Here is a 214,941-nt window from a genome sequence, read left to right as displayed (position 1 = left end):
AGCGAAGCAGTGACGGCTGGAGGCTCCGACTTTTGGCAATTGCAATGCGAAGATGTTCAACCGGCAGGCACCAACCGTTGCTGGCGACCTGGATATAGGTTTCGTTGGGAGACCTGTCCTGGCCGAGGACGACCGCAATCCCCGTCATGCCGTCATGGCCGATCAGGCCGACTTCGCTTTGCCGTCCTCCGGTCATAACGGCGACCACCGAGGCGATACCGGTCTCAGGGAAATATACGTGCTCGATCGGCTGATAGGCGATATTAGCGCCTGCGAATGATGTATAATGGTCGTGACGACGTTCGGTCGCCGCCTAGGGGAACCGTTCGGTGCATCCGGCCGGAACACGACATATGGTGGGCTTGGCAGGCGTGAAGCCACGGCTGCGCTGCTTGATGTCTCTGTTTCCGCGCACGATGCCGAAACAGGCTGGACCTATCCGCCCGCTTGCTGTCACGGCGATCCGATAACTGGCGAATGTGGTAGAATTCCCAGCACTGCGGTGACACCACGACCGGATGGCTATGTCTGCGTCCTGGCGACCACCAGAAATTCACACACCAAGACCGATATTTCGTACCTTATGACGCTGTAATTCCGTCAGGCGATGACAATTTCCACATCTGCCTGCACCCGACTGAGGAAGACGAAAACTGTTTCTTTGCGCCAGAGGAAGCGATGTACCCAGCGATGCCTAAAGGGTTTGTAAAATATACAATCGCCCTGTTGCTGCTGGGGCTGTGGGCCCGGCCCACAGCCCTTCGCTTTGGTTTTCGTAGTTCATCGCTCCGATAGGCAATGGTACCGAGCATGATCGGACCGTAGCTGACGGTCCAACAGACCTCGGATTCAACCAGACCGACCGGCTCACCGGCCAAAGCCGCATCGCATGGCATCGCACAAATAAGACAGACGGATTAGGCGGCGTGTCAGGCCATGTTCCCTTCCGGGACTCGGCTAAAGTCGCCGAAGGACAATCGACGGAACAATCGCGGGATTCATGCGCCGAGAATCAATGATTTACGCGAACTCAAGGACATTCCTTAGGGTTCACTTCACTAATCCTCTCAACTTGCGCGCTTGCTAATATACGGATTAAGCTCGCCCTGCCGGGACGAGGACTCCCCGGCAGGGCCCGGCTGTCGTTTCCCCAGTAAGGAAACCCCCGGCAGCCGGGCTGCCTGTTCAGAGCGGCACCACCTCACATTAGCAACTGCTTGACTAAGCCCGTCATCGCTCCAGACTCATGGAATGGCGAAGGGCATCAACATAGGTGATGAGGTCGCAATAACCGCAACGGTCCGGCGGCGGGTTACAGAGGACCGCGTGAGCGTCTCCATTCCCTCCTATGGCCAGCCGCATTCGATAATTGACACGACGTCGAAGGTGCAGAAGGGGCAGCACATCGAGTTGATTGGCGACGTTACCCGCCTACTCGACAAAAACCGCATTACGGTGAACCTGGGGATTCCCGTCACGGTCGATGCCGCTGTCGTCAGGCTGGTGAACGCCTACAAGCCGCCGACGCGAAAGAAGCCGCTGGTCGACAAGCCGACATAAGGCCGAAGCCCGCCCTTGGGTCGCTACCGTGGCGAGGCCCCAGCCTTGGTATTAAGCCGACATTGAACCGCTTGGAAACCCGCCCTACAAAGAAGGAATCCCTAGCCTCTTAGCCTAATTGGGAGGTAGCTGTGGTCGATAGCCATATAGACATGGCGCGGGCGGCTATTGAAGCTAGCTTCCTGCTCCGGCAAGGCTCTTACGCTGGACGCCTCGCCTTTCGCCGCCATATGGATCAATCCCGGCGCGCCATCGCAGCATCACGCGAAATTCTAAAGCGGCTTCGCCAGCGCAAGATAGACGAGGCGCTAGAAGTTGAGCAGCACGTGTCAGCCTTCGATGCCGACATTCTCCGCAAGGTCTTTCAGGATCTGGCCTTGGAAATGAAGGCACCTGAGTGTCAGTGGCGCGATCTCGCTCAAAGCCTCGTTTGCGAGTTTACCGGGTGCGAGCGCGTTGAAACTGCCTTGATCGATTGGATCCTCAGAAGGTAACGGACGGAACAATCGCCACGCCGCCACGTTCGGGGCGCATCGTTTTTGTGGTATGATTCGTCCTATGGGTAAGAAGGCCAAGCACAAAGCAAAGAAGGTGATTGATTACCCGATGGAAGGGGAGCTTGAAACGGAAGCCGCCTACTATGCTCGCAAGTGCGGTATCACGACAAATGAGGCCGCCAAGATCATCCGGGAAGCCCACGCGCCAAAGCTCACCATCGTCCCTAAAGGACGTTAGACCATCAAGCACTTGGTATCGGATGTTGCTGATTGAGCAGCATGGACAGCGTCCTTATTGAGCTGCGATCGGTAGCCATCGAACGCCCTGCGGTGGCGTGTCGACCAGTTCCGGCTCCATCGGCCTGATTTTCAGACGCATGCACCGACTCGCAAGGCACGCGATTAAATCAGCTTTAGCTAAAATAATTCCGGAACATTATAGGTAGCGGGATGTTGCCAGCGGCATGACGAAGCTATCTGACCTTGGACCACCAATCGAAGGCAAGCCGCACGAGGGCGAGGCCGACGGCGACCGTTTCTACCTGTGCAAGGTCTGCGGCCAAGCGGTTGATATGCGCGATCTGCGCCAGGTGATGTGGCACGAGCAGCCCGGCCACGAACCGCTGGAGTTGGAGATCGCAGCGAAGGTCCTCGTGTTTCCTCGACGGAAATAGAAAAAAGCCCGCTACCTTTCGGCAGCGGGCCAGTCCAACAGTCGTGGGAACATGCACCGGAATGGGAGAACCGACGGTGCAACCGCCGAAGTGTTTCGACGCAACAATGTTCCACACGCTCCCCGCGCGGTGCTCTAAAGCTCTCCGGGTCCACCCGAGGAGATCCACGAGGGCCATGGCACAGGCCAACGCGATCATTGCGACGGGCTGACGGGCTTACTGCGCGTGATGCACGAGCCCCGCCATTACATAATCAAGTATATCTGGTGCTTCCGAGCAAGTCTTCCCTTCGGCAGATTATCAATTCCGAAATTTACCAGAATAATTGTGGTCGCTTGCAGAGATGTCGACTTTGCTAGATGCTGCCTCTTGGCCTTTGGAGGGGCTAGGGATGAAAATCAAGGGGTGGTTGGCACTGGGTGCCATTGCGGCTTTATGCGGCTGCCAGACGAGCAATCAAGCTGATTATATGCAGATCGGCTATGGGCCAAGTTTCGACGTCGCGCATGCTCAATGCGAACTGCAAAAAGGTTCGGCTGACCAAGGTTATATTGCCATCGGATCACCCGGCTTTGTCGCGGGTGCGGGAATTGGCAACGCTCTCGGCAACTTAGCAGCCGAAGATCAATACATGAAGAACTGCCTCATCCTGAGCGGATGAAAACGAGCCCCGCACGGCCAGGGAGCAGTCGCCGCGGCAGCCGTTGCAGCCGGCGCGCGACCGACGCCCTACGGCGTACAGAGGGCACCCGGCAGTTGGATAAACACGGCCCTGCTTAACTGGTCAGACGCCAACAACAAATGCATCGGTGGTGACAAGGCCGCTTGCGCAACTCGATCAAAGCTCGGCGCCCAGCTGAGAGCCGCCGGAATCAATCCCACTCCGGTCTAAGAGGCCGCGTGATGAATTTCCCATCATGCAATTTTGAGCATTTGCCACCGATGCTAATGATGATCCGTGGCGGTATGGGTGCGAATGACAACTCGCTTCAAATCGGCCAAAGACCGCCGGTCCCATTAAGCGTCGGTTCGAGCTTGATGCTCGCCGAAGTCGGAATTCAAGAGTTTGCCTTTTCGCTGCGATTGCCCTCCTCGGTGTCAATATCAACGCCCGTAAACGATACGTGACGTACTAAATCGGGCGAGCGGGCCGTGTAGGGAGGGCCAGCAATGGTCGCATCAAGCTGGAACTGGAGGCTTCCGATCATCGCGTTCGTCGGCGCCGGCGCCGGGACGTACCTCGCCAGCGAGGGCATGCCGACGGTGACCTTGTCGAATGATCTAAACCCAGCCTGCAACATCAAGGGAAATATCAGCATCAACACCGGACAGCGCATTTACCACATGCCGGGCGACAAGTTTTATTCGGCGACGATCATCCGTCCCGAGTACGGAGAAAAGTGGTTTTGCACCGAGTATGAGGCGGTGGCGGCCGGATGGACGCGCGCCCGACGATAACGCGGGCGAAGCGGATTCGAGAATTTCTGGTTAGTTACCCGGGGGATTTTCAACATGCGGCTGCTATCTTTCGCGGTGCTGGCCGGCGCCTGTGCTTTGACAGGTTGCGCGGACTATATGAACCACCGCGATTCCGTCACACTCGGCGTTGGCGACGCGATGATGGCAAATCAGGCCTTGCATGCGGTCGATCCTTTTCCCCCGGATGCGCACAACACGAAGATCGAGGGCGACGGTCGACGCGTCGCCGCCGCGATGGGGTTTAGGCAAAAGGCGTCGGCCGATGGTGGCGGCAATTCGATCTCGACTGCGCTGGAGGCAAGGGCAACAACCCGGTCGTCACCGGACCCGTGAACGTCCCGAGCGGCGACCCAAACCATCTGGACCGCGATCACGACGGTGTTGGCTGCGAATAGATGCTTTGCCGGCCACTTCTACGATCTCGGGAACGCCGCAGTCGGCACGGTGAAGGCCGGCGACCCATATGTTTGACGCAATCAACGGGATGCTGTCGACATGCGCGCCGCCATCGCCCGCAAGGACTATGACGACCGCCGCCGCAGGAAGGCTCAGGGCATCGCTAAGGCGAAGGCTGACGGGAAGATGAAGGGTCGCACCGAGGACGCCCAGCGCAATGAGGCCATCGTGGACATGCTGCGCAAGGGACAGAGCTGGAATACCATCACGAGGGCCACCAACTGCTCGCGCTCGACACTCGCGAAGCTGGCAAAGCGCGTTGCTCCTGCTCATTAACTGGACGGGGCGCGATCGCTGACGCAACCATCAGGTTCGTTCGACCGCGTACCTTGATCGCTATTGCGGATGTTCGCAGTTGCAGACCATCACCTTCAACATCCCCCCAATGCTCCTATTGTCGATCGACAAGCCAATCTCGTCGACCAGTTTGCGGCGGAGTGCGACGGCGTAATCGCTCTTGCTGGCCGGCGCGATGACGAATGCGCGGGGTCCACCTATGACATTCTCAGCGAAGTAACTTGTTAGGTCGTATCTCACACTCCGAATAAGTGGGTTTATGACGATCGCATTGATTGTGTAACCCTTCGCGATCGCCTGAAGTCGGCTCTGCTGGAGGGGCAAGCCGTCGTTGTTGGTCCCATTGCTGGCGATGTCGATTACCTTTCTGGGCGCCCCTCCCGGGAACTGATCTAGGAGCCGACTACCCTCCTCAATGGCGAAGGATATGGAGGTATCGCCGCCTGCGCGCCCGTAGCCTCTTTGGGCGCGTTTGAGGATAACGGATGCCACAGCCTTCCCGTCGTTCAGCCCGCAGACCCTTGTCCACGGCAGAACCCTGTGCAAATGCCCACGACTTGACCATTCAAAATAGGTGATCCCCACGCACCCAATACGGTTGTGGGTGATGGCAGTGATGACCTCTGGCGCATACATTGCTGCGGCATGTCCCTCGCGCAGCATGTCGGCTGTCGCTGAACCGACAGACGCAGACATATCCACCGCGAACACAATCGCCGCATCGACATCGGCGGCATAGGCTGGCAACGCCAACAATGCCGACGCTCCGAACACCACCTTTCCAAGCGAGTTCATTGGGAACTTGTCCACCCCCAAGAACATATTCCCCCAACAATAGATTAGCAATGTCTTATATACGGAACGGCCGACACACTCTTGACCCGATCTGCCTTGCGTCAAGTAAGCTGGCGCGCGCTCTTTTGTCTCTGTCCTCCACCTCTTCGCGCTGTTAGACGCTTGCCTGCCCGACGATGCGGGGTGGCCATTTTGAAGAATTGGAAGAACGGTTGGATCAGATCGCCTCGCTTATTGCGACCCAGATCACAGACGAGTACCGCGATCGTGCTTCAAGGTTCGCTTCATCGGAGAACACCAAGGGCATCGTCGCGGAAGCCATCAGGTTGCTCCTGAACTATGAGCATCGTTCACCCACTGCTTGGTCCCTTGAGTTGAGGGGAGACCCAGGGAACACCTAAGAGGGACCCGAGGTTGACCAAGAGGGACCCGAGATTGACGTATTGGACCAAGAAGCGAGAGCGCAAGAACGAGGTCAAAGCCCGCGCGGCTGACCCAAGCCATATGTTCACACGCTGCAGTGCGTGGGCTGCGGAAAGCCCGCTCGTGCGGGCACCGCGGATGGTCTGGATACTCGGTTCTGCCGCTCGCATTCTGACCACCTTGCCCGTCACGGCAGCGCGTACAAACCATCCTACACGGCCAAGGAGATCACACTATATCGCAAGGCTGCTCACGCTTGGCTGGAGGCGAACGCGGACAACGTATGGGTCACGAACGCAATCGAGCGCGTGGAGACATTGTACAGGGTCCCAGGGCCTCATGTGGAGGCGTTCAGGCTTCGCGGGTTATCTCCCGACGATGCTTTACGAAGCCGCCGGCCGCGCAGTGTGTTCAGACCCCTGTCAACGCACCATGGACGAGTGCGCGCAGCTCTTTGCGCACCGGAATGGCGCTCGAAGGCAGCAGCTGCGTGAAGACAATGACGACCAAGTCGTCGACCGGGCTCACCCAGAAGAAAGTGCCTGCCGCCCCGCCCCAGCCATAGTCTCCCACCTGGGCCGAAATTTGTGCCTTGGCCGGATCGAGGACGACGGAGCCCAACAAACCGAAACCGACGCCATCAAATTGGGTCTCAGCCCAAACCTCGGTTGCCAACGAGGCAAGATCGCCCGGCAGGTGATTGCACGCCGCCAATCTCAAAGTGCGGGGACTAAGGATGCGTTCGCCGTTGAGTTCACCTCCAGCACGTAGCATTTCGGCGAACCGCCAGTAGTCATCGATGGTTCCGACTAGCCCGCCTCCGCCGCAGAACGTATCAACCTTGCCTTGACGCCACGCCGAGACCTCCGGCGCTTCGTGCAACGCCATACCTTCAGCCGTAGCCACGTAGAGCGGGGGGAAACGACCGATCCCGGACTTCGGGACAGAGAAGCCGGTATCGGTCATGCCGAGGGGCTCGAAGATCCGCGTCGCGAAGTACTTGTCGAGCGTCATTCCGGAAACGACTTCCACGATGCGACCGATGACATCGGAACCGGTGCTGTATTGCCATCTCGTGCCCGGCTCCCATTCAAGTGGCAGCTCGGCAATCCTGCGCACCATCTTGTCGAGCCCACCGTAGCCCAAGGCGAGGCCGAGCGTTTCTCTGGCATAAGCCTCACCAAGCAATCCGGGGTTCGTAAAAAGGCTTAGGCCAGCTGTGTGGGTCAGCAGATGGTGGATCGTCATCTTCGTTTTGACGGGCACCGTTTGGTCGAGCGACGTTGCGCCCGGTATCAGAAGTTGCCTATCTTTGAATTCCGGTAGGTAAGCTTCGACCGGATCATCGAGATGAATTCGCGCCTCTTCGTACAACATCATCAGCGCGACGGCGGTGACAGGCTTGGTCATCGAGTAAATACGGGCGATGAGGTCGCGCCGCCAAGGGCGCTTGGCCTCCACGTCGGCGTGCCCGGCGCAGTCGAAAAAAGCGAGCTTTCCGTGACGCGCGATGAGCACGGCACCGCCCGGCCAGCGCCCGGTGTCGGCATAACGCTGCATCCACCACTTCAGTCGCTCAAGCCGCGCCTTGTCGAAGCCGAGGTCCGTAGGATCAAGAACAGGTTCGCTACTAAAACTCATCGGGCAAACGCACTCCCCCGCATTATCGCCAACAAGGCCTATATACGTCGTCGCTAATATAAATGAAATTGACGAGTGGGGCTATTCCTCCCTAAATTCCCTCAAGGAAGCATGACGTAGCTTCTCCTCCCCCTTAAGGATCTTGAGGCGGCCCACCAATCCCGGCTTCGGCCATTCGGCCTTCTCCTTTGCCAGTCGCGCCGGTGGTGGAGCCCCTGCCTTGCCCTGAACGAGAGTCCCATAGGACCTGCCGCTTGTCGGCTTTGAAAGTGACGAAGGCACCGCCCATGTAGTGGCCCTTGTCAGCCATGAGCACCATGGCCGGCTTTCCGGTCTCCCACTTCACGCGATGATGTCCATTTCCTTCTCGACGTAGCACTTGATCTTGCGTCAGTTCATGGTCGAGCCACTGCGGTAGGGGCTGTCGAGGTGCTTCGAGACGATGCCTTCAAGGCCAGCCTCACAGGCGAGATGGTAGACAGCCTCGCCAGTGCCAGGCAGAGCTTCACTGAACTGGATATGACCGCCGGCCGGCATCACCGCTTGCAAGATTTCGCGCCTGTCCTTGAGCGGCATGTCGCGTAGATCATGTCCGTTGAGGTGCAGAAGATCGAAGGCGACGAAGTAGAGGTCTTGGGGACGTCTTGTGATGGCCGAGCGCAGCGCATGGAAGTCAGAAAGGCCAGCCTCATTGCTGACGATTGTCTCGATGATGAAGCTCTCCGCCTCTATCGCCTTCGCCTCGCCGGCAAGCGGCCGCACTTGGCCGTCCAGTCGAAGCCGTTCTTGGTGAAGAAGCGGATGCCGTCAGCGTCCTTGATGACTTGGGTCCTGTAGCTCTGTCCCGCCGGCATGCATTCCCGCGGCTGCCCCGGCGCCAGCGCGCGCTGCGCCGAATGCGGGGCGCCCGACACACCTCATGGCCCCATTCGCCACCCTTGGGCGGCTGTTCGACCAACACGGGCTCCATTGGGCGGATGAATCACAGCGGAACGCCGCCGGCACGCTTACGCATATGAACCCCACGGGACACTCGAATTTTATTCAATATTGCACAGCCGTAAGTGTTCCGTTAGCTGGTGCTACTGGAACAATCCCGCCTGACCGCTGTTCTCACGTGGCCCCTTCCTTGTGAATACGGCTAGGACGCGCACCACGGGCGGGGTGTAGGCGGGCAGCCTGTCGCACCGCAGACGAACGGCACGGCCAGCCCCTCAGAGATCAGCACGTCACCCACGTCTTGGCCGTTGGCGAATAGCGAGCCGCAGCTTCGCCCATAGTTGCACTTGTCTGTGCCCTCGGTCCCCCCCAGGCAGGAACAGGGGACCATTCTCAATTCGAGCTTCGCAGAAGCTACCAGCTCCGCCAGTCGCGCCTTCGCTCGACGTCCAAGTGCCGCCTCAATCCCACATCTTGGCTCGATACTCTCAGGCGCATTGAAGCCGATCAGCCGGGTCCCCTTTGCAGTGCCATTGAGCCGTATGGTGTCTCCGTCCGTTATACTGAACTGTGTTCTGGAGAGCGGCGTCCAGTCTACCGTGCCCGATCGCGCAAAGGACGGCATGCTTGGCCAAGTCACGTGCCCGCCCTTGACCAGGTAGGAATAGATCAAGGAACCAACGACCACTGCCAGCGCAATCCCAAAGGTCCTGACAAACCTGGCCGCCAAGTACCGGGCCTCACGGGCAAGTGGGCTTCGCCAGCGGCGGGATTGCCAGCGTGGCGACGAGAGAGGCTTATTCGCGCGCGGCGGCGATGGTGCGTTGGTATTTGGCGGTGCGGGGCCGATGGTCTCGTAGAGCTTAGACCATTGCTTCGCGCTCAGACGCATGCGTGGGCCGTACTTCACCAGCCGGTCACGCATGTCGAGGAGGAATTGACGTTGCCAATGGCTGAGGGGGCCACAAACAAGCGCAGCCTCGATACGGGACTTCAGATCGTCGTCAGGCCCCATCAGGATAGCCCCACTCCTCCTCACAATATCGGGCAACCGCTTATATGTGAATAGGTGAGGTGCAGAACCCACTCCACTGTGGCACCTGGTAGCCCCCCTTTGGCCGCCCCGGACTTCTCCCTGGGGGTAGCCTGAGGGGGGCACAGGGACACAGGAGACACCCTGGAAATTAGGAAGTAGCGTTCAGCAGGGTTGCCACCGCAGTGATGATCTGGATGGGCCCGGCTGATGTGCCGGGTCCGGTGCGGAACGGGAGGGACGATTATTCGGCGGCCTGGAGGTGGTCCGTCTCGTTGCCGTCGGTCACCGGCTCATCGGAGGACGGATCCGCATCTTCGGCGAGAAAGCCGGCAGTTCGTCGGCATCACTATCGAGCGCCGCCTCGTCCGGCATCTCGCCGGCGACGGCGTTGCACGGTGCAAACCGCTCTCTTGCCGCAGGATCAGCCGCCGTCCTTCCCCACAGGCGGCTGCCGTGGGGCGCCCCTGCTTGCGTTCCACACCAACGCTCCAGCCTGCTCGTCTCCGCTGATGCAGCGCGGGCTGGAGCGCCCCATCCGCGTAAATGTCGGCTTGGTCGAATGTCTGCCATATTTGGGGTAGACGCTGCGGCACTTGGGGAGAAATCAAATGCCCGCACTCACCTTGGCAGTCGAGATTGCAGACGCGGTAGCAGCGGCAAAGAAGCGTCGAGAGTTTTCGTTTGACCTGGAATCCAAGGCAAAGGAACTGGCGATGGCTCACCCAGATGCGGAAGCCAGCGTCGGTGATGTGACAGATGTCCTCGAAGAGGAGAGCTTGGCCGCTGGCATTGTTCTGGTTTCCGAACCGGGCAGATAGCCGGCCAGAGCAGCGTTGGCCTGTGCTCGTAGCTGAGCACCGGACGAGCGGAAAACCTTTAGCGGCTCTCGCCGTCAAAACTTAAACCCGCCATTGCAGACGTAGGCGATTCCGGCCACTTCCTCACGGTTGCGACCAGTGATGGTTTCGGTCATCTTATTGCCGTTGATTATCACTGTCGTTGACCGGGCCGAACCGTTGCTCACAGACTTCGGAATGTCGCGGCATGCAGGGAAGGACACGGTGAGGCGAAGGGGTCCCATTGATGGTCCCCATCTAGGACAGATGGCCACCTTTCAGTTGAACATGGAGAACGGAAACTGGCTATGCGTTGACGTGCCCACCGACCGAGCGACATTCGACCGCGAATGCGGGTGCGCTGATCGTTGTACGGATACTGACCGCCAGCAGCAGCAGCAGTTTTGAGGTGCGAGTGGATGAACGTGCCATCCGGAGGGATTTCAAACTGAGATGCTGCTTAGCGTAGGTCGCGCCGGACCGATCGGTCTTCACAGCGACGGGAGGGCTAAACCAATGGAGCGCCACGGCAGCGGTTCCTCGGGAACACTGGCTTCTTCCGCGTGTTCCAGCCGCTCAAGCAACTGTTTGAACCTATCTGGCATGTTGTGGTCAACGAGGAAGATGGGCAACGTCGCCGCATAGCGGTTCATTACCTTTGAGCCAATCTGCCGCCTCACAGCGGCAGCAACCGACACCTGCCCACTCGTATTGTTACGAAAGTTCATGATCACATTGTCCCTATGACCCCAGCCACAGAACCTCTCAGCTTGGAAATGGTTCTGTAATTGAACAAACTTGTGGCCAAACGCGAATCACGCTCTATTGTTGCTGTTGGCGTCGACGGCGGCGTGAGGATGCCCTCCATCTTGCTACCGCCGTTGCCAGAAGGGGCTGGTGGATCATATCCGTCGGCCCTTTTTGCTGACTAAAAGAGAAGAAGGTCGACCAGGCCAGGGAGCCCAATCGACCTTCATCTTGGCGGGGGTACTGGAGGGGACTAGTCAACCCCGCTACGGACCTTCATTAAGCTCTATCTAAATTAGATTTACAACATACACCTTTGGGTGGCAGAGCTGTCATTCTTCCGCATCAATAGCCTTTGCTACTCGTACATACGGGCAGCGTAAGGGGGCATGTGCGGTCATGGGGGTTCTCCCGAACGCAGTTGACCACGCGCGGCACGAACCGCGTCGGCGCAACAACTGCGTGGTAATGTCGTGGCTGTCGCTGGCCGGCCCTGCGGCCGGCGCGTGCAGCGGCGATAATGACGTTTGCGGCGTCAGGCGGCGCGTCGTTCGGAGGAACGCGAAGCATTCCGGCTGATACCAGTGATGGCGCGGACGGCGGCGGCGCGCGCCGGAATGTCATCGAGCATGCCAAGCGCGACGAAGTGGTTGGCCCCGCCGGTATAGTCCTTGCGGCCCCTTGCAGGTGCGGATCAGGATGGCGTGACCTGAGGACAGTCCGAACTGACCGACCTGGATGTAGGCGCGGTCATGATACAGGGTGATTTCCCCGGAAACGGCAAGACCCGCCTTGTTAGAGCGCAGGTCAAAGCTGTGCGGCGGCAGAGCAAGCTCGGCAGCAAACTTCTTCAGCCGTGAACGGGCTGTCGTGTGAAAACGTCTCTTATGCTGCTCGTCATAGGAGCAGCTTCTGTTCCAGTCGAACATTTTGATCTCCATGAACGAAATAGGCCCGACGATCGCTCGCGCGCGCGGCCGTAGGAGTTGCCGGCAAGCCAGCGCTCGGCCGCCTCGCGGTTCTTGGCCAGATGCAGAAGCTCCGGGCTGTCGCCGAGGGCCTGCAGCACGCGGACCTTCCGATTTTGGGGCGCTCGATGATTTCGAACCGCAGTTCGCTCTCGACGGACCAGGTGCGTCTGACCGAGACGACGATGATGCCGCCCTGCCCGAAATCACCCTCATGCAGAGTGAAGGACGCGGGCGAGGAGTAGGTCGTAGCGTCGCGGCGGTTCCTTCTTGACCAGACGGCCGACGCTGTTGCGGCTCTCCCAGGCGGCGAGCTTTTTGGTGAAGCGCGACGGCGGTTTCGCCGCGCCGTCCGAGTAGCGGATGACGCTCCCTAAAGGGGCGGATTCGTAGATGATATGTGCGGACATGCGAATTTCTCCATCTTGGAAAACAGAATGGGCCCGGCGCAGGAGCCGGGCCCGGTACGGAGTGGGAGGCCAACTATTCGGCGGCCTGGAGGAGGTCCGTCTCGTCGCCGTCGATGGTCACCGGCTCATCGGAGGACGCACCCGCATCCTCGGCGAGAAAGGCCGGCAGCTCAGTGGCATCGCCTTCGAGCGCCGCCTCGTCCGGCACCTCGCCGGCGACGGCTTCGCCAGCATCGGCAGCCACCTCGTCGACGTCGAGGCGCAGCGGCTCGGGCAGCCAGTTCGATCCTTCGAGAAGACGGGCGGCTTCACGCGCCATGATGTCCTTCTTCATGTGATCGATCAGCTGCGCGGAGTCTGCGTCACGGGCTTCACGGACAGCCTGAAGAATGCGCGCCTTGGTGAGGCGACCGAGGAACTCGACCGTGGGCGTCCAGCCGGCGTCGACCATATCGAACTGGAGTGAGTTGGCCAGCACGTCGGCATGCTTGAGCGCCTTCGGCCGTCTGTTCCAAGGTTCGACCACCGCGTTGAGGGTCAACGAGACGCAGTGCGCGAACAGCGCCTTGCGGCTTGCCTCGTCGAGGCCGAGAAGGAAATCCCACAGGCCTTCCGCCTCATCGGGAAGCTCGCGGTCCCAAGCTGCGTGCCGTTCGGCGATCTCCTTGGCCCAGCTTGTCTCCGCAAGCCCGTCGACCTGGCTAAAGCTGCCGCTCTTCAGGCTGATCTCCAGGCAGGTATCCGGGGCGAAGCGATAGAAGACCTGCAGCACGAACGCATGGAGTGCGGCGATGAACGCGATGTCGACGTCACCGGCGAGCGCGTTGCGCAGCGCCAGCGTCCGCTGCGCGGTCAGATCGAAGACGAGCCGATCGGGCAGCGGCTTGATGCCGTCCTCCTCGCTGTCATCGCCGGAACTGTCATTCACCGGCTTGCCGTTGACGACAACACCATCGCCATCGTCGTCACCATTGGATCGGGTTTCGCCCTCGGCGTCGTCCTCCTCGCCCTCACCGACATCGTCCGTCTCGGAGCGAGGCTCGTCTTCGGACCGCACGAAACCGGCCTCGACCTGGAGCTCGCCGTTGGCGGCAAGCGTCACGAACGCACCGGCAATTGCCTTCTGAGCGGGGTCGTAGCGTTGTGGACGATCGTCGATCGCATCGAGCTCGGCGCCCAACTGATCGAGCTTCGCCTCGATTGCTTCGTCGGCATGCTCGGCCGCGGCATAATCCGCATCGAGCTTGTCGTATTCGGCCTTCAGCGCGTCGTAGCGTTCGATCTCCTCGGCGCTGAGCTCCTGGGCCTCGGCGTAGATGCGCCGCATGCCGGAGGTGTGGCCATAGGGAAAGCTGATCGCCGCCTCGACCCATTTCCAGCCTTCGGCGCGGATTGTCTCGGCATCAACCTTCAGCCTGTCGAAGACCAGCTGCTCGAGGAGTGCTGCATCCTGGAACCAGCCGCCGGAATCCTGCTCGAACAGGTCGCGAAGAATGACGCCGCCAGCCGCCTCATAAGCTTCCGCGCCGACATAGACGGCCCGGCGATCGTCGGCCCGGACCGTGGTCTCCGTCAGCAGGCGCCTGATGTAGTAGGCTTCCTGCGTGTGCGAGCCTGAGATCCTCTCCCAGACTTGCTCCTGGCGCGCGTGGTCGTCCGAGATCGAGAACGCCATGATCTGTTCGAGCCGGATTTCGTCGTTTTCGTAAAGACTGAGCAGTTTTGGCGATACCGATGCCAGCCGCAGGCGCTGCCTCACCGTCGCCGGCGATACGAAGAAGCGGGCGCCGATCTCGTCTGGATCGAGGCCCTGATCGCTGAGCGTCTTGAAGGCCCGAAACTGGTCGAGCGGGTGCAGGTCGGCGCGCCGCAGGTTTTCGGCAAGCGAGTCCTCTTCGGCCGAGGTCTCCTGCCTGCGGTTGACGACACAGGGGATCGGCTCGTTCTTCGCCAGTCGCTTCTGCTTGATGAGGATGCCAAGTGCGAGATAACGCCGGCCGCCGGCGGGCACTTCGAACGTGCCGGTCTCCTCGCCCTCCCCGTCGAGTACGGGGCGGACGTTCAGGCTCTGGATCAGCTTTCGCCGACCGATGTCTTCGGCAAGCTGCTCAATCGACAAGCCGTCCTTGATGCGCCGGACATTCTTCTGCGACAGCACCAGGCTGTCATAGGGGATGTTCTCCGCGGCGTTCATCGCGATCTTCTGAATGGCGTTCTTTGCCATGGTCAGGTTCTCCGTGACGGGCGGCCCGGGGCCTCTCCCCGAACCTCCAAGCCCGTCAGGAACCCTCCCCTCCCCCCTCTGCCTCCAGGCCTCGCGCCAGCGCCATCCACCTGCCGCAACGATTGATGGGTCGGGATAGGAGCGCTGCTCTGGTTCGGCTCGCGGATTTCAAGGCGACCGAGCCGCCGAGGGCCTCCAGAATGTTGGCGTGATCCGTCGGCAGATGGATCAGTGCCTGCCGGTCGTGGTGCTCCATTTTTGTGTTCACGCCAGGGCGGCCGAAAGCCCTTGGCCCGGCCATGACCCGTTACTGAAAAAAGCGCCGTCCTCGTGCTTTTGAGGACGGCGCTGGCTTGACAGAGATCATGAGGCCGGCGACCGGAGGTCCTCCACGCCGGCATCGAAGGATCAGGCGGCGAAGTCGAGAAGCTTCTTGGCCTTGCCCTCCATGTCCAGGCGAACATCCTGATGCGCCTTGTCGCGCGCGATCCGCGTGATGCCCTGTACGAAGTCGAAAATCGATTCTGGCGATCGACCTTCCTCAAGCAGCACGGTATCGATGATCTTTGTTGTCTCGGACTTTGAAAAGCCGCGCTTGCGCAGGAAGCTCTGGCGATCTTCGTCATCCCGAGCGACGATCCGTTGCCGCGCTGTCTTGATGCCGTTGACGAACGGCATGGGCGAGGATTCGGCAAACTGGATCAGCGCCGGTTCGGCTTCCTTGGCGAACCGCGAGGCGGCATACTTTGAATGGCGAATGGTGATTTCCTCGAAATCTTCCACGCCCCACAGATTGCGGTTCTGACACACTGCGCGCAGATAGAAGCTGGCGATCCCGAGGGTGCGGGCTCCAACTTCGGAATTCCAGCAGTAGAAACCGCGAAAATAGAGATCCGGTTCCCCATTCGGCAGCCGCCCGGCCTCGATCGGGTTCAAGTCATCGACGAGGAACAAAAAGACATCGCGGTCAGACGCATAGAGCGTCGTGGTGTCGCTGGAGATGTCGACGTTCGGATTGTAGGTCCCCGTCGACCAGTCGAGCACACCTGGCACCTTCCAGCGGGTGTCGCCGATGCCGTTGCCGGCGATCTTCTGCACGGCCTCAATCAATTCTGAGTCAAATATTCTGCCATAGTCCGGGCCTGTTACCGCCCGCAGCTCGAGGCGTCCGTTCTCGATTTCCAGCGTCTTCACCTGCTCGGCGCGATGGCTAAGGAGACCGTGCTGGAGATTGATCGCCGCGAGGGGAGCCGGAAGCTGACGCAGATAGGTGGCCGGCGCGCCGACGAGACCGGCGAGTTGGCCAAAACTCCAGTGCGTGGGGGCAACTGGAGCAGGCGCATCGGGCAGCATTAGCCTCAGGCGCTCCGGATCGTCGCGGCTAGCCTCGACGCGAATTAGCTCACTTTCAACGATGCGGGTCCTGCTGCGTTCGGACCGCCGTTTCACCGAATTGTGGAGATCGGTGAGAGAAAGGTAGCGCTCGTCCGCCGGGCGGTTGAACCACTCCGACGACACCCGGCCGACGCGATGGCCGCGGTTGATGTCAACCTTATAGCCGCCGCGTGGATTCACTGCGGGGGCGAGAGCTTGCAACTGGGTCATGGAACTTTCTCCGCGACGGGCGCCGGAAGCCTCTCCTCCAGCCCTCGACCCGTCGCGACGGCCTTTCCACCCTCTCCCTCCGGCAAACGCGCAAACGCAGCGGCCGCGCCTCCGCTAGAAATGCAGTCAGAGAACTGATCTGCTTCAAAGAGAGCTTCCGGCGGTATGTCGAAGGGAATCGCCCTGTTGGCGTGACCGCACGCGGCAATCGCTACAAGGTCGTCGCTGGAGCCCATCAGTCACATCAACCAGTGTCACGCGAACTGCCGAGACACAAATGCAATAGATTCGTTGCTATCTGCAGCGGTCGTCACTATGAAACGTCTTTCGACGCCAATCGTTTGATCCGCCAGGAGTGTTCGTGACAGAAGAACCCGAGAGCAATACGGACAGCTTCATCGAACTCACGGCTGATGTAGTCTCAGCTTATGTTTCAAACAATCCGGTGCCGGTCGGTGAACTGCCCACCCTCATAGGACAGGTCCATGCCGCCCTGAAGGGCACGGCCATCGCTGTCGTGTCGGAAAGGCCCGAAGTTCTCAAGCCTGCCGTGCCGATCAGGAAGTCGGTGACGCCCGACTACATCATCAGCCTGGAGGACGGGAAGAAGTTCAAGTCGCTGAAGCGGCACCTGTCGACCCATTATGGCCTGACCCCGGATGAATATCGCGCCAAATGGGGCCTGCCGGCGGACTATCCGATGGTCGCGCCCAACTACACCGCAACGCGTTCTGCCCTTGCTAAAACTATGGGCCTCGGTCGCAAGCCGAAGGAGCCCGAAAAGCCTTCACCCGCGAAGCGCCCCCGCAAGAAAGCCGCGGCCTGATCGTACCCTCTGGGGTCGGTTCCGGCGCGTGGCGGAGATGAGAAAGGCGAGAGCGGCCGCCTTTCCCCTGAAGAGCTTGGTTTCAGGCACGGCTTTCCCCGAAAGCTTGAGCGACGTCCTGTCGGCTGTTCCGGGGCAAGAGGGCGAGATCAGCCCGCTTTGCTGAGATTGCCAGCAGAAGACTTGCCAGTACGGCGGTCCTGCTCGATCTCATAGTTGATCTTCTGGCCGTCAGTGAGGGTCGAGAGGCCCGCACGTTCGACAGCGGAAATGTGGACGAAAACATCCTGACCGCCATTGTCGGGCTGAATAAATCCAAATCCCTTGGTGGCGTTGAACCACTTCACGGTTCCCGTGGCCATATGTGTACTCCCTTAGCAATCGCAGCGTGGCCCGGCTGTGAAGCCCGACCAGGTCAGAAACTTTGGCGATAGACGCAGCAAACGCGAGAAATCGCAAGACCCGGACTCCCGAAAATATCGACAAACGTCGGCTCGGCAGCGTCATATGCAGGCGAACCTCATGCTGCCCTTCGGCCAGCGACCCGGACCTCCGCCGGCCACGCAAGCCCGCCCTCTACCTCTGTTGGCGTCCGCACCGCTAGCGCCGCGGCAACGCCCTATCAGGGCGCCCGAGGAGGGAACGATCGGCCTTGAAAGCTCGCGTGAGGCCAAGGCAGACGAATATGCAAAGCCTCTTCGGGCCGCTTGCAATCCATGTATGAATTGACCCGACGTCATGATACGCAAAGACCGTAGCGAGGCGGGATTGAAAGTATAATTGCATGTCGAGCAGGTTCGTCCGGCCCGTGGTGGTGCAAGTTGGCCGACATGACCGTGAGCGCGTCATACTCGATGTGAACGATGCGGCAACGATCCTGCTGCGGAGTTTCCCTGATCAGACGAAGAAGCGAAAACTGGCTATGGATGCATGTCTTCAGGTTCTGCGTGGTGAAGCTCGGCCACCAGTTGCCAGACGAGCTTTTGTAGTAGCGGCGTTGGAGGCGAAAATCCTACGCAGCGACTGAGGTCAAATCGCTAGCGGCTGCGGCGAGCGGGTCGATGTTGCCGTGCGCAGTTGGAGAAGCCAAGGACCCATGCTTCCCAGGGACGCGATGTTCGCCGCCCAAGGATTTGCTCACGCCGCGTTCCGGATAGCCGCCTGAAGGGGTGATCGATGGTGAACACATCCGGCCGGATGTGTTGGTCGACTTGGGTCCGGGTGACAAGGTGGGCGACGGGAAAGCCTGGCCGCGCCCGCGGCGAGAAGGCGTCAATCGCCGTGTTGCCGCATCCGTTCCGGAGATAGACACGGGCCTCCACTAAGGGCAGCATGCGAACCGGTTGTTCGGGAGCCGGCCGCCCACTCCCGCGACCTGACTCCGGCCGGCGGCCTTTTTCGTGTCGGAATAGATCCGGTACTGCGACCACGCCACAACGTCGGATTCTGGCCGTCCTTTGTCAGCCTCGCGCCTGGGGCTTGAGATAGACTGCCAGGCAACAGCTACAGATCCCAGTCCTACGATTGGGTAGTTCAATGCCAAGATAGCCGCGAGCCCAAAAAGGCAGAGCGTAGTCACGGCACGCAGGCGCATGATTCGCCGCACTTCTGGCGACACCTCGTTCTCGGGCATCGGATCGATGAGTTCGCGTATCAACAACAGATATGTCAGGTTAACCAGGAAGAACACGGTCGCATAAAAGGCGACCGGCTGCGGTGCCAATTCGCTTACAGCCATCCATGCCGTGGCCAGGGGGAGCAGCGAGACTGAGAACAGGTGCGCGAAATTGTACCACATCAAGGACGCCGTGCTCTCTTTCGCGTGGCGCAAGAGATGATGGTGGTTCGCCCAGACGATGGCTATGAAGAGATAGCTTACACCGTAGCTAAGCCAGGTTCCCATGATGCCAGAAGGGCCTTGAAGGTCGGCACTTCCGGTGGGCGCAAATCCAGAACCAGAACTGTGATGAGTACGGCGAACACGCCATCGGAGAATGCGTTCAGCCTTTCCAGCCCTGGTGAAGGTAGCACGTGCGTCCCCATTTATTCCTGAGCTAATGCTAGCGGCTGATGCACCTGCGGACAGGCCACCGTGAACGGATGGACTTCACCGCCCCAGCGGTAGTTTGGATACCGCCGCCAGTTCTTCCTCGTCTCTAATCCCGGCCTGATAGTTTGCTATAACGCGGGATGCGAGCGCTTCACGCCGGTCTGGCGATTGGCCCTCGGTTTTCAACTTCTCGAACACGCGGCCCAGCAGAGCGACTTCGAAGGAATCGAAGACGCCAGCTTCTTTGGCTCGTTGATAAATTGGCATGTGCGCTCCCTCAATGGAATGCGTGAGAAACTAATCTCACTTAGAGATTCGACGCAAAGCAAAAACGGATCGGTGTTGGCCCCACACCCCTGTCTGACGCAGAGGAGAGACATGACAGCAGATAGACGTACACGTCCCGCCCCGCCGACTTTGCCAGTGCCGCCCGGTAGACTTGGTCGCTCTTACGGGGAGCCCACCACGCTCGTCTGCGAGGGCAATATGCCCGACACGGAGTGATCCAGGGTTGATGTGTTGGCAGCCCTTGGGTCGTCGGCCAGCCGCGCCTTGAACAGCGCCGACAGGGAGGTGCTGACGCGTGGCAGATATGTTAGCGGCTCGCCCAGCCGACACTCGCGATCACGGAACGGCCGCGTCGAATTCAATTGCAAATCCCGCATCAATCGCGCTTCGCGCGACGAAGTTGCCGAGCTCCCAATCCGTCAGGTCGCAAAGCGGAAAAGCTCGTCTGGTTGCCTGAATAACCTCTGCTATGGAGATGCACGGCCTGCCAATGTCGTCGATCAGCTGGCGGATGATCGCTTGGCGAACGTCCGAAGAAGCAGGCTTCTGGGCGGACGCAAGCATCCGGCCCTAGGAATGGAGCTGGGGTGCTACGCTGTCGGCTGTCGTTTTATCGAATGCCACAGCCACACCGTGAACGATGGATGCCGCCGCCAACATCTCCTCTAATTGGCGGTCAGAGGCCTTACAGGCCGGCATCAGTGTTCGGATGGCGCGGATTGCTTTTGCAATGGAGAGGAAGCGCGCTTTGCCTCTGGAAAGAACATAGGCCTCGGTAGCTCTTTCAACCGTGATGGAATGAAAATCGTTGGTCATCAAGAATTCCTCCCCAGAACCCAGACCAACATGATTTATCGCCAAGATCTGACCGCCTTCAAGGGCATGTCCGATTCCGAACAATCAGCCGGGGTGATGTCGAAGTGACGCTGCTCCTCCTCGCCATATGCGCCGTCCGTGAGTTTTATCATTCCGGGGCGGTCAACGATCGTGATCTCGCCGCGCTTGGCGTGAATTAGCCCCCGATATTCAAGCATTTGGACGGCGGTGGTGACGCCGGGGCGTTGGGAACCAAGCATGGTCGCCAGAAATTCATGCGTCAGGTGGATTTTGTCTCCTTCGATGAGGTCGTCGACCATGAGCAACCAGCGGGCCAGCCGTTCCTCAATTGTCGATTGGCTGTTGACCAGCGCCGTTCGCGACGACTGGATCAGGAATTCGTGGGCGTAGCGAAGCAGTGACGGCTGGAGGCTCCGACTTTTGGCAATTGCAATGCGAAGATGTTCAACCGGCAGGCACCAACCGTTGCTGGCGACCTGGATATAGGTTTCGTTGGGAGACCTGTCCTGGCCGAGAACGACCGCAATGCCCGTCATGCCGTCATAGCCGATCAGGCCGACTTCACTTTGCCGCCCTCCGGTCATGGCGGCGACCACCGAGGCGATACCGGTCTCGGGGAAATAGACGTGCTCGATCGGCTGATATGCGATCTCCAGCCGGGCTTTGATGGCCAGTTCGACATGATGCATCGATGGCCGTAAAAGCGCGAAATCCTCAGGCGTGAGGGTGTTCAAAACATGGTTGCGAAAAGTGGATTGAAGCATGGCTCTTCTCCCTGACGGGCAAGAGCGCGTACCTCTCACTGTCGGCTGCACCCGGATAAATGGCGGCCGATGTCTGAGCCTACGCCCCATATACGCGTTTAGCAAACGGCCGCAGATAGAATTTCCAACGGCTCGTTAAGCAAGGAGTAACCACGACATACAGCCTAACGGATCGTGAATGAACGAACCGGATGGGCGGCGGTTAAGCTCGTGCTTTCCAAAGAGGGACCACGTTTTGTTCGCGACCGCCTTCGCTTTGCTGATCTCATTCTCGGTCAGCGTTGCCCTCGTTTCATGGGCCGCGCCGATCACCGCGCAAGCCATATCCGCCGACGTGCAGAAGTCCATCGACGGATGGGAATTGCGTCAGACAAGATCCGACGCGAGGCACAGGGAGCCCAAGTGACCGCTATGAGCGCTGGATCGGAATGACCGTTTTGGCCGTGCTTGAAAACCCGCCCTGGCATCAGCCGAGACGCGCTCTCTCCGTTCCAGTGCTTTGATTGGGAGGGAGGGGCGAACTGGTGAGATACCTTCGCGGAGGTTCATCATGAATAGTGAACTCTTCTGCCTGTTCTAGTCGTCCAAGCAACTCCTTGAAGACGTCCGGTAAGTTATGATCAACCTGGAAGCATGGCAGGTTCTCTGCATAGCGGTTCATAGCCTTTGAGGCTATCTGACGGTTGACAGCGGCAGCGACTGTCGCGCCCAAGTTCTCACGGAAGCTCATTGTCAGCTCGTCCCTTCGTCCAGTCCGGAACCCCTGAGCTTGTGAATGGTTCCGCAATTTGAACATAATTGTGGCCAGATCCAGATTTCGCCCTATCGTTATTGGTGTCGTCGACGGCGGTGTGAGGAGTCCCTCCCTCTTGCTACCCGTCATCGCAGAAAGGGCTGATGGATAGCGTCTCAATCCGTCAGCCTTTTCTTTGGTCAAAAGTAAGGACGATGAGGGGCCCGATGGGCTTTAATTCGCCGGCGCCAATGGTCGCGCGCATGGCGTATTTGTCTTCCATTTTTAAACTCATGGTCAAGCAACGTGCCCTGGACGTGGGCGAGAAGGCTGGGCGTACGCGCCAGCGACGGTGGCACCGCCGGCGAACGGCGCGCGCCAGTTTGCCTGGGTCCCATAGCTGACCGATCGGCGGCCGGTCTCGTCGACTTGGAGCAGCCATGGCTAGCAGTCGCACTCAACGCTACAGAGACCCACGCGGCAGCCGGCCCTGAAATCCGCAGATCAGTTCGTAATCAAATCTTTAGGATAACTTGGCAAGCTTTTCCGTCGCGACGACCGGATGGCTCGACGGATGTTCGGGAGAAGCGGTTAAGGATCCATCGACTGTGTCCGAACTGATGCACATCGACGGGCAGGAAGACCCTGCCTTAACCGCCGAGGTCGACCGGCTTCTGACGCGCCGCACGCGCGATATTCGCCTCAAAGGCGAGATCAAACGGCTGTTTCGAGCACGTGTCTGGTCGCAAACGGCGAAGATTATCCGCGCCTGGATGATCTGGGTAGCTTTGCTGGATGTGCTGACCCTGGCGCTGAACATGTTGATCCTGCCAAGGCCGATCGCGCTATCTATGCTTTTGCCTGGCGCCATCATCCCGCCGATCGCCGCGACCACTGTTTTTGTCTGGCGAAGACCGCGCGCGCCTTGGATTCAAGGGGCTTCGCTGATCGCGGGCATGTTCTTCATGCTGTTGTCGGTCGCGTTGGTTGGCGTCAGCGCGGGTGGCGAATTCTATGAACGGCATTTGAACATCATGCTGTTCGTGGGCATAACAGCCATCATCATTTTCGGCATCCCGCTCGCCTGGACCGTGACCATTGCCGCCCTGGCACTCGGTCTCTATCTCTTTTTTCAGTTGCAAAACCCGGCTATCGAGTTTGGGAGTGCCGTCGCCGCGACGCTGTTTTTTGCGAGCGGTATCTTCGCAACGGTCGCCGCGCGGCGCATCATGACAATTCTCGCTCAAAAGACTTTCCTTTTTGAGCTTCGCGACCGGCGCCGGGTCGCCGAGCTGGCGCTAGCTAATGACCAGCTGGTACTCCTGGCGAGAACCGATCCGCTCACCGGCATCGCCAATCGTCGCTGGATGACCGAAACGCTCGACCAACTGTGGGGAGGCTGCAGAGGTTGCCCGGAGGGTGTCGCGATGCTGATGTGCGACATCGATCACTTCAAGAAGCTGAACGATCACCTCGGCCATGCCGAGGGTGATCGCTGTCTTGTCGAGGTCGCCAGGATCATCCAGGAAAACGTCAGGCGCGATCGCGATCACGTTGCCCGCTACGGTGGCGAAGAGTTTCTGGTGCTCCTGCCCGAGGTGAGCGAGGAAGAGGCGGTGTCTGTAGCTGAGCGAATTCGCCAGAGCGTCGAGGCAGCCGCTTTTCCCAACCCCGGATCCCGCATGTCGCGCCGCGTCACCCTTAGCATCGGAATTGCAGTTCAGTCTGCTGACGAGGCCGCTTCACCAGAGCAGTTGCAGCGGCAAGCGGATGCGGCCCTCTATCTCGCCAAACAAAGCGGCCGCAACCGAGTGCTGCTCCACGAACCGGAGGCATCTGGGAGCAAACAAGTTCGGTCGACACGGTGATGCCAGCATCAGACCGGCAGGACGACGAGAGTTTCGTTCCTGACAGCACTCGCCGCGGCGCGTGCGTTGCGTAGAGGTCTTTGAGACCATTCGCCGTCTCAAGGATGGACATCTGCTTCCGGCTTCTCTGACAATATCACCGGTGCCGGCCGCAGCTTGGTCACCTCCGATTTGATTTCGCCAGACGATGGTCAGTGGGCGCATCCAGCTTCGCGACCGCAATGCTACCAGACTTCAGTGCTTCACGCAGAGATCAGCCCGCATCTAGCCTGCCCTCCCGGTCATGCAGTGAGGTGTTGGCCTTGAGCGCCGCCATCAGCATCGGCCCCACCGAAAACGCCCCCGCCCCGGCCTTGTCAGTCAGCACGCGCAGATAGCCGCCGGCGGAATTGATGTGCTGAGCACGTTGCAGGATACAGGCAATCACGATCGCGGCGGTTTCCTGGCCCATCGCGTGGCAGGCCTCCTCATATGCAGATGGCGAGACGCCAAGGTAACCCCGCACCTGGGCGGCGGTAATCATGAGATCGCGCCAGTTGCTGATCCCGTCGACGGCATAGTCCACAATTTCCGGGCAGGCTTTCAGCACAAGCCCAAGCGGATAGGCTTTCTGGGGTTCTGCGGTTTTTGTCCTTGGCTCGGCCGGCGCCCTGACTTTTTCGAAAGCAGGTTCAAATTCAAAAATAGAGTCGGTATTTGAATCAGATTGCTGCCGCTCGTTTTGAGAGTCATTGCCGCCCGGATTCGTGGATTTCATATGGTTGTCCAGCAGCTTAGTCACTTCCTCGTGTAATGCCGCAAGATCCGCGACAATCAGCTCGAGCTCGGCAATGCAGGCTCGGCGCGGAATTGCCTCCACAACGCCGCGGAAGCGCTTCCACAGGCCTCCCCAGTCGCCAAGAACGTCTTCGTCAAGAGCCGCCTCTATCAGCTTGTGGATGTCGCGGCGGTGCAAGGTGATCCGCTCCCGCATAAGCCTGAGCGCCCTGTTGTCGGCGCGAACACGCTCGGCTGCTGCCTCGAACTCGTAAGCCCGGGCCAGCAGCGGCGCTAGGGAGAAGCCAAATGCTTCCTCGATCTCCCCTCCTCTGCCCTTCCGGGCGTAACGCTTGCCATTCGGGCTATCCCGACGGATGATCAGCCCGCAGTCCACAAGAGCCGCCAGGTGCCGCCTGAGGGTGGCATCAGGCATCCCGTGTGCCCTGAGGGACAGCTGAGCGTTCGAGGGAAAGACGATGAGGTCGTTTTCCTCACTCAACTCACTGTCAGGATAGAACGATAGCAACGCATTCAGGACGGCCAGAGCACGATCGCCGATGCCGACGATGCTCTTGCCTTCGCAGAGGTTGCGGTAGATCTGCCACTTGTCGATGACCCTGCCCTTGGGAATCTCACGTGACTCGCTTTGCGCTGCCAACATGGCAAGCGACATCGGCCGCCGCCCAAAGGGCGTCGTTGCAATACCCGTCTCCATTTTCTCTCACCCTCGATTAGGCAAAAGAAATCTGCTCGCCAAAACGACGCCAATGACTCTTGACAGTGATTCGTGGAGATGCGATTCTCAGTCAGCTACTACGGAGAAGGGCTTCCACGACGAAAGTCGCTTGGGGGCCTTTTTCTTTTGCGGTTCACTCTCCTATTGATGGTTTTTGGGAGTTCCGGAAAGCCTCGTAGAGGTCATCCAGTCGCCCCGCGATGTATGCCGCAAAGCTCGGACCATCTTTTGCCTCGTAGGTCACAACCGCCTTCTTCGCGGTCGATTTCACGTTGACGCTAACTAATTTGTCCTTGGCCCCCCAGAGATTGGTCCTTGCCCCTTCCCTGGTAATTCTAGGAAGCGAGTGGAGGGCACTGGCAGCTTGTTGAAAGCGTTGATCACTTGAGTTGTCCGCGGACAACGATGTCAACACCGCTTGCAGTTCAACCCTCGCCTTTGGCAACTTCTCTGCGAATTCCATCCATCGACGGCGTCCGATCTCTGGTGCTGCTCCGATTGCCTCTATCAGTTCGATCGGTATCACGCGAACAACCGACAACATTTTGGATAGGGCAGCCTTGTCAATGTTCAGCGCCGCCATGATGACTTCCCGGGAGAAGGACCGATCTTCCAGGCGGGCAGCGAATAATGCTCTTTCGATATATGACAGGTTGGTCCGCGCATTGTTTTCCTGTCCCTGACTGACAACCAATTGATCATCGGACAACTCACGGATAACGGCACGAACTTTGATGCCCAATTCTTTCACCGCCGCGAGCCTGCGATGACCGTATGCGACTTGATATCGGCCGTTTACCTGCGGATGAGGCCGAACAAGGATTGGCACTTGCTGCCCATGTTCTTTGATCTGGGCAACTAGGTCGGCCAGTTCGACCGGATCAATGCCAAGACGATCACTGACAAATGACCCGTCGACCAAGGCCGGGTCCAATTCGACAACTATCTTACCTTCCGCGAACTGCTTTTCGAGGTCTTGCGCACGTTCAAATTTCTGCGTGATGTTACCAAGGGTTCTGGTGATGCCTCCTATGGGAGCACTGCGAACCGCCGGCGCTACAAAGCCAGCGATTGGTCTGACATCCGCCATAGGAGTTGGCACTTCATCTGCCGATGAAATCTCAATGAGATTCTTGCGGGCCATTATTTCCTCCCCCAAGTCGTCCTTAGCAGGCCTTCGATTTCCGAATTGACCGCATTTAGAGATTCCATCGCCCTGTCATATGTGCCGCGGGTGAACTGTTGTCGATCGACCTCGTACAGTGTCTGCTTGGTCACCCCGGCATCCGAAATTGCCGTCGACTTCAGCATGTGATTGTGCAGCATTCGATTGCCAAAGATTGCCCGCATAAAGCCTGTCATCTGACTTTGGGGACCATCGTTCGGCTCGTAGCGAGTAACGAGATAGCGCATCCAATCGTAGCTGGTACGTCCCCCTGCCCTTTCCACGACTGCCATCATCTCACTGGTCATCGCAAGGAATTGACTCATCGACATCACGTCCAGCATTTGCGGATGCACGGTTATCAATGCCGACGTCGCCGCACACAACGCCGACATGGTCAAGAAACCGAGTTGCGGCGGGCAATCGATAATTACGACATCGTACAGGCTCTCGATGTCAGTCAACACTTCTCCAATGCGGGCAAAGAACATGGATTCCGCCGACCCAGACGTAATCGCTCTCGGTGTCTCGTGTTCAAACTCCATGAGTTCCAGGTTACCCGGCACGATATGCAGGTTCTGGGTGTAAGTGGCACGCACAATTTCAGAGATAGATCGCGGCTCTTCATAGCGGATCGCCCCGTAAAGCGTTTCGCCTTCGCCCACGTCGAGTTCGGGTTGATGTCCAAAGAGCGCTGACAGTGAAGCCTGTGGGTCGAGATCGATTGCCAGAACCCGATAGCCGCGCAAAGCGAGATACTGGGCCAAGTGTGCGGAAGTCGTCGTCTTCGCCGAACCGCCCTTGAAATTCATTACGGCCACGACCTGTAGTTTCTCTCCAGGCCGACGGTTCGGAACGTATTTCGGTGTTCCGTTTTTTTCGTCGAGTGACCGACGGATGTTTTCCATGTCCACAGGAGAATAGACCCGGCGACCATTGGCCAATGGTTCCGGTCCATTTCCAGCCGAGGCTACCTGTCTTAGGTAGCCCTCGCCGATGCCGATATAGTATGCCGCCTCCGCAGGTGTGAAATGGCGGATCGTCTTTTGCGAAGCTGGGGGGAAAATCTTTTGTTGGTGTAGCTGAAGCTGCCGCGACAATTCGAGAGAATCCGCGGACAACATCGATGGCAGGTGTTCCTGCCCGCTAGGATGCGTAAGCGCCTGTAACATTGCTCTCCTCGAACTACGCATTTGATGCGGATTTCAGTCAAACTGCGCAATTACAGTATGGTGCGATTCGTAAACATTTTACAAACGCTTAACTATAAGTGGGATTTGAGGTCCGAGGCTGCGGTTGTCCGCGGACAACGCGTGCGAAGCTCGACTCAAAAGACCGTCGGGCCGCAATCCGAATCCGGCTCACTGCAATGAGTCGACAGCAATCAAACGATAGCAGGGGCGACAGTGAGCGCAGAGGATGGCCTATTCGTGAGCCCGCACTCTGCTGTGCGTCGATATCGGGTCGTACGAAGGACGGGTGTGCCTGGCGCAGCGCCTCGCCTCTTGCCGGGCTTAGAAGCCTTTCGCGGGCCGCGGTCGGTTTCGCGCGTTAAAGATCCAATTGGCCGCCGTCTCGCGATGCAGCCCTGCAGGAATAGCGTTCCTAACCGAAAGCGTCACTGGTATCCGCATGCCTAACGCAAGCCTCCCATTGGAGGCACAATTCGACAATGCGGTTGTCCGCGGACAACTGAAGTCCGTGAGACGAGGCATGACGCAGGATCGGGGGCGAACGGATTGCGTGGTTACCCAAGGCACTCTGCAGCGAATGTGCCCTCGTGGATCTCAACGTCTGTCATCGATGGCGGCCATCTGGAGGACGAGTCTGGCTGACTTCGGCTGCGAAGCAACACCACTGACGTCGCAGGCTGCCGATGGGTGCTGGAGGGGGCTGCAACTTGTGCGACAAGGCGGAAACGACTATCTTACGCGCACTATGAGCAAGCATTTAGGTTCAGTCCTAACGACGGTGAACGCACCCTACAGTGATCAACTGGACGGCGCGGCGCTGGCGCATTGCCTTGCTGATATCGATCTGGCCAAGCAGCACCCCGGTCATATCAGCGCCTTTCTCGGCGAAGTCCCACTGGCTCAGCAAGTCGAGTTCGCAATCGCGCACCACATAGCGATTGACGACCTCAAGGCCTTTGCCGCCAAGTTCTCTGCCTGGTCCGGCGAGAACTATCCGCTCGCAGCGTAGTGGCTAGACATGATAGCCGGCGCCCTTCAGAATGGCGGCGGCTTTTTCGCATTGCCATCGACCTGATCGACCAGCTTCGCGAGAACGCCGGCGGCTACGACTTTGAGTGGTCATTTGGCGGCGGAACGGCGATGATGATCCAGATCGGCCATCGCGAAAGCCATGACATCGATATTTTCCTCGACGACCCTCAATTGCTCGGCTTCATCGACCCAGCCAGAAGCCACCTGCACTTTGACACGATGCCATCCGACTATCTGGGGGACGGGCTTCGGTTCCAGAAGTTCGCCTTCGAAGGCATCGGCGAAATCGACTTCATTGTAGCCGGACCGATAACGAAGACGCCATTCGAGACCCGTGTTGTGGAAGGCAGCATGGTGCACCTTGAAACCATTCCGGAAATAATCGCCAAGAAGGTCTATTACCGGGGATCGGAAGCCAACCCGCGCGACATCTTTGACATCGCCGCCGCGGCCCGGTCGCAATTGGGCGAGGTCGTCAACGCCCTGGGCGCACTGCCGGAACACGTTGCTCGAACCAAAGAGCGGATGGAAAAGCTCAACCCGGAATTCGTCGGTCGCGCCATCGCGCAACTAATGATCATGCCTGACTACGAAGCGTCGGCCGCTGACAGTTTGGTCGCAGCCATCGCTGTGCTCGACCAGGTGTTGTCATCAAAGAGCTTGACCACCTCACCCTAGCGATCAACAGGGAGGGGAGAGGCTTTTCAGAGCCCGGACGCCTTAGTAAGATTGATCCGGAACTGATCGCGGCGTCGCTTATACCTGCGTGTCATCTCGGCATTGCTGTGGCCGAGCTGCTTCTGCACATAGCGCTCGTCGACCTCGGCCGAGGAGGCGAGACCAGCGCGCAGGGAATGGCCGGCAAACAGTTTTCCGCGCTCGCCTTCCTCGTCCGCTTGACCAGACGTGCCACCTCTTGGTCATTGAGCCGCTCGGCGCCGATTTTTTTGCCTTGGCCTGTGACCCGTCGGAACAGCGGTCATGCGCAATACGGGCCAGATTCAGCCAGGTCTGCAGGGCGACGATCGGGCAGGTGGCGTCGGACGAGCCGCGACCAATTTCGACCTCGCGCCAGTCTTGCCCCGCAACATAACCAGCACGTCCTTGTCTGGAAAGAATTCAAATCAGCGGCGACCGTCGTCGAGTTGATCGCGCGCAACATCGAGGCCGACGATTTCGGATCGGCGCAAGCCACCGGCGAAGCCCAAAAGCAATATGACGCGGTCGCGCAGACCGCGCAGGTGCCGCAGTCAAGCGTTTCCAGCATGGCGAGAAGAAGGTCGCGCAGGATGGCTTCCTTTGATGGGGAGGGGAGGCGCGTTTGTTAGGGATGCCGGCGAGCACGGTAGCGATATGCCGGTCCTTCCGGTCGAACGGTCGACCGCGCTGCGTATAGTGCCAAGTCAGCGACGACAGGCAGCACTCGATGGTCGACGCCGACTTGTGTCGCTTCCCGATCCCGAGGCCTGGGCCGTGATGTAGAGGCCGACGATCTGTGGGTCTGGCGGTTGCGGATCAACGGCTGACGCCGACACTGGGCTCAAAAAATGCTTCCAGATGGCGGCATAGGCGCGACGGGTGTTTGCCGAACTCGCTGCTTCGACATAAGCGCGCGCACGGTCAGCTTGATCCGCGTGCGTGCTGGGCGGTGGCAGCAGCTTGAATGGTTCGGTCCTGGGCTTGAAAGGTGCCGAGAACTGCCATATCTTTTGCACAAGAAATATGACTCTCAATATGGCAGGATGAATTCTGTGGCCCATGCACTCAAGATCCCCGAGCAGAATGGACCTCTCATCTTGTCCTATATGGACCGGAACGGGAAGATTGCGATCGAGCAGGTCGCGGACGGTTTTGGCATGTCCAAGGGCCAGTTGGCCCAGACCGCCGGTCTTGCTCGCGAGACCCTTTATCGCTCGGAGCGCAGCGCTACGGTTAAGACACAGGGGCGTCTGCGGGAAATGCTTGAGATCATCAGTCGTGTGACGGATTGGGCGGGCGGCAAGGAGCAGGCGATGGCTTGGTATCGAGCTCAGCCGCTTCCAGCATTTGGCGGACGCACCGCTGAAGCGCTGGTGAAGGAAGGCAAGGCCGCTGCGGTCCGTGATTATCTCGATCACATGGCCGTTGGTGGTTTCGCTTGAGGTTCGTTGGAACCTGCTACCGGGCACACGATCCACGTTGGGCATTCAAGCCGACTTCCGGCGAAGGGGCGGCGATCAGAGGTGCGCGATTTAATCCCAAAGGCGTGCCGGCGCTCTATTTGGCGCTGACCATCATGACAGCGGTCAAGGAAGCCAACCAGGGGTTCGCGCACCGGATCGATCCTTGCGTGCTGTGTTCCTATGAGATCGACTGCGATGACATCGTGGATCTGACAACGGACGAGGCGAGGGAAGAATTTTCTATCGCGCTCGAGGACATGGCCTGCGCCTGGGCGACGGCGCTCAGCGACGGAGAGCGCCCGGCGTCCTGGTCCGTCTACGACCGGCTGCGGCCTCGCAGTATTGCCGGCATTGTGGTCCCAAGTTTCGCGCCGAGCGCCGAGATGGAGGATCGTAACCTGGTCCTTTGGGACTGGGGTCCGGGTCTGCCGCACAAGGTCACCGTATTCGACCCAAGCGGCCGGTTGCCGAAGGACCAGCTATCCTGGCGATAATGCACGTCTCGGCATCCGAAGGGCAGGGGAGGGGCGCGCCCGGCCTATAGTCCGCTCGCCTTGGTGAGATTGACACGGAAACGGTCGCGTCTGCGCTGGTATTTGCGGGTCATTTCGGCCGAGGCATGGCCAAGCTGCTTCTGCACATAGCGTTCGTCGACCTCGGCCGAGGACGCCAAGCCGGCGCGGAGCGAGTGGCCGGCAAACATCATGCCCCGTTCGCCCTCGGGCAGATCGCCACGCACGCCGGCCGCCAGCGCGGTGCGTTTGACCAGGCGGGCGACCTCCTGGTCGTTGAGCCGATCGGCACCGATTTTTTTGCCTTGCCCTGTCACTCTTCGGAAGAGCGGCCCGTGTCCGATGCGCGCGAGCTTGAGCCAGGTTCCCAGCGCCACGACCGGGCAACTCGCATCGGACGAGCCGCGCCCAACCTCGACCTCGCGCCAGCCAGTCTTGCCGCGCAAGGTGACCAGAACGCCCTTGTCGGGGAAGAATTCGACCCAGCCGCGGCCGTCTTCGGTCTGGTCGCGCGAAACATCGAGGCCGACGACCTCCGAGCGACGCAGGCCGCCGGCAAAGCCGAGCAGCAGCATTGCCCGGTCCCGCAGGCCGCGTAAGCTTCCGCGGTCAAGCGTTTCCAGCATGGCGATCAGATCCTCGGGCAACACCGCCTCCTTCTGGCGGGGCGGGGCGGCGTGGGTGTTGCGGATCCCGGCCATGACGGTGGCGATGTGGCGGTCCTTCCTGTCGAGCGGCTGGCCGCGTTGCGCATAGTTCCAGGTCAGCGAGGAGAGGCGGCGCTCGATCGTCGCCACGGATTTTTTGCGCCCCGCTGCCGCGCCTGTTGCACTGCCGGAGGCGAGCGCGGTGATGTAGAGCCCCACGGTTTGTGGATCGGGCGGCAACACGTCGAGATGCTGCCGGCGGCACCAGCTCGCAAACTGCTTCCAGTCGGACGCGTAGGCGCGGCGGGTGTTGGCCGAGCTCGCCGCCTCGAGGTAATCGCGGGCGCGATCGGCCAGTGCGTCGAGATGCGCCGGCCGGTGCTCGGTCGAGACGACCGGAAGGGGAGGGGGTGAGGAGTGGTCGGCATCGCCGGCGGAAAGCCAACGATTTGGCTTTCCGAACTCCGAACGCTGAGCGTCCGGTTCGCCTTCAGGCGTATCGGAAGGTCCGGTGGACCTTTCGAAGGATAGCGAACGCCCGAAAGGCCCGGAGCCATAGCGGAGGGCTTCGGCTTCCGCCCCCGGCTCTTGCGGCGCGCGGCCCATCTCCAGGACGACGTCGATGATGTCGGGCAGGTCGTCGGCGAACGTGGCGTCGGGCTCGGCCGCGCCTGCGGCCACGTTCTGGTCGACACGTTCCCGATCGACAGGGGGCGCCGTTTCCCGTGGTCGAGCCGAGCCGCGCCGCGTACGTTTTTCGGGGTTTTGATCGACGTGGGAGGCCATTTCTTACATAGAGACGAAAACGAACGATAAGGCAACATTATCGTTCGTTATTACTGCGCGACAAGCACAGCGCTTTTCGTCCATTTCTGTTGCTAAAAGCGCCGCCATGATTCATCGTGCTCTCCATGATTCTGCGTCCCAGACCTTCTGCACGTCACCACGCCACGCCTGCCGGAACCCCTCCGACCGTGCCAATGGCAGCGGTGCCGGCTTGGCTGCGCCGGGCCATCTCGGATGCCCACAGTCATGCGAGAAACGAGTTCGAGGACGTCTCGCTCGCCGCGGGCGCTGCCACCGGCGCGCTCGATGCTGTCGTCCGCCGTCAGGAGCGGTGGGCCGGCGCCTGGCGGCAGCGCCTGGCGCTTTCGGCTGCCGTGGCAACGGCAAAGCAGGCTGGCCGCGTCGAGGATGAAGGCGCCCTGCGCGACGCCGTGTTGCTCACCCGGCCCGGCGACAATGTCGGCCCCGCCGGCCGTTTTCTCCTCGCCTGGCGTCGGCTGGCATCTCGGCCAGCGGAGGATCTCCTGACGGAGAAAAATCTCGCGGCGGTGTTGGAGGAGTTTGGCTACGCCCCGGATGATGAGGTGGTCAGCGATCTAGCGGATGATCTTCGACAGCTTTCCGCAGGCATCGGAATGGTCAGCATGCTGACCGGTGCGTTCACGGCTGCCGAACGCCGTGGCTTCGCACCCACCGTTGGAGCTTGGCTCGCCGACGCCCTGCGGGCGCAGGGGCTGGGTTGGGCATACGCCATGCCGCTGCTGGGCGCCGAGGCAGCCTTGGGGACAGGCGCCCGCACGCCTCGACTGGCAGCCAGCTCGGGGGCGACAGGCATTGAGAAAGATCCTGATGAGCGTGCGAAAGGCCTGCTGGCCGCGCAGGCGCGCGCCGCGCTGCGCGCCATTGATTTATCCGTCGAGCTCGAGCGCCGCGCGGACCGGCTGCTTGCGGTCGCGCCGAAACTCCGGGCCAAGGCGGCGGACATGGTCGTCGAAAGGCTCTTGTCCGACGACGCGATCGTGGCATCCGAAAAGATCGCCGGCATGAGCGACCGCGGCCTGCGCCGGCTGTTCGACCGGCTGGTCGAGCTCGGTGCCGTGCGAGAGCTGTCCGGCCGTCCGACCTTTCGTATTTACGGATTGTGACGATCATGGCGGAGGCGACGCGCAGACGAGGGGGGAGCCGGTCAGATGAGCGTCGATCGGGCGAACGGCGATCAGCTGACCAGATGTTTGACCGGGAGCTGGATCACCTGCCGCCGGAAGCGCGTTGGCGGGAATGGATGAACCGTGTCGAGGCGACGATCTTCGCGGCCAGCGAGCCGATCGGCCGCGAGACGCTTGCACGCATCGTCGGCAAGAGCTGCAGCATCGACCTTTTGATCGACGACATCCGCGAGGAACTGCGCGGCCGGCCCTACGATCTGGTCGCTGTCGCCGGCGGCTGGAAGCATCTGACCCGGCCGGCCTATGCCGACGCCATCCGCGCCGCGGTCGGCAGCGATGAGAAGGCGGCCGAGCTGACGCAGTCAGAGGTGCTCGTGCTGATGTGCATCGGCTACTTCCAGCCGATCACCCGTACCGAGTTGTCATCTTTCTTCGGCAAGGAGATCAGTCGTGATTTTATTGGTCATCTGCGCGGTGCCGGTCTGATCGCTTCCGGCCCTCGTAGCCCGACGCCGGGCGCGCCCTACACCTACGTGACGACAAAAGAATTCCTGCTGGAGTTCGGGCTCGACACGCTGCGCGATTTGCCGGATTTCGAGGCGCTCGAGGACGCCGGACTGCTGTCGAAGGAGAAGCTCCTGGCTGGTGACATTATGCCCGACTTTGCCGGTAGCGAAGAATACCGTGGGGTCGAGGTCGACGAATGACTGCCCGCCGCCACACACCAGTTCGCTGGTCGTTGCGGATGCTTGAAGCTTAAGCTCGACTGCGAAGCGAAGGTCTTTCCATGTCCTGAGAGCTTTGCGGACCGTATTGAATGAGCCTAAGCTTGGCTGCATTGAACCCAACGATTCGGATCGACGATGGTTGAGCAGCCCCGCATCAAATATCTTGCGATCTCGAAGTTTCGGGGTATCGACTCTCTGGAATGGCGTCCAGATCGTCGAATAAACATCCTCATTGGCGGTGGCGATTCTGGAAAGAGCACCGTTTTACATGCGGTTTCGCTGCTGTTCAGCCCAACGAATACAATCCAAGTGCTCGAGACGGACTATCTCAATCGATCGACGAAGGAGGGTTTCTCAATTGAGGCCGTCGTCGAAATTCCAATCGAAGTCGGAATTTCAGACCATCAGCAAGCTCTATGGCCTTGGGAGTGGGACGGACAGAAGGCGATCCTCCCGGACCCTAGTCATGAAGGCCGCCCCAATCAGGCCGTCTTCAAGTTTCGAGTCCGCGGCACCGACGAACTCGAGCCAGTTTGGGAGGTGGTTCAACCCAACGAAGACGTGGTTGCATTTTCGGTGGGACTGCGGCGGAAGATCGGAGTCGTTCGTCTTGCCAACGACGATCGTAATGACCGCGATCTGAGGCTCGTCTCGGGCTCTGCCCTCGACCGGCTCCTTTCAAAAGGAAATCTCAAATCGAGAATCAACAAGCAGGTTTCCGATGCGAACATCTCGGACGCGCTTTTGAAGGACGAGAAAGACTCGCTGGCGACACTCGGGGCCGCGATGCGTGAAGCCGGGCTACCCTACGATCTGGACCTTGGCCTCACGAGCAGTCAAGGCCTGTCGATCGGCGCTTTGATCGGGCTGCTCGCTAGCAAAGATGGTGTCATGCTGCCGCTCGCAAGCTGGGGTGCCGGCACGCGTCGTATGTCGGCGCTTGAGGTGGCTGGTGCAACCGAAGCCGCAACGAGGCTTAGCATTATCGATGAGATTGAACGGGGCTTGGAACCTTACCGGCTGAGGCAGCTGATAGCCAAGCTGACAAAGGACGGGAGCCAGTGCTTTGTGACCACACACAGCGCTGTCGCGATCTCTGCGGCGACAGAGGCCGCTCTCTGGTTCATGGATTCCAAGGCCAAGATTGGGCCACTTCCTCACGACAAGATCGCAAACCAACAGCGCCGCGACCCTGAGACATTTCTGGCAAAGATACCTGTCATCGCCGAGGGGGTAACTGAGGTGGGATTTCTTCGGTTTCTTCTCAGGAATGCCTTCACCGCACGCCCCGAAGATCATGGTGTCCGAGTTTGCGACGGCGGCGGAAACGAAACCATGATGGGCTTGTTGCAAGGGCTCAGCGAAGGCGGTCTCGTACTGGGGGCTTTTTGTGACAACGAAGGAAAATCTCCCGAACGCTGGCGGCGAATAAGCGAAAGGTTCGGAGCGAGACTGTTTCAATGGCGGTCTGGCTGTTTGGAAGAAAACATCATCGCCCATGTACGCGATGACCAGTTGCTGGCTCTCGCGCAAGAGCCCGACGGTACGTTCGGTCGCCGGATGCGAACTCTCGCGGATCGGCTGGCGATCAAAGACAAGGACGAAGCGAGCATCCTAGCGGCATGTGGCAATCCTGAACGGCGCTTGGCGAAACTGCGCTCGATCATCGTTGCAGCTGCCACTGGCAACAAAGATGGTGCTCCAGACGAACAGACAGGCAAGGAGTGGTCTAAGCACAGCCAGGTCTGGTTCAAATCGCTCGCCGGGGGCGTCGAACTCGGTACCAAGATGATCTCGTTGTCTGTCTGGCCCTGCGTCGAGCCGGAGATTCTGCCCTTCATCAACGCACTGCGCGCGACAATCGGCGATCACCCTCTTGCCGTAGGAGAGCTGAGACCGTGACGGATGACGAAGTCGCATCGCTGCTGCGGTCTGACCTCCCTTTGGTCACAATCGAGGCACCGGCAGGATGCGGGAAGACGCATCAGGGTTCGTCGTTTGCGATGGACGCGGCGTCGGCGCTGTCTAAGGGCCGTGTCCTGATCCTGACACATACACACGCAGCGCGCTCGGTCTTCGCTGCTCGCACGCGCGCCGTCGCAAATCGCGTCGAAATTCGAACTATCGATAGCTTTCTTACCGAAATCGCGAGTATCTACCACCGCACGCTGGATCTTCCTCCTGACGTTGCGGGTTGGGCGCGCGAAAATGATCGGTATGATGTGGTCGCCGCGCGATGCCGTCAGCTCCTTGAGAGCTCCGCAATCGTTGCGGGCGCTGCTTCACAACGTTATCCAATTATCATCTGCGACGAGCATCAGGACGCGACTGCTGACCAGCACCATGCGGTCGTCGCGGTACATTCGGCGGGATCAATCCTTCGTTTGTTCGGTGACCCGATGCAGGTAATATTTGCTGACAGCGAGGCAGAAATTCGCGCAACACTCGGGCGCTGGGCCGCCCTGAAAGATGCGGGCGGCTGGGGAGAGCTCTCGACACCCCATCGTTGGATTTCTGGCACGCCCGAACTGGGAGAGTGGATCTTGGACGCTCGTCGGGCCCTTTCAAATGGAGGCTCGATTGACCTAACCGGCAGCCTTCCCCCGGGGCTAAGGGTACTTTTCGCTGAGAACTCAGCACAGGTTGCACATAAGGCGATCGGCATGTCACGAGAGCACAGGGCACCAATCAGCTCCCTGTTACGGCAAAGTGAGCAACTTCTGGTGATGACTGTCGGTAACGAACGCGTTGCACATTTGAACGCGTTTTTCGGTCGGTCCGTGCGCATTTGGGAAGGCCACACCCGCAACCACCTCTCGGCGCTGGCTGCTTGTATCCGGAATCACACCGGAGACCTCGATGCGATTGCCGATGGCTTTCTGTCCTTCGTCTATGCAACCAGCGTCAGATTTTCGGCTTCAAGCCACGGCAATCGCCTCAAGGCCGAAGTACAACAAAGGTGCGCGAGACCGGCGCGCGGGATGCCTGGTCAGTTGCAGGCAATCGCGAGCCATCTGATCGCGGAGCCGTCCCATCGTGGCGTGGCCAAGGCGCTGGAGCACCTCATCGGCCTCGTAGAACGAAAGGAAAATGGCTTCAGCGATATCGAGTTCGATCTAAAGAGCGAAGTCCGCGACGCCGTCCGAATGGGAGCTTTTGATGTAGCTGCAGACGGATTCGCTGAAATTACTCGGCGTCGAACGTTCTCGCACGCGCATCCACCACGCAAATGCCTGAGCACTATTCACAAATCCAAAGGCCTTGAGTGCGCGAATGCCTTGATCATGATGTGCGATCGATCGGCGTTTTCAGGGACAGAGTACAAGCGCAGACTTCTGTATGTCGGCTTGAGTCGGGCCAAAGAAAAGCTGACTCTTATTGTATCTCAAAACAATGCAACTCCGCTGTTCAACGTGCCAGGCTGAGCAGCGTCGATAAAATTTCTCCAGCCGCCGATTGGTCGATATCCTGAGGGCTTCGAGCCGTGGCCTACTTTAGTTGCTCGAAATCGTCTGGGTGGTGGCCGAACGCGGCCTTGAACGCGTTCTTGGCCCAGATCTCCATGGCCTCGTTCTGACTGCCACCGGTCAGCGATCGAAAATCGTAGTGAAAGGGTCCGTCTCGAAGAACCCATTGAAATGTTAGGTCGTAGAGAACCGTCGACGCCATGAAGGTATCGAGCATGCGCTTCAGGGCGGTGCCCTCTCGGCCCGCAAACGCGCGGGTGAAGATTTGCTGTGAGTCAGCGCGATCCGTGAAGAGGGACAAGTGTCGCAGGAAAAGCTCCTGGAACACCTGAGTCGTATGAGCTAAGGCTTTCCCCGCCCAGCAGAAGAAGTGTGGATGGGTGAGCTTGCTCCTGCAGAGATCCATGAAATGTGAGGTCATAACCCGGATGGGCAGGTTACCAGCGGAGTACTCGAAACTCGCCCATTCGGCCATGAGGGCCTGGCCCGCCACCGTTTCGGACACGGCTATGACTGCTCGTAGGGCGACAAGCGGATCGTCATAGCCGCAGCGGTCGGTGAGGACGCGCGAAACGAAAGCATACTCTTCAGAGCTATAGGCTTGGATCGCTGGCTTCACTTCAGGATGCTCTCGGGCGGCCTGACAAAGCAGGGCGAATCGCGCGCCTGGATCGACGTCAGAAATGAAGTCCTCGAAACGTTCGATATCGAGGGGAAAGCCGCGGGTCGGGTTGATCGAAAGGTCGCAGATCAGCAGAAACAGCCCGACGAGGGGGCTGTCGATTGTCTCAGGCCATTCGGACTCACTGAGGCGAAGGAACTCTGTAAACGCATCGACGTAGATGCCGCTCAGATAACCGTCGGCAGCGTAGGCCGCGCAAGTCGAGGGGCCGCCGGACGAAGCGAGAAACTGAAGTTGGATGAAACGCGCCTGGCCTTCGAAGATAGCGTGAAGCCCCACGTCACCGCTCGTGATTGGCGACCCATGGTAGAAGCCCTCGTGGCGCGTGACCGAGAGGCGATCGAACTCTGCTTGCCATCGTTCTGGATCAGGCAGGCTATCGGGCTCCAGATCGCAAGACTGCAGCAGGGCCATCAGCGTGTTACCATAGGCGATACGGTACGAATGACCGACGCTCTCAAAATGTTGGTTCTGCCTAAGCTCGGATGACCGGTGTGGGCTATGCGCGAAGAATTTGTAGAACTCGATGTCCAGCGCATTGTTGACGGCAATGTTAGCTTCCGCGAGCGCCTCGGCCGAGGGCGCCGTGCCATGGAGTAGCGCGTCATCAGCCCATCGCTTTAATGATTTCTTCGGCCCAATTTCCGCGATCGCCTTTTGAAGGTGTTCGAGACTGCTTGAAAATTGTGCTGGGTAACAGAGGCTGAAAATAAGGCCAGCGGTCGAGCCTACATGCTGCCACCAGTGGATAGTCTCGTGGATGTAGGTTGAGTAGGCTTGGATGAGGTCTGCAGGGTCGTGCCCCCCAAAGTCGCCTGAGGCGAGGGCGTCGACCAACTCATGAACACGCGGGCTCAAGCGCAGCACGAATTGTTTGGTGCTGTAGAGACCATGAGCTTCCAACGTCGCCGCGAACGTCGTAGGCGCCATCAGGATGCCTCCGCTCGGTTCGAGCAAATCATGTTTGAGGTCGTTGAAAACGATCATATTGCGGCCTTGTGGTTGCGCATACAATTGAGGCGTGATTTGACCTCTCGTACCGTCGCCGACGGTATGTCGTCTCGCCACCGGTACTCTGCGCGATCTGCTATAAAGTTGACATTCGCCCCCCCATGACATAGATGTCTCCTCGGAGGCTTTGTACGCGGAAACGTGGGCATTGCCTTTTTTTATGCCGGGTTGAGAGCGATAGGCCTCAGATCCCGAATGTGCTTAATCCCCCAGATTTTTTCACCTCCTTCGGTCTCGCGACTGAATCGGATTCGCTTTACGCGATCAGCTAGTCCCGCCAATTCGGGTCTGGCCGGCAGCGTCATGCCATTCAATCGCAAACCCCAACTGATCACATACGCGACGATGTCCGTCAGCTGAATTAGCGTCGTTAGATCGCTGTGTACGAAGAAGGGTTCCGGGATAATGAGTCGGGCGCGCACCCTGCCGTTTCGTGTCCTTATGAAATAGTTCGATACCTGCCCAAGCAAGACATGGCTCTGTGCCTTATCTAGCTCGTCGAACACGAGATATCCCATCGGATCGTCTGGCATTCCATTCAAAAAGTAATAGAAGCGCTCGAATAGGAAGGCGTAGTCCTTTCGCATCGCTTCATCGCTTGGTGGTCGCGGTGCTGATTGCGGGACCATGGTTGCGAAGACCTGTGCTCCGTGGCTACGAGCAAGGTTGAGCGCAAACTCGCAATAAGCGATCTTCGCCTGGCCGAGCGCAGTCAACCGATCGCGCGTCACCGCTGTCCCATCAAGAAGGATTTCCCGCGCAAGGCGACTGCGGGTGTTCTGCTCGAAGGCTGGCAATTGTGCAGCGTGTCTGAAAGTCTTTGGCTTGAGCAGCTCCTTGGCTTTCGCCTCCTGGCCGTAAGCCTGATAAAGACGCATCCCGAAGATATGCTGCTGAGCGTCGGAAAGTTGCCGGATGAGGGGCCATATCTTTCGGTCCTCGATCGCAACGCCTGCCAGCACTTCATATGGCGAATTCCGGCGATCTTGGCCTGTCTCGTCAATAAATAGCGCCCAACTCATTCCAGTCCCTCGCTCTTGTTCTTTTTATCCATCGGGCCCCAGGGGATCATCGTACGGCCTCGACGCTCGGTTTCGCCGTGGCTTTGTAACCACGCTTCGTCACCGCCTTGCGGGCTGCCTTGGCCGACTCTTCGATTTCGCGGAATTCAGGTTCTAGTTCCTGAAGGCGCTTCACAAGTCCGCTCAAATCATAGGTATTGCTGAGCTTGCCCCCATTGCTGCTACGGCGCTCGATCCTCTGGACCAATCCGGCCTGCTCCAGTTCCGCAATGTACCGTTGGACCTGGCGTTCACTAAGGCTCAACCGCTGCGCAAGGGTCTCCTTGCTTGGAAATGGTTTCCGCTCCTTATCCCACCAGAAATCGCACAATTGCAGGAGGACGGCGAGCTGGGTCGGATTAAGCCCGATACGCTGCTGAGCGCGCAGCAAGAGAGACGGAACGAGGCAAAAGCCCAGCTCGATTACCTGTTGACCCCATTTATCGGCGGACGCTTTGTTGGTCTTGATCGTCGGCGCCGGCGTTGCGTCTTTTTCTTGTGGAGGATTTGCGGTCATGGTAGTGTCCTTTTGCTAGCTTCTGGGACACAAATGCGCGGCGTTTGCGCTGTCTGCAAGAGGGCGCAACCGGACGTATATGTCTCTAGGGACAAGACATAGATGTCGCTAGGCTACCAGTCAAGGATGGCTGGTAAAGAAATACGCATCGTCTAATCGCAGATGAAGGCGGACTGCACATAAACGAGTAGTAGTTTCGCACCAGGCGCCCATGACCAGTGGGAGTGGCCGGTTATCTCCCGATAATCAGGCTTATTCTGTCTGATGGTCCTTGGAGGGGGCTGATCTTGGGGAGCATGAGGTTTTGTGGGGCAGTCACGTTGCGGCCGACCAAACGGGCGTTTTCTGTGGCGTGGTTCCGGCCCGCTCGGGGAGCCTCCGTAACCAACCGTCCCACAGTTCCTCATGCTCTCCAGTTGTCTCATCGCAACGCCATTGCTACGTTGCCGACTGGCGGCTGGTGGCGAGAAAACCCAGCCGAGGGTCGCGCCGACACAGAAATCCGATACAGTCTCGCGGCGAAGTTACGTACCGCTGAATATGTGGATCTCGATGCTCCGATCGCCACACCCGTGGCTGTACCGGCGGCAAGAGGTTGAGATCGACGTCTGACGACTCCGTTTGTCGACGGGACGACAGGCCGGACTTAGACTATGCCGCTTTCATCACTGCGTCCTTGAACAGGTCGTCCGCCCTGAAATTCTCTCCCTTGTCGAAGCTGTATACCGACTTCACGTGACAGCCGTCCCAGACGAAGCGGAAATGCTCGGCCTGAACGCTTCTCGCGAGAACGTCTCCGTTGAAGATCGCGACGCAGGTCCCGGCAGGCCGGACGGGGCAATTGAATAGGGCACCATCGGCGCCGACATTTAAGAGCTCTTCCCCGACCTCCCACCGCGCCGTTTGGGTCAAGGTCGGGTCGAGCGCCCGCAAATCAGCAAGTCGCCCCTTCACGCGAGTACCCAAGACCCGCATGTCGAGGTCGAGAGGCGGCTCCTCGGTACGCGAGAGGAAGAGTTCGCGCTTGCGCACAGACATAGCGAGGGCGGTCTGAAGGCAGTCACACAACTCCATGGCGCCGAAGAGCGGGCTCAGCAGCCACGTGCCCTCGGGATTCAGGTAGGCAAAGGGAGCATGGTTCCAGTTCTGTAGTTTGGGGGACGCTTCGTCGACCTGGGCACCCCCGGTCAGCAGCTGGCGCATCTGCGCGCGGGGATTCGTGAGATCTTCGACCGAAGTCACAACAGGCCACACCTCCTCCCGCGCGACGCGCTCGTATAACGAGATGGGCGGGAAGCGCGAGGGGATGAGGCGATACCAGGTACTCTCGACCACTACATAGTCGACGCTCAACACTATCCTCCCCGCTGCGCATCCAAATATCGTCGTACATCAATCAGGTCCGCCATTCTCCCCTTCATCATGTGACCGAGGGCGCTGCGGCCGTGCCAATATTTATTCTCCCGTTTTATCCACTGATCAGCGCGCTGAGGATCCGGAAACAAGATGTTTAAGCACTTGTAGATACTGAACACGTGCGAAATCCGTTCGAGCGTATCGCTGGGGATCGCTCCCCCCTCTTTCTTCCATTTGAAGAATGTCGACCTGGCCGGCGATCCAAGCAGGATGATCTGCTGATCCGTCGTTAAGCCCCAGGCGTCCGCGATGTTGATGAAGGTTCCTAACGCGGTTCGCTCTTGGACACCTTGTTCAATCGATACGTCCTGAGCGTGTCCAGCCATGCATACCCCGTAAAAGTCCAAAATCGAACTTGAAACTCACAAGCAGTCCAGATATGGATTAGTCCAGATACGGACTGATTCGTGAATTTGAATCCAATTTGCCAGTTAGTCAAGAGTCCCGCCTGACGGGCAGCCAGATAGGAGATCAAAATGTCGAAACACGATGTGCTGGAGCAGACCAGCAACGGCAAGGACGGAGGCAAGCCCGATAAGCCGAAGGCCTATACCTTCTTTGTCGGGCGCGAGAAATTCGAGACTGACCAGCCGGTGCTGACCGGGTTGCAGATCAAAGCCAAGGTCCCTGACTGGGATCCCTCGCACGATCTCGTTCTGGAGGGGCACGGAGACGATCCCGACCGCGTGATCCGTGACGATGAAGAGGTCTCGCTTGAGAAGGTCCACGGGCCTTTGCGCTTCTCTGCCGTGCCGAAGGCGAATTTTGGATGATGAGCCTCCTAGATGTCCAGCTGGCGGAACTCACGGAGCGGTATCCCGGGGTCGCGGCCACTCGGCTTCCGAGTGGCACGACCCTGATCACCGTGCCGGGTGTGCGCTTGCCCGCGGGCTGGACAAAGGCGCACACGACGATCTGGTTCCTGGTGCCCCCGGGCTATCCCTACGCGGCACTAGACTGCTTCTGGGCCGATGGGGACCTGCGGCTCGCCGGTGGCGCCGTCCCGGCGAACGCAAGTGCTACGAACCCCATCCCGGAAGTCGGTACCCCTAGCCTGTGGTTCTCCTGGCACCTCGCCCAGCCGTGGAATCCTAACCGCGACAGCCTCTCCTCGTGGATGAACACCGTGAACGATCGCCTTCGGCAACTGAAATGACCGGCTTGCGTTTCGCCGCCCCCGAATACGACCGCCTTGCGCACACCCTGCTCGCGCATGACGAGGAGACCTGCGCTGTCGTATTCACCCGAAGCGGCGGCTCGGAAGGCGCCTGGATCGCTGCCGACTGGGTGCTGGCCCCCGTAGAAGCTTACAGCCATCGCGACGTCATCTCTGCCGAACTCAGGCCAGCCTATCTGGTCGAGATCGCCAACCGCGCGCGCAAAGAGAAGCTCGGGGTCGCGCTGGTGCACACCCATCCGCAAGCGATCGGACAACCCTGTTTTTCAACCATAGACGACGCAGGTGAGCAGCCCCTGTCGGACTATTTTGGACGGCGGGTGCCTGCAGCGTCCCATCTGGCGCTGGTAGTTGGGCCCGACGGTTGCCGGGCGCGGCGCCTCGGCATCGGCGACGAGATCCCAGTCTGGGAAATTGGCGCGTGCGCACGGGCGCTGTCCTATCCCGGACTGCCCGAGATCAGCACCCGGGCCCACGACCGGCAGGTCCGCGCCTTCGGCCCACGCGGCCAAGCCATCATCAGTCACATTGCCGTGGCCATTATCGGTCTTGGCGGCACCGGATCGGCGCTCGCACAGCAACTCGCTCATCTCGGCGTTCGCCGCTTCATCCTGATCGACCCCGACGTGGTCGAGATGACCAATCTCAACCGGCTTGTCGGCGCAACGCCAGCAGATATCGACCGGCCCAAGGTAGAGGTCGCAGCGCGTCACATCCGCGGCATCAATCCTGAGGCGCAGATCACGGCTCGCCAGGCCGACATCGTCGACGAAGCAACCTTGCCTACGCTCTATGGCGCGGATTTCCTGTTTCTGTGCACGGACTCGCATGCGAGCCGCGCGGTCGTCGGACAGCTAGCCTATCAGTTTCTCCTGCCCTGCATCGACATGGGCGTCAGCATTACCGTGCGAGAAAACGAGATCACGCACGTGACCGGCCGCACCCAGATGCTCGCGCCGGGACTCCCCTGTCTCGTGTGCACACAGGCGCTCGACGGCGAACAGATCCGGCGCGAGATGCTCACACTGGAGCAGCGCGCCGCCGATCCATATGTGCAGGGCATCCACGAGCCGCAGCCCGCGGTCATTTCCCTGAACTCGACGGTCGCCTCGCTGGCCGCCACCATGTTCCTAAGCGCTGTGACGCCTGTGCCCAGCGCGGCGCGACTCCAATTTTACGACGGCCTAAAGGGCACCGTGCGGCCGGCGATCGCCTCGCTCGTTTCGAGCTGCGTCGTGTGTTCCCCGATCGGCGCCTTGGGCAAAGGTTCGCTCTGGCCTCTGCCCGTCCGCCCGCACGGAGCGCGCGATGGCTGACATGTTCCGCGGCAGAGTGCTCTGGTTTGGTATTGCGCCGAGTCCTGAAATGCGCCGTGAACTGCGCAACAGGCGTCTCGCAGTTACGATCCTCGCCGGTGCACCAGCCGCCGACCAGCTTGTCGCCGCCTGCGGCGCTGTGTTTTCGTTTGACGCGTCGAACATCGGTCCGGTGAGTGCGCTCGCGCGTGAACTCGCGCCAGCGCTCGTGGATCATGGGCTGCGAATCGAGATCCTCGCCACTGGCGACGGCGTGCTTGGCAGAGCGCAGAAAGCGTTGGGCGAAGTAACCCGTACCAGAGACGTGCATGCTCGCACCGCGCCGGAGCCCCACGAACTGCCGGAGCGCCTGGCGCGCCACGAGCCAGGGCCCCACCCGAACACACGCCTTGAGATTCAGCTGGCTGGCAACCGTGAACCCATCAGCGACCATGACATTCCGCTTTTCCAGAGAGCGTTTTACGATTGCCGCAAGATCGTGCTCTCGGAACTCGGCGGCGGTCGTTCCCGTGCACGCGTATTCAGTGTCCACGCGACCCTTGAGAACTCGGTCGCTGGAGCATGGCCACAGCCGTTCTTTGTCAAGCTCGATTCTACTGACAGGATTGTCAAAGAGGCCGAGAACTACCGCAGCTTTGCTCCCTTCGTGCCGTTCGGGCTGCGGCCGTCAGTTCACGGGTGTTTCCTTGGGGCGACGCGCGGTCTACTTGTCGGTGACTTCGCTGACAAATCCGAACCCCTCTGGGATCAGGTCCGGCGCAACGTCGCCTCGCTTGCGATCTCGTCCCTATTTGAGACGACGCTCGGCGGCTGGCGCGAGCAGGCCTATGCCATCGATCCTGTCAAAGGTTCCGTCGCCGTTGCGCTAGAGCAAGCCAATTTCTGCGTGCCCTCACAGATCAAAAAGAGCTACCTCGAATACGCGAGAACGCAGGACGTCCGCGTCACGCCGGACCAGCTGTGGACACGGCTCGGTGCTCTTGACCAGATCTACCGCAAGGCGCCGATGCACGGCGACCTGCACGGCGAGAACGTACGAGTCCGCAACGGCAACGCGATCCTTATTGACTTTGCGTCTGTCGCCTCTGGCCCCCTGACAGCCGATCTGGCGGCGCTGGAAACCTGGTTCGCATTCGAACTGCCCCCTGAAGAGACGCGCGATGAATACGAGAATCCGAAGTGGCGCACCGTGGTCGACAGGCTATACGCGCCGGCAAGCTTCCTGCACCCGCCAGATCCAAGCGACCCCACGTCGTCCTATTGTTGGATGGTCTCGGCGGTTCGCCAGATTCGTCGCCTCGGCATTGCGGTTCAATCCTGCTCAAGTGAGTACGAAGCGGCTGTTGCCATCAGTCTGTTGCGGCGTTGCATGTGGGACGACGGGTGCACGGCCGATCGGTTCCGGCGCGCCCATGGCTATGTAGTTGCCTCTCGCCTGATCGCTGACCTCCAAAACGAAAACGGTCCCCCTTCATGAAGATTCCTGCTCGTGAGATCCGGTTCCGTGCAGAGGTGGAGCATCGGCACGACGGCGATCCGTTGCTGCGGGAACCGGGTGACGTCGTTCTCGTGCACCGGGGAAGGCCCCGTTCACTCCTGATCGCCTGCCCGGACGGCTGCGGCGGGTCTCTTTCGATCAACCTCGATCAGCGGGCGGGAAAAGCCTGGCGTCTTTACCGCAAGGGCAACGCGATCAGCCTCTCTCCATCCGTTTGGCGCGAGGGCGGCTGCGAGAGCCACTTCATCGTCTGGCAAAACCGGATTATCTGGTGCCACCGCTTTGAAATGGGCAACCAGGAGCCGGCCTATGATGTCACTCTTGAGGCCGAGGTCCTGGCGGCACTGGACACCGTCAGATTCAGACCCACGCTCGAGATCGCGGAAGAGCTCAACGAGATTCCATGGGACGTAGCGCGTGCCGCACGCAAGCTTGTTGACGGCGGGCTCGCCGAGTATCCAGCAGACGCTCAGCGTGACCGCCTTCGGAAAAGGCCCATGCAGGAATCCAAACCGGAGAAGCCGCGCAAGGGAGGATTTCTCGACTGGATGCGGCGCCTTCTGTTAGGTGAGACGAAGTAGCGGCATGCGTAGGTCACTTCGAGGCGGGACAGTTCATCCGAGGTCTTGGGGTGAGGTCGTTGGCAAGTCGGAGTGGATGTCTTGTTCGCTGATAGCCACTCACCTCGCTCGAACGCCGACCTATAGCTCGAGAGCCAACACCCCGTATCTTGAGATGTTTCCTGTCGAGCCGCAGCCGAACGCCGTTATGCTCGGACCGGAGCCAGTGTCATGCCATTTCGATTCGTTCACACCGCCGACATCCATCTCGACTCGCCGCTGCGTTCGCTGGCGATGCGAAACGGCGACCTTGCCGAACTCGTCGGAGACGCCAGCCGCCAGGCGTTTGTCTCCATAGTTGACCTCTGCCTGGCGGAGCGTGTCGATGCGCTGGTCATTGCCGGCGATCTCTATGATGGCGACCAGACGTCGATGAAAACCGCCCGCTTCCTGGCGTCGCAGATGACACGACTGCACCAGGCCGGCATCAGTGTCTTCAAGATCCGTGGCAATCATGACGCGCTATCGCGCATATCGAAGCAGCTGGTGTTCCCGGATACGGTCACGATCTTCGGTGGCCGTTCCCAGTCAGTGCTGCAGACAGCCGGCGGGCTCGACGTCATGGTCCATGGCGTGAGCTTCGCCAGCCCCAAGGCGCCGGACAGCCTGCTGCCCAAGTATTCAGCGCCGCGTGAAGGCGCGGTCAATGTCGGCATCATGCATACCAGCCTGGCCGGATCGCCCGGCCACGACGTCTATGCCCCCTGCAACGCCACCGACCTGCATGCCCATGGCTTCGACTACTGGGCGCTTGGGCACATCCATGGGCGCATGGAAGGCGCTGGCAGCAGAGCTCGGGAAGGGTAGGGGCATCCTTTCCGAACGTCTTGCCGAGCACCAGGGCAATCACGACTTGCTTTCGGCGCGGCTGGAAGCCCTTCGTGCCTCAGTCGATGTCACCGACGATGATGCGGCGGGCGTCATTCGGCGCGCTCGTGACGAGGCCTGGGCACGGCATCGCGATGACCTGACTGGCGATACGGCGGATGATTTCGCGGCAGCACTGGCCCGAGACGACAGTGTCGGAGCAGGCCGTTTGGCCAACGCCCGGGAACTGGTCGAAATCCGCAGCACAAGCCGCAATCTCGCAGAAACCTCGGCCACCATCGCGCATGCGCGTGATCAACTTGCTCGCAACGGCTCAGATCGGGAGGCTGTGCTCTTGGAAATTCGCGCATCAGCAAGAGAGCTGCTCGCAGACCGCCAGGAATCATCCCCCGAGCAGCTGATCGAGCTGATCGAGGATCGCATCGCTGCCCGAAGAGAAGCGATCGCGGCATGGGAGGAGATCGAGCTTTCCCGCAAGAAGGCCGAGCGGGCGGTTGATGAGGAAGGCCGAATACGCCTGGAGTTGAGCGGTGCGCTGGCGAGCGTCGGCGTCGGTTCGGGTCCGGGTGACAGCCTGGAGACGATCATGGCCGCGGCAGAGCTGTTCCTTGAGAGACAATTCAAGGTGGACGCTGAGCGCACCGAGGCGCTCAAGACGGTTAGCACAAGGCAAGAGGATCTGGTCGCCAGGCGCCGAGCTGTCGAAGTCGCGGAGCGACGTGAGGATGAATGGCAGGCTGGTATTGCCGAAGCGCTAAAGGGCACATGGCTGGAGAGCGGCATCTCGGTGCCCGGCATGGGAGGCGTCCTTGACCAACTGGCTGAACTGTCCAAGGGCCTTCAGGACCGGGACTCCATGCAGCTTCGCATCGAGAAGATGGAGGCCGACAGGGACAATTTTCTGGTCGAGGTTTCCGCCGTTGCAGCCGAAGCGGGCGAGGCGGCCGACGACGACGAACCGGAACAGCTGGCCCTTCGGCTTGCCGAGCGCTTGGAGCGCGCCGAGCGCATGCGCGAGGCCAAGGCAAGCCTCGTCAATGACCTGCAGCGCCTGCAGGATCAACGGGAGATCCTCGATGCCGAGATTTCGGCGCATGAGCGCCGCAAGAACGAGGTCCTGAGCGTCTTTGGCGTCGCCACACTGGCGGAGGTCGTGCAACGCGACGAACTGCTGCGCGACAGGGATCGCCTGCGCACTGCCGTGGCCGAGCTTGAGGAACAGGTTTCGTCCGAGCTCGCGGTGGAAGGCTTCGAGCAGGCGCGTTCGATACTGGATAGTGTCGATCTCGACAGCCTTGCAATCGAGAAGGCCGAAGCCGAGCAACGGCTTCACGACCTTGACGAGGCGATACAGCAGCAGCTCATCCGGCAGACACGCGCGACCGACAAGCTGGACGCCATTGGCGGCGACAGCGCTGTTGCCCGCATCGATGCCGAACGGCGCACCGTCCTTCTCGAGATCGAGGAAAAGGCCGTCCGTTATATCGAGCTGAAATTGGGAATCATGTCGGCTGGCAATGCGCTGCGTCTCTACCGCGAGCGTCACCGCTCCGGGATGATGGAGCGCGCATCAGACGCGTTCGCCCTCATGACGCGCGGCCAGTACTCTGGCCTGACAACGCAACCTGTGAAGGGTGGGGAAGTGCTGATCGCATTGCAGCGCGATGGGCCATCCAAGGTCGCGGACGCGCTGTCAAAGGGCGCGCGGTTTCAGCTCTATCTGGCGCTGCGGCTTGCCGGCTACTACGAGTTTGCGCAGTTTCGGCCCTCGGTGCCCTTCATCGCAGACGACATCATGGAAACTTTCGACCATGTCCGGTCCCAGGAGGTTTTCCGGTTGTTTGGCGAAATGGCAAGTGCCGGTCAGGTGATCTATCTTACGCACCACCAGCACCTGTGCGAGATCGCCAAGGCTGTAGTGCCGGGCGTAGCGGTCCATGAGCTCGGATGAGATTGGACTTCTTGATGCGCTGCGGAAATACCGTGCTGTTCGATTGCCCCTTAGCTAGTCTAATCGACATTTCCAAGCGCCGGCTTTCGCGTCAGCTTTGCGCCTCATCTCGGCCGTGGAGGCGAAGTTTTCCTCCACTCGAAAGCCAACATCCAGGTTGCGGCAGTGAGGCAGCTTTGCGCCTCGCGGCGCAGGAGGCGATCAGGAGCGCGAGTTGGCCGACAAATACCGAAAATAGGCAGACGCCTTGCAGCATTTCCATCCGTTCGTCAGCTCTAAGCTGCTGATGGGGATGGTGAAAACATTCGCGCGGGAAGCCAATAGGGAAGACGCGGCAGCCGGTTTCCGATCAGCTGCTTTCGAGCGATCCAGAGCCAAACTGGACAGGCTCCCTCCGGCCCGGGCCGGTCGTTGATAGCTAAATAGGACGCGTAAGCACACCCCGTCAGGGTCGGCCTGTGGTTCAGACCTCTTCATCTGTTTCGTCGTCATCGACGACGCTGAGCTTGGACCCGCCGCGTGACACGTTGAGTTCCAAGAAAAATCTTAGGACTTCATCCGGCTTGGCATCAGCGGAGATTCCATACGCAGCCCCAACAGCCTCATCTACCGACCGGTGAGCGTCGATCAGCCATTTGGGCTTTGCATTGTAGAGCTTCGTCAGAGTGCGCTTTGTGAGCTCCTTCGCCGCCTTGTCATCGACAGGAACAAGACGCTCTGGGAAATGCCCAACGACCTCAGGGATCGATGTAACTAGGCCAGTTGGGTTCAGCCAATTCTCCCGAAGGCGGTTCAGCTCTCTTGCGACTTCTGCGATCGCACGCCCATGAGCATTCTTCTCCAAATCGTTAGCAGCCAATTTAGGGGTCAGCCCATCCGGAAATGCGAAGGTGCTGAAACTGGTTGTCGGCGTGTAGCGAGGGTCATTGCCCACGCCCAGAAACGTTCCTCGCCGAAGGGACCAGATCTCGTGGAAGCGGCTGTGAACGATCCCGAAGGTCATGTCGTCAGATCGGGCAATGACCACTACGGCATTGTCGGCGACAATCGGCGGCTTCCGCCAAGCAAAAAGTCGGTACTTCGCCACTCTAGGACTTACTATAAACCTGTCGAGCGAAGCGATAGCTGCTCTTAGCTCTGGCCTTGAGCGCCAGTGCTGCCACCAGCTGAGCAACGCCTCTGGTTGTGTCATGTTCGCCCGATGTGCTTTCACCGGTTCGATATATGCATAAGGCGCCTCGTAAAGGGCCGCCTGGCTTTCTGTCATGTCGCGAAAGTCGACAATGAACCGGTCCTTTGGCCGATTGGTAACGTCGTTGCCGACCAGGAATGGCAAGACGACGTCACTGTTAGGACGTCCGTTCGGGTTAACAGGTAGTGCAAGCAGTTCGCGGGCGATGCCGCCGGGCAACACGAAGGATGCCGGCGGCAGCTTCAACTTCACAGCAGCCTTTTTATTTAGCTGGCTTCGGGGCACGACACCCTGGAAGGCCACATCAATGTTCGCGTCCAGAATCTTTGCACGGCTTAGATCGAACGCTTCGCCATCGCTGGGAGCATGCAGATCCGCGAAAATCGTGGACACCGGCTTTCCGTCAAGAAGCGGCGCCTTCGCCTTCTCTCGGCCGAAACAAACAAGCGATACCCGCACGGCTGCTCCGTCCACCGTCCATGGTTCATCGCGCCAAGCCTCGAAGATACGACCATTCCGTGCGATCGGCTCTAGCACCTCGCGGCTTGCTCCGCCGGTGATCGAGTTGGTGGAGACCAATCCAACATGTTGGGCGCCGCCATTCTCGACGGCTTGCCAAGCCTTCGCAAACCAGAAGCAGACCAGGTCAGCCCCTTCGTCCACACGCCCACGATAAAGGCGCCTAATCTTGGCCGTATATTCTGGCCCCAGCTCTGGTTGCAGCTTTCTGCTGCCGAGAAATGGAGGATTCCCGACAATCACGTCGGCATCCGGCCAGCTCGCCTCGGTGCCATCCTCGTTGATCAGGGCGTCCCGATGATCGATGTTCTGCAATGGCCTCAGGATGGGCGTCTTGCTAACATCGAAGCCGTTCTTTCTCATCCATTGGATCTCGCCAATCCATACGGTGACACGAGCCAGTTCGGCTGCATAGGAGCTGAGCTCGATCCCCCGCACGACCTCCGGCCCCACGGTAGGGAACTGCCGCCCTAACCCGAGGATCTCGCCCTCAAGATTCACGCGGTGCTCAAGGTCCTTGATCGCCAGCAGACTGAGGTACAGGAAATTTCCGGAGCCGCAAGCCGGATCTAGCACTCGAAAGCTCCTGAGCCGCTCCAGAAACCCGTTCAACAGCTCTCGTTTTCGCTTTGCCGAGGTTTTTGCGTGCTCTATCCTCTCCCGGATTCCATTCCACTCTCGTGTGAGCGGGTCGATAATAACCGGCCGGATGATCATCATGATCTTTTCCGGGTCGGTGTAATGGGCGCCAAGCTGGCCGCGTTTCTCGGGGTCCAATCCACGTTCGAAGAGCGTCCCGAAAATCGACGGATCGATGTCGGACCAGTCTAGCGCGGCCGCTGCTCCGATTGACTCGAGGTCATTCTTGGTTAGAGGGAGTGCGGTAGCATCATCGAATAAACCGCCGTTGAACCACTCAATTTCATCGACGCCAAAGGGGCCACCCTTCTGCATGGCCCCAAAAAGCTGCTCTAGCATACCTTGAGCCACTAAAGGCTTTTTGATGCTTTTCTCCAGGATAAGGTTGAATATCTTTCGAGGAAGGAGGCCGATGTCCTCTGCAAACATGCAGAAGACAAGCCTATTCACGAAGTGAGCGACGGCATGCGGGTCATGAACTTTGCTGAGGCTGATCGCGAGTGAGGCGAACGTGTCTGCGGCTTCACGCGTGAGCGCATCAATCGTCTTGGCGGGCCTCAGCCGATCAGGTTCCGTAAATAGCCAACGCAGCTTATCGCGTTGATTTGCGTCAGAAAGATCTTGGATCTTGATATGATGGGTCTCTGATACCGTATTCGTCCAGTTAGTATGAATGACAAAATGGTCCATGTCGGACACTACAAGGAGCGGCGGGTTCTCGAGCGCCACCGCATATTGCTGCAGCTGTGCGTAGGCGGCTGTCAGATCTTTCCTCTTGCCTTTATATTCCCAGCCGAAATGCCCCTTTTTCCATACGTCCGCCCAGCCTTCACCTCCAGTCGTCTTTGAAGCTCCCCGCTCAAAGCAATACCAGTCACCACTCGTATCAACGTCGGTCGGCTTATCCACACCCAACATCTCGCACAGGTCGTTGAAGTGCGACTGTGCCGCGGAACGTTCCTTGAGGGTTGACGCCTCCCACTTCCCAATGAATTGTTCAGGTGTCACGATCGCCCCGAGTTGTCCGAAAATCTTATAATCGAGGGAATATTTTCCTCATCCGCAAGTTCACGCTATCGCGTCTAAAAAGGTCCCTAAGTCAAGGTGATTTTAGTCGGTTGTGCCGAGCCGCGAGGGAAATGCCAGCAGGGCACGGCCATTCGTCCATGAGGTATGATTCCCGCCAAAATAGTGACGAACCTCAATCGATGCACGGGTTGACCCGCCATCGGGCGGAATTCCTGAACTTCTGAGCATTGATGATGCGGCAGCGCGGTTGATTTCTGCTTATGCTAGCCTTTCGCACCAGGAAAACAAATGTTCCTCGCTCTGTTCGGGATCAGCGGACATCGCTCTATTGAGAACTGGTCGCCGCATGAGGCATAAGCCGCGCTGGTGCCATGCGCTACCCGACGAGGGCAAGGGCTATCGCATATTCACCTTCACCCCCGAAACCAGCCTGCCTGGATGGAAGCCAGGCCCGCGAACAGGCCGAAAGGCGGAACGCGCGCTCATCCGCAAGGTACTCGACAAGTACGATGCGCTGAGGTCCATCGTCCTGCGACTCGACCGCAACCGCGGACCGAATGCGCGGTCGCTTCTTGGCGAGCGAGCGTCAAGCCTGGAAGGCCACACCCAGATCGGCATCGAGCGTGCGTTGCGTGACATCTTCGACTGCCCAAAGGGCAACCTCGAGAAGACCATCATCGCTTGGCTGGAAGCAAAGGAGATTAGGCTAGCGGAACTCATTGCACGGTTCCGATCCGCGCTGGCCCTTTCGGCGTTGCGCTCGAAATCGGTTCGTCCGGACCTCGTAATCCTCGACGAGTTCCACCGATACGCAGATCTGATCCTTCCCCAGCGCGAAGCATCTGAGGACAGGCTAAAGCGCGAACGAGCGCGGGTGCACAAGCTCCTTGTTGATGCACTCCTGAAGGGCGATCAGCCCGCAGTCCTCCTGCTCTCGGCAACACCCTACCGACTCCGCCGGCTCAGCGGCGAAGAGGTGCATCCCGTCGAGCATTACCGGGCGCTGGTCGACCTGGCTGGATTTCTCGCCGACGATCCCAATTGCTGTGTGACGGTGGAGGCGGCGATGCGGGACTATCACGACGCACTCGCAACGCCTGGCTCCTCCGAGATCGTGCGAGAGGAAGTGCTCAAGGCGAAATCCCGACTGGAGACACTCCTGAGGCCGCTCATGGCGCGCACTGAGCGCGCTCTCGTTCACAAGAAAGATCTGTTCGAACGCGACAACCACCTCGTCGACATCGAGGCGCGAGACCTAATGCTCTTCAGGCACCTCGCCGAGAACTGCGGCAAGGAATTCGCCGGATGGGCGCCAGCGATGTGGAGTTCGATACCCTATCCCGCGCAGACGCTGCATGTGTACAAGGTTTGGGAGAAGCTGTCCGATGCCAAGGCGCCGCCCTTCGAGGCTGGGTCCGGCCGCGGGAGTTTGGCTCATCCGCAGTTGCGAGTGCTCTCGGGCATGGCGGGCGGATCAAAGAGTCTGGCGCTGCCATGGCAACCGCCGACGGTGCCATGGTGGCGCCTGGAGGGACCTTGGTCCTCGAAGCGGACCCTGCCAGGCAAGACACTCCTGTTCAGCAAGTGGCGCGGAGCGCCCACCTCGATATCTGCGCTGCTATCGATTGACCTCACGGGCGGGATCGGCGGCCATGGCAAGAAGGCGCCGTTTCTAAGACCCGGCGGCAGCGAAAGTGGAGCGCTGGTTGGCATCTTCATGCAGTGGCCAAACCTGTCGCTCGCGATCGACCCGAGAAAGGCGACCAAGAGTGGCATGCTGGCGATGCGGCGTGACGCGGTGGATCAGCTGGAGGACTATCTCACCAGAAAGGGAGTCCGCTTGGACGGGGATGAGAAGAGGCCGACTTGGATTGTCGCCTGCGGCATCGAGCGGCAGATCTCCGCACAAGCCTTCAACCGCGTCGTCTCGCTCGCGGCGAGCGCACGGACAGGCGGGAAGTCCAGGGATTGGAGAGCCATCCAGCGCATCGCAACGATCTCGCGAGCGGAACTTGCGACCCTCGCAGATCACATCGTATCGGCTCCGGGATCGATCATCGCCCGCTGCGTCAACCGGCACGGCATCCCGCAGAACTCGAAACGCGAATACGCACTCGTCTTCGACTTTGCCTGGAACCGACTCCGCGGGTATTTCGGGCATCGCACCTTCGCCGAATTGATGCTCGCTGCATCGACACGCACGCGCTATCCGGACGCGCTGTGCGAGGCCATGATGAAGGGCGGCTTCGAGGCCGTCCTCGACGAGCAGATCTGCCTCGTTGGGAAACTAGGTGATGCTCGAGGACTCGAGATCGTGGAGCAACTGTCCAATTGCATTCTGGACCGTCCCGGTCTCGTGCAGTTCAAGCGGGCGAGAGGAAAGTACCGAGTCCCCGTCCAGGCGGTCGCCCCCTTTGCTGGGGGCGAGCAGAGGCGGACGGGAAAGAAGAAGGGGGGAAGGCTACGCAGCGACATGCTTCGCCGCGCGTTCAACTCCCCATTTTGGCTCCATGTCTTGTGCACAACCTCGGTCGGCCAGGAGGGCCTCGACTTCCACCTCTGGTGCCGCCGGATCGTGCATTGGGACCTGCCGACTGACCCAGTTGACTTCGAGCAACGGGAGGGCCGGATCGCCCGGTTCGGGAGCCTCGCTGTCAGGCAGTCGCTCGCCGCCGCCCACAGCGATGCAGCATTAGCGCGCGCGGAGGAGGGCAGCCCGTTCGCCTGCCTTCTCGAAGTCGCCCGGGAGCAGCCCCCTGGTGGTACCGGGCTTGAACGCTGGTGGCTGCCGGACTCGGGCCGTCCGGAGAGTATCAGTTTCAATTGGCGTTTCAGCCTGAGATCGACCCGAAAGGAGCGGATGCTCAAGGACCTCCTCTACTACCGCCTCGCGCTCGGCCAGCCCGACCCCGACGCCTTCCTCGAGATGCTGCGACGGGTGGGAGCAGATGAGGAGGACGCCCATCGCCTGGCGATCGATCTATCCGCGATTTCGCGACCCGAACAACCAGAATAAGCGCCAGCCTCAGCACCGCGGCTTGACGATGAGCCGTCTTGGTCGCCTGCACTTCGATCCTCATTGCAGTGTCAGAAATGGAGGCGGGAGCGGAGCGACCGCTTCCTGATAGTTTCATTCTTTGCGGACGGTCGGCTTCCGGCCCGGTTGCGGCCATTTTTGCACTCCCAAACTGGCCTTGGGCGATGAATGGAAACGGTCAGGCGTTCCCGGTTTGTTTTCGAAAAGTCGCATAATTGGCAGTCTGGAACGTCTTGACGTTACGCGGACGTGCGAACTGGTGCTCCGATTGTGTCGGCGCAAGCGTTTGAAACCATTGGCACAGGTTTGCGTCATCAAATGGAGCGTGACAATTGCCGTAAGCCGCTCAACGCATCGGTAATGCTGGCCGATGCAGCCAGGCAGCCGCGCCCGTGATGACCATCAGGAAAAGAGCCGGCGCGGGGTTGCCCCCGATGACAAAGAGATGAGTCATGACGGCACGTACCATGGTGACGGCGAGCATCAGGCCGCCAAATGCGGCCGTCGCCGGCACCAACATGGCGACCGCCAGCAACTTCGAGGAGGCCTGTCACCACCCGAAATCATTGGCCAATGCCAATCTGGTTGAAGCCATCAACCATCATCTGTGCGTCCGCGAGTTGGCCCCGCCGGCGGCCAGGAACGCAGCGGCCGCAAGTAGGCGCAGGGTCCAGGAGATGATTTTGACTTTCTTGGCAGGAGTGGTGGTCGTCGTCAGGGAATTTGTATTCATTTTTCTATTCCTTACCTCGTTTCAGATGTGTCAGGCGGCCAATTTCTGAATTTCGGCAGCAGCGACCTCCATGGCCGCCTTGCGCGTGCTCCCCGGCTTCACCAAGCAGTATGGTGATGCCGTGCCCGTGGAAATGTGACGCGGTCGGACCTTTGAGAGCCAGCGATCGATGCGACCGTGGTACGCAGTCTCAAACGGAGCCTGACTGATCCTGCCTCTCTGTTTATCGATTATGTCTGGAGGTCGTTACTGGACGCCGTGGCCTTCCCGCGTTCAAAGGTTCTGCCTGCGCTGGTACGTTCAGGGAGCAACCGAAGAGGTGCACGAAATCCCTGGCAAGGTAAGCTTTATCGAAATAGCAGAGTTCGGCTGCGAGTCGGGAAAGCTGAAGCGTCCTTTCTCGCGCGAGCAATCGAGCGGCCTGCTGCCGATATCGGCGGATCACCACTTCGGTGAAACGCTGACATAATCATGAAGCAATCTCTGCAGCGCTCTGAGGCTCATGCCGGCGTCGCGGGCGAGTGCGGTGGCTTGGCGAGGCCCTCAGCGAGACGCGCCCTGGCCGCGTCGATACTACTCGTAGACAAGGCCCTTACGCTGCAACCGCCCGCGCATGTCATTGACATCCAGGCCGAGCTTGCCCGCGGCGTAGAGGGTGCGTTTTTCTTCCTCCATCGCCTCACGCTTGCGGCCGCCTTCGAGGATCTTCGCGGCTGTTTCGCGCGGTACGATGCAAACACCATCGTCATCGGCAACGACGACGTCGCCTGGCCTGATATGGGCGCCCGCGCACACGATCGGCACCTGGACATTGCCGAGCGTCTCCTTAACGGTGCCTTGCGCGCTGATCGCCTTCGACCAGACCGGAAATGCCATGGAACGCAAGGTCGCGACATCGCGCACGCCCGCGTCGATGACAAGGCCCCTGATCCCTTGCGCTTTGGCCGATGCCGCCAGCAGGTCGCCGAAATAGCCGTCCTCGCAGGGCGAGGTCGGGGTGACGACCAGTATGTCGCCAGGCCGTGCCTGCTCCAGCGCGACGTGGATCATCCAGTTGTCGCCGGGCGCGACCTCGCATGTCAGCGCGTTGCCGCCGATCCTGGCGCCCTCGTAGATTGGCCGCAGCCGTGCGGCGAGCAGGCCAGTACGTCCCTGCGCCTCGTGGACTGTGGCGACGCCGAGCTCGCCGAGGCCCTCGCAGATTTCGGCGGGCGTCCGCGCGGTGTTCATGACGACTCTGGCCACTGTGTTCTCCCTGCAAGGATGTGAAAGGGCAGGACGCCTGGCGCCACACCCGGTGCTCGTGGGTGGTTCTAGCGCCCTTGCGCCTTCAGCCGCGCATCCAGCCTCGGATAAACCTTGCGGGCGTTGCCTTCGAAGACCGCGTGGCGCCCAGCCCCATCGAGCGACAGCGCGTCAATGTAGCGCCGCGTATCATCGAAGCTGAATCCGGTTTCGGGGTCGAGGGCCTTCACCGCTCCGAGCAGCTCCGATCCAAACAGGATGTTGTCCGGACCGACGACACGGAACAGTGTGTCGATGCCCGCCTGATGATAGACGCAGGTGTCGAAGAAGACGTTGCGCATGAGGTGTTCGCCAAGCGACGGCCTCTCCAGCATCATCGCCAGGCCGCGATAGCGCCCCCAGTGATATGGAGCGGCGCCGCCGCCATGCGGGATGATCAGCTTCAGGTCCGGAAAAGCGCCGAAAAGATCTCCTTGGATCAACTGCATGAACACTGCGGTGTCGGCGTTGATGTAGTGCGCTCCGGTTGTGTGCAGACAAGCGCTGCATGAGCTGGAAACATGGATCATCGCCGGCACCTGCAACTCAACCATCTTTTCAAAGAGCGGATACCAGTAAGGATCGTGGATCGGCGGCGCCGACCAGAAGCCGCCGGATGGATCCGGATTGAGGTTGCAGCCGACAAAGCCGAGATCGACGCAGCGCTCGAGTTCGGCAAGAGCCGGCTTGAGGTCGCCGCTCAGCGACTGCGGCAACTGGCAGACGCCGGCGAAGTTGGCCGGGTACATGTCGACGATGCGTGCAATCAGGTCGTTGGAGATCCGTGACCAGTCGGCGTTGATGTCGGCGTCGCCGACATGGTGGCCCATGCCTGAGGCGCGCGGCGATAGGATGGTCAGATCTGAGCCGCGCTCGCGCTGTAGCCGCAACTGGTTCTGCTCGATCGTGGCCCTCAGAACCGAATCGTCGATTTCGGGATAGAGCGGCCAAGCTTCGCTCTTGCCTTCAGCAAACTCCACCTGCCGCTTGCGGAACGCATGGTGCTCCGGCGGCTCGGTGGTGTAGTGGCCGTGGCAGTCGATAATCATCGCTTTCCTCGCGCTCGACGTTGAGGCGTATGGGCGCGTCCCGAGGGGACGGCATGCGCCGACGTCGCCGTCGGCGCCCCCGGGATTACGGCTCCAGCACGTAGTTTGTGAAGCCGCCGTCGCCGGAGGCAACGCCATTGATCGCCTCGTTGATGCGCTCAAGCGGATAGGTCCGTGCCTCGAGAACCGAGAGATCGATCGTGCCGGTACGGACCATCTCGGCGATCTCCATGCCTTCTGCGGTGGTCAGCCAAGCGGAGCCGATCAGCTCCATCGAATTGTCCATCCACCATTTGGTGTTGAAGAGCATGTCGCTGCCGGTGCCGCCGATATTGACGATCCGGCCGCCACGCCGGACGCCCATCATCGCATCCTTCATCGCGTTGACATCGGCGACCGCGCCGAGGCAGTCGAGCATGAAGTTCGCGCCAAGGCCGCCGCTCTGCGAGCGGACCCAGTCTGCGACGCTGCCGTCCTGGTTAGAGAATGTCTGGATCCGGTCGGGGGCAAGCCGCTTCAGCCGCTCGAGCAGCGGCTTGCCGCGGGCCACGGCGTAGATCGTGGAGACGCCCATCGCGAGCGCGAAGATGGTCGCTCCAACACCCAACGTGCCCGTCGCGCCGTTGATGATGAGCGACTTGCCCGTCGGGATGCCGAACTTCTTGATCGCGGAATAGGACGTGCCGAGGTAGCCCATCCGGGCTGCCTGTGGGAAGGACATGTTGTCAGGGATCTTGACGATGGCGTTCTGGGGCGCGCGCATGAACTGCGCGAACCCGCCTTCCGGATAGCGCTTGTAGATTTCGAGGCTGTTCCTGTTGAAGCCGAAATAGCCGTTGAACGTGAAGTACTCGCACTTTGCCTGGTGGCCGCTGGCACAGGCATGGCATGCGCCGCACGAACGCAGCGGATTCACATAGACACGATCGCCGGGCTTGATTGCCACCACCTGGTCGCCGACCTCGGCGACGACGCCGGCCGGATCGAGGCCGAAGATCGCCGGCTTCACCGGCAAGGGCTGGTGTGGATACCACGTCTCCCAGTTGTTCAGCACATTGGCGAGGTTGGGGACCATCCCGCAGGCCTTTACCTCGACAACCACGTCTGTGCCGGACGCCACGGGCCGTGCGACCTCTTCCACACGCATTGGTTCGTTCACGGCATGCAGTCGCGCCGCCCGCATCATCATCGTCATTTCAATAACCTCCCGTCTCTTCACGGAGACGCCTCGTTGACATTCCTTTTAGACTGTGGATACCGTATAGTATCTGGATTGGATGATGCAAGAGCCGATTTTCAATTGCGCTCGCAATTGCAGGCCATCCGAGCGCGAGGCCAAGCCGGCAATCTGTCCGCCAGGCCATTATGGAGGGGATCGATGCCGGAAATAGCCCTTGTGCCGATCGACCTGCTGCGCATCCTCTGCGGTGTGTGGTTCCTGCCGCATCTGATCGGGAAGATAAGGAACTTCGAGAAGGCGACGCAGACCTTCGAGAAAGCCGGATTGAAGCCTGGCAAGCTCTTTATCGTCGTCACCGTCGTGCTGGAACTGCTCGCGACGATCGGACTGGTGTTCAACATCCATCCGCGTCTTGCCGCAGCTTGTGCGGTCGCCGTGTTGTTGGGGGCCACCTACGCGGTGGTGCGCATAAATGGGCTCCACTGGCGCTGGCAGCTGATGGGGCCCGAGTTCCCAATTTTCTGGGCGCTTGCCTGCGTTGTTTCGGCACTCTAACCTTCGGCCGATTCGGGATACCAGAAGTATCCAGATGCACGGCTTGGAAGGATCAAAGATGGCGCGACTGACGCGCGAGCAGAGCCAGGCTCTGACACGTGAGAAGCTTCTCATGTCGGCGAGCGAAGTCGTGGCGCGCGACGGATATTCCGGCGCGACCATCGAGCGTATCGCCGAGGAAGCCGGATATTCGAAGGGCGCCTTCTATTCGAACTTCGAAAACAAGGAAGAGATATTCCTGCAATTGCTGGAGCTTCACGCAGGTGGTGACGTGGTTGAACTCACCAAGCTGCTCGATGACATCAGTGATCCAAAGAAGATCATCGATGCCATGTGCGACTGGGCCAACCAGCGTGCGAAGGACAAGCGCTGGGGAACGCTGGCCATCGATCTGTTGCGGATCGCCCGCCGGGACAACACGCTCGAGGAGCGGCATCTGCGCTTGTTCAGGGATCAGTGGGTGGGGCTGGGCAAACTCTTGTCCGGGAAGCTTTTCGCCTATGGTGGATCCGACATCGAACCGCTCTATGTCGGCGGCGTCGTCCTCGAGTTGATCTATGGCGGCCTGTCGAGCTTCATGAAGGACGACTCGCCAGGTGAAATGGTCAGGGCCACTCTCACGTCGATGCATGAGGCCCACCTCTATCGGCATGCGAAGCGGCCGGCAGCCCGCGCTTAAGCCACCGCGTCGGCGCCTAACGTCATCGACGCTGCTGCATCCAGCATGACTTGCAACTGATCGACCAGCAACTCGGCCTCGCGAGCATCGCCTGCCAGGCCGAAGACCACGTGATCGGGCCGGACCAGGACGGCGCGCGCGCCTCTCAATCTGAGCCACTCCGCCAGCACGCGGTCCTCTTCCACGAGGAACGAGGGATAGGACCGCTCCTGCGCGATACGGTGAACGGCAATCCCAGCCTGCCGCGATTTGTCGAGAAGGCCGGGGGACAGGTCCATGTCGCCGGCAATCAGTAACTGGAAGCCGGGCGGCAGGGAATCATCGAGCCGCATGCGGCCGGAAGGCCCGACGATCCATGGCTGCGGACAGGGTTCGCCGACACCTGCTCCAGGTCGCCCTTCGAAGCTGGCGGCGATCAGCCCATGACGGATCGGCGGAAAGAGGTTCTGCCGGACCTGGACGCCCCGGCCGGCGCGCATGGCTTCCAGCATCTCGGTATCGCGAGCACTGGCTTTTGCCGGATCGAGCTCGCAGATGACCTTTCCGAGCCGCTTGGTGATTTCGATGACTTCGCGCACGAGCGGTTTGCGCTCGGCCTCGTAGCTGTCGAGCAGACGCTCCGATCCGCCGCCGATCACATGGATGAGCTTCCAGGCAAGATTGGCCGCGTCCTTTATTCCTTGCACCATTCCCTGCGCCAGAAACGGCGGTATCATGTGACAAGCATCGCCGGCCAGGAAAACACTGCCCACCCGCCACTGCTCGGCGACGAGCGCGTGGAAATTGTAGGTCGCCGAGCGCCAGAGCCTTGCCTGGTCCGGCCGCGACCAGGGGGAAAGCAGCTCCCAGATCCGCTCCGGCCAGTTGATCTCCGCCGGATCTTCGCCGGGCAGGATCATGAATTCCCAGCGTCGCAGCCGGCCCGGCCCGCAAACATAGGTGTGTGGGGCTCGCGGGATTACAGAATTGGACATTGGTCTCCGGCAACGATGCGTTCGGGTCCTCCAGCATCATGTCAATGACCAACCAGGGTTCGTCGAAGTCGAGGTCCTCCAGCGCAATGCCAAGCCCTCGCCGGATGAAGCTGTTGGCGCCGTCGCAAGCGACGACGTAGCGCGGGGTGCGCTGTGTCTGTTCGCCGCTTTTCTTGTCGCGAAGCGTCAGCACCGGCCTTTCGGGTCTGTCGAGCCCGACAAGTTCTGTTTCCGTGCGCAGCGTCAGGTTGGGGAACCGCGCGGCATTGGCGCGCAAGACCCGTTCAAGCTCAGGCTGAAGAAAGGTCAGATACGGCGGCCAAGCGAGCGGATAGGGTTCGGCGGGGGATTCGAACCGGCGCAACAACGTCCCATTGGCCGACCTATATTCAGAGGGACGGTAAGACCCTGTCGCCGTCGCAACGGCATCGGCCGCGCCGATGTTCTGGAAGATGCGCATCACCTCATGGTCCATGCCGATCGCGCGAGGCAGCGCATAAACGTCCTCGGCGGCGTCGAGGCCTTCAACCCGGACACCGCCGGCCGCGAGGAGATTGCACAGCGTGATACCGACCGGGCCGAGCCCGATCACGACGACGTCCGCTTCAACCTGTGTTTCCACCTGATCCTCTCGTCGCTACGGCCAGTCGTCGGCCTCACGGCATCAAATGAGGAAAGCCGGCACGGCGAGCCCCAGCCGCATGGCAGCCTCTTTGAGGTTCTTCGCCGTGCCGTTCGCCAGCGGGATGCCGTTGGCAAGGCGCTGGCGCTCGGTCTCGAAGCCGCGTTCGCCTGGCAGTCGCACGCCATCGGCGCCTGCTACAGGATCGAGCTTGTGAATAGCGGCCGCGAGATCCTCCACCGCCGAGAGGAAGGCAGCTGCATCGCCGAAGGCCGCTGGGTCGATGGCGAGCGCCAGGCCGTTGAAGCCGCCCTTCGCCTCGCCGCCCAGGAACGGCGCGATGACGGCGTTGCCCACCAGCACGCTCGACAGGATCTCGATCATCAGCGATAGCCCCGATCCCTTCGGTCCGGCCATCGGCAGGATGGCCGCCACCGCATGCGGATCGCTTGTCTCGGCGCCATTGGCATCGATCGCCCAACCGAGCGGGATCGGATTGCCGGCATCCTTGGCCGCCATGATCTTGCCCAGCGCTACGGCGGCCGTGGACATGTCGAGCACGATGGGATCAGCCCCGTCAGGTCGTGGTACGGCGATCGACAGCGGATTGGTCGAAAGCGCCTCGCCCTTGGCGCCGAAATAGCTCATCAACGGCCTCGAGGCGGTCATGACAATGCCGATCAGGCCGCGGCGCGCGAGATGGGCGGTGAAATAGCCGATCGCGCCCGCATGAGAGATGGCGCGGGCGCCGCACCAGCCGACCCCCAAGGCCTGCGCCAGCTCGCCCGCCTTTCCGGCCGCATGCTGCATGGCGACGGCGCCGGGCGCCTTGCCGTAGTCGAAGACGCAGGTCGCGCCGAATTCCCGCACCGCTTTCGGCTGCTGGCCGGGGCGCACGACGCCGGTCTCGATCATCTCGACATAGCGCGGCACTCTGAGAACGCCGTGCGAATCCGCGCCGCGCAGGTTGGCCCACACCAGCAAGTCTGCGGTCTGGGCTGCCTCGTGCGGCGTATAGCCGGCGGCTGCGAGCAGCGCGCTCGTGAAGTCGATGAGTTCGGCCTTCTGGGCAACGGGCATCTGGATGTCTCCTGGTCTGGCCGTTTGACCTCAGGCTGCGGGCGTTGCCGGGAAGAATTTGTCGAGCCAGCCCTTGATCATCATCTTGGTGCGCGGCGCGTCTTCCGGCGCCAGCGGGAAGTGGGCGGTGCCGCTGATCAGCATTAGCTCCGACGGCTGTCCCGCCTTCTCGAACAGGCGGATCGACTGCTCGGTCGGCGTGATGATGTCGTCGGCAGTGTGGAAGAACAGGGCCGGTCGGGGCGCGATGTTGGCCACGACATCCTCGGCCCGAAAATTCATCATGCTCCATGCCGTCTCTGTCGGGATTTCCATGATCGCCTTGGGCGACAGGTTCTTGCGCAGCTTCTCCGGGATCGGCACGGCATCGAAGCGTGAGATCCACAGGCTCTCGCCAGTCTGCCGCTTATGCTCGCGCCCCTTCTCCAGCAGGCCCGTGAAACGTTCCCAGGCCTCGGGCGTCGGGTGCTGGCCACGGAACTTGCGCTCGCCGTGTCCCCAGCCGCATGAGGAGATGACGCAAGCGACCCGTTCGTCGACGCCGGCGGTGTAGACCGAGACGGCGGCGCCGAAGCTATGGCCGGTGATGCCGATGCGTCTGGCATCGATCTCCGGTCGGCTGGTGAGGAAGGTGAGCGCATTCTTGGCGTCGGCGACCTGGTCGAAGCAGCGCACCTGCGCGCGTTCGCCCTCGCTCTCGCCGCAGCAGCGGAAGTCGAAGCGCAGCGCGGCGTAGCCGAACTTTTCCATCATCTCCGCCTGGATCTGGGCGTGGGATTCGTCCTTGGAGCCGACGAAGCCGTGGCAGACGATGAAGGCCGGCAGCTTCTCTCCGGGGCGGTGGGTGTCCGGGATATGGAGCACCGCCGACAGCTTCAGGCCGTCCGATTGGAATGTCAGTCTTTCCTGCATGGCGATCTCCTATGGGCAGCGACGCGCTCAAGCGGAAGCTGCTTCGACTTGGCCTTGGTCGTGCGATGCGCGGGCGCGGCGAGCGGCCGCGCCTCGCCAGTCAATCGATCCTGGCGAACGGAAAATGATGCTCTCGCCATTCCTGCGGAGCGGGCGATCCCCAGACATTCATCTGGCGTACATTTGCCGGACGCTCCAGATTGGTGATGATGTTGGGGACGAAATGCGCGTCGTCGGCGACCGTGTGCATGGCCCCGGAACATTCCACCATGGCGCCGCTGGCATCCAGATAGTAGGCGTAGGTATTGTCGCCGGGGCGGTGGCGGCCCGGCCCCCACATGACCTGGCGATCAAATCCGTCGAGAATGTCGCCGAGGCGGCAGTAGTCGCTGAAATGATTGAACTCGAACGAGTAATGGTGAAGCCCGACCTGACCTTTCACCAGACCGAGAATGTGGTGCTGGCGGTTGCCGCCATGCATCCAGCTGAGCGCCTCGTTCACCATCCGCTCGGTCAGTTGCATGCCGCAGATGTCCGTGAGTTGCCGCCTTGTGGCGACCGGGTCCGGCGTGATGAGATTGATATGATCGATCCGTCGCGGCTTGATGCCGTTAGTGGCGTAGCGCGGATTGTACATGTCGTCGCGCGCCGGGGTGTGGATCTCGAAGCGCAGCCCCTCGGGCGTCGCGAAGGTGACGCCGGCATCGCAGCAGGCAAGGCTGGGCCCGCGCGACAGGATCCGGCAGCCGGCGCCCTCGACGCGCGAAGCGGCCTCGGCGACCGCATCTGCGGTCATGGCCTCGAGCCCGATCGTATGGCAGGAATTCTCATCGGACTGGATAAGCACAAGCTCGGCCGTGCGGCCATTGGAACTCAGCCATGTCTCGGCTGGCGCCCGCCTGGTGACCCGCAGACCGAGAATCTCCGTCGAGTCATGAACCATCGGCCGGACCTCGCGGACATTCAGCTTGATGTGGCCGATCCCAAACACCAGGTGCATCAGCATTCTCCTCTCGCGGCCGCAACACGGCCCCTGGCCACTCTCTTAGATCAACAGGCGAGCTGGCGCAATGATTTTCGAAATTACAATATTATTGCGAAATATCGATGTGGCTGGAGGTTTCGGCCACGACTATGTTCCGCAGTGTTCCAATGCCCTGGATATCGATCTCGACCATGTCGCCCGGGAACAGGAACTCCGGCGGATTGCGGCTGGCGCCGAAGCCCGACGGCGTGCCAGTGACGATGACGTCGCCCGGATCGAGCGGAGCAAAGGTCGAGATGTAGGAGACGAGCCAGGGGACGTCGAAGATCATCTGGTCCATCGTGATCTGCTGCTTCACCACGCCATTGACCCGGCTCTCCAGCCTCAGTCGCGCCGGATCCGGGATCTCGCGCGTGCAGACCATCCAGGGACCGAATGCGCCGCTACGGTAGAAGTTCTTGCCCGGTGTGAACTGGCTCGAATGTTTCTGCCAGTCGCGGACGCTGCCTTCGTTGAAGCAGGCATAGCCTGCGACATGGGCCATCGCGTCGGCTGGGGTCACTCTGTGCGCGCGACGGCCGATGATCACCGCGAGCTCGCCCTCGAAATCAAGCTTGTCCGACACACCAGGCTTGAGGATGGCGCCGCGATCCCCGGTCTGCGCCTCGGCATGGCGCATGAACAGGAGCGGATATTGCGGCGCAGCCTTGCCCTCCTCGTGAAAATTGGTGGCGATGCAGAAGATCTTGCCCGGATTGGGAATTGGCGAAAGCAAGCTGACATCGGAGAGCAGAGTGGCCTTGAGGGCGCCTTCGGATGGGTTCAGATCGGGAAAACGGTCGCCGATATAGGTCCTGAGATCCGGCGGCGCGCCGGCAGCGGTATCGAGCCGCAGGATACTGTCACCGTCGACGATTCCATAGCCGGGGCCGGAGCTGTCAACGAAGGAAGCAAATTTCACCAGGACCTCCCTTACTCGAAACGCGTCTTCGACTAAAACGAATTTTCGAAAATAAGCAAGTCGTTGGGCGAGAGTCGTTTGGTGGCCGAAACGTGGATTTTTGCCCGAAGCGGCCAGACTGAAGCCTCTGTGCTCGTCATACGCTCTCAGCGACCACGATGAGTTTACGAAAAACGATTGATATTTCGAAAAAAATATGAGAGCTAGGTCTGTGCCTCGGGAGGAGGCCCGCCAGCGGCCGATCCATTCGGCCGTGCTGGCTTGAGTGAAAGGGAGATATTCACGTGACAGCAATTCCGGTGACGATGAAGGCCGCGCGCATGCATGAAGTGGGCGGGCAACTGAAGATCGAGGATGTGCCGGTTCCGCAGCTCGGTTCGATGGATGTGCTCGTGCGGGTTCGCTCCTGCGGCATCGTGCCGAACCTCGCCAACATTCTGGCAATGTGGCCGACCTGGTTCCCCCATATGCCGCAGCCGCCGCTGCCGGCTATCTTTGGGCTGGATCCGGCCGGAGAGATCGCAGCCGTCGGCAGCCAGGTCCACAATCTCAAGGCCGGAGATCGTGTCTACGTCAATCCGGGCCGCTCCTGCGGCACCTGCCGCCATTGTCGTCGCGGCGACACGATCGCGTGCCGCCATTATGCCTTCCAGGGCTATTTCGGTTTCAGCCACGAGGCGCTGCAGACCTTCGGGGACTATCCCGTCGGCGGCATCTCGCAATACGTGGCAGCACCCGCCTCGGCGATCGTGGCGCTCCCCGACAATATGGCCTTCGACCAGGCCGCGCGCCTGGGCTACATGGGCACCGGCTACTCGGCTCTGAAGAAGGCGCGGGTCGGGCCTGGCGACACGCTGCTGGTCAACGGCATTTCCGGGACGCTCGGCATCTCCATTGCTCTCTTCGGCCCGGTCTTCGGCGTGAAGAAAATCCTCGGCACCGGCCGCGACCGCAAGCTGCTCAAGGAAATCGAAGCCCTGGCGCCTGGCATCATCGAGACGCATTCGCTGGACGACGGCATGCCTGATGCATGGGCGCGCTCGAAGACGCCTGACGGCGAAGGCGTCGACGCCTTCATCGACTGCAATGGGCCCGGCACGCCCCACGAACCTTTCCTGGCGGGGCTCAAGGCGTTGCGCCGAGGCGGCGTCGCGGTCGATATCGGCGCGGTGATGGGCGCGGTGTCTGTCGATGTCCACACGCTCATGGATCGTAACCAGCGCCTCATCGGCTCGGCATGGCTGACCACCGCGGAAGGCCAGGAGATGGCCGACCTCGTCGGGAACGGCATGGTCAGCTTCGACCTTCTCGAAACGCAGGCCACGCCGATGGAGAAGGTCAACGAGGCCATCTCCGGCATTGCGCAGCGCCATGGCGGCTTCTCCAATTTTGTCATTCATCCGTAATTGCGTACCTTATAGTACTCTGATACCGGATGGTATCTACGATCTTTTTGGGAGGACTGCACATGAAGATCCGCCGTGTCGTCACCGGCAAGAACGCCGAAGGCAAATCCGTATTCATCAGCGACGGTGCCTCGCCGCGCGAGATGGCGCTCCAGCACACTCCAGGCTTCGTCTCCTCGCCCCAGTGGACAATCGACGCCACGCCGGATCTCACCAAGGTGGGTGGAGCCGACCCGATGGCCAGCGAAGGCACCATGCTCGCTTCGGTCGGTGGTTCCGTCTTCTGGATAATCACCTTCCCGCCGGACAGCGTGATGATGTCGGGCGACTGGAAGCCGGAACTGGCGGGCCCGGAGCACCTCAAGGCCGCGCCCGGCATCGCCGAGCGCTTCGAAATGGACAATCCCGGCATGCATCAGACGCCGACCGTCGACTACGTCACCGTCGTCAAGGGCCGGCTCGTGCTTGAACTCGACGACGGCAAGTCCGTCGAACTCAAGCAGGGGGACACCGTGGTGCAGCAAGGCGCGCGCCATGCCTGGCGCAATCCCTTCTCCGAGCCGGTGACGATTTCGGTCGTCATGCTCGGCGCAAGGACACAGTAGAGCGACAGCCGGCGCGGCGGGGCGTTTGGCCGGGAGCCTATCCGCCGGTCCTTGCCGCGACTTGCGCCGCATTGCCATGCCTGTTCGTCAGGCGGGCTGCCGCTTGTCCCTTCTCGGGCTGCGCGGATCGTCGTCGCTGAGATTCTTCTCGGCGACCTCGGCCAGGATCTGGCGGGCCCAGCGGTGCAGGCCCGAATGATGGGTGCGCTCCGTCCAGTACATGTCGATCTGGATGAAGACATCCATCGGGAAGGGCCGCAGCGCCAGCCGGTCCGACAGGCGGCTGGCGAGCCTGAACGGGATCGTCGCCACCAGTTTCGAACCCGGTATCAGCCGTTCCAGTATGTCGTGGCTGGAGACGGTGACATCGGGCTCCAGCTCGATCCCTTTTGCGCGCAGCGCGGCGAAATACAGCGCCTCCCAGCGCCCGTTATGGGTGACCGCGACATGTCGCGAGGCGCAGTAGCGCTCAAGCGTCAATACGCCCCGCGCCAGCTCGTGCGCCGGGTCCATGACGCAGGCATAGTGATCGGAAAACATCTTCCTGCGGTAGTAGATGTCGCCCAAGATCGAGACCGGTCCCAGCACGATGTCGCAGGTGTTCTCCTTCAGCTGCTGCTTGCCGTCGACGGCCGACTCGAAAATGTGGATCGCAGCGTTCGGTGCCTCCTTCTGGGCCCGACGCAGGAAGTCCGGAATGAGGAACATCCGCTCGTGGTGATTGCACGACACAGTCACCGTTCCTTCGGCGATGGCGGGATCAAACCCTGACGGCGAGGAGATAGACTCCATCCGTTCGAGGATGACGCGGGCCTGCTGGGCGAGCTGATCGCCCTTGTCGGTCGCCACGATCGCGTTGCCCTGGCGCACGAACAGTGGATCGTTGAAGGCCTTTCTGAGTCGCTTGATGGCATAGCTGACAGTGGATTGGTTGACACCCAGAAGCTCTGAGGCATCGGAGAAGGAGGCCCGGTTCTGGACGGCGACAAGTGCCTGCAGGGCGGCGAGGTCTATTCGGGAAAGATCGTCGGACAGCACGGCGGATCCTACATGCAAATTTTCGATGACCTACATCTAACCCATCGCATTGCTGAATACACCAGGATCTTCTTAATTCTTCTCTCGCAAGGGAGGAACCGATGGCCGAAGCCGTGAAAGTGGTCGACGACGTTACGTTCGATGACCTGCTTGCCAATCCATATCCAGTCTTCAAGCGCGTCCGTGATCTCGGGCCTGTGGTCAAGGTCGAGGCGGCCAACATCATGATGGTGACGCGCTTCGACGACATCATGGCCATTGAGCGCGATCCCGAGACATTCTCCTCGGTCAATCCTCAGTCGCTGCTGAACACGGTGATCGGGCCGAACCTGATGCGCAAGGACGGCGAGGACCACGCCCGCGAGAGAGCGGCGATCGATCCGAGCCTGCGCCCCGGTGTCGTCAAGCGGTGCTGGGCCGAGCCGATGCAGGCTATCTGCGCTGACGTCATCTCGCAGATCGAGCACAAGGGCGAGGCTGAACTGTTCGAGGACCTGGCGGCACCCATCGCAGCACGCGCGCTCTGCGACATACTGGGCATCGAAGGCGTCGACTGGCCGACCATGGTGTTGTGGTCCCAATCGCTGATCGACGGCTCCGGTAACTATTCGCACAACCCCGACATCGCCCGCAAGGCAAAGGAAGCGGCCAAGGGAGTGGAGAGCGCCGTCGACAGGATGCTCCCGCTTCATCGCGACGATCCCAATGCCTCCATGCTGTCTTCGATGCTTCAGGCCGGCCAGACGGTCGAGCAGATCTACGCCAACATCAAGGTCGCGATCGGCGGCGGCCTGAACGAACCGCGCGATTCGATCCTAACCTTGATTCTCGGCCTGCTGCAGAACCCCGACCAGCTGGCGCGCGTTCGTGCCGAGCCATCTCTTTGGGGGCAGGCGTTCGAGGAAGCGGTGCGCTGGATCTCGCCGATCGGCATGTATCCGCGTCGCCTGACCCGCGATGTCGAGATTTCGGGAACGCTGGTCCGCGAGGGCGAGCAGGTGGGCCTGTGCGTGGGTGCTGCCAACCATGATGACCGCCGTTTCAGCGATCCCGAAAGGTTCGATGTCTTTCGCGAGAAGAAGTCGCATCTGGCTTTCGGCGCCGGCTCGCATTTCTGCGCCGGCACATGGGTGTCGCGGGCGCTGGTCAGCCAGATCGCCGTGCCGATGGTGTTCGAGCGGCTGCGCAACCTGAGGCTCAAGGACCCCGAGCTCGTCCGCGTCAGAGGCTGGGTGTTTCGCGGCCCGACCCACATGCCCGTCGTTTGGGACGCTTGAAGGAGAGTTTTGATGCCGACGATCAGATTTCTCCTCGCTGGCGGCGAGGAACTTGCAGTCGAGGCCCGCAACGGCCGTTCGTTGATGGAAACCGCGCTTGAGCACAGCGTTCCCGGCATTGTTGCCGAATGCAACGGCTCGGCGGCCTGCGCCACATGTCATGTCGTGTTGCCCGACCAGATCATGTCGGCGCTCGGACCGATCAGCGAGCATGAAAACGACATGCTCGACTTTGCCGAGGCGCCGCGCGAAGCAGGCAGCCGGCTGAGCTGCCAGATCAAGATCAGCGACGTGCTCGACAACGTTGCCGTCCGCATTCCGTCCGCGTGATTGCAGGTCCCTCGACATGCATCGTGAGGCCGATCATCCCGCCAGTGCCAGCCCAGGCAGCGACAGCAGCGTCGTGATCGTCGGCGCCGGACAGGCCGGTCTTTCAACCGCCGAGAAATTGCGGGCAAACGGCTTTGCCGGATCGCTGGTCCTGATCGGTGACGAGCCGCATCCTCCCTACCAGCGTCCGCCGCTCTCCAAGGACTATCTCCTGGGTGAACTCGAGCGGGACCGGCTGAAACTGAAGCCTCAGGACTGGTACGCCAAAAACCAGATCACGCTCAGGCTCGGAACCGGGGTCGTTGCCATCGACCGGGCGCAGCGGAGCCTGCGTCTCGCCGACGGCGGCACGCTTGCCTACGATCGTCTCGTGCTGGCGACCGGGTCTAAGGCGCGCATACTGCCTGACGCCGTCTCGCGGGGGCTGGCAGGCATTTTCACGATCCGTAGCCTGGCCGACATCGATCGACTGCGTGAGGTCTTCGACAAGGGCGGGAGGCTGCTGGTCATCGGAGGCGGCTATATCGGCCTTGAGATCGCCGCCGTCGCGCGCGGAAAAGGCATGGCGGTGGATGTGGTTGAAGCCGCCGATCGGCTTCTTGCGCGGGTCGCCTCGGCGGAGACCGCCACTGCCGTCGAAGTGCTTCACCGTTCAAGGGGCGTGTCGTTTCATCTGGGTGCCGCGGTCGGCGAGCTCCTCGGCTCGGACCGAGTCACCGGGGCCAGGCTTGGAGACGGCACCGTCATTGCGGCCGACGTCGTGCTGGCGGGCATTGGCGGCATGCCGGAAACGGCACTTGCCGGCGGGGCCGGCCTCGCCATCGAAAACGGTGTCGTCGTCGATTCCCACGGCCGCACCGGCGACCCCTACATCTGGGCCGCCGGCGACTGCGCCAATTTCTCCTTGCCGGAAGGCGGGCTGCGCATGGAAAGCGTCGGCAACGCCATCGACAGCGCCGATCTTGTCGCCCGCAACATCATGGGTGCGCGCCAATCCTACAAGCCGAAGCCCTGGTTCTGGTCCGATCAGTTCGACCTCAAGCTGCAGATTGCGGGCCTGTCCAGGCCCGGCGATACGGTGGTGGTTCGGCGGGGGCAGGGAGCAGGCCGTTCGCACTGGTATTTCCGCGACAACCGGCTGGTGGCCGTCGACGGGCTTAATGCGCCGCGCGACTACCTCGTTGGAAAGCGCCTGCTCGCCGCCGCAGTCAGCCCCGACCCCGCTCAGGTGCTGGATCCGGGCGTGGCTTTGGAGACCCTTGCCAAAAGTCCCGCCTGAGGCGCCGCAGATCTGCATGCGTAGGGCGCAACGCGTCCAGCAAACCTTTGACATTGACATTCCGACAGGTATTTGCATACCATAAAGTATCTAAATGAAAAAGCAGAAGTCGCTCCGAGGTGAAGCGGGCAAGGATATGCCGGCCTCGTCTTGAAAAAAAATCGTCCACATGCAGAAATAACGAAAATACACATATTTACGAAATTGCTGAGCCGCGGAGGAAAGAGGAGCTGGGCAATATCGCAAGGGATCGGCCGATCCACTCGGTCTCGCAAGGGCGAGGCGAGGGGAGCGTCCAAAGCAACCACAACCGGGAGGACTTTCGATGTTGCGACGCAGTTTCAACGTGCTCATGCTTTCGGCTGGGCTGGCGCTCGCCAGTTTCAGTGCCGCCATCGCGGAAGAACCGGTCAGGATCGGTGTCAGCGCCTCCAAGACCGGACCCCTCTCGGGCGGCGCGGCAGGCGTGCTTTGGCCGAACATCAAGCTGTGGGTCGACAAGGTGAACAAGTCCGGCGGCCTCAAGGTCGGTGACCGGAAGCGGCCGATCGAGATTGTCGAATATGACGACAAGTCGACACCCGAAGAGGCGGTCAAGAACATTCAGCGCCTCGCCACTCAGGACAAGGTTGACCTGATCATCCCGCCCTATTCGACCGGCCTCAACCTGGCGACCGCCCCGCTGATCGCCAAATATGGCTACCCACAGATCGTCTCGACGGGCAACGCCAACGATCTCGACAAGTTCGTCAAGCGCTGGCCGAACACCTTTTGGCTGCTCGGTCCGGCGCAGGGCATTGCCGACGGTATCGTCGGCACGCTCAAGGACCTGCACGACACCGGCAAGATGATCGGCAACAAGGTTGCCGTCGTCAACGTCTCCGATGCTTTCGGCCTCGAGATGATCAAGACCGGCAAGCCGGCGCTCAAGCAGGCAGGCTTCGACATCGTCTACGAATCCTCCTATCCGCTCGGCAACCAGGATCTCGCCCCGGTGATCGCCGGCGCCAAGGCGGCGAACGCCGATGCCTTCGTCGCCTATTCCTACCCGCCCGACAGCTTCGCGCTGACCGAGCAGGCTCAGCTGCAGAAGTTCGACCCCAAGGCGTTCTTCGTCAGCGTCGGCGGCAATCTCGACGCCTATGGAAAGCGCTTCGGGGCCGCCGCAAACGGCATCCTGATCATGGGCGGCGTCAATGCCGGCGATCCGGTGTTCCAGGCCTATCGCAAGGAGCACCTGGAGGCGACCGGCCAGGAGGCCGACTGGTGGGCAAGCCCCGTCGCCTATGCCAGCCTGGAGATCCTGCAGCAGGCTGTCGAGCGGGTCGGCAGTCTCGACAAGATGGCGCTCAACAAGGAGATCCAGACGGGCACTTTCAAGACCGTTCTCGGCGACGTCCACTTCGAAGACAACATCAACAACAACAACTGGACCGTCGGCCAGTGGAGCGGTGGCGTCGTCCACGGTGTCAGGGCCACCGGCAACCTCCAGGGCGCCCAGCAGCCCGTGCTCAAGCCGGCCTGGCCTGCCAACTGACATGATCCTCCCCTTTGCCCGGCGTCCTCGTGACGCCGGGTCTGGAACCGCGAGCACAGTCGACCAATGCAGATCCTCTTAACCGGCCTGCTCCTTGGGGGCACCTACACGCTCATCGCGCTCGGACTCACGCTCCAGTACGGCGTTGCGCGCATCATGAACCTTGCCAATGGCGAGACCCTCGTCGCCGCGTGTTTCGTCACCTTCTGGCTCTACACCGGGCTCGGCATCAATCCGCTGCTCGGCCTGCTGGTGATCGGGCCCGTCGCCTTCGTCGTCAACTGGCTGATCTACGTCTGGCTGATGCAGCCGCTGGTCAAGCGGGCCAAGAACCGCGGCATGCTCGAGGTCGATTCCATCCTCGCGACGTTCGGGCTGCTGTTCCTGTTCCAGGGACTGATGCTCCTGCTCTTCGGCGGCGACTACTTCAACTATGAATTCCTCGCCCGGCCATTCACGATCATGGGCAATTCCTTCGGCCTAAACCGGGTCGTCGCCTTCGTCGCGGCCGCCGTCATTGCCGTGGCGCTCTATATCTTTCTCTATCGTACCGACCGCGGCACGGCGGTTCGCGCGGTCGCCGTCGATCCGCGCGCCGCACGGCTGGTGGCGATCGACGTGCGCAAGACCGCCGCCTTCGCTTTTGCGCTGGGGGGAACGATCACCGCCTGCGCCGGCACGCTGCTCTCGACCTTCTACACCTTCAACACCTCGATGGGCGTGGTCTTCACCATGAAGGCGCTGATCATCGTCATCATGGGTGGGGTCGGCGATATTCGCGGCGCCGTTCTGGCGGCTCTTGTCCTGGGCATGACCGAGACCGCCGTGGCCAGCCTCCTCGATCCGGGACTGACACTTGCCGCCAACTACGCCCTCTTCATCCTCGTCCTGCTGTTCCGGCCGCAGGGCATCTTCGGAAAGCGGCCGGCCTGATGAACATCCCGCGCAACGAATTCCTCGCTCTCGGCGCCGGCCTCGCCGGCGCGGCCGTGCTCGCCCTTCTGCCGGTGGTGACGGAAGGGTTCTGGCTCACCATCGGTGTCAACATCATGCTCTCTGCCGCCATGTGCACGGCATGGGCGCTGTTTTCGGGCCCCACCCACCTGGTTTCGCTGGCAAGCGCTGCTTTCTTCGGCGTCGGCACCTATGCCGTCGCGATCTTCATCGACGTCCTGCCTTTCCCGGTGCTGATCCTCATCGCGATCGCGGCGGGCGCCGTGCTGGCCCTGCTGGTCGGCCTGGCGACCTTGCGGCTCTCGGGCGTCTATTTCGTGATCTTCACCCTCGGCCTTGCCGAACTCATCGGCCAGATCGTCACCTGGGTGCAGACCAATTTCGGTGGTGCGATTGGGCTCTATGTCTTCACCGACCTCACCGAAACGCATCTCTACTGGATGCTGCTCGCGCTGACGGTGGTCGTTTTCATCACCGGCTGGCTCGTCAACAGGTCTAGGCTGGGTCTGGCTCTGCGCATCATCGGAAATGACGAGGCTGTGGCGCGCCATGTCGGCGTCAACACCGCGCGCGCCAGGATTATCCTGTTCGCGATCTCAGGGTCTTTCATCGCCGTTGCCGGCGCGATCATGGCGCCCCGCTACTCCTACATCACGCCGGACGCCGCCTTCAATCCAATGACCTCCTTCATGGTCGTCATTATGCCGATGCTCGGCGGCACGCGACGCCTCTGGGGGCCGCTGGTCGGTGTCGTCCCTTTCACCCTGATCATGGACTTCATATCCAGCAACTTTCCAAACCAGACGGCGGTGATCGTCGGCATCGCCTTCCTGGCGATCGTCTATGTGCTTCCTGACGGCGTCACGGGCCGGCTCGAGGCGCTGTTTCATGCCCGCCGCTCCACCGAAAGCGGCCTGCTGGCAAAGACAGCGGAGGAGGTCAGATGAGCGTGCCGCTGCTGAGCATAGAACGTGCGCGCAAGACTTTCGGCGGTCTCGTCGCGGTGAACGACGTGAGCTTCGAGGTTGGCCAGGGCGAGCTGCTCGGGCTGATCGGCCCGAACGGTTCGGGCAAGACCACCATGCTCAACCTGATCTCGGGCGCGCTGTCGCCGACATCGGGAAGCATCCGACTGTCAGGCCAACCGATCGGTGGCCTGCCGGTGCACAGGATATCCCGGATCGGTGTCGCCCGGACCTTCCAGCTGGTGCGCGTCCTGCCGTCGATGAGCGCGGTGGAGAACGTCGTCGCCGGCGCCGTCTTTGGGCACAACAGGCTCTGGGGCGGAGAGGCTCGCTCGCTCGCCTATGAGCTTCTCGAGCGGGTGGGGCTGAAGGGGCGCGAGGAGCAGCCCGTCACGGCAATGACCTATATCGACCAGAAGCGGATCGAGCTCGCCCGCGCCCTTGCCGGCAACCCTCACGTGCTTCTGCTCGACGAATGGCTCGCCGGCCTCAATCCGAGCGAGCTCAGGATCGGTATCGAACTGATCAGCGAAATCAGCGCCCAGGGCCGGACGATCATCATGGTCGAGCATGTGATGGACGCCATCCGCTCGCTCTGTGGGCGCTGCGTCGTGATGAGTTCCGGCGTCAAGATCGCCGACGGCACCTCGGCCCATGTCCTGGCCGATCCGGAGGTGGTGCGCGCCTATCTGGGAGACGACGATGCTTGAGGTCTCAAATCTTGGCGTCCGCTACGGCCGCCACGTCGCGCTCGAAGGCGTCTCCGCGCATGTTTCGAAGGGTGAAATCTGCGTCATCCTCGGCGCTAACGGCGCCGGGAAGTCGAGCCTGCTCGCGGCCATCGCGGGACTGGTGGGGACGGAGCCAGGCACCAGGATCGTCATCAACGGCAAGGATGTCACGAGGGTCGAAGCCCACCTCATGGTCGAGGAAGGGGTGGCGCTGGTGCCCGAGGGCCGCGGCATCTTCGGTGAGCTCACCGTGGCCGAAAACCTGCGGCTTGGAAGCCATGCCAGACGGGCGAAGCTCGATGCCGGCAGGATGATCGATTTCGTCTACGGCTTGTTTCCGCGTCTGGCCGAGCGCCGCGGCCAGCTGGCGCAGACCATGTCCGGCGGCGAGCAGCAGATGGTCGCGATCGGCAGGGCGCTGATGTCGAAGCCGGAGATCCTGATGCTCGATGAACCTTCGCTGGGGCTTTCGCCGCTGTTGTCCAAGGATCTCTTCAAATCGTTGGCTACGATCGCCGCCGAAGGTTTCGGCATCCTGCTCGTCGAGCAGAACGCGCGCCTCAGCCTCAAGACGGCGGCGCGCGGCTACCTGATCGAGACCGGCAGGATAACCGGGGAAGATACGGCGTCCAATCTGCTCAGCGATCCGAAGGTCATGAGTGCCTATCTCGGCGCCGCCCATTAATGGCACCCACGTCACCAGTCAGAAGCTGCCCAGAAAAGAGGATGTCCCATGCGCTTGCTTGAAACCGAGATCGTCATCGATGCGCCGCCGCAGACAGTGTGGGCCGTGCTCGACGACATCGAGTGTTATCCGGAATGGAACCCGGCTCTGCCCGCACTGCGCGGGCGCACGACGGTCGGACAAAAGGTCACGGGCACGCTGCGGCAGCCCAACGTTCCCGAGCGCGAGGTTAATCCGACAATCACCCGGATCGTTGGAGCGCGCGAGCTGCGCTGGCTGAGCCAGGCGCCGGGCGGTGTGTTCAGCGCCGAGCACATCTTCATTCTGGAACCGAACGCAAATGGCGGCACGCGGGTGCGCCACAATGAGATCTTCGACGGGCCTATGGCCGACGAGCGCTGGCCCAGCATCGATACCAATCTGCGCACGGCCTATCACGCCCTGAACCACGCGCTGAAGGCGAGGGCAGAGGCGTTGCGCGGCGAGACGGCCCTGCTGCATCCGGCTGTCGACCGGGACGCATCGGCCCCGCCGGCCGGAGCATTCACGGCGCGTTGCGGATGTGCCAGCGAGCCGGTGGAGATCGAGGTCAACCAGGCCGTGGCTCACAACCATCTGTGCGGCTGTTCGAAATGCTGGAAACCTGCCGGTGCCGCCTTCGCACAGATCGCCGTCGTCCCGGCCGGCAGCGTCTCGGTCGTGGCACGGCGCGACAAGCTTGAGGCAGTGGACGCGACGCAGAAGATCGAGCGCCAGCGCTGCAAGGCCTGCGCGACGCATTTGGTCGGCACGGTGTCGGATCCGGATCACCATTTCTACGGCCTCGAATTCGTGCACCCGGAACTGGCGATCGACGGCTATAAGCCGAAGATCGAATTCGCTGCCTTCGTGTCCTCCCTGGTGGAGACCGGGACGCCGGCGACCGGCATGGCAAGCGTGCGCGCCGCGCTCGGCCATGCGGCTATCCCCGCCTATGATGCATTTTCGCCGGAGCTGATGGACATCATTGCCTGGCACAAGGTGAAGCTGGCAAAGGCCGCTGCCTAGGAGATATCGCCTGCCACCGGTAGGCCGAGTCCGATCGAGATTTGGAGAATACGCATGAAAACGCGTGCCGCAGTCGCCGTCGCCGCCGGAAAGCCGCTGGAGATCATGGAGGTCGACCTCGAGGGACCGCGCGATGGCGAGGTACTGGTCGAGATCAAGGCGACCGGCATCTGCCACACCGATGAATTCACGCTGTCGGGCGCCGATCCCGAAGGCATCTTCCCGGCCATTCTCGGCCATGAGGGCGCCGGCGTCGTCGTCGATGTCGGCAAGGGCGTGACGTCGTTGAAGAAGGGCGACCATGTCATCCCGCTCTATACGCCCGAATGCCGGCAATGCCCGTCATGTCTGTCGCGCAAAACCAATCTGTGCACGGCGATCCGCGCCACGCAGGGACAGGGCGTGATGCCGGACGGCTCGTCGCGCTTCTCGATCGGCAAGGACAAGATCTTCCATTATATGGGCTGCTCGACCTTTTCGAACTTCACCGTGTTGCCTGAGATCGCGGTGGCCAAGGTCAATCCCGACGCCCCCTTCGACAAGATCTGCTACATCGGTTGCGGCGTCACGACAGGCATCGGCGCGGTCATCAACACCGCCAAGGTCGAACAGGGCGCGACATCAGTGGTCTTCGGCCTCGGCGGCATTGGCCTCAATGTCATCCAGGGCCTGAAGCTTGCCGGCGCCGACATGATCATCGGCGTCGATTTGAACAACGACAAGAAGGAATGGGGCGAGCGATTCGGCATGACGCATTTCGTCAATCCGAAGGAGATCGAAGGCGACATCGTCCCCCACCTCGTCAACATGACCAAGCGCGGTGCCGACCAGATCGGCGGCGCCGACTACACGTTCGACTGCACCGGCAATACCAAGGTGATGCGCCAGGCGCTGGAGGCTTCGCATCGCGGTTGGGGCAAGTCGGTCGTCATCGGCGTCGCCGGCGCCGGCCAGGAGATTTCGACACGGCCTTTCCAGTTGGTCACCGGCCGCAGTTGGATGGGCACCGCCTTCGGCGGCGCACGCGGTCGCACAGACGTGCCGAAGATCGTCGACTGGTACATGGACGCCAAGATCCAGATCGACCCGATGATCACCCACACGCTGAAGCTCGAGGACATCAACAGGGGATTCGACCTCATGCACGAGGGCAAGTCGATCCGGAGTGTCGTGGTTTACTGAAGACGGCGCGGAGCGGATTCGCGGCGACGATGATGCTGCCGTCCCGCATTTCATGCGACAAGTTTGATTATTTCGAAAATCCGCACTAATCTCCACTCTGCTTTCAACGTGGAGTCGCATGCATGGGCAATGCTCTCAAGCCCGCCGGAGAGACGCGTGCCGCGGATGTCCTGGCGCGGATGCGCGCCGACATCATCAGCTGCACCCTGAAGCCGGGTGCGAAGCTGCGGTTCGAAGCGCTGCGGGAGATGTATGAGGTAAGCTTCTCCACCCTGCGTGAAGCACTCTCGCGCCTGGTGGCCGAGGGTCTGGTCGTCGCAGAGGGCCAGCGCGGCTTTCTGGTCGCGCCGGTCTCGCTCTTTGATCTCAACGATCTGACGGATGTCCGCGTGCTCGTCGAGCGGCAGTGCATCAAGCTGGCGATCGATCGTGGCGACGATCGCTGGGAAGCGGACATCATGGCCAGCTTCCACCGGATGGATCGGCTGCAAAGCCGGCTGGGCGCGAGCTACTATCTCTCCGACGAGTGGGCCGCGCTGCATGGTGCGTTCCACTTTTCTCTTGTCACGGCATGTTTCTCGCCAAATCTGCTCGAAATTCGGCAGAAGCTCTTCGAGCGTGCTCACCGCTATCGCAGGATGTCCTCGCAGTTTCGCCCGCAATGGCGCGCCAAGGACGTCGAACACAAGATGATCATGGACCGTGTTATCGCCCGCGACACCGCCACGGCGCAGGATCTGGTTGACCGGCATATCCGCGAGACGACAGAAAACGTCATCGCTCACGCAAGCCACCTCTTCGCAACGCCGGTGGAGAAAAACTTGGCCAACAGGACCGGCTCCGTCGCGGCGGAGTAACGCACCCGCACCACTTACAAGCTTGGCTTGGGATTATTGCCAATCACGCGGTCTGAGAGAAAAGGGCGCCGAAGCGCCCTTTTTTGCCTATCGTCCGAGACAAAAAAATGCACCAGTCATTGTGTATCTATTTCTGTGCCCGATAGGTGGACCGGGTATCCGTGTCGATCGGCCACGGGCAGATCTCGACACCGATTTCGATCTGGCGGTGCTCATGGATCGAGGGCTTTTTCGTACCGCCGTTAGCCTCGCCCCAAATGAGTGTCGCCTCGGTGCCGGGGGTTGAGAATTCCGGATCTACAATGCCCACCGACAGCCACGCACGCTCATTGGCCGAATAAAGCGGATAGCCGGATATGCCCACCAGCCTGCCCTCGACTTCGACCCGGTCGTAGTGCTGCCAGCCCAGCTCTGAGGATGCGATATCTAGGAATTGCGGCATCGTGCCTCCTTCTATCATGCCTGCAAAGCATTGGAGAACACCTTCCTTGCTCCAGCGGTAAATGACCTTCTTGCGATGCGGCCTGTCTTTCATCGCCAGAAGGGCGTCGCGACCGACAAACTCCCTATCGTAGTTGATAAGCCTGTCATATTCCAATTCGAAGGGGGTGAGATAGTAATCGCTCACGTCTTCCGGCTCGAAGCTGCCCCCTACAGAGTTCAGTCCCTCCATGGAATACATGGGTAACCACTCGCGGTAAGGCTTCATCGCTTCACCCGTATAGATCGCGGGAAGTGGTGCAGCGAACCACCCGGACTCGCCGGCGGTCGGACCATAGGCGCGTGCTCCGCCACGCTTCATGCCATGCTTCTCGCCAGCTTTCACCAGAGCTTCCTCGACCTCCGGCTTGTGTCCCATCGGACCGAAGATTTCGAGCCCTTTGGAGCCACTCATACTATGGCATAGGGTCCTGCATCCGACGCCGGCAATGGTCATGTAGCCCATACCGAAGAATTTTGTCGTAAGCTCCGCGCCTTCGTTGACATCGTTGAGAATGTCGAGTGCCCTCGGCCCTATGATCTGGAAACGGAAATGGGTTCGCGGTTTGCTTTTGTCCTCCCAACCGGGCAAATCCTGCCAGCAGGTGACGTCCCATCCCCCTCGTGTGATGTGGAAATTGACCCAGTTGCAGACCGGCGGACGTCCGACAATTACCGCCAGGTCGTCTTCCAATCCGAAAACGATTGCATCTGAAATCAGGTAACCATTCTCATTTACGCAGGTAATCTGCTTTGCCTTGTCCTTGCCAAAATTTCTGAAGTCATTGATCGCAAGGGAGCTGAGAAGAAGATTGATGTCAGCGCCTTTGATATAGAGTTCCATCATGTGGAACGACTGGTCGAACATGACGGCAGTCTTGCGCCATGATTGCAACTCATCGATGATGTTGGTCCATTGACGCTGCACAGGGAATTCAAACCCCATGCCCCAGGGCGAGTTCTGGACCATTTTAGCAGGGCTTTCCCACTCTCGCATATATTCTTCCAAGGACTTCATTAGTAATCTCCTCCGTTTTGCCGCGCGCACATTGGCCTGCGTTCTTGCGAGCAATTTTAACTTCTGGTTGTGCCGGGCAGCACAAGCCGAATCCGCTCAAAATCACTCGCATACCAATTGGTATTTGAATATCATTAGGTATGCAAGAGTTTAAAGGTATCCAAAGCCGCGGGATCGCATAACTGTCGGTTGACATACCACTTGGTATTGAAATACCACTAGTATTTATGGATTGGCGGTGGACGGATCAGGCGCTGGCCTCGACTGCCTCCGCCGCGAAGAGCAAGAGAGGCTACCCGTCATGGCGTTGTCTGACGGCACCATTCTGGCCGAGCTTCGGTTAGCCGGTGGTGCGCAGGGTTTCAACTGGCTGCCGGTCTTCGTCGCTGACGAGCAGGGGTTTTTCGAAAAGCACGGCATTCGTATCGCCTACAAACGCATGGGCAGCGTCGAGAAAGCCACCATGTCTGTTCTTGAAGGCGAAGCAGATCTCGCGATCACTCCGCCCGAGGGCGCTGTCACCAACTTCGTCAAAGGTGGAGAACTGCGAATCGTGGCGGCGAACGCCATACGCCTGCCGATGTCCATTGTGGCGCGCCCGGGTATCAAATCCCTCGCGGAACTGAAGGGCGGGAAGGTCGGCACGTCGTCGCTCACCGAAGGCACGGCGATCTACACGCAGATAATGCTGGCCGAGGTAGGGCTTAACTATCCCGGCGATTATGATTTCGTTCTGGCCGGCATCCACACCAAGCGCTGGGACGCGTTGCGAGCCGGCGAAATCGACTGCGCGCCGCAGCCGGCGCCTTGGAACTTCCTGGCCGAGGATGAAGGCTACAATCTGTTAGGTGAGGTCAGCGCCGTGATCCCGGAAATCATCTTCACCGCGGTCATTGGCAAGGCATCATGGCTGGGCGCGAACCGAGAGGTGGTAACCCGATTCCTGAAGGCGTTGATCGAGGCGCATGCGCTAACGAATGATCCGGCCAGCCATGGCGTCACGCTGCCGATCTTCCAACGCATCACGACGCCCGACAGCCAGTCGCTGGCGGCGCGGGGGCTGGACTATATGCGCGACCTGGGCATGTGGCCGGAAGGTCTCGTCGTACCAGACAAGGCGCTCGGCACGACGATCGATCTGATGGTCCGGGCGAACCTACTCGATGAAGCAAAGCGCGGTTTCGCAAACGGCGTTTTCGACCGACGCTATCTCGATGGCGCCGCTTAAATAGCCAACTTCATCCGACTGCGATTTCGGCCTCTGCGCACCTAGCGAGGAGAGCCATCGCTGATAGCGACCGCTCTGCAGGCCCGATCCAGGGCTGCCGCCTAAGCGCTCGAGGATCGATAGACGTCGGCACCGGAATCCCAACTGCCTCGTTCATCCAGCCACTTCGCGGTGTTCTTGATGCCGCCGAAGGGAAAGACGTGAAACTGCTTAATCGCCGAATCGGGATATTCCCGTACGTGGTTTTCGATAGGGCCGACGAAGCTCTCCGGCGAATGGGTGGTCGCCAGCGCCGCCAGCGATGCGCTGCGCTTCTTCAGGAAGTTGAGCGAATTGCCGACGCCGCAGAGCGCCGCGTATTTCAACAGCGTGGTGACCCTTGCCGGACCGGTCACCCCGAGATGGATCGGCAGGTCGACGCCGTAAGCGCTCAACCCGTCAGCCCAGATGATGAATTTGTCGGCGTCGAAACCGAACTGAGTGACGATCCTCATCCTGGCACCGGTGCGCTCTCCCCAGGCCTGCTTGAGTTTTAGCGCCTCGATGGCTGTCCGTTCCGAAAAGTCGCGGCTGCCTTCGGGATGTCCCGCCACGCCGACATGGGCGATACCGTGCCTGTCCAGAAGGCCCGTCTCTAGCACATCCATGGACGACGTGAATGCGCCGGCTTGACGCTTGACGTCTCCGCCGATCAGAAGCACGTCGCGAACGCCGCCCTCCTCAGCGCTGGTCTTTATTCTTTCCTCGAGCGCCGTTCTGGTCGTGAGCCGGCGCGATGCAATGTGCAGCACTGGGCAATAGCCGAGATCGGTGAGGCGTCTGGCCGCCGCGACCAGGGTGGATGCATCGTCTGTGCCGATGTCGGTGATGTAGACTCGCACGCCGGCCGGGAAGAGGCCGGGAAGGTCGGCGGATTCGATCGCCTGCTTTGCCGCCATCTCGATGGATGCCGGGAGAGAGGGCGGGCGGCTGGGTTTCTCGGGGGACGGCGCGGTCATGGGCTTGATGTCTCCAAATGTTCATGCAAAGATCACGGTTTTGCGTCCGTTGAGCAGCACGCGGTCCTGGAGGTGGAAGGTGACGGCGCGGGCGAGCACGCGCCGTTCGATGTCGCGGCCTTTGCGGACGAGATCGTCGGGACTGTCGGCGTGCGTCACGTGCTCGACGTCCTGGCTGATGATCGGGCCCTCATCGAGATCCTCGGTGACGTAGTGCGCGGTCGCCCCGATCATCTTGACGCCCCGCTCATAGGCCTGGTGATAGGGCTTGGCACCCTTGAAGCCCGGCAGGAAGGAATGGTGGATGTTGATGCAGCGGCCGGAGAGGTAGGCTGAGAAGTCGTCCGACAGAATCTGCATGTAACGCGCCAGCACGACCAGTTCCGCGCCGCTGTCCTCGATCACGGTGCGGATCCGGTTTTCCTGCTCGGTCTTGGCGTCGCCGCTGATCGCGAAATGATGGAAAGGAATATCCGCGTCGTGCGAGAGGTTGAGCGCCTCGCGCGGATGGTTGGACACGATGCCGACCAAGTCCATCGGCAGTTCGCCGATTTGCCTGCGATAAATCAGGTCGACAAGGCAATGGTCGAATTTCGAGACCAGGATAAGGACCTTGCGAAGCTGGTTTGCCGGCCGCAGCGTCCATTTGAGATCGAACCGCCTGACCTCCTCGGCAAAACGACCGGCGAAATCGTCAACGGACCGGCTCATCGTGAACGCCACCCGCATGAAGAAGCGGCCGGTCTCGCGGTCATCGAACTGCTGTGCTTCGGTTATGTCGCCGCCGTGCGCGGCTAGTTGCGACGCGACCGCCGCGACAATACCGGGTCGGTTCTCGCAGCGAAGCGTTAGAAGGTAGTCTCTCATCCGTCTGGCTCCCGCGGCCGGTGCGCGCCGAAACTATCCGCCGCGGCCCCGAAATCGAGGTCGCGTTCAAGAGGGTTTCTGCAAAGTCTGCTGACCGGCTGGCCGCCTATTGCGCTGCACTTAGCCGGCGTTGGTCGGCGCGTCAGTTCTTGCCGGTCTTGATGACCTTTTCGAAGTAGGGCGCCGGGGCCACGCGTGCCTTGATCTCGCGCAGCTGATGCTTCTCAACCGTATTGCGGCGGGACTCCGGCTCGCCCCAGACGAGCGTGACCTCGGTGCCGGGCTCCGCATGCTCAAGGCCAACGAGCGCCAGCGAAATGAAGCGGTCGGCATTCGCCGTGAATGCCGGCCATGTCGAGATGCCAGCCATTTTGCCGTTCTTCATGACGGCGTCCGCCTGGAACGTCGCATACATCGGCATCGGCATGTTGAGGAACTTCGCCGGCATGCCGTTGGCCGGGAACATGGAGTCGTGCATCACCACGGCCGCGTCCTCATCGTCCCACTCAAGCGTCACCTTGGTGCGGCGCTGATTGTTCGCTCGCTCCAGGAGGGCGTCCCGGCCGATGAAATCGCGGCCAAAATCGATCACGCTCTTGTAGCCGAGCTCGATTGGATCCACGTAGTAGTCCGCAATATCGTCTGATACGAAGCTTCCGCCAAGCGAGGCGACCGATTCCAGGAAGTAGTTGCTCAGCCACTCGCGATAAGGTTTCATGGCCTCGCCGTGATATATGGCCGGCAGCGGCATCGGAACCCAGCCCGATTCCTGCGCGGTGGTTGAGTAGGCGAGCGCGCCGATCTTGCGCATTCCATACTTCTCACCGGTCTTTTCGAGTGCCTCGCGGACCGCCTGCTGGTCGTCCCAGGCGCCGTAGACCTCGAAGCCCGGCTCGCCCGCCATGCCGTGTCGCAGGGCGCGGACGGCTTTGCCGGCGATCCTGAACTCGCCGATATTGAAGAATTTGATCTCCGGTAGGCTGCCGCCGGTCACGTCACGCATCAGCGCCAACGCGTTCGGCCCCTGGATCTGGACGCGGAACACTTCGCGCGTGCCGGAGCGGATCGAGAAATTGTCGTCCTTGGTCGCATTGACGTCGTAGTCGCTCTTCTGAGCGTTATAGAGCACCCAGTCGCTCGCAAACGGAGCGCCGACAATGCGCACGAAATCCTCGGCCTCGCGGAAGATGATGGCGTCGGCGACGTAGTAGCCGTCGTGACCCGCCAGCACCAGCTGCTTGGCGCGCAAGACGGGGAACGGATCGAGCTTGTTGACCGCGATCTCCGAGAGGAAGGGAATGATCTGCGAGCCGCGCAGGTGCAGTTCGGTCATATGGTAGGACTGTTCGAGCAGTGCGCAGCTGTCCTTCCAGGCCCTCACCTCGTCGCGCCAGTTGGTGAACTCCGCCGGAATGACCGGAAAACGGTAAGGCCCGAGATTGGAACCGCGCAGCAGGTTAACCGGACCGCCGGCGCCCTGCAGGATGCTTTCGAGGCTCTTTGGTGCCTCATTCGTCGTTACCATGTCCATATTTCCTCCGTTTGTGTTCATTGCATCGTTGGCGGCCACGAAGCTGGCGCCGGTACCGGCATGGCTCTCGTCAGAATCGTTGCCGTAGCCATCTTCCGACCCATTCCGGCGCGACCGCTCCGCAGCAGAGCCGGATTGGCGCTCGCGTCTTGCAGGTAAACTACGATCCCTCCCAGTGACCTCGATTTCAGACCCGCAGTTCGGGCCTGCAATTCCTCCGGCAATTACGGTACGAGCCGTACTTCTCAGATGCCAATTGGTATCCAAAAACCGAATGGAATGTCAACTGGCATTTCGAGCGGCGGGAATGGATCTCAGAACGGAGCGGATGTTCGCAGCTCGCCCAGGGAGGTCACCTCTCCGATGCGCTCCGCACCAAATGGACATCAGGCGTTCGAGGACTGCCTCACGACATCGCCCTCCTACAAACCCATGAACTCTGCATTCCCGATTTGTATCTGGGCAAGGAAATGCCGCCAAGGCGACTGCGCGCCGCGCAATGCCGCCTAAGCAGGGCAAGAGCGGGCAGCCTGGGGCCGCGCAGGCTGCCATGGGGTCGAGCCGTTAGAAGATGTGCCGGTGAGGCTTGCCGATACTGGAACAGACACTGCTCTTGAATGGTCATAGTCGCGACCACCCCGACCTTTTCGCAATTGGTCATTTCCAGTCCACCGTGACCCACTCATTTCAGGCACACAAGCCGCCTGATCGTTTCCAAGTTGATTTGGATGCGTTCCTCTAGCGCCTTCGGCATCATCAGGTCGCGTTCGAAGATGATCGAGCCTGTGAAACGGTTGGTGAGGTAGTAATACCCGATCGCTGCAATCGTGATGTTGAGCTGGACGGGACGGGATCGATGCCCTTACGGAAGTCGCCGCTGCGCTCACCCCCGCTCCAGGAGTGATCCAACCATGATTACCTGCGCTGTGGCAAGGAGCCGTGGATCATTTGACAGCTCCTGGTTCCGTTCCAGCCAATGCTCTACTTGTTAACGTCGCATGATATCGATAACATCATTTCGGTGTTCACGCTTAGCGTGGGACGCCGGTTACTCAAGGTGTTCGGAGTTCGACGTTTGATTTCGCACGGTGGTTACGGAGGGTACTAATGGCCAAGGCGGCCTCAGCGATATCTGACGAAAACCATGCGCCAACAATGGCGGACGTGGCGGACCGGGCGGGCGTGTCTGCAATGACCGTCTCGCGGGCGCTGAAGGAGGGCAGCCGGGTCTCGAAGGCTACGCGGGAAAAGATCATGGCCGCGGTCAATGACCTCGGCTATGTGCTCGACCAGTCTGCCGGCAGCCTGTCGTCGCGGAAGACCGGGTTCGTTGCTGCGATCGTGCCGTCGATCAACAATTCGAATTTTGCCGATACGGCGCGCGGCATCACCGACGAGCTGGAGAGCACCGGGCTGCAGCTTTTGCTTGGCTACACCGAGTACACCACCGAGAAGGAAGAAAAGCTGATCGAGGCGATGCTGCGCCGGCGGCCGGAAGGCATTATTCTGACCGGCGGAGCCCACACGGACCGGGCCCGCCGGATGCTGAAGAGCGCCGGGATTCCGGTGGTTGAGACCTGGGAATTGCCGGCCAAGCCGATCGACCAGGTGGTCGGCTTCTCCAATGAGGAGGCGATGGGGCTTTTGGTCAAGACCCTGGCTGCAAAGGGCTACCGAAAATTCGGCTATATCGGCGGCACCACGTCGCGCGACACGCGCGGCAGCCAGCGGCGCGAAGGCTTCATCAAGGCGATCGATGAACTCGGTCTGTCACCCGGCCACCTGGTGTCGTTCGGCGTGCCGCCGATCTCGATCGAGCAGGGCGGCCAAGCAGTCGTGAGCATGCTTGAGCGCTGGCCAGATACCGAAGCGGTGCTGTGCGTGTCGGATCTGTCTGCCTTCGGGGCGCTTATGGAATGCCAGCGCCGGGGTATGCGGGTGCCGGAAGACATCGCGATTGCGGGATTTGGCGATTATGAGGTTGCCGCTTTCTGCCATCCCGGCATCACCACCATGAACGTCGATTGCTATGGCATTGGTCAGCAAGCAGCGCGCCGGCTGATCCAGATAATCAGGGGCGGTGAGAAGAAACGAGGGCAGGAGATCTTCCTGACCGCCTACCGCGTCATAGAGCGCGGAAGCACCTGACGCACGTCTCGTCCTAAAAGGCGATCTGCACTTTCATCGACTTGTTGCGGTCGCCGGCGACCTCGAAAGCTGCGATCGCATCATCGAGCGGATAGACCGCGGTCAGCAGCGGTTTGACGTCGACGCGGCGGCGGTTGATCAGGTCGACGGCAAGTGCGAACTCGTCGTGAAAACGGAAGCTGCCGCGCATCTCGATCTCTTTGGCGACGATGAGGTTCTGCGGGATCGACAGGTCGCCGCCAAGGCCGAGCTGCACCAGCACACCGTGCGGCTTCAGGACGTCGAGCCCGCCCCGCACGGCGCGCTCATTGCCGGAGGCTTCGAACATCACATCGAAGCTGCCTTTGTCGACATTGTAGGCGGCGAGCTTGTCGCCCTCGGCAGCGACATTGATCGTGCGGTCGGCGCCGATCTCCAAGGCCTTGGCCAGTACGCCGTCCATGACATCGGTCGCAACGATCTCTCGCGCGCCGTGGGCTCTTGCGGCGAGGATGCAAAGCGCGCCGATCGGCCCGCTACCGGTGACAAGCACCCGCTTGTCGAGCAGCGATCCGGCTCGGTTCACCGCATGCAGCGTGACAGCGAAAGGCTCGGCGAAGGCGGCTTCGTTGATGGAAACGTCGTCGGCGACCTTGTGGCACTGCCACGCCTCGGCGACGAGGCGCTGGCGGAAGGCGCCCTGGATGTGCGGCATCGGCATGGCGCTGCCGTAGAAACGCATGTTGAGGCACTGGTTCTGCATGCCTTGCAGACAGTAGCGGCAGCTATTGCAGGGCCGGCTGGGCGAGATTGCGACACGGTCGCCGACGGCGAGGGAGGTGACACCGCCGCCCAGCGCCTTGATAGTGCCGGCGACCTCGTGGCCGAGGATCATCGGTTCGCGCAGGCGGATCGCGCCGAAGCCGCCATGGTTGTAATAGTGCAGATCCGAGCCGCAGATGCCGCCAGCTTCAACTGATATCTCGACCTGCCCGGTGCCAAGAGTCCCCGGATCGGTCTCTTCAATCCTCAAATCCTTTGCCGCGTGGATGACGATCGACTTCATGCTGGCGCTCCTTCCTCAGACGACCGGCGTCAGCAACGGCCTAGCGCCGAAATGGGCGGCAAGATTGTCGCGGACCAGCTGCCCCATCGCCTTGCGGGTCTCTACCGTGCCACTGGCGTGGTGCGGTTGCAGCACGACGTTGGAGAGCCTCAGGAAGCGCTCGTCAATCGTCGGCTCGTTCCAGAACACGTCCAGCCCGGCGCCCTTGATCGCTCCCGATTCCAATGCCGCCAGCAATGCCGTCTCGTCGACCGTGCTGCCACGCGAAATGTTGATGACGATACCCTCCGGCCCGAGTGCCGCCAGTACCTCAGCATTGATGATGTGCTTGGTGCTGTCGCCGCCAGCCAGCGTGACGATCAGGAATTCGCTGCCGCGCGCCAATTCAAGCAGATCACCCACGAACGTGTAGGGAAGATCGTCGCGCTTGCGTGTGTCGAAATAGGAAATCGTGCAGTCGAAGGCAGCGGCGCGCTTCGCCACAGCCGCACCGACGCGGCCCATGCCCACAATGCCCAGCCTTTTTCCACAGACACGCGTGACCAGCCCCATATTGCCCTTGCGCCAGCTTCCATCGCGTACATAGGCGTCGGCCTGCGGGATTTTTCGCGCGACGGCAAGCAGCAGACCGATGCCGATGTCGGCCACGTCCTCGGTCAGCACATCAGGCGTGTTGGTGACGCGAATATCGTTGGCTCTGGCGTAAGCAAGGTCTATGGCATCGGTGCCGACGCCGTAGCAGGAGACAATCTCAAGCTTCGGCAGCTTCGCCATCAGCGCGGCGCTGGCGCCAAGCTCGCCGCGCGTGGCGATGGCTCGGATGGTGCCGGCATGGCTGGCGATCAGCGCGTCCTTGTCCTCGACCTGCCAGAGCTTGTGAACGCGATAGCTGCGCTCGAGATCCTCCATGTCCCATTCCGGATAGGGGCCTGTCATTATTATGTCGGTCATGGCGTGTGGTTCCCAGGAGTTCATTTTTCCCATTGACTATGTTATCGATAACATACATGTCAATAGGGACTGGCGGGGACGCGACGCAAATCGTATCCGCTTCCGGACATTCCTCGGAGGACCCCATGGGCAGTTCATTGTTCGACTTGACCGGCATGCGCGCGCTGATCACCGGTTCGGGGCAGGGCATAGGCCTGGCCCTGGCGGAAGGGCTGGCCGAGCACGGCGCCGAGATCGTGCTCAATGGTCGCACGGCGAGCAAAATCGAAGCGGCGGTTGACGCACTTACGGCAAGAGGCTTCAAGGCCCACGGCGCCATCTTTGATGTCACCGATCATGCGGCGGTGGCTACCGGTGTTGCCGAAATCGAGGCTGGCATCGGCGCCATGGATATCTTGATCAACAATGCCGGCATGCAGTTTCGCACGCCGCTGGAGGATTTTCCCGCTGACAAATGGGAGGAGCTTCTGCGCACCAACATCTCCAGCGTTTTCTTCGTTGGGCAGGCGGTGGCGCGGCACATGATCCCGCGCAAGCGCGGCAAGATCATCAACATCGCTTCGGTGCAAAGCGAACTGGCGCGAACCAACATTGCGCCCTACACCGCCACAAAGGGCGCGGTGCGCAACCTGACGCGCGGCATGTGCGCCGATTGGGCCAAGCACGGGCTGCAGGTCAACTCTATTGCTCCGGGCTATTTCAAGACTCCGCTCAACAAGGCGCTGGTCGACAATCCCGAATTTTCGGCCTGGCTGACCAACCGCACGCCGGCAGGACGCTGGGGCGACGTCGGCGAACTGGTTGGCGCCGCGGTGTTCCTGGCTAGCCCGGCCTCTTCCTTTGTCAATGGACACACGCTTTATGTCGACGGCGGCATCACGACCTGCCTTTGAGCCCGCACTCATCGTCGTGATGGGTGTGAGCGGATGCGGCAAGACCAGCGTCGGCATCGAGATCGCCGCGCGGTTTGGCCTGGCCTTTGTCGAAGGCGACACATTGCATCCGCACGGCAATGTCGAAAAAATGTCTGCGGGCATGGCGCTGACCGACGAGGATCGCTTGCCGTGGCTCGATCTGGTCGGCGCGGCCTTAGGTCTGGCGCGCCAACAGGGCCGTGGGCTTGTCATCAGTTGTTCGGCGCTGAAGACCTCTTATCGCGACCGGTTGCGTCAGGCGGCAAACGGACCGGTGTTCTTCGTATATCTCGAAGGAACGCGCGCGGTGCTGCAGGCGAGATTGGCGGAACGCCGCGGTCACTTCTTTCCGCCTGCGTTGCTCGAGAGCCAGTTCGCCGCGCTGGAGAGTCCTGCCGGCGAACCGCTGGTAGCCAGCGTCGACATCGACGCCCCGGTGGACAGTATCACGGATGCGGCGCTGAATGGGCTTAGCACCCTCGGCATCATTCCCGCTGCCAAGATGAAGAGAGAGGCACGTTGAGATGAGCCAAGCAGCCAAAGTCGCCGTCATCGGCGCCGGCATCATGGGATCGGCCATCGCCACAAGGCTGATCGAGACCGGGCAAGCGGTCACGGTGTTTGATCTCGACAAGGCCAAGGTCGCAGCGCTGACCGCCAAAGGTGCGGTATCGGCGGAATCGGTCGCCGAGGGGACGCGGGCTAGTGATTTCGTCATCCTCAGCCTCAACCATGCCGATATCGTGCGCGCGGTGGTCTTCGGCGAGGGTGGCGTCGCGGCCGCGGGCTCGTCCGAGAAGCTTCTCATCGACATGTCGTCTATCGACCCGGCCGACACCGCGCAGATGGCGAAAAAACTGGCGGACGGGACCGACATGAAATGGCTCGACTGTCCGCTGTCGGGCGGCGTTCCCGGCGCGCTGGCCGGCCGGCTGACCGTGATGGCGGGCGGTGAGCCGGCGAACTTCGAACGCGCTCGCACCGTGATGCAACATCTTTGCGCCAACTACACGCTGATGGGGCCATGTGGGGCAGGGCAGACGACTAAGCTCATCAACCAACTGTTTTGCGCGGTGCTATTCCAGGCGGTGGCCGAAGCGGTCAAACTTGCCGAGGCCGGCGGTGTCGATCCCAGAACGATCCCGGCGGCGCTCAAGGGCGGGCGCGCCGATTCCAGCATCATGCAGGAATTCATGGCGAAGTTCGCCGCGCGCGACTACTCGCCGACCGGCCGCATCGACAACATGCTGAAGGATCTGGATTCCCTGCAGGCTTTCGCGCTGAAGACCAAGACGCCATTGCCGATGACCGGCCAGGTGGTCGAGATTCACCGGCTGCTCTGCGCTGCCGGGCTGGGATCGAAGGACTCGGCCGAGATGATGCGCCTGCTGGATGGCAAGCCCGACTGACCGGTGCCGAATTAGATGCTTGACGCTCAGAAATGTTATCGATAACATATTTTAGCGATCTCGGGAGGAACGCGTAGTGGCCGCAGAAAAGCTGATCGAGTTCAACTCCATCACCAAGCAGTTTGGCGGTACCCGCGCGCTCTCCGACGTGACACTCGATGTCGGTAAGGGCGAGATCCTGGCGCTGCTCGGCGAGAACGGCGCCGGCAAGTCGACCCTGATTAAGACGCTTGCCGGCATCTACCGGCCTGATGGCGGTCAGATATTGTTTCGCGGCGAGCCCTATCACCATCGCCCGTCGCGTCCGAACCAGAGACAGCCTGTGGCATTCATTCACCAGGATCTCGGTCTCATAGAATGGATGACGGTCGGCGAGAATGTTGGCCTCGCGCAAGGGTTTTCACTGCGCTCCGGCCTAATCGACTGGCGCTCCACGGAAGAACGGGCGCGCGAAGCGCTGAAACTGGTCGGTTGCGATTTCGACCCGACGACGCGCGTCCAGGACCTGTCCCGTACAGAAAAGTCGCTGGTCGCCATTGCCCGCGCGCTCGCCACGGAAGCCGATGTGCTGGTGCTCGACGAGCCGACCGCCAGCTTGCCGGCCGACGAAGTCGATCGCCTGTTCGATGCCATCCGTCCGCTCAAGCAGCGCGGCGTCGGCATGATCTATGTCTCGCACCGGCTCGACGAAATCTTCCGCATCGCCGACAGGGTAGCTGTGCTGCGCGACGGCAAGCTGGTCGGTGAGAAGCAGGTCGCTGACACCAGGCCGGAAGAACTGGTCGAGATGATCGTCGGCCGTCCGGTAAGTCAGGTTTTTAGCAAGGCAGAGACCCTGGCCGGTGAAACCATCTGTGCCGTCCGCGACTTGATTTGCCCGGGCGCCGGCCCGGTGTCGTTCGAGGTGCGTAAGGGCGAGCTGCTCGGCCTGGTCGGGCTGCGCGGCGCCGGGCAGGAACTGGTCGGTCGTGCGCTGTTCGGCTGCCAGCCATTTGCCGGCGCAGTGACCATACGCGGCGCCACGCCCGATTTGTCGAGCCCGATCACCGCGATGGCGTCCGGCGTCGGGCTGATCGCGCGCGACCGCACCGAGGAATCGATCGCAGCCTCGCTGTCGATCCGCGAAAACAGTTTTCTCAATCCAGGCGCCGGCATGCGGGGCTTGTTTTCATTTCTCGCCCCGCACAAGGAAGCAGCCCTTGCGCAGGCGATCGGCGCCTCGGTGGGCTTGCGCCCCAATGATCCGAACCTGCCGATCGAGGCATTGTCCGGCGGCAATCAGCAGAAGGTTGTGGTTGGGCGCTGGCTGCATACCGGCCGTACGTTGCTAATTGCTGAGGACCCCACGGCCGGCGTCGATGTCGGCGCCAAGGCCGAGATCTACCGGCTGATTGGGCATGCGCTCGAAGCCGGGCTCGCCGTGGTGGTCGTGTCGACCGACTTCGAAGAGATCGCCCACATCTGCCATCGGGCCCTGGTGTTTTCGCGCGGCCGCATCGTGCGCGAACTAACCGGCAAAGAGCTCACAACATCGGCCGTGATCACCGCGGCATCGGCTTCCGAAGCCGCCTGACTTTTCTGGGAGCAAAGCCCATGCAATCGATCGAATCCAGCGCACTTGAGCCGACCCACGGCGAGATGGCCAACCTGTCCGTGGGGCAGAAGATCGCCCGGCTTTTGCCGGTCTACGGACTGGTCATCCTGACCGTGCTGTTGATCCTGCTGTTTTCGGTGCTTTTGCCGAACACCTTTCCGACGCTGCTCAATCTGCGCTCGATCATTTCCGATAAGGCGATCATTGCTCTGCTGTCGCTGGCTGCGATGATACCAATGGCGTCGGGGCGCATCGACCTAACGGTCGGCTATGGCATCGTCTTGTGGCACATCCTCGCCATCAGCCTCCAGACAGTGTTCGGCTTCCCGTGGCCGCTAGCGGTGCTGATCGTGTTGCTGCTCGGGGCCGCGACCGGTTTCCTCAACGGCCTGCTGGTAGAAGTCGCCCGTATCGATTCCTTCATCGCCACCCTTGGTACGGGCACCGTGCTCTATGCACTGGCGCTGTGGCACACGGGCGGCAGGCAAGTCGTTGGCGTTTTGCCCAACGGTTTTTATGCGCTGAACGGCACCATGGTGTTCGGGCTGCCAATCACCGGCCTCTATGTGTTGGCCATCGCCGTTGCGCTGTGGATCATCCTCGAATACCTACCGATCGGCCGCTACGTCTACGCAATCGGCGCCAATCCGAAGGCTGCGGCGCTGAACGGCATTCCTGTGCGCCGCTTCGTCATCGGGGGCTTCGTCTCTTCAGGATTGTTAACGGCGCTGACCGGGGTGCTGCTGGCGTCCAAGCTGCGCATCGGCCAGGCCAGCGTTGGGTTGGAATATCTGCTGCCGGCGCTGGTCGGGGCCTTTCTCGGCTCGACGACCATCAAGCCTGGGCGTGTCAATGTCTGGGGCACGATGACCGGCGTCATCATCCTGGCCGTCGGCATTTCTGGCATCCAGCAGTTTGGCGGCTCGTTCTTCGTCGAGCCGCTGTTCAACGGGGTGACGCTGCTCGTCGCTATCGGCATCGCCGGCTACGCCCAGCGCAAGCGCGGTGCGGCCCAGAAGGCCAAGATCAAGACCGTTGCAGCCTCCTCGAAGTGATCGTCCGCGCGACCGCTCAGAGAGACGATGCTTGGTGCGGCGAACCCATTCGGAATGACAGCATGAACGGCTACGAGATTCTGGACGACCGCTTCGGCAAGCTGATTATCGGCCATGCCAAGCTTGAGAGGCTGTGGACCGGCAGCCGCTGGGCGGAAGGGCCAGTCTATGTACCCTCGGCAAAGCATCTGCTGTGGTCGGACATCCCCAACGACCGGCTGCTGCGCTACGACGAAACGGATGGCTCCGTCAGCGTCTTCGAGACACCGTGCGACTATCAGAACGGCCATACGCTCGATCGCGAGGGCCGGGTCGTCGCTTGCGAACATGGCGGGCGGCGCATCTCCCGGCTCGAGCATGACGGGCGCTGGCAGGCGCTTGTCGAAAGCATCGGCGGCAAACGGTTCAATTCGCCGAACGACGTCGTGGTCAAGTCCGACGGGTCGATCTGGTTCACCGACCCGGTCTACGGCATCGACAGCCACTATGAGGGCAAGATCGCCAGAGCCGAGATCGGCGGCTCGCATGTCTACCGGTTCGACGCGGTCTCAGGCGAGGTAAGTACCGTCATCACCGACAGGGCGCAGCCGAACGGTCTCGCCTTCTCACACGACGAGAAGACCCTCTATGTCTCGGACACCGGTGCCAGCCATGTGCCGGGCTTGCCGCGCGCCATTCACGCGTATGAACTCGCTGACAACGGCCGCTCGGTTCGGGCAAGTGACGTCTTTGCCGAGTGTGGGGCCGGCATGTTCGATGGCTTCCGCGTCGATTGCAACGGCAACATCTGGGCCTCGAGTGCCGACTCGGTGCGTGTCTATGCGGCGGACGGGACGCTGATCGGCCGGGTGCTGGTTCCTGAACTGGTTTCCAATCTCTGTTTCGGTGGCCCCAAGCGCAACCGCCTCTACATCACCGCGCAGACATCGCTCTACGCCATCTATGTCAACGCCCATCCGGCTGGCTCCGGCCCGGTGGCCGGAGACATCAGCCGGTGACGCGTCACCGACGATCGAACAGTTAAATTCTGAAACGACACGCAATTCTTGAAAGCAAAGGGAGGTACCAATATGCAACGCAGGACATTTCTGAAATCATCCGCCGCCTTGATGGCCATCACCATCGCCGCTCCAGCTCTGTTCTCCAACCAGGCGAAAGCCGATGCCATGGCCGACGCCAGGGCTGTCGTGCAGAAATATGCGCAGAAAGTCACAGCCTGGGACGGCCCAACCACCGGTCCGAAGGCGCAGCCGGGCAAGACCATTGTCGTTTTGGCCGGCGACCTCAAGAACGGCGGCATTCTCGGCGTCACCACCGGTGTCGAGGAAGCCGCCAAGGCGATCGGCTGGGAGGTCAAGGTCATCGACGGTGCCGGCTCGATTGGCGGCCGCACCGCCGCCTTCGGTCAGGCGATGGCGCTGAAGCCCAACGGCATCGTCATAAACGGCTTCGATGCCGTCGAGCAGGCGCCGGCGCTCGAGCAGGCTAAGGCCGCCGGCATTCCGCTGGTGTCCTGGCATGCCGGCCCGGTGATCGGACCTGACGAAAAAGACGGCGTCTTCGCCAACGTGTCGACCGACGCCATGCAGGTCTCCACCGCTGCGGCTGACTGGGCCTATGCCGATGCCAAGGGCAAGCCTGGCGTCGTCATTTTCACCGACTCGACTTATGCGATCGCCATCGCCAAAGCCGACAAGATGAAGGCCGAGATCGAGCGGCTGGGCGGCAAGGTGCTCGAATATGTCGACACGCCGATCGCCGAGACCTCGCAGCGCATGCCGCAGCTGACGACGTCGCTGCTGCAGAAATACGGCGATGCCTGGACGCATTCGCTGGCCATCAACGACCTGTATTTCGACTTCATGGGACCCTCGCTCGCCGCCGCCGGCAAGGCCGGCACCGATGCGCCGATCAACGTCGCGGCCGGCGACGGTTCGGAATCGGCCTATCAGCGCATCCGCGCCGGCCAGTTCCAGAAGGTGACGGTCGCCGAGCCGCTCAACCTGCAGGGCTGGCAGCTGGTCGACGAACTGAACCGCGCCATCGCCGGCGAAAAATGGTCGGGCTATCTGTCGCCATTGCATGTCGTGACGGCAGACAATGTCGAGTTCGACGGCGGCCCTAACAATTCTTTCGATCCCGGCAATGGCTACCGCGACGAGTACAAGAAAATCTGGGGCAAGTAAGCCCGCACGGCGCAGGCGCATAAAAGCGTGCGCCCGCAAGTCCGTCGCTACCCCAAAGGAACCCCAGCGAGTTCAACAAACGCGCGGGCGATGCCGCCCGCGCGGCGACAACATCAACGCAGGAGCCCTTCAATGATCATCCGCTACGCGCTCTTCGAAGGCGAAATCCATGCCGGACGCGAGGAAGAGTTCCGCCGCTTCGTCAAGGAAACCCTAGTGCCGCTGTGGACGCAGTTTCCGGGCGCGCAGGAAGTGCGCGTGATGGACGGCACGGAGCGTGACGAGGGCGCGCCGAGCTATGCCATGGCGCTCGCCATACGCTATCCCGATATGGACGCTTGCAACAAGGCGCTGGATTCAGACGTCCGCGTCCAGAGCCGCGAAGTGACCCGTGATCTTCTGACGATGTTCACAGGTCGCGTCCACCATCATTTGTTCGAGGCCAACGAATACAGGCCTAGCATGAATATCTCAAAGTAAGGGTGCATCGGCCCCAAGAATCTGAGAAACTGCTTTCAGATCAGATTCAGGAATGGGGTCAGATGCAGACACACTGTAGCGCCGAGCAGCTCGAATGTGATGACTTCGACGGCCACAAAGCTGTCGCCGATTTCGACGGCGGAGCGATCACCTCAGACGCCGGCGCCTTGCTTCTGCGACACGCTGATGGGGCCATCGGTCTGTTCGAGCGGGTATCCGGGCGTTTGCTCTCCTCCTTCAGTAGCGGCAACTCACGCTGCGAGATTTGAGACGCTGGTCTAGCAGGCTGTTGAAGAAGTGTAGCGCTTGGCCTTGAGGATGGCCTCGTCGCCGTTATGGTAGGCGAAGGTGATTTCGATCGAGCCGTCTTCGAGCAGTTCGGCGGAGCCGTCACCGGTGACTTCGTCCATTTCGTCGCAGCCGGCCCAGGAAGAAGACCATATTGGGGCCATAGCTGAGATCGAGGCCGGCTTGCAGGGCGCCAAAGGCGATCTCACCGTGGTTGTCGGCCCCAATGGTGATCGTGGCGGGTCCGCCGAGGTCGCGATAGCCGCGATCCCACAGGTCAGCTTCGATGATCCGCCAGCGGCCGATCAGTTGACAGCCGGCAGGGGCGATCATGTCGGCACCGCCAGCAGCTTCGGCAACCGCACGAGATTGTAGGCGGCGGCGCTGAGGGTGAAGGCCCATCCGACGCGGTTGCGGCCACGCAACTTCGTCTTCGCCTGTCCGGCGACCGTCTTGATCCATCCGAACGCCTCTTCAATGCGCTTGCGAATACGCTGACTGACAGCATAGCCGCTATGCCGCGTCGTGCGCCCGTCGATCGCCGAACTACGGCCGCTGGTGTTCTGCGCCACGTGTGGCGTCACCTTCATCGAACGCAGCTCATTGATGAAGTCCTGCGCGTCATAGGCCTTGTCGGCGCCGAGCGTGATTGCCTGCGGCCTGTCGGGATAGGGTTCGATCATGTGCAGCGCCGCCATCCGTTCGGCATGCCCGTCGGCTTGCGTCAGGCAAGCATCGACCAGCAGGCCGTGGCGGTTCTCCATCAGCCCATGCCCCATGAAGCAGAGCTTCGCCTCCTTGCCCCGCCCCTTGCGATAGAGCCTTGCGTCCGGATCGGTGGTCGATGCATGCGTCTGGTTAGACCGCTTCTGGCCATGGAAGTCTGCCTCAGCATTGCGCCCCGCGCCCTCTGACGGCGGCTCGCCAGAGCCATCCTTCGGGTCTTCGCCCGACCCGTTCTTCGGCTTCACGCTCTTCATCGATGCCCACGCCTCGATCAGCGTGCCGTCGACCGAGAAGTGATCCGTGGACAGAAGCTTCTTCACCTTGGGTTGCGCCGAGCACGGCCGCCAGGAACTTCGCCGCGATATCGCCCTCCAGCAGCCGGTCGCGGTTCTTCGAGAACACCGAATGGTCCCAGGCCGCATCGTCGACGCCGATGCCCACAAACCAGCGGAACAGGAGGTCGTATTCCAGCCGCTCCATCAAAAGCCGTTCAGAGCGGATCGTGTAAAACGCCTGCAACAGCATCGCCCGCAGCAGCTTCTCCGGCGGGATCGACGGCCGCCCGATCGGCGAATACAGCGCCGAGAATTCCCGCTCCAGCCCCCACAGTGCCTCGTTCACAATCGCCCGAATACGGCGCAACGGGTGATCGCGCCGCACCCGAGCCTCAAGATCCACGTAGCTGAACAGTTCGCCCGTCTGTCCGTCACCGCCCCGCACGATTCACTCCCACCCCTTCGTGGTCAGAGTGAATCACGAACCTGGGACTGTCGCGAGCCCTTTTTCAACAGCCTGCTAGGACCTGCGCGTGCCGCTCAGCTGGATGGACGCTGCAAAGATGTCACAGCGATACGCCGACCGTCCGAGCAAGCAGGCCCCAGTTTTAATCCCGACGATCGCCCCTATCGATGCAGAGGCGCAGAGGAAGTTCGCCATCTTGCCGCCGGGACCACTACACGCCCTTGCGGCCAGCATGGGCCTGCCTTGCACCGATCATTGCCGGTCGGAAACGCGAGGCTGAGAATTAAGCCGATTCTGCATCAGGAATGACTGCCATCGGCCCTCCATCAGTTAGGTTTGCTCACGCGACGCGCCTTGGCAAGCGCACATCGTCGCCAGCACGATCGCTCGATGCGGCCCAGTTCGCGCAGAGCCCTCGCGAGTTGGCTTTCCTTCTGAGACGCGTTGTTCATGATCGATTGGTACTCGAGCCCGGCACTGCGACGGCGCTGTCAGGCTGGCCTCAACAAGGGCGAGGCTGCGCACAAACTCTAGCGCGCCGTGTTCTTCCATGAGGGAGGCGAAATCCGTGACCGATCGTTCGAAAGCCAGGCCTTCGCGCATCCGGCCTCAATCTCGTCGTCAGCGCGATTGTGCACTGGAATGCGGTCTATCTCGACCGTGCTGTCGTGCATCTGAGGCAAGCGGGCAAAAATATTCCCGACATGCTGCTGAAGCACATCTCGCCGCTCAGTTGGGAACACATCAACCTTACAGGCATCTATACCTGGGACACCGAGCATCAAATTCCCGAAGGCTTCCGGTTGCTCAGACTGCCTGCGCGCCGACTTCGCGCAGCTTGATGTTCATGCTTCGTTCGGTCTTAGCGTGCCTGGGAAAGCAGATCTTGTTCCGACCCTATAAATCGTATTCGCGCTTCGGGAGCCGAACGGTGGTCGGCCAGCTTTGGACTCGCATCAAGCGTAACGGGTGTACAAAAATAATCGCAACCTGCCTTTTAGGATACACAATTGACAGGTTAGCTTAATTTAGTGTACAAACGGATTGTAGAGGAATAGCTGCCGTCACGACTTTCAGGTCAGGCGAGAGCTTTCCGCCGGAGGGCCCTTCGGCCTTGCGGCGCGCACTGTGGGAGGAACTTATGCGCGCGAAGTTGAACGTCACTTCGGCTGCCATTGGCGGCCTGCTTGCCCTGTCTTCGATTCTGTATGCTTATGGCGCCGCTGCCGCCGACAAGATCCGGATGAGCACAAGAGCATCCGATTGGGATCTCGTTCTGATTGAAAGCGGTGTCGCGGCCAACTACGGACTGGAGCTCGAAGACGTTCCGATGAAGGCCGGAACAGATGTCGCCGAAGCCTTGATCGGCGGCAGCATCGACATCGCCAGCGTCGGGGAAACGCCGCTCACGTCTTTGCTGACGAAGAGCGACGCCGTGGGCGTTGTCGGAACGGCCGTGCGGACAGATGGCTCTTACGTCAAGGCGCTTGTTCCCATGGACTCGCCATACAAGACGCTCATGGACCTGAAAGGCAAGAAGATCGCCACCAATATCGGCGCCGGCTCGTATCGCGCCTTCGCCAACTGGTGCGAAAAGAACGGTCTGTCCATCAACGACTTCCAGATACTGAACACGCCTCCGACCGCAATCCTCGCCGCGCTTGAGGCGAAAGCCGTGGATGCCGCCATCTGGTTCGCGCCGACGACGACGATCGCGGTTCAGAACGGACTTGTAAAGGTCATTGGAGATTTCAAAGGGCTGGCCGACGGCCAGGCGAGCTGGGTCGTCAACCGCGAATTCGCCAAAGCCAATCCAGACGTCGTCACCCGTTTCGTCGCTGCCACGATCGAGGCGCAGAACATTCTCGTGAAGGACCCCGCTCAGGCCGCGAAACTCATCGAGCAGGGCATGCAGAGGCGCGGCCGTATTATCTCTGCCGAGCAGATACAGCCCGGCTTTGTCGATTTCGACTATTCGCCGGAATTCGATCCGAAGAAATCCGTCGCGGTCTTTCAGGTAGTCTTCAAGGGGCTTGCTGCGGAAGGCAAGCTGAGTGGCGAGATGCCTGACTTCGACAAGGATATGATGCCGCAATTCCATGCCGATGCGGAAAAGCTTGTCGACCAGAAGAAGTAGCTGCGTTTGAAGGCTGGCCCCGGTTCGCCGGGGCCAGCCTTCGGTGACGCTGGCCCGGTCGAGGTCCCCGATCAGAAAAGCCAGTCGAAGAACATCGAGTTGAAGGAGCGGCACCGATGAGCGAGCCCAACCTATTGATCATCATGGATGACGAGCACAGCGCCAATGCGCTCGGCTGCTACGGGCACCCGATCGCGCAGACGCCGAACCTCGATCGCCTCGCCACCGGGGGTACGCGGTTCGAATCGGCCTATACGAACTGTCCAATCTGTGTGCCTGCCAGGGCCACGCTGGCGACGGGGCTTTATCCGCACCAGACAGGCTATTGGGACAATTGCCTGGCCTATGACGGCGAGGTTCCAAGCTGGGGGCATGCTTTGCAGGAAGCCGGTGTCGAGACAACATCAATCGGCAAGCTTCATTACCTCGAACTCGAAGGGCAGACCGGCTTCGATCGTCAGCACCTGCCCATGTACCTGCATGGAGGTGGCGATACGCACGGCCTCGTCCGGGACAACCCGCCGATGAGGCCGCAATGCGCGGACCTCGCGACCAAGATCGGACCCGGCGAAAGCGAATACCTTGCCTATGACAGGCGCATCCGCGACAAGGCGTGCGATTGGTTGGAGAAAAAGGCGGATGAGCCGAACGCTAAACCGTGGGTGACCTTCGTCTCCTTCATCAGCCCGCACTATCCGCTGATCGCGCCGAAGGAATTCTACGATCTCTACGACCCGTCGAAAATACCGCTCCCGAAGAAGCGAGCGGACGACACGACGGGCGATAGCGAATGGTGGCAGGCTTTCGAGAATTGCTACATATGGGACCGCTTTTTCGAATCCGACGACCAGCGCCGGATCGCCATCGCGTCCTACTACGGGCTGATCAGCTTCATCGATGATTGCGTTGGTCAGATCCTGGGAACATTGAAGAAGACCGGTCTGGAAGACAGCACACGGGTCGTATTCTTCTCCGATCATGGTGAAAATCTCGGAGCCAGGGGGCTATGGGGCAAGTCGACCATGTATAACGAGTCCGTTGCCGTGCCGATGATCGTCTCTGGGCCGGGAATTCCGGCCGGCAAAGTGAGCACGACGCCGGTGTCGCTGGTGGATGTCCATCCGACCGCGCTGCAGATCGCGGGTCTTCCGGCCGATCCGTCCAGGCCCGGGCGCTCCCTTGTCGAACTGGCGCAATTGCCTGACGACGATGCGAGGATCGTGTTCAGCGAGTATCACGCCACGGCGGCCAAGTCGGGCGAGTTCATGCTCAGGCGCGGGCGTTACAAATACATCCACTATGTCGGCTACGCTCCCGAGCTCTACGATCTGCGCGACGACCCGGAGGAACTCACCAATCTTGCCCTCAGCGGAGACTATGATGGGCTGGTTCGCGAGTTCGAGGCGCTTCTGCGCGCCCTGGTCGACCCCGAAGCGGTGGACGCCAGGGCAAAGGCGGATCAGGCTGTGCTGATCGAGAAATACGGTGGCCGGGAAGTCGTTGCGTCAAAAACCGTGCCGAGCGCCACGCCGGCACCCAAGGTTGGAGCGATGGCATGACGACGGCGCATGAAGTGACCAACAAGGAGGTCGAGCGGAAAGCCGAAAAAAGGCAGGACAAAGGCGAGAGCTTTCTCGTGGGTCTGGTGCGAGGTAATTCGTTCACGCCCGCGCTTTCGATCCTTGTGTTCTTTCTGATCTGGGAGGCCGCCGTTCGGCTGAGCGGCGCGAACCAGTTGCTGATGCCGCCGCCCACGCTCGTATTCGCGCGGCTTCTGGAACTGCTTGGCCCCGGCAGCGGCGCCGCGCCGAGCTTTCTGATGTTCCGTCACATCGGCATGACGCTTTTCGCCATGCTGTCCGGCTTCGTCATAGCCTCGATCTTCTCCTCGGCTCTCGGTCTGCTGATGGGCATGAACCGCATCGTTTATGCGTGGCTCAATCCCATCATCTCGCTGTTCATGGTGATCCCGAACATCGCCTTCGTGCCGATCATCGTTCTGTGGCTCGGCCTCGGCTTGAAGACCGTCATCACGGTTGTCGTCACCGGCGCGTGTTTCCCCATCATCTATACGGCCGCGGCGGGCGTGCGCAATGTGCCGACGAAGATGATCTGGGCCGCGCAGACGGCAGGCGCGTCGCGCTTCCAGATCCTGCGCACGGTGCTGATCGGTGCAACCATGCCCTATCTCATAGAGGGTCATCGTCTAGGTCTCGGCCTCGCCTGGCGTGCCGTCATCGCCGGCGAGATATTCGCGTCGACGAAATATGGCGTTGGCTTCCTGATATACGATGCGCGCACTTTCCTCGACACTGCCGCCATGTTCTCCGGAATCATGGTCGTCGGCATCATCGGCGTCACGCTCCAGCGCGTGGTCTTCGGTTTCATCGAGCGCCGGACCGTCGACAAGTGGGGTGTTTCGGCGGCCAAGCACATCTGACGGGAGGAAGTCGTGAACGACGTAAAGATATCCGCCGAGCACGTCCGCAAATACTACGCGGAGACGTCGGCGCACCCGATTCGCGCTATCGAGGACGTGAACCTCGATGTGAAAGAGGGGGAGTTCGTCTCCCTGCTCGGTCCGTCGGGCTGCGGCAAGTCGACCTTCCTGTTCATGGTCGGTGGGTTCGAGCGCCCGACGAGCGGGATGTGTTTCATAGACGGCAAGCCGATCCAGGGGCCGGGCGCCGACCGTGGCATCGTGTTCCAGGAATATGCTTTGTTTCCTTGGCAGAAAGTGCGCCACAACATTTCCTACGGAATGCGGATCGCCGGTAAGAGTAAGGTCGAGCAGGACAGGCGTGTCGCGGAGCTGATCCAGATGACCGGCCTGCAAGGATTCGAGGACCGGTATCCCGAACATCTGTCGGGCGGCATGAAACAGCGCGTGGCGATCGCCAGGGCGCTGGCCTACGACCCGCAGATCCTCTTGATGGACGAACCATTCGGTGCGCTCGACGCGCAAACGCGAAGTAAGATGATCAGCGACCTCATTTCGATCCACCAGAAGACCAGGAAGACGACGCTCTTCGTCACCCACAATGTCGAGGAAGCGATTCTTCTGTCCGACAAGGTCGCTCTGTTCTCGGCAAGGCCGTCGCGCATCAAGACGGTGTTTCCGATCGAGATGCCGCATCCGCGAAAGGTCACCGACGATGGCTTCGTGAAATACGAACGTCAAATCCTCGACAGCCTGGAGGAGGAAATGTGGAAGACGGAGCAGATGGACGCCAATGCGGCTCACCAGCAGTAGGGCTGCTGCTTTCGGAGCGCTTTTCCTGTTCGGCGCGGCGGTTTCAGGCGTCGCGATCGGGTTCGTAGGTCTGGAATGGTTCCTGACGCCGCTTGACTTCACTCGTCCCCATTCCATCGATTTCTACGCGAGCTGGCACGCCCGCCTCATGGTGGTTACGTGGAGTATCCTCCTTCCGGCGGGCATTCTTGCCGCGCGGTTCTTCAAGATCGTTCCGGGCCAGGACTGGCCGTGTGTGAAGGACAATCCAACTTGGTGGAAATTGCATCTCTGGTGCCAGTGGAGCGGCGCGGTCATCGCGCTCGCCGCCGTCGCGTTGATATTCCCGCATGTCTGGCGCACGTCCTCGACCGCGGCTATCCACCGATGGCTTGGCTGGAGCGTGCTTATCCTTCTCGGCATGCAGGTGGCGGGAGGTATGCTGCGCGGCTCGAAGGGCGGACCGACAAAGCCGGCGGACGACGGAAGCTGGTTTGGCGATCACTACAACATGACGCCGCGCCGCGTTGTGTTCGAATATATGCACAAATCGACCGGGTATGCGACCTTGCTCATGTCATGGGCGGCGACCTGTTTTGGTCTTTGGGAGGTCAATGCGCCGCGTTGGATGGGGCTCGTTCTGTCGATCTGGTGGCTGGCTTTTATCGTGACCTTCCTCTGGCTGCAGCACCATGGCCGTGCGCGCGATACTTATGAAGCCATCTGGGGGCCGGACCCAATCCATCCGGGAAACAACGTGCGACCGATAGGCTGGGGCATCGTGCGGGCGACCCAACGCGATGATGCCGAAGAATGTAGCTCTCGGCACCGGCTTTAAATGGTTCTGTACGTTCTTTCGCCGAACGATGTATCAAGGTCCGTGCCATAGCTCTCATCAAAACGGTCGAGCGCGCCAGCATAGGCGATGTTGTTCGACAATGACGGACGCTACAACGTAGAGGTGTCCGGAGGAGGATTCGAGTGGACGACAATAGCACTTTGACGCTTGGCGATTCGATTCGGCGAACGCTGGCCGATGAGATCATGTCTGGCCAGTTCGGCCTCAACGAGAAACTTGACGAGAGCGATCTGGCCGAAAGGTTTGGCGTGTCGCGGACGCCGATAAGGGATGCGATCAAGCAATTGGCCGCGGCAGGGCTTGTCACCATAAGTCCCCGCCGCAGTGCGGTGGTCAGCGTGGTCGACGCAGGCCGTGTCGGTAGGGCGTTCGAGGCAGATGCGGAACTGGAGGCGCTGGCGGCCGGATGGGCTGCTGTGCGAGCCGACCTGCACGACAAGATCGCCTTGAGAGATCTCAACGAAGCCTGCGGTAAGCTGGTGGAGAAGGGACCGGCTGACGCCTTCGCTGCGGCCAATCGCATATTCCACGACATGATCTCGAAACTTTCGTCAAATGACAGCCTGGCGGCGGCATCGAGGGTAGTTCGGGTCCAGACCGCACCCTTTCAGCGGTTTCAATTTCAATCGTCCGACGAACGCCGGTTGTCCTATGAGGAGCACAAGGCTATCGTTGACGCCATCTTGGCGCATGACATGATGGGGGCCCAGCAGGCGACGAGACGCCATATACTCAGATCGAGCATAGCGGCCCTGAGCCATCTGAGCCGCTGAAGCGGGAAATCCGTGACCGGGTGTGATGCGCGGGAAATCGCGTCGCTTGAATCCGGCTCGACATGGATCGTCTTGAAGCGCTGCGTGGGCGCCTTCTTGATCAGTTTCGTCGTCTGTCCGGCGCCGACCGGTCCCATACATACGCGTCTTCGACGTCGGCAGCGGCTGGCGCCTTTCGGCCGGCCTCGGCGTCTTTGGCGCGATAGACCGCCCTGAGCGCCGGCACGACTGGCCTGCGGTCCTTCCAGGACACGAACTCCAGCGAGTGGCGGATCAGGTGCACGATGGCGCCATGGACGCCATAGCCGCTGCTGATGCCAAGCCGGTCATGCCGCGTCGCAAGACCACCGCCACATGGCGAACCTTTGATGCCTCGCTATACAAGGAGCGCAACCTGGTCGAACGGTTCTTCAACAAGATCAAACACTTCAGGCGTATAGAAACTCGATAGAAGTTCGCCAGAAACTACACGGGCTTCCTAAATCTCGTCGCAGCACTCAGACGGTGCCTTTGAATGTAAAAACCGCCTAGGATTCAATGTGAACCAGTACCCCTTGGCCATCGCCAGTAAGCCAACCGCGTTTGACAGCGTAGGACAGCATATCGTCGAATTTCTGGTTCCAGGTTTCGCCGGCCGAGTGGCTGCGAAGCCATTCGATTGAAAGCCAGGCGTGGTCCTCAAGCGTTGGGGCCAAGCCTCCTACATGTTGGTCGGCCATGGACCGTTCCATCGCTCGTAAGCCGAGTGTCGAGGGCTGCTGTATGTGCAGCGAGGTGAAAACGTCACGGTCGTTGAGGTGCCAGTTCCCGCTCTGGTCCATGTCTACCCACATTTGTTGAAGCCTCCACTTAAACGCGTCTGTGCGCGCGGGGCATTCATAAAAGGATCTCTGCATGGTCTACATCGCTGCCGCATGTGACATGGTTTGCCCGGCTGCTAATTTTTGATAGATCCTCGGGCGTGTCGCCCGCGAAGGCTCACTTGGCGCTCAGCGGCCCTGAACCGGGCGCTCAGCCGGCTTCGGTAACCCGTAGCCGGCTGAGCGCTTCGGCGGCTGCCCGCTCGCCCGCGCATATCGCCCCTTCGATGGACCCCCAACCGGAGCGGGCGATTTCCGTCCCCGCAAACAGGATGCTTCCGTGAGGCTCTGCCAGCCCGAGCCTCGCGCTTATCGGAAATCCTGGTGGCAGCGGAGAGCCGCATCCTCCCGCAAAAGGATCAAGGGCCCATACCTGTGCCCCGAAATCTGAGATGGGATTGTCAAATTCGCCAAAATACCGTCGAAGGTTTGCTGCGGCATGTGCCTCGTATTGTCCGGCGGTGTGCCGTTCATCCAGGCCCGTGTCGACATTCTCGAACGCCATTAGCCAGCCCTCCTGTGTACCCATTGGGCTGACGTCCAGGACTTGCATCAAGGCAAGGTCACCGTCAGCATGGCCACTCAGGTTTCTGTCTCTCCACCATGGCCTGTCAAATATGATCAGGCTTTTGATAGCACTCCGTTGGATCCAGGCGTCTTGGGTCTGGATCTTCTGTGCAGGGAGCGGCGGATCGATCCGGATCGACCGGGCGAGGGCAGGGCTCATGGCAACGATCGCCATGCTCGCCTCGATTTCCCCATTCCGGTGGCGAACTCGCACTGCGTCATGCGTCGATGAGATTGACGTGACCTCCGACTGCAGCAAGAATTTCCCCGGGGCAATCTGGTTCGAGAGACGGAGAGCTATCTGGCTGCCTCCGCCTGCGATCCGCAGCGACCTCACCTCACAGTTTTCGTGGGGCACTGACGAATGATAGTCTAGGGCTGCCGCAAACGAGACGCCAGCAGCGTCCCGACCCCCCATGCCGAAAACGATGTCTCTGCAGAACCGATTTATCGCGTGTGCATCAGTCGCATGGTGAGCCGCCCAACCACCAAAGGATAGGTGTTCGTCGGGTGCCTCCGACGCGCCACCTGCACCCCAGTCCGTGAAGAGGGCGCGGAATCGGCCATGGAGGTCGTTGTAGGCCGCCTGGCTCGCAGGCATTTCCGCAAATGGCGATCTCTCCTCCCATCTAGTGCCGCCATGGATCACAACATCGAGGCCAAACGGTTCGGGGACTGGCACAGTGGCGATGTCGAGCGCTTCCAGCGTCGCAAGGACGCGCTTGTGCCCCGGCTTCACAAATTCGCCGCCAGCTTCAAACGCCCGGCCGCCGCGCGTCCTGATACTGGCAACCCGCCCTCCGATACGGTCCCTGCCGTCCACGCCGATCGTGGAAATTCCCTGCTTTTCGAGCAGGTTCATAGCGATAAGGCCGGATATGCCGAGGCCAACAACGACCACGTCGGCTTGCCGATAGACTTTCTCCGAAGTGGCCCTTTCTGCCTGCACCGGATCTCCTCCCCACTTAATGTCGGAGCATCCCTAACACATATGGATGGAAGCCTTTTGTAACAGGAGACTGTTATGGCGGAGATAACATGAGGGGTCGTAGGGTCGCTGTGCACCTGGACCATGGGGAATCCGGGAACATGCAGGGAGAGAGCAATGAAAAACATTAAGCCACCTTCGAAGTCTGCGATTCGTTTCGCTACGTTATTCCTGTCCAGCGCAGTCTCGACCTGGTCTTCCGCGTACGCGGAAGAAGCCGACAAGGCACTGCATGACCAATTGCCTGACCAGATCAAATCTGCCGGCGTGATCCGCATGGGCGGCGCCTATGAAAGCCTTCCGCACCTAAACGCGGATCCGCAGGATGCTACCAAGCCGGTAGGCATTGCTCCCGATATCGTTTCGCACCTCGCGCCCATTTTGGGAGTCAAGATGGATTGGGTGAATACCGCCTGGCCGGGGCAGATACCGGGCTTGCGGTCGGGATCGCTGGACGTGCTCATGGGGCAAATCAGTGTGACTCCTGACCGCGAAAAAGCCCTTATGGACTTCGTACCTTACTATAAGAGCACGTCCGGCGCTCTGGTCCCGGCCGGCAACCCCAACCATGTCACCAGCGATGTAACATCGCTTTGCGGATTGACCATCGGCGCGCCCGCCGGATCTCTGATGGAAAAGGAACTGACGGGGATTAGCAAAAAGTATTGCGAGCCCGCAGGAAAGGGTGACATTAAGATGGTATTCTTCCCCTCGGCCTCGGCGGCTTCCGTTTCGGTTCTTTCCGGCCAGAGTCAGGCGTACTACGAATCGTACATGACGACACGCGGCATAGCCAAAGCCAGCGACAGCCGGCTGGAGGCTGTCAGCATGAACTACGATCAAACGAAGGAATGGAATCCCGGGCTGTACGGCCTGGCAGTGACCAAGGATAATCCAGGCCTTACGAAAGCTATTCTCGTAGCGATGCAGAAAATAGTCGCGGACGGCAGCTACAAAGCTGCGTTGGACAAATACGATGCGGGCTCGGGCGCCCTGTCAGCCGACGAGGTGAAAATCAATCCTTTGACGAATACCCCGGTAGGCGAAGTCGCTCACTGAGCCTCCGTAAGCCTCAGGGACCGTTAAGCAGATGACTGAGGCGGGCCGCTTGCGGTCCGCCTCAGTCGGTTTGATCTGCCGAGCACGCAAAGAAGACCGCGCGCAATAAGGCCTTGCCGCCATGACGCTGCCAGCTCAGCGACAGGATTTTACATTCTTGGGCCTAGCGGCAAAGTTGTGGGACCGGCCGTCTCTAGAACTCGAGGAGTTGGCCCACGTCCGTGACGGTTGCTAGGGACAGCAGGCCATCCATCAAGGCCAGGTCTTGGGTCGCTATCCCCACAGACTTGAAGACCGTAATGGATTCTGCGTTGCGGCGGCCCGAGGCGTTGCCCGCGAGCACAGACCCTAGGCTGGTCATCGCTGGATATTCCGCAAGCCCGGAGAATTCACCAGCCAGCCTTTTTACGGATGCCTCGTCGTCAACGAAGAGATCGCAGCCGTCCACAACGCTCTTGTCGAGCTCGCGCACAGAATGGTTGCTCGATCCAATAGCGTTCAAGTGGGTTCCAGGCCTAAGCCATTCTCGATGGATGACCGGCTGGGAGGCGCTCGTGATTGTAGTGACGATGTCGGCGGCCTGGACGGCGGAGTCGATATGCGGCTCGATCTCGATATCAAGGCCGGCCAGATGCAGCTCACGCTCGATCTGTCTTGCTGCATCCGGGCGGCGCACCCAAACGGCCAGCGAGGAAATCCACTCAATTTTGGAAAGAGCCCGGATATGGGGAAGGAGCTGGTGTCCACCTCCGACAATCAGTGCCCGGCTCGCCCCAGGCGTCGCAAGCGTTCTGCTGGCCAGCGCAGTAAGCCCGGCAGTTCTTAGTTCGGTTAGCGCTCCCGCATCCACCATGCCAACGACTACGCCCTCGTCGCCGTCAAACAGGACGCCGATTCCCTGATGTGCTGAAAGGCCCTTTTTAGGGTTTTCTGGCATGACACTGACGACTTTGGCAGCGAATGAACGGCTTGCCCCGGATCTGAACGCGGGCATGAGCGCCAGCACGCCTGGCAGCGTGCTCGGCGACAGTTCCATCCGGACAGCCTGGCCGGCGGATTTCTGCTCTGTTTCGATGAGGATCCGTGCCAAGCAAATTTCGACGTCGAGCGATCTGCCAAGTGACAGCACGTCGCCGCGAGATAGATACCGGACGGTAGGCATGTTACGGCATTATCCTCGATAGTTCGACCAGCCGATCGGCGAGCCCGCTTTCTATGTGGTCCCAAATTTGCGCACCCATCGACGCACTCACGCAGGCGGCGTCGTCGGTGTAGCCGTCGATTGAAGACCAGATGGCCGAACTGTAGACGCCGGCGCCTGGGGTTTGGGCATCCGCCGCAAGCTGGCGTACTGCGCGGTCGCGGACCAGCATGGGACGCGAAGCCAAGATCAGGGATGTTTCCCATCGGCCAGCATGGCCAGGGACATATGCGGTGTCGAAGCCTACGCTTCCGAAAACCCAATAGTCCAAGACGGCTATGGTGATGTCAGTTGACGTGGATATGGCCGCGGCTGCTGCATGGCAAACGCCGGTATTCCCACCATGGCCGTTCACGAGGACCACGCGCTTGACGCCCGAGTGTTTCATGCTTTTCACAGCGTCGGTGAGAACCAACAGCATTGTGGCTGGGGGAAGGGATATCGTGCCGCCGAATGGCAGATGATGATCGGACGATCCAATTCTGAGGAACGATGCGATAACGAAATCTCTGGCCGATGCCTTTGCCGCCCGCGCCGTAGCCCGCTCCACGGCGGTGCCCGCCAAGAAGATATCGGTCCCGGTTGGAAGGTGAGGGCCGTGCTGCTCAATCGCGCCCAGTGGCACCACCACGAGCGCGTTCTCCCCCAGCGCCTTTAATGATGAACGATTTTGTTCTTCCCAAACGTAAACCGAGTTGGTCACTTCGTTTTTGCTGCTTGGCATGTAAGCGCCCCGCTTCAGTTGAATCGTCGAGTGGACAGTGAACGCCTGTGGCGGGGAACCTGCCCAAGCATGAGCCTATGAATTGCGGAGTCTCATTTTCCGTTTGACGGCTGCGACCGCGATGCACAGTCATTGTATCAGGTTCAACTGGCCGGCCAGTCACAGGGTCTTGTGATGGCCAATGCAGGTGCTGGGCCTAGACTTTCTACCACGCTCGAGGCCGTCGCAGCTCAGCAGGTGCGTTTCCCCTTCAGTGTTGGTCGCCGAAAGGAATTGCAGTGAGCAGGCCAGAAGCTCTCCAGGAAATGAGTTCTCCAAAGATAGGCGATCTTTTAGCTCGCGCGGCTTCGATGAGAACGAAGCTGCGGAACGGTCAGCCTGTGACCGAAAAGTTCGGGGTGTCGGAGGAGATTTATCAGGACTTCGTCGGGGCTGGATTTTATAGGGTGCTGACCCCTCGGAAATTTTCCGGCTTCGAGCTCGCTCAAGAAGATTTCTACGAGCTGACCATGGAGATAGGTCGCGGGTGCCCGGACACCGCATGGTGGTACGCGTTGGGCGCAGGTCACGTCGTGCAGCTTTCAAGCTATTATGGCGAAGACGTGCAAAGGGAGATTTTTAGCCAGGCGCCGGATTTCTCCGCTCCTTGGTCCGCTAATCCCCAGACGGTAACAGCGAAGCGGGTGGAGGGTGGTTATAGGATATCCGGCAAATGGCGGTTTTGTTCCGGCGTGCCGCACGCTCCCTATTTCATGGGGAACATTCCGAATGGTGTTATTCCGGAATTTTCCTCGGGAACCGCGAGCGGTGACTTCGAGTCAATTGAACAGCCGTTGGCGTCGATCTTGGTGCCGAAAGGAGACTTCAGAATCCTGGATGACTGGGGTGATCTGCTCGGCATGAACGGCAGTGGCTCAAACAGCGTCGAGTTGATAGATGCCTTCGTGCCGGATCGTATGATAGCTGTCTACGACGTAATGCCTCCGCATCATGGCGGCACGGCGGGCAGTGCGCTTCATGGAAATTCGCTGTACGGGGGCCGTTCTCCGGGATTTGTGACTGGTAGCCTTGCCGCAATTGCGGTGGGGGTGGGTCTGGCAGCCCTCGATGAACTGATCGACTTTTCAGCTCGCCGGCCCAACAAGTATGAGGGCGATGTCCTTCATTCGGTAACGGAACCCTTTCAAAGGGTGCTCGGTCGCTCAGCGTCGCAGGTGGAAGCTGCGCGGGGAATCGTGAGGCACGGCGCGAGGCTCTACGGGCGGTATGCACGAGAGGCAGTGACGAATGGCATAGCTTTCGACGCGACGCGGATTCACGAAATATGCTGCGTGTACAAGCTAGCCGAAGAGATGGTCTGGAACGCGGTACGGGAAATGGTCGGGGCGACGAGCACTGGCTCACTGCGTAACGGGCAGCGGATGCAATTGTACTTTCGCGACATCGCTACATTGGTGACACGGGCTCAGGACCTCGATTATCGATCGGTCAGGTTGGGCAGATGCATGCTTGCAAGCAGAGAATTGCCAATCGAACGCATTCGCAAGCCGAACGATTATAGCGTTGCTTAGCGTGCAGCATCGCATCCCCGGATAGCGTGTTGTGGCCTGGGTTGCCCCGGTGGCAGAGGGCATGAGTGCCCGGCTTGTTCAAATGCGAGCCGCACCAACGGACGGCCCTGACCACCGATTGCAGACGCCGATCGGCGGAGTTTATCCCACTCGCACACGGCTCGGGTTGGTCGTCGATGGTGTTGCGACGTCGCATTGCCTAGCCAATTTATCCGGTGGAACCTAATACTTGACGTACCGCGGGGAACCATAAGGCCGGAAGCCACGAAGCCGATCAGGGGCAAAGTTGGCCAGAGCCGATGCCTTATGGGATTGCCGCAACGCCAATGCGGCGATGTTCTCTGCCAGACTGGGCGCAAGGCCGAACCCGTGGCCGCTCATGCCAGCGGCGACGACCAGCCCTTCGATGCCAACGTCGCCTATTGCCGGAAGGTGGTCGGCTGTGACGTCGATGAGACCGCTCCAAGCAGTTTCTAGCTCGAGCTTCCCGGAGAAGGGTAGCGCAAGTACCGCAGAAAGCCGATCCAAACCCGCGGCGGCCTGGCCGTAGTTGGGTTCGTTCTCGCGCCATTCGAAGGGATGCAATTGGCGCCCCGTCACTGCCTTTAAAACGTCACGCGCAAGCGGCTGGCCGACGTGCAGCTTCATCTTGCCGCGATTTCTCAGGTACTCGGGGAGCAGCGTGAAAGCCGAACACAAATCTTCCCACCTTACACGTATGTCGACATAGCCACCGAAGCCGAAAACCAGCCGTCCGCGGCTATCCTGTCTGAAGCCGAGCCTTCCGACCTCCCAAACAGTTTGGCCAACGAAGTTCGGCACTGGTTTAGTCGCCGCCAACGTCGCATGTCCTGCATGCGTCGGCAGGACTACTCCGTGGACCGCAAGCAGCCGGCGGGTCCATGCTCCTGTGGCAAGCACTATCGTTCGCGAGGCGATTTCGCCAACCGATGTTTTAACCCCGGCGACCGAGTTGCCGTTCACTTTTAGGGAAATGACCCTGGTTTGCTCGAATACCTTGGCGCCTAGGGCCCTTACGAAAATTCCCAATTCCCGCATTACGTCTGCAGGTTCAGCCTGTCCGTCGTCGGGCGTGTAGCCGGCCTCAATGTAGCCGTCCGTCAGCCACGGCGCTGTTCCCCTTAGCGCCTCTGCCGATTGGCTCTCGAAGCGAATCCGGTTTCGCGCCGCAATACCGCTCCAGGAGGACACTTCCTCGGCAGCCTGCCTGTCCGCCGCGAGCGAAAGGTGCCCGGCGCGCCGGAACGACAGATCGCGGCCGAGCCTGCGCGATAGCTCATCCCAGAGTTCCAGCGAACGAACCATCAGCTTGCTTTCCGCAGCGTTTCGGCCTTGCGAGCGAATGAACCCCAGGTTTCTGCCTGATTGGCCAGAACCCAGGTTTGCAGCTTCAAGCACAACCGTATCGAGTCCCGCCTCCCGCAACCGCGCCGCGGTGAGGAGTCCAATGATGCCGCCGCCGATGACGATCGCATCCGCCTTATCGGGAAGGAAGTTCGACGGCCGCGCGGAATGCACGCGAATGGGAAGTCCTCCGGCGCTTTCAGATGTACTGTCAATCATGTCGTTCGAAACCCCTTGCACGGCCAAGATGGTCACTAGCTACTGTGATCGCTGGGACGCCTCAATAATCGTAGATTGCGACAAACGATATGGCGATTGGCGTCATACAATCCGTAATCTCAGGAGGACGAGAGACGTGACTTCACCGCGGAAGTGGGCTTTCTACACTGAACCACAAAAGATCGACGTAGGTGGCCTGAGTGTCGCCTACAGGCGCAAGGGCAGCGGAGCGCCGACGGTCTATTTTCATGGGGCCGGGCTGACTCGTCGGTGGCTGCCCTTCTATGACGAGCTGTCCAAGACCTTTGACCTGATCGTCCCTGAACACCCCGGGTTTGGCGATACGCCACGCCCAGACTGGCTGGAGGGCTTCGACGATATCGCGATTCACTACGACCATTTGTTCGACGAATTGGGTCTGAGGACCTTCCATCTCATAGGACATTCGCTAGGGGGCTGGATGGCAGCTCATTTTGCCATCTTCTTCTCCCACAGGCTGCGAAGCCTCCAGTTGATCACGCCGGCGGGTCTGCGTGGAAGCTTGCTTCATGATCCGTTCCGGCAGTCCGGCGAAGAGGCGCTCGAGCGCGTCTTCAACGGCCACGCGGATGCATATCCCGAATATCTTGAGGAAGACGAGCGGGTCGAGCAACTGGTTCACGACTACGGAGAACTGACGACGCAGGCGCGTTTGATGTGGAACCCGCGCTACGACGTCCGGCTGGAGCATAGGCTCGCCCGCATCAAGGCGCCGACACGGGTGATCCTTGCGGACGAGGACCGGGTCCTGAACGAGGCTGTGATGCGTCGCTATGCCGATCTCATTCCCGGCGCTGAGCTTGAATACATTCGCGGCGGGGACAGGCCGACGTCCCATGTCCCCTACGTTCAGGAACCTGTGGCGCTCGCCAACCTGGTGAGCGGATTCATTAAGCGAAATGAGAAGGCATGACCATGAACCGGTTGGAATTCTATCTCAACAACGGTGGCAAATACAGCTTCATTCCGCGGCGTGAACAGCTTGGGAAGTCAATCTTCATCAGCACGCCAACCGACTACTACGACCCCATTCGCGGGCAGCGGATTATCGAGGACTTTCTCGACAACATGGTCTTTGGCGAGCAGCTTGGCTTTGACGGGCTGGTTGTTCTCGAACAGCATGGTGGTCCGAATGCTGTTTCAGGACAGTCGATCGTCATCTGCACCGCGCTGGCCGCCAGGACGAAACACATTCGGATTGGAGCGGTCGGCTCGATCATCAACACTTACCTCACGCCCATGCGCTACGCGGAGGAGGTGGCGACCCTCGATTACATCTCCAAAGGTCGCTACTTCTTCGGCATGCCTATGGGGATCGGCCCCAACTACCATGCCCTGGGCATCGATCCGACCCATGCTCGCGAGCGTCACCGCGAAGCACACGACCTGATGAAAAAGGCCTTCACCGACGAGGGTCCGTTCGACTGGGACGGCAAGTTCTTCCGCGCGCCTTACGCAAATCTATGGCCCAAGCCTGTGCAGAAGCCCTATCCTGAAGTCTGGATTCCGGCCGTCGGCTCCAAGGAGTCGCTCAAATTCGCTGCCGAAAACCGATACACCTACCTCGCGATCCTAGTGCCGCTTCCGGTGCTGCTTCGCAACGTTCAGACTTTCAGAGATATGTGCGAACAGGCGGGGTATACTGCGGATCCGCGCCAGATCGTGGCAACCGCCACCGTCCACGTCGCCGAATCCGACAAGCAGGCCCGCCTTGAGGTCGAGGCGCATTTCATGTCGATGCTTCAGAATTCGTACGGATCGCCCTTCCACGACTCGTTCCCGCCTGGCCATGTTTCCGAGCAATCGCTCCGCGGAATGGCAGCGGGGGGGTATCGCAGCAAGGACATCAGCAAGACGACCTTCGAGGAGGCGCTCGCGGACCGCGCGATCATCTGCGGTTCGCCGAGCACCGTGGTTGAGCAGATAGAAGAGCTCACGTCAAAAATGGGCGCCGGTCGCTTGGTCGTGTGCGGGGACGCTTGGACGATGCCCGCTTGGCTGACCAGGAAGAACATGACCCTCTTCGCGGAAGAGGTCATGCCGAAGTTCAGGGCCCCGGGTGGCAAGCCTATCTGGGACCACAGCGACAATGCCGCCTGGCAAACGATCAGCGAATACGGCAGTCGCGTTGAGGAGCCGCGTGCTAGGCCGACCGTGCACTTGGACGGAAGGGGCCTCGTCGACATTCGCACCGCGCACGTCGACGACCTTCGTGTTCCGCTTGAGCCGTGATTTCTGAAAGGGCGGGACTGCTATGACCGACGCTGCGCTCATTGACTCGATCAAGTACTTCCATCGGGCCTTTCCAACGGGAGTCACGATCGTAACCACAACGGTTGACAGCCAGCCCTACGGACTGGCTGTCAACGCTTTCGCTAGCGTTTCACTGGACCCGCCGCTGGTAATGGTCTGCGTAAAGTCAACTTCCTCGACCTATCAGCGGCTTTTTGCTGAGGACCATTTCGGCGTCAGCATCCTTTCGAACGAACAGGCTCGGGTGGCTCAGGTCTTCGCGCAATCCGGCGTCGATAAGTTTAGCCAAATAGCCTGGAGCTGTGGCAACAGCGGCGTTCCGCTAATCGATGACGCCTCGGCTCAAATGGAGTTCACCGTGAGGTCGCGCATGCCGGCAGGCACCCACACGATCTTCGTGGGGGACGTAACCCGGGCCTGCGCGTTCGGGCGTCCGCCGCTCGTGTATGCGGCGGGAAAGTTTTACGACGGGGGCAAGTTGGTCCCTCTTGACTAGTGATGTCGTTGATGAGGACACCATGAACAATGCAAATGCAAATATCGTCCTGGCGTTCTGGGAAGCGGTAAACGCCAAGCAGTATGATGGCCTTGATGGCTTTTTTACTAAAGATTACGTGCGGCATACCCTGCACGGGGTTATTTCAGCCGCCGATTTTGTAAAGATCCTCCGGGATCGCGGCGATGCGTTCCCGGACCTAGTGTCGACGATTCTCGATACGATCGAGAATGGGGAAAAGGTTGCGTACCGATGGGGATCCGTTGGGACCCACCGGGCGGCTTACCTCGGAATTCCTGCCACCAACAGGAACGTGCGTGCCCAAGGGATAACTATCAGCCGCATCAAGGAGGGACGGATTGCGGAGGACTGGAGCAGTTGGGAAACGCTCAACGTACTCCATAGCCTGAATGTCTTTCCGCTCTGAAGTCTAACCACAGCATGAAAGGGAAACCGAAACCATGACCATCATGTGCACCGTGTCGATCACCGGGACCACTGTCGAGAAGATCCGGGAAGTCTCGAAAGAGCGGCCGGATCTCGGAGAAAAGCTCGGCAAGCTGCTTAAGCAGCACGGATTGATCGCGCATCGGCGTTTCTACAATGGCAATGAGGTTCTGGATCTGGATGAATGGGAAACCGAGGAGGGCTTTCATGCCTTCATCAAAGAAGCGAGGCCGATTATCGACGAACTGGCCCGACTGCGCGGCGCCGACATTCCGACTGACAAAGTTTGGTACCCGTTCTGATGGCCGCCCTTTTTAGGCGGAAGGCGCGATGATCTGAAGCCAAACAAGCACGAACTATCCACTGATATCGGCAGGTGCAAAAAGCGGCAGCAAGCGTTTTTGCACCTGCTATTTTGCATGCGGGTAGCACCCTCCAAATTGCTCGCACCGAGCCTCTTGCGGCCGCGGCTAAACGATGGGTCCACCGAAGGAAAACCGAGCTGGACCGATTGATCCTGGTTGGTCACTTCCCGTTGCTTGGCTTCGTCTTTCAAGCGGCAATGTCCGACAGGGCTCCCTCGCTTCGGCGAATACTTCCTTGCGCTGGCTCAACTTTCTCCTGCGAATGCCTCAAGCATGGGACACTCAGGATAGAGCTGTCGGGCGAGATGCGACCAGCAGCCTGGATGTCACAAGCTCTAGCGATAACGGGTGGCGCAATCAGGCTTCATAGTGCCTTGGAACGAAGCCGGGATGGTGACAATGGGTGCGCTCCAAAACGATTTGACAAAGCTTTCATCGGCAACTCGAGCCTTCCTGGACAGGGAAGGCGGGCTGTTTATCGGCAATTCGTATCGACCCGCTGCCGGCCGCGGGACTATCCCGGTGATTGATCCAAGCAGCGGCTCCCAAATCTCAACGCTGGCCGCTGGCGGCGAGGAGGATGTGGCCTTCGCAGTCGCGGCGGCGAAGGAAGCCCTTCACGGCAGCTGGCAGGCAACGCCCGCCGGCGAGAGGGAGCGACTGCTTTGGCGCTGGGCGGATATTCTCGAGGCAAACGCTGATTACCTGGCCGAGCTCGATAGCGTCGACGTGGGTATGCCGCTTTGGATGGCTCGCCATCTTAACGTTCAAGGAGCCATTGGCGTCGTCCGCTACATGGCCGGATGGGCGACGAAAATCTCGGGCCGCACCGTCGATGTCAACGTGCCGATCCCCGGCTCCGAGTACATTGGATATACGCTTCGGGAGCCCGTCGGCATAATCGGAGCGATTATTCCTTGGAACGTTCCGGCTATGCTGGCGGCTTGGAAGATCTCGCCAGCGCTTGCGGCGGGCTGCACGGTTGTCATCAAGCCTTCCGAAGTCGCGTCGCTCTCGGTCCTCGTGATGGCGGACCTCGCCCGTGAAGCCGGGATCCCGGCGGGCGTCATCAACGTCCTTACGGGAACCGGTGCAGGCGTTGGCGACGCGCTGGTGTCGCATCCTGACGTCTCGAAGATCACGTTCACGGGCTCGACGGCTACCGGCGTGCATATCGCAAAGCGTGCAGCGGAGGGGGTGAAAAAGGTCACTCTCGAACTGGGCGGCAAGTCTCCGCAACTGCTGTTCGCCGACGCGGACCTCGACAAGGCGGTGCCAGGAATCGCCGGCTCAATCTTCCTTCATTCCGGACAAATCTGCGTCGCGGGATCCAGGCTTTACGTTCAGCGAACAATTTTCGACGAAACCGTAACGCGGCTGAAGGAATGGGCTGACGGGTTGGTCATCGGCCCGGGCCTGGACGCGCAGACGCAGGTTGGTCCGCTCGCGAGTGAAGCTCAACAGAAAAAGGTGGAAGGATACATTGAGTCGGCCAAGGCCGAGGGCGGGGAGACTGTCACCGAGTCCTCGCCGCTTGATGCGTCAGGATATTATGTCCGCCCCACCGTGGTGGCGAATGCCAAGCAGTCGATGAAGGCGGCGCGGGAGGAGATATTCGGGCCCGTTTTGACCGTGATAGCATTCGATGAATTTGACGAGGTGATCAACTACGCGAACGATACCGACTATGGGCTTTCCGCTTCTGTCTGGACGCGAGATCTTGCGACGGCCCATCGCGCGGCGGCTCGCATCAAGTCGGGCAAGGTGGTCGTGAATTCGGAGCCGCTTCCGTATCCCTCGCTCCCCGAAGGAGGGCGCAAGGCCTCGGGCTACGGCCGGGACCTCGGGCCGGAGTCGCTTGAGGGCTATCTCGAAACAAAGTCCGTTATCATCCGCACGGTCTAAGCAATCCGGGCGTGCCGAGCGGTGGATTGCCGGCGCGCCTTCCCTTTGAAAATCGCACCTCGTCATTGCCGCGCACGATGGGCCGGCACCGAATGCCAGCTTCACGGACCAGCCATGAACCAAATGTACAATACACCATCTTCCTTTCAGGAGAGCACTGCCGAGTCAGAAAACATGACTGCGGCCGATGCTACCGTGTCATCGTTGATAACTAACGGGATTGACACCGTCTACGCTCTTCCTGGACTTCACAACGATCCCTTCTTCGACTCCTGCTATAGGGCGAAGAACCTCCGTGTGATCCATCCGCGTCACGAGCAGGCTTGCGGGTACATGGCGCTCGGAGCCGCGCTTTCGACAGGCAGGGCCCAGGTTAGCGCGGTCGTTCCGGGTCCCGGACTGCTGAACACGTCGGCGGCAATTTTGACGGCCGAGGGAATGTGCGCGCCTGTGTTGACCATCGCCGGGCAAATTCCGCAGGCGGATATCGACCGCAAGCACGGCCATCTGCACGAAATCCGCGATCAGATGGGGCTGGCATCCCACATTGCGAAGTATACGCAACGTATTAAGGCGCCTCACGAGGCGCCACAGGTGATCGATCAGGCGATTTCGGCAATGTTTTCGGATCGTCCCGGGCCTGCCGTCGTCGAATGTGCGATGGACGTTTGGGCACGAAGGGGTGCAGTGCGGCCGATGCCGGCGAACTCGGGGGTGACGCCGCCGGCGGTCGACGAAGATGCCGTGCGGCTGGCCGCCGAGGTGCTCTCGTCGGCATCAAACCCGATGATCATCGTGGGAGGAGGCGCGCTGGAGGCGAGCCAAGAGATTCTTGCCCTGGCCGAGTTGACGGGGGCTCCCGTACTTTCATATCGGCGGGGCAGGGGCGTCATCCCGAGCGATCATCCGCTCGCAATCAACTTGCCCATCGGGTATCGCTTGTGGCCAAAGGTCGACGTCGCGGTTGCGGTTGGTACACGCTTCTTCGTCCAGGAGAAGCAGTGGGGTATCGACAAGGATCTAAAGGTTATCCGCATCGATGCCGACCCCGAGGCGGCCGAGCGGCTTCAGCAGCCGGCGGTATCGCTTGTGGGAGATGCTGCGGCCTACACCGGAGCGCTCGTAAAGAGGCTGGAGCAGAGCAAGGCCAACAAATCACAAAAGCAGGATTTGGAGCCACATCGACAGTGGTTTGCCGACAGGTTGACGCCTCTACAGCCTCAGGCAGACTACCTCACCGCGATCCGCAGCGCGCTTCCCCGTGACGGGATTTTCGTAGATGAGGTTACCCAGGTAGGATTTGCCAGCCGCCTGGCGTTTCCCGTGTATTCCCCCCGGACTTTCCTGTCGCCCGGCTACCAGGACAATCTAGGCTGGGGTTACGGGACCGCCCTCGGTGCGCAAGCCGCCAATCCGAACAAGGCGGTCGTGGCCATCGCGGGCGACGGCGGGTTCCTCTACCAGATCGGCGAGCTTGCTACAGCCGCACTCCATAGCCTTCCGGTCGTCGCAGTTGTCTTCGACAACGGTATGTTCGGCAACGTGATGCGCATCCAGAAGGAACGGTTTGGCGGACGCTATATTGGCGCCCAGCTTAAGAGCCCTGATTTTATGAAGGTCGCAGAAGGCTTCGGTGTCAACGGTTTGCGGGCGAACTCGCCAAAGGAGCTTGAGAAGAAGCTCGGCTATGCGCTGGCGCTGCGAGAGCCGGCTCTGATTCACGTTCCATGTGGGGAGATGCCCAGCGTATGGGACATGATTCTTGCCCCGAGAATACGGGGATGACGGCGGCCACTGGGGCCGAGCCATCGAGTGACAAAACGGGAGTATAGCTTTGTACGATCAACTAGGGATGCCTGCCGAAGATCCAATCCTTCAACTGGCCCAGGCGTTTCGCCAGGACGGCCGCGAGAACAAGATCGACCTTGGCATCGGCATCTACAAGGACGCCGATGGCAAGTCTGCCGTTATGTCTGCGGTCAAATCCGCCGAGCGGTTTCTGATCGAGGAGGAGCCAAGCAAGGCCTACATTGGTATCTCTGGCGACGAAGTCTTCAACCAGCAGATGATGACGTTGGTTCTCGGGGATGCTTTGCAAGCCGGGCGCACCCTTGCGGTGCAAACCCCGGGCGGAGGAGGGGCTGTTCGCCTTCTGGCCGATCTTGCCAGGGTGTCCAAGACGAACCCGACGGTGTGGGTGTCCGACCGCACGTGGATCAATCATGTGCCGATCTTTGAGGAAACCGGGCTGTCCTATCGCCGCTATCCTTATTTCTCAGCCGAACCTCAAAGCGTCGACTTCGACGCTATGCGCGCCGTGCTCTCAGGGGTAAAGCGCGGAGACATCGTCCTGCTCCATGGCTGTTGCCACAATCCAACGGGCGCCGATCTGTCTTTCGACCAGTGGAAGACACTTGCGGCTTCAGCCGCCGACGGCGGATGGATTCCCTTCATCGACCTTGCCTACCTAGGGTTCGGCCAAGGTCTTGAAGCCGACGCCGAGGGAATACGTCATATGGCTTCTGTCGTCCCTGAGATGATGGTGGCGGTATCCTGCTCGAAGAATTTCGCGATCTACCGAGAGCGGACAGGGTGCGCCATCGTGATCGCGCCGTCCAACGAAGCTGCGCGAAAGGCCAAGGCGAACTTGGTAGGGCTGGCAAGGGTAAACTGGTCCTTTCCGCCCAGCCACGGCGCCGCCGTCGTTCGGACGATCCTCGGAAGCACGGAATTGCGGCCAGCATGGCAAGCCGAGCTTGATACGATGAGAGCCCGCATCGAGGCAAACCGTCGCGAGTTGTCGTCGGTGTTAAGGGCTCGCCTCAACAGTGACCGTTTTGATTTCTTTGCGACCCATAGTGGGATGTTTTCGCTCAGCGGCCTGGAACACGAGATGGTAGGGCGCCTTCGTGAGGTGCACGCAATCTTTATACCAAGTGACGGCAGGATCAATGTAGCCGCCCTTCAGCAGGCAAGCATCCAGCGACTGGCGGACGCGCTGGCGGCGGAGTTGAAAGAAGCCGCCTAACGCTCGTCAGTAGAGTTAGTATCGCTGCTCCGGCTTAGTACAAAACGAGCCGCAGCAATTCGTTTTGCGTGGAGATGTTCAGTCTGGCGTACGCGCGGCGACGGAACGTCAGAACCGTGTTGATGCTGATCCTCAGGGTCAATGCGATGGCCTCGGAACTCATACCGATGGCTATCAGGCTGCACACCTCGCGTTCCCGAGAAGTAAGCTCGGGGCAGCGTGTCTGGAGTTTGCGATTGAAGTGGTCGGACGCGGGCATACCATGCCGCGTCGGAGCCGCAGAGTCGTGGTGTTTGAGGAGCAGGCTGCAGAGCAGATCAATGTTGTCCGGCAGGTCGTGAAGCGTGTCTAGCACGAACGGCCCGGCCTCGGCCGGACGGTGGAAACTGATCTTGATGTACTCGCTGTTGACTTGGTGTATCACGGACATGCGATAGCGGATGCCGATAGCTAGGTAGCAGTCCCGTCGATAGTCGGAATCCGGAACCTCGCTATCGGACATGAATACGATGTAGTCCTTGTCGCTGTCCAACTGGCCACGTAGGAACAGGTTGGTCGGATCTCCCTGCCAGTAAGAAGTCATGTATGGAGTCGACGCGTGCTCCGAAGCTTTCCCGTTTCTTTTCGCGCAAATGTTAAGCAGACGCGGGCGGCCGCTCTCATGAAAGGCGAAAGCCGTCACCTGATCGCAACGCAGAAGCCTGCTCGCCAACCCTGCGAGCGTCTCATCGAATGCCGTGGTGCCGACTTCACCCAGCAGTTTCCCGATGCTCGAGCGGACAGAGGTGCCCGGGCGACCCGCTGACTGGACTTCTACAGCATGCATGCGAACCACCTTCCGCTGCCAAGCGCGAGTTCATGTCGATCGCTCGCAGAGATCGAATATCCGTGTGAAAATACTGCTTTACGCTGTCTCTTGCAAATCCGCGGTGAAACAACAGTGCGAGGGGGCTGACGGCCCTGAGCGCTGCTGCACCCTGACAGCGGCCCCCCGATGACGTCGCGAAGTTCTCCGCCGCCCGGTGGTCTTCTACGGTTCATCGCCTCATACTCCTCCACAGATGCGAATTCCGGTCGATTTGGCGGCGGTGCCGACGAAGGCCGAAGCGGCGTCGCGCCCTCGCGTGCTCGTTTCGGCCAGCGGAAGGTCGGCAGGCCGGGAGACGTAGCTTCCCGTGCAAGGTCTCTTGAAACATGTCGCGATCGACAGACAGCCTCCTCTGCTCGTGAAATCGACGCTGTTATTGGGGCCCGCCCGGCTCCGTGCTGAAATCCTCCGTCGCAGCCTCCGGAAAGCGTCCTAAACGCAAACTCGCGGATTCTAGTAGCGATGGCTCCGAGTGGCCATAATCAAGGCTTGTGACAAGTGAAGCGGGCAATGCCGTTTCGTGTTTCGTTCAAGAGGCGTCTGGAACGGCATGCCTATCGAGTTGCGACAGCTGGACGGCATAACGACGTGTCTATCCGACGAGCGCCTATGGGGTTAAAAGTGCGCTAAGCCAACGCCATCGGCTCACCGCTACTTGCGGCGAGCTCTCCACGGTTGAATCTGATGCAAATTGATCCCAATTTCCATGAGACATTCGACATCTCCTATAGGACGAACGTCTTCGGCCAGACCTCATGCCGGAGCAGGGCGCTAGAGGACGGCACCGCGGAGCTAGTCTGCTGGCTAGAGGTTCAAGATTTCGCGGCATTGGCTATTCGCTGGTACCGACGTAAGTCCAGGCTGGTCCGCAGCCGGGAAGGCCGGCTGGTATCGCTCGAGATCCGGGACAGCCTAGGCGGGCATTGGGTGTTGGAAGGGCCGATACTTGCGGGAATCGAGGCAATTTTCGACCCATATATGGTTGGCCACATCAGCGACTTGGTTCATCGGAGGTCGAGCCTGTTCCATGGGGATGGGCCAATAGCGGTGGAGATGCTTGAAGCTGAATCCGGTGCGAGGCACGCAATCCGCTTTAGCAGGGAAGGTACCGGATGGCGGTCGAGCACGAACGAGCGCCTGACGATCAACCATCAGGGGCTCCGCCATGTCGAAACCGCGGCGCCCGGCATTTCTATGACCAGGTCCATAGATGCAATGCCGGAATGGGACATCGCTTCTGCGTCGCCCGCCAGGCACGAGTACCTGAAAGGGCTGGAGGTGACAGAAATTGAGAAGGGTGATGGGATACTCGAGGCAACGTTTGTGAGATCCCTCGGCCGGTCCACTGCCGCCGCCGCCTTTGTCGGTGATATCGGCCCATATGACCGAAACGGTAGGTCGGCGGTCGCGGATCTCGGTACCGGGGAGCTCCTGGATCATCTGGCGCTTGTGGGTATCGCTTCTCTAAGATTCGAACGGGGACCACCGAGTTCGCCCGGTTCGCAAGTGTCTGCGCTGGTCGAAACGGCTCGGGCGGCTTGGCACCGGCTGCGCGACTTAGCCGGCGCGGGGCTGCCTTTGGTTTTGATCGGCCAAGGGATCGGAGCATTGGTTGCTTTGCAACTCGCCCCCGAATTTTCGGACGCAGCCGCCGTGGTGCTTATCGCAGCGCCGGGTCAGTCACTCCAAGAAATGCTTGAAAACGAGGCAGCATTGCTGCTTCGGAATGCCGTGATGCCCGGTGTCCGGGAAGCTGATCTGAGACAGGGAATGGGCGCGTTCAGCCGAATGCTTAGCAGCCAAGGCGCTGCCGAGGCCGAACACGCCGGATTGGATCAGAGGGGGGCGCAATTGCTCAGGGAGATCGGAGCGCTTGATCCCTGTTCACTGGTCCTGCAGGCAGGAAAGCCGATTCTTGTGGTCCGAGGCGCGAATGATCGAACGACAAGTTTCGAAGACGCCCGGCTTCTTATGTCCGCAGCAAAGGTAGCTCAAGTGCCTTCGGCGTTACTGGTGCTGCAGGGCGTAACCCAAGGCCTCCAAGCGGACCCGGACGATGACTCTGGCTTGTATGCCTTCGACCCGAAACGAACAATCCCCGATGCGGTTCTCAAGCGCCTCGCCAGCGCGATCGAGAACATCATTGGTGTCAAGTGAATCCTTAGGTGTCCAGACCAGCCAATGGAGGGCGACCTCGGCGTTAGACGCACTTGGCAGAGGTTGGCAGTCAGGCGGGCCGCCCGACAACGTAGCCCTCAGATAACCGCTGCGAGAAATTCGCGGGTGCGGGGGTTCTGGGGCGCAGCCAAAATAGCCGCCGCCGGACCCTGCTCGACAATCCTGCCCGAATCCATAAAGACCACGCGGTCAGACACTTCGCGCGCGAAGCCTATCTCGTGGGTGACGATCACCATCGTCATCGAGCCGTTCCGCGCGAGGTCCTTGATCACCGCCAGGACTTCGCCCACCAGTTCAGGGTCCAGAGCGCTCGTCGGCTCGTCGAACAACATTACCTTGGGTTTCATCGCAAGCGCCCTCGCGATGGCCACGCGCTGTTGCTGGCCCCCTGACAATTGAGACGGGAATGACGCTTCCTTGCCAGTCAATCCAACGCGCGCGAGCAGCTCCGCTGCAAAAGCTCGCACGTTCTCCTTCCGCTCGCCCTTCACGATAACTGGGGCCAGGCAGATATTGTCCATGACCGTCATATGGGGGAACAAGTTGAAACTCTGAAACACCATCCCGATGTCAATTCGGCGACGGGCCGCCTCATTGTCGCGCATCTCATGAATGCGTCCGCCGATGATCTTGTAGCCAATAAGCTCGTCGTCAACGAGGATGCACCCCCGCTGGATGTCCTCAAGGTGGTTTATGCACCTGAGCAGGGTGCTTTTTCCGGAGCCTGACGGGCCGATAAAGCAAACCGTTTCGCCGGCCGCTATCTCAACGTCGATGTCGAATAGTACCTGGCTTTCGCCGTAATACTTGTTCACCCCCTGGATCTGGATTCGCCCGCCGGCTGACGGACGGCTATCGCGCTTCGCGAAGTCGAGGGACGTTACGCTGTTCATCGAGCGGCAATCTTTCTCTCAAGGAAGTACTGGAAGATGCTGAACGTAATAATTACCGCGAGGTACCAAAGGGTTGCGACGATCATCAGTTCGATAACCTTGTAGTTAGTTCCGGCGATGGCCTGCGTGATGGTCAGGAGATCGCCGCCGGCGATAACAGACACAAGGGAAGTCGCCTTGAGCACGTTTATGAACTCGTTGCCTAACGGCGGCGTGATCACCCTCATTGCCTGCGGAAGGACAACGTATCGGAAGGTCTGTAGGCTATTCAGGCCCAGCGCCTTCGAGGCAGAGAACTGTCCCCGGTCGACGGCAAGGAGACCGCCACGGACTATCTCGCTCATGTAGGCGGAAGCAGACAGGGTGAGCCCGATCACAGAAGCCACGAATGGCGTAATCATTGCCTGCATCGGTGTTGAATAAAATACGATGCCAGTCAGGGGTATGCCGACGGTGAAGTTCTTATAGAAGAGGCCCAGATTGCCCGTGACAATCAAAATCACGAGGAGTGGAACGCCGCGAAACACGAACACGTAGCCATATGCGATCCCCCGCAGGATGCCGCTCCGCGACATGCGCATCGTTGCGATTGCTATCGAGACCACGAGCGAGGTGCACATCGCGATAACGGTAAGCTCAAGCGTGACCTTAAGACCTTCGAGGACAGCGACGTTGGTAAGGAAGTGGCCGATCACGCTCCAGTCGATGTAGGGGCTCGTAGCGAATGCAAGGGCAAACTGCGCAACCACCAGGATTGCCAGGATGCTTCCGACCAATCGACCGTAATGCCGGACCGGGACAATTTTGTCGGATGTAACCAATTCCTTGAGTGCCGAAGAGTTCAAGGCGAGGGGTTGATGGGTATTACTCATATATTTGCTACCAGATCAGTGGGGAGCGCCGTTATTCCAGGAGCCACTCCGACCGGCTCTTTCGTGTTGTCGGGGTTCGCACCCGAGTCCGGAAGGCTCTTGAAAGCTTCCCTCAGCTTGATCACTCCAGTGGTTTTGATCCCTTCCGGCAGCTGGTCGTGCCGCGCCGTGTCAAGGGCAGGTGGAGCGCTTTCGCTGTTGAACGGTTCTAAAAGCGCTGCCGAGCACGCCCCTACTATCGGCGCGAATGCGATACTTCGAGCCAACCGATCAACACAGGCCATCAACGCCTCCCATTAGCACCCAGCCCGCCAGGGACAGAAAGCCGGAAATTGCGCCCAGGGTAGCGGGATCGCGGCTCCGCGCAATCATCGTCTCTTGTGACAGGCAACGACCCTAAGCCTGTAAAGGCAGATAAACAGCTCTGCTGACGCACGGTGAATGACGAGCGCGTCAGATGCGGGATCGTCGGCTGCAACGCATAGAGGCCGTCATCGAGCGGCAGCACCGTACAGCGCCGAAAGGCGGACCGCCTCTATCGTCCTTGCGCTCCCATGAAGAACCTGGCCCATAGCGCATGCTTTGATTCGGACGACAAGGATGCCCCATCAAAGCCTAGGATTAAACAAATAGGCTCTGTTGCACAATTGCGTTTGGTTGGAGAGGTGCTGTTTTCTCGGCCATTAGGCTGTCTGACCTTCAAGATTCTGGGCGAGCAGGGCGACCGCTTCCGTGAAAGCGCTCGGTCCTACGCCGACGTCATTAGGCCTGGGGGGCTCGACGCCGATCGGCGCGATGAGTATTTTGGCTGTTCCGCAGGCTGCGGTCTGCCTCGCAGCGCGGATCACGCAGAAAGGCCGGTCAGACGGCGCGACCGGCCCGGCAATAATGGCCTCCCGGAGTGCGGGCCGGTGCGTCCGCGGGAAAGGGTGCACGTCAGTCGCGGGCCGCCAGCAGCTTGCCAGCGCAGTCGCCGAAGCCGATGGAATAGCCATCGCCGATTGCCCGGCCACGAAGGACCAGCGTGTCGCCGTCCTCGACGAAGGTTCTCGTCCCGCCCGCAATCTCAATCGGTTCCTTCCCGCCCCAGCTTAGTTCGAGAAGCGAGCCGCGACTGGTCTTTTCGGGTCCCGAAATCGTACCAGACCCCAGAAGATCCCCGACACGCATTGGGCAGCCGCAGCTTGTGTGATGGGCAAGCTGCTGGGCGGCGGAATAATACATCTCGCGGTAATTGGTGCGGGAGATGATGGTTTCGTGCCCGCCCTCCGGCGTCAGGCCGACCTCAAGCGCGATGTCATAGAGCATCGGTCCGGGCTCGTGCAGATAGGGCAGAAGCGGCACTTCGCGTACCGGTGTGCTTACCCGGAAGGGTTCCAACGCGGCAGAGGTGACGACCCAGGGGCCGATTGTCGTCGCCGCCGCCTTGGCCTGGAACGGCCCGAGCGGCTGATATTCCCAGGCTTGAATGTCCCGGGCGGACCAGTCGTTCAGGAGAACGTAGCCGAAGATGTTGTCGAAGGCCTCGGCGACGCTGATCGGGCCGTTCGAGGGCTGGCCGACGATGGCGCCCATCTCAAGCTCTATATCGAAGCGCCGGGAGGGGCCGAAGCGGGGCGCGACATCGTCCCGGCCCTTGATCTGGCCGTGCGGGCGGCGGATTGGCGTGCCCGAGACAACCACCGATGAAGCGCGGCCGTTATAACCGATCGGGATATGCAGCCAATTGGGCGGCAACGCGTTCTCGGCGCCGCGAAACATGGTGCCAACGTTGAAGGCGTGATGCCGGCCGGCGTAGAAATCGGTGTATTCGGTGACCGAAAATGGCATGTGCAGCTGCGCATCGCGCATCGGGACGAGATGGGCCGCCAGGGCGGTGGCCTCGCTCGCGCCTTCGGCGAGAAGATCGGTGAGCCTAGCGCGGAGCCGCGCCCATTCGCCCCGGCCTGCTGCCATCACGGCGTTCCATGATCCGGTCTTGAGCGCGCCGGAGAAGTCCAGCCAGCCAGCCTCTTCCAGCCCGTGCAGATCGATGACCATGCCGCCGATCGCCGTACCGCAGCGCGGCGTGCTGCCGGCAACCGAAAAGACGCCGTGGGGTAGGTTGTTCAGCGGAAACGGGCAGCTTTCAGAATTGGCGCTTTCAACCCAGGAGCGGAGGAGCTTGGTCATGGCATTTAACTTTCAGGTCCGGTCCGGTTGGGTTTCAGGTCTGGCCGCATTGAAGGCGGGCAGGTCGAGGCAACGGGCCTCGATCGCGGTCAGCCGGGCGAAGGGGCTAAGGTTGGTGCCCCACCGGTGCGCATTGTAAAGCTGCGAGACAAGGCAGATGTCGGCCAGTCCCGGCGTGTCACCGAAGCAGAAGGGGGTGGCACCCGCAATGAGGGACTGCAACGCTGTGAACCCGCGCGCCATCCAGTCATTCATCCAGTCCACGACCTCGTCCTGCCCATGCCCGAGGGATTTCAGTTTCTTGCCGACCTTTAGATTGTTGACCGGATGAATGTCGCAGGCAACCACCAGTGCGGCGGCCCGTACATGCGCCGCCTCGATCGGATCGCCGGGCAGCAGGGCAGGTTTGGGCGCGATACGATCGAGATATTCGAGGATCGCCATGGATTGGGTCAGTATTTGTCCATCGGCGAGCTTCAGCGAAGGAACCCCGCCGACTGGATTGATCCGCAGGTACTCGGCCGATGTCTGCTCGCCGGTGACGAGATTGACCGGCACGATGTCATAGGCCAGCCCCTTTAGGTTCAGCGCGATCCTCACCCGGTACGAGGTCGTCGAGCGCCAGTAGGAATAGAGCGTCAGCGGAAGGTCAGTCATCTGCGGCGAATCCGCTCGAGGGAATGGCAAAGGGGGAGGGGGGCCGCGGTCGCGGCCCCGCCCCTTGCGCCGGTCAACGTGACGCCCGTCCTGTTCATTTCAGTCCTGGCGTCCCGTCGAACTTCTTTTCGAGGCTGTCCCAGCAGTCGATGTAGTCGTCCTGAAGCGGGGCCCCCTTGGCGGCGAACTCGGTTAGATGCTGTGGGAAGCGGGTCTCGAACATGAAGGACATGGTGTTGTCGAGCTTGTCGGGGCCGAGATTGGCATAGGAGGCCTTGTCGAAGGCCTCCCGGTCGGGCCCGTGCGGCAGCATCATGTTGTGCAGGCTCATCCCGCCCGGCACGAAACCGGTCGGCTTAGCGTCGTACTGGCCGTAGATGTTGCCCATCAGTTCGGACATGATGTTCTTGTGGTACCAGGGCGGCCGGAAGGTGTTTTCCATAACCATCCAGCGTTCGCGGAACAGGACGAAGTCGATATTGGCTGTACCCGGAACGCCCGATGGCGCGGTCAGCACGGTGAAGATCGACGGATCGGGGTGGTCGAAGAGGATCGCGCCCACCGGGCAGTAGTTCCGCAGGTCGTACTTGTAGGGCGCGTAGTTGCCGTGCCAGGCCACCACGTCGAGCGGCGACTGGCCGATCCGGGTGGTGTGGAACTGGCCGCACCATTTAACCGTGACGGTCGACGGCGCCTCCCGTCCTCGAACGCGGCGATGGGCGCCTTGAAGTCGCGTGGATTGGCCATGCAGTTGGCACCGATCGGGCCGCGGCCGGGCAATTCGAACTTCTGGCCGTAATTCTCGCAGACGAAGCCGCGGCAGGGGCCTTCGAGAACCTCGACACGGTAGACCAGCCCGCGCGGGATGATCGCGATTTGCTTCGGCTCAAGGTCGATGATGCCAAGCTCGGTCGCGAAGCGCAAGCGCCCCTCCTGCGGCACGACCAGAAGCTCGCTGTCTGCCGAGAAGAAGTAGTCGTCAATCATGCTTTCGGTGACGAGATAGACATGGCTCGCCATGCCGACCTGGGTGTTCACGTCGCCCGCCGTCGTCATCGTGCGCATGCCGGTCAGCCAGGTCAGCGGCGTATCCGAATGCGCCACCACGTCCCAGCGGTACTGGCCGAGCGAGATCACGTTAGCGACAACATTGGGCGCCGACTTCCAGTGGGGTAGGTCGATCTTTTCAAAGCGGTGCGAATGCTTGACTGACGGGGGATCCGGTAGCACCAGGTCCGCTCCGGCGGGTTGGCGGTGAAGGCAGTGCCGGAAAGCTGTTCGCCGTAAAGCCCGTACTCGCAGCGCTGGGGGCTGTTCATCCCCTGCGGTAGGGCCCCCGGCAGCGCCTCGGTCCCAAAGTCGTTCCCGAAGCCAGGCATGTAACCGGCATGGGTGCCGACAGGCGTCATTGCCAGGGTCAGCGGCTTCGGCGTTGGCTGCTTGTTCATGTCGTTCCTCCAAAGATCGTCCCGTTTTGCGCTGCGGTGTTCCCGGGTCGGAACGCCATTGTGCCGATTGGAAATAACTTCGTGTCAGGCCAGCGACGCGGACGCCTCTGAGATGCATCCGAGGACGCGTTGCCGATCGTCGATGGCCCGCGCCAGAAGCAGGGCAAGCTTGGCTAGGTAGAGTTCGGATTTGCCTGCGCCAACCCGGTCGATCTCGGTCGCGATCGCTTCGTAAACAGCTTCAAGTTCCCTTTGGGTCATTGCAGGCTTGCCTCCTGACAGGTGATGCTGCGGTAGGTCTCGGCAATACGCGCGGGGTCGGCATCGTGCCAACGGCCGGCGACATGGGCGTCGGGACGGATTAGGTAAGCGGTGCCGGGCGCCGCCCCGTAGGCCTCGGCGGCGGCCGAAGGACAGGGCAGCGAAAGGACCGTCACGCGGTCGTCCGACGTGAAGGCGCCGGACAACTTCGCGGCCGTCCCGTCGCCGAAACGCAGCAGCGTAAAACCGTCGCCGAACGCATCAGACAGGAACCCGCCGTCAATCGCGACCTCCTGGAAGAAGGCCCCAGCAGCCGGGCCGGCGGTAAAGGCCGGATCGTCCGCCGCGACGGCGGGGCTGTCAGCATAGGTGTAGGCGGTCATCTGGCGCGGATTAGCCAGCGCACCGGCAAAGGGATGACCGAGCGCGAGCGACAGGGCGGCGTCGCGCATAAGCCGCCAGCCATGCGAGTTCGGCGTCATGAAACGCGCGCTTTTCGAGGCATTGGCAAAGACATCCATCGTCGCGCCGCGCCGCTCGGGCGAGTAGCTGTCCAAAAGGCCGTGGCCGGCCTTGCCGTTCAGCACCCAGCCCAACTTCCAGCCGATATTCGCTGCGTCCGCCAGCCCGTTGTTCAGGCCACGCACCCCGAAGATCGGCACGATATGGGCACTGTCGCCGACGAAGAACACACGCCCGTCGCGGTAGTCGTCCAGCGCCAGCATGTTGGCCGAATAGACGCTCCACCATTCTAGCTCCCACGGGCCGGTATGGCCGATCTCGGTCAGCACCGCGCTAACACTCTCGCGGACGGTAGCCTCTCGGACGGCCTCTTCGGTGGTCTCGTGATCTTCCAGCTGGTAGTCGATCCGCCAGATATTGTCGGGCTGACGATGGATCAGGACTGTGCCGCCCGGACGGCAGCCGGGGTCAAACAGCGCACGCCGGATTGTCGGGTAGTCGTGATCCATCTGCACGTCTGCGATGACATAGCGGCCCTCGAAATTCTGGCCCCTCAGCCGCAGGCCCCGCCTGCTGCGGACCGCGCTGCGCGCACCGTCGCAGGCAAGCACCCATTCGGCGACCAGCGTGTAGTCCCCCTCAGGGTCCGACACGGTCAGCCGCACACCGCCTTCGATGTCCTCGACCCCCTCGATCGAGCTTTGCCAGCGCGTTTCGATCAGGTCGTTCGCGGCGACGGCATCCCAAAGGAACTGTTCGATATATTGCTGCTGGATGTTGTACATCGGGCGGAACTTCTCATCCGCGCTGTCCGGCATCTGGAATTCGAGGATCTGCTTGCCGTGGTAGAAAGAGCGGCCTGTGGTCCAGCCGAGTGCCTTCTCCACGAAGGGCGCGACCACGCCCAGACGGTCGAGAATGTAATAACTCGGCCGCGCGACGCAGATCGCACGGCTGCCGTCGTTGAAGGTCGACTTGTTGTCGAACAGCGTCGAGGTGATGCCTTGCTTGGCTAGCGCGAGCGCCGCCGTCATCCCGACCGGACCGGCTCCGACGATCGCCACGCGGACCTGCCGCGCCGCGTCGCGGCAGCGTTTGTCGGGACCCGCGAAGTAGGGATACTGGAAATAAAGCGAGTCGGTTTCACTGCGTCCTTCGGGTCTCAAACCGGCCACCTCCGATATGTTCCTCAAGTGGAGCCGACACTAGGTGGTACGTGCGAGATGGTCTGTCCCCTTGAACAGGTGACGGACGGGCGGTGGCAATTTCCCTAGTCTTTCCGGGTGAGTTCGGCGTCTCGGCGTCAAAGTCGTCGCACGGTTTGAGTCGTTGCGCGGCCTCAGGTCCGCACCAAAGAAAGAAGGCCACAACAACAAGTCCGAGACGCGCCGGACATTGAGGAGGACGAAGTGACAGACATGATCGCAGGCGGAGAGAACAGACTCCGCAAAAACTCGCTGGGGCTGATCGCCGTGACTTTCATGGTCGTTTCGGCCGCAGCGCCACTTACCGGGGTGGCGGGGGCGATGCCCTTGGCCTTCCTCCTGGGCAACGGGACGGGCGTACCGCTTACCTTCGTCCTGCTCACCCTCGTGATGCTTGCCTTCGCAGCCGGCTATGTCGCAATGAGCCGTCATGTCACCAATGCTGGCGCGTTCTATGCATATGCGGCACGGGGGCTTGGCGGCACCTGGGGCGGGGCGGTGTCGATGGTGGCGCTCGTCGCCTACAACACGATGCAGTTCGGGCTCGTCGGCCTTTTGGGCGGAGTTTCGTCCGGGGTCTTTGGCGGGCTGGGTATTGATCTGCCCTGGTATGTTTGGTCCTATATCGCGATCGCGCTGGTTGGTATCCTGGGATATCGGCAAGTTGACCTTTCGGCCAAAGTGCTGGTCGTGCTGGTGGCATTGGAGTATGCGATCGTTCTCATCGTCGACTTCGCGATCCTTACCAAGGGCGGCCCGGAAGGGACGACCGCACCGTTTTTGGACTTCGGCGCGCTGAATTCGGGCTCGCCCACTGCGGCGATCCTCTTCTGCCTTGGTTCGTTCATCGGCATCGAAGCGACCACGATCTACGGCGAAGAGGCAAAGAACCCGGAGGTGACGATCCCGCGTGCGACCTATATTGCGGTCTTCATGATCGGGCTGTTCTTCGCGTTCACCACCTGGCTGATGATCAAGGGCGTCGGGGCCGAAAACCTGCAGACAACCCTCGGCGGGCTCGAAGACCCCACCGTCTTCTTCTTCCATCTGACCGGACAATATGTCGGCGGGTCAGTCGCGAAGATCGCCGGGCTTCTCTTGATTTCTAGCCTGTTCGCCGCGCTTTCGGCCTTTCACAACTACGTGGCTCGCTACGTCTATGTCGCGGGTCGCGAGGGGCTGCTGCCGGCAGTCTTCGGTCGGACACACAATGAGCACCAAAGCCCCCACATCGGGTCGGTCGCCCAGACGATCGGTGCCGTTGTCGTGACCGGTCTTTTCGCCGCGCTTCAACTTGACCCGATCCTCAACTACTTCACCTGGATCAGTCAGATCGGCGTCCTCGGCGTCCTGGGGATGATGGCGGTGACCTCAATCGCGATCATCGTCTTCTTCCGCAGGCAAGGGGGTGGTTCGCCTCTTGCGACGCTGATCCTGCCCTCGGTCGCCGCGGTGATCATGGCCGCGCTCTTCGCTTATGTCTTCGTGAACTTCGGCGACCTAACGGGTACATCAGGCGGCGCGCTAGGCTGGATCCTGCCGGGTCTCATCCCGCTGGGGGCGGCTATTGGCTGGCTGATGGCGGCGCGGCTGAGGGGCAGCGACCGCGCCGCCTATGCACTGCTAGGCCAGAGCCAGAGCTGACACAAAGCGCCGGCAATACCGCTATACCGGCGGCGGCGGACACCTCCGCCGCCGCTTTTTCATGGTGCGCCAGGCATGGCGCGTAAGTGCGCAAGCACCGTTTGGCCGGCGTGGTTCCGGCCGATGATTTGGAGGCGAGAGTCCTCTACGGGCCCTGGTGATGGGGAACGTTAGCCGAACAGCAAGGGCATCGCCGCGAGGTGGGGTCTGAAGGACGCTGTAAGCAAAGTGCCGGCCTCACGAACAGGAAGCGCATAAGAGGCGCCCGCATCCGGGCGAGGGGTCCGTAAGACCCGAAGCCGATATCGCCCGACATCAGCCGTCCTGCCCTGGCAACAGGTGTGATACCGATGTCGAGAGGCGGCGGTAGGGGGCGGCAGAAGTCAGCAGAAGCCGTGGTAGCTGGACCAAGCGGCAAAGGACTGAACATGTCGAAGGAGGCCGGACCGCTTTTCCGACCGTCTCGAGCAGATGCCTCGCAAGAGGGCAGAAAGCCGGAAGTAGCGGGGCAGATCCCGCAAGGTAAGGCTGGGCGCTTGCAGGAAGGCGGGCATTGAGGACAGCGCTGAGCCCGAGATGAACCGACGTGTACGGAACCGTACGCACGGTGGTGGGGGGGACCCGATCCTGGCGGGAGCAAGCCGGTCATCGTCGGTGCGCGCGGCCAAGTTCCCGCGCAGCCCGCCTCCGCTATGCCGGCCGACAGGTCTCGAGGTCGGTCAGATGACCGCGCGGAACTGAGAGTCAAGGACGATGGAGGCGGGTGCGCCGGCGGTCTGCCGCGACAGGCGGGAGGTCCCCGAACTCACCTGCGGTGCACCCGGCGCACCGTCAGGGTTGAACGCGCCGCACGGTACCCTTGTCGCCGTCTACGATCACCTCGTCGCCATTCGCGAAGGTCGTGGTTGCCTTGGCCAGCGCCACGATACAAGGCAGGCGGTATTCGCGGCTGACGATGGCAGCGTGAGACAGGGTTCCACCTTGATCGGCCAAGCAGGCGGCGATCCGTGTGAACGCGGCCGTCCAGCTTGGAGATGTTCCCTCGCAGACGAGAACGTCGTCCTTTTCAAGCTGGTGCAGATCCTCGGCGTTGCGCACTATACGCACCCGGCCGCGGGCCGTGCCGGGCGAGGCGGCGACGCCTTTCAGCTCGGTCTTTGCCTCGCTCTGGCCAAGCCGCGCCAGAAATTCCTCGCTCATCCCGTCAAGTTCGGTAAGGATCGGATCGACGAACCTGTCCGGCGGCGTGCCGATAAACTTCGGCATGCGTACGCGCTGCCCTTTCCAGTGCGTGTAATAATCCCTACGGTCGCGGACGAGGCTGCCGAAGTCGCGCCACGTCTTTTCTCCCCGCGCCAGTTGCCGCAGTTCAGGCAGGAATAGGAAGCAGGTATCTTCGGCTTCGGCCAGATCAAGCGCGCGGCCGATCGCCAGCGCCGCCCGGCGCAACGGTATGGCGGTGCGCTGGTCAATGTAAAAGTTGTGGTCCTCGTTCCACCAGACGAACGAGGCCGCGCGGTTCGCTTCCAGCCCTTTGTCGAACTCGGCCCTTTCGGGCGTCGAGAGCCGCGCGCGCACCGCTTCGATGGCGGCCTCGCTGTCCTCACGGGCCTTCGCGACCCTGGAGTCAAGATCAAAGCTCTTGCCCGAGGCGAGATTGTTCCGCAGATGCCCGAAGAGCGGCGTCGCGTCCTCGATCCATGGTGCGCTCAGGGGATCGCCGATGATTTCGGTGCGCCAGCCCCATTCGTCCAGGAATGCGCCGATCCGCCCGTCAAGCGCCCGTTCGGCGGCTGTGCCCGACGCCAGCGCGGCGCGGGTGGCTGCCGCGTCAAGCGGACCGCCGGCAAAATGAGCTTCTGCCCCCGCCTCGCGGATCGCGTCGGTCAGTGCCCAGATCGCAGCATCGCCTTCGGAAATCTTCGTCTTGCGGCCGCCGAACATCTGCCCGGCAAGCTCCTTGTTGATGCCGAGCTGTTCGCACAGCCGGTAGAAACCGGCATGGTTCAGCAGCATCAGGTACATGATCTCGAAATGCCGCTCCCAGGTCCAGCGCATGTAGTGAACGCAATCAGTCAGGTAGCCGTCCAGTCCGGCCAGCGTACGGCCCTCAAGCTCGGTCCGCTCTATGACCTGCGCCGATCTGAGCAGCGCCTCCTTCTCGGTATTCCAGAACGCGTCGAAACCCCGGATGAAGCCGGGCATCCGCTGGGTAAGCCGGATGTCGCGCGATGCGAAGGCGAAGGCCGACGCCGAGGGCCGCTCGGTCCCATAGACCGAGGTGCCGACAATGCGGTTGTCATAGCCGTCGGCGGGCGGCAGCGGTGCATGCTGGGCGGCATACTGGTTCGCCCAGGTCAGGCACAGCTCGACATAGGTCAGCCCGAGGGGGCAAAAGCCGTTCGGCCAGCGGTATTCCAGCAGCCAGAATCGATCAAGGTCCTCTGCCGACAATTGCCGGGCGGCGCCGAAATAGACGTTTTCGCTGACGAGTTCCGGAGAAAATCCGGGGTAGCCCTTGTCTGCCAGAAGCTCATTTTCGGTGAAAGTGGTCACGAGCAGCTCCTCAACGCCAGGATTCAGCAATCTTGTCCGCACGCCAGCGCGGCAGTTCGGGTTCCGGCGCGATCGTCGAAATCGGGCGCATCTGGACAAATACCAGCCGCGCCGCCGCGCCCTCACGTCGTTCGGCGACCCATTCGACATCGACCGGCGCGCCTACGCTTTTTTCCAGATCGCGCACGATCCCTCCGATGCGCTGCGCCAGCGTGTCGTCGATCGAGGGCCGGGCGCGTTTGTCTGGCGGCATTGCGGTCTCGATCACGCGCGAACGGCTGCTGTCGAAGACCGAGATCTGAAGTTTGTCTCCGGTGTGTCTGTCGATGACGCGGGTCGCTTCCTTGTCGACCTTCACGCGGTCGGGAGAAATCAGCCCTTGTACCAGCGCCTCGCCAAAACCCCAGGTGGATTCGACCACCACGCGGTCGCGATGCCCCGTCACGGGGTCGAGACTGAACGCTACGCCCGCCGCTTCGGCCTCGATCAGCTCCACAACGCCGACCGCCATCGGCGAATGCACGAAGCTGCGTCCTGCGCGATTGCGATAGTCGACGGCACGCTCGTTAAAGAGGCTCGCCCAGCAATCCCTGACGGCCTGGGTCAGATCGGCCAACCCGGTCACGCCCAGATAGCTCTCGTACTGGCCGGCGAAACTCTTGTCCGCCGCATCCTCGCCTGTAGCCGAGCTTCTGACCGCAAGTCTCGGATCCGGCTTTCCGACTTCCCTGCCGAGCCAGTCATGGGCCCGTCCGATCTCGGAAACGAGCGCCTCCGGGATGTCAACAGTCTGGACGAGCTGCCTCATCTCGGACGAGAGCTTCGCCACCCGGTCCGCGTCGCCGATCCTGGTCGCCTCTTCGAGCCGTCTGAGTTTACGCTCGAGGCCGGATGCGGCAAGACATTCCCGGAAGGCTGCCGTGGTCACAGCGAAGCCTTTCGGGACATCCAGCCCAAGCTGGCCGAGTTCGCTCAACCGGGACACCTTGGGCCCGCTGAGCTCGAAAGCGACGGAATCCATGTTGGCGCTGATTGGGACGATATGTGGCGCGGCTTGGTGCATGTTCTGCTCCTCCTCATGCGTATTTTGCGAAGCCGGCGTCGAGCGCGTTCACAATTCGTTCGATATCGGACGACTCGAGGATTAGCGACGGCGACAAGATGAACATGTTGCCAGACATGCGGACAAGGACGCCCGCATCGTACGTCGCCTCATAGATATCGTTGATTGTCGACTTCGCGGCCGGTGCGCGGCTTTCGCGGCTTTCGACCATTTCCACTGCCGCCATCAGACCCTTGCCGCGTATGTCGCCGATGATCGGAAAGCGCGTTTTCAGCTCCTCCAACCCGCGCAGCAACTCTGCCCCACGCTCGGCGGCATTCGTCGCCACATCCAGACGCTCGGTTTCTTTGAGCGTCGCAAGTGCTGCGGCGGCGCCGACCGGATTGCCTGAATTGGTGTAGCCGTGGCCGATCGTGCCCATCGCAGACTGGTCGGATTCGAACACTTCCGCGATCTTCGGACCCAGAAGGGCCGCTCCCATGGGGAAATAGCCGTTGGTCAGGGCCTTGGCGATGGTCATCACATCCGGCTGGACCCCCCAGAGACGCGAGCCTGACCATGCCCCGGTGCGGCCGAAGGCGCAAATCACCTCATCGGCTACCAGAAGGATGCCGAATTCATCGCAAAGCGCGCGCAGGGCGGGCATGAAGCTTTCGTGCGGAACTATGATGCCGCCCGATCCGGCGACGGGTTCGACCGCGATCGCCGCGATGGTTTCAGGCCCCTCGCGCATTGCGATCTTGCGCACCTCGGCGACACATCTGCGCGCCAGCTCGGCGGGGTCATCCTCGTTGAAGGGATTGCGGTAGGCGTAGGGCGACGGCGCGTGGAAGACGCCTTCCAGCATCGGTTCGTAAGCCTGCCGGAACCGCGCGTCGCCGCACAGCGACGCGCCCCCGTAATGCGTTCCATGATAACCCTTCGAAAAGGCGATGAACCGCGTACGCTGCGGCTCGTTCCTGAGCTTCCAGTATTGCCGGATCAGGCGCATCGCGGTGTCCACCGAATCCGAACCGCCCTGCGTGAAGAATGCGCGGGCCATGCCGTCGGGTTCGAACCACTTCGTCAGCTCATAGGATAGCTCGATTGCCTTGTCGTCGGTTGTGCCCCGAAAGGTCGAGCAATAGGGCAGGATTTCGAGCTGTTCGGCGATTGCCGCTTTTACCGGTGTGGAGCTGTATCCCAGATTGACGTTCCAAAGGCCGCCGACCGCATCCAGAACGCGCTTGCCGTCGATGTCCTCGATCTCGATCCCCGCGGCGCGGACAAAGATCTTCGGCGGGGTCTTCTGCATGTCGGCCGCGTGGGCCATCGGGTGCCACATCAGCCGGGCGTTGGTTTCGCGCAGGAAGTTTTCGTGGGTGTCTTGCGTGGTCATGTCGGTCTCCGTGATACCTAGCTGTTGCCGATCAGCCGACTTGCGCGCTGACTAGCCTCTCGTAGAAGCTTTGCCCATTCCCCGATCTTTTCGTCGTTGGCGCGCGAGGAAGGCGCCGCGATGGCGAGCGTCCCGCGTGCATTGCCGGCGGTGTCCCTGATGGCGACGCCGACGCCGACCAGACCCGGCTCATAAGTCCCGAGCGCAACCGCGAAGCCCCGGCCCCGGGTAATCTCGATGTCGCGCAGAATCTTCCGCCTGTCGGTGGGTGTCGTTTCGAGGAATTTCTCAAGCTTCCCGCGCAGTGTCTGCGTGACGAAGTCGCCCGGCGACCCGGCAAGGAAGCTGATGCCCGATGCGGTGCAGTGGAAGGGCAGAACCTCGCTGTAGTCCAGGTGGACACGCGCCGCATGGGGGCTTTCGACGGCGCCGATCGTCGTCAGCCGGCCGTTGATGAGCCACGAGGCATGTGCGGTTTCGCGCGTCTGGCCGCACAGATCTTGAAGGATGGGTTCGACGGCCTTGCGGATCGGAACCCACGCCTCTCTCTTGGCGGCCAATACGACCAGCGCGGCCCCGAGACGGTAAGTCTTGCGTGCGCCGACGCATTCGAGAAACCCGAAATCGGCCAGTGCCAGAACGTGGCGGCGCGCCGTCGCCGGGTCGAGCCCCGCCATCTGCGCAAGCTCGGACAACCTGAGCTCGGGCAGGTCAAACGTGAACAGGTCAAGCAGCGCCAAGGCCTTGTGGATCGTGCTCAAGTCGATGCCCCTCCAGCCATCGTGCTTCGTACGAAGTTCGGCCTCGAAAATCGCATCAGTTATTGATCGATACAATCAATTAATGAAGCTGTGCTCGTCCATTCCGCCAGCTTTCCGAGGGCGAGGGGCAGCGGAAGGACTCGCGTAAATGACTGAAAATTCTATCAATATGCGTGGCGCGTGGGTTCGCTGCAGGTTCTCGTGGCTCCCATCTTGTCGTCCCTAATAGGTGACAAACCCTGCAGCAAAACGATGTTATAAAACAGTCTAGGCGCGGGCTGATCCTGCGCCCGATGTGCATTGAGGTTCAGTAGGGCGAGGCATGGAGTACAAGGCGGGATTGTCTGTTGACGAGGTGAGCGACCGGGCCGGCGGCCAGGCGATCACCAAGCTTTCGTCTAACGAGAATCCATTCGGACCCTCACCGATGGCCATCGCAGCTGCGCAGACCACGCTTGCGGGTGCGCACATGTACCCGCCACGAAACGACGACAAGCTTTGCGATACTCTCACTGCGTTCCATGGCCGCGGCCTGACGCGCGATAACTTCTTTGCCGCAAACAGCGGTGTCGAGGTGCTGTCGCTGGCCGAAGACGCGCTGATCCGCCGGGGCGAGCGCGCCGTTATCTGTACGCCCTGTTTTGGCGCCTACAGCCAGTCGCTTACGAACAAGGCCGCCGAGATCGACTCGGTGCCCCTGATCGAGCCGGGATTTACGGTCGATGTCGATGCCGTGCTCGCCGCGATCCGGCCCGAGACCCGGCTGGTCTATCTCTGCAACCCCAACAATCCGACCGGCACCTGGTTCGGCGAGGATGTCCTGAGTCAAGTTCTCGACGGGTTGCCGCCGCACGTGACGCTCATCTATGACGAGGTCTACTACCAGTTCGCCACCGAAGCGGGGTTGCCCGACGCGATCCGCCATGTGCTCGATCAGCGCAATATATTGATCGTACACAGTTTTTCGAAGGCCTACGGGCTGGCTGGGATGCGGATCGGCTATGGTATCGCGCCGACGCATATCGCCGCGCGGATCAAGAAGTTAAAGCGCAGCTTTCACCTTGGCGCGCCGGTCATGGCCGCCGCCACTGCCGCCTTGCAGGACACGGCCCATCTGGACCGGACCGTTACCAACAACCACGCCGAACGCCGTCGCCTGAAAGCGGCGCTGGCCGGAGCGGGCCTCGCGGTTGAGCCGAGCCAGGCCAATTTCGTCATGTTCCGCTGCCCCGAGGGGCAGGATGCCGAAAGCCTGACGGCGGCGCTCGTAGCCCGGGGTATCATGGTCCGCCCGGCTTTTTACCTGCCGCAACATGTCCGCGTCACTGTCGGCACCCCCCGGGATAACGACCGCTTCCTTGCGGCCATCACGAATATTCTGGAGAGCTGAACGATGAGCAACACCATGACCGGCGGCGAGGCCGCCGTCCTTTCCCTGCACAATCTCGGCATTAAGACCGTCTTCGGACTGCCGGGCGTCCAGAACGATTGGCTCTACAACGCCTTCTACGACCATCGCGAGAAGTTCCGCATTATCCATACCCGTCACGAACAGGGTGCAGCCTATATGGGCCTCGGCCATGCGCTGGCGAGCGACATGCCGACCGTCTTCAACATCGTGCCGGGGCCGGGGCTTTTGAATGCGACCGCGGCGATGTCGACGGCCTACGCGCTGAACGCCAAGCTGATGTGTCTGACCGGGCAGATCACCACGACCTCAATCGGCAAAGACTGGGGCGAGTTGCACGAGATCAACGGTCAGCTCGACATCATCCGCTCGCTGACGAAATGGGCCGCGCGCGCCAATAGCCCCTCGGAGATCCCTGTTCTGATGAGAGAGGCCTTTCGGCAGATGCTGTCCGGCCGGCCGCGTCCGGTCGGTCTGGAAATTCCGATGGACGTGCTGGCGGGCAAGGCGCCGGCCGATCCCGACGTCAACATGCTGCCGGTCTATGAGCCGCCGCTGGACGAAGAGGCGGTGGAGGCCGCTGCCAGGCTTCTGGGCGGGTCGTCGGCGCCGCTTATTTTCGTCGGCAGCGGCGCGCAGGGAGCGAGCGCACTTGTCCGCCGGTTGGCCGAGACGCTTCAGGCGCCGGTTGTCGGCTACCGCACCGGCATGGGCGTCATGGATGCACGCAGCTACCTGTCGCTGCACCAGCCAGCCGCTAAAGAGCTTTGGGCCAAGGCCGACGTGGTACTGGCCATCGGCAGCAATATGCGGGTGCCGGCGCGCAAATGGATCAAGGCACATAAGCCTGACATCATCCGCATCGACGTCGATCCCACGAGCCACCGCAAATTCCTCACGCCTAAATGCGAGATTACGGCCCGCGCCGAGCGGGCGCTGCCGCTTCTGCTCGACCGGCTTGAAAGCCACAACATCTCGCGCGCCTCGCGCGAGATGGAACTGTCTGAGGTGAAGGCCGCTTGGGCCAAGCGCTCGGCGGTGCTCGAGCCGCAGATCAGCTATCTGACGGCGATCCGGGAAGAGATCGGTGAAGACGGCATTCTGGTCGATGAGCTGACGCAGGTGGGTTTCGCCAGCCGCATCGTCTACCCGGTCTACAAGCCGCGCACCTTCATTTCGACCGGCTACCAGGGGACGCTCGGCTATGGCTTTCCGACGGCGCTTGGTGTCAAGGTGGCGCGTTCCGACGTGCCCGTCGTTTCGGTCACCGGCGACGGCGGCTTCATGTTCGCGGTGCAGGAACTGGCGACCGCCGTCCAGCACAAGATTCCGTTGATCGTACTGCTGTTCAACAACAACCGCTTCGGCAACGTCCAGCAGATGCAGATCAACGACTACGGCGGCCGGGTCATCGCGAGCGACCTTCACAACCCGAATTTCTGCCGCATGGTGGAAAGCTTCGGAGCTCAGGCCTTGCGGGCCGATGCGCCGGATGCGGTCCGGGTCGCTTTGCGCCGCGCAATCGCCACCACCGATGTGCCGACAGTCATCGAAGTGCAAGTCGGCGACATGCCTAGTGTTGATCAGTTCCGGTAGGGCCTGCATGGAAGATCTTTGCATCATTCCCGAGGACAACCCGATCGGCGCAAGCTTTCGCAGCGCCGTGAAGTCGCAGAAGATGATCTTTATGGCGGGGCTGCCCGGCACCAGCAAAAGTCTTCTGCTTCAGCAGCTTACGATACTCGGGTATCAAGCCGGCCGCGGCGTCCATTCGCTTCAGTGGGACACCTCACGCGCCGCGTTCGAAACCGACGAATGGCTTGGTCGCTTCCCCGAGGTCGATAGCGTGACCCATCCAGCGGTTCGGCGGGCCGTCGGCATCTGGGCGCGCGCGGCGGTCCGCGACTGGCACGCCCGCCATGCAGATGACGGGGATATCCTGGTTGCCGAGCTTCCGGTGATTGGCGGGCGTCTTGCCGAATTGATGAGACCCGGCGACGACGCTTCCGAAGCGGTTCTGGCATCGGCCGGCGTCACCATGTTCGTCCCGATACCGACTGTCGAAATGCGCGAGGTCATCACCAGCATCCGCGCCCGGACAAGTGCCGTCCCAAGGCATGAGCGCGAAGCGCGCGATGCCCCGATTTCGATCGTGCGGGCCGAGTGGCTGTTCCTGCGGCATGTCTACAACCGCTGGCATGGTTTCGAGGATTGCGCCGGGCAGGACGCCGAATACGACCCGACCGTCTACCGTGCCGTCTTCGAGCGTCTGCTGCGCTTCAGGAATGCAGGCTTTCTCGATGTCGACCGGACCTTTTCGGCGCCGGGCTCGGCCTACGAACGGCCGGTTCCGGTGACCGAACTTCACGCCACCGCCCCCGAGGTCGCCGCGGCTTATGCAGAAGTGCTGCGGCTTTATGTGGGCGACCAGGCGCTGGACCGTGCGACCGACGGTTGGTGGGAGTACTGAGAATGGCCGAAACGGCAGCAAAGGCACTGATACTGGATTTCGGCAGCGTCGTGACGCTGACGATGTTCGAAACCCATCGCTTTTCCGAGCGCAATTTGGGACTGCCCGAGGGAACGCTGACCTGGATGGGGCCGTTCGATCCCGAAGGCGATACGCTCTGGGCGTCGATGCAACGCGACGAAATCACCGAGCGCGATTATTGGCTGGCCCGCGCAAAAGAGACAGGAACGCTACTAGGCGAGGACTGGACCGAGATGGCCCAGTTCGTGGTGCGCGCGCGCGGCCGGAACACGCATGAGATCATCCGTCCCGAGGTTGTGCCGCTGATCGGCGCACTGAAGGCGGCGGGCAAGAAATTGGCGGTTCTTTCGAACGAGCTTGATATGTTTTTCGGCGCAGATCTGCGCCGTTCGCTGACCTTTCTTGACGATTTCGATGTGATAACGGACGGAACCTATACCGAGGTTCTCAAGCCTGACGCGCGCGCTTACCGGCTGTGCCTCGATGCCTTGGGTCTTGAGGCCGGCGAGTGCGTTTTCATTGACGATCAGATGCGCAATGTCCGCGGCGGGCTCGATGCCGGTCTGCGGTCCGTTCATCTTGACGTCATGCGTCCGCGCGACGCCTTCAATGCGGCGCTGGCTGAGCTTGGCATTGCTGCGCGCTTCAACGCGCCAGGCGTCCTGGAAACCACCGGCACGGAGACTGCGCAATGAGCCTTCAGCAAGCACAGATCAACGCTCTGAGGAACCTTCCGGTGCCTCCAGGGCTGAATTTTATTGACAACGAAGCCGTGCCTGCTGCCAGTGGCGAGGACATGCCCGTATTCAGCCCGATCGACGGTACGGAACTGACACGGCTGGCGGTGTCGGGCGGCGAGGATATGGATCGTGCCGTGACTGCTGCACGCCGCGCCTTCGAGGCTGGCGATTGGGCCAGGATGGCGCCGATGGACCGCAAGAAGATCATGTTTCGCTGGGCGGATCTGATCGACCGCCACGCGCTTGAAATCGCGGTTCTGGGCGTGCGCGACAACGGAACCGATATCCGCATGGCGCTGAAGGGCGAGCCGCAATCCGCCGCCGAGACCATCCGCTTCTACGGCGAGGCCATCGACAAGCGGAACGGAGAGATCACGCCGACGCGCAAGGAGGTGCTGTCGCTGATCCACAAGGAGCCGGTGGGCGTCGTCGGCGTCATCATTCCTTGGAACTTTCCGCTGATGATCGGGGCTTGGAAGCTGGCGCCCGCGCTCGCCGCCGGCAATAGCGTCGTCGTCAAGCCCTCGGAGGAGGCCGCGCTGTCGACACTGCGCGTGATCGAACTGGCGGCCGAGGCCGGCATGCCTCCGGGCGTCCTGAACGCCGTCAACGGGCGCGGGGCCGTGGTGGGCGAAGCGCTGGGTCTACACATGGATGTCGATGTGCTGGCCTTCACGGGGTCGGGCGGCGTCGGCCGACGGCTTCTGGAATATTCGGCGCGGTCGAACCTGAAGCGCGTCTATCTGGAACTTGGCGGCAAGTCTCCCAACCTCGTCTTCGCCGACGCGCCGGATCTCGAGAAGGCGGCGAAGGAAACCGCTGCCTCGATCTTCCGCAACAACGGGCAGGTCTGCGTTGCCGCCTCGCGGCTGGCGGTCGAGCGCCCGGTCTATGACGACTTTATGCAGATGGTGGCGAAGGAGGCCGCCGCGCTGAAGATCGGCGACCCGCTGTCGCTTGAATATTCGACCGGTGCCCTTGCCAACGTGGCGCAGCTCGAAAAGACCAAGTCGGCCATCGCGCGCGCGCGCGGGCAAGGCGCGGAGATATTTCAGGGTGGCCATCAGATCCACGCCGAAAGCGGCGGCTTCTACCATGAGCCGACCATCCTAACGGGCGTTCACGCCTCAATGGATGTTGTCCAAAATGAAGTCTTCGGCCCTGTGCTTGCCGCACGCGCCTTCGATTCAGAGGCGGAGGCTATCACCATTGCCAACGAAACCGTCTACGGGCTTTCCTCGGTGCTGTGGACCGCCAACCTGTCGCGCGCGCATTGTATTTCAGCGAAAATCAAGTCAGGTGTCGTTCAGATTAACTGCTACTCCGGTGCCGATATCACCGCCCCGCTTGGCGGAGTGCGCCAATCGGGTAACGGCTCGGACCGTTCGTTGCACGCGCTCGGGAAATACGAAAATCTCAAGTCAAAGTGGATTCAACTCTGAGCGCGGGCGAGGCCCCATCGCGACTGACTGGAGGCCATCCGGCCTCAACGGCAAATTGCGAAGAGAGCCGATTTTGAGTTTATGGAAAGCTTTTCGTAAGCCCGCTTACGATAGGTGGTGACCGTATTTGGGCTTACGTCCAGTTCATGGGCAATTGCCTCGGTCGTCAAACCCTTCAGTATCCAGTAGCAAGTCTGGCGTTCGCGGTCCGAAAGGGAAAGAAGCGGATCCTCCAGCGTATGATCTTTTGACGAAGCATAGTGCAAAAGCACCAGCCGCGCCGCGATTTTGAGCAACTCATGTAGTTCATCCCGCTCATCAACGGTATACGGCCCTTTCTCCAAATAACGATACAAATTTACAACCAACAGCAATTCGCCCTGCTTTGCGAGCAGGGCGATTTTGTCGACAATTCCCGGGACTGAGTAGAAAATCCGTTTGTAGGCGTCATTCATCGCTAATTTCAACTCGTCGAGAGTAATGATCTCGACGCAATCCTGCTTATTTATTCTCCGGATACGATGCCGCAGCGGGTCGCCCATATGACCGTGCAAAATGTAGTTCTCGGCTAGTATTCTCGCCTCTACCTGCGGTCGCGTGTTGTACGAAAGAAAGCATCGAACTTTGTTAGGGTAGTATGAAAAGATCATACATTGCTGAGACCTAAGTGGACCAGTCGCGAATGATTGGAAAGCCTGGTTAAAGCGCACCGATCCAACGGCATCCAGACATCTGGACACATGATCAAGAACCGAGCGCGCCTCCAGGCACGATGTTTCCAGTTTTCCCATCATCGCGGTGTTTTTTATGCGCCCGGAAGTGCCGCCAGTAAAGACCCGGCCACACACCCCATAAGTAAACACTAACCCTGTGGAGGTATTCAGCCCGGACCATTGTCTATGGAGCCCGAGCCGTCCGCTTCTAAAAGCGGCTGCGAGGCAACCGCGCGACGAAGCTCTTGACCTATCTCGCCGACGTCACCGTCAACGGTCATCCCGAGGCTTGCGCCGCGCGGACGTGTCACGCGCGCGATCGAATTGCTTGCATAAGGCAGAACCTAGTCGTCGTTCTTTACAGTTTCGTACTTCGCACGTGCCTGTTCCATGAGCGGCCGGTGTTTGATTGCCCAAGTGGCGAGGACGCGCAGCGGCTCGATAAGCGAGCGGCCGAGCTCGGTCAGTTCATATTCCACCTTCGGCGGAATGGTCGCGTAGGCGGTCCGCGTTACGAGGCCATCTCGCTCGAGCCCGCGCAATGTCAGCGTAAGCATGCGATGCGAGACGCCGCCGATCTCGCGCATGATCGCGTTGAAGCGCAGCGGGCCATTTGAGAGCGCGCCGACAACCATGACAGTCCATTTGTCGCCAATCCGGTCCAAAATCTGACCGACCGCGCGGCATTCGTCGGGATGATGCTCAACAAAGGCAGATTTTGGCTTTTCCGATACTTCCAGGCTCATCGCGTAACCTTCGAATTTGTATCACGAACAAAAATGTGCGCGACGTACATCTCTGTGCATTCTTGTGCTCTTACACGATATCGATCATATCGTCACTAACATTTTGTTCGTGGATCGAGAAGGAGTATCCAAAATGAAAATCGGTGTGAGTGGTGCGAGTGGCAAGCTGGGCGGAGCCGTCGTTGCGGAATTGACCGCGCGAGGCGGCGGCCACGAACTGGTCGCGATCTCGCGTTCACCCGAAAAACTCAGCGGAACGGTTGAGGCACGGCAGGGCGATTACGATCAACCCGCAACGATATTGGAGGCTTATGCAGGCCTTGACCGCCTGCTGATCATTCCGAGCGCGGACTTGCGCGTGGGGGTGCGCGGCGCCCAGCTCAAGAGCGCCATCGATGCCGCCCTGGAGGCTGGTGTCGGGCATATCTTCCTGATCTCGGCGGCGGGTACCCACGAGGAAGCCGACCCGAGCCTCGGCGCAGCCTACTGGACGGGCGAGCAGCACCTCATCAAGACCGCGCCACGATGGACAGTCCTGCGGATGAGCTACTACGCAGAGAGCATGGCGGACGAGATCAAGATGTCTCAGGGCCAGGGCGTGCTTGCAGGCCTGGGCGATGAACACGTCGCCTACGTTTCGCGCGACGATCTGGCCGCAGCGGCGGCCGGCGCGCTGCTGGGGCACGATCATGAAGGCGCGATCTACACCGCCACGGGGCCTGTCGCCGTCACCGGGCCCGAACGGGCCGCGATCGTTTCGGAGCTGCTCGGCAAACCGATCGGGTTCGCCGTCATCACCGAGGAGCAATTCCGGGCCGGGCTTTCACAGTCGGGACTGCCCGAGCTCATCGTCGAGGCATTCGTCGAAATCAAGCACACTTTCGTCAACGGCAAGTTCGATATCGTGACCGGCGATGTCCAGCGTCTCTCCGGCCGATCCCCGAAATCCTTGCGCGACGTCCTCGCTCAGCAATTGGTCTAAGCGCGGTTCGTCAGAGATGATCAGGAAATATGCCTACTGGATCAGCACTGCGATTCTGTGCCTGCTCTACATTGCTTCGGCGACCATGTACCTGACGATGGCGGATCACGTGCGCCAAGCTCTCGTGGGGCTTGGCTACCCTGCCTATCTCCGGGAAGTCCTCATCACCGTCAAAATCCTGGGTGTCGTCGCGATCCTGTCGCGCGTCAGCGTGCGTCTCAGCGACCTTGCCTATGCCGGGATGTTCTACCACCTGCTGCTCGCGTTATCGGCGCATATCAACGCCCACGACGGTGGGTTTATACCTGCGGTTGTGGGGCTCGTGGCGCTGGTCGTCTCGTTTCTCACCCAGAACGCGGCGCGTGCAAAGAGGTCGCCTTATCCGCTACTACCTGAGGTCGCAAGCCGCCGAACCCTCCCTGGAGATCAGCAATGAAGCGAATACAGTTTCATCGATATGGCGGGCCGGAAGAAATGCGCCTCGAAGAGTATAAGCTGCCCGAGCTGGCCGACGACGAGATTATAGGTGCGGGTGAGTGCTTCCTCGATCAATCCTGTCGACTGGAGATCCGCCAGGGTGCGATGAACATGATGACCGCGTCTGATCTCCCGTTGAACATTCCATCTGGACATGCCCCAGTGGCCAGTCCGACAGTCAGCGCCAAGCTTATGCTCGCCGGTCCCTACCATCGTAATCAGGCCGCTTCGACCCAGGCCGAGCACGCCGGCCTGGAGGAGCGTGCCGCGATCTCGACTAAGGTAGTCGTTCATCGTCGCGGTCACAAAGGCGCAAGGTGTGAAGCAGGCGCCGATCTCGCGCGACAAGGTCGCCTCGGGGGCGATCGAGTGGTTGATGACATCGGCGCCGAGCGTGCGGAACATCATGGCCTCGGCCGGTGTGGTCAGGCGCGGACCATAGGCATGGCCGGCGACCAACCCTTGTTCGATACCATGGACGCGCCCCTCCGATGGCCAAAGTCGGCTGGCCGTCTCGGCCAGGATCGTGGCGCAGTTAGTGCAGACGATCTGCTTACCGCTGGCGTCAAACTTCTGGCGTCCCGGCAAAAGGGAATATGGCGTCTGGGTCGGCTCGATGATGTCTGCCGCGATGACCAGGTCGCCGCTGCGGATCGCCCTGTTCACCGCGCCGACCGTCGAGCAGGTGACGACGCGCTTGACCCCGGCCTCTCGTAGCACCAGAAAGCACGGCGATGGCAAGCATGATCGACTTCGTCCCGCGGGTTGCCATGCGAATACATGCAGAGCGCACGGCGTGGCTGCCTGTCGCTTGTGATCTCGCCGTCGAATGACAGGAGCTTCCAGTTTTCCCTGCGCCCATAGGGCGTCTCGAAAGCCAAGTCGCGGGCCAGGACCTCCACGCCCGCCATCGGCACATCTCGGAAAGGCTAGCCCCCAACTCGCCGAGCCGGTGATGAGGGCCAGCTCGACCATTGGGATTGTCGCGGGGGCGGAGCTGTTCGTGGTCATACGGGCATTCCTGTCGGGTCTAGGCTTCTGGCGCGAGGCAAAGACGAGGACGACGGCAACGACGAGGCCGGTACAGAGCGTCGACATCGCGGCAATGGTCGGGTCGATCTGGTCGCGCAGCGAAATGAACATCAGCTTCGGCAGCGTGGTGTTCGCGCCGCTCGATACGAAGATCGATATGATGGCTTCATCGAGCGAGCTCAAAGCTGCCAAGCCTTACACATCAGGTCCGCCGTACCGCTCGAAATGTCCCGGCATAACGATTTGTGTCAGGGCGATCCCGGCTCCTCGATCTGACGCAGCAGTGCGTCAACGGCCAACCGCCCGGCTTCGGCAAGATCGAGGAAATGCGCGAGCAAGGGCACGGCCAGATATTTGCTTAGCCGCGTGTTGTCCCGGACGAAAAGCCCGACATCACGTCCCGGCACCAGACCCCGCTTGGGCAGGGCACTGATCCCCAGAAGTCCGTGCTCGCTTGAACACATTAAGGCGGTCGCCGGTTTCGGAAGGTCGAGCTGCGTTCCGGCTTGACTCGGGCATTTAACATAAGATCATTATCCGCGCCAACCCATTGAAATAGCCGCATAATCTTGAGTTCCATAAGATAGATTATGCGACTTTCACCAGTAAATGACAAATATATTTTGCGCCTTAAAGGTAATGAACCGTCATTCTGCTAGTATTTACCGGCACTCATCAAGGACGACTAATAAACCAGTCTATAACAGTAACGCCTACTCGACGTGTTGATTTGAAAGCCAGGGCGCTACTTAAGCTGCCACCATCCTTTTGATCTAATTTTACGGGAGACTCTGAACTCTTCTGAGCAGCCGGGCGCGCGTTCCAGGGCAGACCATATCGTCCTTCGCTCACCTCCCCTCTCGGCGCACTCACTTGTGTGGCATACAATAGACGCCCTCGGATACCATCAGTACCGCGCCACCCTTCAACTCGCTCAATGCGCCGACCCACGCTTGCGAATAAGTGCGGCTAGCATCCACGGCCGTCAGCCAAAGAACGCGATTGTCGGCCAGTTCAACTTTAACTTCCTGCTGCAAAGGGCTCCCCTGCACGGTCTGCTGATAGTGGCGTTTGATCCTGACATTGCTGGCCGGAAACTCAGCTTCGTTGCTGCCGTAGTTCAGCACAAATCCAGTGTGGTCCTCAGCCACTGAGCAACTGCCATCACGCTCGCACACGATTTTGGTAGCTGTGTTGCAGTCCCATTTTAGTGAAGCGGGCCACATAGGATTGTCCAGGTTTGATCGCGGCTTGTCGCTCTGACCAGCCGCTGTCAACACAGCGCCTGTGTTCAAAATCACAGTGGACAGGAGAAGCACCTTGAACACTACAAACCTCCCTGAATTGTCACCCTCATAGTACCTCGTCCTGCGTGATCGCCTGGCTCATGGCATGTTGAGATTGAACCAGCTTTTCTGGCGCACGCCGTTCGCGTCATCATACTCGATGAACCAGGGCTTTCCGCGCATCGGCCGAGGGATGGTATAGTAGGTGAGGCCATTACCAAGGGAATGCCCTCGATCGTTTCCCGCAGTCTGGATCGTTGCCGCAACCACCTTGCCGTCGATTTCGATTTGGACCGGACGTGTTCCGTCTCCATGATGCCCGCCGAGGGCGTTGTTTTTGAAAACAACGGGCAAGGAGAGCCTATCGGCCGCGATGCGGCAGATGTTCCGTTCTTGAGCTAAGCCCGGCCGATCGGATTCGGAGCTGCCGACTGCTTGCCAGCCGGACGGACAATCCTCATACTTCTCAAATCTCGCCGCGCTGGAGTTGGCTTGTGGACAGGTCGGCCAATTAAAACCCGGGGCTTCCATCGCCGCAATCAATTTGTAAATTGGCGGGTGGCACGAGGAGGTGCCTTGCCAGTCGCCGGAAAGACATAGGAGGACCTGACAGCCCCATTCCGACGCTTTTGATTGGGATGGAAGAGCTGCGGCGCCCGCGATGGCGACGGCACCCCCTAGTAGGAATTTGAGTATGGTCATAGCCTTTCCTCACTGCAGATTTGACAGTTTACTATGGATGATCCGCGCGAAAAAGGACAGGTCGAAAAGGCAGGTTTGTGCGACTACATCGATTTATGAAACGAGACGACGGAGGTGTGGTCAACAACCCGTTGCGCGCCAACATTGCACTGACGCTTGAGCGGGAGAGAGCCAGACGCGGCCTATCCCATATGCACATGGCCGAACTGTTTCGGACCGCCGAGGGCGAAAAACTGGCCTATCGAACCTACATTCAGACTGTGCGTCAGAAAAATAATGTCACATTGACGACGCTGCAGATCATGGCAAACGGCTTGCAACTGCCTTTTGCAGCACTGCTCGCCGGCGGCAAGAAAGTTCCGGAATGGGCGCATCGGTTGGACGACAATGCGATCCGCAAGCGGCTGGCGCACATCATCGATTTTGAACGACAACGACGTACTTTGCACCGCTATGAGATGGCCGAACTCATCGGCGTGGCGGAGGCGACATTCACGAAACTGGAACGCGCGAGCGGCAATATCAGCGTGGACACGATTGCGGCGATCGCCAAGGCGTTGAAACTTGATCCAGTGACCTTCCTGTTTTCCGAAAAGATCCCGCCTGGCGGAGCCGACACCTAGCCGCCCCAAGAGTGTTCCTAAAGGGCCTATAATACACTCCCAGCCGGCGGCCGCTCCCATGCCCCTGCCGGTCAGGCCCGGCGGCCGACTAGACTAGCACCCCTGCGGCTGTCGGGCCGCTGCTGTCATCGTCGGATGTTAGCCTGTTGCAGCGGTGGGGATGATTAGGGGACTTTGACATGGACGACTGTGCCGGCGTCGGGAATGCTGCTCATGAAGAGCTTTCCCTTGAGGGTCGAAACCATATGAGAACAAGCCGTCAAACCTAGCCCGGTGTGATTGCCGGCGCGTGTAGAAAAGAAGTGTGTCGTGGCCTTCTCGACAACTGCCGGTGTCAAGCCCGCGCCGTTGTCGCCCACTTCCAAGGGTCGGTTCCGATAGGGGGCGAGCCAGATTCATCACTTTCGTGTCGTGTGATGCCCACCAGAGAATTTGCTGGTGAACTGGCCGGCCAACGCCAAACTCATGCTCGCCGGGCAGACTTGTCAGCACACGATAGAAACCGCTTCAAGCTCAAACCGGCCAACAAAATGTATGGCGGCATGGCGAGCGAATAATGACCGCAGTTTAATTCCAAAATATTTGGCCTAGCTCCGGCCTCCTTCAGCCTCTGCATGAACCTCTCCGACAGCTCTGGCAACACCACTTTGTCTCTCTTAGCCAACACAACGTGAAGACCGAGATCAGGCCGTGCCAAACTATGTGCGTAATTCTCCAAGTTAAGTGGACCCCAGGCCCTTCTGAGATCGGTCAGCTCAATCTCAGGCTCGAGACTAGCACGTATCAATCGTGTCGCGCGACCCGTCCAAACCATATCCGCTAGACTCCCCGCCGTCAGAAACAACGAGGCTTTCGACACAGCCGAGTCGTGCGCCGCGAGCACGCCCGCAACCCAGGAGCCTAAGCTCATACCGAGAACCGAAATCTCTCGATAGCCTTCGATCTTCAACCAACGTATGAGTTTTCGCCCATCCAATACTGCCTGCCTTACAGATTGGATCGTTCGACCGAGATTAGGGCTAAGCATATAGTCAGCGTGCACGGAGCCGGGACGGCTGCGCTCGAAGTGATAAGGCATAGCAATCTCGACAACCGTGATGCCACGTTGCGAGAAAAAGTTGGCGATCTGACGATTCCGGGAACTTGCATTCCAATGGTGAAAAATCACCATCGCCTGATCGTACGACCCGCTTTCTGTGATTTTCGCCGAGACGACATTGTTCTGTTCGATATCAGTAGAAATGTCCGATGGAAATTTGAGCCACCCATCTAGCCTTTCGAACCCCTGATCACTCACATTCGGGTCACCGAAAAAGGCTGGATCAGCCACGGCTTGGTCCGCAAGGGTACAGAATTCCTCGATACTTGTTATCTTATTCGCACCTGGAAAGGCGCGTTCCGCGTCAAGGGCGAAATCCGTTGATTTCTTCCCTTCCTCACCGCGTCGCGCCCGCCGCTCATCCCAATGATCAAGCCAACTATGATACACTCTGATTGTTTCCCAACTTACTCGCTTGCCACCGCCCCCATCCTGGATCAAACAGGCCGTATATTCCGAACAGCACTCCAACGCCCAGAAGGATCGAAAAGCCAGCAAATGCATCGATCAGCAAGTAGCCAGCCACGAGTAACGCTACGACTGACATTCTCCACAAAGACATACAAAACCGGAGTTCGACACCTAAACGGATGGAGCCGTACAGAAATACAGCACAGGTCGAAATAGCGATAAGAAGGCTACTGTAATGGGTCGGCCTACGGTAGCTGATCACGGCGGTCACATCATTACGCCCATAGAAAGCGGAAGACATATCGCCGACCAGCCAAGCCACAATATTCTCCCCACGCGATGTCAGATAAGCACTCTGAAGCTTCATGACTATGGCGATCAGAAGCCCCAAAACAGTACACCGAAAAATCGCACGCATAACCCTGAGGCTGGCTTCATGGAGTTCGTATTGATAATCCACTTTCGGCCGATTACTCGCTGCTTTTCCAATTCTCCAAAGATCATGGACCACTGTATAAAGCAAAATGAGGCCTACGAAGAACAGATAAAAACATAGGCACATGTATAGGTAAGCGAGTCCCGTGAATACGATCGCTTCCGGCACCGATATAATTTCAGGGCGCACAATCGCTAACGAGCCCCAGTCCGTCGCATAGCTGCCACCACCTTTGAGCAACGGGATTAAAGACACGCCGATCCATTGAAAAAGACCGGCGAATACCACACAAATCAAAAACACCGCCCAATATGAATACGAAGAAGCTTGTACGCTGCGCGCCCAGGCATCGTCGCTTTCCATCTTGTCGCCCTGCGCTACAAGCTTTGGGCGGCCTTCTTCTTTCCAAAAGGTCACCAGCTCGGTCACGAAGGCAAAAAACAGTGGCAAGAATACCATGAAGACGAATGTCCAATTCGCTGTCCAGAGAAACCCAACCTGCTTGACGACGCCATCCGCCCGGCCATATGTCACGCTGTGAATCCCCGTAAGATATGACAAAAACCCAAGGGCAGTGACACCCGCAAACACCGACGCCGGTAAATTCAGGGGAGATCCGCGGCTAAAAAAAGCCTCCGATTTCCTCGCCAAACTAAAACGTCGGCTCGGCCCGTTGGGGTCAGTATCCCGTGTCAGCACTGCTGGGGAGTCTGTCTCGTCATCGAAGGTCGCAGTCAGTGCCGTATCTGGAATCTCCTGTGCAACGCTGCTTCCGGCTCTCTTCCATTCTCGTCTCTTGGCCGATAGCCGCGATTGCGCCGCACTAAGCTCCATCTGCCATTCGCTAGTTGCGACCGGATCATCGCATCCAAAAATCCTCGCCAGCCAACGAATGTTGGCAGTGCTAATTCCCTTCTCGTTCTCTTGAAACCAAAGCTGCACCGTTCGCAGATCGACCCCAACCCGGTTGGAATCAATCTGTGAAATCGCCTCTGCAAGCAGCTCGGGCGTCCATGGGCCAGCAGGAAACCCGTCTTTGCCCAACAGTCGACCCGCGCCCGCCGCCGCCAGTCGTTTGAATAATTCTTTGAAATCACTCCCGTCTCTCGGTGGAGGGAGAAATAACTTTCCGTTCTTAAACAACAACTTATAGGCTCTAGTTTCGTTCCGCTTCGCTAGGCTTCGTATCTTATCGTGCCTTCGTGCTCAATCAACGCTTTTATCAACTCGATTTGGCCGGCACGGGAGAAGATCGAATGACGGGTGACCCGCTGGAGAGGCTGAACACGGTTGTTGCGGGGAGATGTTTCGCAAACCGCCGGCCAAGGCACTAAACTGCCCGGATCGGTCGCAATTCTGGTGTTACAGACTTTGCGGACTGTCGGGAGCAGGCCGAGTTCAGATCATGGACCGGCGCACCTTCGACGGTTCCTTGGTTTTCTGGATGCCGGCGACAGGGTCGACGCGGGTTGCTGGCCAGCACCAACACCGGTGCCGAAGGCAGGCCGATGCCGAAGATATCGAACACGGCAACCGGACATGCTTGCGAACCCGAGCCCTTGTCGAGCATCCTTTCGCCGAACAGAGGGACGCATGGGACTGTTCATCCGCACCATCGGCCGGTCGCGCCCGCGGCAAGGTCAAAATCGGCGTGGGAATTTCGCCTACAATCTGAAACGTTTGTCTGGTGGCAGGGCAGTGTGACCGCATGAGCGAAAAGTAGGGGAAGCCAGGGCTTCGAGAGCCTGTGCCCATCCCTAATTTTCTCGCCTCCCCAGGTATCATTTGCGAGTTGTCATGAGCGTGGAGCGGGTCGATGGCCATTCAAGTGGTCTGTAACAACGGAGTGATGGAAGAGGCCGATGGGGTCGCGAATCTGATCGCGGCGCATCGTCGAGCAGTCGCCATGGTTGAACGTCTCGGCAAACGATGGATGGGGGACGAAGGGCCGGACGCGACCCTGATCGGACGGCGATTGGATTCGGTCATGGCTGAAGAGGTTATCGCGCGCCGGCGCGCGGCCGCTGCGCCGGTGGCCGATGTCGTTGAGATGAAAATGAAGGCAGCTTATTTCTGTCGGTTGTTGGGGAACGATTGGTGCGAGGTTGATGTCGACGATTTTCGCGCGTTGCTCGGTTCATTCACGAAACTGCAGTCCTAGGATAAGAGTGCCGAAATCCATGCAGCCACGGTATTCCAGGCCGCATAGAGTCCTGCCGGCACCAAGATGATCGCGATGAACGCGATAGCATCGCCGATGCCGCCTTCGGTGCGTCCTTCCACGGGATAGTAATATTTGTGCGCCTCATCGTCGTGCTTCATTGTTGTATCTCCGACCGCTTGTTTAGCAGCAGCTGCACAGGATGCTGAAACGTCGTGCCCCACAGACCTGTCCGTTTCATCTTAGCGTTGATTTCCGCGACGAGGTAGTTCTCATTGACGGCTTTGCCCTTTGCTGTCGTAGCGGCGAACGCGTATCCGGTCGCAACAAGCGCGGTGCCGACGTCGATTGTCTCGCCATTCAACTGCGCACCGCACACGACAAAAACCGCCTTGTCGAGGGCGTAGCCGATCGGCTGGCATGTCACCGCCGCGCTATCGAACAGGGCGGCCAGGTGCGCCAGTGAGGTGTTCCCGCAATCGATTTTGGTTCCATTTGGCTCTTCAGCCGACGTGCCGCGAAGACATGACTGGACGCCATAGAGGCGGAAAAGGCGGTCTCCGTCGCGCCAGGTATCTCCGGTCAGAAGTTGAGCCGATTTCGATACCGCGAAGGGCGTTGGCGCGGCAGATTCGGATGCATCCTGCGCCTGTGCGGATGCGCACAAACCAAATGCAGCCATCACTGCAAAGCGCGCCTGTTTCATTCCTGGAACTGTCCACCGAGTTCGGCGGAATGCTCCAGATCGGGGCGCAGCGACTTCCCGTCCTTGTTGCGTCCGATTGCGGCCATGTCGAGGAAAACCATTTCGTCATCGTCGTAGGCGACGTTATACGGGTCGTTTGTATTGCCCGCACCCACGAGAGAAAAACACGACACGGCGTCGGGTTCCTCCTTCTTGCTCTGCAGCACAAGTGTTTTGCAAAGCACGACAGAAGCACGATCGTTGTAGATTCCGTCTTCATAGTCCTGCGCGGCCTTCGTGCAGTCCCACTCCTGCGTCTTGTATGTGATCTTTGGTTTTGGGCATGCCGCAAGACCGCGCAGTCGATAGGTTACGCCGTTGATGATGCGCTCAGTCGCCGACGGCACCTTAACCGGCGAGCTGAGGGCGGACGCGTCGCGCTGAAAGAGCGCGCCTTTCGCATCGTAGCGCTCATAGACGAACACCTTCTCGCCCGGCTTGGCAAATTGAAGCAGGTAGCGCTCCGACGGCTGCGCGAAGGCATTTGGGGCGTCGGCGCCTGCAGCATAAGCCGCGGTGCCCTGGAGCAGCAAAACCGTGCAAAGGGCAATCTGTTTCATCGAAATCCTTTCCCTCGGTGCATATGGTGTTGACAGTTTACTAGGGCTGCGTGTAGCCATAGTAAAGTGTTAAATTTTGGCGACAGTATGAACACTCGATTCGCTCTTCTGCTCACCCTGTGTGCTGCTGCAATGCCGTTGGAAGCGGACGCCCGGGATCTGGCATCAGACCGCGTCGCAGTCGCCTTTGCAACGCCGGCGCAAGCCCTTGCATCAGTCGGGAAGCAAGGGCCGCGGGCGTGCAAAACCGGAAAGCGTACTGAAGTCGCCGAACTTGTGCGTTCAATCGCGCGGGACGAAGGCTTCGACGTCGATCTAGCCGAGGCGATTGCCTGGGCTGAAAGCGATCTCGGCGCCAGTCAGGATCAGTCCAAGGCCGGAGCCCTCGGGATCATGCAGCTGATGCCGGGCACGGCGGCCGATCTCGGCGTGAGCGACCGTTGCGATACGCAGGCGAATGTTCGGGCTGGCTTGCGCTATCTCAAGTCACTCTATGACGAGTTCCAGGATCCGCTGCTGATGCTTGCAGCTTACAACGCCGGGCCCAACAGCGTCTACAAGGCGCAGGGCATTCCGGTGAATCCGGAGACGGCTGAATACATCGTGAAAATTTTAAACCGCTGGAAGTTCGGCGGTGTCGTGAAGAAGTCCGCCCTGACCAAATCCGAAACGCTCGCGGCCGCTCCGCCAGCAAGCGAGGACTCTTGGCAGGATGGTCATGTCATGGATTTCGGCAACTGAAAGGAGCCAAGGGTGGAATACAGGAAAGCGGGCAAATTTGCCCTGAAACTGGCCTTGGCCTCGGCGCTCGGAATAGCTCTGGCGCCAGCCACCGCGTACGCCCAATCGGCGGCGCCAGTGGAAAACGTGCTGGAGTGGTTCGTCGGTGTTCTGCAGGGCAACATAGCACGCTCATTCGCTATCATCGCGGTCTGTTTTCTCGGCTTCCTCGCCATGACGGGGCGGCTGGCTTGGATGATGGCTTTTTCCATCATCATCGGCATCGCTCTGATCTTCGGCGCTGCCCAGCTGGTGGACGCGGTTCGCGCGACGGCGGGAGGCAGCTGAGATATGGACGACGAGGAAGTCTATGTCGAGCCGGTCAGCCTGCCCCTGACACGCCCCCCGATGAAATGGGGGGTTCGATATGAAGTTTTTGCACTGAACGGCATCTTGGCGGTGATCGGCTTTATCGCCACGAGCAGCTTCATGCTCGGTCTTGGCGTGTTTGGCGTGGTGCATCTGGTCAGCGCATATCTGTGCCAGCGCGACCCCAATATTTTTCATATTTTCGAGCGGCGCATCTCCAAACGCGGAGCGGTGGCGAACCTCACTTTCTGGGGGGCGAGGAGCTATTCGCCATGAACCTCGATGCCGACCTGAAATTTGGCCGTGAGCGCCGCCGCGAAAAACCCGCGGCGATGCACATCCCCTACCTTCGCCATGTCGATGACAATCTGATCGTGACGAAGAGCGGCTTTCTGGTCGGCGCCATCCAGCTCAGCGGCCTGCCGTTCCAGACAATGGACCAGGCCGAATTGAACAGTCGAATGTTCAACCGCAATACCACGTTCCGCAACCTGTCAACCTCTCGATTTGCCGTCTACACAACGATCATCCGCCGCCACGTGACGCCCGAGATCGAAGGCGACTTTGATAATCCTTTCGTGGCCGAGCTCGATGCCCGCTACATGGATGAGCTTGGGTCGAAAAACCTTTTCGTCAACGAGGCGTATCTGACGGTCATACGCCGTCCGATGGTCGGCCGGGTTGGCTTGGTGGACAAGGCGCTCAATGCATTCCGCATCAGCACCGCGGGCGAAGAAACCCGTGAAGAGGCGATAGTCGAACTGCATGACATCCTCGACGGCATGGTCAAGGATTTCACCGCTTATGGGGGGCGTCTTCTCGGTGTCGTGAAGCGTCGCGACAGCTTCTTTTCCGAGCCCGCCGAATTTCTGGCGAAGATCCTCGCAGGCGGCGGTGACGTGGAAATGCCTTTGCCGCGCATGTCCCTTGGCGACGTGCTGGCAACGCGACAGCTGTTTTTTGGCAAGTCGGCGCTGGAACTTCGCGGGCCGGACGCAGCCAAGCTCGGCGCCATGGTATCGATCAAGGAATACCCGCCGTTCACCGCTCCGGGCTCTTTGGACGGTCTCTTGCGCCTGCCACATGAGTTTGTCCTGACGCAGAGTTTCGCGATCGAAGACCGTGTCACGGCGATGCGCAGGATCAACACGATCGCCAACCAGGTTGAGGGTTCCGACGAGGCGGGCACAACGGTCGAGGAGTCCGTCCACGACGGCGCCGACAAACTGGCCGGCGGCGAAGTCGTCTTCGGACAACATCACATGAGCGTCATGGCATTGGCCTCGGCCATGAATGGCCTTAACCGCGCGCTATCCGACATTACGGCGGAGCTCTCGCGCATGTCGATCGTTCCGGTCCGCGAGACACTGAACACGGAACTGGCCTTCTGGGCGCAGTTGCCGGGAAATTTCAGCTACATCGCGCGACGTGCTTTGATTTCGTCCCTGAATTTCGCCGGCCTTTTTTCAGGACACAATTTCCCGTCCGGCCAACGTGAGCGGCTGCATTGGAACAGGCCCATCGCCTTGCTCGAGACGACCAGCCAGACGGCCTACTATTTCAATTTCCACGTTCACGATGTCGGGCACTTCACGGTGTTCGGCCCGACCGGCTCGGGCAAAACCGTGGTGCTGTCGTTCCTGATGGCGCAGGCCATGCGCATCATGCCGCGCCCGCGATGTGTCTATTTCGACTATATGCGCGGCGCTGAAATTTTTGTTCGGGCGCTCGGCGGTCGCTACGAGGTGATGGAACCTTCCCAGCCGACCGGTTTCGCGCCATTGCAGCTTGATGACACGGCGGAAAACCGCTCTTTCCTGGAAGATTTGCTTATCTACATTCTGACGCCGGAGAGCGGCGCGCTTGATGTGGCGGAGATGCGTGTCATCAACGCCGCCGTCGACATGGTCTACAAAATCCCGCGCGAACAGCGCACTTTCGACCTGCTGCCCGAAGTGCTGCGGGGTTCGCTAATGCCTGGCATGAACGATTTGGCCGCGCGGATACAACCCTGGCTCGATCCGAAGGACAAGGGCTGGCTTTTCAACAATCCCGTCGATCTCATCGATTTCTCAAAGCCGGTTGTCGGCTTCGACATGACCAAGATCCTGGGCGACCAAAAGCTGCGCTCGGCGGCGTTGCTCTACATCTTCCATCGTCTCGAAGACGTCATCGACGGCTCGCCGATCATGCTTTTCCTCGATGAAGGTTGGAAGCTGCTGGACGACGAGGTTTTCGCTGCTTTCATCAATGAGACGCTGAAGACCATTCGTCGTCGCAACGGCGTGGTCGGCTTTGGCACGCAGACAGCGGAAGACGTCGTCAGCTCCTCCATCTCGTCGTCACTGATCGAGCAAACGAAGACCAACATCTTCTTCCCCAACCCCAAGGCGAGCAAAGAATCCTACGTGGAGCGCTTCTCCCTGACAGCGAAGGAATTCGAGTTCGTGCGCCGAACCGCGAAGGAAACACGCACCTTCCTCGTCAAGCACGACAGCGACTCGATCGTAGCGAAGCTCGATTTGTCGGCGATGCCCGATCTCATCAAGGTCTTGTCCTCGAACGAAGCCAACAGCAAGGAATGCGCACGGCTACGGGAGGCCTTCGGCGACGAGCCGGAAATGTGGCTGCCATACTTCTGCGGATGGGAGAACGAGCATGACGAAGCGGCTTAGCCGCGCTTGTCTGGCCGTGGCTCTTGCGACAGCGGGAAGCACGACCGCGGCTGTCGCTCAGATCGCGGTCATCGACGGGTCGAACCTCGACAAGCGGCAAGAGGACGAGCAGCACAGCACAAAGTCGGACGAAGCCAAGAAGGACGAAACCGAAAAGAAGAAAAGCGTCGTCTGCACCTATTCGAACAAATACCGCTCACAAATGTTTCGCCGATCCCCGGCCGAAGCGTTGCAGCGCGACGCGGGCAACGTGAAGATAATCCGCTATTATGCGCAAAAATACGGCGTGCCCGAAGGCCTGGCGCTGTCCGTTGCCTATCAGGAATCACGCTTCGACACATGCGCCGGGAGCCACACCGGCGTCAAAGGCGTCATGCAGCTGACCAAGGGCACTGGCAAGTCCATGGGACTTGACCGCGACCTGAACGAGCAGAACGTCGAAGGCGGTGTCAAATATCTCGGAATGGGCGTGAAGCAATGCGGGGCGACGAATTACAGCTGTCTCGCCTCCTTCTACAACGGATCGAACGCCGGCGAGCAAAGAGGGTGGGCCGGCGGTGTCGGCCGCTGGAACAGCTACTTCAACGACTATGTATCGAGCGGCAAGGCTCCGGCCGCCGCACCGCCACCATTCTCGATCGTAACGGCCGACGGCGCGGGCGGCTCGGCCCAGAACGACGCTATGGGTGCGGTGAGGAAGGCGGCTGGCGGTCTCGATGCAAGTTCATCGCAGCTGGGCGCCAACAACGCGGCAATCGACGCGCTGTCGGGCCATGTTGGCCAGGTGACTGAATACAAGGACGCTTGGGAGCTGAACTCGTCGGCTCGTGGGATCAACGCCGATGTCACCAACCAGTACCTCGCCCAGGCCGGAGATTTTACGGCGTTGCTGGCCCAACTTCTATCGTTGCAGAACGTGCAGGCATCGCAGTCGTCCAAGCTGGTGCAACAGCCGAAGAGCGGCTCTCCAAACCCGTTTTCTTGTGATCCCGCGGAACTGGAACGGTTGAACATCGATCGCGGCCGGTGGCTTCCATGCGCGGTTGAGAACGTAGGGGCAAGCTCGGCCGACAGCCGCTCGATCATCATCACCAGTGATCCTGCCGGCGCTACCAGCGTGATCAATTCTCTACAGCAATAGGAGGCTGACATGAAGAAATTCGCGATCGCTGCCGGCATGGCGCTTTGGACGACCGCGGGCTTTGCACAGATTGCGGTCATCGATGGCGCCAATCTCGATGTCGCCCGCAAGAATGCGGAGAACACCAACTCCATCATGGATTCGAACAAGGATATTCTGAAAAAGAGCGAGGAGATCCTGCAGGCTCTCAGCGGCAGTCGTGATGGTTCGCTCGGGATCGGACAAACGGGCCTTGGCGGCAACATGTCGATTGCGCAGGCTCCGTCGTTCGGATCAATCCTGAATGGCGGCGCGCTTTCGTTTGGTGGCCTTTCCCCCGAAATCCAGAAAATCGCCGGCGCCGTCATCAATGGGCTCCAGCTGGTGAAGCAACTCCAGCAAATTGCCGGCGAGGAAACGAGCGCCGTCAACACAGCCTATGGCGGCAGCGTCAATGTGGCCTCGCTGCTAAGCGCGCTGACTTCGCAGGCCTCGCAGGGCGTCACCACGCGCCAACAGTCATTGCAGTCCGCGAGCGGGCAGATTGGGCAGTCGCAGGACGTCAAGGGATCGGTGGATCAGAACACCCGAATGCAGCTGGAAAACGCTCGCGCGGTCAACGAATTGATCGGCGTCCAGAATGGTGCGGTCGCGGCCCTGAATGAGAAGCTGAAGGGAGATCTTCTTCGCCAAAGCCAGGTGCAGAAGATGATGACACCGCGCAACGTCAATCCGTTCGCGGAATTTGGCAAGAGCGGAGGCTAGCGCTTATCGAGGCGAGTGCTGCGTATATGCGCTGTGATTGGGCTCGGCGCAGTGCTGTTCGGATGCGCAAATCGCGAACTGAAAGCGCCGTGCGGGCCTTTGGCGTATGCCGACGCCGACGAATGCGGTGGGCTTAAGCCGGTTAATTCAACGCCGTTCGCCAGCATCATTGACGAGGATCCATGAACGGTCTTGCCGAAAGCATTCTCGGTGGCATTGACAACATCGGCGAGGACTTCGTCCGCACCGTCTACATGCAGTTGGGCAATGCGATGGGCAACGTCTTCACCCTCATGCTCACCCTCTATATCGTATGGTGGGGCTACTCCATCCTGAGCGGGCGAGAGTCGATTTCGCCGCTCGAAGCGGCCTATCGCCTGGGCCGCGCCGTCATCATCTATCTGCTGCTGACCGGATGGGGTACATTTTCCGCGACGATCTACCAGCTTGTTCAAAGCATTCCAGATGAGGTGGGCAAGATCATTGTCGGCGCCGTGTCGCGAGCCACCGGGAATCAGCTCAACGACCAGGCGGCAATTCCAGCGCTTATCGACAATCTCTACCAAGGGGCGCAGGACGTCGCCAATCAGGTCTATAGCGGATCCTTCTACGACATTTTTGGCGCGCTCTTGTCGCTGCTCGTCCTGCTGTCGGCGATCATCTTCGCAGCGCTCGCCATTGCGGCGATCATCGCCGCCAAAGTGATGTTGTTCATTACCCTCGCTCTAGCGCCGATATGGATCATTCTTTGGCTTTACCGCTGGTCCTCGCGAATGAGCGAAGGCTTCCTTTCGCTCACCACCTTTCTGATGATCCAGCAAATCCTGATCTACGGCTTTCTCGGATTCTACTTCTCGCTCGTCAATGCGGCGCTGAACACCGCCACGACCGGCGGTGCGACCATGGACAGCAAAATGTCCTTGGTGCTGCCCTTGGTGCTGGTGACGATCATCGGAATCTACGTTCTCATGCAGATCCCATCGATTGCTTCCATCCTGAATGGCGGCGGGTATCTCAGCACCGTGGGAGCTCGCTACTCATATGGGAGGTTCGGCAGAAACGCCATGCGCTACTCTGGCGCCCAATGGGCCGCCGGCCGCGCCGCTCGGAGCGCCCGACAGTTAGCGGCAAACAGCTTCCGATCTTCGCGAGCGGCAAGGGCGGACGACGCAGCTCGGTCTGCCATCCAGCAAGGTGCGCGCGATAACGCCAGGCCTCTGGCCTAGAACACAAGAATGATCACCGATAGCGGCCCTTGGATCGGGATCGTCGCGCAAACGAGGCAACAGGAAAGTGTCAAATCCATCGGAAACAGCTGCTAACGGCGGCGGCGAGCTCGTCGACAATCGCTATTACAGGGCGGGTGCGACCTGGGAAGACGACACGCACAGGTCAATGCGTCGATCGCGCACATTGGCATGGATCGTTAGCGGCGTTTCCGGACTGGTGGCGGTGCTGTCCCTGCTGGCGCTCGTGCTGATCCTGCCGCTCCGGCAGTTCGAACCGTATGTTGTGGAGGTCGACAAATCGACGGGCTATCTCGAGATCATGCGCGCGCTCAAGCCTGGAGACTTGTCGCAGAACGAAGCCGTCACGGCGGCAAATCTGGTCCGCTACATCAGGGCCCGCGAAACCTTCGATTCCCGTGAACTGAAACAGAATTACGACCTGGCGCAGCTCTACTCCACCGACGCGGCGTCCAAGGATTTGACATGGCTTTTCACGCCTGCAAATCCCCAATCGCGGGACAAGACCTATGGCCGCAATGCCACCATCTCGGTCGAGATCAAGTCGGTTTCCCTGCTCAATCGCAACACAGCCTCGGTACGCTTTGCCACGACGACGCGGCGGGACAATTCGTCCACGGTCGATAATTGGGTGGCGGTGATAAAATTCCGCTACACCTCGACACCCCTCAAGAACGAATGGCGTTTCGATAACCCGTTGGGATTTCAGGTTACGGATTACCGCCGCGACCAGGAATCAGCGCCGACTGCAGGGAACCTGCAATGAGACGGCGCGTGAAGCTAGCGCTGTGTGCCGCCCTTCTATTCGGCGCGACCCATGGCGCGGCCGCACGCGATGGCCGCATCCGATATGTCACTTTCAACAATGACGAGGTGACCACGGTGCGCGCCGCTCTCGGTATTTCAACCATGGTCGAACTCAGTCCGACCGAAGTCATCGAAACTGTCTCCGCTGGCGACACGAAGGGCTGGTCGATCATTCCCAAACGTGGATCCAGATTTTTGTTCGTCAAGCCGCTGGAGCGCGATGCGTGGACCAATGTCAACGTTGTCACCAACCGCCGTGTCTACTCGCTGCTGCTGCAGGGGACCGACAATGATCGCGACCGGGCATCCTTCCAGGTCCGGTTCAAATACCCGGACGAGGATATCAACGCGCGGCTGCTCTCCCAAGCCAAGGAGAGCGCCGCCGATCCGGATCTGAAGGATCTGAACTATGCCGATCTCAACTACGACTATGCCTATAAGGGCGACGACAGCTTGAAGCCGCGCACCGTGTTCGACGACGGCACGAAGGTGTTTCTGGAGTTCAAGGGTGACATTCCGGCGATTTTCGTGGTCGACGACAAGCGCCATGAGTCACTGGTCAACGTCCGCACGCAGGGCAAATACACCGTAATCGACAAGGTGGCCCGCCAATTCACACTGCGAGCCGATGGCAAGACGCTCTGCCTCTACAACCGGGCGCGACCCAACACCATCGACCCAGTCGAGCAGGTTTACGGTCCAACGAAACTGACACGCGGTTCCACCCTGTTCGGATCCAGCGGGGGGCAGTGATGACGCAGATTGACTATAACCAACTGGACGGCAGCCCGTCTGTCGCACGCCGCGGTGCGGGAGTCGGTACCAGGATAGCCCTGGTCGGCCTCGGTGTGTTGCTCGTGGGCGGGCTGATATGGCTGAACTGGCCTCGAGAGCCGGTGTCGCGCGATCTTCGCAGCGATGCCGAGGAAAACTTCAACCCGCCGGAGTTTCGCCCGCCGGCGTTGAACGAGCCGCCACAGCCTGCCGACGGCACGATCGACCAGATCGTGGTGCCGCCACCAGCCGCCGACCAGAAGGGCACGCAGCAAGCTGACAATGTCGATCAGACCGTTCAGGAGGGCGCCGACCTTGATGCGCAGCGCCGCGCACTGGAGGCACAAATGGCGGCCGAGGAAGCTCGCCGCAAGGCCGAAGAGGAAGAAGCCCGCCGCAAGGCCGCGGCTGACGAAGAGGCTCGTCGCAAGGCTGAGGCCGCCGAGCACGAAAAGGCGGTGTGGGAACGCCTGCGGTCCAATCAGATGGTGACGAATGGTGAAACCGGCTCGACGGATACCGGCGCCCAGGCGGCACAGGTCGAAATCGCGCCCGACGGTCAGATCGTCCCGGTCCCCGGCGCCGATAGCGATTCCAACAAGGCATTCCTGGCGCAGTCAGAGGCAAGTTCTTCCAGTGTCGTCAAAGCCAGGGTCTTCCGACGCACCGATGCGTTGATCCCTGAAGGAACGATCCTTCGTGGCTATTTGGAAACCGCTGTTAACACCGACCTTCCCGGTGCCGTGCGCGCGGTCGTGCGTGAGGATGTCTTCTCGCTCGACGGCAGGCGGATTCTCATCCCGAAAGGGTCGCGCCTGACCGGGGAATACCGCTCGGGGCTTGCGCGCGGTCAGAAGCGTGTGTTCATCGTCTGGAACAGAGTAATCCGCTCGGACGGCATTTCCGTCGATATCAAATCGCCTGGTGCAGACGCGCTCGGCCGCGGTGGCATGGGCGGCCGTGTCGATACGCACTGGGTTGAACGGTACGGCAACGCCATCATGCTTTCCGTCGTTGGCGGCGCCTCTGAATATCTGTCCTCGCTTGGGGATAGCGGCCAGGATGGACAACAGCGCCAGGTGACGACGATCGATCCCGTAACCGGCGAGAGCACGACCGTAACTTATGGTGGCAATGGCTCGCAGCGCGACGCCCGCGGCATCGCTTTCGACAAGTCATCGACCGCCCTGCAGCAACTCGCGCAAGAGGCATTTCGCGACACGCAGAACATTGGCCCGACAGTCCACGTGGACCAGGGCACATCGGTTGTCGTGCTGGTGCGGCGAGATCTCGATTTCTCGGATTTGTACGCCGATCCCGTTCAGGAAGAAGTTGCACGAATGAAGGCAGGTGGGCGGCCGAAGACCGCGATCGATCCGACGCCCCTTTACGCGACGCCAAAGGATCATTTTTATCCCGGCTATGGGAGCCCGGTTAAATGAACGCCGTGCATCCCCTCCCCGACCCTTGGGTAAGAGCCCCGGTCCTGCGCGCTCATCTGGAGCCAATATGGTCCTATTTGAACGAAGACTCGGTTTCCGAGATTGCGATCAAGAGGCCAGGTGAATTGTTCATCGAACGCCTCGGCGCTAAGGAAATGGAGCACGTCGTCAAGCGCGAGGTCACGCCCGGCTGGATTCGCAACATCTCGACGGGCGTCGCCTCGGCGACAAATCAGGTCATCAACGAAGAAAAGCCGGTCCTGTCAGCTGCTCTACCCTCGGGTGAGCGCATCCAATGCATCTTGCCGCCCGCGGCCCCCGAAGGCGGGGCGATTTCGATTCGCAAGCAGGTCATCATGGATATGAGCCTTGATGCCTACAAGGATCTCGGCGCGTTCGAGAACACGGCGATGGGCAGCGGCCTGGCGCTGTCCGTCGAAGAAAAGCGACTTGTCGAGATGTTGCAGGACACGTCGCCGATGGAGTTCCTGCAGTATGCAGTGCGCAACCGCGTCTCGATGGTCGTTTCAGGCGGCACGTCGACCGGCAAGACGACGTTCTTGAATGCACTCCTGAAGGAAATCCCGGCCCATGAACGGATCATCACGATCGAAGACACCCGCGAACTGCGGCCGCCGGCTCCCAACAACGTCACGCTGATAGCATCGAAGGGCGACCAGGGCCTTGCCAAAGTCTCCGCGCAACAGCTTCTCGAAGCCTCGCTTCGCATGCGACCCGACCGTCTGTTGTTGGGCGAGTTACGCGGCGCTGAAACCTTCGCGTTCCTCCAGGCGATCAACACCGGCCACCCGGGTTCGCTCACGACCGTTCACGCCAATTCCGCCCGGTCCGCCTACGAGCGGCTGGCGCTCATGGTCATGCAGAGCAACTCGGGCCTCGCACGAAGCGAAATTCTCGACTACCTGCGCGAAGTCATTCCGGTGGTCGTCCAGATGGTCCGCACCGAAGGCGGACGGCGCGGCATCAGCGAGATCAAGTTCACCAAGGCGGAGACAATCTAGCGGGGCCGTCCATGCAGAAAATCGCAACAGCAATTTTCATGGTGCTCCTGGCTATGGCCCTGGGGGCCCTGCTCTTCACGGTCGCCTATACCGCGACAGATTGGTACCGGACTGGCTCCCACGTCCTGTTTGACGAGCTGAACGCCAATCCCCTGCCGGTTGTTCGTCTGGCCTGGGCTGACGTGACTGCGAGAAATTTGGGCCGGGTGCAATACGCCGTTGCAGCAGGAGCATTAGGGTCTCTCTTGCCACTGCTCAGCTTCTTTCTCATGCGCCCGAGAAAGCACAATGACTCTCGCTTCATGACGATGAGCGACTTATCGAAAACCGGCTTGACGAAAGCGGGCGGCGTCTTCGTCGGTCGAGCTGGCGGCAAGCTCGCCGAAATTCTGTCGCCCGGCCGCGACCAGCGCTCCGGCAAGATCCGCTGGACGCAACGCAGGCTGATCGGCGGCAAGAAATTGTGGATTGATGGCGATGATATCGGCGGCTTCGTCATAGGGCCGCCGCGCTCCGGTAAGGGCACGTCTCTCATCATCCCGAACGCCTTGACCTGGCCGCATTCGCTGGTCGTGCTCGACCTGCGTGGCGAGACCTATGAGGCGACCGCGGGTTATCGTTCGACCATGAGCAAGGTCGTCCGTTTCGCGCCGGCCGACCCGGACGGCAACACGGCGTGCTACAATCCGATGGATTTCATTTCACTGGATTCGGCGCAGCGCGACATCGATCTTCGCAACATCGCCGCAGCGCTGTTTCCGCGTCCACCCTCGAATGCAGATCCCTATTGGGTCAACGACGCCCGCCTTCTCTTTACCGGCATAGCGTCCTTCGTCATGGAATCGCCAGCGATCCCGAACGAGAAGAAGACCTTCGCTACAATCCTCGAGATCATGAACGGTGCCGAGCAGCCGCTCCTGGAATTCATCGGCTCGCTGCGCGAGGAACGCCGCCGCGAATGCTCCCATTTCACGCTCCAAACCCTGTTGCCATATTTTGAGATGTCCGAGCGGCAGTTTTCGGGAATCTACGCCGGCGTACGGACCGCCATGGCGCCCTTTCTCAACGAGCGTCTGATGCGAGCTACGTCGCGCAGCACGTTCGATATCCGCACGCTCAAGCGTACCCGGTTGTCTCTCTATCTCGACGTGCGGCGCGAGCAGATCACGTCGCTTGGACCGCTGTTCAACGTCCTGATTACGCAGATCATGAACTTCATGTCTGAAACTATGCCGCGTCCGGACGAGCATCCGGTGCTTGTGCTGCTCGACGAGTTTCAGAACCTTGGCAAGCTCGAGAACGTGACCGAAATGGCGAGCGTGCTCGGCGGCAATGGCGTTTCCATGTGGTTTTTCGTGCAGTCGCTGAAGGCTGTAGACGAGATTTATCGCCAGGAAGGGCGCAAGACGCTCATCAACGCTGCTCGCGTGCAGATCTTTTTCGGTGCGCAGGACGCGGACGATCTGCGCTACGTTTCGGAGCAGCTCGGCGAAACGTCGGACGTGCAAAAGGACGTTACGCGCACCAAGGCAACGTTGTTCGACACTTACTACACGCGCTCCGAGCACCGCAAGGAAGTGCGGCGGCCCCTGATGCGGCCGGACGAAATCCGTACGCTCGACAAGAACAAGGTTCTCATGTTGCCGCGTGGGGAACTGCCGATCCTCGGCACCCGCAATTTCTATTTCGCCGACGGCCAGCTCGCCAAACGCGCGTTCATGCCCCTGTCCGCCTCTGCCGACGCTTCGCGCACGAAAAACCCTGCTTTGGACGCTTCCGCGGCGGTTCCATATCCTGCGCTCCCGACGATTGTGCCGAAAGCACCCGCCTACCACTCAGGCCTCTTGCAGACCCGGCTGCGGCGCGGCGCGACCTTTGCCGCAAAAGCGGGCTCTGTAGCTCCACCGCCAGGCCTGCGCGCAATCGTAAAAGAACGGCTGAAAGCAACAGACGCTGCAGCCGTACCGGCTTATGCCGCCATAGATTTTTCCGCCTTGGCCGCCAAAGCGGTGATGACACGCATAGCGCCCGACAAAGAAGCGGCGGTTGCGGCGATCCTGAACAACGTGAAGTCCCTGCGCGCCAACGCATCCGACACCGAGACTTTCGATCGAAATCTCAGAATCGTCGAAGATGCTTTGCCTGATCTAGTCGATTAGCCGAGCAACCTACGGCGATCGCCGACAACGAGCCAACCGCACGGGCCGCATTTGATGCGCCAGCAGCCACGTAAAGCGATGCCAGAAATTCCCTCCGGCACGGGACTTGACCAACTCGGCGGCGCGCGACTGGAGCAAGGAAGCAAACAATCGCGGCCCACAAGTCGGACGGTATGTACCTCTTTGCTCCTGTCGAAGGATTTCCATGCCGAGCCCTGGGGCTAGGTGGCACGCTCTTCGGTGGAATTCAGTTTCACGGGCTAGTGGCCTCGAGCCGGTTGCTCCGGGACGACAAAGTTGCGCCAGGAGCCGCCTTTTTAGAGCATTCTGCAAATGTCGCGATTTGGGCACGTCAGCGGAATGGCAGCACCCCACGTGGCCGTCCGAGCTCGCGAGGGAGCAGCCGCTTGGACAAGCGCAGTTGCCCTTTTTGACCTTCGAGCACTGGTTCGGGTCGCCACGGGCATGGGAGGCCGACTATCAGCAGGGACCGACGAGGGCGCGACGGTGCCCAGCGTGACGCCACCAGGCCGAGGTATTGCGGTGGGTTCATCGTACATGTAACTGCCGCAGGTCGCTGATGCTCATGTCCGGAACACCTGACCTTCGGCGTGCGCGTAGCGCCGAGCGCTTGGTGGCAGAGGCAGACACGGCCATATAGCAAGCTGCGCATTCTCCGGCAGACGTCGAGTTTGCTGGTCATGATTGGGTAGGGCTGCTGGCCGGGCGGTTGGGATGCCTGAGGTGGGTGGGCGCGATGCCGGTGTGCTTGCGGAACACGCGGCTGAAATGGGCGGCATTGCCGAAGCCACATCGGTACGCGATTTCCCCGATCTGTAGGTCGCTGCCTTCCAGCAGGGACTTGGCATAATGCACGCGTAGCGCCAAATAAGCGGCCATCGGACTGGTTCCCAACTCGGCCCCGAATAGACGCTCGAGCTGACGCCTCGAGCAATTCAACCTGCTTGCGATCTCGGTGACCGATACCTTCTCCTGGAGATTGCTTTCCATCAGGAGCAAGGCCCGCTTCACAGCGCGGCTCGAGGCTTCGGGAAACAGGTCGCCGACGGGCTGCACGTCCGTGATGTTGCGGATTCGATCCAGCACAAGTATCTTGGCAGCCTTTTCCGCCGCCTTCTGGCCGATGAATTGCGACACGAAATAGCCGGCGAGGTCGGCCGCGCCCGTGCCGCCGGCGCATGTCGAGCGGCCGCGGTCGACCGAAAACAGACTGTCAGCATGCGCGTTCACGTCCGGGAACTCCGCCCGAAAGTCCTTGATGTGGAACCAGCTTACAGCAGCGCTATAGCCGTCCAGCAAGCCATAGCGCGCCAGCACGAAGCTTCCCGTGCAAAGCGCGGTTATGGGCACGCCATTGTCGGCGGCTCGCAAAAGGAAGGCCTCCTTCTCCGAATTGAGATTGCGGTACGTGTCGAGCAGGCCGCCGACCACGACGACGTTGTCGAAATCCTCCGGATTGCCGATCGCCCTGGTCGGCAGCAATTCGACGCCGCAGCTCGCCCTGATCGGCAGGCCGCGTTCGCCGACAATCTGCCAGTCGAACTCCACCCTGCGGCTGCGATCGCCCTCGTCGCCCGCCAGGCGCAGCGTGTCGATGAAAAGCGAAAGCGGCGACAGGGTGAAATCGCGAACCAGGAGAAACGCAAACTTCTTGGCCATCTTTCCGGGAATTGCCTTGCACCTATCCGAAGCTCATCCGGCGTCGTCCTGGGGCGAGCCACCGATCCATCAGGCTATATATTGTGTACCAGGAAAATACAATCCGTTGACTCGCCCACGAGCGCATGCGATTCTTCCACGGGACCAATTTGATCGGCTGGCAGAATCATTCCAAAGGTGCGCCATGAAGGGAAGCAAAGGCAGTCTTTACGATGATCTGAAGCGTCGCATCCTGACGATGGAACTCGATCCCGACGAGGATCTGGATGAGGTGGCGCTGAGCGAGCGTTACGGTTTGTCGCGCACCCCGGTCAGGGAAATCTTTCGCCGACTGGAGGGCGAAGGCTACATCGAAATCCGTGCAAACCGGGGCGCAAGGGTCGTCCCGATGAACCACTCGACGCTCAGGCAGTTCTTCTTGGTTGCCCCGATGGTTTACGCCGCCATCGGCCGACTGGCGGTTCAGAATTTCAAGCCCTCACAAATGTCGGACTTGAAGGACACGCAGGAGCGTTTTCGCACCGCGAGCAAGTCAGGCGACGCACTTTCCATGGTGGTCGAGAATAACAGGTTTCATGAGATTATCGGCGAGATGTCTGCGAACGCCTATCTTCAACCGAGCCTCGGAAGGTTACTGATCGATCACGCCCGGATTGGCCATACATTTTTCCGCCCGCGCAATAATGACATGCGCAAGCGACTCCAGACGGCGGTCGAACATCATGACGGCTTCATCTCGGCCATAGACGCGCACGATGAGGACGCCGTTGTCGACCTGGTGTTCGAGCATTGGGAACTGTCGCGCGAGAACATGGAAATGTTCATCGCGCCCCAGGGAATGAAAGCGGATGCCCTGGTTGGTGATTCCTGACGGCATCGCCGTCACCTTCAGATCGACGTCTCTCTGCCGCGTTATAGCTCGTCTTGCCTGCTGGTCCAGCGCAGCAGCCCTGCTGGCGAGAGGCCTCAGTATTCGCAGGGCGCAGAGGGCATGCCGCGCCCTAAAGGCAGGCCTCCCTTCTCAGCATTGATCTGTCACGGTGCTGGGTCGCGAGCGGCTTCCCTGCTTGCCTGGGCGGCTTCGCCTGCAACGGGGCTGTTGTCACATTTGTGGCCCGGACGATGCTTTGGTTGACAGCCTTCGGGCCGAACTGTGTTTTTTCCGTATAAAATTTGTGTACGCAAATAATACAATTTGTTGACTCCGAGCCGCCGATGTGCAATTTTCCCCGCCATCAAATGCGATCGACTGGTCCCGAGGGCTGCGAATTCCCGCGTAGGAATTCGTAGAGGGTCTTCGTTTGGCCGAATGACGCATTGGTCGAAACGGCCACGCCATCGACGGAGGAATGTCTTGAAATTCGAGGGCATCTACACGCCGGCGGTGACGCCGCTCGACCCACACGGTCAGATCGACAACGCCGCTTTCGCCGACGTTCTCGAGTCACTCATTGAAGCCAAGGTGCACGGCATCATCGTCGGCGGATCGACCGGCGAATATTATGCCCAGAGCGCCCAGGAGCGCTTCGATCTCGGCGCCTACGCCAAGCAGGTGATCGGCACCCGCCTCCCCCTGATCATCGGCACCGGCGCCACCAGAACCGAAGACTCCGTCGAATATGCCAAGGCAGCGAAGGCGATCGGCGCCGACGCGATCCTCGTGTCGTCTCCTCCCTACGCCTTGCCGACTGAGCGAGAAAACGCGGTCCATGCGCTGACGGTCGACCGCGCGGCGAACCTTCCGATCATGCTCTACAACTACCCGGCCCGGATGGGCATCACCATGCGAGAGGACTATTTCGCCCGCGTCGGCAAATCCAGGAACGTCGTGGCGATCAAGGAAAGCTCGGGCGAGATGGGCAACGTCCACCTGCTCGCCCGGAAGTTTCCGCACATCGCGCTCTCCTGCGGCTGGGACGACCAGGCGCTCGAATTCTTCGCATGGGGTGCCAGGAGCTGGGTTTGTGCCGGCTCCAACTTCCTGCCGCGCGAACATGTCGCGCTCTACGAAGCCTGCGTGCTCGAGAAGAATTTCGACAAGGGCCGCGCCATCATGAGCGCGATGCTGCCGCTGATGGACTTCCTCGAATGCGGAAAGTTCGTCCAGTCGATCAAGCACGGATGCGAACTGATCGGCCTTAAGACAGGCTCTGTCCGCGCGCCGCTGCGGCCTCTCAATTCTGAAGAAAAGCGATCCCTACAGACTGTCGTCGCCACTTTGAAGTGCACGGTCGCCCAGATCACGTCGGGAGCAAATCATGCATGAACCTTTGACCGCCGCCGAATACAAGGCCCTCGCCGCCGAGCTTCAATTCCCGACCAATGCCTTCATCGACGGAGCGTTCCGCCCGGCCAATTCCGGCAAGACATTCAAGACGACCAATCCGGCGACGGGCGAGGTGCTCGCGGTAATCGCGGCCTGCGATGCCAGCGATGTCGATTTCGCTGTCGCCAAGGCCAGGCAAGCCTTCGACGACGGCCGTTGGCAGCACCTCGCGCCCGGCGAGCGCAAGGCAGTTCTCCTCAAATTCGCGAAGCTTCTGGAGCGTAACCGTCACGAACTCGCGGTGATGGAGAGCCTCGACAGCGGCAAGCCGGTCCGAGAATGCCAGACCGTCGATGTTCCTGATACGATCCACACCATCCGCTGGCATGCCGAGCTCATCGACAAGCTCTATGACAACACTGCTCCTGTCGGCTCGAAAGCGCTGACCTTGGTCGTGCGCGAAGCGGTCGGCGTGGTCGGTTGCGTGCTGCCGTGGAACTTTCCGCTATTGATGCTGGCCTGGAAGATCGGCCCGGCACTTGCGGCCGGATGTTCGGTGATCGTGAAGCCCGCGCAGGAGACGACGCTGACCACGCTTCGCGTCGCGGAGCTGGCGCACGAGGCAGGCATCCCCGCAGGCGTTCTCAATGTCGTCCCCGGTAGCGGCAAGGATGTCGGCGAACCGATCGGCATGCATATGGGCGTTGACATGGTCGCCTTCACCGGATCGACGCCGACAGGTCGCCGCTTCCTGCGCTACGCGGCGGATTCAAATCTCAAGCGCGTCGTCCTGGAATGCGGCGGCAAGAACCCGGCGGTGGTTCTCGACGATGCCGAAGACCTCGACCTCGTCGCCGAGCAGGTGGTCAACGGCGCGTTCTGGAACATGGGCGAGAATTGCTCGGCCACGTCGCGACTCATCGTCCACTCAAAGGTCAAGGACGAGCTGCTGCAGCGGATCGGCGGCTACATGCGCGAGTGGAAGACCGGCGATCCGCTCGACCCGGAAAACCGCATCGGTGCGCTCGTCAGCAAGAACCATTTCGAGAAAGTGAAATCCTTCCTCGGCGACGTCAAGACTGAGAAGCTCTCGGTCGCCCATGGCGGCGCCACGCATAAGGGAATCTACATCGAGCCGACCGTCGTCGACGGCGTCACACGTTCGAGCCGTCTCTTCCAGGAGGAGATCTTTGGTCCGATCCTTTCGGTCACCACGTTCAATTCGCTCGCAGAAGCCGTGGCACTGGCCAACGATACGAACTATGGCCTGACTGCGTCGGTCTACACCGGGAGCCTGCGCAAGGCGATCAAGCTTTCGCGCGAAATCCGCGCCGGCGTCGTCACTGTCAACTGCTTCGGCGAAGGCGACGCGACCACGCCGTTCGGCGGCTACAAGGAATCCGGCTTCGGCGGGCGCGACAAGTCGGTCTTCGCGCACGACAATTACTGCGAGCTGAAGACCGTCTGGATCGATGTCTCGGACCGTTCGGTCGACGAGACCGTCCGGTGAGCGATCTCGTCGTCAAGCGTCTTCCGGCGGAATCCGGGACCTCGGGCTGGGAGGCGCTCAGCAAGCGCACCATCCCCTTGCACACGCTTGACGACGACATCTCGGCCGACTGGCTGATCATCGGTGGCGGCTTCGGCGGCCTTTCGGCTGCGCGGCGCCTGTCCCAGCTTCGGCCCGGCGACAAGGTCGTGCTGCTCGAAGCCGGAGAAATCGCCAAAGGCACCGCCGGCCGGAACTCGGGCTACATGATCGACGTCCCGCACAATCTGTCGTCGGGCGAATATTCGGTCGCCAGCGAAAGCGTGACCAGAACGGAGATCGCGCAGAACCGTTTTGCGATCTCTTTCGCCGCCGACGCCGCGGCGGAGTACGGCATGTCCGAACGCACCTTCGATCCGTCGGGTAAGATCAATGCGGCGGCGACCGAGCGTGGCATGACGCTCAACGCCAATTATGGCCGCTCGCTCAAGGCCATCGGCGAAGAACATCGCTTCCTGGATGCCGGCGAGATGCGGGAGATCACCGGATCCTCCTACTATCAGGGCGGCCTCTACACGCCGGGCGCTGTGATGATCCAGCCTGCCGACTACATCCGCGGGTTTGCCGAGGGGCTGGCATTGAAGGCCGACATATTCGAGCACTCGCCAGTGCTCAAACTTCAGCGCCTTGGCGGCGTCTGGAAGGCCGTATCGCGCAACGGAAGCGTCACCGCGCCGAAAGTCATCCTGGGCGTCAATGGTCACATCGAGGACTTCGGCCATTTTCGCGGCCGCCTAATGCACATCTTCACCTATGCGGCGATGACTGCGCCTTTCACGGCGAAGTCCACCGGCAAGGATCGCTGGGCGTTGCTTCCGGCCGATCCAATGGGGGCGACAGTCAGGAAGATCACTTCCGGTGGCTCCTCGCGTATCGTGATCCGGACCCGTTTCACCTACGACTGGACTGTCCAGGTCGGCGAGAAGCGCCTGGCCGGAATCGCCGCTGAGCAGCGCACGTCCTTGGACGCAAGGTTTCCGGACCTCAAGGACGTGCCGTTTGAATACGTCTGGGCCGGACGGCTTTGCCTCAGCCGTAATCACGTGCCGGCCTTCGGCGAGATCGAAGAGGGCCTCTACTCGGCGTGCTGCGAGAACGGACTTGGCACCGTGAAAAGCACGCTCGCGGGCGTCATGGCCGCCGATCTGGCGACCGGCACCCGCTCGGACATGCTCGATAAATTCTCGGATCAACCAGAACCCGCGAGGCTTCCTCCCGAGCCGCTGGCGTGGCTGGGCATCAATGCCGTGATTCGATTGCAGGAATTGCGTGCTGGCCGCGAGGGATGAGCCCTGGCCGCGCAATGTGAAGACTGAGGCGACCGCAGAGGTCTTCAGGGGAATGAAATGAGAAAAACAGGAGCGTAAAATGAGGACTTTGTGGAAAGCGCTCTGCGCTGCCGCGATGGTCGGAATGACCATGCTGTCGGCTCACGCGGAGGAAAAGACCATCACTGTGGGTACGATGTCCTGGGAGGACCTCACCCCGATCACCGGCATCACCAAGAAGGTTCTTGAAGACGCCGGCTATACGGTCAAGGTGGTGCCTTTCTCGGAGTGGGGCATCGCCTATGCCGCCTTGACCAAGGGTGACATCCAGATCCTCGCCTCGCAGACGGACTACGTCGCCCAGGACTACTGGGACAAAAACAAGAAAAAGCTCGAGAAAATCTCTCCGGTTTCGCATGGCCTGTTCCAGGCCATTGCGGTGCCGAAATACGTGACCATCGACTCTACGGACCAGTTGAATGACAACGCCGACAAGTTCGGCGGCAAGATCGTCGGCATCGAGCCAGGATCAGGTCTGATGCGAGACACCGCCAACGCCGTCAAGGCCTACGACCTCAAGCTCCAGCTTGTCGAAGGCAGCACGGCGGCGATGACCGCTGCCCTCAAATCGGCCGTAGACCGTAAGGAATGGATCGCCGTCACCATCTGGGAACCCTCCTGGATGATGCAGAAGTATGACGTCAAGTTCCTCAAGGATCCGAAGGGCGTCTTCCCGCCGCCGCAGAGCTACTACTGGATCGGCAAGAAGGGTTTCTCGGCTGAAAACCCGCATGCCCGCGAGGTGATCGCCAGTGTCTACGTCCCGCTTGCCGATATCACTGCCATCAATGGCGCCGTCAACGAGGGCAAGACCATGGACGAGGCCATCAAGGCCTGGACCGACAGCCATGCCGACCTCCTGAAGCGCTGGGAAAACATCAAAACCCAGTAAATTTCGAAGGGGCGGGCCGTCGAAGCCGGCGGCCCACTCGGAACTTTGCAAACAGGAAGGCCAGCGTCATGCGGCCCACGGGGAACGCGATGAACACTGCGATGAACGTTACCAACGAGATACTGATCGACTGCCGGTCCGTATGGAAGATCTTCGGCGGCCGTGCTCCGGCCGCCGTCAAGGCCATTACCGAACGTGGGCTGTCCAAGAAGCAGGTGCTGCAGGAATTCGACTGCGTGGTCGGTGTTTCCGACGCTAGCCTCGAGGTCCGCCGCGGCGAAATCTTCTGCGTCATGGGCCTCTCGGGAAGCGGCAAGTCGACGCTGATCCGCCTCCTCAATCGCCTGATCGAGCCGAGCCTCGGCAAAATCACCGTCAAAGGAAAGGAGATCGCCAGGCTGAATGCCGCCGAGCTGCGCGACATGCGCGCCCGCAATATCGGCATGGTGTTCCAGAGCGTGGCGCTTCTCCCTAACCGAACAGTTCTCGAGAACGCCGGCTTCGGCCTTGAAGTGCGCGGCGTTGCAAAGGACGAGCGCAACAAGACCGCCCGCTCGGCTCTCGAAAAGGTTGGGCTTGCCGACTGGACATCGCGATATCCCTCGGAACTATCCGGCGGCATGCAGCAGCGCGTCGGCCTTGCCCGGGCGCTTGCCGCAGACCCTGAAATCATCCTCATGGACGAGCCGTTCAGCGCGCTGGATCCGCTGATCAGGCGCCAGTTGCAGGACGAATTCCGCCAGCTGACGAAGTCGCTCGGCAAGTCCGCCGTCTTCATCACCCACGATCTCGAGGAGGCCATCCGCATCGGCGACCGCATCGCCATCATGAAGGACGGTGTCATCGTGCAGGTCGGAACGGCGGAGGAAATCGTGACGAAGCCCGCCGACGACTACGTCTCCGACTTCGTCGCGGGCATATCCAGGATCCACCTGGTCAAGGCGCACTCGGTGATGCGTCCCGTTGCCGAGTTCAAGAACTCAGAACCGCATTGCGACGTGAACGCGCTTTTGCGGACTTCGCCGGAGGCTGACATCGGCCAACTCATCGACCTCACCATGCAGTCGGATCGCGACGCTGTCGCCGTTGTCGACAACGGAACCATCGTCGGCGTCGTCACTGTCCGAGGGTTGCTGCGCGGCGTGGCCGGGACACCCGCAAGAGAGTTCGTTGCGGCATAGCTCGGGAGGAGCGGAATGGACATCTCGGTCATTACGGACACGTTCGATAGCTGGACGGACGATGCGCTCGGCTGGATCAGCGACAATGGCGAATGGCTGTTCGACTCTGTCAGGACCGTGCTTGAAGGAACCTACAACGGTGTCCTGTGGCTCCTGCAGCTCGCACCGTTTTACGTGATTGCGATCGTCGCCGCGCTGCTCGGATGGCGATTGATCAATGCCTGGTCCGGTGTGCTCGCTGGCATTGCGCTAATCTTTTGCGCAGTCATGGGGCTTTGGCCCGAAACCATGAGCACATTGGCTCTGGTGATCACCGCCACATTCCTCGCCCTTCTCGTCGGCATTCCCGTTGGCATTGTGGCGGGCTTCGTCAAGTCGTTCGATCGATTTCTCGAACCAGTGCTCGACCTGATCCAGACCTTGCCGCCTTACATCTATCTTCTTCCCGCGATCGCGCTGCTAGGCTATGGGCCGGCGACCGCGCTTGTTGCCACCTTCATCGTCGCCATGCCGCCCGCCATCCGGCTCACCTCGCTGGGTATCCGGATGACGCCGCATGAATTCATCGAGCTCGGCCAGGCAAGCGGCCTCACCCCATGGCAGATGTTCACCAAGATCAGGCTTCCCTTCGCCATCCCAAGCGTGATGGCCGGGATCAACCAGAGCCTGATGATGGCCTTCGGCATGGTCGTCATCGCCGGTATCGTCGGCTCAGGCGGTCTTGGCGAGACGATTTATTCGGCGGTGCGCACTCTCGACATCGCCACGTCGATCAACGCCGCGATCGCGATCGTCATCCTGACCATGGTGCTCGACAGGCTCACGCAGAGCGCGGCCCGCCGCGCCAAGGGAGGCGTAAGATGAATTTCGGTCTGCCCAGCTTTTCGCCAGGAGCTTACCTTGCGCCCTCAGTGGATTGGTTGAACACCCATTTCCATCCGTTCTTCGACGCGGTGACCAAACTGATCGAGGCGGTGCTGAGCGCCATTGAGGCAACGCTGCTCTACCCGCCACCCTACGCCATGATCGTCGTGGCAACCCTGCTCGCCGCGTTCTTCGTCAGCGTCCGGGTTTCGATCGTGACCGCCATCGCCCTCGCCTTCTGTTTGCTGGCGGGCTTTTGGGCCGCATCGATGCAGACGCTGGCGCTTGTGACGGTGGCGGTGATCATTTCCGTTTCGATCGCGTTCCCGCTCGGCATCGTGGCGTCACGCTACAAGAAATTCGAAGCCGCCATCCGCCCTGTGCTGGACATCATGCAGACCGTGCCGCCATGGGTCTATCTTATCCCCGCCGTCATGATCTTCAGCCTCGGCCGCGTTCCGGCGATCATTGCGACGATCGTCTATGGCATCCCGCCGATGCTGCGCCTGACGACGCTCGCCTTCAACCATGTGCCGAAGGACCTGTTGGAACTCGGCCAGGCCACAGGCGCTTCGCCACGGTCGATACTGTTCAAGATCGAAATCCCGTCGGCGACGCCCACCCTCATTGTCGGCCTCAACCAGTGCATCCTGCTTTCCTTGGCAATGGTGGTGCTGGCTGGACTGGTGGGAGCAGGTGGCCTCGGCGCCGAGGTGACGCGAGGATTGACGCGCATGGAAATGGGGCTTGGCCTTCGGGCGGGACTATCGATCGTCGCGATCGCCATTCTTCTAGACCGGCTCTCGCGCGGCGCCCTCCAGCGCAGCCGCCGACCCGGCACTGCGTAAATCGGGACCACACACTGGAAAGGAATACCATGCGGCGCAGCTTTCTCTGCATCGACTCCCACACGTGTGGCAATCCGGTGCGATTGGTCGCCGGAGGTGGGCCCTTGCTGCCGCACCTCCCAATCTCGGAACGGCGCGACCTGTTCGTCCAGGAGCATGATTGGATCCGGCAAGCACTGATGTTCGAACCCCGCGGACATGACATCATGTCGGGCGCGATCATCTACCCCGCTTATCGCGAGGATTGCGATTTCGCGGTGATCTTCATCGAGGTCAGCGGATGCCTGCCGATGTGCGGTGCCGGCACGATCGGGCTGGTGACCGCGGCAATCGAAGAAGGCCTCGTGACCCCTCGAGTCCCAGGCAAGCTGTCGATTGAGACCCCCGCAGGCAGGGTCGATATCCAATACGACAAGCCGGGCGAGTTTGTAGAAAGCGTGCGGATGTTCAACGTCCCCAGCTATCTGCATGCCGCGGACGTGGCCGTCGATATCCCTGGTCTTGGCCGGCTCGTCGTCGACATCGCCTACGGCGGCAATTATTACGCCGTTGTCGAGCCGCAGGCGTCGTGGCAGGGCTTGGATGGGATGTCGGCCAGTGACATCGTAGAGCTCAGTCGCAGTCTCCGCGACGCGCTCGAAACCGTCTGCAATCCAGTTCATCCCGACGATGAAAGGATACGCGGCGTCCACCACGCCATCTGGTGCGACAGGCCCTCAATTAGCGACGCCGACGGCCGCGGCGCGGTGTTCTATGGCGACAAGGCGATCGACCGTTCGCCGGGCGGGACCGGAACATCGGCTCGCATGGCGCAACTCCACGGAAAAGGTCGACTAAAGGTCGGCGACACCTTCCGTCAGGAAAGCCTGATCGGTACGGTGTTTGAAGGCCGCATCGAGGCCGAGACCGACATAGGTTCGTTCAAGGGCATCAAGCCCAGTGTCGGTGGTTGGGCACGGATCATCGGCCACAATACGATCTTCGTGGATGATCGCGACCCGCTGGCGCATGGGTTCCAGATTCGGTGATGGAGCCAGTTCGAGGCTGGACGTCCGCTTCCAGGTGATGGAGTTGACTCGACTCTAGCGACCGCGATGGGGCGCATTGCAGCCTTTCGCAACGCGGACAATAATGGTCACGATGGGTCATCAACGTGAATACGAAGATCTCCAACGGATCCATCAGCGTAACCGGGAACGTCGCAGTCGCCTCACAAATGATCGAGGCGTTAGTCCGGGCTTTCCTCCACCGACGATCATGGGTAGCAACGCCACAGGCTGATGGGTGGCTAATGCCGCGTCGTGCATCAGCTTCATTGACGAATGCCTTTTGCGCTCGCCGGAAACGGGACCAGCATCTGACCACCTGCGATGCGGCAGGTTAGCGGATTTCAATATCATCCTCGCAATGAGATGCGTGGCTCTTGATCCTGAACCGCCGAGACAGAACGAGTCTCGGCGACAGTTCTCCGCACTCTCCCGCGCTTCACAGGGCCGGCAAGCAAGCTTTGCTCAGCGCTCGTAATCGTTATCGTTCGAGCGCTGTGTCTTGCGGTCCTGCTCTTCTGACTGCCATGCCTTCTGTTTGTTCGCGTCCTTCTGCTTGGCTCCCACCTTCTGCTGCTCGGTGCCTGTGCGTGGGTGCTCCGGCTGGCGGGGATCGTCCCGAGTTGGAAGGTCTCGCCCTCGCGCCTCGCGCTCGGGGACCGGCTCGCCACTGCCACCACCACGACGCTGTTGCTGCCGCTCGAATTGCAGCCGCGCGAGACGATCGTGCATCTTGTCGTTCACCTCTTCACGATACTGTTCGAACTGTCCTTGATGCGCCGGCGGCAGCGTCTCGCGCATGTTGTCCAGAGCCTGATTGACGCGGGCCATCTGACGCCGCATTTCCAAGGGGGTTTGCGCCATGTTCAAATCTCCTATCAGTGCGTTCAATTCTCTCATACCGGGATGGGACAGGAAAGACTTCTGCCCCGATTGATCTGCTCCGCGACCTGCGGCAGGACCTGGCTGCCCCTCCCCTGTCCGATCGCGACGGAACCGCAGAAAATTGTTGCCGATCGACTCCGCTGCCGTGAGAGCCTGACCGACTACGCCCGCGGTCCGCATCGTCGTCACAGTCTTTTGCCATGCGGCAGCGATTGCATCGCCGTTAACGACAAGGGATTGTCCATCCAAACGGCGTTGCCGCTTGGCCTCCACCCGCTCGATCGTCCTGGCGCTGACCTGGTAGCGCGGATCGTTCTGGGCGCGCCTGTAGGCTCCGGCATGCTCCTTCGTGAAGGGCCGCGTCATCGCATGATCCATGCGCCGCGTCGCCACCATCGCAATGCCGTTCTCGCGTGCTTTTTCCGCAAATGTCTCGCGCCAGGCGACCAGATCTGGCTTGTAGAATTTCAGGCGTTCGCCCTCGGCTGACCGTGCCTGCACCATCGCGTGGATATGGACGTGCTTGGTGTCCTTGTGATGCGCCAGGACGAATTTGTATCCTGGCGCGCGCTCCTCGAGCACGGCGCGCGCCGCGGCCATCACGGCGTTGGCATCGGTGCCGGCTCTTGCCGAGAAAAGCAGGTGATAGGCATTGCGGCGTTCACGCCCCGAAAACTGCGGGCGCCATTGTTCATAGACCGAAGCCGCCGCCTTGGTGGAATTCTTCGCCCCGGGCACGGGCTCGCCATTTGCGTGGCGGACCTGGCTGTGGGTGCGGATGAACTTCTGCAGGAAATATTTCGCTTTGGGTTCACGGCTGACGGCCGCCATCACCTCTGCCTTGGCTACCACCCCCGCCGCGCCCATGGCCTCGGACAAGCGTGCCTCGATCTTGTCAAGCGCCTTGCTGCGCGAATTTTCCCGCCCACCGGCCAGGACTCTCGCAAGCGGCCCGGCCCGCTCATCGGTGTGCGCGTATACCTGCACCGTGTGTCCATCTTGAGCATAAATGAAGGGTTTTGCTCCGAAGGCCTTATTCATCGCCTCGCTCAAGGCGGCATCGGTGACCTCGCCAGCGAGCTCGAAACGAACCTCGATAAAATTGGTGTTTTCCAAGGGCGGTTCGAACGTCTCGCAAAACGTTTCCAGGAACGCCTTTCGTGCGCCGCCTGTCGCGAGAACCTGTCCGTCCTCGTCGAAAATCTCGATGTCGCGTTTCTCGCCTTTTTCGTCCTCGCGCTTCCCGATGTAATTGAGCAGCCGCGACGCCGCGTCCTTCGTGGATGGCGGATTGGGCATGACCTTGAACACAGCAGGCTGCGCGCCCGCCGCATAGCCTGCCCTCGCCGCCACGGCCCGCGCCTGATAGCCCGCCCGCGCCGCCCGTCCTGTAGCGCTCGCGCGACCCGCACCACGGCCACCGCCGCCGCGCCGCTTCCAGTCTTCCTCCTCCTCTTCCGGCCGAAAACCGGCGAGCGTGGCGCCATAGACCATGATCGGCGCGCTAGAGGTCGCAGCAGCCGCGCTGGGGACGGAGCCTCCTCCTGTCCCTCGCGGCGACGAACGAGGGGCGTTCCTCCCGCCACTGACCAACGAGCCGGCTTGTCCTTGCCCGACCCGTCCGCCGCCACCGGTCCGTTCATAACTTTTCATCGCCTGGAATTCACTGGCCTCGCGTCGGGCGCCCGTCAGTGACTTGTCGTCGTCCAGCTCCTCACGCTTCACGCCGGCAGCGCCCCGAAGATAGCGTTCGATTTCGGCTGCGTAGCCAGCAAGCCGGCCGCTCATGGCCTGGCCTCCCGCGCCTTGCGGGAGCCGCCAGTCATCGCCTTCAGTTCCTCGCGGAACCGCCGCACGAGGTCGCCCACGGCGATCAGCGCCCGCTCAAGATCCTCATCATGGGCAACTCGGCCGTCGTTCATGGCGCGCACGGCCTGATTGAAATTGACGCCGATGCGCCGCAGCTGATCGGTCATGTCCACGATCGCCGGCCGCAACGCCTCTGACGCGACAGGCAGATGTCCGGCCTCAGCCCGCACCAGACGTCGGACGATCTCACTGAGGGTTGCGCCCTCCCGTTCCGCAATGGCTTTGAGACTGGCCAGCTCGTCAGCCGAAAACCGGATGTGCGTCACCTCGCCATAGCGTTGTGACGCGCTCTTCACCGCAGCTTTCTGAGCGTCTGCATCCATCTCTCAAGCCCGCTTGCGGGCGCTAAGGCCCGTCAGGGTCGCGCCACCTATTTTGTGTGTATCACAAAATAGGCTATCCTGCCAGTAGAAAGCTGCAAGTAGAAAGCTGAGAGAGGCGCTAAGCACGGCAGCGGACGTCCCTCCTCGCAACCAGCCAGTAGACACTCCAGTCCGACGGCGCGCGACGCGTTTCCAACGTGGTTTGTTGTGATGTGTCCATGTTGCATTGAGGACTTGTTTCCATGTTAACATGGAAACAATGAGCGGTTTCGCAGTCGGCTCGTCCGAGCGGAACCTTTCCCCGCTGAAGATAAGCTGCGGTATGATTGCCACCCGGAGCAGCCCCTTACTGGTGCGCGCCTGGGTTGCCAAACCGGTCTGCCGCGTTGACTATGTCAGCATGTTTCGACCGTGACATTAATCCATGTGTCCATGATGACTTGTTCCCATGTTAACATGGGAACAAGGAGACAACGCCGGAAGGAGGGCCCCATGATCATCTCCGCTGCGATCCCCAAGGGCGGCACTGGCAAATCAACGCTGCTGCGCACCCTCGCATCCGTCGCGCTGCATCGGGGTTATTCGGTCACTCTTATAGATGGCGATCGGCGGCAGAATATGAACCGCTGGTTCCAGATGCTGGGCGACGCTGGCAACCGTCCTGACAGGCTCCAGCTTGTAAGCGCGATGACCCCGCAGGAAATCCTCGACGCCGCAGCCACTCACAACGGCGAGCGCTCCGTCGTATTGATCGATACGGAAGGCACCACGAACGACAACCTCATGGCCGGGCTCTTCGCGGCCGATATTGTCGTCGTGCCGGTCTATTTTGCCCTCGACGACGTGACCGCCGCCATCCAGATCACCGACCACTACATTCCGCTGGCGGTCGAGAGCCGGGGTAGACCGCTGCCTGCAATATTCGTGCTGACCAAGCAGACCATCATCGATGGCAGGGCGCGAGCCCTGAGCGAACTGCGCGCCATCATCCAGGCCAACGGCACGCCGATTGCAGAACACGTCCTGCACAACCGCGTTGCCTATCGCGACCTTCAGACCGGGCAGACCCTTTACAGCCCCGCGGTGCCCGATGCGAAGGCGATTGCCGAGAGCGAAGGGGTTTTTGACGACCTTCTGCAAACCTTCATCGAAGCCACAAGGAATGCGGCATGAGTGAAGAAACCGTACCGAAACCCGGTGACGACAAGAAAGCCCGCATGATGAAGGCGATTTCCACGCAGCCGCCGGCGCTGCCGAGCATGTTCATCACACCGAAGGTCGAGACGTCAGGGACCAAGGAGCAAGCTAAGCCACCGGTGCAGGTACCGACAAAGCCGTCGCCGGCAGTCGGGCCCGATTTTCGCAAGCTGCTGCGGCAGGGTCAGAAAAAGGATCCCATCGCCGGCAAGAAGATTCGCGAGGAGGAGATGGTCCGCTGCGGGTACTATCTGACGGCCGCGGAGCAGCGTCAGTTCAAATTGCTGGCGATCAGCAACGGGCACAGCATGACCGAGCTGCTGCGAAAGGCCGTGCAGGATTATATCCGCATTCATAAGCACAAACTGCCGAAAGAATAATTGGCGGTTTGGAGGGCTGTCGCATGCTGCGACGGGTGATGTTCATGGCTCTGTTGCGACGCGCAAAAAAGGGGCCGCGACGGAGCACTCCGTCGCGGCCCTGAGACGTGTTTGCCTACTTGGGTTGGTTGAGGTGTTTCAGCAGTTCCCCGAGGGTGCCGTCCCGCTCCGGACGCCCGCTGGCTGCCGCTTTGTCGTCGACCAGCTTTGCGGCCAATTCGGGCGGCAGCGGCATGAAGTCGTAGCCGTGTGCGATCGCGGCGTGGCGAAGATATCCGAGCGTTTCGAAGGCACGATCGTGGGTGCCAAGCCAAAGCGCGGGCTCGTCGGTTTCCTCGTGCGGGAACGCCTGCAGGAAATAGGTCCGGAGCGGTGGGTCGTAGCCGATGACGGCGTCTGGATCCGAGCGGGCCTGTCCGGTGACGGTGATGATGTAACGGCTCATTGCAACCTCCTTTTGCCGATGGGGAAGCCGGCCCCTCGAGGGGCCGGCCGCCGATGCCTCACTGGGGGTTGTTCCAGAGGATGACCTTCTTGTTTTCCTCGCCACCAGGGGCGGGAGCGAGATTGCCGAAGATCACGCCGATCTCGGGGGCTTCCAGCTTGACCGAGAGGTATTCCTCTCCCGAGCTGGGAGATGCGGTGCCAGCCGGCTCCGATCGCGAAGCCCGTGCGCTTGTTGACGATCCGGTAGTCGGGCGCGTCCTCGCGCGACTTGTTGGTGTTCGGGATAAGGGTGATCGGGGCGTTGACCCGGAGCGTGGCGAAAACGCCTTCCATCGAGCCGTCGGCCTTGGTGGTGAGGTTTGCGATCGTGGTGGCCATAGTAGTTCTCCTTCGGTTGCATCGGGACCATTCCCGATGGCGCCAAAGGAGAGGGCCGTCCTGCTGCGGTCATCTCGGCGAAAATTCTGGAAAATTCTATTTGCCGAAAAATAGCGGGCAGGCCCTTCGCCTGACCGCAACCAAAAACAGAAATCGAATTTTCCTGAATATTCGCCGAGTGTACCCCCAACGGGGATTGACCGCACAAAGCAGGCGGTCGTCTACAAAGGCGACATGAAACGGGGATGCCCCGGATGCGGCAGATGGACAAGAACCCAGGCCGCCATCGCTTGACCGCCGACGCAACGCTGCCGGATCGCCGGGATGCTTGCCGCGCACCGCCGGGTCATGTCGCCTGCGTCGTCAACACTTCGAACAGTGCCTGGCGCGTGAACCGCCTTGGGTGTTCGGGATGGCGGTACAGCGGTTTTGAGATCGGAGCCGACTGGCAGTGAACTTCACGCTCCTCGGTAGCAATCCCTCGAAGCCACGATGGATGACCGCGCAAGCCAGGATGTTCGGCACGCTGCACCCGCTTCAGACGCGAGACGGGCAAGATGATTGTCCTGCACAACGCCCTGCGGCTCTGCGCGTGGCCGATTTCGGAAGGGGCCGGCTCCGGCCGCTCATTCAAGTGGAGTTGGGGTGCCGGATCAAGCATATCGGTTCGGACCCGCCGGGCTGTCGGCGGGACTGCGCCTACATCATCCCGGCAACGCCAGACGCTCGTCCGGCGTCATGCGGGCTTCGGCTTGGCGGCGAATGTCGGGACCGGCATGGCGGAGCATGGCGCACCAGTCTTCCACAGTGTACGTGGTCGCCATGCTGCCCCTGGCCAGATCGTAAATGACGCACGGCTTGTTCGCTATGGCCAGCCGAAGCACGTTGACGGCCGTGCCGGGTGATGCGCCGTCCCAGACCATCATGCCAAAGTCGGCGCGCCGCACCATCTCCCGGTCTTTGGCGGCGTGGACCCAGCACCCTCTGGCATCCTCAGGAGAAGGAACATGGTAGGCGGCCCAGTCGCCCAGATTGTTGCGGGGTTCCTTGCCCGCATGGAAGACCCCGACATGCTCGTAATTGTAGCCGGCGAGCAGGCCCTGCGCCTCGGTATCGGCTCCAGACGCGTCGCCAATCAGCACGCCGTGCTCGGCAGCAACGATCGCGCCGATGCGAGTGATGGCAGGTTCCGGCAGCTCGAATATCTCGCGTGATCCACCTATGAATATCATCGACATCGTGACTTTCCCTTCTCTCCAGCGTCCCCCGCCCCGCGCCAGCCGCCCTCTCCCTCTGGCCCTGCGCGAGGGATCGTCACCCGAAGGCCGAGACGGCGAAGCCGGCGCGGGGAGCGGCGGGACGCCGCGACTAGAGCCCGGCCGGCCGCAGGCCGGCGCGCCCGGACCCTGCCGCTGCCGGAGGCGCTACGCGCGTGGAGCTAATGGCCTTTGTCGGCCAGCCAGAGGCTCACGTCCTGGATTGAGCGCATGAGCACCGAGGGATTGTCCCGCGCGGGGATGAAGCCCCAGCTCTGCCAGTACTGCTCGGCCTCGGCGTCGATCGCCCGCACCACCACCGCGCGGCCGCCGACGATGTCGGCGCCGGCGACGCAGCGATGCAGCGCGTCCTTGACCAGGCCGCTGCCGATGCCTTGTCCGGCATAGCGATGGTCGACGGCGAGTTGTCCGATCAGCAGGCAGGGGATCGGGTCGGGCGGGCGACCGGTGCGGATGGCGCGCGGCGCGCTGTTTGGCTGGATCACGCCCGGCGCGAGGCCGTAATAGCCGACGACTGTCCCCTCGTCGTGAACGATCAGGACGCGGGTGAACCCGCGGGCCTGGTTCGTTCGCGCGAAGCCGGCAAGCCAAGCGTTGAGCGCCGGCTTGCCGCAATCGAAGCTGTCGAGGCGGTGCGCGTCGTCAAGGAGTTCGATGCCTGAAAGCGCCACCTAGCGGTCCCAGGGCGGCGATCGACGCAGCCGCTCGGCCGCCTTCGGTGTGGGCGGGGCGGCGGGGGCTGAGATCGCCTGCATGAAGGCGTCATAGGCTTCCGGGGACACGCGGATGACGGTTTCGTTGAGGATGGCCGCCTGCGCCTCGTGGAGTGCTGCGCGTCGCATGAACTCCGTGCGCGAGAGGCCGAGCAGCTCCGCGCCGCGGTCGATGATGGTGAGATCATCATCGCGAAACCGCATCGAGACGGGTATTTCCTTCCTCGTGGCTGTGGTGGCCATGGCGCGCTCCTGTGCTGTGGATGTATATACGTCGGTGTAACGCGGATCGCAATACCAGGTTGCGTGGCGGCACGCTTCACCGCGTCGATCCGATTAGTGGAGGTGGAGGGTGCCGTGCTTCGCGCGCGGGCTTCGGGGCGCTTCGCGCGCGCCGAACCCGGCCGCGCGCGGTCGGGTCCGATGGTGCGGATTGCGAGGAAACCGACGCTCACGCGGCGTCCTCCGCGAACCGCCAGACGGGGATGCCGAGCCGACGGGCCTTGTCGGCAAGGTTTTCGGTGATGCCGGAGCCGGGAAAGACGATCAGGCCGTAGGGCACGACCGAGAGAAGCTGGTCGTTGCGGCGGAACGGAGCCGCCTTGGCGTGCCGGTTCCAATCCGGCTTGAAGGCGATCTGCGTGACCTTGCGGTTCTCGGCCCAGCAGGCGGCGATGCGTTCGGCGCCGCGCGGGCTGCCGCCGTGGAGCAGGACCATGTCGGGATGCCTCTCGCGAGCCTTGTCGAGTGCGTCCCAGATCCGGTCGTGATCGTTGCAGTCGAGACCACCGGCGAAGGCGATCTTAGTGCCGGGCGGAACGAGCACCTCGGTTTCGGCGTGGCGGCGGGCGGCGAGGAAGTCGCGCGAGTCGATCACCGACGCGGTCATCGCCTGGTGGCTGACCTTGGAGCCGGTGCGCGGCCGCCATGCCGATCCGGTCTGCGCCTCGTAGAGGTCGGCGGCCTCGTCGCGCATGATTTCGAGCACGTTGCGCCGCTCGATATAGGTTGTGCCCTCGGCTGTGAGCCGTTCCAGCTCGACGGACTTCACCTCGGAGCCGTCCTGCTCCTGCTGGCTCGAGCGTTGCGCCTCCTCATTGCGGTCGAGGCTGCGGGCGACGCGCTCGGCGGCGCGGTGGAAGACGTTGGTGAAAGACCAGAGAAGGTCGTCGAGGTCGGGTTCGAGCCTGGTGTCGCCGAGCATGCCGGCGAAGGTCTCGACGATACCGGCGAGGCCGGCCCGGATCACCTCGTCGTCGGGAAGTGGCCGAGGATCGGGCTCGTCCTGATGCGGACGATGACCGTACATCTGCAGTTCGAGGATGACGCGGTCGGTCGGTGAGGACGTGTGGTAGGGCTCGTAGGCGTCATCGAAAGGAAGGTCGTAGGTCATGGCGTGTCTCCGTCGGTTGTGGCCGCGCCTGTCGCGGCCTGACAGCGCATCCCGGCCGCGGCCCGGGCGCGGCCGCACCGAAGGCCGGAGCGCGAGCGGAGGACGGCGCAGCCGTTGCGGCCGTGACGGGGGCGTGGCAGGGGTCGCCTCTCGGGCAGGCCGCGGGCGCGGCTTCTCCCGGCGGACCGCCGCCGTGCCAATAGGTCTTCCGGTGACGCCGGCCCTGTCCACCTGACGGCCCGAGGCGTTCATCAGGGCGGCAGCAAGAGACGGGCATCCTCCGGGACGAGCTGATCGCTGAGCCAAGCCGCGAGATGGGTCGGCCCGAGATGCCGTAGATCGTCGTTGAAGTCGCCGAGCCGGGGTCGCAATTCCAGAGTGAGGACTCCGGCCGCGCCGGCTCGCTGGCTGAGACGCTCGATGCCATGCCGTCCGGCGGCGTCCGCATCGGCGGCGATGTAAAGGCGGCGACAGCCAGACGGAAAGATCAGGCCGGCGAGATGATTGGCCGAGGTCGCGGCGGCAACCGGCAGCGCCGGCATCACCGTCCTGAGCGACGCCATCGTCTCAAATCCCTCGCCGGCGGCCATGACCGGAACAGGCACACCGGGCTGGAGGCCGAGCCAGATGCCGTTGCCAAGAAGATGCCCGAGCGAGCGGCGCGGATCAGCGAGTTGCGCCTTGCCGACCTTGCCGTTCGGATCGAGCCAAGGGGACAGGTAAGTGCGCTGCAGTCCGGTGATGCGCCCGTTGAGGCCGGTGACGGCCGCAATCAGCGCTGGCAGCATCTGCGTCTCGCCAGTCACGAGATCCCGGTAATAGCAGCCGGGATGGAAGCGCAGGGCGCGCTCGCTTATGGAAAGCACGATGTCACGACCGGCGAGGTATCGTTCGGCCAGCGTGCCGGCGATCGGCCGCGACATGGCGAACAGGCGACGCGCAGCGTCGGGAGAGCCGCGCGCGGCGGCTGGTTGGCGCTGCCCGCCGGAGGTCGGCGACTGTGGTCGCGGCATGGAGAGGAACCGGCGCGCTTCATCGGCGACTTCGCGGAAATCGGCGAGGCCGCAGCTGTGTTCGATCACGTCGAGCAGATCGCCATGTTCCCCGCTTTGCTCATCGACCCACTTTCCGGCTGGTCCTTTCGTGTTGGCCTTCAGCCGCACATGCATGGAGCGGCCGCGCGTGTTGCGGACATCGCCGACGATCCAGTGATTGCCCGCGCGATGGCCGTTGGAGAGATATTCGCGGCACACCGCCTCGGCATGGTCGCCAAGGCGGCGCGCCAGCTCGGAAGCCGAGCCGGTCATGATCACCTCCCTCAAGCCGCGACCGTACGGTCGGTGAGCCCGACCAGCGTATGGCGATCGAGGAGCGAGGCGAGGATGGCGGACCCTTGCGCGGCCGTCGGGATGAATAGCCTGAGCTTCCAGGAGATGATCTCGGAGATCAGCCCGAGGGCCTTCAGCCGCGGCACCATTGCGTCGGTGAAGCCGATCAGCTCGACACGGTAGTTGTTCATCACTCGGCTGCGCCGAAGGACTAGGCCGTCGGCGAGTTGCAGGCCGATCCGGCCTTCCACAAGCCCGGTCCAGGCATCTTCCGGTGCGAGCGAGGGCACATGATCAAGCCCAAGATTGCGGAGCATGGTTGCGACAAGGGTCGGCGCGATGTGACGGCCGATGATGCGCTCGCCGGTGTCCGTCTGGATGCGGTAAACCCGGCAATCGTCGTCAGGCAACCGCCGCCAGATCGGCAGGAGAAGGCCTGTGACGATGTGGAAGGTGCTGGTTGTGAACTCCGGGACGGCCTCCGCTTCGGCTTCCCACAGCTCGCAGAACAGTTTTCGGTCGGCCGGTTGCCAGTGGGTTTCGGCAAGGGCGTCGAGACCCAAGCGCACCTCGTCCGTCGGCCGCAGCAGGCGTACGCGGTGCTCTATCGTGCCGTCGTCGAGCATCAGGCTCGCGGTCGGCAGCTGTATCGCCGCGCGGTTCGACCGCGTGTTCACCAACAGCACAGATTGCGGCTCCGCGCGAGCGATCGCCAGCGCATCGACCAGACCGAGCGGCCGAATACGGTCCTTGCGGGCGACGGTCAGCACATGCGACTGCGCGCCCGAGACCGGATGCGTGTAGACGGTGCGACGATCGGTGACGACGATGCTCTCCGCCGCAATCGTCTCCAGACCTTTGTCATAGGAGCCGGCAGCGATCGCGCCCTCGACCTTCGCCGTCGTCAGTTGCTCGAACACTTCGAACAGCAGGTTCTGGGTCTCGATGCGCAGCGCAAGCAGGCGATTAAGCCAGGTCGTGATCGGCGGCAGTTCGTCGCGCAGCCCGCCCTCGTCGGTGGTCAGCGAAAGGCCGGTGACCGTCTCGAAGGTCGTGAGCGAGCAGCCTTCGATCTTACCCTGGTGGAGCAGCCAGTAAAATTGGCGAAGAGCAGCGCGGGCATAGGGGCTTTCCAGATTGTCCTCGGATCGGAACAGCCCTGCCCCACCGGTCTGGCGCTGGCCGCGCGTGATCGCACCCAGTGTGTCGAGCCGGCGCGCAATGGTCGACAGGAAACGTTTTCCGGCTTTCACATTGGCGGCCATGGGCCGGAAGAGCGGCGGCTGGACCTGGTTGGTGCGGTGCGTCCGTCCCAGGCCCTGGATGGCGTTGTCGGCGCGCCAGCCGGCCTCGAGCAGGTAGTGCTTACGCAACCTCTGGTTCGTCATCCCGAGGTCTGCGTGATAGGACCGGCCCGTGCCGCCGGCGTCCGAAAAGATAAGCACGCCCTTGTCGTCGTCCATGAAGCTTTGGGTCTCGGCAAGATTGGCCGAGCCCGGACGGTTCTCGACGGCGAGCCGATCGACGCCGTCGCTTCCGGTCTTCTTCACGATACGGCGTGAGCGCCCCGTAACCTCAGCGACCATGTCGGTGCCGAAGTGATGGATGATCTGGTCGAGCGCACTGCCGACCGGCGGCAATGACGCGATGCGCTCCACCATCTCGTCGCGCCGGCGAACAGCCGCCCGGCACTGTACCGGGTTGCCGTCTTCGTCATGGACTGGCCGCGAATAGACGTTCCCTTCAGCGTCCGAATATTCTTCAAACAGCTGGGTCGGGAAGGAGTGCATCAAATACCCGCCGACGTACTCGCGCGGCGTGACGTCGACATGGAGATCCGACCATTCCTCGGTCGGAATCTCGGCCAGCCGTCGTTCCATCAGCGCCTCGCCGGTTGAGACGATCTGCACCACGGCCGCATGACCGTCGGTGCGGTCCTGCTCGATCGCGCCGATCAAGGTCGGCGTCATCATCGAGGTGATGAGATGGCTGAAGAAGCGCTGCTTGGTGCTTTCGAAGGCTGAACGCGCCGCCGCTTTTGCGTTGCGGTTCAGCGTACCGGTCCCGCTGGTGATGTTGGCCGCTTCGAGCGCGGCAGTGAGATTGTTGTGAATGACCTGGAAGGCGTCCGCATAGGCGTTGTAGATACGGATCTGCTCCGGGGTCAGTTCGTGCTCGAGCAGGTCATATTCGACACCGTCATAGGAAAGCGAACGCGCCGTATAGAGCCCGAGCGACTTGAGATCGCGGGCAAGCACTTCCATCGCCGCGACTCCGCCATCCTCGATGGCGGCGACGAACTCCGTACGGTTGGCGAATGGAAAGTCCTCGCTGCCCCAGATGCCCAGGCGCTGTGCATAGGCGAGGTTTTCAACCGCGGTTGCACCGGTCGCCGAGACGTAGACGATGCGGGCGTCTGGCAACGCATGCTGCAGGCGCAGGCCCGCTTTGCCCTGCTGCGAGGGTGCGACGTCGCCGCGTTCGCTTTTTCCCCCGGCGGCGTTGGCCATGGCATGCGCCTCATCGAAGATGATGACGCCATCGAAGGACCGTTTGGTCCCCGTCGGGCCTTCGCCCCTCCTCGCCTCTTGTCCAACCCAGTCGAGGATCTGGGCGATCCGCGACTTCTTGCCCTCGCGCTCCTGCGAACGCAGGGTTGCGTAGGTGGTGAAGAGGATACCTTCGGCAAGGCGGATCGGCATGCCCTGCCGATAGCGCGACAGCGGCTGGACGAGGAGCCGTTCCTGACCAAGTGCTGCCCAATCGCGCTGGGCATCTTCCAGCAGCTTGTCTGATTTGGAAATCCAGACCGCGCGGCGGCGGCCCTGCAGCCAGTTGTCGAGGATGATGCCGGCGACCTGTCGTCCCTTGCCGCAGCCGGTGCCGTCACCCAAAAACCATCCTCGGCGGAAGCGAACCGCGTTCGCAGCACCTTCTGGTGCGGCCGAGACTACATCGCAGGTCTCGTCAACCGTCCAGGCGCCGGCGAGATGACCGGAATGCGCTTCCCCGGCATAGATCACGCTTTCGAGCTGGGCGTCCGACAGCAGGCCCTCGTCGACGATCGCGTCAGGCAGAAGGGGCCGGTAGGAAGGCTTCGGCGGCGCGACCGCGGCCATGGCGGCCGACTGGACCAGCGGCGTCGGATGCGGCTTTGCATGGGGAATGTGGATCGACTGAAGGGCGTAAGGCTCGTAGATCGTGTCGGTGAGGCATCCACTCTCCTCCGGCATCCACTCGCGAAGCTCGTAGGCCAGGGGCAGCGCCGGGGCGCTGCTCGCAAGGGCCGGGTGGCTGAGCGTTGCCCTTGCAACGGGGCGAGCCGGTCGGACAGCCTTTGGCGCAAACGATGTTGCGGAGGCGGGTGCAGCTGCTGCCGTGGGCCGACCGGCCATGTGCATGGCGGCATTGCGCAGGATCCCGTTCGACAGAGCGCCGATCGAGTCCGGAAAGCCGCCCGGCGTCCGGGGCGGCAGATCCATGATGCAGGAGAGTAGCGTCTCGACGTCGGACGCCCTGCCCGGCGACGCGACGAAACGCGACGGATCGGCGGCCGGTATCTTGTCGATGATCGTCAGGCGGGTTTCGGCGGTGGTGCCATGGCGTGCATAGACGCGGCCGTCGATCGCCGCGGTGAAGATGACGGTGCCCTGCTGCTGCAGCCGCTCGAAGGCAGCCCGCCATTTGGGGTTTTCGGGTGACAGGCCGGTGCCGGTGATGGCGACAATACGGCCGCCTGGGCGCAGACGCGCGAATGCGGAGGAGAGATGTCGCCACGCGGCATCGGCGACATGGCCGTCGACATAGGCACCGACCGTGAAGGGCGGATTCATCAGCACGACGGACGGCTCGATGGCGGCGTCGAGATGATCGTCGATATGGGCTGCATCGTGCCGGGAAACGGGAGCGCGCGGGAACAGCAGGCCGAGCAGATCGGTGCGCGTGGCGGCAAGCTCGTTGAGGACGAGCGAGGCTCGGGCGATCTCGGCATGGACGGCGAGAAGGCCGGTGCCGGCCGAGGGTTCGAGAACGAGATCCGAGGAGGTGATTGCAGCGGCATGCGCGGTGACGAAGGCAAGCGGCAGTGGTGTGGAGAGTTGCTGCATGGCCTGGCTCTCGTCCGACCGTCGCGTATGGCTGGGAATGAGCTTGGCGATCCGCTTCATCATCGCCAGGGTCGCCTGCGGCGTAGTCGACCGGGACAGGATCGCCGATCCGAAGCGGCGCAGGAACAGCACCTGGGCCGCTTCGAGCGCTTCATAGGCGTCCTTCCAGAGCCAGAAGCCCTGTGCGTCGGTGCCGCCGAAACTGTCCGTCATGGCGGTGCGGAGCGCGGCGGTGGTGACTGGCTTGCCCTCCTCTAGGAAAGATAGAAGCAGCAACGCCGCCTGAAAGATCACCTGGGCTCTGTCGTTGGCAGCGGGTGCCCGCGTGCCGAGGGGAGCGGCCGTTCGGGCAACGTCGGATGTGGTCGAAACGATGTTCATGGAGATGTCCTTCGCGAGAGGGGAATGGCCCCCGCGCCGGCACTCTCTCCGCGCCGGCCGGGCCGCACTCCTCCCGGCTCCCCTCTCCCTCCGGCGCCGATCCATCAAACGGGTTGCGCTCAGCGCAAAGCCATGACTTGAATGTGCACACACGGATGCGGCGGCGACCTGGAGCTGCGGAGGTGATGCGACGGTTCCGAATTGGAAGTGACGTCTACGAGGAGGGAGCGCCTGACCTGCAGGCGGCGCTTGCGAACGCCTATGCCCGCAAGGAGCGCCCACTCTGCCTGTGCCGTGAGCCGGGCTGCCCGATGTACGTCGCCCGCATCGGTGACCTCCATCTGATCAAGCGCATGCCGCTCAGCGGCGGCGGGCACGATTCTTCCTGCGATTCTTATGAATCGCCTTGCGAGCTGTCCGGGCTCGGCGCGTTGATGGGCAGCGCGATCCAGGTCGATCCGCAAAACGGCATGGCGGCGCTGAAGCTGGATTTCAGCCTGTCGAAGACGGGAAGTCGTGCGGCGTCCGTGCCTGCTGGCCAGAACTCCGCCAGCGTGGCCGGAGATCCCAGGAGGATGTCACTGCGTGGCCTCCTCCACTATCTCTGGCACGAGGCTGAATTGACGGTCTGGACTTCCAGATGGGCCGGCAAGCGACATTGGTGGAATGTCCGCTGGCACCTCATCGAGGCGGCCGGGCAAATGACGGTGAGAGGCGGATCGCTGGCGGATATCCTGTTCGTCCCCGAGCCGTTCCGGGCCGAGAACAAGGAAGCGATCGAACAGCGTCGCAACGCGATTCTTGCTACAGCACTTCGGCCAAAAGCCGGACCGCGGAAGTTGCTGCTCCTCGTAGGCGAGGTGAAGGAGATCGTGTCTGCCCGATCGGGTCAGAAACTTATCGTCAGGCATTTGCCCGGTTTTCCCTTCATCATCGACGACGCAATGCATCGGCGTTTGCAGGCACGCTTCGAGAGAGAATTATCGCTGTGGGGAGCGGATTCGAGCTCACATCTCATGGCTATCGCGACGTTCGGAGTGAATTCGGCCGGCCTCGCCATTGTCGAGGAGATCGCGTTGATGGTCGTGTCGGAGAACTGGATTCCTTACGAGACGGTCCCTGAAAAGCGGCTCATCGATGCGCTTGCCCGTCTTCGCGAGAAGAGCGTGAAGGGATTGCGCTACGACCTGCAACCCGACCAGCCGATCGCCAACGCGTTGCTTCAGAACAGGCAGGAGCCGATCGCGCTCTTTGTTGTTCCGGCCGGAGCGGACGAAGCGTTCGAGGTTTCGCTGCAGGACATGATTGCGGATCGGCCGGAGATCAGTGCGTGGACCTGGCGGGTCGGTGACGGGGAGATGCCGGCCCTTCCATAGGACTGTTTAACCGGTTGGTCGCTGGTTCGAATCCGGCCCGGGGAGCCATTTCAGTACAAAACTGCGAACGTCGTGCCCCCCGTCTCCACTCCAGGCTTTCCAGCTGACACGACAAGCGTCTGTAGAAGCGTAGCTTTCGATCCTTTGATTAGAATCCGATCGACTCCAACCTCAACCCTCTGCACCAGTGTTTGCAGATGGTGCCGCCTAAAGGTTCCGTCCTGAGCCCGGAGTCGCTGCCTGGCCCCCTCTGCGAACCGTGCGACCGCCCTTTTGGATATTTCGATCGCTTGGCTGCCTCGGTGCTCCGCACGCTCGGCGTCGGCGTTGGCCGCATCCCGAATTCTTTTCAATTCGGCGATTCGCCCCTTCAGGTTGCTATCGGCTAAATCAGCCAGACCGTTCTCGATCGCTTCATAGAGGCGTGTGAGCCTCCCTTCAGCGTCGGCGGCCTGTCGTCGTAGATCACCGACCCGATCCTTCTCGCGATCGCCTTGCTCTGCCCTCCGGCGCAACAACCCGGACAGCAATTCCTCAAGCCTAGCAGTGTTCAACAGCCGCATATCCACATAATTTGCCACCAAATCGTTGAGCTGCTCCATCGGCATTGTTCGGCCCTTGCAGCCGCTATGCCCCTGCCGAGCGGTCGTGCAACAGGTGTAGTATCGATACTGCTTGCCCTTTCCTGAGGTGCGTAAGGTCATCGCACCTCCACAGTTCTCGCAGAACACAACACCCCCCAAGAGCATCGGGCTGTTTACGAATCTAGGCGCACGCAATTGCGGGCTTCGCGACTTAAGGAGATCCTGGACCGTATTGAATTGGTCCTCCTCGATGATCCGTTGCACCGCAACATTGACGATATCTTCCTGTCCCTTCTCAACACCTTTCCGTTTGCCGCGGACGTTGAAACGTTGTCGCCCGATATAGGTCGTACGCGTGAGAACTTGATGCACTCCCCCAAGCCCCCACCGTCCTCCAGTTTGTGTCCGAATCCCTCGATTGTTTAGGTAGCTGGCGATCTGACGTACTCCCATCGGGCCGTGATCGCTATCGCCGGAATGCGCCAAACGGAACATCAAGCGGACGTGGTCGACGGTCAGAGGGTCCGGTTCGATTTTCTTTTTAGCCCGGGTGCCACGCTGTTCGGCAGTCACGATTCGATAGCCGTAGGGCGGTCGGGAACCATTCCAATAGCCCTGCCGGGCGTTTTCCCGCATAGCCCGCAGCGTGTGCTTGGCGTTCTCCTTGGACTGATATTCATCGAATAGAGCCATGATCTGACGCATCATGGTGCTCATGGGATCGTCACCAAGATCCTGAGTGATCGACGTCAGCCGAACACAGTTTTTCGCCAATCGCCGAACATAGAATTCAAGCTGGAACTGATCGCGGAAGAACCGTGAGAACGAATGCACAATGATTATGTCGAATGGCGCCGGCCGTTGCGATGCAGCATCCATCATTTTCTGGAATTCCGGCCGCTTGTCGTCGGTCGCCGACGCACCTGGCTCAACAAACTCCGTCGCCACAGCAATCCCCTTCGCCTGACAATAGGCCTGTAGCTGGCGACGCTGGTCAGGGATTGAAAGATCGTGCTCAGCCTGCCGACCCGTCGATACGCGGAGATAAAGTGCGGCGCGCCCGGGCATGGCCAAGGCGGAGCTCGCTTTGGCATTCATGAGCGGCCTCCTCTTTTCGAGTTAGTTTCTGGCTCCAAAAATCTCGTCAAGCAGATCGGAGCAGTGAACCTCGAACAGCTGCAACTCTCGCACCGAAATGGGAATATGATCGGGCCAATCGTCGATGATTTCCGGTTGCCATTCTTTCTTGTACCGTTTCGCGCGGTTAGATTTTGGACAGCGATCAGGGGCGGCATAGTCGAATAGACTGGTGAGCTCCGTCGACCTGCGAAGTGGATAAACTTTAGCGGACATTCCGCCATTGTCTCTTTCGAAATCAAAATTGCTAGCCTATACAGGGCATTATGTGAGCCATTGAAGGCGGACATTAGAATGCCGCCGAAGACTGCCGACCTCGATAGGCCATTGTGGGCGATTGTGGAGAAGTGCATTTCGGCGCGCCAACGCGATCTCTGACGTCAGTCCTTCCAGTTCGAAATCGGATGCCAGCACGAAGGTGCGCAACACTCCAAATCAAAATCGATATTCCGCCTATATGCCTTCACGATACGTCTGGGCCAAATACCTGACTAAGCCCTCCCTGCCGGCTAATCCGACCAATATCATCAAGGGCCGAGCGAATCTGGGGCCAAGGAAACTCAGTGTCGGCTTCCGAAGACTGCCCTTCCCTCAGCACCGCATCAAGCTTGGCTGCCACACCGGCAAGGGAAGCTGCGGGGGTTTTGGACAATAGCTTAAGCAGGTCCTCTGCTCGATCAGCGGCCTCGCGTTCGGCGCGCAACGTCGCGGAGTAGCCAATCGCTCTGTCGGCGGCGTCCCAGCGCGCTTGATGATCGAACAAATCGGCTTCGGCCTTTCCACGCACAGCCGCTTCCGCAGGAGTTACATCGAGCACGTCGGTAAGCGCCTCAAGTGAATACAGCGTTACGCTCTCGCCGCCGCGCAGCCGGGTCGTCGTGCAAGGAAATCCGACCTTTTCGGCAAGCGTTCGCTCTAGACGTTGCTGTTGACGGCATAGCCGTTCGGTCTGCTGGTGTGCTGCCTGCCATTTGCGCCACGCCGCTATCGCAGGATCGCCGGATAGGTCCATTTCTAAATCGGGGCCGGCAAATGCTTTTCGCTCCGATGCCGCAATTGCCATTGCCGTTCCTATGAGCATCCTCCTGCGGGTGACGCGTGGCGGAATCGTGCTATTGTCGGACTCAGTCATGATCCGAGCTCCTCAAAGCTTGATTGTGGCTAGGTCGGGCTGGGCGTGCTAGCGCTCAGCTCGGCCGTTAGGGGGACATCATCTTATACAAATTGATTGACGTCAATCGGATTGATAGAATGGAACGTGCGCTAACGGTGGAGCAGTGTCGTGGCGCTCGCGCGATGCTTGGCTGGAGCCAAGAACAATTAGCCGAAGTAGCAACCGTTGCTCGACAGACGATTGCAGATTTTGAACGCGGCGCGCGTATGCCGATCGCCAACAATCTGACGAGTATAAGGCTTGCGCTGGAAGCTGCTGGAATCGAGTTCTTATCCGAGAATGGGATCCGATACAGAGCGCGCGGATGACAACCTTATTTTGAACCGATCTCCGGTTTGACGGCCGATCCTAGGTGGCACGATCCACGACCGTTTTGGGGCCGCTTGCGGACCGTCCGGTTGTTGAGAGGAATCCGGTGTAGCGGTCGTTCGGCCGACGACCTCAATTCCGCCATTGAGCCGGGAAATGCGCAATCCTGAAAGCTGGGCACCGGTTGTTCGCGCTGGCAGTCGCCAAGAGCGGATAATGCCGCCACCGTCGCGAGGTTTCGCTCCTGGTTGTGAGCTAGTCAGACGGACCTGCTCCTCAAACTGTGGGCGCTTGGAAGGAAGGGCTGGCGCGCCCGGTTTCGCGTTGCCTACATCTAACTGACAATGGCGGAGCTGGCGTTAGCCTATGCAAGCCAAATGGCCGCTATTTACCCCCATCCCGGACTTTCCCAAGTCCCACCTCACTTCCCCGAAAGCCGATTTTCAGCGGCTCATTTTGAGCAGTAATAAGCTTACAGTTTCGAGTGCGGCACCCGATTGAAGTCTGCAAGCGCGTTGACAATCAGCTATCGAAGCAAATCAGGCCTGCCAGAACGGCTTTTGAAGTTCCGCCTCGACGGCAGCCATGGTGAGACCGACGTCGTCGATCCGCTGAGGCCCCGCTTCTGCCAGTCGCTTCAGCTCCTCGCGATAGTACATGCGCTCGCGCCAAACCGCGACCAGGCCGCGCAGGGCGACGAGTCTCGCCCAGACCGATGCCGGTCCAGTCGTCCACGTCGGCGGTTCGCCCCAGAGAGACTGGTAGAATCTTGAGGTGAGAGAAAGCTGCGTGCTCATTTGGCTCGTCCTGTCTTGGTGTTGCTGAAATCGATGACGCTACTTTGGCAGATGAGCGGACCTGCGTACTAAAGCGCGGCCGAAACTGTTCCGAAAAATTCCGAAACGTCTAATATGACGGGATGCATCGGGTTCACCTCGCCTTTGGTCCGTTCGTGCTCGACCCTGAGAAGGGGACGCTCCTGCGGCAGGACATACCGATCTCCATCGGGCATCGCGGCATCACGCTGCTCGCCGCGCTTGCGGCCCGGCCCGGCGACATCCTGACCAAGGCCGAGCTGATGGAAGCTGCCTGGCCGGGCCTGGCGGTCGAGGAAAGCAATCTCACCGTCCAGATTGCGACGCTGAGGAAGGCGCTCGGCCCTACCGACCACGGTGGCGACTGGATCGCCACCGTGCCTCGCGTCGGCTACCGCTTCACCGCGCCTGTCGAGTGCGTGGAAGGTTCAGTGCAGCGACCGATCGCGCCGTCCGGCAAACCCACCATTGCCGTGCTGCCCTTCGCCAATTTGAGCGGCGATCAGGACCAACAATATCTGAGCGACGGCATCACCGAAGATATCATCACCGAACTGGCGCGATACCGGTCGATCGTGGTGATCGCGCGCAATTCATCTTTTCAGTTTCGTGGGCCAGCGCCGGACCCCGCAGAAGTCTACCGGCAACTCGGCGCGCGCTACCTCATCGAGGGCAGCGCGCGACGGCTCGGGGACCGCATCCGGATCACGGCGCAACTGATCGACGGCGCCAGCGGCTTCCATTTGTGGGCTCAACGCTACGACCGGGCGCTCGAGGACATCTTTTCGGTTCAGGAGGAGGTGGCGGCTCTCGTAGCTTCAACTGTCCAAGGCGCCGCCGAGGCAGATGCGACTAGCCGCTCGCGGCGAACCCCGCCGGCCGATTGGGCCGCCTACGACTACTACTTGCAGGGTCGCGCGCACTACCATCAGTATGAAATGGACAAGGGCGAATCCATGTTTGCCCGGAGCGCCGAACTCGATCCGGCTTTTGCTCAAGGTCATGCCTATCTGGCGCAGTGCCTGGTTGCGCGATTCTGGTACGACCGCGATTCTCGTACGCTGCAAAGTGCCTTGCAGTCTGCGCGCACGGCGCTCCTGCTCGACCGGAATGACGGCATCTGCAACCAGAGCATGGGCCTCGTGCTCGTACATATGCGCCAGCATGGGGATGCCGGATTGCATTTCCAGCAGGCCCGTACGCTCAATCCGCACGACGTCAACATTGCCGGAGACTATGCAAGCTGGCTCAACTACGGCGGCCAGCCTCAGCAGTCCTTGGCGGTCCTCGAAAGGGCCATACTGCTCGACCCGTTGCCCCCGGTCTGGTTCTGGGAGGTGAAGGGCAGCGCGCTCTTCCTGCTCGGCCGATATGCCGAGGCCATCGACGCTTATCGGAAGGCCGGCGACCAGTTCTTCATCCATGCCTTTCTTGCGGCGGCCTACGCACATCTGGGCGAGATGGAAAACGCGCACGTCGCAGTCGAGGCCACACTGAGCCGGCAGCCGGGCCTCTCGCTTGGCTACCTTGCCCACCTTCCTTTCGCAGACCTGTCATCCTTCGAGCTCTTCCTCTCCGGCTTCAGAAAGGCCGGCTTTTTATAGGATCCAGTCGGTCCGAGAAACTCATCGCTGCATTTGGGTGCATGCGAGCAGTAAGAAGGACGACGGCGATGATCATCGACATGACAACCTCCCATACTCTAGGAACCTGACATGCGGGGTCATTGTTGGATCAGACCCATCGTCGAGCAACGCACTCATGCTACTTTGGCAGACCGTCCACTTTCGAGCGAGGTAAAGTGCGCCGAACCTCCGAGATGGGGGGCATTGCTGACAGGCAGCCTTGGGCCCGTCGAACGAACCCGCTGCGCGGGAGGGCGCCTGCGGTTGAGGTAGCGGTTAGGGGCCGGGCGTCGCGCTCGCATTGAGCGTCCTCCGGCGGGGGCAGAGCATGACGGGCTTCTTCAACAAGGAGCCCGACCATGCACCATCCCATTCTCGATGCAGCGATCAGCCCGCTGCGCCAGCGGCTGATCGACGACATGAACATGCGGCGTTTCTCACGGGAGACGCAGCGCAACTATCTCCGCGACATTGGACGCCTGGCGACATTCCTTGGGCGTTCGCCGGACACGGCGACCGCCGACGACCTGCGCCGGTTCCAGATCGAGCAGCAGGAGGATGGCGTCCCCGTGCCGACGATGAACAGCATCGTGTCGGCGCTGCGCTTCTTCTTCACCCAGACGCTCGACCGCCCGGACCTGGCGCGCAGGCTCGTCCGGCTGGCGCATCCGCGTAACCTGCCCGTGGTGCTGAGCCGCGACGAGGTTGCCCGGCTGCTCAACGCCACCACCTGCCTCAAGCACCAGGCGGCGCTCTCGGTCGCCTATGGCGCCGGCCTGCGTGTCGCCGAGGTGTCGATGCTGAAGGTCGCCGACGTCGACAGCGAGCGCATGCTGCTGCGCGTCGAGCGCGGCAAGGGCGGGCGATACCGCAACGCCATGCTGTCGCAAGACCTGCTCACGCTTCTGCGTGAGTGGTGGAAGGTTGGGCGGCAGCAGGGCGTGATGCACCGCGACGGCTGGCTGTTCCCGGGGCAGCACGCGATGAAGCCGATCAGCACGCGTCAGCTCTATCGTATCGTCGTCGAGGCGGCACATGCCGCCGACATCGCCAAGCGGGTCGGACCGCACACACTGCGCCACAGCTTCGCCACCCACCTGCTGGAGGACGGCACCGACATCCGGATCATCCAGGTTCTGCTCGGGCACGCCAAGCTCAACAACACCGCCTTCTACACCAAGGTCGCGACCCGCACGGTGCGCACCGTCACGAGCCCGCTCGACAAGCTTGGCCTCTTCAAGCTGGAAGAGATCTCGCCCGACGGCTGAGCGTGCGCGCCTCGCTCGAGGTCGCCGACATCTTCCGCACTGCCGGGCCCGCCTACCGGGTCGCCCATGCCGGACATCTGAGCCTCGCCCAGCTCAAGGTCATGTCGGCGATCGAGCACTGCCGCACCGCGGCCCTTGGCGGTCACGTCGAGGCCTGCGAAGACTGCGGCCAGTGGCGCATCGCCTACAACTCCTGCCGCAACCGGCACTGTCCGAAGTGCCAAGGCGCAGCGGCGCGGACATGGTTGGCCGAGCGCCAGGCCGACCTGCTGCCGGTCGGCTACTTCCATGTCGTGTTCACGCTGCCGGCCGAGGTCACCGACATCGCCTTCCACAACAAGGCGACGATCTATGACCTGCTGTTCAAGGCGGCATCGGAGACGATGCTGACCATCGCCGCCGATCCGAAGCACCTCGGCGCCAGGATCGGCATCACCGCCGTCCTCCACACCTGGGGCTCCGCGCTGACTCACCATCCGCATGTCCACATGATCGTGCCCGGCGGCGGCATCGCGCCGGACGGCAGTCGCTGGGTATCGTCACGGCCGGCCTTCCTGCTTCCGGTGAGGGTACTCGGCAAGCTGTTCCGCCGGCTGTTCCTCACCCGCCTGGTCACTCTGCACGACGCCGGCCGGCTCAGCTTCTTCGGATCGATGGCGCACCTAACCGACCGCCAAGCCTTCCTGCGCCATCTGGCTCCCGTCAGGAAGAAGCGCTGGGTGGTCTACGCCAAGGTGCCCTTCGCCGGCCCGGAGGCGGTGCTCGCCTACCTATCGCGCTACACCCACCGGATCGCGATCTCGAACAGCCGCCTGATCGCCTTCGACAAGAATAGCGTCACCTTCCGCTACAAGGACTATCGCCGCAACGGCGCCGACCGGCAGCAGGTCATGACGCTTGCCACTCACGAGTTCATCCGCCGCTTCCTGCTCCATGTCCTGCCGCGCGGCTTCCATCGCATCCGTCACTACGGCTTGCTCGCAGGCGGCTCTCGCAAGGACTGCCTCGCGCTCGCCCGCCAACTCCTGGACGTCGCCGCGCCGCCCGATGACGATAGCCTCGACGATCCGGACAACTTCCGCCCGCCGTGCCCTTGCTGCGGCGGACGCATGATCGTCATCGAGACGTTCGAACGGTGGAGGCAACCGCGCGGACCGCCGGACGCAACGGCGACGAACCGGGAGAACGTCCCATGACCTGGCATGGCATGGTCGAGCCTTCAGCTGCAGGCGCTCAGCCGCCGGCGACGGATCCACGCGTGTCCATGGTGACTACCGTCGCCGAAAGGCGCGCGTCCGGACCTGCGCCGAGCCGGCAACATCGCGCGGAAGCGCAACGAAGCGGCATGTCCGCATCAAACCCGACGCTTCCCGGCTGCGGTCGCGCCATCGCCGACATCAGCCGAAATCCGAAATCCCCATAGCCATCGCCTGTGGCCCGCGGGTTCCTTCCTCGGGGACTTTCGTACGCCTGCCGGCGCCCGAAACTCTTCACGTTAGCGGTCTGGCAGCTTTCAGGCGGCGGATCTTCGATAGCGGACATTCCGGCGAGCGTGGACATCGCCTCGGTTCAAGGGAAGAGCGCCCACACGTCGCTCCAGCCACCGACTCCGGTGTTGAAAACTGAGGCACTCCCCAGCTTTGATCTCTTCGTTTGTCGTCTCCTCCATTTTGTTTGAATCAGGATTCTTCATGGACGACTGGTTAGTGTGCGCCGTCAGGCTCGAGGGCTCTGGCATCGATAGGATATCAACCTAAACCCTGCTCAGGCGGGAAGTCCGGCTGCGTTCAGCACCGCGATCACCCGCTCCAACCGTACAGGGTCGCGGTAGCGGTTCGAGCCGCGGACCTGATCCTGGTCGATGTTCGCCTTTCGCCCGACAGCTTCCGCGAGGGCGCGGCGCGCGTCTTCCGTCCGTCCGGCGAATCCGTGGATGACTGCCAGCATCAGGTACCCGCAAGTATCCTGCGGATTGGCTGCGATATAACGATGTAGGCTGGCCTGCGCGCCGGCGCCATCGCCGAGCCATGCCCGGGCATGGCCGATGTGATAATCGATCCAGGTGCTCGCAGCGCTGGGTCGAACCGATGAGGCGAAGGCTTCGGTTAGGGAAGCTCTCAAGCACCACCCGGATTTGACCGTCGAGAGCATCATCAATGAATCCGGCATGAGCACGACGGAACGCGGCCGTTTCATCGGTGACAATGCCGCTCGCCGGCTTCCCGCTTTGCGCCAAGCCCGAAGTGCTGGCCGGAATGCGAGGGGGGAGGTGCAGCCTCTCGGGCAGCCATAGAACAGCCCTGTGCAAGGTGCGCGGGCAGCTGATCGCCCCGGCACTGGCGGGCGCTGTCGCCGAAGGTTGGACGCGATGACGCATATGGTTGTGACGCCGCGCGAAGCTCCCGCTAGCGAACGAAGAACTTAGGTAAAACGCTGAGTGAGGATCCCAGAAGGTCGCGCCGGACTTAACCTTGGGATGTCTGGGGAACTTCGGGCGCGACCGGACCCCCAAAGGTCCACTTATGCATTAGCCACAGATAATATTCGCAGGCGGGTCCCGGGTGGTCTTATTTGACGGTCGAAAACTCAAAACGATCGAAACGGAAGACTGCCGTATACTGGTTGCGTCGCTCCGGCGTCCCAGCAGGATTGCGGAAGATCGCGCCACAGGTTGTCTGAACTTTCGGAATGGCGTCGCACAGGAAGTTCTGCTGCACCCAACTGGTTCGCTTATCTATCCATGCGCCTCCCCCGCGCAGGTCACGACCGAGGATGAGCGACATGATCTCCGAACCGGTAAGCCGGTCCCTCGCATCCAGATCGAGCTGTTCCGGCAACTGCGGCACACCGGCCTTGTCCAGGCCGTCCAGCAGACGCCCGATGTCAGCCGGGTTCTTGAACACAAAATACCTCTGCGTGACCAGTTGATTTGCCCCTCCATCCTTTCGTTCCAACATGACGTTCCTTAGACTGTCACTATAGGCCGCGACTTGGTCACTGCGCCCGAGATGTGCGTAGGCCGAAACCAACACCTGCAGGCCGTAGAATTTCGGCCATGGATCGGGCGATTGGAGATCAATCCTTTCAAGGTAGTCGACGGCCTCCGCGAAACGACCTTGGCCAAATTCAGCCAGCCCCGCCTGGTAGTGCCGATAGTCATTGCCGCCTGGGTCGACGCGGTTGGCCGCGTCGAGATAGTCGCGCGCCTCGTTCGGCCTGCCATTGAAATTCAGGGCGTCTGCCAACCCGACATAGTTCAGGGGATCGCTCGGGTCGAGCGCCACTGCCTTAAACATAACCGCGACTGCCTCGTCGGACCGGTGCTCGCGAACCAGCAAACTGGCAACGAGCTGATAGTACGAGGGCGAAGGATGCTTGGCCGCCTCCTCCAGGTACTTGTAGACGTTGTAAAACGCCACAGATTCCGAAAAGGCCAAAGCCTTGACCCGTGGCCCGTCCATCTCCCAATAGGCCCATGCGAGCGATGCTGCCGCCGCGCCGAAATTCGGGTCGAGCTCCAGCGCCTGCTGGAAAAACCTCACCGCCTGCGCAAACTCCTCTGGAGTATTGCGACGATTGTAGATTTCCATGCCCATGAGGTAAGCTTCGTAGGCTGCGGGATTGCGCGTGCCGCCCGCGACATCTGCCTTGCCTTGGGCGCTGACGAGACGGAGCTTGAGCGCGCCTGCGATGCTGGCGACGACTTTGTCTTGTAGCGCAAAGACATCCGTCCACTGGCCGTCGAAACGTTCCGCCCAGAGATGACCGGTGGTCGAGCCGTCGATCAATTGCGCGTTGATACGCATGTCGTCGCCGACCCGACGTATCGAGCCCTCCAGCATGTACCGGACACCAAGCGCTGCGGCGATCTCTGCGGGTTTAGTCTCCTTGCCCTTGTAAGTGGAAGCCGCGTTTCGCGACACGACGAACAGGCCGGGTATGCGTGCAAGTTCTGTGGTCAGGTCCTCGGTGAAACCGTCAGCCAGATAACCTTGCGACTTGTCGTCGCTGAGATTGTCAAATGGAAGCACGACGAGGGATGGCCGGGTGTCTGCTTTCGCATTGGCCGTCAGAGCGGTGGGCCGCATCGGAGGCTCCCACGGTCGCCACCACGCTGCTGCAAGGCCGACTGCGACAACAAGGACCCCAATAGCGACGGCCAGATTGCGCCTGAAGCGTGGGTGTCGATTGACAGCCATGGGCTTTCCCGCCACCGCGGGATCGAGCAGCACCCGGTACGCCTGCACCGGTTCGGCGATGTTCTTCAGCTTCTGTTGGCCCATCGGCTCAAAGCCGAAAGCCAACTTCTTCTCAACCTCCTTTGCGACCTTTGCCGAGACACAGATGCCGCCAGGTTCCGCCAGTTGTTGGAGCCTGGCAGCAACGTTGACGCCCTCGCCATATCGGTCCTCGCCCTCGACAATCACCTCGCCGAGATTGATCCCAATTCTGACGCGAGTCCGATGATCCTCGGAAACGGCGGCGTTGCGTTCCGCCAGGGCGTGCTGCAACGACACGGCACATTCGACCGCGTCCACGACGCTGCCGAATTCGGCCAGCAGTCCATCGCCCATCAGCTTGAAGATGTGGCCGTGGTGGCGGGCAATCTCAGGCTCGAACAGTTCCTTGCGTCCAGCTCGAAGGCGCTCGAACGTGCCGGCCTCGTCGCGTTCCATCTGGGCGGAATAGCCCACAACGTCGGCAGCGAGAATGGCGGAAAGCTTACGGTCCATCGATCTGGCCTGTCCCCCGTGGAGTATAGACCTGGTCACACTGAAATGAAACGACCGACCTCTCCAGCGTCCGCCGCCGGAAAACAACTCCAACTGGACGGACCCGATCCGCAGGTCCGCATTCCATGACTGCCGCTCCTGCCGAAAGACCTCCCCAATTAGATCGAGGCGGAGGAGTTCAACGTAGAACCGTCGGGACCGGTCGTAGTCGGTGCAGATGAGCGCGACGTGGTGAATGGCGTTCAGCATACTACGAACTCTAGCTAAGCTGGGGTTGGCCAAGGGCACTGTCGGGTACGCAGCACTTTGTTAATGTCGCCGTTCGCAGCCGCCTCGTCATACAGATTTCATCTGCGGAAATGTCCATGTTAGCCGCCGGCCGAAAGTGAACGCACGGCAGCACCCAGGATTGGCGAGGGAACGGCGGATGGCGGCTATGGGCGCATTGCAGAACGGCGGCAATTGGGCGGCGGGTTCAACCGATCGTCGCAACACCTTAATCTGAGAGGATGAGGTGTCGGATGGTGACGTCACGGATCTGGTTTACATCAGCGCAGACGCCGT

General features: G+C 60.9%; 191 protein-coding genes and 15 pseudogenes. 114 read left to right on the top strand and 92 right to left on the bottom strand.

Annotated features, from left to right (window positions below):
• Positions 1-196, bottom strand: a pseudogene (locus O7B34_RS21670) (Crp/Fnr family transcriptional regulator); the annotation flags it as partial.
• A 1,130-nt stretch (positions 197-1,326) separates the two neighbouring features.
• Here O7B34_RS21670 and O7B34_RS21665 point away from each other — a divergent pair.
• The 9 genes and pseudogenes from O7B34_RS21665 to O7B34_RS21630 form a co-directional block, all read left to right on the top strand.
• A complete protein-coding gene (locus O7B34_RS21665) occupies positions 1,327-1,560 on the top strand; it encodes a hypothetical protein (RefSeq protein ID WP_337147994.1) in 234 nt (77 codons plus the stop codon).
• Positions 1,561-1,691: 131 nt separating this feature from the next.
• A complete protein-coding gene (locus tag O7B34_RS21660) occupies positions 1,692-2,054 on the top strand; it encodes a hypothetical protein (protein ID WP_337147993.1) in 363 nt (120 codons plus the stop codon).
• Between the two features lie 64 nt (positions 2,055-2,118).
• Positions 2,119-2,295 (top strand): hypothetical protein, encoded by a 177-nt coding sequence (locus O7B34_RS21655; protein WP_337147992.1) that lies wholly within the window; start codon positions 2,119-2,121, stop codon positions 2,293-2,295.
• Positions 2,296-2,521: 226 nt separating this feature from the next.
• A complete protein-coding gene (locus O7B34_RS21650; RefSeq protein WP_337147991.1) occupies positions 2,522-2,731 on the top strand; it encodes a hypothetical protein in 210 nt (69 codons plus the stop codon).
• Between the two features lie 391 nt (positions 2,732-3,122).
• Complete coding sequence (locus O7B34_RS21645; protein WP_337147990.1) at positions 3,123-3,392, top strand: hypothetical protein; 270 nt, start codon at positions 3,123-3,125, stop codon at positions 3,390-3,392.
• A 509-nt stretch (positions 3,393-3,901) separates the two neighbouring features.
• Positions 3,902-4,189, top strand: coding sequence for a sunset domain-containing protein (locus tag O7B34_RS21640; RefSeq protein ID WP_442920985.1), 288 nt, complete (start codon positions 3,902-3,904; stop codon positions 4,187-4,189).
• Between the two features lie 54 nt (positions 4,190-4,243).
• Positions 4,244-4,543, top strand: a complete 300-nt coding sequence (locus tag O7B34_RS21635) for a hypothetical protein (protein ID WP_337147989.1) — start codon at positions 4,244-4,246, stop codon at positions 4,541-4,543.
• Positions 4,540-4,605, top strand: a complete 66-nt coding sequence (locus tag O7B34_RS32220) for an excalibur calcium-binding domain-containing protein (RefSeq protein ID WP_442920987.1) — start codon at positions 4,540-4,542, stop codon at positions 4,603-4,605. Before O7B34_RS21635 ends, O7B34_RS32220 begins: the two co-directional genes overlap by 4 nt.
• Positions 4,606-4,673: 68 nt before the next feature.
• Positions 4,674-4,942: pseudogene (locus O7B34_RS21630) on the top strand (helix-turn-helix domain-containing protein); the annotation flags it as partial.
• A 60-nt stretch (positions 4,943-5,002) separates the two neighbouring features.
• Here O7B34_RS21630 and O7B34_RS21625 read toward each other — a convergent pair.
• The 3 genes from O7B34_RS21625 to O7B34_RS21615 form a co-directional block, all read right to left on the bottom strand.
• Complete coding sequence (locus O7B34_RS21625) at positions 5,003-5,758, bottom strand: DUF1194 domain-containing protein (protein ID WP_337147987.1); 756 nt, start codon at positions 5,756-5,758, stop codon at positions 5,003-5,005.
• A gap of 834 nt (positions 5,759-6,592) precedes the next feature.
• Positions 6,593-7,822 (bottom strand): serine hydrolase domain-containing protein, encoded by a 1,230-nt coding sequence (locus O7B34_RS21620; protein WP_337147986.1) that lies wholly within the window; start codon positions 7,820-7,822, stop codon positions 6,593-6,595.
• Between the two features lie 390 nt (positions 7,823-8,212).
• Positions 8,213-8,584 (bottom strand): ATP-dependent DNA ligase, encoded by a 372-nt coding sequence (locus O7B34_RS21615; protein WP_337147985.1) that lies wholly within the window; start codon positions 8,582-8,584, stop codon positions 8,213-8,215.
• 1,821 nt (positions 8,585-10,405) lie between these two features.
• On the opposite strand from O7B34_RS21615, the gene O7B34_RS21610 reads away from it, so the two are divergent.
• Positions 10,406-10,615, top strand: coding sequence for a hypothetical protein (locus tag O7B34_RS21610; RefSeq protein WP_337147984.1), 210 nt, complete (start codon positions 10,406-10,408; stop codon positions 10,613-10,615).
• Between the two features lie 509 nt (positions 10,616-11,124).
• Here the strand turns inward: O7B34_RS21610 and O7B34_RS21605 are convergent.
• From O7B34_RS21605 to O7B34_RS21585, 5 genes are all read right to left on the bottom strand, one after another.
• On the bottom strand, positions 11,125-11,361 hold the full coding sequence (locus O7B34_RS21605; RefSeq protein WP_337147983.1) for a hypothetical protein: 237 nt from the start codon (positions 11,359-11,361) through the stop codon (positions 11,125-11,127).
• Positions 11,362-12,000: 639 nt separating this feature from the next.
• Positions 12,001-12,309 (bottom strand): hypothetical protein, encoded by a 309-nt coding sequence (locus O7B34_RS21600; RefSeq protein ID WP_337148007.1) that lies wholly within the window; start codon positions 12,307-12,309, stop codon positions 12,001-12,003.
• Between the two features lie 251 nt (positions 12,310-12,560).
• Complete coding sequence (locus O7B34_RS32215) at positions 12,561-12,758, bottom strand: hypothetical protein (protein WP_442920984.1); 198 nt, start codon at positions 12,756-12,758, stop codon at positions 12,561-12,563.
• Positions 12,759-12,831: 73 nt separating this feature from the next.
• Positions 12,832-14,982, bottom strand: a complete 2,151-nt coding sequence (locus O7B34_RS21590) for a ParB/RepB/Spo0J family partition protein (protein ID WP_337147982.1) — start codon at positions 14,980-14,982, stop codon at positions 12,832-12,834.
• A gap of 408 nt (positions 14,983-15,390) precedes the next feature.
• A complete protein-coding gene (locus tag O7B34_RS21585; protein ID WP_337147981.1) occupies positions 15,391-16,587 on the bottom strand; it encodes a DUF932 domain-containing protein in 1,197 nt (398 codons plus the stop codon).
• 361 nt (positions 16,588-16,948) lie between these two features.
• Between O7B34_RS21585 and O7B34_RS21580 the strand changes: the two genes are divergently transcribed.
• Positions 16,949-17,413, top strand: coding sequence for a MucR family transcriptional regulator (locus O7B34_RS21580; RefSeq protein WP_337147980.1), 465 nt, complete (start codon positions 16,949-16,951; stop codon positions 17,411-17,413).
• A 149-nt stretch (positions 17,414-17,562) separates the two neighbouring features.
• Here O7B34_RS21580 and O7B34_RS21575 read toward each other — a convergent pair whose 3' ends face one another.
• Entirely contained in the window at positions 17,563-17,775 is a 213-nt protein-coding gene (locus O7B34_RS21575; protein WP_337147979.1) for a cold-shock protein, read from the bottom strand.
• A gap of 422 nt (positions 17,776-18,197) precedes the next feature.
• On the opposite strand from O7B34_RS21575, the gene O7B34_RS21570 reads away from it, so the two are divergent.
• Complete coding sequence (locus O7B34_RS21570) at positions 18,198-18,440, top strand: DUF982 domain-containing protein (RefSeq protein WP_337147978.1); 243 nt, start codon at positions 18,198-18,200, stop codon at positions 18,438-18,440.
• Between the two features lie 10 nt (positions 18,441-18,450).
• Here the strand turns inward: O7B34_RS21570 and ligD are convergent, their stop codons facing one another.
• From ligD to O7B34_RS21540, 6 genes and pseudogenes are all read right to left on the bottom strand, one after another.
• Positions 18,451-18,747, bottom strand: a complete 297-nt coding sequence (ligD, locus tag O7B34_RS21565) for a non-homologous end-joining DNA ligase LigD (RefSeq protein WP_337147976.1) — start codon at positions 18,745-18,747, stop codon at positions 18,451-18,453.
• Positions 18,735-19,456: pseudogene (locus O7B34_RS21560) on the bottom strand (TMEM175 family protein). Before O7B34_RS21560 ends, ligD begins: the two are co-directional and overlap by 13 nt.
• Positions 19,457-19,520: 64 nt before the next feature.
• Positions 19,521-19,730 (bottom strand): hypothetical protein, encoded by a 210-nt coding sequence (locus O7B34_RS21555; protein WP_337147975.1) that lies wholly within the window; start codon positions 19,728-19,730, stop codon positions 19,521-19,523.
• A gap of 357 nt (positions 19,731-20,087) precedes the next feature.
• Positions 20,088-20,315, bottom strand: coding sequence for a hypothetical protein (locus O7B34_RS21550; RefSeq protein ID WP_337147973.1), 228 nt, complete (start codon positions 20,313-20,315; stop codon positions 20,088-20,090).
• A gap of 6 nt (positions 20,316-20,321) precedes the next feature.
• Positions 20,322-20,567, bottom strand: a complete 246-nt coding sequence (locus O7B34_RS21545; RefSeq protein ID WP_337147972.1) for a hypothetical protein — start codon at positions 20,565-20,567, stop codon at positions 20,322-20,324.
• Between the two features lie 35 nt (positions 20,568-20,602).
• Positions 20,603-21,352, bottom strand: coding sequence for a Crp/Fnr family transcriptional regulator (locus O7B34_RS21540; protein ID WP_337147971.1), 750 nt, complete (start codon positions 21,350-21,352; stop codon positions 20,603-20,605).
• A 1,353-nt stretch (positions 21,353-22,705) separates the two neighbouring features.
• Between O7B34_RS21540 and O7B34_RS21535 the strand changes: the two genes are divergently transcribed.
• Positions 22,706-23,953 carry a GGDEF domain-containing protein gene (locus O7B34_RS21535; protein ID WP_337148004.1) on the top strand — a complete coding sequence of 416 codons (1,248 nt, stop codon included), beginning with the start codon at positions 22,706-22,708 and terminating at the stop codon, positions 23,951-23,953.
• A gap of 253 nt (positions 23,954-24,206) precedes the next feature.
• Here O7B34_RS21535 and repC read toward each other — a convergent pair whose 3' ends face one another.
• From repC to repA, 3 genes are all read right to left on the bottom strand, one after another.
• Complete coding sequence (repC, locus tag O7B34_RS21530; protein ID WP_337147970.1) at positions 24,207-25,427, bottom strand: plasmid replication protein RepC; 1,221 nt, start codon at positions 25,425-25,427, stop codon at positions 24,207-24,209.
• A 154-nt stretch (positions 25,428-25,581) separates the two neighbouring features.
• Positions 25,582-26,592, bottom strand: a complete 1,011-nt coding sequence (gene repB, locus O7B34_RS21525; RefSeq protein ID WP_337147969.1) for a plasmid partitioning protein RepB — start codon at positions 26,590-26,592, stop codon at positions 25,582-25,584.
• Entirely contained in the window at positions 26,592-27,785 is a 1,194-nt protein-coding gene (repA, locus tag O7B34_RS21520) for a plasmid partitioning protein RepA (protein ID WP_337147968.1), read from the bottom strand. The genes repB and repA overlap by 1 nt, the downstream gene beginning before the upstream one ends.
• Positions 27,786-28,416: 631 nt before the next feature.
• Between repA and O7B34_RS21515 the strand changes: the two genes are divergently transcribed.
• Positions 28,417-28,815, top strand: coding sequence for a hypothetical protein (locus O7B34_RS21515; protein WP_337147967.1), 399 nt, complete (start codon positions 28,417-28,419; stop codon positions 28,813-28,815).
• A complete protein-coding gene (locus O7B34_RS21510; protein ID WP_337147966.1) occupies positions 28,815-29,516 on the top strand; it encodes a nucleotidyl transferase AbiEii/AbiGii toxin family protein in 702 nt (233 codons plus the stop codon). The genes O7B34_RS21515 and O7B34_RS21510 overlap by 1 nt, the downstream gene beginning before the upstream one ends.
• A gap of 26 nt (positions 29,517-29,542) precedes the next feature.
• Here O7B34_RS21510 and O7B34_RS21505 read toward each other — a convergent pair.
• A pseudogene (locus O7B34_RS21505) lies at positions 29,543-30,598 on the bottom strand (tyrosine-type recombinase/integrase).
• On the opposite strand from O7B34_RS21505, the gene O7B34_RS21500 reads away from it, so the two are divergent.
• Both O7B34_RS21500 and O7B34_RS21495 read left to right on the top strand, forming a co-directional pair.
• The gene (locus O7B34_RS21500) at positions 30,590-30,979 is read left to right on the top strand and encodes an MbcA/ParS/Xre antitoxin family protein (RefSeq protein ID WP_411908802.1); all 390 of its coding nucleotides are present in this window, start codon (positions 30,590-30,592) and stop codon (positions 30,977-30,979) included. The pseudogene O7B34_RS21505 and the gene O7B34_RS21500 overlap by 9 nt on opposite strands.
• Positions 30,976-31,494, top strand: a complete 519-nt coding sequence (locus O7B34_RS21495) for an RES family NAD+ phosphorylase (RefSeq protein WP_337147964.1) — start codon at positions 30,976-30,978, stop codon at positions 31,492-31,494. The genes O7B34_RS21500 and O7B34_RS21495 overlap by 4 nt, the downstream gene beginning before the upstream one ends.
• A gap of 44 nt (positions 31,495-31,538) precedes the next feature.
• On the opposite strand, the gene O7B34_RS21490 is transcribed toward O7B34_RS21495, so the two are convergent.
• Positions 31,539-32,945 (bottom strand): site-specific integrase, encoded by a 1,407-nt coding sequence (locus tag O7B34_RS21490; protein ID WP_442920983.1) that lies wholly within the window; start codon positions 32,943-32,945, stop codon positions 31,539-31,541.
• A 194-nt stretch (positions 32,946-33,139) separates the two neighbouring features.
• Here O7B34_RS21490 and O7B34_RS21485 point away from each other — a divergent pair, with 194 nt between their 5' ends.
• The 4 genes from O7B34_RS21485 (at position 33,140) to O7B34_RS21470 (ending at position 38,264) form a co-directional block, all read left to right on the top strand.
• Entirely contained in the window at positions 33,140-34,090 is a 951-nt protein-coding gene (locus tag O7B34_RS21485; RefSeq protein ID WP_337147963.1) for a DUF1403 family protein, read from the top strand.
• A 5-nt stretch (positions 34,091-34,095) separates the two neighbouring features.
• On the top strand, positions 34,096-34,818 hold the full coding sequence (scpB, locus tag O7B34_RS21480) for an SMC-Scp complex subunit ScpB (protein ID WP_337147962.1): 723 nt from the start codon (positions 34,096-34,098) through the stop codon (positions 34,816-34,818).
• A gap of 156 nt (positions 34,819-34,974) precedes the next feature.
• Positions 34,975-36,741 carry an ATP-dependent nuclease gene (locus O7B34_RS21475; RefSeq protein WP_337147961.1) on the top strand — a complete coding sequence of 589 codons (1,767 nt, stop codon included), beginning with the start codon at positions 34,975-34,977 and terminating at the stop codon, positions 36,739-36,741.
• Positions 36,738-38,264: an ATP-dependent helicase gene (locus O7B34_RS21470; RefSeq protein ID WP_337147960.1), complete on the top strand. Its 1,527-nt coding sequence runs from the start codon at positions 36,738-36,740 to the stop codon at positions 38,262-38,264. Before O7B34_RS21475 ends, O7B34_RS21470 begins: the two co-directional genes overlap by 4 nt.
• Before the next feature lie 64 nt (positions 38,265-38,328).
• Here the strand turns inward: O7B34_RS21470 and O7B34_RS21465 are convergent, their stop codons facing one another.
• The 5 genes from O7B34_RS21465 to O7B34_RS21445 all read right to left on the bottom strand — a co-directional run bounded on the left by O7B34_RS21465 (position 38,329) and on the right by O7B34_RS21445 (position 43,319).
• Positions 38,329-39,975: a hypothetical protein gene (locus O7B34_RS21465; protein WP_337147959.1), complete on the bottom strand. Its 1,647-nt coding sequence runs from the start codon at positions 39,973-39,975 to the stop codon at positions 38,329-38,331.
• 182 nt (positions 39,976-40,157) lie between these two features.
• On the bottom strand, positions 40,158-41,021 hold the full coding sequence (locus O7B34_RS21460) for a DUF3800 domain-containing protein (protein ID WP_337147958.1): 864 nt from the start codon (positions 41,019-41,021) through the stop codon (positions 40,158-40,160).
• A 46-nt stretch (positions 41,022-41,067) separates the two neighbouring features.
• A complete protein-coding gene (locus O7B34_RS21455; protein ID WP_337147956.1) occupies positions 41,068-41,577 on the bottom strand; it encodes a helix-turn-helix domain-containing protein in 510 nt (169 codons plus the stop codon).
• 651 nt (positions 41,578-42,228) lie between these two features.
• Positions 42,229-42,930: an RES family NAD+ phosphorylase gene (locus O7B34_RS21450; protein ID WP_337147955.1), complete on the bottom strand. Its 702-nt coding sequence runs from the start codon at positions 42,928-42,930 to the stop codon at positions 42,229-42,231.
• A gap of 2 nt (positions 42,931-42,932) precedes the next feature.
• On the bottom strand, positions 42,933-43,319 hold the full coding sequence (locus tag O7B34_RS21445) for an MbcA/ParS/Xre antitoxin family protein (RefSeq protein WP_337147954.1): 387 nt from the start codon (positions 43,317-43,319) through the stop codon (positions 42,933-42,935).
• Between the two features lie 150 nt (positions 43,320-43,469).
• Here O7B34_RS21445 and O7B34_RS21440 point away from each other — a divergent pair, with 150 nt between their 5' ends.
• The 7 genes and pseudogenes from O7B34_RS21440 (at position 43,470) to O7B34_RS21415 (ending at position 50,383) form a co-directional block, all read left to right on the top strand.
• Entirely contained in the window at positions 43,470-43,766 is a 297-nt protein-coding gene (locus O7B34_RS21440; RefSeq protein ID WP_292530523.1) for a multiubiquitin domain-containing protein, read from the top strand.
• Positions 43,763-44,149 carry an E2/UBC family protein gene (locus O7B34_RS32210; protein ID WP_199202651.1) on the top strand — a complete coding sequence of 129 codons (387 nt, stop codon included), beginning with the start codon at positions 43,763-43,765 and terminating at the stop codon, positions 44,147-44,149. Before O7B34_RS21440 ends, O7B34_RS32210 begins: the two co-directional genes overlap by 4 nt.
• A complete protein-coding gene (locus O7B34_RS21435; protein WP_337147952.1) occupies positions 44,146-45,486 on the top strand; it encodes a ThiF family adenylyltransferase in 1,341 nt (446 codons plus the stop codon). The genes O7B34_RS32210 and O7B34_RS21435 overlap by 4 nt, the downstream gene beginning before the upstream one ends.
• Positions 45,479-46,963, top strand: a complete 1,485-nt coding sequence (locus O7B34_RS21430) for a phosphotransferase (RefSeq protein ID WP_337147951.1) — start codon at positions 45,479-45,481, stop codon at positions 46,961-46,963. The genes O7B34_RS21435 and O7B34_RS21430 overlap by 8 nt, the downstream gene beginning before the upstream one ends.
• Complete coding sequence (locus O7B34_RS21425; RefSeq protein WP_337147950.1) at positions 46,960-47,565, top strand: DUF6527 family protein; 606 nt, start codon at positions 46,960-46,962, stop codon at positions 47,563-47,565. Before O7B34_RS21430 ends, O7B34_RS21425 begins: the two co-directional genes overlap by 4 nt.
• A gap of 210 nt (positions 47,566-47,775) precedes the next feature.
• Positions 47,776-48,393 (top strand): annotated as a pseudogene (locus tag O7B34_RS21420) (metallophosphoesterase family protein); the annotation flags it as partial.
• On the top strand, positions 48,368-50,383 hold the full coding sequence (locus O7B34_RS21415) for an ATP-binding protein (RefSeq protein WP_337147949.1): 2,016 nt from the start codon (positions 48,368-48,370) through the stop codon (positions 50,381-50,383). The pseudogene O7B34_RS21420 and the gene O7B34_RS21415, both read left to right, overlap by 26 nt.
• Before the next feature lie 463 nt (positions 50,384-50,846).
• On the opposite strand, the gene O7B34_RS21410 is transcribed toward O7B34_RS21415, so the two are convergent.
• Entirely contained in the window at positions 50,847-53,741 is a 2,895-nt protein-coding gene (locus tag O7B34_RS21410; RefSeq protein WP_337147947.1) for a class I SAM-dependent DNA methyltransferase, read from the bottom strand.
• A 367-nt stretch (positions 53,742-54,108) separates the two neighbouring features.
• Here O7B34_RS21410 and O7B34_RS21405 point away from each other — a divergent pair, with 367 nt between their 5' ends.
• Entirely contained in the window at positions 54,109-56,778 is a 2,670-nt protein-coding gene (locus O7B34_RS21405; protein ID WP_337147946.1) for a C-terminal helicase domain-containing protein, read from the top strand.
• Between the two features lie 473 nt (positions 56,779-57,251).
• Positions 57,252-57,581: a hypothetical protein gene (locus O7B34_RS21400; protein ID WP_337147945.1), complete on the top strand. Its 330-nt coding sequence runs from the start codon at positions 57,252-57,254 to the stop codon at positions 57,579-57,581.
• Positions 57,582-58,105: 524 nt separating this feature from the next.
• Here the strand turns inward: O7B34_RS21400 and O7B34_RS21395 are convergent.
• The 3 genes from O7B34_RS21395 to O7B34_RS21385 all read right to left on the bottom strand — a co-directional run bounded on the left by O7B34_RS21395 (position 58,106) and on the right by O7B34_RS21385 (position 61,060).
• On the bottom strand, positions 58,106-58,777 hold the full coding sequence (locus tag O7B34_RS21395; RefSeq protein WP_337147944.1) for a 4-carboxy-4-hydroxy-2-oxoadipate aldolase/oxaloacetate decarboxylase: 672 nt from the start codon (positions 58,775-58,777) through the stop codon (positions 58,106-58,108).
• A 68-nt stretch (positions 58,778-58,845) separates the two neighbouring features.
• Complete coding sequence (locus O7B34_RS21390; protein ID WP_337147943.1) at positions 58,846-59,865, bottom strand: amidohydrolase family protein; 1,020 nt, start codon at positions 59,863-59,865, stop codon at positions 58,846-58,848.
• Between the two features lie 85 nt (positions 59,866-59,950).
• A complete protein-coding gene (locus tag O7B34_RS21385; RefSeq protein WP_337147941.1) occupies positions 59,951-61,060 on the bottom strand; it encodes an alcohol dehydrogenase catalytic domain-containing protein in 1,110 nt (369 codons plus the stop codon).
• A 183-nt stretch (positions 61,061-61,243) separates the two neighbouring features.
• On the opposite strand from O7B34_RS21385, the gene O7B34_RS21380 reads away from it, so the two are divergent.
• Both O7B34_RS21380 and O7B34_RS21375 read left to right on the top strand, forming a co-directional pair.
• Positions 61,244-61,600 carry a DoxX family protein gene (locus tag O7B34_RS21380; protein ID WP_337147939.1) on the top strand — a complete coding sequence of 119 codons (357 nt, stop codon included), beginning with the start codon at positions 61,244-61,246 and terminating at the stop codon, positions 61,598-61,600.
• Positions 61,601-61,658: 58 nt separating this feature from the next.
• Complete coding sequence (locus tag O7B34_RS21375; RefSeq protein ID WP_337147938.1) at positions 61,659-62,279, top strand: TetR/AcrR family transcriptional regulator; 621 nt, start codon at positions 61,659-61,661, stop codon at positions 62,277-62,279.
• On the opposite strand, the gene O7B34_RS21370 is transcribed toward O7B34_RS21375, so the two are convergent.
• From O7B34_RS21370 to O7B34_RS21345, 6 genes and pseudogenes are all read right to left on the bottom strand, one after another.
• A complete protein-coding gene (locus O7B34_RS21370) occupies positions 62,276-63,253 on the bottom strand; it encodes an FAD-dependent monooxygenase (protein ID WP_337147937.1) in 978 nt (325 codons plus the stop codon). The two genes, O7B34_RS21375 and O7B34_RS21370, sit on opposite strands and share 4 nt — an antisense overlap.
• A 58-nt stretch (positions 63,254-63,311) precedes the next feature.
• Positions 63,312-63,845: pseudogene (locus O7B34_RS21365) on the bottom strand (FAD-dependent monooxygenase); the annotation flags it as partial.
• Positions 63,846-63,917: 72 nt separating this feature from the next.
• A complete protein-coding gene (locus O7B34_RS21360) occupies positions 63,918-64,955 on the bottom strand; it encodes an Ldh family oxidoreductase (RefSeq protein ID WP_337147936.1) in 1,038 nt (345 codons plus the stop codon).
• Between the two features lie 30 nt (positions 64,956-64,985).
• Positions 64,986-65,867: an alpha/beta hydrolase gene (locus O7B34_RS21355; protein WP_337147935.1), complete on the bottom strand. Its 882-nt coding sequence runs from the start codon at positions 65,865-65,867 to the stop codon at positions 64,986-64,988.
• Positions 65,868-65,967: 100 nt separating this feature from the next.
• A complete protein-coding gene (locus tag O7B34_RS21350) occupies positions 65,968-66,867 on the bottom strand; it encodes a VOC family protein (RefSeq protein WP_337147934.1) in 900 nt (299 codons plus the stop codon).
• Between the two features lie 91 nt (positions 66,868-66,958).
• Positions 66,959-67,813 carry a fumarylacetoacetate hydrolase family protein gene (locus tag O7B34_RS21345; protein ID WP_337147933.1) on the bottom strand — a complete coding sequence of 285 codons (855 nt, stop codon included), beginning with the start codon at positions 67,811-67,813 and terminating at the stop codon, positions 66,959-66,961.
• Between the two features lie 284 nt (positions 67,814-68,097).
• Between O7B34_RS21345 and O7B34_RS21340 the strand changes: the two genes are divergently transcribed.
• Positions 68,098-69,219, top strand: a complete 1,122-nt coding sequence (locus O7B34_RS21340; RefSeq protein WP_337147932.1) for an alcohol dehydrogenase catalytic domain-containing protein — start codon at positions 68,098-68,100, stop codon at positions 69,217-69,219.
• Positions 69,220-69,281: 62 nt separating this feature from the next.
• Positions 69,282-69,824, top strand: coding sequence for a cupin domain-containing protein (locus O7B34_RS21335; RefSeq protein ID WP_337147931.1), 543 nt, complete (start codon positions 69,282-69,284; stop codon positions 69,822-69,824).
• 87 nt (positions 69,825-69,911) lie between these two features.
• Here O7B34_RS21335 and O7B34_RS21330 read toward each other — a convergent pair whose 3' ends face one another.
• Entirely contained in the window at positions 69,912-70,862 is a 951-nt protein-coding gene (locus tag O7B34_RS21330) for a LysR family transcriptional regulator (RefSeq protein WP_337147930.1), read from the bottom strand.
• Between the two features lie 101 nt (positions 70,863-70,963).
• On the opposite strand from O7B34_RS21330, the gene O7B34_RS21325 reads away from it, so the two are divergent.
• The 11 genes from O7B34_RS21325 (at position 70,964) to O7B34_RS21275 (ending at position 81,706) form a co-directional block, all read left to right on the top strand.
• Positions 70,964-72,139: a cytochrome P450 gene (locus O7B34_RS21325; RefSeq protein ID WP_337147929.1), complete on the top strand. Its 1,176-nt coding sequence runs from the start codon at positions 70,964-70,966 to the stop codon at positions 72,137-72,139.
• A gap of 12 nt (positions 72,140-72,151) precedes the next feature.
• Positions 72,152-72,469 (top strand): 2Fe-2S iron-sulfur cluster-binding protein, encoded by a 318-nt coding sequence (locus O7B34_RS21320; protein WP_337147928.1) that lies wholly within the window; start codon positions 72,152-72,154, stop codon positions 72,467-72,469.
• A gap of 16 nt (positions 72,470-72,485) precedes the next feature.
• Positions 72,486-73,748, top strand: a complete 1,263-nt coding sequence (locus O7B34_RS21315) for an NAD(P)/FAD-dependent oxidoreductase (RefSeq protein WP_337147927.1) — start codon at positions 72,486-72,488, stop codon at positions 73,746-73,748.
• A gap of 325 nt (positions 73,749-74,073) precedes the next feature.
• Positions 74,074-75,285, top strand: a complete 1,212-nt coding sequence (locus O7B34_RS21310) for an amino acid ABC transporter substrate-binding protein (protein ID WP_337147926.1) — start codon at positions 74,074-74,076, stop codon at positions 75,283-75,285.
• 66 nt (positions 75,286-75,351) lie between these two features.
• Positions 75,352-76,218 (top strand): branched-chain amino acid ABC transporter permease, encoded by an 867-nt coding sequence (locus O7B34_RS21305; RefSeq protein ID WP_337147925.1) that lies wholly within the window; start codon positions 75,352-75,354, stop codon positions 76,216-76,218.
• Positions 76,218-77,186 carry a branched-chain amino acid ABC transporter permease gene (locus O7B34_RS21300; RefSeq protein WP_337147923.1) on the top strand — a complete coding sequence of 323 codons (969 nt, stop codon included), beginning with the start codon at positions 76,218-76,220 and terminating at the stop codon, positions 77,184-77,186. Before O7B34_RS21305 ends, O7B34_RS21300 begins: the two co-directional genes overlap by 1 nt.
• Positions 77,183-77,914 carry an ABC transporter ATP-binding protein gene (locus O7B34_RS21295; RefSeq protein ID WP_337147922.1) on the top strand — a complete coding sequence of 244 codons (732 nt, stop codon included), beginning with the start codon at positions 77,183-77,185 and terminating at the stop codon, positions 77,912-77,914. Before O7B34_RS21300 ends, O7B34_RS21295 begins: the two co-directional genes overlap by 4 nt.
• On the top strand, positions 77,907-78,620 hold the full coding sequence (locus O7B34_RS21290) for an ABC transporter ATP-binding protein (protein WP_337147921.1): 714 nt from the start codon (positions 77,907-77,909) through the stop codon (positions 78,618-78,620). Before O7B34_RS21295 ends, O7B34_RS21290 begins: the two co-directional genes overlap by 8 nt.
• Positions 78,621-78,668: 48 nt before the next feature.
• Entirely contained in the window at positions 78,669-79,667 is a 999-nt protein-coding gene (locus tag O7B34_RS21285) for an SRPBCC family protein (protein ID WP_337147920.1), read from the top strand.
• 54 nt (positions 79,668-79,721) lie between these two features.
• Entirely contained in the window at positions 79,722-80,849 is a 1,128-nt protein-coding gene (locus O7B34_RS21280) for an S-(hydroxymethyl)glutathione dehydrogenase/class III alcohol dehydrogenase (protein WP_337147918.1), read from the top strand.
• 122 nt (positions 80,850-80,971) lie between these two features.
• On the top strand, positions 80,972-81,706 hold the full coding sequence (locus O7B34_RS21275) for a GntR family transcriptional regulator (RefSeq protein WP_337147917.1): 735 nt from the start codon (positions 80,972-80,974) through the stop codon (positions 81,704-81,706).
• A gap of 127 nt (positions 81,707-81,833) precedes the next feature.
• Here the strand turns inward: O7B34_RS21275 and O7B34_RS21270 are convergent, their stop codons facing one another.
• Positions 81,834-83,204: an aminomethyl transferase family protein gene (locus tag O7B34_RS21270; protein WP_337147916.1), complete on the bottom strand. Its 1,371-nt coding sequence runs from the start codon at positions 83,202-83,204 to the stop codon at positions 81,834-81,836.
• 301 nt (positions 83,205-83,505) lie between these two features.
• Here O7B34_RS21270 and O7B34_RS21265 point away from each other — a divergent pair, with 301 nt between their 5' ends.
• Entirely contained in the window at positions 83,506-84,432 is a 927-nt protein-coding gene (locus O7B34_RS21265; RefSeq protein ID WP_337147914.1) for an ABC transporter substrate-binding protein, read from the top strand.
• A gap of 101 nt (positions 84,433-84,533) precedes the next feature.
• On the opposite strand, the gene O7B34_RS21260 is transcribed toward O7B34_RS21265, so the two are convergent.
• The 4 genes from O7B34_RS21260 to O7B34_RS21245 all read right to left on the bottom strand — a co-directional run bounded on the left by O7B34_RS21260 (position 84,534) and on the right by O7B34_RS21245 (position 88,645).
• Entirely contained in the window at positions 84,534-85,430 is an 897-nt protein-coding gene (locus O7B34_RS21260; protein WP_337147913.1) for a methylenetetrahydrofolate reductase, read from the bottom strand.
• A 21-nt stretch (positions 85,431-85,451) separates the two neighbouring features.
• Complete coding sequence (gene purU, locus O7B34_RS21255) at positions 85,452-86,297, bottom strand: formyltetrahydrofolate deformylase (protein ID WP_337147912.1); 846 nt, start codon at positions 86,295-86,297, stop codon at positions 85,452-85,454.
• Between the two features lie 142 nt (positions 86,298-86,439).
• A complete protein-coding gene (locus O7B34_RS21250; protein ID WP_337147911.1) occupies positions 86,440-87,822 on the bottom strand; it encodes an aminomethyl transferase family protein in 1,383 nt (460 codons plus the stop codon).
• Positions 87,823-88,510: 688 nt separating this feature from the next.
• Entirely contained in the window at positions 88,511-88,645 is a 135-nt protein-coding gene (locus O7B34_RS21245) for a hypothetical protein (RefSeq protein WP_337148002.1), read from the bottom strand.
• 338 nt (positions 88,646-88,983) lie between these two features.
• On the opposite strand from O7B34_RS21245, the gene O7B34_RS21240 reads away from it, so the two are divergent.
• Positions 88,984-89,976 (top strand): LacI family DNA-binding transcriptional regulator, encoded by a 993-nt coding sequence (locus O7B34_RS21240; protein ID WP_337147910.1) that lies wholly within the window; start codon positions 88,984-88,986, stop codon positions 89,974-89,976.
• A gap of 13 nt (positions 89,977-89,989) precedes the next feature.
• On the opposite strand, the gene O7B34_RS21235 is transcribed toward O7B34_RS21240, so the two are convergent.
• Positions 89,990-91,021, bottom strand: a complete 1,032-nt coding sequence (locus O7B34_RS21235) for an L-idonate 5-dehydrogenase (protein ID WP_337147909.1) — start codon at positions 91,019-91,021, stop codon at positions 89,990-89,992.
• Between the two features lie 15 nt (positions 91,022-91,036).
• The gene (locus O7B34_RS21230) at positions 91,037-91,972 is read right to left on the bottom strand and encodes a 2-hydroxyacid dehydrogenase (protein ID WP_337147908.1); all 936 of its coding nucleotides are present in this window, start codon (positions 91,970-91,972) and stop codon (positions 91,037-91,039) included.
• A 125-nt stretch (positions 91,973-92,097) separates the two neighbouring features.
• Between O7B34_RS21230 and O7B34_RS21225 the strand changes: the two genes are divergently transcribed.
• The 9 genes and pseudogenes from O7B34_RS21225 to O7B34_RS21185 all read left to right on the top strand — a co-directional run.
• Positions 92,098-92,865 carry an SDR family oxidoreductase gene (locus O7B34_RS21225; RefSeq protein ID WP_337147907.1) on the top strand — a complete coding sequence of 256 codons (768 nt, stop codon included), beginning with the start codon at positions 92,098-92,100 and terminating at the stop codon, positions 92,863-92,865.
• The gene (locus tag O7B34_RS21220) at positions 92,834-93,409 is read left to right on the top strand and encodes a gluconokinase (protein WP_337147906.1); all 576 of its coding nucleotides are present in this window, start codon (positions 92,834-92,836) and stop codon (positions 93,407-93,409) included. Before O7B34_RS21225 ends, O7B34_RS21220 begins: the two co-directional genes overlap by 32 nt.
• A gap of 1 nt (position 93,410) precedes the next feature.
• Positions 93,411-94,295, top strand: coding sequence for an NAD(P)-dependent oxidoreductase (locus O7B34_RS21215; protein ID WP_337147905.1), 885 nt, complete (start codon positions 93,411-93,413; stop codon positions 94,293-94,295).
• A gap of 76 nt (positions 94,296-94,371) precedes the next feature.
• Complete coding sequence (locus tag O7B34_RS21210) at positions 94,372-95,868, top strand: sugar ABC transporter ATP-binding protein (protein ID WP_337147904.1); 1,497 nt, start codon at positions 94,372-94,374, stop codon at positions 95,866-95,868.
• Positions 95,869-95,888: 20 nt separating this feature from the next.
• On the top strand, positions 95,889-96,944 hold the full coding sequence (locus O7B34_RS21205) for an ABC transporter permease (protein ID WP_337147903.1): 1,056 nt from the start codon (positions 95,889-95,891) through the stop codon (positions 96,942-96,944).
• A gap of 62 nt (positions 96,945-97,006) precedes the next feature.
• On the top strand, positions 97,007-97,942 hold the full coding sequence (locus tag O7B34_RS21200) for an SMP-30/gluconolactonase/LRE family protein (RefSeq protein ID WP_337147902.1): 936 nt from the start codon (positions 97,007-97,009) through the stop codon (positions 97,940-97,942).
• 72 nt (positions 97,943-98,014) lie between these two features.
• On the top strand, positions 98,015-99,130 hold the full coding sequence (locus tag O7B34_RS21195) for an ABC transporter substrate-binding protein (RefSeq protein ID WP_337147901.1): 1,116 nt from the start codon (positions 98,015-98,017) through the stop codon (positions 99,128-99,130).
• A 132-nt stretch (positions 99,131-99,262) separates the two neighbouring features.
• Positions 99,263-99,610 (top strand): hypothetical protein, encoded by a 348-nt coding sequence (locus O7B34_RS21190; protein ID WP_337147900.1) that lies wholly within the window; start codon positions 99,263-99,265, stop codon positions 99,608-99,610.
• Between the two features lie 62 nt (positions 99,611-99,672).
• Positions 99,673-99,828, top strand: a pseudogene (locus tag O7B34_RS21185) (IS1380 family transposase); the annotation flags it as partial.
• Positions 99,829-99,888: 60 nt separating this feature from the next.
• On the opposite strand, the gene O7B34_RS21180 reads toward O7B34_RS21185, so the two are convergent.
• From O7B34_RS21180 to O7B34_RS21170, 3 genes and pseudogenes are all read right to left on the bottom strand, one after another.
• The gene (locus O7B34_RS21180) at positions 99,889-100,020 is read right to left on the bottom strand and encodes a hypothetical protein (RefSeq protein ID WP_337147899.1); all 132 of its coding nucleotides are present in this window, start codon (positions 100,018-100,020) and stop codon (positions 99,889-99,891) included.
• The gene (locus O7B34_RS21175) at positions 100,001-100,231 is read right to left on the bottom strand and encodes a hypothetical protein (RefSeq protein WP_337147898.1); all 231 of its coding nucleotides are present in this window, start codon (positions 100,229-100,231) and stop codon (positions 100,001-100,003) included. Before O7B34_RS21175 ends, O7B34_RS21180 begins: the two co-directional genes overlap by 20 nt.
• Positions 100,228-101,344, bottom strand: a pseudogene (locus tag O7B34_RS21170) (IS5 family transposase). The gene O7B34_RS21175 and the pseudogene O7B34_RS21170 overlap by 4 nt, the downstream one beginning before the upstream one ends.
• 465 nt (positions 101,345-101,809) lie before the next feature.
• On the opposite strand from O7B34_RS21170, the pseudogene O7B34_RS21165 reads away from it, so the two are divergent.
• The 7 genes and pseudogenes from O7B34_RS21165 to O7B34_RS21135 all read left to right on the top strand — a co-directional run.
• A pseudogene (locus O7B34_RS21165) lies at positions 101,810-102,207 on the top strand (Tn3 family transposase); the annotation flags it as partial.
• A gap of 299 nt (positions 102,208-102,506) precedes the next feature.
• Positions 102,507-103,502: an ABC transporter substrate-binding protein gene (locus tag O7B34_RS21160; RefSeq protein WP_337147897.1), complete on the top strand. Its 996-nt coding sequence runs from the start codon at positions 102,507-102,509 to the stop codon at positions 103,500-103,502.
• Between the two features lie 116 nt (positions 103,503-103,618).
• Positions 103,619-105,061: a sulfatase-like hydrolase/transferase gene (locus O7B34_RS21155; RefSeq protein ID WP_337147896.1), complete on the top strand. Its 1,443-nt coding sequence runs from the start codon at positions 103,619-103,621 to the stop codon at positions 105,059-105,061.
• Positions 105,058-105,942 (top strand): ABC transporter permease, encoded by an 885-nt coding sequence (locus O7B34_RS21150; RefSeq protein ID WP_337147895.1) that lies wholly within the window; start codon positions 105,058-105,060, stop codon positions 105,940-105,942. The genes O7B34_RS21155 and O7B34_RS21150 overlap by 4 nt, the downstream gene beginning before the upstream one ends.
• Before the next feature lie 12 nt (positions 105,943-105,954).
• Complete coding sequence (locus tag O7B34_RS21145) at positions 105,955-106,755, top strand: ABC transporter ATP-binding protein (protein ID WP_337147894.1); 801 nt, start codon at positions 105,955-105,957, stop codon at positions 106,753-106,755.
• On the top strand, positions 106,736-107,572 hold the full coding sequence (locus tag O7B34_RS21140; RefSeq protein ID WP_337147893.1) for a cytochrome b561 domain-containing protein: 837 nt from the start codon (positions 106,736-106,738) through the stop codon (positions 107,570-107,572). The genes O7B34_RS21145 and O7B34_RS21140 overlap by 20 nt, the downstream gene beginning before the upstream one ends.
• Before the next feature lie 143 nt (positions 107,573-107,715).
• Positions 107,716-108,366, top strand: coding sequence for a GntR family transcriptional regulator (locus O7B34_RS21135; RefSeq protein ID WP_337147892.1), 651 nt, complete (start codon positions 107,716-107,718; stop codon positions 108,364-108,366).
• Between the two features lie 118 nt (positions 108,367-108,484).
• On the opposite strand, the pseudogene O7B34_RS21130 reads toward O7B34_RS21135, so the two are convergent.
• A pseudogene (locus O7B34_RS21130) lies at positions 108,485-108,664 on the bottom strand (transposase); the annotation flags it as partial.
• Positions 108,665-108,724: 60 nt separating this feature from the next.
• Between O7B34_RS21130 and O7B34_RS21125 the strand changes: the two are divergent.
• Positions 108,725-108,814 (top strand): annotated as a pseudogene (locus O7B34_RS21125) (IS5/IS1182 family transposase); the annotation flags it as partial.
• A 563-nt stretch (positions 108,815-109,377) separates the two neighbouring features.
• On the opposite strand, the gene O7B34_RS21120 reads toward O7B34_RS21125, so the two are convergent.
• Entirely contained in the window at positions 109,378-110,742 is a 1,365-nt protein-coding gene (locus O7B34_RS21120) for a flavin monoamine oxidase family protein (protein ID WP_337147891.1), read from the bottom strand.
• A 156-nt stretch (positions 110,743-110,898) separates the two neighbouring features.
• On the opposite strand from O7B34_RS21120, the gene O7B34_RS21115 reads away from it, so the two are divergent.
• Positions 110,899-111,840: a transporter substrate-binding domain-containing protein gene (locus tag O7B34_RS21115; protein WP_337147890.1), complete on the top strand. Its 942-nt coding sequence runs from the start codon at positions 110,899-110,901 to the stop codon at positions 111,838-111,840.
• A gap of 193 nt (positions 111,841-112,033) precedes the next feature.
• Here the strand turns inward: O7B34_RS21115 and O7B34_RS21110 are convergent, their stop codons facing one another.
• A complete protein-coding gene (locus O7B34_RS21110) occupies positions 112,034-113,002 on the bottom strand; it encodes an ornithine cyclodeaminase family protein (RefSeq protein WP_337147888.1) in 969 nt (322 codons plus the stop codon).
• Between the two features lies 1 nt (position 113,003).
• Complete coding sequence (locus O7B34_RS21105) at positions 113,004-113,765, bottom strand: creatininase family protein (protein WP_337147887.1); 762 nt, start codon at positions 113,763-113,765, stop codon at positions 113,004-113,006.
• Between the two features lie 380 nt (positions 113,766-114,145).
• On the opposite strand from O7B34_RS21105, the gene O7B34_RS21100 reads away from it, so the two are divergent.
• The gene (locus O7B34_RS21100) at positions 114,146-115,336 is read left to right on the top strand and encodes a hypothetical protein (RefSeq protein ID WP_337147886.1); all 1,191 of its coding nucleotides are present in this window, start codon (positions 114,146-114,148) and stop codon (positions 115,334-115,336) included.
• A gap of 222 nt (positions 115,337-115,558) precedes the next feature.
• Here O7B34_RS21100 and O7B34_RS21095 read toward each other — a convergent pair whose 3' ends face one another.
• Positions 115,559-116,920, bottom strand: coding sequence for an NAD(P)/FAD-dependent oxidoreductase (locus O7B34_RS21095; RefSeq protein WP_337147885.1), 1,362 nt, complete (start codon positions 116,918-116,920; stop codon positions 115,559-115,561).
• A 136-nt stretch (positions 116,921-117,056) separates the two neighbouring features.
• On the opposite strand from O7B34_RS21095, the gene O7B34_RS21090 reads away from it, so the two are divergent.
• The 8 genes from O7B34_RS21090 (at position 117,057) to O7B34_RS21055 (ending at position 125,453) form a co-directional block, all read left to right on the top strand.
• Positions 117,057-117,872, top strand: a complete 816-nt coding sequence (locus tag O7B34_RS21090; RefSeq protein ID WP_337147884.1) for an alpha/beta fold hydrolase — start codon at positions 117,057-117,059, stop codon at positions 117,870-117,872.
• Positions 117,869-119,191 (top strand): LLM class flavin-dependent oxidoreductase, encoded by a 1,323-nt coding sequence (locus O7B34_RS21085; protein WP_337147883.1) that lies wholly within the window; start codon positions 117,869-117,871, stop codon positions 119,189-119,191. Before O7B34_RS21090 ends, O7B34_RS21085 begins: the two co-directional genes overlap by 4 nt.
• 22 nt (positions 119,192-119,213) lie before the next feature.
• Positions 119,214-119,708, top strand: a complete 495-nt coding sequence (locus tag O7B34_RS21080) for a flavin reductase family protein (RefSeq protein WP_337147882.1) — start codon at positions 119,214-119,216, stop codon at positions 119,706-119,708.
• A 22-nt stretch (positions 119,709-119,730) separates the two neighbouring features.
• Positions 119,731-120,135, top strand: coding sequence for an ester cyclase (locus O7B34_RS21075; RefSeq protein WP_337147881.1), 405 nt, complete (start codon positions 119,731-119,733; stop codon positions 120,133-120,135).
• A gap of 34 nt (positions 120,136-120,169) precedes the next feature.
• Positions 120,170-120,457, top strand: coding sequence for a hypothetical protein (locus O7B34_RS21070; RefSeq protein WP_337147880.1), 288 nt, complete (start codon positions 120,170-120,172; stop codon positions 120,455-120,457).
• Between the two features lie 462 nt (positions 120,458-120,919).
• Positions 120,920-122,425, top strand: a complete 1,506-nt coding sequence (locus O7B34_RS21065) for an aldehyde dehydrogenase family protein (RefSeq protein WP_337147879.1) — start codon at positions 120,920-120,922, stop codon at positions 122,423-122,425.
• Positions 122,426-122,539: 114 nt separating this feature from the next.
• Positions 122,540-124,210 (top strand): thiamine pyrophosphate-dependent enzyme, encoded by a 1,671-nt coding sequence (locus O7B34_RS21060; protein ID WP_337147878.1) that lies wholly within the window; start codon positions 122,540-122,542, stop codon positions 124,208-124,210.
• Between the two features lie 49 nt (positions 124,211-124,259).
• Positions 124,260-125,453, top strand: coding sequence for an amino acid aminotransferase (locus O7B34_RS21055; RefSeq protein ID WP_337147877.1), 1,194 nt, complete (start codon positions 124,260-124,262; stop codon positions 125,451-125,453).
• Between the two features lie 34 nt (positions 125,454-125,487).
• Here O7B34_RS21055 and O7B34_RS21050 read toward each other — a convergent pair whose 3' ends face one another.
• Positions 125,488-126,279, bottom strand: coding sequence for a helix-turn-helix transcriptional regulator (locus O7B34_RS21050; RefSeq protein ID WP_337147876.1), 792 nt, complete (start codon positions 126,277-126,279; stop codon positions 125,488-125,490).
• A 717-nt stretch (positions 126,280-126,996) separates the two neighbouring features.
• Here O7B34_RS21050 and O7B34_RS21045 point away from each other — a divergent pair.
• Positions 126,997-128,478, top strand: a complete 1,482-nt coding sequence (locus tag O7B34_RS21045) for an alpha/beta hydrolase family protein (protein WP_337147874.1) — start codon at positions 126,997-126,999, stop codon at positions 128,476-128,478.
• A gap of 98 nt (positions 128,479-128,576) precedes the next feature.
• Here O7B34_RS21045 and O7B34_RS21040 read toward each other — a convergent pair whose 3' ends face one another.
• The 7 genes and pseudogenes from O7B34_RS21040 to O7B34_RS21010 form a co-directional block, all read right to left on the bottom strand.
• On the bottom strand, positions 128,577-129,392 hold the full coding sequence (locus tag O7B34_RS21040; RefSeq protein ID WP_337147873.1) for an amino acid ABC transporter ATP-binding protein: 816 nt from the start codon (positions 129,390-129,392) through the stop codon (positions 128,577-128,579).
• On the bottom strand, positions 129,389-130,264 hold the full coding sequence (locus O7B34_RS21035) for an amino acid ABC transporter permease (RefSeq protein ID WP_337147872.1): 876 nt from the start codon (positions 130,262-130,264) through the stop codon (positions 129,389-129,391). Before O7B34_RS21035 ends, O7B34_RS21040 begins: the two co-directional genes overlap by 4 nt.
• Positions 130,265-131,200: 936 nt before the next feature.
• Positions 131,201-132,436, bottom strand: a complete 1,236-nt coding sequence (gene fahA / locus O7B34_RS21030; RefSeq protein WP_337147871.1) for a fumarylacetoacetase — start codon at positions 132,434-132,436, stop codon at positions 131,201-131,203.
• Between the two features lie 12 nt (positions 132,437-132,448).
• Positions 132,449-133,093, bottom strand: a complete 645-nt coding sequence (maiA, locus tag O7B34_RS21025; RefSeq protein WP_337147869.1) for a maleylacetoacetate isomerase — start codon at positions 133,091-133,093, stop codon at positions 132,449-132,451.
• 94 nt (positions 133,094-133,187) lie between these two features.
• Positions 133,188-134,502 (bottom strand): annotated as a pseudogene (gene hmgA, locus O7B34_RS21020) (homogentisate 1,2-dioxygenase).
• 123 nt (positions 134,503-134,625) lie between these two features.
• Positions 134,626-134,802 carry a hypothetical protein gene (locus O7B34_RS21015; protein WP_337147868.1) on the bottom strand — a complete coding sequence of 59 codons (177 nt, stop codon included), beginning with the start codon at positions 134,800-134,802 and terminating at the stop codon, positions 134,626-134,628.
• Entirely contained in the window at positions 134,799-136,439 is a 1,641-nt protein-coding gene (locus O7B34_RS21010; protein WP_337147867.1) for an FAD-dependent monooxygenase, read from the bottom strand. Before O7B34_RS21010 ends, O7B34_RS21015 begins: the two co-directional genes overlap by 4 nt.
• A 243-nt stretch (positions 136,440-136,682) precedes the next feature.
• On the opposite strand from O7B34_RS21010, the gene O7B34_RS21005 reads away from it, so the two are divergent.
• Positions 136,683-138,113 (top strand): APC family permease, encoded by a 1,431-nt coding sequence (locus tag O7B34_RS21005; protein WP_337148001.1) that lies wholly within the window; start codon positions 136,683-136,685, stop codon positions 138,111-138,113.
• Positions 138,114-138,944: 831 nt separating this feature from the next.
• On the opposite strand, the gene O7B34_RS21000 is transcribed toward O7B34_RS21005, so the two are convergent.
• From O7B34_RS21000 to O7B34_RS20985, 4 genes are read right to left on the bottom strand one after another with little or no spacing between them, the layout of a single operon-like run.
• The gene (locus O7B34_RS21000; RefSeq protein WP_337147866.1) at positions 138,945-140,669 is read right to left on the bottom strand and encodes a PEP-utilizing enzyme; all 1,725 of its coding nucleotides are present in this window, start codon (positions 140,667-140,669) and stop codon (positions 138,945-138,947) included.
• Between the two features lie 10 nt (positions 140,670-140,679).
• Positions 140,680-141,690 (bottom strand): PEP/pyruvate-binding domain-containing protein, encoded by a 1,011-nt coding sequence (locus O7B34_RS20995; protein WP_337148000.1) that lies wholly within the window; start codon positions 141,688-141,690, stop codon positions 140,680-140,682.
• 55 nt (positions 141,691-141,745) lie between these two features.
• Positions 141,746-143,110: an aminotransferase class III-fold pyridoxal phosphate-dependent enzyme gene (locus tag O7B34_RS20990; protein ID WP_337147865.1), complete on the bottom strand. Its 1,365-nt coding sequence runs from the start codon at positions 143,108-143,110 to the stop codon at positions 141,746-141,748.
• Positions 143,111-143,127: 17 nt separating this feature from the next.
• Positions 143,128-143,871 (bottom strand): IclR family transcriptional regulator, encoded by a 744-nt coding sequence (locus O7B34_RS20985; RefSeq protein ID WP_337147863.1) that lies wholly within the window; start codon positions 143,869-143,871, stop codon positions 143,128-143,130.
• Positions 143,872-144,193: 322 nt separating this feature from the next.
• Between O7B34_RS20985 and O7B34_RS20980 the strand changes: the two genes are divergently transcribed.
• From O7B34_RS20980 to O7B34_RS20960, 5 genes are read left to right on the top strand one after another with little or no spacing between them, the layout of a single operon-like run.
• Positions 144,194-145,261: a pyridoxal phosphate-dependent aminotransferase gene (locus tag O7B34_RS20980; RefSeq protein WP_337147862.1), complete on the top strand. Its 1,068-nt coding sequence runs from the start codon at positions 144,194-144,196 to the stop codon at positions 145,259-145,261.
• Between the two features lie 3 nt (positions 145,262-145,264).
• The gene (locus tag O7B34_RS20975) at positions 145,265-146,875 is read left to right on the top strand and encodes a thiamine pyrophosphate-dependent enzyme (protein ID WP_337147861.1); all 1,611 of its coding nucleotides are present in this window, start codon (positions 145,265-145,267) and stop codon (positions 146,873-146,875) included.
• 7 nt (positions 146,876-146,882) lie between these two features.
• Positions 146,883-147,749: a hypothetical protein gene (locus O7B34_RS20970; RefSeq protein ID WP_337147860.1), complete on the top strand. Its 867-nt coding sequence runs from the start codon at positions 146,883-146,885 to the stop codon at positions 147,747-147,749.
• Between the two features lie 2 nt (positions 147,750-147,751).
• A complete protein-coding gene (locus O7B34_RS20965; protein ID WP_337147859.1) occupies positions 147,752-148,465 on the top strand; it encodes an HAD-IA family hydrolase in 714 nt (237 codons plus the stop codon).
• A complete protein-coding gene (locus O7B34_RS20960; RefSeq protein ID WP_337147858.1) occupies positions 148,462-149,952 on the top strand; it encodes an aldehyde dehydrogenase family protein in 1,491 nt (496 codons plus the stop codon). Before O7B34_RS20965 ends, O7B34_RS20960 begins: the two co-directional genes overlap by 4 nt.
• A gap of 44 nt (positions 149,953-149,996) precedes the next feature.
• On the opposite strand, the gene O7B34_RS20955 is transcribed toward O7B34_RS20960, so the two are convergent.
• Both O7B34_RS20955 and O7B34_RS20950 read right to left on the bottom strand, forming a co-directional pair.
• Complete coding sequence (locus tag O7B34_RS20955) at positions 149,997-150,494, bottom strand: helix-turn-helix transcriptional regulator (protein ID WP_337147857.1); 498 nt, start codon at positions 150,492-150,494, stop codon at positions 149,997-149,999.
• A gap of 515 nt (positions 150,495-151,009) precedes the next feature.
• Positions 151,010-151,411, bottom strand: a complete 402-nt coding sequence (locus O7B34_RS20950; protein WP_337147856.1) for a winged helix-turn-helix transcriptional regulator — start codon at positions 151,409-151,411, stop codon at positions 151,010-151,012.
• 133 nt (positions 151,412-151,544) lie between these two features.
• On the opposite strand from O7B34_RS20950, the gene O7B34_RS20945 reads away from it, so the two are divergent.
• Both O7B34_RS20945 and O7B34_RS20940 read left to right on the top strand, forming a co-directional pair.
• Entirely contained in the window at positions 151,545-152,393 is an 849-nt protein-coding gene (locus O7B34_RS20945) for an SDR family oxidoreductase (RefSeq protein ID WP_337147855.1), read from the top strand.
• A gap of 16 nt (positions 152,394-152,409) precedes the next feature.
• Positions 152,410-152,829 carry a DoxX family protein gene (locus O7B34_RS20940; RefSeq protein WP_337147854.1) on the top strand — a complete coding sequence of 140 codons (420 nt, stop codon included), beginning with the start codon at positions 152,410-152,412 and terminating at the stop codon, positions 152,827-152,829.
• On the opposite strand, the gene O7B34_RS20935 is transcribed toward O7B34_RS20940, so the two are convergent.
• The 4 genes and pseudogenes from O7B34_RS20935 to O7B34_RS20920 form a co-directional block, all read right to left on the bottom strand.
• A complete protein-coding gene (locus tag O7B34_RS20935) occupies positions 152,820-154,094 on the bottom strand; it encodes a phosphorylase family protein (protein ID WP_337147853.1) in 1,275 nt (424 codons plus the stop codon). The genes O7B34_RS20940 and O7B34_RS20935 overlap by 10 nt on opposite strands.
• A gap of 56 nt (positions 154,095-154,150) precedes the next feature.
• A pseudogene (locus O7B34_RS20930) lies at positions 154,151-154,378 on the bottom strand (LacI family DNA-binding transcriptional regulator); the annotation flags it as partial.
• A gap of 393 nt (positions 154,379-154,771) precedes the next feature.
• Positions 154,772-155,230: a hypothetical protein gene (locus O7B34_RS20925; RefSeq protein WP_337147851.1), complete on the bottom strand. Its 459-nt coding sequence runs from the start codon at positions 155,228-155,230 to the stop codon at positions 154,772-154,774.
• Between the two features lie 57 nt (positions 155,231-155,287).
• Positions 155,288-155,890: a hypothetical protein gene (locus O7B34_RS20920; protein ID WP_337147850.1), complete on the bottom strand. Its 603-nt coding sequence runs from the start codon at positions 155,888-155,890 to the stop codon at positions 155,288-155,290.
• A gap of 95 nt (positions 155,891-155,985) precedes the next feature.
• Here O7B34_RS20920 and O7B34_RS20915 point away from each other — a divergent pair, with 95 nt between their 5' ends.
• A complete protein-coding gene (locus tag O7B34_RS20915; RefSeq protein ID WP_337147848.1) occupies positions 155,986-156,513 on the top strand; it encodes a helix-turn-helix domain-containing protein in 528 nt (175 codons plus the stop codon).
• Between the two features lie 164 nt (positions 156,514-156,677).
• On the opposite strand, the gene O7B34_RS20910 is transcribed toward O7B34_RS20915, so the two are convergent.
• The 3 genes from O7B34_RS20910 to O7B34_RS20900 all read right to left on the bottom strand — a co-directional run bounded on the left by O7B34_RS20910 (position 156,678) and on the right by O7B34_RS20900 (position 159,602).
• The gene (locus O7B34_RS20910) at positions 156,678-156,872 is read right to left on the bottom strand and encodes an ATP-binding protein (RefSeq protein ID WP_337147998.1); all 195 of its coding nucleotides are present in this window, start codon (positions 156,870-156,872) and stop codon (positions 156,678-156,680) included.
• A gap of 104 nt (positions 156,873-156,976) precedes the next feature.
• A complete protein-coding gene (locus tag O7B34_RS20905; RefSeq protein WP_337147847.1) occupies positions 156,977-158,002 on the bottom strand; it encodes an RcgR family putative quorum lactone hydrolase in 1,026 nt (341 codons plus the stop codon).
• Positions 157,992-159,602, bottom strand: a complete 1,611-nt coding sequence (locus tag O7B34_RS20900; RefSeq protein ID WP_337147997.1) for an RcgA family putative transporter — start codon at positions 159,600-159,602, stop codon at positions 157,992-157,994. The genes O7B34_RS20905 and O7B34_RS20900 overlap by 11 nt, the downstream gene beginning before the upstream one ends.
• Before the next feature lie 673 nt (positions 159,603-160,275).
• Here O7B34_RS20900 and O7B34_RS20895 point away from each other — a divergent pair.
• Positions 160,276-160,620 carry a hypothetical protein gene (locus tag O7B34_RS20895; RefSeq protein WP_337147845.1) on the top strand — a complete coding sequence of 115 codons (345 nt, stop codon included), beginning with the start codon at positions 160,276-160,278 and terminating at the stop codon, positions 160,618-160,620.
• Here O7B34_RS20895 and O7B34_RS20890 read toward each other — a convergent pair.
• The 3 genes from O7B34_RS20890 to O7B34_RS20880 are packed head-to-tail and all read right to left on the bottom strand — an operon-like array spanning position 160,617 to position 161,925.
• Positions 160,617-160,781, bottom strand: a complete 165-nt coding sequence (locus tag O7B34_RS20890; protein ID WP_337147844.1) for a hypothetical protein — start codon at positions 160,779-160,781, stop codon at positions 160,617-160,619. The genes O7B34_RS20895 and O7B34_RS20890 overlap by 4 nt on opposite strands.
• A complete protein-coding gene (locus O7B34_RS20885) occupies positions 160,778-161,326 on the bottom strand; it encodes a thermonuclease family protein (RefSeq protein WP_337147843.1) in 549 nt (182 codons plus the stop codon). The genes O7B34_RS20890 and O7B34_RS20885 overlap by 4 nt, the downstream gene beginning before the upstream one ends.
• On the bottom strand, positions 161,323-161,925 hold the full coding sequence (locus tag O7B34_RS20880) for a hypothetical protein (protein ID WP_337147841.1): 603 nt from the start codon (positions 161,923-161,925) through the stop codon (positions 161,323-161,325). Before O7B34_RS20880 ends, O7B34_RS20885 begins: the two co-directional genes overlap by 4 nt.
• An 87-nt stretch (positions 161,926-162,012) precedes the next feature.
• Here O7B34_RS20880 and O7B34_RS20875 point away from each other — a divergent pair, with 87 nt between their 5' ends.
• The 12 genes from O7B34_RS20875 (at position 162,013) to O7B34_RS20820 (ending at position 175,025) form a co-directional block, all read left to right on the top strand.
• Complete coding sequence (locus tag O7B34_RS20875; protein WP_337147840.1) at positions 162,013-162,666, top strand: lytic transglycosylase domain-containing protein; 654 nt, start codon at positions 162,013-162,015, stop codon at positions 162,664-162,666.
• A gap of 12 nt (positions 162,667-162,678) precedes the next feature.
• Positions 162,679-162,993 carry a TrbC/VirB2 family protein gene (locus O7B34_RS20870; protein ID WP_337147839.1) on the top strand — a complete coding sequence of 105 codons (315 nt, stop codon included), beginning with the start codon at positions 162,679-162,681 and terminating at the stop codon, positions 162,991-162,993.
• A 3-nt stretch (positions 162,994-162,996) separates the two neighbouring features.
• A complete protein-coding gene (locus O7B34_RS20865) occupies positions 162,997-163,290 on the top strand; it encodes a type IV secretion system protein VirB3 (protein WP_337147838.1) in 294 nt (97 codons plus the stop codon).
• Positions 163,287-165,689 carry a VirB4 family type IV secretion system protein gene (locus tag O7B34_RS20860; protein WP_337147837.1) on the top strand — a complete coding sequence of 801 codons (2,403 nt, stop codon included), beginning with the start codon at positions 163,287-163,289 and terminating at the stop codon, positions 165,687-165,689. The genes O7B34_RS20865 and O7B34_RS20860 overlap by 4 nt, the downstream gene beginning before the upstream one ends.
• Entirely contained in the window at positions 165,673-166,830 is a 1,158-nt protein-coding gene (locus tag O7B34_RS20855) for a lytic transglycosylase domain-containing protein (RefSeq protein ID WP_337147835.1), read from the top strand. Before O7B34_RS20860 ends, O7B34_RS20855 begins: the two co-directional genes overlap by 17 nt.
• A 9-nt stretch (positions 166,831-166,839) precedes the next feature.
• The gene (locus tag O7B34_RS20850) at positions 166,840-167,574 is read left to right on the top strand and encodes a type IV secretion system protein (protein ID WP_337147834.1); all 735 of its coding nucleotides are present in this window, start codon (positions 166,840-166,842) and stop codon (positions 167,572-167,574) included.
• Between the two features lie 182 nt (positions 167,575-167,756).
• Positions 167,757-168,800 carry a type IV secretion system protein gene (locus O7B34_RS20845; RefSeq protein WP_337147833.1) on the top strand — a complete coding sequence of 348 codons (1,044 nt, stop codon included), beginning with the start codon at positions 167,757-167,759 and terminating at the stop codon, positions 168,798-168,800.
• Between the two features lie 67 nt (positions 168,801-168,867).
• Entirely contained in the window at positions 168,868-169,587 is a 720-nt protein-coding gene (locus O7B34_RS20840; protein WP_337147832.1) for a virB8 family protein, read from the top strand.
• Positions 169,584-170,381 carry a TrbG/VirB9 family P-type conjugative transfer protein gene (locus O7B34_RS20835; RefSeq protein ID WP_337147831.1) on the top strand — a complete coding sequence of 266 codons (798 nt, stop codon included), beginning with the start codon at positions 169,584-169,586 and terminating at the stop codon, positions 170,379-170,381. The genes O7B34_RS20840 and O7B34_RS20835 overlap by 4 nt, the downstream gene beginning before the upstream one ends.
• On the top strand, positions 170,381-171,844 hold the full coding sequence (virB10, locus tag O7B34_RS20830) for a type IV secretion system protein VirB10 (protein ID WP_337147830.1): 1,464 nt from the start codon (positions 170,381-170,383) through the stop codon (positions 171,842-171,844). Before O7B34_RS20835 ends, virB10 begins: the two co-directional genes overlap by 1 nt.
• On the top strand, positions 171,841-172,866 hold the full coding sequence (gene virB11 / locus O7B34_RS20825; RefSeq protein WP_337147829.1) for a P-type DNA transfer ATPase VirB11: 1,026 nt from the start codon (positions 171,841-171,843) through the stop codon (positions 172,864-172,866). Before virB10 ends, virB11 begins: the two co-directional genes overlap by 4 nt.
• Before the next feature lie 11 nt (positions 172,867-172,877).
• Positions 172,878-175,025 carry a type IV secretory system conjugative DNA transfer family protein gene (locus tag O7B34_RS20820; protein ID WP_337147828.1) on the top strand — a complete coding sequence of 716 codons (2,148 nt, stop codon included), beginning with the start codon at positions 172,878-172,880 and terminating at the stop codon, positions 175,023-175,025.
• Positions 175,026-175,724: 699 nt separating this feature from the next.
• Here O7B34_RS20820 and O7B34_RS20815 read toward each other — a convergent pair.
• A complete protein-coding gene (locus O7B34_RS20815) occupies positions 175,725-176,705 on the bottom strand; it encodes a GlxA family transcriptional regulator (protein ID WP_337147827.1) in 981 nt (326 codons plus the stop codon).
• 184 nt (positions 176,706-176,889) lie between these two features.
• Between O7B34_RS20815 and O7B34_RS20810 the strand changes: the two genes are divergently transcribed.
• The 9 genes from O7B34_RS20810 (at position 176,890) to O7B34_RS20770 (ending at position 186,661) form a co-directional block, all read left to right on the top strand.
• A complete protein-coding gene (locus O7B34_RS20810) occupies positions 176,890-177,576 on the top strand; it encodes a GntR family transcriptional regulator (RefSeq protein WP_337147826.1) in 687 nt (228 codons plus the stop codon).
• 483 nt (positions 177,577-178,059) lie between these two features.
• Positions 178,060-178,971 carry a dihydrodipicolinate synthase family protein gene (locus O7B34_RS20805; protein ID WP_337147825.1) on the top strand — a complete coding sequence of 304 codons (912 nt, stop codon included), beginning with the start codon at positions 178,060-178,062 and terminating at the stop codon, positions 178,969-178,971.
• Positions 178,964-180,481, top strand: a complete 1,518-nt coding sequence (locus tag O7B34_RS20800; protein WP_337147824.1) for an aldehyde dehydrogenase — start codon at positions 178,964-178,966, stop codon at positions 180,479-180,481. Before O7B34_RS20805 ends, O7B34_RS20800 begins: the two co-directional genes overlap by 8 nt.
• Positions 180,478-181,809, top strand: coding sequence for an NAD(P)/FAD-dependent oxidoreductase (locus tag O7B34_RS20795; protein ID WP_337147823.1), 1,332 nt, complete (start codon positions 180,478-180,480; stop codon positions 181,807-181,809). The genes O7B34_RS20800 and O7B34_RS20795 overlap by 4 nt, the downstream gene beginning before the upstream one ends.
• Before the next feature lie 79 nt (positions 181,810-181,888).
• Positions 181,889-182,740: a glycine betaine ABC transporter substrate-binding protein gene (locus tag O7B34_RS20790; RefSeq protein ID WP_337147822.1), complete on the top strand. Its 852-nt coding sequence runs from the start codon at positions 181,889-181,891 to the stop codon at positions 182,738-182,740.
• A gap of 89 nt (positions 182,741-182,829) precedes the next feature.
• On the top strand, positions 182,830-183,921 hold the full coding sequence (locus tag O7B34_RS20785) for a quaternary amine ABC transporter ATP-binding protein (protein WP_337147821.1): 1,092 nt from the start codon (positions 182,830-182,832) through the stop codon (positions 183,919-183,921).
• Positions 183,922-183,936: 15 nt separating this feature from the next.
• The gene (locus tag O7B34_RS20780; RefSeq protein ID WP_337147820.1) at positions 183,937-184,785 is read left to right on the top strand and encodes an ABC transporter permease; all 849 of its coding nucleotides are present in this window, start codon (positions 183,937-183,939) and stop codon (positions 184,783-184,785) included.
• Positions 184,782-185,633, top strand: a complete 852-nt coding sequence (locus tag O7B34_RS20775) for an ABC transporter permease (protein ID WP_337147819.1) — start codon at positions 184,782-184,784, stop codon at positions 185,631-185,633. Before O7B34_RS20780 ends, O7B34_RS20775 begins: the two co-directional genes overlap by 4 nt.
• A 29-nt stretch (positions 185,634-185,662) precedes the next feature.
• Positions 185,663-186,661: a 4-hydroxyproline epimerase gene (locus O7B34_RS20770; RefSeq protein WP_337147818.1), complete on the top strand. Its 999-nt coding sequence runs from the start codon at positions 185,663-185,665 to the stop codon at positions 186,659-186,661.
• A gap of 483 nt (positions 186,662-187,144) precedes the next feature.
• On the opposite strand, the gene O7B34_RS20765 is transcribed toward O7B34_RS20770, so the two are convergent.
• Both O7B34_RS20765 and O7B34_RS20760 read right to left on the bottom strand, forming a co-directional pair.
• Positions 187,145-189,352, bottom strand: coding sequence for a relaxase/mobilization nuclease domain-containing protein (locus tag O7B34_RS20765; protein WP_337147817.1), 2,208 nt, complete (start codon positions 189,350-189,352; stop codon positions 187,145-187,147).
• A complete protein-coding gene (locus O7B34_RS20760; protein ID WP_337147816.1) occupies positions 189,349-189,756 on the bottom strand; it encodes a ribbon-helix-helix protein, CopG family in 408 nt (135 codons plus the stop codon). Before O7B34_RS20760 ends, O7B34_RS20765 begins: the two co-directional genes overlap by 4 nt.
• 492 nt (positions 189,757-190,248) lie before the next feature.
• On the opposite strand from O7B34_RS20760, the gene O7B34_RS20755 reads away from it, so the two are divergent.
• On the top strand, positions 190,249-190,929 hold the full coding sequence (locus O7B34_RS20755) for a ParA family protein (protein ID WP_337147815.1): 681 nt from the start codon (positions 190,249-190,251) through the stop codon (positions 190,927-190,929).
• Complete coding sequence (locus O7B34_RS20750) at positions 190,926-191,333, top strand: hypothetical protein (protein ID WP_337147814.1); 408 nt, start codon at positions 190,926-190,928, stop codon at positions 191,331-191,333. Before O7B34_RS20755 ends, O7B34_RS20750 begins: the two co-directional genes overlap by 4 nt.
• A 115-nt stretch (positions 191,334-191,448) precedes the next feature.
• Here O7B34_RS20750 and O7B34_RS20745 read toward each other — a convergent pair whose 3' ends face one another.
• The 8 genes and pseudogenes from O7B34_RS20745 to O7B34_RS20710 form a co-directional block, all read right to left on the bottom strand.
• On the bottom strand, positions 191,449-191,778 hold the full coding sequence (locus O7B34_RS20745; RefSeq protein ID WP_337147813.1) for a hypothetical protein: 330 nt from the start codon (positions 191,776-191,778) through the stop codon (positions 191,449-191,451).
• 58 nt (positions 191,779-191,836) lie between these two features.
• A pseudogene (locus O7B34_RS20740) lies at positions 191,837-192,158 on the bottom strand (DUF736 domain-containing protein).
• Positions 192,159-192,862: 704 nt separating this feature from the next.
• Positions 192,863-193,396 (bottom strand): hypothetical protein, encoded by a 534-nt coding sequence (locus O7B34_RS20735; RefSeq protein ID WP_337147812.1) that lies wholly within the window; start codon positions 193,394-193,396, stop codon positions 192,863-192,865.
• 200 nt (positions 193,397-193,596) lie between these two features.
• Positions 193,597-194,106: a GNAT family N-acetyltransferase gene (locus O7B34_RS20730; RefSeq protein WP_140812464.1), complete on the bottom strand. Its 510-nt coding sequence runs from the start codon at positions 194,104-194,106 to the stop codon at positions 193,597-193,599.
• Complete coding sequence (locus O7B34_RS20725; RefSeq protein WP_140763110.1) at positions 194,107-194,391, bottom strand: type II toxin-antitoxin system TacA family antitoxin; 285 nt, start codon at positions 194,389-194,391, stop codon at positions 194,107-194,109. It abuts the gene before it with no gap.
• Positions 194,392-194,599: 208 nt separating this feature from the next.
• Positions 194,600-195,541 carry a DUF2493 domain-containing protein gene (locus tag O7B34_RS20720; protein WP_337147811.1) on the bottom strand — a complete coding sequence of 314 codons (942 nt, stop codon included), beginning with the start codon at positions 195,539-195,541 and terminating at the stop codon, positions 194,600-194,602.
• Between the two features lie 251 nt (positions 195,542-195,792).
• Positions 195,793-196,848 (bottom strand): DUF7146 domain-containing protein, encoded by a 1,056-nt coding sequence (locus O7B34_RS20715; protein ID WP_337147810.1) that lies wholly within the window; start codon positions 196,846-196,848, stop codon positions 195,793-195,795.
• A gap of 11 nt (positions 196,849-196,859) precedes the next feature.
• Positions 196,860-201,356, bottom strand: a complete 4,497-nt coding sequence (locus O7B34_RS20710; protein WP_337147808.1) for a strawberry notch family protein — start codon at positions 201,354-201,356, stop codon at positions 196,860-196,862.
• A gap of 185 nt (positions 201,357-201,541) precedes the next feature.
• Between O7B34_RS20710 and O7B34_RS20705 the strand changes: the two genes are divergently transcribed.
• The gene (locus O7B34_RS20705; protein WP_337147995.1) at positions 201,542-202,732 is read left to right on the top strand and encodes a DUF1173 domain-containing protein; all 1,191 of its coding nucleotides are present in this window, start codon (positions 201,542-201,544) and stop codon (positions 202,730-202,732) included.
• A 50-nt stretch (positions 202,733-202,782) separates the two neighbouring features.
• On the opposite strand, the gene O7B34_RS20700 is transcribed toward O7B34_RS20705, so the two are convergent.
• Together O7B34_RS20700 and O7B34_RS20695 are read right to left on the bottom strand one after the other, a co-directional pair.
• On the bottom strand, positions 202,783-204,414 hold the full coding sequence (locus tag O7B34_RS20700; RefSeq protein WP_337147807.1) for a recombinase family protein: 1,632 nt from the start codon (positions 204,412-204,414) through the stop codon (positions 202,783-202,785).
• 502 nt (positions 204,415-204,916) lie between these two features.
• A complete protein-coding gene (locus O7B34_RS20695; protein ID WP_337147806.1) occupies positions 204,917-205,585 on the bottom strand; it encodes a hypothetical protein in 669 nt (222 codons plus the stop codon).
• 164 nt (positions 205,586-205,749) lie between these two features.
• Here O7B34_RS20695 and O7B34_RS20690 point away from each other — a divergent pair, with 164 nt between their 5' ends.
• On the top strand, positions 205,750-205,935 hold the full coding sequence (locus O7B34_RS20690; RefSeq protein WP_442920986.1) for a helix-turn-helix domain-containing protein: 186 nt from the start codon (positions 205,750-205,752) through the stop codon (positions 205,933-205,935).
• Positions 205,936-206,475: 540 nt separating this feature from the next.
• Here O7B34_RS20690 and O7B34_RS20685 read toward each other — a convergent pair.
• Complete coding sequence (locus O7B34_RS20685; protein ID WP_337147804.1) at positions 206,476-206,733, bottom strand: hypothetical protein; 258 nt, start codon at positions 206,731-206,733, stop codon at positions 206,476-206,478.
• A gap of 122 nt (positions 206,734-206,855) precedes the next feature.
• Between O7B34_RS20685 and O7B34_RS20680 the strand changes: the two genes are divergently transcribed.
• The 3 genes from O7B34_RS20680 (at position 206,856) to O7B34_RS20670 (ending at position 210,840) form a co-directional block, all read left to right on the top strand.
• The gene (locus O7B34_RS20680; RefSeq protein WP_337147803.1) at positions 206,856-208,355 is read left to right on the top strand and encodes a winged helix-turn-helix domain-containing tetratricopeptide repeat protein; all 1,500 of its coding nucleotides are present in this window, start codon (positions 206,856-206,858) and stop codon (positions 208,353-208,355) included.
• A 380-nt stretch (positions 208,356-208,735) separates the two neighbouring features.
• Positions 208,736-209,644, top strand: coding sequence for a tyrosine-type recombinase/integrase (locus O7B34_RS20675; protein ID WP_337147802.1), 909 nt, complete (start codon positions 208,736-208,738; stop codon positions 209,642-209,644).
• A gap of 2 nt (positions 209,645-209,646) precedes the next feature.
• Positions 209,647-210,840 carry an IS91 family transposase gene (locus O7B34_RS20670; protein ID WP_337147801.1) on the top strand — a complete coding sequence of 398 codons (1,194 nt, stop codon included), beginning with the start codon at positions 209,647-209,649 and terminating at the stop codon, positions 210,838-210,840.
• 568 nt (positions 210,841-211,408) lie between these two features.
• Here the strand turns inward: O7B34_RS20670 and O7B34_RS20665 are convergent.
• Complete coding sequence (locus O7B34_RS20665) at positions 211,409-211,798, bottom strand: tetratricopeptide repeat protein (protein WP_337148006.1); 390 nt, start codon at positions 211,796-211,798, stop codon at positions 211,409-211,411.
• Here O7B34_RS20665 and O7B34_RS20660 point away from each other — a divergent pair.
• Positions 211,710-212,016, top strand: a pseudogene (locus O7B34_RS20660) (hypothetical protein); the annotation flags it as partial. The gene O7B34_RS20665 and the pseudogene O7B34_RS20660 overlap by 89 nt on opposite strands.
• 195 nt (positions 212,017-212,211) lie before the next feature.
• Here O7B34_RS20660 and O7B34_RS20655 read toward each other — a convergent pair.
• Positions 212,212-214,626 (bottom strand): tetratricopeptide repeat protein, encoded by a 2,415-nt coding sequence (locus O7B34_RS20655; protein WP_337147800.1) that lies wholly within the window; start codon positions 214,624-214,626, stop codon positions 212,212-212,214.
• Between the last annotated feature and the right edge of the window lie 315 nt (positions 214,627-214,941).

The sequence above is a fragment of the Mesorhizobium sp. Cs1299R1N3 genome (assembly GCF_037179625.1).
In the GTDB taxonomy this organism is placed as follows: domain Bacteria; phylum Pseudomonadota; class Alphaproteobacteria; order Rhizobiales; family Rhizobiaceae; genus Mesorhizobium; species Mesorhizobium salmacidum.
Note: the sequence above shows the minus strand (reverse complement) of the source record. Positions and strands in the feature narration are given on the sequence as shown.

Coding starts and splice junctions, on each gene's coding strand:
- O7B34_RS21445 (WP_337147954.1), bottom strand. CDS start 43,319: ATGGCTGGACACGCTCAGGACGTATCGATTGAACAAGGTGTCCAAGAG.
- O7B34_RS20980 (WP_337147862.1), top strand. CDS start 144,194: ATGGAGTACAAGGCGGGATTGTCTGTTGACGAGGTGAGCGACCGGGCC.
- O7B34_RS20850 (WP_337147834.1), top strand. CDS start 166,840: ATGAAGAAATTCGCGATCGCTGCCGGCATGGCGCTTTGGACGACCGCG.
- O7B34_RS21200 (WP_337147902.1), top strand. CDS start 97,007: ATGAACGGCTACGAGATTCTGGACGACCGCTTCGGCAAGCTGATTATC.
- purU (WP_337147912.1), bottom strand. CDS start 86,297: ATGAGAGACTACCTTCTAACGCTTCGCTGCGAGAACCGACCCGGTATT.
- O7B34_RS21635 (WP_337147989.1), top strand. CDS start 4,244: ATGCGGCTGCTATCTTTCGCGGTGCTGGCCGGCGCCTGTGCTTTGACA.
- O7B34_RS20810 (WP_337147826.1), top strand. CDS start 176,890: ATGAAGGGAAGCAAAGGCAGTCTTTACGATGATCTGAAGCGTCGCATC.
- O7B34_RS20685 (WP_337147804.1), bottom strand. CDS start 206,733: ATGAGCACGCAGCTTTCTCTCACCTCAAGATTCTACCAGTCTCTCTGG.
- O7B34_RS21485 (WP_337147963.1), top strand. CDS start 33,140: ATGGCAGCGGTGCCGGCTTGGCTGCGCCGGGCCATCTCGGATGCCCAC.
- O7B34_RS21015 (WP_337147868.1), bottom strand. CDS start 134,802: ATGACCCAAAGGGAACTTGAAGCTGTTTACGAAGCGATCGCGACCGAG.
- O7B34_RS20705 (WP_337147995.1), top strand. CDS start 201,542: ATGCGACGGTTCCGAATTGGAAGTGACGTCTACGAGGAGGGAGCGCCT.
- O7B34_RS21205 (WP_337147903.1), top strand. CDS start 95,889: ATGCAATCGATCGAATCCAGCGCACTTGAGCCGACCCACGGCGAGATG.
- O7B34_RS21060 (WP_337147878.1), top strand. CDS start 122,540: ATGAACCAAATGTACAATACACCATCTTCCTTTCAGGAGAGCACTGCC.
- O7B34_RS20735 (WP_337147812.1), bottom strand. CDS start 193,396: ATGTCGATGATATTCATAGGTGGATCACGCGAGATATTCGAGCTGCCG.
- O7B34_RS20860 (WP_337147837.1), top strand. CDS start 163,287: ATGAACCTCGATGCCGACCTGAAATTTGGCCGTGAGCGCCGCCGCGAA.
- O7B34_RS21050 (WP_337147876.1), bottom strand. CDS start 126,279: ATGCATGCTGTAGAAGTCCAGTCAGCGGGTCGCCCGGGCACCTCTGTC.
- O7B34_RS21350 (WP_337147934.1), bottom strand. CDS start 66,867: ATGCACCTGGTGTTTGGGATCGGCCACATCAAGCTGAATGTCCGCGAG.
- O7B34_RS21075 (WP_337147881.1), top strand. CDS start 119,731: ATGAACAATGCAAATGCAAATATCGTCCTGGCGTTCTGGGAAGCGGTA.
- O7B34_RS21310 (WP_337147926.1), top strand. CDS start 74,074: ATGTTGCGACGCAGTTTCAACGTGCTCATGCTTTCGGCTGGGCTGGCG.
- O7B34_RS21065 (WP_337147879.1), top strand. CDS start 120,920: ATGGGTGCGCTCCAAAACGATTTGACAAAGCTTTCATCGGCAACTCGA.
- O7B34_RS21275 (WP_337147917.1), top strand. CDS start 80,972: ATGGGCAATGCTCTCAAGCCCGCCGGAGAGACGCGTGCCGCGGATGTC.
- O7B34_RS21390 (WP_337147943.1), bottom strand. CDS start 59,865: ATGATTATCGACTGCCACGGCCACTACACCACCGAGCCGCCGGAGCAC.
- O7B34_RS20945 (WP_337147855.1), top strand. CDS start 151,545: ATGAAAATCGGTGTGAGTGGTGCGAGTGGCAAGCTGGGCGGAGCCGTC.
- O7B34_RS21335 (WP_337147931.1), top strand. CDS start 69,282: ATGAAGATCCGCCGTGTCGTCACCGGCAAGAACGCCGAAGGCAAATCC.
- O7B34_RS20785 (WP_337147821.1), top strand. CDS start 182,830: ATGAACACTGCGATGAACGTTACCAACGAGATACTGATCGACTGCCGG.
- O7B34_RS21180 (WP_337147899.1), bottom strand. CDS start 100,020: ATGGACGAAGTCACCGGTGACGGCTCCGCCGAACTGCTCGAAGACGGC.
- O7B34_RS21435 (WP_337147952.1), top strand. CDS start 44,146: ATGACCGGCTTGCGTTTCGCCGCCCCCGAATACGACCGCCTTGCGCAC.
- O7B34_RS20710 (WP_337147808.1), bottom strand. CDS start 201,356: ATGAACATCGTTTCGACCACATCCGACGTTGCCCGAACGGCCGCTCCC.
- O7B34_RS21540 (WP_337147971.1), bottom strand. CDS start 21,352: ATGCTTCAATCCACTTTTCGCAACCATGTTTTGAACACCCTCACGCCT.
- O7B34_RS21650 (WP_337147991.1), top strand. CDS start 2,522: ATGACGAAGCTATCTGACCTTGGACCACCAATCGAAGGCAAGCCGCAC.
- O7B34_RS20715 (WP_337147810.1), bottom strand. CDS start 196,848: ATGACCGGCTCGGCTTCCGAGCTGGCGCGCCGCCTTGGCGACCATGCC.
- O7B34_RS21155 (WP_337147896.1), top strand. CDS start 103,619: ATGAGCGAGCCCAACCTATTGATCATCATGGATGACGAGCACAGCGCC.
- O7B34_RS21430 (WP_337147951.1), top strand. CDS start 45,479: ATGGCTGACATGTTCCGCGGCAGAGTGCTCTGGTTTGGTATTGCGCCG.
- O7B34_RS21620 (WP_337147986.1), bottom strand. CDS start 7,822: ATGAGTTTTAGTAGCGAACCTGTTCTTGATCCTACGGACCTCGGCTTC.
- O7B34_RS21115 (WP_337147890.1), top strand. CDS start 110,899: ATGAAAAACATTAAGCCACCTTCGAAGTCTGCGATTCGTTTCGCTACG.
- O7B34_RS20675 (WP_337147802.1), top strand. CDS start 208,736: ATGCACCATCCCATTCTCGATGCAGCGATCAGCCCGCTGCGCCAGCGG.
- O7B34_RS20770 (WP_337147818.1), top strand. CDS start 185,663: ATGCGGCGCAGCTTTCTCTGCATCGACTCCCACACGTGTGGCAATCCG.
- O7B34_RS20915 (WP_337147848.1), top strand. CDS start 155,986: ATGAAACGAGACGACGGAGGTGTGGTCAACAACCCGTTGCGCGCCAAC.
- O7B34_RS20790 (WP_337147822.1), top strand. CDS start 181,889: ATGAGGACTTTGTGGAAAGCGCTCTGCGCTGCCGCGATGGTCGGAATG.
- O7B34_RS21160 (WP_337147897.1), top strand. CDS start 102,507: ATGCGCGCGAAGTTGAACGTCACTTCGGCTGCCATTGGCGGCCTGCTT.
- O7B34_RS20920 (WP_337147850.1), bottom strand. CDS start 155,890: ATGACCATACTCAAATTCCTACTAGGGGGTGCCGTCGCCATCGCGGGC.
- O7B34_RS21610 (WP_337147984.1), top strand. CDS start 10,406: ATGCCCGCACTCACCTTGGCAGTCGAGATTGCAGACGCGGTAGCAGCG.
- O7B34_RS20780 (WP_337147820.1), top strand. CDS start 183,937: ATGGACATCTCGGTCATTACGGACACGTTCGATAGCTGGACGGACGAT.
- O7B34_RS21190 (WP_337147900.1), top strand. CDS start 99,263: ATGATCATCCGCTACGCGCTCTTCGAAGGCGAAATCCATGCCGGACGC.
- O7B34_RS21585 (WP_337147981.1), bottom strand. CDS start 16,587: ATGACCCAGTTGCAAGCTCTCGCCCCCGCAGTGAATCCACGCGGCGGC.
- O7B34_RS20775 (WP_337147819.1), top strand. CDS start 184,782: ATGAATTTCGGTCTGCCCAGCTTTTCGCCAGGAGCTTACCTTGCGCCC.
- O7B34_RS20895 (WP_337147845.1), top strand. CDS start 160,276: ATGGCCATTCAAGTGGTCTGTAACAACGGAGTGATGGAAGAGGCCGAT.
- O7B34_RS21575 (WP_337147979.1), bottom strand. CDS start 17,775: ATGGCCACGGGAACCGTGAAGTGGTTCAACGCCACCAAGGGATTTGGA.
- O7B34_RS21315 (WP_337147927.1), top strand. CDS start 72,486: ATGCATCGTGAGGCCGATCATCCCGCCAGTGCCAGCCCAGGCAGCGAC.
- O7B34_RS20665 (WP_337148006.1), bottom strand. CDS start 211,798: ATGATGCTCTCGACGGTCAAATCCGGGTGGTGCTTGAGAGCTTCCCTA.
- O7B34_RS21550 (WP_337147973.1), bottom strand. CDS start 20,315: ATGCTTGCGTCCGCCCAGAAGCCTGCTTCTTCGGACGTTCGCCAAGCG.
- O7B34_RS21300 (WP_337147923.1), top strand. CDS start 76,218: ATGAACATCCCGCGCAACGAATTCCTCGCTCTCGGCGCCGGCCTCGCC.
- O7B34_RS21465 (WP_337147959.1), bottom strand. CDS start 39,975: ATGATCGTTTTCAACGACCTCAAACATGATTTGCTCGAACCGAGCGGA.
- O7B34_RS21175 (WP_337147898.1), bottom strand. CDS start 100,231: ATGATCGCCCCTGCCGGCTGTCAACTGATCGGCCGCTGGCGGATCATC.
- O7B34_RS20995 (WP_337148000.1), bottom strand. CDS start 141,690: ATGGATTCCGTCGCTTTCGAGCTCAGCGGGCCCAAGGTGTCCCGGTTG.
- O7B34_RS21290 (WP_337147921.1), top strand. CDS start 77,907: ATGCTTGAGGTCTCAAATCTTGGCGTCCGCTACGGCCGCCACGTCGCG.
- O7B34_RS20700 (WP_337147807.1), bottom strand. CDS start 204,414: ATGAATGCCAAAGCGAGCTCCGCCTTGGCCATGCCCGGGCGCGCCGCA.
- O7B34_RS20865 (WP_337147838.1), top strand. CDS start 162,997: ATGGACGACGAGGAAGTCTATGTCGAGCCGGTCAGCCTGCCCCTGACA.
- O7B34_RS21535 (WP_337148004.1), top strand. CDS start 22,706: ATGCACATCGACGGGCAGGAAGACCCTGCCTTAACCGCCGAGGTCGAC.
- O7B34_RS21360 (WP_337147936.1), bottom strand. CDS start 64,955: ATGCCCGTTGCCCAGAAGGCCGAACTCATCGACTTCACGAGCGCGCTG.
- O7B34_RS21085 (WP_337147883.1), top strand. CDS start 117,869: ATGACCATGAACCGGTTGGAATTCTATCTCAACAACGGTGGCAAATAC.
- O7B34_RS21375 (WP_337147938.1), top strand. CDS start 61,659: ATGGCGCGACTGACGCGCGAGCAGAGCCAGGCTCTGACACGTGAGAAG.
- O7B34_RS20875 (WP_337147840.1), top strand. CDS start 162,013: ATGAACACTCGATTCGCTCTTCTGCTCACCCTGTGTGCTGCTGCAATG.
- O7B34_RS21490 (WP_442920983.1), bottom strand. CDS start 32,945: ATGGCCTCCCACGTCGATCAAAACCCCGAAAAACGTACGCGGCGCGGC.
- O7B34_RS21250 (WP_337147911.1), bottom strand. CDS start 87,822: ATGGTAACGACGAATGAGGCACCAAAGAGCCTCGAAAGCATCCTGCAG.
- repC (WP_337147970.1), bottom strand. CDS start 25,427: ATGGAGACGGGTATTGCAACGACGCCCTTTGGGCGGCGGCCGATGTCG.
- O7B34_RS21655 (WP_337147992.1), top strand. CDS start 2,119: ATGGGTAAGAAGGCCAAGCACAAAGCAAAGAAGGTGATTGATTACCCG.
- O7B34_RS20725 (WP_140763110.1), bottom strand. CDS start 194,391: ATGGCCACCACAGCCACGAGGAAGGAAATACCCGTCTCGATGCGGTTT.
- O7B34_RS21325 (WP_337147929.1), top strand. CDS start 70,964: ATGGCCGAAGCCGTGAAAGTGGTCGACGACGTTACGTTCGATGACCTG.
- O7B34_RS21295 (WP_337147922.1), top strand. CDS start 77,183: ATGAGCGTGCCGCTGCTGAGCATAGAACGTGCGCGCAAGACTTTCGGC.
- O7B34_RS20970 (WP_337147860.1), top strand. CDS start 146,883: ATGGAAGATCTTTGCATCATTCCCGAGGACAACCCGATCGGCGCAAGC.
- O7B34_RS20655 (WP_337147800.1), bottom strand. CDS start 214,626: ATGCTGAACGCCATTCACCACGTCGCGCTCATCTGCACCGACTACGAC.
- O7B34_RS21235 (WP_337147909.1), bottom strand. CDS start 91,021: ATGAAGTCGATCGTCATCCACGCGGCAAAGGATTTGAGGATTGAAGAG.
- O7B34_RS20890 (WP_337147844.1), bottom strand. CDS start 160,781: ATGAAGCACGACGATGAGGCGCACAAATATTACTATCCCGTGGAAGGA.
- O7B34_RS21140 (WP_337147893.1), top strand. CDS start 106,736: ATGCGGCTCACCAGCAGTAGGGCTGCTGCTTTCGGAGCGCTTTTCCTG.
- O7B34_RS20745 (WP_337147813.1), bottom strand. CDS start 191,778: ATGAGCCGTTACATCATCACCGTCACCGGACAGGCCCGCTCGGATCCA.
- O7B34_RS21270 (WP_337147916.1), bottom strand. CDS start 83,204: ATGAAGTCCTTGGAAGAATATATGCGAGAGTGGGAAAGCCCTGCTAAA.
- O7B34_RS20940 (WP_337147854.1), top strand. CDS start 152,410: ATGATCAGGAAATATGCCTACTGGATCAGCACTGCGATTCTGTGCCTG.
- O7B34_RS21285 (WP_337147920.1), top strand. CDS start 78,669: ATGCGCTTGCTTGAAACCGAGATCGTCATCGATGCGCCGCCGCAGACA.
- O7B34_RS21150 (WP_337147895.1), top strand. CDS start 105,058: ATGACGACGGCGCATGAAGTGACCAACAAGGAGGTCGAGCGGAAAGCC.
- maiA (WP_337147869.1), bottom strand. CDS start 133,093: ATGACTGACCTTCCGCTGACGCTCTATTCCTACTGGCGCTCGACGACC.
- O7B34_RS21355 (WP_337147935.1), bottom strand. CDS start 65,867: ATGCAGGAAAGACTGACATTCCAATCGGACGGCCTGAAGCTGTCGGCG.
- O7B34_RS21095 (WP_337147885.1), bottom strand. CDS start 116,920: ATGATTGACAGTACATCTGAAAGCGCCGGAGGACTTCCCATTCGCGTG.
- O7B34_RS20820 (WP_337147828.1), top strand. CDS start 172,878: ATGCAGAAAATCGCAACAGCAATTTTCATGGTGCTCCTGGCTATGGCC.
- ligD (WP_337147976.1), bottom strand. CDS start 18,747: ATGCTGCCCTTAGTGGAGGCCCGTGTCTATCTCCGGAACGGATGCGGC.
- O7B34_RS21415 (WP_337147949.1), top strand. CDS start 48,368: ATGGGCGCATGGAAGGCGCTGGCAGCAGAGCTCGGGAAGGGTAGGGGC.
- O7B34_RS21080 (WP_337147882.1), top strand. CDS start 119,214: ATGACCGACGCTGCGCTCATTGACTCGATCAAGTACTTCCATCGGGCC.
- O7B34_RS21230 (WP_337147908.1), bottom strand. CDS start 91,972: ATGACCGACATAATAATGACAGGCCCCTATCCGGAATGGGACATGGAG.
- O7B34_RS20835 (WP_337147831.1), top strand. CDS start 169,584: ATGAGACGGCGCGTGAAGCTAGCGCTGTGTGCCGCCCTTCTATTCGGC.
- O7B34_RS21040 (WP_337147873.1), bottom strand. CDS start 129,392: ATGAACAGCGTAACGTCCCTCGACTTCGCGAAGCGCGATAGCCGTCCG.
- scpB (WP_337147962.1), top strand. CDS start 34,096: ATGGCGGAGGCGACGCGCAGACGAGGGGGGAGCCGGTCAGATGAGCGT.
- O7B34_RS20845 (WP_337147833.1), top strand. CDS start 167,757: ATGAACGGTCTTGCCGAAAGCATTCTCGGTGGCATTGACAACATCGGC.
- repB (WP_337147969.1), bottom strand. CDS start 26,592: ATGGCCCGCAAGAATCTCATTGAGATTTCATCGGCAGATGAAGTGCCA.
- O7B34_RS20815 (WP_337147827.1), bottom strand. CDS start 176,705: ATGGCCAAGAAGTTTGCGTTTCTCCTGGTTCGCGATTTCACCCTGTCG.
- O7B34_RS21195 (WP_337147901.1), top strand. CDS start 98,015: ATGCAACGCAGGACATTTCTGAAATCATCCGCCGCCTTGATGGCCATC.
- O7B34_RS21400 (WP_337147945.1), top strand. CDS start 57,252: ATGACGGCACGTACCATGGTGACGGCGAGCATCAGGCCGCCAAATGCG.
- O7B34_RS20965 (WP_337147859.1), top strand. CDS start 147,752: ATGGCCGAAACGGCAGCAAAGGCACTGATACTGGATTTCGGCAGCGTC.
- O7B34_RS20990 (WP_337147865.1), bottom strand. CDS start 143,110: ATGACCACGCAAGACACCCACGAAAACTTCCTGCGCGAAACCAACGCC.
- O7B34_RS20960 (WP_337147858.1), top strand. CDS start 148,462: ATGAGCCTTCAGCAAGCACAGATCAACGCTCTGAGGAACCTTCCGGTG.
- O7B34_RS32215 (WP_442920984.1), bottom strand. CDS start 12,758: ATGTCCGCACATATCATCTACGAATCCGCCCCTTTAGGGAGCGTCATC.
- O7B34_RS21305 (WP_337147925.1), top strand. CDS start 75,352: ATGCAGATCCTCTTAACCGGCCTGCTCCTTGGGGGCACCTACACGCTC.
- O7B34_RS21385 (WP_337147941.1), bottom strand. CDS start 61,060: ATGACGATGATGATGCGGGCGGCGCGACTGCATGCCGTGAACGAACCA.
- O7B34_RS20765 (WP_337147817.1), bottom strand. CDS start 189,352: ATGAGCGGCCGGCTTGCTGGCTACGCAGCCGAAATCGAACGCTATCTT.
- repA (WP_337147968.1), bottom strand. CDS start 27,785: ATGTTACAGGCGCTTACGCATCCTAGCGGGCAGGAACACCTGCCATCG.
- O7B34_RS21240 (WP_337147910.1), top strand. CDS start 88,984: ATGGCGGACGTGGCGGACCGGGCGGGCGTGTCTGCAATGACCGTCTCG.
- O7B34_RS20690 (WP_442920986.1), top strand. CDS start 205,750: ATGCTTGGCTGGAGCCAAGAACAATTAGCCGAAGTAGCAACCGTTGCT.
- O7B34_RS21645 (WP_337147990.1), top strand. CDS start 3,123: ATGAAAATCAAGGGGTGGTTGGCACTGGGTGCCATTGCGGCTTTATGC.
- O7B34_RS21475 (WP_337147961.1), top strand. CDS start 34,975: ATGGTTGAGCAGCCCCGCATCAAATATCTTGCGATCTCGAAGTTTCGG.
- O7B34_RS21380 (WP_337147939.1), top strand. CDS start 61,244: ATGCCGGAAATAGCCCTTGTGCCGATCGACCTGCTGCGCATCCTCTGC.
- O7B34_RS20950 (WP_337147856.1), bottom strand. CDS start 151,411: ATGAGCCTGGAAGTATCGGAAAAGCCAAAATCTGCCTTTGTTGAGCAT.
- O7B34_RS21570 (WP_337147978.1), top strand. CDS start 18,198: ATGTCGAGCAGGTTCGTCCGGCCCGTGGTGGTGCAAGTTGGCCGACAT.
- O7B34_RS21370 (WP_337147937.1), bottom strand. CDS start 63,253: ATGTCCAATTCTGTAATCCCGCGAGCCCCACACACCTATGTTTGCGGG.
- O7B34_RS20855 (WP_337147835.1), top strand. CDS start 165,673: ATGACGAAGCGGCTTAGCCGCGCTTGTCTGGCCGTGGCTCTTGCGACA.
- O7B34_RS21070 (WP_337147880.1), top strand. CDS start 120,170: ATGACCATCATGTGCACCGTGTCGATCACCGGGACCACTGTCGAGAAG.
- O7B34_RS21600 (WP_337148007.1), bottom strand. CDS start 12,309: ATGTTCGACTGGAACAGAAGCTGCTCCTATGACGAGCAGCATAAGAGA.
- O7B34_RS21220 (WP_337147906.1), top strand. CDS start 92,834: ATGTCGACGGCGGCATCACGACCTGCCTTTGAGCCCGCACTCATCGTC.
- O7B34_RS21625 (WP_337147987.1), bottom strand. CDS start 5,758: ATGAACTCGCTTGGAAAGGTGGTGTTCGGAGCGTCGGCATTGTTGGCG.
- O7B34_RS21260 (WP_337147913.1), bottom strand. CDS start 85,430: ATGACCGCGCCGTCCCCCGAGAAACCCAGCCGCCCGCCCTCTCTCCCG.
- O7B34_RS21590 (WP_337147982.1), bottom strand. CDS start 14,982: ATGGCAAAGAACGCCATTCAGAAGATCGCGATGAACGCCGCGGAGAAC.
- O7B34_RS20880 (WP_337147841.1), bottom strand. CDS start 161,925: ATGAAACAGATTGCCCTTTGCACGGTTTTGCTGCTCCAGGGCACCGCG.
- O7B34_RS21460 (WP_337147958.1), bottom strand. CDS start 41,021: ATGAGTTGGGCGCTATTTATTGACGAGACAGGCCAAGATCGCCGGAAT.
- O7B34_RS21215 (WP_337147905.1), top strand. CDS start 93,411: ATGAGCCAAGCAGCCAAAGTCGCCGTCATCGGCGCCGGCATCATGGGA.
- O7B34_RS20720 (WP_337147811.1), bottom strand. CDS start 195,541: ATGACCTACGACCTTCCTTTCGATGACGCCTACGAGCCCTACCACACG.
- O7B34_RS21545 (WP_337147972.1), bottom strand. CDS start 20,567: ATGACCAACGATTTTCATTCCATCACGGTTGAAAGAGCTACCGAGGCC.
- O7B34_RS21035 (WP_337147872.1), bottom strand. CDS start 130,264: ATGAGTAATACCCATCAACCCCTCGCCTTGAACTCTTCGGCACTCAAG.
- O7B34_RS21105 (WP_337147887.1), bottom strand. CDS start 113,765: ATGCCAAGCAGCAAAAACGAAGTGACCAACTCGGTTTACGTTTGGGAA.
- O7B34_RS21405 (WP_337147946.1), top strand. CDS start 54,109: ATGAGGCATAAGCCGCGCTGGTGCCATGCGCTACCCGACGAGGGCAAG.
- O7B34_RS21320 (WP_337147928.1), top strand. CDS start 72,152: ATGCCGACGATCAGATTTCTCCTCGCTGGCGGCGAGGAACTTGCAGTC.
- O7B34_RS20680 (WP_337147803.1), top strand. CDS start 206,856: ATGCATCGGGTTCACCTCGCCTTTGGTCCGTTCGTGCTCGACCCTGAG.
- O7B34_RS20885 (WP_337147843.1), bottom strand. CDS start 161,326: ATGAAACAGGCGCGCTTTGCAGTGATGGCTGCATTTGGTTTGTGCGCA.
- O7B34_RS32210 (WP_199202651.1), top strand. CDS start 43,763: ATGATGAGCCTCCTAGATGTCCAGCTGGCGGAACTCACGGAGCGGTAT.
- O7B34_RS20755 (WP_337147815.1), top strand. CDS start 190,249: ATGATCATCTCCGCTGCGATCCCCAAGGGCGGCACTGGCAAATCAACG.
- O7B34_RS21640 (WP_442920985.1), top strand. CDS start 3,902: ATGGTCGCATCAAGCTGGAACTGGAGGCTTCCGATCATCGCGTTCGTC.
- O7B34_RS21425 (WP_337147950.1), top strand. CDS start 46,960: ATGAAGATTCCTGCTCGTGAGATCCGGTTCCGTGCAGAGGTGGAGCAT.
- virB10 (WP_337147830.1), top strand. CDS start 170,381: ATGACGCAGATTGACTATAACCAACTGGACGGCAGCCCGTCTGTCGCA.
- O7B34_RS21605 (WP_337147983.1), bottom strand. CDS start 11,361: ATGAACTTTCGTAACAATACGAGTGGGCAGGTGTCGGTTGCTGCCGCT.
- O7B34_RS21265 (WP_337147914.1), top strand. CDS start 83,506: ATGGCGTTGTCTGACGGCACCATTCTGGCCGAGCTTCGGTTAGCCGGT.
- O7B34_RS20975 (WP_337147861.1), top strand. CDS start 145,265: ATGAGCAACACCATGACCGGCGGCGAGGCCGCCGTCCTTTCCCTGCAC.
- O7B34_RS21515 (WP_337147967.1), top strand. CDS start 28,417: ATGGCGGCCATCTGGAGGACGAGTCTGGCTGACTTCGGCTGCGAAGCA.
- O7B34_RS20750 (WP_337147814.1), top strand. CDS start 190,926: ATGAGTGAAGAAACCGTACCGAAACCCGGTGACGACAAGAAAGCCCGC.
- O7B34_RS21555 (WP_337147975.1), bottom strand. CDS start 19,730: ATGCCAATTTATCAACGAGCCAAAGAAGCTGGCGTCTTCGATTCCTTC.
- O7B34_RS21110 (WP_337147888.1), bottom strand. CDS start 113,002: ATGCCTACCGTCCGGTATCTATCTCGCGGCGACGTGCTGTCACTTGGC.
- O7B34_RS21455 (WP_337147956.1), bottom strand. CDS start 41,577: ATGACCGCAAATCCTCCACAAGAAAAAGACGCAACGCCGGCGCCGACG.
- O7B34_RS21005 (WP_337148001.1), top strand. CDS start 136,683: ATGATCGCAGGCGGAGAGAACAGACTCCGCAAAAACTCGCTGGGGCTG.
- O7B34_RS20955 (WP_337147857.1), bottom strand. CDS start 150,494: ATGGGCGACCCGCTGCGGCATCGTATCCGGAGAATAAATAAGCAGGAT.
- O7B34_RS20760 (WP_337147816.1), bottom strand. CDS start 189,756: ATGGATGCAGACGCTCAGAAAGCTGCGGTGAAGAGCGCGTCACAACGC.
- O7B34_RS21225 (WP_337147907.1), top strand. CDS start 92,098: ATGGGCAGTTCATTGTTCGACTTGACCGGCATGCGCGCGCTGATCACC.
- virB11 (WP_337147829.1), top strand. CDS start 171,841: ATGAACGCCGTGCATCCCCTCCCCGACCCTTGGGTAAGAGCCCCGGTC.
- O7B34_RS21440 (WP_292530523.1), top strand. CDS start 43,470: ATGTCGAAACACGATGTGCTGGAGCAGACCAGCAACGGCAAGGACGGA.
- O7B34_RS21280 (WP_337147918.1), top strand. CDS start 79,722: ATGAAAACGCGTGCCGCAGTCGCCGTCGCCGCCGGAAAGCCGCTGGAG.
- fahA (WP_337147871.1), bottom strand. CDS start 132,436: ATGACCAAGCTCCTCCGCTCCTGGGTTGAAAGCGCCAATTCTGAAAGC.
- O7B34_RS20800 (WP_337147824.1), top strand. CDS start 178,964: ATGCATGAACCTTTGACCGCCGCCGAATACAAGGCCCTCGCCGCCGAG.
- O7B34_RS20695 (WP_337147806.1), bottom strand. CDS start 205,585: ATGACTGAGTCCGACAATAGCACGATTCCGCCACGCGTCACCCGCAGG.